Here is a 230686-nt window from a genome sequence, read left to right as displayed (position 1 = left end):
CCCCATCTCACGCAAGGACGCATGACATGACGCATCTGGAAGACCGCACCCTCACCTCCTCCGGTTTCTACGTGAGCCAGGAGGCGCCGATCCACACGGCGAATCCGGTGGCCACCCCCGAGTCCCCCGCGCCGGACATCCTCCGCTGCGCGTACATGGAACTCGTGGTGACCGACCTGGCCGCCTCCCGGGTCTTCTACGTGGACGTGCTCGGCCTGCACGTGACCGAAGAGGACGAGGACGCGATCTACCTGCGCTCCACCGAGGAGTTCATCCACCACAATCTGGTGCTGCGCAAGGGACCCGTGGCCGCCGTCGCCGCCTTCTCCTACCGTGTCCGCACACCGGAGGACCTTGACCGCGCCGTCGCGTTCTACACGGAGCTCGGCTGTCGGGTGGAGCGTCGCCCGGAGGGCTTCGTGAAGGGCATCGGCGACTCGGTCCGTGTGGAGGATCCCCTGGGCTTCCCGTACGAGTTCTTCCACCAGACCGACCACGTGGAACGGCTGTCCTGGCGTTACGATCTGCACGTTCCGGGTGAGCTGGTGCGCCTGGACCACTTCAACCAGGTCACCCCGGATGTCCCGCGCGCTGTGAAGTTCATGCAGGACCTCGGATTCCGGGTCACGGAGGACATCCAGGATGACGAAGGCACCGTCTACGCGGCCTGGATGCGCCGCAAGCCGACCGTGCACGACACGGCGATGACCGGCGGCGACGGCCCCCGGATGCACCACGTGTGCTTCGCCACCCACGAGAAACACAACATCCTCGCGATCTGCGACAAGCTCGGGGCCCTGCGCCGCAGTGACGCGATCGAACGCGGTCCCGGGCGCCACGGCGTGTCCAACGCGTTCTACCTGTACCTGCGGGATCCGGACGGCCACCGCGTGGAGGTCTACACCCAGGACTACTACACCGGCGACCCGGACAACCCGGTGGTCACCTGGGATGTGCACGACAACCAGCGCCGCGACTGGTGGGGCAACCCGGTGGTTCCCAGCTGGTACACCGAGGCGTCGCTGGTCCTGGACCTGGACGGGAACCCGCAGCCGGTCGTCGCCCGCACCGATTCGAGCGAAATGGCCGTCACCATCGGCGCGGACGGGTTCTCCTACACCCGGCCGGACGACCAGGAGGCCATGCCCGAATGGAAGCAGGGCGAGTACAAGCTGGGAAACCAGCTCTAACGTCCGGCGCAGGAGAGAGGAACACCATGCTGAACGACAGCACCATCGCACAGCTGGCCCAGGAACTCGCCGACGCCGAACGCGACCGTGCCGTGATCCCGCGGATCACGGCACGGCACCCCGAGGCGACGATCGATGATTCGTACGCCATCCAGCGGGTCTGGCAGGAGAAGAACCTGGCGGCAGGCCGCCGGCTGGTGGGCCGCAAGATCGGGCTCACCTCCAAGGCCATGCAGCAGGCCACCGGCATCTCGGAACCCGATTACGGCGTCATGTTCGACGACACCGTCTGGGAGAACGGCTCCGTGCTGCCCTTCGACGCCTACTCGAACGTCCGGATCGAGGTGGAGCTGGCCTTCGTGCTCAACGCACCGCTGGAAGGGCCGCACTGCACGGTCATGGACGTGCTGCGCGCCACCGAGTACGTCACGCCGGCGCTGGAGGTCCTGAACTCCCACATCGAGCTGGAGGGGCGCACGATCGTGGACACCATCAGCGACAACGCGGCCTACGGTGGCATGGTGCTGGGCGGGAATCCCACCCGGCCGGACGCCGTCGACCTGCGGTGGGTCTCGGCCCTCCTGTACCGGAATGAGACGATCGAGGAGACCGGCGTCTCCGCGGGCGTCCTCAACCACCCGGCCACCGGCGTCGCGTGGCTCGCGAACAAACTGCACCATCACGGAGACCGGCTGGAGCCCGGGGAGATCATCCTGGCCGGGTCGTTCACACGGCCCGTCTGGATCTCCCGGGGCGACAGCGTGCTCTGCGACTACGGACCGTTGGGAACCATCTCATGCCGCTTCCTCTGAACCCCACTCTGCGTCACCGCCTGCAGGAGGCGGGGCGGCCCTTGTTCGGCGGCTGGGTCTGTTCCGGCTCGCCCGTCATGGCGGAGGTCATGGCCGGCTCGGGCCTCGACTGGATCCTCATCGACATGGAGCACGCGCCGAACGGGCTCGAGTCCGTGCTGTCCCAGCTGCACGCCGTGTCGGGTTACCCGGTCACGGCCGTGGTGCGGGTGCCGTCCGCCGATCCGGTGATCATCAAGCAGGTCCTGGACCTGGGCGCGCAGACCATCCTGGTCCCGATGGTCTCCACCGAGGAGCAGGCTCGCTCCGTGGCGGCCGCCGCCCAGTACCCGCCGCACGGCATCCGGGGTGTGGGGAGTGCCCTGGCGCGGTCCGCCCGCTGGAACCGCGTGCCGGACTACCTGCAGAACGCCGCCGAGCACGTGTCGGTCTTCGTGCAGGTGGAGACCGGCGAGGGCGTGGAGAATGCGCGAGCGATCGCGGCGGTGGACGGGATCGACGGCGTGTTCGTCGGCCCCAGCGACCTGGCCGCGTCGCTGGGTTTCCTGGGCCGGCAGGGCCACCCGGAGGTCGTCGCCGCGGTGGGCCGCGCCTTCGCCGACGTGACGGCAGCAGGGAAACCCGTGGGCGTCAACGCCTTCGATCCGCAGGCCGCCGCCGACTATGCGGAGGCCGGGGCGGCCTTCCTGCTCGTGGGGGCCGACGTCGCGCTGACGGCCAGGGCGTCCGAGGCTCTCGCCGCGCGCTTCATCCCTCAGCCCGGGGCCGGCGAGGACGACGGCGTCAGCGGGGCGACGACCTCGTACTGAGGCGCGCCTACCCGGCCGGGGCCGACAGGCCCGGGCCGGGTTCCTTACGGACGGACCCGCGCCGCCCACTCGCGGAGCAGCTCGCGGACCTTCTCCGGCTGGTCCAAGTGGACGTTGTGGCCGGCTTCCTCCAGCACCGCATACCCCGCGTCCGGGAAGGAATGGGCGAGGACTTCCTGATCCTCGAAGCCGACCACGTGATCCTGCCGCGCGGCGACGATCAGCACCGGCTTGGCGAACCCCGTCAGCCGGGCATCCGGCGCCGGGTCCAGGACGTACCGCTCGGCCAGCCGGTCCATGGCGCGCGTGTCCGCAGCCTTCAGCCCAGGGAGTGCCGCGGTCCGGAACCTCTCCCAGTTCTCCGGCGACTGCACCACCGACAGCTCCTCGTACGCCATCGCATCGCCGGGCTTCAGCGAGCGCAGCAGATCTTCGTCGCGCCGCAGCACGGTCTGTTCCGGCAGCGTGCGGCGGGAGAGAACCGGGTCCACCACCGGAGCGAGCAATGCCAGCCCGAGCACCTGGTCGGGCCGCCTCGCCGCCAGTTCGCGCGCCAGCAGGCCGCCCAGGGAGTTGCCGACGACGGCGAACGGACGGCCGCCCGTCAGCTCCCCCGCCGCGTCGTCGAGCCAGTCCGCGAGAGCCGGCAGGTCGCCGTCGCCGGCCAGGGCGGGAGTGCCGCCGAACCCAGGGAGGTCGAGGTACAGACGCTCCCAGCCGCCGTCGTCGAACACATCGTCCAGATCCAGGAGCAGCCGGTGGTCGATGCCGTTGCCGTGGACGAACAGGAGCGGTGTGCCCTCGCCCCGCCGGACGAGGTGCGGCCGGGGCCGAGGAGCCGCGAGGGCGAGGTACAGGAGCGGATACGGGCGCCCGGCGTCGTCGGTCTCGCTGCGCCCCGTCACGGTGAAACCATGACGGGCGTAGAAGGCGGCGGCCCCGGGGTTCTGTTCGTTCACGTCCACGGAACGCACGCCCTGCTCCGCGATCACGTGGTCCAGCAGGGCGCTCCCGATGCCCTGGCGATGAGCGGAGGCATCGACGAAGAGCATCTCCAGCCGGTCCTCGGCGGTCCCAGCGAAACCGACCACCCGCCCGTCGACCTCCGCGACGCTCAACCGCACTTGCGGGAAGTACGCCGCGGCGAGCTGCGCTTCGATCCCGTCGCGGTCCTCCGCGGTGAGGAAGCCGTGAGTGGCGTCCACGGCACTGCGCCAGATGGCGACCAGCCCGGGGTACTCCTCAGATCCGCCGCAGTCGCGGATGAGCACGGAAGACATCGCAGGGAACTCCTTCGTCAGGGCAGGATCGCCCCGGGACAGCCGGGACAGAACAGTCACCAGACTAATCGAGGGCCTTGACCTTCCGGGGCACCGTGATGGTGATGGTGGCGACCGCGATCAGGACGATGCCGGCGAGCTGGACCAGATCCGGGATGTGGCCGTACACAGCGATGTCCGCAAAGATCGCCACGGCCGGATTCACGAAGGACAGCGCCGCGAGCGCCATGGTCGAGAGCACTCGGGCCGAGCCGTAGAGCGCCGAGTACAGCAGGCCTGTGTGGATCACGCCCATCGCAGCGATCCACCACCAGCCGGTGCCGCTCCACTGCAGCTGGGCGGAGAACGGCAGCAGGAGGAGCGCGCCGGTCACGCACTGGATCAGTGTCATGACGTACGGCCGGATGCCCGTCGTATGCTTCGCCGCGAGGGTGGCGAGAGCGTAGAGGAGACCGGCCAGCAGCGCCGAGAGGACGCCGCCGATCTGGCTGGGTGATAGCCGTTCGATCCCGTCGACTCCGATGAACCGGGTCGCGAGGAGGAGGCCGCCGAAGGCCACGACCAGCCAGATCAGGTCCTTCCTCTTCGGCAGTTCCCGGCTGATCACCGCGCCGAGAGCAACGAGCAGGAACGGCTCCATGTGGTACGACACCGTTGCGACGGTCAGAGTGGTCGTGGCGAAGGACTGGAAGAGGAACACCCAGTTCGCCACGAGTGCCACGCCGCCGCCGAGAGTGAGCAGGACCGCCTTCACGGTCCAAGTGCTCTTGCGGAACGCGTCCGTCGCCAGGGCGAGGAGGAGCAGCGCACCGGAGGCGAAGACGCAACGCCACGCGACGGTGGTGATCGGGTCGGTGCCGGCCTGGATGCTGAACACCCCGATGGTGCCCCAGCCCGCCATGGCGAGCGCGAGCCAGATCTTGGCGCGCAGCACGGCGGACCGCGGGGTGGGACTTGATGGAGGCTGCCGGCGGCTGCTGGAAAGGTCTGTCGAGGAGGTCATGTATCGATCATGAGCGCGATTTTCTTTTAGCACCAGTAATAGTTTCTAGGCCATTCATCGTAGAATTTCTGAATGATCGATGTCCTCTCGCTCCGCGCTCTGATCGCCGTGGCCGACACGGGTTCGGTGACCTCGGCCGCGACGCTCCTCAGCTACACGCCGTCGAACATCACGCAGCACATCCGGCGGCTCGAACGGACCGTCCAGTGCACCTTGCTGGAGCGGGTGGGACGCGGCGTGGTGCTCACGGAGTACGCGCGGTCGCTCGTGGAGCGCGGACGCCCCATCGTCCTCGCGCTGGACGACCTGGCGGCGGCGCACGACGGCGAGCCGGCGGGCCGAGTGCGGATCGCCGTCTTCCCCACGGCGCTGCGGGGGCTGATCATCCCCGCCGTCGCGGCTCTCGCCTCCGCGCATCCGGCCCTGGTGGTGCAACCGCTCGAGCTCGAGCCCGAGGAATCCCTGCTCTTCGTCCGGACCGGGCTGACCGATTTGGCGCTCGTGAAGACCTGGGGCCGACGCGCCGAGGAGACGCCCGACCCCGACCTCCGGCGCATCTCGCTCGGGGTGGACCGGGTGGATGCGATCCTCCCCGGCGACCATCCGTTGGCCGCACAGCCAGGGGTCTCCATGAAGCAGCTGCGGCACGAGCCGTGGGCCGTGACACCGGACGACGGTCCGTATCGCCAGTGGATCGCCGCGCAGGGCGGACTCGGCAACCCCACCGGGCCCGTCTACGAGGCCGCGGAGTTCCAGTCGATCATCGAGTACATCGCCGCAGGACTGGCCGTGGGCGCGGTCCCCCGGCTCGGCCGCGGACCCCTCCCTCCGGGGGTCGTCGCCGTGCCGCTCACGGATGAGGCGTCCTTCCGGGAGGTGTCACTCGTGGTCCGGGCGGCTGCCGCGGACGGCCCCAATCTGCACGCGGTCATCCAGGGGATCCTGCGGCAGTCAGGTTCGTCCCTGGAAACTCCGTGAGAATGAGGTGGACAAGCACTTCACCTCTCAGCCCGTGCCGGCCTGGCCGGGCCTCCACCCGCCAGCAAAGGACGAGCACATGACGCAGAAGGTCGCAGTGGTCACGGGAGCCTCCTCGGGGATCGGCGAGGCCGCCGCCCGCGGATTGCACGCAGCAGGCTTCACCGTCTATGCGGCAGCCCGCCGCCTGGACCGGATGGCCGCCCTCGCCGCATCCGGCATCCACACGATCGCGCTCGATGTCACGGATGCGGAGTCGGCCTCCGCCGCGATCGCCGCGATCCTGGAGGCGGAGGGCCGGATCGACGTGCTGGTCAACAACGCCGGCTATGGATCCTACGGCTCGGTGGAGGAGGTTCCCCTTTCGACGGCTCAGGCACAGCTCGACGTCAACGTCCTGGGGCTGGCACGGATGGCTCAGCTCGTGATCCCGGGGATGCGTGCTCAGGGCAGCGGCCGGATCCTCAACGTCAGCTCCATGGGTGGCCGCTTCGCCATGCCGATGGGCGCGTGGTACCACGCCAGCAAGTACGCGGTCGAGGGACTCAGCGACGCCTTGCGGATGGAGCTCGCGCCGTTCGGGATCGACGTCGTGCTCATCGAGCCGGGGTCGATCCGGACCGAGTGGGGCGGCATCGCCGCGGGGAACCTTCAGGAGGTCTCCGGGGACGGACCCTACGCCCGACAGGCCGCCGCCATGGCCGTGACGATCGGTGGCAGCTCGGGTCCGACGGCGCGCCTGGCCTCCCGGCCTGAAGTGGTCGCCAAAGCCGTCGTGAAGGCCTCGACCGTCAAGCACCCCCGGACGCGGTATCTTCCGGGCTTCGGCGCCAAGCCTTTGGTGTTCCTGCGGGCCGTGCTCCCCGACCGCGCTTTCGATGCCCTCATCGCTCGTGGGCTGGGGGGTTAGAGCGCCCCTCCACCCGGCACGGGTACGGTGTTGCCATGGATCGCCTCCTCCTGATCAGACATGCCGAAGCCGCGCCGTCCGACGAATCCGATCCGGGCCTCAGCCCGATGGGCAGGGAGCAAGTTGAACGTCTGGGAGAACTCCTCGCGACCTCCCAGGCGAACACTCTCCTGCACGGACCTCGGCGGAGGGCCCGGGAGACCGCGGAACTCCTCGGACGGAAACTCGGCCTCCCCCCGACGCTCTCGGATCTCTTGGAGGATCGCACCCCCTACCCGTCGGACGACCGTGCCGATGACTACTCTCCGCGCCAGTGGGATTACCTCCGCTCGGTCCCTCCGGAAGAACGCGACATCAACGGCGTCATGATGGCCGAGGCCTGGCGAGCGCTGACCGTTTCTGAGCAGCCCGGAACCGTGATCGCAGTGACTCACGCCTTCGTGGTGGGATCCTTCGTGGGCACCGCGCTCGGAGCCGCTCCGGATGCTTGGATGAAGCTCCACATCGGGAACACCGGCATCACGGAGCTGCACCGCGGAAGATACGACGACTGGGTGGTTGATGGGGTGAACGGGATCCCGCACCTGAGATTGTCGGGCGGAACATGCACTCCGCCGAGTGATTGAGCCGCTTCCGGCTGAAGGGCCTTTTTCAGCTCAACGGCCAGGACCAGTGCACGTCAGCGGCGCTGCAGTCCCTGGCCATGCTGCGAGCATGAGACAGTGCCCGTTTGGTGCTCAAGGGCACCGCGGATTCCCAGACCCAGTCCTTGGGAAGGACATGGAGGGCGAGGGTCTCCAACCGTTGTCGTTCATCGACAGCGCGGACGAGCACGACGGCGAGATTCTGAATCCCCCACCACAGCACAGCGCTTCCGTGGGGAATGGCTCCGGCCTCGAGCACCTTCCGCCCGTATCCGTCGTCGGGACTGAGGACCGACTCGGCGTGAAAGGAGTCGCCGCCGTAGAAGTGAATGCAGTGACGCCTCAGCATGGTCTCGGTCTCGAGGAGCGCGTCGGCGTCACCGGATTCGCTCAGAGGGGCTATCGCGAGAGGGAAGATGGCATGGTCGCCTCGGTCGACGACGGGCAGGCCAAGATCTCCCCAACGGGGCTTCCTCCAGGTGGGGATCGTCTCCAGGGTGCGGAGGAGCGCAATGCCATCCGTGATGTTCTCGACGTCGGTCATGGACACTGATCCTGCCATGACCGGCGTCGGCCGCACAGGACTACTCCCTCACCCCTTTTCGACCGGCAGCCAGAGCTCACACGAGGCGAAGCTCTCCGTGAATTCCAGGTACCGCACGATCGACGGCCCGGGCCTCAGCCGCCACGGGTTCGACGGGAACCATTCGGTCGCCGTCGCGGCCCACAGATTCTGCAGCGTTTCCGGGAACGGACCCCGCGCGGCGAACACCGCCCAGGTGCCGGCGTCGAGCGGGAGCGAATCGAGGTCTTCGGGAACCTCCGTACCGGCGTCCACCGCGACGCCGTGCACATACGTGAGCAGGGATCCTTCCGGAGCGTCGGGGTCGACACCGTCGGTGACGGCGAGGATGCCTGACGGTTCGGCGTTGCTCAGGGCCTTGAGGCGCACGTGCTCCTCGACCGGGATCGCGGCGATGTGCGCCTGAATGTCGGGGTTCACCCCTTCGTGGAGGAGCGGGACCCGAGCGGCATGCCCGACGAGCATGAGGTCGGGCAGTTCGGTGATGGTGACGTCCATGGACGTGCCCCCTTCTACGCTCAGGCGGAACCTGAGCATGGTGTGAGTGCTGAGCGGACCACCATGGCGTCGCACGTCGGACGGGCTGGCGCCGTGCACGGAACGGAACGCCCGGCCGAACGCCTCGACCGACCCGTAGCCGTAGCGCACGGCCACATCGAGGAGATGCGGCGCGCCTGCGGCCAGTTCGGCGCCGGCGAGGGTCATCCGGCGGTTGCGGATGTACTCCGAGAGCGGCACCTGCGCCAGCGATGCGAACATCCTCCGCAGGTGATACTCCGTGGTGCCGTGCCGCCGGGCGAATCCGGCGACGTCGATCGGCTCACCGAGGTTCTCCTCGATGTGGTCGACCAGGGCGTTGAGCGTGGCGATCATGTGGTCCTCCTGACACCAATGATTCTCCGGGGCGGGCCGGGGACGGGACCCGATAGTTCCGGTCAGGTTCGATCAGGGTTGCGGCCCCTTCGGCAACCGCACAGCGAGCGGATCGAAGGAAGGCCCACGGTCGGACCGCAGCCTGCCGTACGTCGCGACGTCGATCCGCTGTCCCTCGATCAGGAACTTGCCGCGTTCGGTTCCTTCCCGGACGAAGCCCGCCGCTTTCGCCACGGCACCCGACGCCGGGTTGTTGAGGCGGTGTCCGAGTTCGAGACGCTCCAGGCCGCTGTGCGACAAAGCACGGTCGGCGATGGTCGCCGCGGCACGGCTCATCAGGCCCCTGCCGCGGGCGGCGGCGTTCATCCAGTACCAGAACCAGCCGGAGCGGTTGTCCGCGTCCACGCTCACACAGACCAGCCCCACCAGACGCTCACCGTCCACGATGACCCAGGGGTCATGCGGAGTGTCGGCGGAGACGAGATTGGTGACGTAGCGCTGGGCCTCTTCCAGGGTGGTCACCCGACCCTGGCGCTCCATATCCGGACTCGAACGGAACGCCGCGAGCACCTCGGGCGTGTCCTCGAGCGTTAGAGGCCGGAGAAATGCTTCGGTGCCCGCAGTGGAGGAGTCCGCCGGCGCGGGAATTTCCGATGCGGAGTCTTGTGGCCCGGCGGCCCGTTCAGCATCAGCCACGACCCGCCCCAGCAGGGCCCCGAAGCCCGCGCACAGCACGTGACCGTGCTCCAAGGGCGCCCACCAGCAGGTCCAGCGCTGCGCCGGCCCCTCGGACGGATGCTCCTCACCGGCCTGCCATCGTTCCGGGACGGAGTCCCCCACCGGCGCCAGCTGGAAGAAATGACGCTGGTGACGCTCCTCCTTGGCCGGCCTCACATCGTAGATCTCCGTGCCCAGTTCACGGACCACACGGGTCCTCAGGCCGGTCTCCTCGAGCACCTCCCGGACAGCGGCTTCCACGGGAGACTCCCCCGCCTCGACCGTCCCCGCCGGCACCTGAACGCCCGTGACCTCGATCGACACGTCGTCGTGGGTGAAGACCAGGAGTCGGCCGCAGTGGATGACGTACGCGACGGCCTTCTGGACCACCCGCGCCTCCCGGCGGGCTGCGCCGCTCACGCCATGCCCCGGACTCGGGCCGCCGCCAGGATGTCGTCGTTCGCTCGCGACCACGCCTCGATCATCCCGGCGCCTCCGTGGCCTTCCCCCTCATCGATCACCAGACGGGACCCGGGCCATGCGCGATGCACTTCCCAGGCGGTCACCGCAGGACCGGAAACGTCGTTCCGGCCGTGGATGAGCACGCCGGGTATGTCCGCGATGCCGGCCATACCCGCCAGGAGTCCGGCCTCACAAAACCCTGAGTTCGACCAGTAATGCGTCGTCAGCGTCGCGAACGCGAGGCGGTAGGCGTCGGACTCCCATCTCGGGTCTCTGGAGAATCCGCCGGCGCCGATGGACACGTGGGTGTCCTCCCAGAGCGCCCATTCCTTCGACGCCGCGTCGCGGAGCGCACTGTCCGGGGATCGCAGGAGCCGGGCATAGGCATCGATCAATCTGCCCTCGCCCCGCCGGTATCCGATACCCGAACCCTCCGCGAACGCAGCAAATCTGTCCCAGGCCTCGGGGAACATCATGCCGACTCCTTCGGTGATCCACTCGACCTCGCGGCGGCTCGTCGTGGTGACCGCCACGAGCACGAGCCCCATCACCCGGTCCGGGTGGGTCTGGGCATACGCCAGCGCCAGGGTGGAACCCCACGAGACCCCATTGACCACCCAGCGATCGATCCCGCGGTCGGCACGAAGTGATTCGATATCGCTGATGAGATGGGCCGTCGTGTTCACCCCGAGGTCTGTCAGCGGATCGGAGGCGTGCGGCAGTGAGCGTCCGCACCCTCGCTGTTCAAAGCCCACCACCCGGGTCCGCTCCAGATCCACCCGGCGCCGATAGCCACTCGCACCGAGTCCTCCGCCGGGACCTCCGTGCAGATAGAGGACGGGAGTTCCCAGGGGGTCGCCCCACTCCTCCCAGTAGATCCGCTGGCCATCGGTGACCTCGAGGAATCCGGACTCGCGAGGAACCTCTGACATGCCGTCACGCCCTTTCCCTGCCGCGCCCCTGGAGGCGACGGGTCGCCGTCGTCGTGGCCGCCGTCGACCGTGCCACAGCACGAGCCTGCCACACGACCTCCGGTTCCACGGCGACGTCGTCGGCCTCGCCCTCCGACCCACAACGCGGAAAAACCCCGACACCAGGTGATGCCGGGGTCTATCCCGTCAGCGTGTGAAAGAAAAAGCGTGAACGGAGAGCGGACGGCTCAGACGGCGTCGACGTCGACCGCCAGCGGTCGGGCACTCCGGGTCCGGAACGCGAGGCCGAGCACCGACAGCAGCGCGATGACCGAGAGGATCGTCGCGGCAAGGAAGCCCGCCCGGCCGCCGGCGTAGAAATCGCCCGGGATCGCGAAGGCCGCGAAGACGGACGCCACGATGGCCAGGCCCACCGCGCCGCCGAGCTGCTGCATGGTCTGGAACAGCCCCGATGCGGCGCCGGCCTCCTCCGGGTCGACGTTGCGCAGGGCGAGCGTGGTCAGCGGCATGAAGGTGAGGCCGGCTGAGATGCCGGTGAAGGCGAGTGCCGCGATCACCACCGCGAGCGGCGTCTGCGGACCGATGAGAGCCAGCGGCACAAAGGCGGCCACCCGGAGTGCGGCGCCAACGTTCACCAGACGTTCCGCACCGAATCGTTCCACGAGACGGGGCACGATCCGGGACATCGTGGACACCCCCACGGGCATGGGGAGGAACATCAGCCCGGTGATGAGCGGCGAGTAGCCCTGCGAGTCCTCCAGGTACTGCACCATCAGGAAGAACATCGCGAGCATTCCGGCGTACGTCGCCGCCATCGCGGCGAGCGCCGCCACCCGGCTGGGGCTGCGGAGCAACTGCGGTCGGAGCAGCGGGTGGGCCACCCGTCGTTCCGTCACGGCGAGCGCGACGAGCAGAAGGGCGCCGACGGCGAGCCCCGTCAGGGTGAGCGGGCTGGACCAGCCGTCCTCGGCCGCCTGGATCAGGGCCCAGACGATCGCGACGGCGCCACCCGTCGCGGTGACGGCTCCCAGGACGTCGAAGTGCCCGGTCTGGCGCGGGGTCTCCGCCACCAGCCTCGGCACGGTCACAAGAATGGCCAGGCCGATGGGGACGTTGATGAACAGCGTCCACCGCCAGTCCGCCGTCGACGTCAGGATGCCGCCGAGGATGAGGCCGAGCGCGCCACCCATGGAGGAGATCGCGGAGAACATGGCCAGAGCGCGGTTGCGCGCCTTGTCATCGCGGGCGCTGGTCGTGATGAGGGCCAGCACGCTCGGGGCGGCGAACGCGGCGCCGACGCCCTGGAAGGCGCGCGCGACCACGAGGAAGAGCGGGTCGGTGGCAAGGCCGCCGAGAAGGGAGAAGAGCGTGAAGACGGCGACGCCGGCCAGGAAGGTCCGGCGGCGTCCGAGCACGTCACCGACGCGGCCGCCAAGCAGCAGGAGACCTCCGAAGGCGAGGGCGTAGGCGTTCAGGACCCAGCTGAGCTGAGCCGGGGAGAAGTGGAGGTCCGTGGCGATGCGGGGCAGCGCCACGTTCACGACGGTGGCGTCGAGGACGAGCATGAGCTGGGCGAGCATGACGAGGCCCAGCCCGAGGGAAGTGGTCCGGGCTGTGGCCCGGTTCCGGGTGGGCAGAAGGGTGTCTGTGAGGGGAGCCATGGGGAGTCCTGTTCTGACGACGGGGACTGGCGTACACTAATCGGAGAGTTGCTCCGCTTAGCACTATACGGAGACACTCTCCGTTTTCGCAAGACTTTTCACGAAGGAAGTGTTCAGGTGCGCGCTGACGCCCGTCGGAACCGTGACCGGATCGTCGAAGTGGCCCGGGAGCTGGCCCGTGCCAAAGGCTATGACGCGCTGACCATGGACGAGGTGGCCAAGAAGGCCGGCATCGGCGCCGGCACGCTGTATCGCCACTTCCCTACCAAGGACGCGCTCCACGACGCCGTCATCGAGGCCTGGGCGGACAAGGTCAACGCCGCCGTGGACGCCGCCATGGAGGCGCCAGGGACTCCGCGGGAACGGCTCGCCCTCTGGCTCCGCGAGTACACCGCGATGCTGACGGCGCACCAGGGCGCTGCCGCGCGGATCACCGCCTCACTCGGAGTCGCCGGATCCCCCTACGAGGCCAAGTGCCAGACCTACATGCAGGCCAATCAGCGGGTCATCGACGCCCTCGGGTCAGACCTCCGGCCCGATGCGGAAGCCCTGCAGATGTGCCGCCTGGTGGGCGGCGTGGCCGCCGTCGCCGACAACAGTGGCCTGCCTGCGGAGGCCGTCACCGCCATGCTCGACGTCCTCGCGGACGGGCTCCTGGCGCCGCGGGCCTGACGCTGCGCGGTCGATGCCTGGTCGTCTAGCATGGGCGGTGAACGCCCGCCGGCGTACCGGCGGACATCACCGCGGAGACGACCTGAGGCCAGGAGACGACCATGACAGAGACGTACCCGATCCAGGAGAGGGTCGAGGCCGCGCTCGGGGCAGAGCGCGCAGACAAGCTGCTCACCGGGCTGGACAACTATTCGAATCAGCCGAACGCCGTCAAGGGCGCTGCGAAAAGGCCGAGCGACCCTGAGGTCGAAGCGGTCGCCCATGCGGCTTTCGCGGCCGCCACTCCCCAGGAGATCAACCTGGAGCTGGACTCGATCGGCATGTGGGGCCTGCTGACGCTCGCCGCCCGAGCGGACGTCACGATTCTGGACAGCCTGCCCCCGGGACGCGTGGACAACCCGAAGGTGGCCTCGATCAGGCGCGCGACGACGAAGCACCTCAAGGGTCTCGCGGAGGCCGCGGCGGCGGACCCGTCGACCGATTCAGCGGATTGAAACCGGGAACCACAACGAGAGGCGCTTCCCCACCACGAAGGAGCTTGAGTGGCTGACAACTCGCGCGAACCACTGGATTTCCTGGTCCTGGGCCACTCCCCCCGAGGGTGCCACCGGCTGGCCACACCCGGTGTCGATCAGCGTCCATCCGCTAGGCGAGATGACGCTCCTCAATTTCTCGAAGGGGCCTCACATCGCCAACGTCGGCGGGCAACTGCGGGTCACATGGGTGATCGTCGATGATGCGCTGAAGGAGTCCTTCGCCGAAGAGTTCGACGCCTGTGACGCCCACTGGCTCGTGCCGTACCTCGCGCGGCTCGCAGCGGGTGAAGAGGTCACTGAACACGAACTCATTGACGCCTACCGGGCGAAGTTCGGTCGCTATCCGAAGACGGAGCTGTCCGCCAACCACACCTTCTGAGCGGCGACGGTTCCGGCCCCGGCCGGCTCCCCTTCGCTCCGTGGCCCATGGTGAAGCGGTACTCCAGCACGTCGCCGTCGGATATGGAGTATCACGTGCTTTCAGCACCGGCCCTGGCGTTGGGACGCCGCCGCGGACGTCGAACCGCGCTGAAATCCAGGGTGGACCACACCAGCGTCTGATCATCGCACTTCCCGCCCTTCCCAGCGACGACCCCAACCGATAGCATTCGTTCAGCATTCCAGCCGTTCGGTATTTTTTTGGGGGACCATGGCACACTTGCCCAGCATTCGACAGAGAGGCCTAAAGGCCCTCTATGCAGTGACCGCGACGGTCGCCTTGTGCAGCGGGCTGGTGACGCCACTGGCCCCCGCCCTGGCGGAGGCGTCCCCCACTCCGACGGTCAGCGCCACCGCGACGCCGACGGAGACTTCCGCTCCGACGGAAACAGCGCCCGTTCCCTCCGCGACCCCGGTGACCACCGAGGCTCCGACGGCACCGCCGACGTCGGAACCCACTCCGGCTCCCAGCGCCACGGCCACCGCGACGCCCAGCCCGCAACCGACTGCCACGCCGTCGTCGATCCCTGTGGGCAGCCATTTCACTGCCTGGTACGGGAGCTATGGAGTCGAGCCGTTCTACGGGAAACCACGTGCGGCTCAGGTGTGCGCGACAAGCACCTTCTGCACCCAGGAGTTCGAGTACGGCACCGCCTACTGGAAGTCGGCCCTCGGAGCCCACGGGGTCTCCCGGGCGACGGGCGTCGGCGCCAAGTACTTCGCCGACGGCGGCTATGCGAAGTTCGGCATGCCGGAAGAGGAACTCGCCGACTACCAGTGGACCGGTTACTCGTTCACAGTGCCCCGCTCATACCAGCAAGCGTTTGAGAAGGTCATCATCGTGGCGCCCAACGGAGCCGCCGCATTCGTGCTGGACCGCAGCCAGCCGATCGTCCAGTACCTGCAACCGCACGGCCCGAACGGTGGCGGCGTTCGTTGGCTGTCTCCGGTGCAGTGCGGCCTGGCTCAGGGAGGCTGTTCCGCACGGTACGTGGGCTACATGAACAACGTGTGGAACAACGCCATCGTCCAGAGGTACTCCCAGGGCTCCTCGGTGCGGGGCGTCGTCGCCGTCGGCAGCCCGGAATGGAATCGCTGGCGCGCACTCGGCGGCGAAGCCGGTCAGGCAGGTTACCCGCTCGACTCGAGGTGCGACTTCTACAACGCTCGCGGCTACTGCAAGACGACTTTCCAGCGCGCCTCCATTTACACCAAGGGGAATTCGCTCACGGTGGTCAAGGGTGCGATGTTCCGCTGGGACGGCGATGCGATCACCATCGGCTTGTACGGACCCCCGCTGGCCGATGAGCGGTGCGGGCTGGCTCAGGGCGGCTGCAGCCAGGAATTCGCCGGCGGAACCGTGATGTGGACTCCGGCCACGAGCTCACAGCCGGTCAAGGGCGCCATCCGCGCCAAGTGGCGGGCTCTGGGCGGCGAAAAGGGCCACCTCGGATACCCGACAGGGCCGGAGCAGTGTTTCGGCCTGACTTTCAACAACGTCGACAAGTCAGGGTGCTCTCAGCGCTTCCAGTACGGGATGATCTGGTGGTCCCCTAAGACCCCCGCTCGCGCCGTCTGGGGCTCGATCCTGGGCACCTACCAGCGCTCCAACTTCGTCTGGGGCGACTACAACTCTTTTGCGTATGCGGGCAAGTCACTCGGCTACCCCACCAGCGATGAGAACTGCTCAGGTCCCGGCGGCGGTTGCTACCAGCTGTTCCAGAACGGCATGATCTGGTGGTCGAAAACCACCGGCGCACAACGGGTGATGGGTGGAGACGCGCGGGTTTATCAGTCCCTCAACTGGGCCTGGGGCCGGCTCGGATATCCGACCACGGAGGAACAGCCCCTGCTCATGGGGCAGTACTATCCGAACAACGTGTGGGGTACCCGGCAGTTCTTCCAGCACGGCTACCTCACGTGGGACCCCCGGTACGGCGTCAAGGTCACGTACCGCTGACCCAGAGACGGCGAAAGGGCCCCGGCACCCACTGGCGCCGGGGCCCTTTCCGTGTCGGACGAGACGTTGAAGCGGAACTCCACCACGTCGCTGCGGTCAGCAACCTTAACGTGCGATATTGCCAGGGGTTGTCGCTAGCGGCCGCGTTTGCCCCGCTTCTTCGACTTCCGGCTCGGATTCAACCTGACCGTCGCTCTTCGCGCCGACGGTGGGATCGGCCGCCCCATGTCGGCAGGGGGGATGAGGCCCATCTTCATAATGGCACCGTCAAGGTCTTTATTCTCCTCCGGAGGCGAGTTGTCATAAAGGACCGATCTAATGCATTGGTCCTCGTCGAATACCACCATGAGCGCACGATCCGACTGAATCTGGTGCTTCTTAGCGAACCCATAGGCCGCGAGCCGGTAGCTGGCCTCTTGGATAGACATCTTTCGAGGTTTGGTGCCCATGAACAACGTCGGGTAGCCCCACGCTCCGGCAAATGCCATCACCGAGTTGTGGTGGAGACCGTCCTGTCGGGTCATCAACGCTAAGCGTTCAACCATGTCGCATAGCGATTCTTGCGATTCCTCAGCAATGTTCAACAGATCGGCGCTGAAACGGAACCACCCGGGCTTGCGCCCATCCTGAAGGAAGTCCACGATCCGGGCGGTGCCCGGTAAGACGCTGAAGGAAGGCTTCTTGACTTCTACTCCGCTCGAGCCTTCCTGGTAGTAAACCCAAGCGTCCAGCTCGTCGGTTTGAGTCATCACTCGAGTGGGAATGGCCGACTCCTGATACCGACGACGCTCCTTGCCCGTAGAAGGCGCAACGCCAAGGAACTCTTCACTTACCCGATCAGGGTCCGGTTCAACCCACAAGCCGCCCGAGAGAAATAGCATGAAGAGATCGAGCTCGTCGACAGCTGAGTACTTCAGCGACACTTCTGACTCTGTGCGACGTCGCAGATAGAGTAGGAACTCCGCTGGCCTATCGATGACCTCGGCAATGACGCTAAGGTCGTGCAACGTCACAAGCCAAGGGAAACGATCACTTCCGACTACGTCGGCACGCACGAGTTCGTCCAAGGCAGTGGAAAGCGGGCCGAAGTCGTCGAGGTAGACGGTCACCGAGCGAATCTCCCGGATCTCTGAGAGATCCAGCCATTCGCGATTTTCAAGCCAAAGCCCGTGATTGGTTCTGATATGGTTTTCAAGCCTGAGCGCCTGGTCGGTCGCGCTACCAATCGTTTCCCGAAGATCGGCAGACAACCTTTGGACATGCCCACGCCGCGCGTGACTGGAGATACTCTTTGCCTTCACTTCTACGCAAATCGCGACATCCTCAATGATGAACAGCCCGTCGGCTTCAGTCTGCTCGGCGATCGAAATGATATCCTTCGCATCGGATCCGAGCTCAGAAACCTCGATGCCCGGATTGGCGCGGAAGTATTTGAGGTTCGCGTGGGCCGCGTCTGAGCCCAGCAGGGCGGCCAGACGCTTCAGGGCGAGGTTCTCGCTCACGAACATGCGGCGCTTTTCATAGCGGCGAAATTTTGCGGGGACCGCCTTGAGCGCCTCTTCGACGATCTGACGGAAGCAGTCGGTGCCGATCGGCTTGCCTGTCAAGATGTAGTTCCCGTGGGTGTCCTTGACCAGCGACGCAGAGCGAAACGGGTTATCCCCGCCGAGAAACTTCGTCACCACGGCAAGAGCGTCGTCAGCGCCGTTGAACGTCAAGCTGAAACGATCCAGAACAGCTTGGGTTCGATCCGCAGGGACACCTGAGGCCTCAGCCACCTCTTGAACCGTGAGAGTTGCGCGTTCCCCAGGAAGCTCCAGCATGCTCACCAGGGCAGAGCGCGCTTCCTTTTCAGACTCAGGATCGTTCCTTTTCTCGTCACGCTGATCGAATATCTCACCGACGGTGTCGCGGAGGGCCAAGAACTTCTTCCCGTGGACGCGAACGATTGCCTCACGCACGGCGCAGAAATCCTCGTAGCTGAAACCAAGCGTCTCGACGAGCAATTCACCGAGGTGGTGTGATGAGAACAGCTCTTCGTTGATCTCGTCATTGATGTGTGCGTACTGCATGAACTGCACTGCCAGATCGTGGCTGACGAACTGGGCGGACAGCATGGTCAGCGGCCCGAATTCGTTTCGCTCACCCGCGCTAAAGAGGGCGAACGAGCCCAGGATCAGCATTTCGAGCGCCCGTTCGTGCAGGTCGGGAATCAATCCCGCAGGGCGGGTCTTGATGGTCGGCGTCAACACGGGCGCGCGCTGGCCCCTGGCGATGAGAATGAGCGCGACGAGTTCGACCGCTGCCGGCGTCTGATCAGCAAGACTTTCACGGTAGCCGTCTAGTATCACCGGCATCTCGCGCATCCGCATGAGTTCGATGATGTCGAAGGCATCAGCGTCCGTCAGCGAATCCGCGATGGTCTGAACGTGCTCCGCGATGATCTCGGGTCCGCGAGCAACGTAGTCCTGCAGACTCGTCGTCCCGCCCATCCGACTAACCGTCTCCCCCATACGCGCGACGGCCGCGGCAAGACTTTCGTTGTCTGCCGTTACGATGCGCCCTGACGGCAATTCGCGGGCTTGTTTCTTTTTTGCCATTGCACCCCCCTTTTCATAGAAACTTTAGCCCCGACTATCTCACCCGACTCATCCAAGTGGGCCTAGGGCGACCATCAAGTAGCAGTCAAGGCCCCGCAAAGTCTCCGCAAATCGGCCCCATCGAAATTGTGGGTCTAGGTAGGCTCTGAAACCTCGCTCTTCGAAGAATGAGCGTGCCACCTGAGCTCTCAGGTTCCGAAATCCGAGAGCGCGGCGTGGAGATAGATACTCGAGGCGGCCGTCATGAACTTCGGTGCGACCTCGTGGGTGCCGGGCGTGGACGAAGAACATGACGACTGCCGCGGTGCACGTAGTGAGCCTGCAACCGAGGCGGTTCAGATCTTTTCGCGTTGCCAGGACGCCACTGCTCGGAACATCAATCTCAGACCTCATCGCCTTCTTCCCGAGCGTCCTGCCGAGTCTGCAGTAGTCAGCGATCATGCAGGCCGGTAAGCAGACCTAACGCCGACCATCAAATGCAGAGCCCCCGCCGTCTCAAAGACGACAGGGGCTCTTTGTCGTAGCGTGACTACACGTTGAAGCGGAACTCCACCACGTCGCCGTCGGACATGACGTATTCCTTGCCTTCGATGCGGACCTTGCCGCGGGACTTCGCCTCGGCCATGGATCCGGCGTCGACCAGGTCCTGGAAGGAGACGACCTCCGCCTTGATGAAGCCGCGCTGGAAGTCGGTGTGGATCACGCCGGCCGCCTGCGGGGCGGTGTCGCCCTGGCGGATGGTCCAGGCGCGGGCCTCCTTGGGACCTGCCGTGAGGTAGGTCTGCAGGCCGAGGGTGTGGAAACCGACGCGCGCCAGCTGGTCCAGGCCGGACTCCTCCTGGCCGTTCATCTCGAGCATCTCGCGGGCCTCCTCCTCGGAGAGCTCCACCAGGTCGGATTCCAGCTTGGCGTCGAGGAAGATGCAGTCGGCCGGAGCGACCAGAGCGCGCAGTTCGGCCTGCTTGTCCTCGCTGCCCAGGATGCCCTCGTCGGCGTTGAACACATAGATGAAGGGCTTGGCCGTGAGCAGGCTCAGTTCCTTGAGCTTGTCCAGGTCCAGCTTGTCCGAGGCGATCGAGGAGAAGATGGTGTCGCCGCGTTCGAGGACGGTCTGGGCGGCCTTGATGGCGTCCAGTTCGGACTGCTCACGCTTGCGGGCGCGGATGTCCTTCTCGAGGCGCGGGATGGCCTTCTCGATGGTCTGCAGATCGGCGAGGATCAGCTCGGTGTTGATGGTCTCCATGTCGGAGCGCGGGTCGACCTTGCCGTCGACGTGGATGACATCCGGGTCATCGAACACGCGCACCACCTGGGCGATGGCTTCGGCCTCGCGGATGTTGGCGAGGAACTGGTTGCCCAGGCCTTCACCTTCCGACGCGCCCTTCACAATGCCGGCGATATCCACGAAGGACACGGTGGCCGGGAGGATCCGCTGGCTGCCGAAGATCTCGGCGAGCTGGGTGAGGCGCGGATCCGGGAGGTTGACGACGCCGACATTCGGCTCGATCGTCGCGAACGGATAGTTCGCTGCGAGGACCTGGTTGCGGGTCAGTGCGTTGAAGAGCGTTGACTTGCCAACATTGGGAAGTCCGACGATGCCGATAGTAAGAGCCACGGTCAACCATCATACCGGGAACCGCCCCTCGGCCCGCCGCCGCCATTAATGTCAGTCCCCCATGGCACAGTGAAAAGCATGGAAAACATCCTGCTGGTTCTTCTCGCACTGCTGCTCGGCCTCGCTGCCGGTTTCCTCTGGGGACGGTCCCGGAACGACGACGGCGCGCCCCTCCTGCGCGCCCAGCTGAGGGATGCGGAACAGCAGCTGGGCCTGAGCCGCGAATCCCTCGCCGACGCCCGGGCGCGTGCTGAACTGCTCGAACGCCAGAACAGGGCCCTCAGCAGCTTCGACGAGCAGGAGAACACCGTCCTGCATGCGCTGGCGCCCGTGGCCGAGAAACTCGCCGCCGTCCAGCAGCACGTCGCCATCCTGGAGCGGGACCGGCAGCACCAGTTCGGGCAGCTCTCCGAGCAGCTCCAATCGGCCCGTCAGGTGGAGGCGGCACTCCTCGAGAGCACCCACTCTCTGGCCTCGGCCCTGAAGAACAACGCCAGCCGTGGACGCTGGGGAGAAGTCCAGCTGCGCCGAGTGGTCGAATCCGCCGGCCTTCTGGACCATGTGGACTTCCACGAACAGTTCAGCTCGGTGTCCGGTGACGCCGCGGTCCGCCCCGACCTCGTGGTGCAACTGCCTCAGGGCAAGTACCTGGTGGTGGATTCGAAGGTGCCGCTCAGCTCCTTCCTGGAAGCCCAGGAAAGCGGGTCCTCGTCCTCACCGGAGCGGAGGAACGACCTCATGAAGGCCCATGCCAAGGCGGTCCGGGCCCACATCGATGCCCTGGCGAGCAAGCGCTACTGGGACGCCGTGCCCGCCAGCCCGGAACTCGTGGTGTGCTTCCTGCCCGCGGAGTCCTTCCTGGCCGCAGCACTGGAGGCCGATGGCAGCCTGCTCGACTACGGCTTCAGCCGCAACGTCGCCCTCGCGTCGCCCGCCACGCTGATGGCACTGCTCAAGGCCGTCGCCGTCACGTGGCGGCAGGAACTCCTGACCGAGAATGCCAAGGACCTCTACGACCTCTCCCAGGAGCTGTACACCCGTCTGGGAACCATGGGCGGCCACATCTCCAAGATGGGAACGTCCCTGAAGTCGAGCGTGGAGAACTACAACCGCTTCGTCGGAACCCTCGAAACCCGTGTCCTGAGCACCGCCCGCAAGATGACCAGCCTGAACCTCGGCGATGCCGAGCAGTTCAGCACCCCGGCCACCATCGAAACAACACCGCGGGTCCTCACCTCGGCGGAACTCCTCGACGAGGAGAACCGGGCGGCGTCCTGACGGCCGCGTCCTGACGGCGGAGCCTGGGGGGCTGAACCTGCGGGACTGAGCCCGCGGGACTCAGCCTCGGTACGCCCCGCTGAAGACCACCTCAGCGGTGCCACCGACCCACAGCGCGCCGTCGATGTCCTTGATATGCACGCGGCCGTCCCGGTCCATGCAGCCGCCCTGCCGGTTGCTGAAGGGCGCAATCACACGGCCGGTTTCGATCATCCACTGGGACGCCGACGCGTTGAGGCTGCCGGTCACGGGGTCTTCCATCAAAGGGCCGCCGAGCCCGTCCGAGAAGAACCCCCGCACCTCGAACGCATCCTGGTCGCCGTCGGCGCACGGGCCGAGGACACCGATGTCCCAGCGGCCCGGATGGCGGCTCGCGTTCGGCTGAAGGTTCACCACCGCACGGTCGTCCGCCAGGAAGACCCCTACCCACCCGGGACCGTTGTCGATCCACCGGGCCTCGACCACGTCCTCGCGCTCGATGCCCAGGATCTCCACGACGTCCTGCAGATAGGACTCCTCGACCTCACCGCCACGGATCAGACCCGGGGCCGCGAAAGACAGCAGGCCGCCCTCTTCCCGGACCTGGATCAGACCGGCACCGCACTCCTGCACGATGACACCCGGCGTCTTCGGCACCCCGCCGGCGTCCAGCCAGGCCCGTGCTGTTCCCAGCGTCGGGTGCCCGGCAAAGGGGCACTCGGAACCCGGTGCGAAGATCCGGACCCGGTAGTCGGCCTCGTCGGTGGTCGGCGGCAGGACGAAGGTGCACTCGGACAAATTGGTCCAGGCAGTGAAGCGGACCATCTCCTCGGTGGTCAGCCCCTCGCCGTCGAGCACCACGGCCACCGGGTTCCCGCCCAGCGCCGACGTGCCGAAAACATCCACTTGCCTGAATCGCCTGCTCATCCTTCGAGGCTATCAGCCGTCAGGAAGAAGGACTGACCGGAAACCCAGGCATCACCGCAGGTCAGATGCCTGGCAGCCGGGGCCTGAAAGACGGCGCGTGAAAGCCGAGTCCCCCGAATCACGCGATCGCGATTCAGGGGGACAGCAGTCGTCAGACGATGATCCGTCAGCGACGATCCGTCAGCTCAGGGGCCGGTTACCGCGGCCACCCAGGGCCCGGCTGGAATCGCCGGCGGCCTTGAGCGTCGCGCGCAGCTCCTTGGGGAGGGAGAACAGCAGGTCCTCCTCCGCCGTCACGACTTCCTGGACATCGCCGTACCCGTAGTCGGCCAGCAGGCGGAGAACGTCCTGCACCAGGACCTCTGGGACCGATGCGCCGGAGGTGACGCCGACGGTGGCCACGCCTTCGAACCACGCCTCATCGACCTGGTTCGCGTAGTCCACACGCTCGGACCGCTTGGCGCCGTACTCCAGGGCCACCTCCACCAGGCGGACCGAGTTGGACGAGTTCGCCGAACCGACCACGATCACGAGGTCGGCCTGCGGCGCCACCTTCTTGATGGCCACCTGGCGGTTGGTGGTGGCGTAGCAGATGTCGTCGCTGGGCGGATCCTGCAGGGTGGGGAACTTCTGGCGCAGCAGACGCACGGTCTCCATGGTCTCGTCCACGCTGAGGGTGGTCTGCGAGAGCCAGATGACCTTGTCGGGGTCGCGGACCGTGACCTGGTCCACCTCATGGGGCCCGTTGACGATCTGAATGTGCTCCGGAGCCTCACCCGCGGTGCCTTCGACCTCCTCATGGCCGTCATGGCCGATGAGCAGGATGTCGTAATCGTCCTTCGCGAAGCGCACGGCCTCGCGGTGAACCTTGGTGACCAGCGGGCACGTCGCGTCGATGGTCCGGAGGCCCCGGTCCTCGGCGGACTGCACCACGGCCGGAGAGACGCCGTGAGCGGAGAAGATGACCAGGGCGCCCTCGGGCACCTCGTCGTTCTCCTCCACGAAGATGGCGCCCTTCTCCTCGAGAGAAGTCACCACGTGCACATTGTGGACGATCTGCTTGCGCACATAGACGGGAGGACCATAGTGCTCCAGCGCCTTCTCGACCGCGATCACGGCACGGTCCACGCCGGCGCAGTAGCCACGCGGCGCGGCCAGCAGGACCTTCTTCGGAGCGGTGACGGGCGCAGCGGCCTCCACTTCCTCGCGGGTCCGGCGCTTACGCGGGATGGAGGGCATGGGCACAGAGATGGCGGCCGAGGTCATGACATCCATTCTACTGAACCGGGCCGGGCCTCCGAGGGTGAGCTGCGTCCCAGCCGTCCCCCGGAGGCCGCCGGCGTGCCATCACGGCCCCCCATCGGCCGTGCACGGCTCCCCGACCGACGGTCATGCCTTCCGCGACCACCGCGAGGGCCACCAGATCCACCGGCCCAGCTCGTAACTGAGCGCCGGCACCAGCAGCGACCGGACCACGAAGGTGTCCAGCAGCACGCCGAACGCCACGATGAACGCGATCTGTGCCAGGAAGAGGATCGGGATCACGCCCAGCGCCGCGAAGGTGGCCGCCAGGACCAGACCCGCCGACGTGATGACTCCGCCCGTCGCCTTCAGCCCGCGGAGCAGGCCCTCCCGGGAGCCGTGTTTCTTCATCTCCTCCCGGACCCGGCTCATGAGGAAGATGTTGTAGTCGATGCCGAGTGCCACCAGGAAGACGAACCCGTACAACGGCACCGACGCGTCCGCCCCCGGGAAATGCAGCACGTGACTGAACACGAGGGCGGAGACTCCCAGCGCGGCTCCGAAAGACAGCACCGTACTCAGGATGAGGAGCAGCGGCGCCACGATCGAGCGCAGCAGCAGGCCCAGAATCACGAAGATCACGCCGAGCACCACGGGGATGATGAGATTCCGGTCGTGCACCGAGGCGGTGTTGGTGTCCAGTGCCGTGGCGGTCACGCCACCCACCAGACTGCCCGGAACCTCCCGACCGAGCGCAGTCCGCAGGGCCACCACGGTGTCCTCCGCCGCCTGCGAATCCGGGGCGTCCCGGAGGGTCGCCTGGAGCAGCACCCGGCCGTCCGCCTCGGTCGGGGCGGCCTTGGAGGTCTGGGGCGCACGTCCCGCCGGCTTCTCCCCTGGCGGGGTCCACGGAATCGACCCGCCCGGGGCCTCCTTGGAACTCACGCTCACCGACTGGACCCCCGGTTCCCGGGACGCGACGGCGGCGGCCTCGGACCAGCGGTCCGCGGGGACGACCAGCAGCGCAGGGCTGCCCGAGCCGCCCGGGAAGTGCTCGCCCAGGGCCTTCTGGCCGTCACGGGCTTCGGACTTCCCGAGGACCAGATCCGACTGCGGCACCCCGGAGGCCTGCAGCCCTCCCAGCCCGAAGCAGGCGGCCACGAGGAGCACCACGGTGCTGCTCCAGATCAGCCGCGGACGACGCCGGATGGCCACCGCGAGGCGGTCCCACACGGTCCGGCGCGTGGGCGCCGAGGCCGCGTCGCCGTCGTCGTCCACGGCACGCGGACGGCGCGGCCAGAACGCGGCCTTGCCCATGACGTAAAGGAGGGCCGGAAGGAAGGTCAGAGCCGACAGCATCGCGAAGACGATCCCGATGGCCGCCACGGGGCCGAGGGCACTGTTGGACTTCAGATCGCTCAGGAGCAGGCACAGCAGGCCCGCGATCACGGTTCCACCGGAGGCGGCGATCGGCTCAAGGGACCGTCGCAGCGCCGTGCGGGAGGCGGCCCAGCGCTCATGGCCGCGGGCCAGTTCGTCCCGGTAGCGGGAGACGTAAAGGAGGGAGTAGTCGGTGGCCGCGCCGATGACCAGGATGAACAGGATGCCCTGCGTCTGGCCATTGAGCAGCAGCACGCCCGCCTTCGCCAGCCACCAGACCGTCAGCAGGGCCACGCACAGGGCGAAGACGCTGCTGAGCAGCACCGCCAGGGGAAGCAGGAAGGAGCGGTAGACCACCACCAGGATGATCAGGACCGCAACGAGGGAGACCGCCAGCAGGAGCCCGTCGATCCCGGAGAAACCCTCGAGGAGATCCGCGGTGAACCCGGCAGGTCCGGTCACCTGAACGGTGACGCCGGAGGGGACGGTCTGACGCAGGTCCTGACGCAGATCTTCGACCACCGCGCCCACCTCGGCGGAGGAGTCGATGCTCACGAACGCCTGGACGGCTTTCCCGTCCTCCGACGGGATGGCCGGCGAGATGTCCCCGATCACGCCCTCACGGCCCTTCAGCGCCTGCAGGGCCGCGGTGATCTCCCGGGCCTGGTCCCGGCCGAGCGCCGTGTCGGAACTGAACAGCACGATGGCCGGGATCCGGTCCTGCTCGTTGAAGCCGGGCAGCAACTGCTGGACCTGCGTGGCCTCGGCCGACGAGGGCAGATAGGTGGTCTGGTCGTTGGAGGAGACCTCGTCCACCTTGCCGAAGTACGGCCCGCCGACACTTCCGGCCACGAGCCATCCCACGATGAGCAATGCCGGAAGAAGGATCCTGATCCAGCGGGCCGGCCCGCTCCCGGCCCGGGAGGACGGAGCCGTCCCCTGTTCACGAGGCGGTGCGTCCGCGATGCGATGTGTTCCCATGTCCAGCCCTCATCATCCCGATCGGAAGGGCCGTCGACTCGTCCGCCGACTTACTTCCATTGCCTTGTTTCTAGCCAGGCTAGCAATTAGATGGGTTGAAAGAAAGCCAAGGAGTAATCTTGATCTATGACATTTTCTGTCGAAGGCGAGGGCATCGGACCCGCTTCCGTGTACCACGTCGAAGCCAGCGACCCGCAGGGAGAACTGGTCGACAGGACGGGCGTGTCCGCAGACGACCTCCAGCAGATCAACCGGCTGATGGAGGCGATGGCAGCGCTCCGCGCGGCGGAGAACGAACTGTCCGAGGCCTCGCGCCGCTACATGAACCTCAACGAGTCGGACATGAGGGCGCTCCACTATCTGATCGTGGCGCGCAACCAGGGCATCGTGGCGACCCCCGGCGGCATCGCGACGCACCTGAACATCTCGACTGCGTCCACCACCAAGCTCCTTGACCGTCTGGAACGGGCCGGCCACATCCTGCGCCAGCCGCATCCCAGCGACCGCCGGGCGCTGGCGATCACCGTCACCGAAGAGACCCGCGCCGCGGCGATGAACACCGTCGGCCGTCAGCAGGCGCGCCGATTCGGCGTCGCGGCGGGGCTGACGCCCGAGGAGCGGGAAGTCGTCAGCCGGTTCCTGCAGGAGATGGCGCGGGAGATCACCCCGTCCCCGGAGATCTGGGACGGGACAGCCACCGGGTGATTCCTGGGGCGGGAGCGGTCAGCGACCGGGCAGGAACCCGTCGTCGTAGTCCTGCTCGTGCGGCGCGGAGGCGCTGACCCGGCGGATCTCTTTCCGGCGCCGGACCGACTCGATCACGATGCCGACCACGAATCCGGCGAGTCCGGCGATGACGAACGGCAGGAACGCCTGATCGACCTGCGCCGTGACGACGTCACCGACGCGGGTGAGGACCACCCCCTCGAGTTCGCCCCTCATCCTCTGGCTCAGCACGGTGACGCCCGCGAACGCGACCACCTTCCAGATCACGGCGATCACCACCAGCCCGACGCCGGCGACCATGAGGAAGGCGCCCCGGCGTCGCGCGCTGACGAGAGCCAGCAGGAAGGCGATCGCAGCGCCAATGGCCAGCGGGGTGCCGTAAGGGGCGATCTTGAGGACCGGTTCGATCATCTGCCGCTGGCTCAGGTCGCCCATGCTGATGAGCGCGACCTTGGGGCCTGCAACCTTGACCGGGAGCTTCTTGTTCGCCTCGTTCACCACGAGATCCACGAGCGGCGCGACGTCGAGGGTGAAGGCGGTCGTGGACGTTTTCGACTGAGCGCCGATGGTCAGCGCGTGGCTGCGCTCGAGCGTGGCGTTCCAGGCATCGGGGTAGCCGGGGAGGTCGAACATGGTGTTCGCGGCCGCCGTCACCGCCTTGCCCACCACGGAATCGAGTTGTTCCGGCACGGGCACTTCCGCCGCCACCCGCCGGCCGATGGCCGTGGCGAGGTCTTTCTTGAAGGAGTCGTCCTGGCCGAGCGGGCTCATGGTCTGCACGAATCCCGCCCGGTCCACGACGTTCTTGTCCAGCCACAGCACGGGACCCGCGATCAGGGTCAGGACGAAGGACAGGATGGCCGCGAGGACGGCGATGGTGGTACGCACCGTGGCCTTTCTATTGGCGGGAAAGCGGGTCGGCGGGACCTGCGGAAAGGTCACCGGGGTCATCAGCCAGTCTAGTCGGCACGAAAATGTCCTCGCTCCTCGATAGGGTGAAGGGAGGAACGGCGAGAGTGAGGACAGCACATGAGCGAACCGCAGGACAGCCTTGCGGCCCTGCCCGCCACCGCGGGCGAGACCTCCCCGGACAACCCCTGGCCTCTGCGCCTCCTGTCGGAGAAGCTCAAGGCCCACATCGATCGCACGCCCATGGCGTGGGTCGAAGGCCAGATCATCGAACTGAACCATCGAGGCAGCGCTTCCTATCTGACTTTGCGCGACGTCGACGCCGAGGTCTCACTTCCGGCCTCCATCTGGGCCAACAACCTCAACCGGCTGGACACCACCCTGGAGCGCGGCTCGCGGGTGGTGGCCCAGCTCAAGCCGGAGTTCTGGCTCAAGACAGGCCGTCTGAACATGTCCGTGCGGGACATCCGGCCCGTGGGCCTGGGAGATCTGCTCGCCCGGATCGAACGGCTGCGGCAGGCACTGGCCGCCGAGGGCCTGTTCGCCGACGAACTGAAGAAGCCGCTCCCCTACCTGCCGCATCGCATCGGGCTCATCACGGGCCGCGACTCGGATGCGAAGAAGGACGTGCTGCGCAACGCCGCGCTCCGCTGGCCCGCCGTCGAATTCGACGTCCGGGAGGTCGCCGTTCAGGGTGTCACGGCCGTCGGCCAGGTCACGGCCGCCCTCCTCGACCTCGATGCCGACCCCGACGTGGACGTCATCGTCATCGCGCGGGGTGGTGGCTCTCTCGAGGACCTGCTGCCGTTCAGCAACGAGGACCTCATCCGGGCCGTCAGCCGCGCCACGACGCCCGTGGTCAGCGCGATCGGCCACGAGGCCGACAACCCCCTGCTGGACTACGTGGCGGATCTCCGCGCCTCGACCCCGACGGATGCGGCGAAGAGGATCGTCCCCGATGTCGCCGAGGAGCTCGCGGGTCTCGCCTACGCCCGTGATCAGATGCGCCGGGTCATCCACCAGCGTGTGGAGCGGGAGTCGGAACGTCTGGAGCAGCTTCGCTCCCGGCCGGTCCTGGCGCAGCCCCTGACCATGGTCGACTCGCGCGCCGACGAGCTGCGGCGACTCCGCCAGACGTCGACGACGGCGCTCACTTCCGCCCTGGCGCGCGGCCAGGATCAGATCACCCACCTCCGGGCCCAGCTGCTGGCGCTCTCGCCGCAGAAGACCCTGGACCGCGGGTACGCCGTCGTCCATCTCGACGGCAGGGAGGACTCCGGCGCGATCGTCCGCGACCCCGCCCAGACCGAGGGCGGCCGGGACCTGCTCATCCGCGTCGCCGGGGGCAAGTTCACGGCACAGGCGACCGCCCCGGCGTCGTCCGGGACCGCCCCGCGCCCCCGCAAGACCACCCAGCAGAAGAAGACCGGGAGCAGCACCGCTTCCCAGGACGTGAGGAACTGACATGGCCGAGAAGACCACCACCGCACCGGACGTCACCGCGCTCAGCTACGAGGAGGCCCGCGAAGAACTGCTCCTCGTGGTGCAGCGCCTCGAAACCGGCGGAAGCACCCTGGAGGACTCGCTGGCGCTCTGGGAGCGTGGCGAGGCACTGGCCGCCCGCTGCGAGGAGTGGCTGGAGGGCGCCCGCGCCCGGCTCAAGGCCGCTCAGCCCGACGCCGAGGTCTGACGCCGCCGGCCGATCCCCCGCGGACCGCCGATCCTGTTCCGGGTCAGGACGCTTCGACGGCGGCGATCTGCTCGGCCACGTCGAAGTCGGCGGCCGGCCACTGCGGATCGATGTCCTCGAGCGCGTCGATCAGCAGCTGTTGAACGGCGATGCGGGCGTACCACTTCTTGTTCGCCGGCACGACGTACCACGGTGCCGCCGCGGTGGACGTCTTCTCGAACATGGCCTGGAACGCCGCCTGGTAGTCCTCCCAGAATCCGCGTTCTTTGAGGTCCCCGGTGCTGTACTTCCAGTGCTTGGCCGGATCCTCCAGTCGGGCCAGAAGGCGCTCCTTCTGTTCGTCCTTGGAGATGTGGAGCATGACCTTGACGATCCGCGTGCCCTCGGCGATCAGGCGTTCCTCGAACTCGTTGATGGCGGCGTAGCGGCGTTCCAGCTCGGTTTCGTCGGCCCAGCCGTGCACCCGGTGGATGAGCACGTCCTCGTAGTGCGAGCGGTCGAAGACGCCCACCATGCCGGCGCCGGGAACCTCTTTCTCGATGCGCCACAGGAAGTCGTGGGACTTCTCCTCGTCGGTGGGGGCCTTGAAGGCTTTGAGGCGCACGCCCTGAGGATCCATCGCACCCACCACGTGGCTGACGATGCCGCCCTTGCCCGCGGTGTCCATGGCCTGGAGCACCAGCAGGACCCGCTCAGGGGAACCGCCCTTCGACGCCGCGAAAAGGCGCTCCTGCAGCCCCGCGAGGAGGGCGTCCTGACGCTCCAGGTGGGCGGCGCCGTCGCTCTTCCGGCCCGGGAATCCCGGCGCGGAATCCGGATCGACGTCCGCGAGTCTGAACCCCTCCCCCACCTTCAGGGTCTTCGCAGGGTCACGCTTGAAGTCCACCGGACTCTTCTTCGATGCCATCGATCTTTTCCTTCCCCAGGATGTGCGGGCTGTTGAGCGACCGAGCCGATCAGTTGCCGGGATACCGGCTCAGGAATTCGGCCATGCGTCCGATCGCCTCTTCGATGTCCGGCACGGCGGGCAGCGTGACCATCCGGAAGTGATCCGGGCGGACCCAGTTGAAGGCACGGCCGTGCGACACGAGGATCTTCTGCTCACGGAGCAGATCCAGGACGAACTTCTCGTCATCCCGGATGTGATAGACCTCCGGGTCCAGCTTCGGGAACAGGTACAGCGCACCGCGGGCCTGTTCGGTGCTGACGCCGGGGATGGCGTTGAGCAGCTCGTACGCCTTGTTCCGCTGTTCCAGGAGCCGGCCTCCGGGCAGGATCAGATCGTTGATGCTCTGATAGCCGCCCAGCGCCGTCTGAATGGCGTGCTGGCCGGGGACGTTGGCACACAAGCGCATGTTGGCCAGGAGGTTGATGCCCTCCAGGAAGTCCTTGGCCGCGGCTTTCGGCCCGGAGATCGCCATCCAGCCCGCGCGGTAACCGCAGATGCGGTACGCCTTGGACAGGCCGTTGAAGGTCAGGCAGAGGACGTCGTCGCCGGTGATCTTAGCCGTGTTCACGTGCACGGCGTCGTCGTAGAGGATCTTCTCGTAGATCTCGTCGGAGAAGACCACCAGACCGTGCTTGTCCGCGAGCTCGACGATCGCCCGGACGGTGCTCTCCGGGTACACGGCGCCCGTCGGGTTGTTCGGGTTGATGAGGACGATGCCCTTGGTGCGCTCGGTGATCTTGGACTCCAGGTCCGAGATGTCCGGAGCCCAGCCCTCCTCCTCCACACAGAGGTAGTGAACGGGCCAGCCGCCCGCGAGGCTCACGGATGCGGTCCACAGCGGGTAGTCCGGGGTGGGGATGAGGATCTCGTCGCCGTCGTTGAGCAGCGCCATGAGGGACAGCGTGATGAGCTCGCTGACACCGTTGCCCAGGTAGATGTCATCCACGCCGATGTTCTGGATGCCGCGGGTCTGGTAGTACTGCGAGACGGCGGTGCGCGCGGAGAAAATGCCACGGGAGTCGCTGTAGCCCTGGGCGTGGGGCAGGTGGCGGATCATGTCCACCAGGATGGCGTCCGGCGCTTCGAAGCCGAAGGGCGCCGGATTGCCGATGTTCAGCTTCAGGATCTTGTGTCCCTCGGCCTCCATCTGCTGGGCAGCCTCAAGGATCGGTCCCCGGATGTCATAGAGGACGTTGTGAAGCTTGGTGGACTGCTTGAATTCTGCCATTCACCAAATATGCCATATGACACACGTTCTACCCTGTGATGCCCCTCTCTTTCAGCCAGGACACGGCGACTTCGTGAGGGGTTCGGGCCTGGTCGCCCCGGATGGCGCGGTTCATCGCCACCAGATCGTCCGCCGTGAGTGTCCGGGAGACGTTGTTGACGGCGTCCCGCGCGCGGTCCGGGAGCACGCCCTCGTCCACCACGGGAACGACTTGTTCGGGCAGGAGGGCCCTGCGGTTGTCCTCCAGGACCACGAGGTCGTTGTCCGTGATCGCGGGGTCGGTGCTGAGCAGGACCGCCACCTGGGCCTCATCCTCCAGGAGCGACTTGAGCGGCTGCGGGAGCGCCGCATCGGGCTGCGCGTCGGGGTTCGGAAGCGACGGGCCGCCGTCCGGACCGCTCTTCATGCCGTACGTGAGCACCCGCTTGGGCGTGCAGGAGTACGCGTTCTTCAGCGCCTGGGAACCGTACGCCCCGCCGCTGAAGTCCGCCGCGGCGGCGAAGACCGTCTGGGAGCAGACCTTCCCCAGGTCCTCAAGCGTCTTGAGCTGGTACTTCTCGGCAGTCACCTTGGTGACGACCACGACTTCCCGGTCCTGCGCGCCCGAGGCGTCCAGGACGGCCAGAGGCTTCCGCAGGGCCGCGGAGATGCCGGACTTCACCGCGTCGTCGCCCGTGTCCTTGGTGGTGCCGCCCAGGGCCTCCAGGAGGCTGCCGGTGTAGGCCGGGACGAGCTGCACCCGGCCCGAGCGCAGGGCTTCGAGCGTCGCAGCGCGGCCTCCGACGTTCAGCTTCACGCTGCTGGGCACCCCGGCCGAGCGGAGCGCGCCGGAGTACAGTTCCGCGAGGACCGCGCCTTCCGCCGTGTCGAGCGCGCCGACGACGACCGGCCGCTGGGGCGCGCCGCTCGTCACCGCGGGGCTCGGGGTGGGCTGTCCGGGCGTGCAGGCGGTGAAGGCCGGCAGACAGGCCAGAACGGCGGCGGCCATCACGGTCCGGACGACGGCAGACGGACGCAACGGGGCCATGGGGGCACTCCTTCGAGAGGGCGTTCAGGACGGTGCGAGAGCCTGTCCAGCATATCCCGCGGCCCTGCTCCGTCCCTGGCCACGCAGCTCAGGCGAGTTCGGCCTCCGTGAGGACGTCCACGCGGGTGGCCCCGAGTTGCGGAGCCTCCCGGAGTTCCACCGTTCCGCCGCTGACGCCCAGCTCCAGCACGTGCACCGTGTTGCGGCCGGCCTTCACAAGCGGCGCCGGCACGTACAGGGTCTCCTGCGGCCCGATCTCCCAGTACCGGCCCAGCAGGAATCCGTTGACCCAGACGAAGCCCTTGGTCGAGCCGGGCAGCGCGAGGTACGTGTCCGCCGGGGCGTCCGCCTCGAATGCGGCCGTCGCCAGCCCGGCCAGATCCTCCGCGCCGAACCGGGTCGGGTCGACCACCAGGTGCTCCCAGCCGAGGGTGAAGCGCTGGTTGATGAGGACCCCGCCCAGCAGGCCCTTGCGCTGGCCGGTGTAGGGGCCGTAGTTGATGCGGCCCAGGTTCTCGACCAGGATCTCCAGGACCACTTCACGCCCGTGCCCCTGCACGGCCAGACCCGCGGTGCCGGTCGTATCGTCCAGGATGCCCACCGGCTCGCCGTCCACCCAGATCTGAGCGCGGTCGTGGAGCTCCGGAAGCTTGAGGAGGCACTCCTGGGGAGCGTCCTCGCGGCCCGGCAGGACCGCCGTCGCACGGTGGAAGAGCAGGCCGTGGTGCTGGCCGATCTCCTCGAAGCTCAGCGGCCGCTCGCTCGGGTGGTGCTCCCCGGCCGCGACGGCGGAGTCGAGCCCCGCCCGCAAGGAATCCAGCAGCGGCAGGCGCGCCGGGGACAGCTCCAGAGTGCGCGCGGGCAGCACGGCCGCCGGCTCCAGCAGGGCTGCCGGGAGGGCCGGCCACTCGTCTTCGGCCAGCCCCTGGGCGCGCAGGAACTCGGCGCGGATGGCGTGGAACTTCTCGGTGAGAGCGCCGTTCTCCGCGATCGGGGCGTCGGAGTCGTAGCTCGTCACGGTCGGCTGGATGCCGCCGTCCTCGTTCGCACCGGCCCCGAGCCCGAAGTTCGTCCCGCCATGGGCCATGTAGACGCAGAGGGAGCCGCCGGCGTCGAGCATCGTGCGGATCTCCGCGGCCGCCTCACTGCCCGGCCGCACATGGTGAGCCTCGCCCCAGTGGTCGAACCAGCCGCCCCAGAACTCGACGTTGAAGAAGGGTTCGGTGGGCCGGCGTCGCTTCCACACGTCGATAGCCTCAGCGCCACGGGAGCCCAGTGTGGCGGTGGCCCAGATCTCCGGGACGGCGCCGCCGTCGAGGTAGTAGTCGCTGCCGCCGTCCGCGGTGAAGAGCAGTTCGGTGATGCCCCGTTCCCGCAGCGCTTCGGCGCTCCACCGGATGTACGCGGCGGAGTCCCCGTAGCTGCCGTATTCGTTCTCGACCTGGACCGCGACGACGGGCCCGCCTTCCGCCGCCTGCCGGCTCGCGATGACGGGGACCAGGTGGTCGAGCCACTCGCCGACCGGTCCGGTGAAGCGCGGGTCGGTGGAGCGGAGCATGATGTCGGGGGTCCCGGTCAGCCAGGAGGGGAACCCGCCGTTGTCCCATTCGGCGCAGATGTAGGGTCCAGGGCGCACGATCACGTCCAGGCCCAGATCACCCGCCAGGTCGATGAAGCGGCCCAGATCCCGCCAGCCACTGAAGTCGGGGGCGTCCTCACGCCGCTCCTGGTGGAAGTTCCAGGCGACATACGTGTCCACGGTGTTCGCGCCCATCGCCTTCAGACGGGTCAGACGGTCCTCCCACAGCTCGGGGTGAACGCGGAAATAGTGGATGGCGCCGGCCAGGATGCGGTGCTCGCGGTCGCCCTTGAAGAGGCGGGCATCGCGGTAGCTGAGAATCGGAGTGGGCATGCCATCAGTCTAGAAGCGGCAGCACACTTAATCGATACAAAATAAACAATTACGCACAGATGAGCCAGCTGTCCGAGCCTCTCCGGCGGCGTAGAGTGGCGCTGTGACCAACCTCGACCCGTCCCCGGATCAGCAGGCCTGCCCGGCCCGGACCACCGTGCCGGAACCGTGCCTCGAAGTCTGGCCAGAACGCGCGGTGCCCCTCGGGGGGATCCGCGCCATCACGGTCCAGCGGACGCTCCCCCTCAAAGACCTTCCCACCATCGGGGCCTGGTGCTTCCTGGACCGCTTCGGCCCTGGCCGTGTCGCCATGACCGTGCTGCCTCACCCGCACATCGGGCTGCAGACCGTCACTTGGCCGCTCAAGGGCGAGATCCGCCACCGGGACAGCCTCGGCAGCGACGTGACCGTCCGCCCCGGGGAGCTCAATCTGATGACGGCCGGGCGCGGGATCGCCCACTCCGAGTTCACCTGCGTGGAGGGCGACGAGATCCCGGTCCAGGAAGGGCTCCAGTTCTGGGTGGCCCTGCCGGAGGAGCACCGGCACCGCGAACCCGCCTTCGAGCAGCACCAGGACCTGCCCGTCGCCACGGGTGAGGGCTGGGAGGCCACCGTCGTGATGGGGTCACTCGCGGGCGTCAGCTCCCCTGCGAGCGCGTTCAGTCCTCTGGTCGGGGCTCAGGTGGACGCCGCGGGCTCCGTGGTGATCCCGCTGGATCCGGGCTTCGAGCATGCGCTGCTGGTCATCGACGGCACCCTGAGCGTCGAAGGGCAGTCCCTCGAGCCGGGTCCGCTGCTCTACCTCGGCGGGCAGCGCACGAGCCTGACCGTCGACGCCGGACCCGGCGCCCGCTTCTTCCTCCTGGGCGGCGAACCGCTCGGCGAGGACCTCCTCATGTGGTGGAACTTCGTGGGCCGCAACCACGAGGAGATCGTGCAGGCCCGGGACGACTGGGAGGCCAGTGGAGTCCTCTACACGGACGACGGCGTCGAGCCCACACCCACGGAGATCGCCGGGTCACGCTTCGGCTGGGTCGCCGGGCACCAGGGAGGCGCGACCGCCGAGGCACAGGCGGAAGTCGGGCACATCCCCGCGCCACCGCTGCCCGGCGTGACGCTCAGGCCGCGCGTGCGGCGCCGCTGAAGCGCGCCGTCGTCGAGGTCATCCCTCTCCGGGCCTGTCCTCGCCGTAGCCGTGGTACCGCCGGTGCTCCGCCTCGTCACGCCGCGCCCTGAGGGCCTCCGGGCTGGTGAAGGGACCGGAGGTGCTCCTGCGTGAGATCTCGCGCATCGCCTGGACGGTACGGTTCGGAACAGGAGTGGTGCGGCTCACCGAGGCAGCCCGGAAGACGGCCACCGCCTCCGTCGCCCGCGGCATGAACTCACCCCGGGCGGGCAGCGTCGCCCGCGCCATGGCGTCCCAGGTGCGCCGTCCCACCCGATCGAAGTCGAACTCGAACCTGCTGAGGGTCGAGATCTCATGCAGGACGGCCATGATCATCCGCCCATTGCCCGTGCGGAAAGGCCGCACGTGGTTGAGCCCCGCGAAGAGGATAGACGCCATACGGGCGAAGCCGTCGTGATCGATCCTGCGCCAGTCCGTGGTGGCCGCCGTGCACAGGAGAGGGCGGAGATGGGTTCTCAGCAGGTTCTTGTCGGGGAACACCCACTCCCCCAGGGTGAGGTTCACGGTCCGCAGCTCACCGGCCCATGCGTAGGTGTCCTGGAACAGGTGCCGGTGGACGTCCTGCAGATACGAAGTGTCCGGTTCGATCGGTATCCGGACCACGCCCTGCAGCAGTTGCCGGAACCGCGCGGTCGCGAGTTCCGACTCGACTGTGGCAAGGGTGGCGTGATCCCGGATCCCGTGGAGGTTCCGGAGCACCGCACGGCCCGTGGCCGGGTCATAGGTCTCCGGATAGACGTAGTCCTCCTGCGCAACGGCATCCGGGCCGGGCAAAACATCCATCACTGAACGCCGGCGCGCCGCAGCACCCGGTGTTTGAACTCATCGAAGCTGATCTCGCTCCGGGCGCGGGCCGCGATGTCCCGGACGAGGTCCGTCGTCGGTTCGACTCCCTCGTGCCAGGAGGACACGAGGGCCTGCTCCAAGGCATGCGTCTGCAGTGCGCTCAGGCCTTCGAAAGCCTCGGGCCACCGCTCCCTGGCCTTCAATCGCTGGTCTTCCATCACGTGCTCCTCTTCGGGTCCTACCCACAAGGTACGCCGTGACACCGACAACGGAGAACAGGATGTTTCGGGACGTTCTGGTGTCGGGATGACTCACGAGTTCCGGTGCTGCCGCACGTGGCACTGAATCATGGCGAGTGAACCCGCGATGTCCGGTTCAGCCCCGCGCGCTCGGTTCCACTCCGTGGTCCAGTTCCTCCCAGAGCCGGTTCCGTTCGGCGCCCGTGACCCGCACCGCATCGTAGGTTTCATCGCGTTCGAATCGGGAGGCGCCGGCGGTGAAGTGGCCCTCGAGAAGTTCGCTGACGGTCACCCAGGGGTCGTAGTCCTCTTCCAGGAACTCGCGGCGGCCATCGGCCCAATGCACCTGGCTCCACATCTGCTCCTGCCGGAGCCAGAAGGCGGGCAGAGCCCGCATCGGGGCGACCGACGTCGTCACCCACCCTTCGACGCGGCCATCCTTCAACAGCTGCCACACGGCATCCCGGAACGGATCCAGAAAGGGGTCGCGGGGCCAGTCCTCCACACCATCACCGAGCCATCGGCCGAACCACCCCATGCGTCAGTTGTAGCAGCCCCGCTCCGGCTTGGACGGCGCGGGCGCGCCCAAACCACCAGGACCAACCGGCAGAAGGCCCTTACCCGGCCGTGAGCAGCGCGACCGCTCCGAACACCGGCTCCTGATCGAGCACCCGGACGTCGTGGTGGCCGCGGGCGGCCAGGCCCTCGCGGAACGGGACCGAGATCTCCGGGACGTGCTGACCCAGACCGCCGCCGAGCACTACGGGTCCTTCGATGCCCAGATTGTCCAGGACGCCGAGAGCAAGGGTCGTGAGTTCGTCAGCGGCGCGGCGCAGGATGTCCTTGGCCCCTTCGTTGCCACCCCGCGCTGCGTCCACCACCACGCGGCTCCGCTCCGCCCAGTAGCGGCGGCCCTTGTCAGGGTGATGGAAAGCGGCGATCAGCCCGGCGACGTCGGGCGCTCCGGCCGACTCGCACAGGGCCAGCGCGAGCGCGTCGGCTTCCAGACCGGAATTGAAGCGGCGCAGCGAGTGGCGCACGGCCTCGCGGCTCAGCCAGTAACCACTGCCCTCGTCGCCCAGCAGGTAGCCCCAGCCGCCGAAGCGGGATTCCCGTCCCGAGGTGTCGCGGCCCCAGGCCGCAGTGCCGGTCCCGGCGATGACAGCGACGCCGGCTGTCGCCCCCGCGGCGGCCAGCAGGAGTGCGGAGTCGTGCACCACGGTGATGTGCGCGCCCGGGACGTGCGGCTGGATGAGGGACGCGAGGGCGTGCTTGTCCTGCTCGGTGTCGACGCCTCCCGCGCCCACCACCACGCGGGCCACGGCCGTCGGGGCGAGGCCCGCGAACAGCTCGGCGAAAGCCTGCTGAGCGGCGTCCACGCTGACGTTCTGCACATTGGCGCTGCCCACCGTCAGATCACCCGCGATCAGACCGTTCCGCAGCAGCACGCCGCGGGTCTTCGTGCCCCCGATGTCGATGGCCACGGCTTCGTGGGAGGCGGTCTCGGGCAGCTCGGTGGCAGGATGGCTTGGAGTAGTCACGACTCCAAGGGTACGCAGGAGGAAACCCCATGTCAGGAACCCACGACGGCATGCCGCTGCCGTCCCGTGTGATGGCAGCGCCCATGGCGGGAGGCGCCAGCAGCACGGCTTTCGTGAGTGCCGCGCTGGAAGCCGGCGCCATGGGATTCGTCGCCGCCGGCTACCGGAGTGCCGCAGAGCTCGGCGCACAGCTCGAGGAGATCAAGGCGCGTTCCGCCGTGCTGGGCGGAGCCCCGTTCGGAGTGAACCTGTTCGTTCCGGACTCCGCGCCCGTCGACCCGCAGGCCGTGCGCGACTACGCGGAAGCCCTGCGTCCCTGGGCGGACCGTCTGGGGGTCGCGGTGCCCGAGCCGGTCCTCGACGACGATGACGACTACCCCGCAAAGATCCGCCTGCTGCTAGAGCACCCGGCGCCGGTGGTCAGTTTCACCTTCGGCCTCCCGTCCGCCGAGGACGCCCAGGCGCTCCAGGCCGGCGGCACTCGCCTCTGGGCGACGGTGACCCACCGCGCGGAGGCCGAGGCGGCGCTCGCTCTCGGCGTCGACGCCCTGGTGGTCCAGCACGAGAGCGCTGGCGGTCATTCGGGCCGCTTCCTCCCGGGCGAACCGCCTGCGACCGACGACGCCGCGGCCCTCGTCGCCGCACTGGCCCGGCACATCCCCCTGCCGCTCATCGCCGCGGGCGGCATCATGTCGCCCGCCGACGCCCGTGCGGCCTATGACGCCGGAGCCTCCGCGGTGCAGCTCGGCACCGCACTGCTGCGGACGCCCGAGTCCGGGGCACGCCCCGTCCACAAGGACGCCCTGGGCGACCCCCGCTTCGTCGCGACCCGCATGACGAGAGCCTTCACTGGGCGACGGGCCCGCAGCCTCGAGAACGCCTTCCTCCGGGAGTACGACGCCCTGGCCCCGGACGCGTACCCCGCCATCCACCACCTCACCGCGCCGCTGCGCGCCGAGGCCGCACGGCAAGGCCTGGCGGACGGGGTGAACCTCTGGGCCGGCACCGGCTGGCGGCAGGCGAGCACCGCCCCGCTGCAGGAGGTTCTGGCGCCGTTCCTCGCGGCCGCATCCGAGCGCTGATCCGGCATTTCGCGAATCGCCGCCCCGCCGTATCATGTAGTGACATTCGAAGCGGAGGAACAATGGCCGATTCAGCGAAGAATCTTCGCAATCCAGGCGCCAACGGCGAAACCCTGGACGACGTGGACCGGAAAATCATCCGGATTCTTTCGGAGGACGCCCGCATCTCCAACAAGCAGCTTGCCGAGGACGTGGGCATCGCACCCTCCACGGCGCTGATGCGGACCCGGACCCTTCAGGATCGCGGCATCATCAAGTCCTTCACGGCCGAGCTCAATCTCGCCTCGATCGGCCGCAGCGTCCAAGCGCTGATCGCCGTCCGGCTCCGGGCGCACGACCGCGATCAGATCGATCAGTTCACGGCGCGGGTCCCTCGGCTTCCCGCCGTGCTGTCCACGTTCCACACCTCCGGCTCAGTGGACTACCTGCTGCACATCGCCGTGGGCACCACGGAGGAACTCCGCGACTGGGTGCTGGACAACCTCGCGACCGACCCGGTGGTGGGACACACCGAAACCACCCTGGTGTTCGAGCACATGGACGGGAACTCGGGCCTGCTCAGCTGAGGGCGGCCCGACAGAAATCCGGCCAGACCGGGGTGGTGGGCGTCCAGGCTCCCTGCCACCGTCAGACCCGGCGAGGACCGCGCAGGGACGCGAGAGCCAGGAGGAACGCGGCCACGGCGGCCAGGATCGCGAAGGCGGTGACCGCCGTCGTCATTCCCCAGACCGCGGCGGCGAGGCCGAGGCCGAGCACCGGTACCGCGCTCCCCAGGTACGTCACCACGTACACCGTGGACACCATCTGCGCGTGCTGATCCGGGGACACGGCCATCGCCGCGCGGTTGAAGACGGTCCGGAAGGACAGGCCCTGACCGAAGCCGGCCGCCACGGACGCCACCACCAGCAGCCACAGCGCGGAGGTGTTGCTGGCCCAGGCGGTGAGGAGCATCGAAAGGCCCAGCACCGCGAGGCCCACGGGAACGGTCGCCTTACCGGAGAAGCCGGTGAGCTGGCTCAGGGCCGAAGCCCCGAGGGAGAGACCTGCCAGGACGCCCACCAGGGGCAGCGAACTGAGGTGCATCCCCTGGGCGAAGAACCCGGGTGCCAGGGAGAGCTGGAAGCCGAAGATGGCGAAGCTGAGGAACCCGACCAGAGCCGCCAGCCAGAACGCTCCGCGGGCCTGGGACGGCACGCCGAGGCGGCGCGGCGCGAGGGCCCGGTGGTCGAAGCCATGCTCGGCGCGCATGATGGCGGGCCGGGCCTTGATGAGCCAGAGCGGCACGAGAAGGAGCGCCAGGACGACCATCTGGACGATGAACGGCGCGGTCCGGCCGCCCGGCAGCAGCGCGAGCAGACCGCCGATGGCGGGCCCGGCTGCGACTCCGCCGGAGGACGAGAGCAAAGTGAAGCGGGAGGCCCACTCCGGGCGGGTCGGCAGGAGTTCGCGCAGGGCCGCGGCGCTCGCGCCGGTGGCGAGGGCGATCGAGACGCCCTGGAGCACCCGTCCACCGCACAGCATCAGCAGATTCTGGGCCAGGCCGAACACGGCGGTGCCGGCGAGACCCACCACCACGGAGACCACCAGTGCGGCGCGGCGTCCGATGTGATCGGACCAGTGGCCGGCGAGCACGAGGGTGGCCACGAGGGCGATCACGTAACTGGAGAAGGCGACGGTGGTGCCGAAAGGCCCCAGGGCGAGCTCGGCCTGCAGCGAGGGGTAGAGCGGGGTGGCCAGATTGGCTCCGACCAGGAGCACGAAGATGACCACGCCGGACAGCACCAGGCGGGCCGTGGTGGACGCTTCCCAGCCCCATTCACGGGCGGCCGGGCGCATACGCAGTTCACTGATGACGGTCATCGGGATCTTCCTCGCGGCTATGGACGGTGGGTGTGCCGTCACGAAGCTCTCAGGCCCTGGGTCGAGGCCTGTTCAGATCATGAGGCATTCCCGTACTATCGATCAGTGTGCGCAGAGAAAATTGCGCAAAACATTCAACAGATTTGCCGTCTCTTGAGCTGGAGTGCGCAATTGAACAATCTCGATGCCACCGATCTGAAGATCCTGCTGGAGCTCGTCCGCGAGCCGCGGATCCAGGTCAGCGAACTCAGTGAAGTCCTGGGCATCGCCCGCAACACCGCGCAGGCGCGGCTGCGGCGCCTGCAGCGCTCCGGCGTGCTGACCGGAGGCGGCCGGGAGATCGACCTCGAAGCGGTGGGATACGACGTCGTCGCGTTCGTCACGATCGAAGTGACCCACCGCGAGCTGGACTCCGTCATCGCCGCCCTCAGGCTCATCCCGCAAGTGCTGGAGGTGCACGAGATCTCGGGCCGTGGCGATCTCTGGGTCCGGCTCACCGCCACGGACACCCACCAGCTCCAGTCCGCGCTCCGCCAGGTGGTCCGCATCAAGGGCGTGATCAGGACCGAGACCGTCCTGGCCCTCCACACCCACATCGCCTACCGCACCGAACCGCTGCTCAGCCGGGCCCTGGATGTGCAGGAGAATGCCCGCGCAGCGCGCGCCCAGGCCTCCGCTCATCCATAATGAAGCCGTGACGATCATCGACAACGCCGTCTACGTGGACGGCCGCCGGATTCTCGAACCGCAGTCCGTGCTGCAGACCAGCGAGTGCATGGAGGAGACCGGCGGGATGGCCTGGCTCGGCCTGTACCGTCCGAGCCAGGAGGACATGAAGGACATCGCGGTGGAGTTCGGACTCCACCCGCTGGCCGTCGAAGACGCCGTCACCGCGCATCAGCGTCCCAAACTGGAACGGTACGACTCCACGCTGTTCACCGTGCTCCGCCCGGCCCGGTACATCGACTCCACCGAGACCGTGGAGTTCGGCGAGCTCCACATCTTCACCGGTCCGGACTTCGTGGTGACCATCCGTCACGCCGAGACCCAGGGAGTCGCCGCCGTCCGGAAGCGCCTGGAGGACAATCCCGAACTGCTCAGCATGGGCCCGGAGGCCGTGCTGTACGCCCTGCTCGACAAGGTGGTGGACGACTACTCCCCCGTGGTGGCCGGCCTGGAGAACGACATCGACGAGATCGAGGACCAGCTCTTCGCGGGCGATTCCACGGTGTCCCGGCGCATCTACGAACTCACCCGAGAAGTGATCCAGTTCCAGCGTGCCATCCAGCCGCTCCCGGACATGATGGAGGTCCTGGAACGCGGCTTCACGAAGTACCAGGTCAACGTGGAACTGCAGCGCAATCTGCGGGACGTCCGTGATCACGTCGCGTCCGTGATCGCCCGGGTGAACTCCTTCCGGGAAATCCTCCAGAACGCCCTCACCCTGGACGGCACCCTGACGGCGAACCGGATGAACGAGGTGACCCTCGCTCAGAACGAACAGGTCAAGAAGATCTCCGGCTGGGCGGCCATCTTCTTCGCCCCGTCCATCGTGGCCGGCATCTACGGCATGAACTTCCGCGAGATGCCGGAACTCGAATGGGCCTTCGGCTATCCGCTCGCCGTATGCATGATGGTAGCCCTCGCCGCGCTGCTGTATCTGATCTTCAAGAAAAAGGGCTGGATGTAGGGCACGACGCCGGCGACCTCACCTCCGCGTAACGCCCGCGGAGAGCGCCCTGGGGGCACCGGTGAGCCGAGAGGCGCACAGTCATTTCAGTTCCAGACGCCCGAAGGCCCCGTCACTCCGGATCAGGAGTGACGGGGCCTTCGATTGCCGCAGCAGTGTCAGTGCTGACGGCGTCGGCGGATGATCAGCAGACCCGCGCCACCGAGGAACAGAAGCGCTCCCAGTGCAATGACGCCGGATCCGATGTTCGCACCGGTGTACGCCAGGTCCCCACCCGGGTTCTCCGGGGCACCGGGACCTGCCGGGTTACCCGGCTGGCCTGGCTCAGTGGCCGAGTACGTCACCGTCACCTTGGCGCGGACTTCGTTGCCGTCCACGTCCTTCACCAGGTACTGGATCGGGGTCGGGTTACCTTCGAAGCCCTTCTCCGGCGTGAAGGTGATGTCACCCGTCTGCGGATCGACCGTCCAGGAACCTTCTCCCGGGACAACGAGCTTGTCCACAGGATTGCCAGTGCCCGGATCGATGATCTTCACTGAGGACGGAACCAGATTGCCCTTGTCGTTGCCCAGTACCGGAACCTTGACCGTGCTGCCGGGCTTGTTGTCGAGCGACTGGTCGTCACTCGCCGACGGCGGGATCGGCTGAACGTACGTGATGGTGACCTTGGCACCCGTCTCGTTCCCGTTGAGATCCTTCACGGTGTAGTTCACCGGCGTGGGGTTTCCGGTGAAACCCTTCTCCGGAGCGAAGGTGATGTCACCGGTGTTCGGGTCGACCGTCCACGTTCCTTCACCCGGAACGACGAGGCTGCTCACCGGCTTCCCGTCCTTGTCCGTGATCTTCACGGTGGACGGGTCCAGATCACCCTTGTCGTTCTTGAGCGCCGGAACGGTGACAACGGTGCCCTGCTTGTTGTTCAGCGACTGGTCGTCCTTGGCCGCCGGAAGGATCACGATGCCGCCGTCGATGTCACGGCGGTTCGGGTTCTCCGGAGTCAGTGAGACGACGTCGGAGACACCGTTGGCATCGATATTGGAATCCTTGCCCCGGTCATCACCCGCACCGGCGGTGGTGGCCTTGGTCCCGGCCGGCAGGTCGACCTTGACCTTGTAGTCACCCATCGGCAGATCCGTGAACAGGTAATTCCCGTTCGCATCCGTGGTCGTCGTGATGGGGTTGCCGTTGGCGTCCTTGACGGGGTTGCCGTCCTTGTCCAGCAGCTCCACCTTCACCCCGGAAATGCCCGGCTCGTTCGGATCCTGGATGCCGTCGCCGTTGTCATCGCGCCACACTTTGTCGCCCAGCGAACCCACCGGCACGATGCCGGCGTCGACGGTCATGTTGTCCGGGGCGTCAGCGGTGAGGCTCACCACGTCCGTCACGCCGGTGGCAGCATCAGGATTGGAGTCCTTCGCCTGGTCACTTCCAGCGCCCTTCGTGGTGAACTTGCTGTCCGGCGGAAGGTCGAACTTGACCTTGTAATCGCCGAGCGGGAGGTTGCTGAACTTGTAGTTCCCGTCTTTGTCGGTCGTGGTGGTGATCGGGTTGCCGTTGGCGTCCTTGACGGGGTTGCCGTCCTTGTCCAGCAGCTCCACCTTCACACCGGAAATCCCGGGCTCATTGTCACCCTGCACGCCGTCACCGTTGTCATCGCGCCAGACCTTGTCGCCCAACGAACCCAGAGGCACGATACCGGCATCGACATCACGACGGTTCGGGTTCTCCGGAGTCAGAGAAACCGTGTCGGAGACACCGCTCGGATCGATGTTGGAGTCCTTGCCCCGGTCGGAACCGGCGCCGGCAGTGGTGGCCTTGGTCCCGGCCGGAAGATCGACCTTGACCTTGTAGTCACCCATCGGCAGATCCGTGAACAGGTAATTCCCGTCCTTATCCGTGACCGTGGTGATGGGGTCGCCGTTGGCGTCCTTGACGGGATTGCCGTCCTTATCCAGCAACTCCACCTTCACCCCGGAGACACCCGGCTCATTCGGATCCTGGATGCCATCACCGTTGTCATCACGCCAGACCTTATCGCCCAGCGAACCCAACGGAACAACACCGGCGTCCACATCGCGACGGTTCGGGTTCTCCGGGGTCAACGAGACGACGTCGGAGACACCGTTCGCATCGATGTTGGAGTCCTTGCCCCGGTCATCGCCCGCACCGGCGGTGGTGGCCTTGGTCCCGGCCGGAAGATCGACCTTGACCTTGTAATCACCCATCGGCAGATCCGTGAACAGGTAATTCCCGTTCGCATCCGTGGTCGTCGTGACGGGATTGCCGTTGGCATCCTTAACCGGGTTGCCATCCTTATCCAGCAGCTCCACCTTCACACCGGAAATGCCCGGCTCATTCGGATCCTGGATGCCATCACCGTTATCGTCACGCCACACCTTGTCGCCCAGCGAACCCACCGGCACGATGCCGGCGTCGACGGTCATGTTGTCCGGCGCGCTGTCCGTCAGGCTCACCACGTCCGTCACACCAGTGGTCTGATCCGCGTCAGAGTCTGCGGCATCGTCAGAACCGGCATTCGCAGTCGTGAACTTGCTGTCCGGCGGGAGATCGAACTTCACCTTGTAATCGCCGAGCGGGAGGTTGCTGAACTTGTAGTTGCCGTTCGCATCGGTCGTCGTGGTGATGGGGTTGCCGTTGGCGTCCTTGACGGGGTTGCCGTCCTTGTCCAGCAACTCCACCTTTACCCCGGCGACACCAGGTTCGTTTGGATCCTGGATGCCGTCGCCATTGTCGTCACGCCAGACCTTGTCACCCAGCGAACCGAGGCGGACGATGCCGGCGTCGACCGTCATGTTGCTGGGATTCTCCAGAGTCAGGCTGACCACATCGGACACCCCCGTAACGGGGTCCGCGTCGGAGTCGACTGCGTCGTCAGAACCGGCGTTGGCCTTGGTGAAGGCCGTGTTCTCCGGGAGATCGAACTTCACCTTGTAATCACCGAGTGAGAGGTTGCTGAACTTGTAGTTGCCGTTGGCATCAGTCGTGGTGGTGATCGGGTTTCCGTCGGCGTCCTTGACGGGATTGCCGTCCTTGTCCAGCAGCTCAACCTTCACGTCTGCGACACCAGGCTCGTTCGGATCCTGAATGCCGTCACCGTTCGTGTCCCGCCAGACCTTGTCGCCCAGCGAACCCACGGGAACGATCCCGGCGTCGAGTGTCAGGTTCTCCGGGGCCGTGCTCGTCAGCGTCACGGCGTCAGTCACTCCCGTTGCGGGGTCGGCGTCGGAGTCGACTGCGTCGTCGGAACCGGCGTTGGCCTTGGTGAAGGCCGTATCTGCGGGCAGGTCAGTGAAGGTCACCTTGTACGCGCCGAAGGGGAGGTCGGTGAACTTGTAGTTGCCGTTCGCATCCGTCGTGGTCGTGATCGGATTGCCGTTGGCGTCCTTGACGGGGTTTGCGTCACCATCCAGCAGTTGGACCGTCACTCCCTGAACCCCCGGCTCGCCGTCACTCTGGATGCCATCACCATTTGTATCCCGCCACACCCGGTCCCCGAGGGAACCGGTCTGGGGCAGACGAAGGGAAATGCGCTGCAGATCCGAGTTCGTCGAGGTGGTCAGGTTCTGCGGCAGCAGGACCTTCTCGCTGTTCACGGCATTGAGCCCATTGATTCCATCGGCATACTGCGTGCCATCGTTCTGGAAAAGCTCTGATCCTGTGCCGTACTGCGCGGCAGGGAACATCGACCAGGGAGTCGCCTGCGCATCGATCTGGAAGGTGACTTCCGAGAAGGTCCCCTGAAGCGTGACGGATCCACAGCCCGCATAGTCCATGGACGGAGACTGGTACTTCGTCCCCGGATTGGTCGTCGCATTGTTGTTGCAGAAGCCGTTGCCGTTGCGATTGTTCTCCTGCAGACGGGTGCCACCGTTGCTGATCTGCAAGTTCGTGGCGCCCGCAGTCAGCTGCGAAAATGCGATGCCCGGCGTGAGGATGTTCCACCGCGTGTTGTTGAACGAACCGCGCGCGTACTGGTATCCGCCCTGCTGCTCCTGGTGGGCCAAAGCAGTCCCGCCGATGCCGGTGATGTCCAGGGTCGGATCCGTCACTGCTTGGGAGAACTTCAACGTCAAAGTGCCAGTGTTGGCGCATACCGCGTCGAAATTCTGGTGGGCCGCAGTTCCGAGGTCTCCCCCGCAAGTAGAACTGTTCGAGAGAATGCCCAGCGCCGGAATGCTCGCGGGGTCCGGCGACCCGGCCAGCATCGAAGCGCCCGCGCCGTAGGCGCCTTGATTGGCTCCGTTGGTCAGAAAGTTCGTTCCGGGCAGCTGAGAACTGTTCGCCGTGAACAGAGCGTCAACGCTCACGGCGCCCGTCCTCAGAGGGAACGAACTCGTTGCGTGGGTCGCGGCACTCTGACCGCCTGGAGTGTATTGCGTGTTCTGAGATCCGGGGTCCTGAATCTGCCACGCGTCATTGAAGACATACCCGTTCTGCTCCGCGGCATCGGCCCGCGTGGGATTGGCAAGCTGCAGGCCTGCCATCCCCGTCAATCCAGCCAGTGCCAGCGTCGCACTCAGGGTCGTGGAGACAGTCCTCCTCAATAAGCCTGTTTGCATCGTATTTTCTCCTGTGAGTACGGCTCTAGGTCGCTCTTCGGACCTGGGGCGAACCGAGGTGGAGAGGCAGAAACCGACAACTAATACATATGTAGGACATATGCAGTCGCAACGCTACACGATTTCTTTGTCAACTGAAAGAAAGCTGGGAAACATGGACTGAATACCCGGCCCCGGCCGTCGTGCCTCTGCACGTCGAGGGGCCCGTGCTCGCCGCATCGGCGCCCTCAAACGACTGAAGGCCCCTCCCGAACAGGAGGGGCCTTCGGTGAAACTGTGGAGCTAAGGAGATTCGAACTCCTGACCTCTTCGATGCGAACGAAGCGCTCTACCAACTGAGCTATAGCCCCGGACCCGCTCTCGCGGGAACCAACTGGATCAGACTACAAAGAAACAGCCGCAAGTTCAAAAACGCGGTGCTCAGGCCCTCCGGCGCTGCAGGATCGCGTCCAGATTCCGCAGGGCCGACTGGCCCTGTCCCACCACGGCGACGTTCGCCGCGCCGGCCTGAACGGCCTGCGCGAGATCCGGCTTGAGCGCGTCCTTGATGATCGGCTTGCCCTCGGGCTTGGGGGCCTCGGGCAGGTCGAGCGGCTCCGGAGCGGGACGCTCCGCACGCGGCGCATCGACGTACAGAGGCTTCGGGACATCGACGGGTTCCCACGTCGCATCGGCTTCCGCCTCGGAGTCACCGATCTCCCGCGCGACGGCGAGGGCCGCCTGACGCAGCTCAGCCGCCGTCAGCGGCGGCTCCTCGGCCTCCTTGACCGGCTCCGCGGGGGAACCGTCGAAAGGCTCGCTGGGCGATGACAGCGGACGCTCCACGGCGACGTCGCGCGTCGGGACGGACGACGAGGACATCGCATCCTGGAACGCGCGGTCCACCCGCCGCAGACGATCACGCTTGGCCAGCTGCCGCAGGACCGCGACGCACGCCACGGTCACGAAAAGGCACAGCAACGGGGCGCTCGGCGCCACGACCGAGAACAGGGTGAGGACGGCCGTCACCGGAACGGCCACCAGGGAGACGGCGCCCAGCAGTGCAAGCGCTGCCCGGCCGGTCTTGATCGTGGGACGGCGGACAGGGTTCTCCGAGAGATCCTGCTGGCCTGGATTCTCCATGGGCACGGTCTCTTCCTCCTCGCTGCCGTCCTGCACTGTCACGGTGGGCCCGATCCTTGCCACCGGCAAGGAAACGGGACGCCCCTCCCCCTCTGGTTCCACGGTCCTGACCCGGACGCGGCGCTTCAGAAGTGACGGAGCGATCCCCAGGAGCCAGAACGCGACAGCAGCCACCAGGACCACTGAGCTGCTCATGGGGAAATCCACAGTCTTCACGTTAGGGGGTGCTCACCACACGCCTGACCATTTGACCTAGTGTGTCGCCCAACTCGCCGGGAAATGACGGCGCCGGTGACTCATCTGCTGGTGAGCCAGCGGTTCAGGACACCGCCGGGGACTTCATCGGCTGTCAACGCGAAGCTGAGATGATCCGCCCATTCGCCGTTGATGTGGAGAAACGCCGGTCGCAGCCCTTCCGGGCGGAAACCGAGCTTCTCCACCACGCGCAGGCTCGGCGTGTTCTCCGGACGGATGTTGATCTCCATCCGGTGCAGACCGAGTTCCTCGAAACAGAAATCCGTGGCGAGGGCGACCGCGGTCGGCACGATGCCCCGCCCGGCCCGGTCCTGATCGACCCAGTACCCGATGCTCGCCATCATGGCGGAGCCCCACATGATGTTGGAGACGGTCAGCTGACCGACGATCGCGGGGGCCGCCAGGCCAGGCCTGCGCTCGGTGATCACGAACGGCAGAGCACTGCCCTGGCGCGCCTGAGTCCGCAGCGAGCTGACCATCTCGCGGTAACTGGGCAGGCGGCCGCCCGGATTCGGGTTGCTCGCCTCCCAGGGCTGCAGCCAGTCCTTGTTGCGCTGACGGACCGTCGTCCACTCGACACGGTCCTTCTGGCGGATGGGCCTCAGGACGATGTCACCGTGTTCCAGGGTGACGGGCCAGTACGGAACCTGACGCACCGGCGGCGGCGTCAGAGAGCGGAGGTGAACTCGCCAAGCCAGGTGCGGAGGTCAGGACCGAGGTCCTCACTTTCCGATGCCAGCTGGATGACGGCCTTGAGGTAGCTCAGCTTGTCGCCGGTGTCGTACCGGCGGCCGCGGAAGACCACGCCGTAGACTCCGTAGCCCTCGCCTTCGCCGGCGGCGAGCGTCTGGAGGGCGTCGGTCAGCTGGATCTCGCCACCCCGGCCGGGCTCGGTGTGGGCGAGCACGTCGAACACGGCGGGGTGCAGCACATAACGGCCGATCACGGCCAGGTTGGACGGGGCCTCTTCGACGGACGGCTTCTCGACCAGCTGGCTGACCCGGACGAAGTCCTCGCCTTCCACCGGGGAGATGTCGGCGCAGCCGTAGGCGCTGATCTTGTCCGGCTCGACCTCGATGAGGGCGATCACGGATCCGCCGGTCTTCTGCTGGACCTTCATCATGGTGGAGAGCAGCTCGTCGCGGGCATCGATCAGGTCGTCGCCGAGCAGCACCGCGAACGGTTCCTGGCCCACGTGCTGCTGGGCACGCAGCACCGCGTGGCCCAGACCGAGGGGGTCGCCCTGGCGGAGATAGTGGATGTCGGCGAGGTTCGTGGACTCCTGGATCGCGGAGAGCTTGCGGGCGTCGCCCTTCGCCTCCAGCGTCGCTTCGAGCGACGGGACACGGTCGAAGTGGTCCTCCAGGGCCCGCTTGCTGCGGCCGGTGATCATCAGAATGTCGTCCAGACCGACGCTGGATGCTTCTTCCACCACATATTGAATGGCCGGTTTGTCCACCACCGGCAGCATTTCCTTGGGCATGGCCTTCGTGGCCGGCAGGAATCGGGTTCCCAGGCCGGCGGCCGGGATGACGGCTTTACGGATCTGCTTCTGTTCGGTCACAGGACTAATCTAGCCGATACAGTCACCACTCCCTCCTCCCGACTTTTCCTGCGACAGAATGACGGTTCAGCCCATGCCAGCAGACAAAGCGGAATTCCGGACCGTCCAGCGCACCCGGCGTCGCGCGGACGCCGCTCTCCGCACCGACGACGACGCCGCCCGGCTGAGCGGGTCCTTCGGGGCGCAGGCGATGGCCTGGCTCAGCACGGCACTGCCCGCGGACGTGTCGTCCGCCCCCAGCGTCGCCTGCTACCTGAACGCCGCCCTCGAACCGCCCACCCTGGCCCTCCTCGGGGCCCTCCGGGAGCGAGGCTGCACGGTCCTGGTCCCGGTCTGTCTTCCCGGGCACCTCATGGAGTGGGTCCGCTGGCATCCGGGCATCGAAGTCCGGCGGAGCACGCTCGCCCCGGTCGACGAACCCGTCGGTCCAGGGCTCGGCTTCCAGGAGCTGTTCGCCGCGGACGGCCCCGGGCTGGACGTGATGTTCCTTCCTGCCACCGCTGTGGACGCGGCGGGAAACCGGCTGGGGCAGGGCGGCGGCTACTACGACCGGTTCCTGGCGACCCTGGCGGACACCGGGCACGACGTGCCCCTGGCCGCTCTGGTCTTCGACTCGGAGTTCGTCCCGGAGGGTTCGTTCGCCGTCGGGCCGCTCGACCGTCCCGTGGATGCCGTGGTGACGGAGCAGCAGTGGCGGTCCTTCGGGAAGTGATTCCACCGTCCGGGCGTTGACCTCTTTGATAGAATTGGCACTCGGAACCTGACAGTGCTAATCCGTATCCGTTCAGGACCCAGAGAACTGAGGAGAATCCGTGCCGACTTATGCGTATGCCTGCAAGGACTGCGGCCACGATTTCGAGATCGTCCAGTCTTTCAGTGACAACTCCCTGACCACGTGCCCCGAGTGCGGCGGAACGCTGCGCAAGAAGTTCAACAGTGTCGGAGTGGTCTTCAAGGGCTCCGGCTTCTACCGCACCGACTCCCGCGGTTCCTCTTCGCAGAGCACCGTGCCGGCCGCCTCGACCGCGTCCAGCTCACCCGCTCCCGCGGCGACGCCCGCGAGCGGCGGCAACTGATCCGATCCGCGCCCTTCTGGTCTCCTCCACAGGGGGAGGCCAGAATGGCGCCTCGGCTGTCCACATAGACGGCATCAGCACCTTCGGGAGTCCGGTCGCTCCCTAGCCTCAAGGTATGAGGAATCCATCGTCCGGCCCGCGCCGCACATCCACCACGGATCGAGTCCGTTCCTGGACCATGCGCCACCGCCGCTTCCTCGCGGCGGCCGGCCTTGCCACGGCAGCCAGTCTCACGGTGTACCAGCTCACGCCGGAGCCCGCAGCCCGGACTTCGGTGGTGGCGGCCTCGGCGGACCTTCCCGCCGGCGCCACGTTGGACCGGCACCAGCTGACGACGGTGCAGCTCCCACCACAAGCGGTTCCCGAAGGCAGCTACCGCGATCCCACGCCACTGCTCGGACGACGGCTGGCCACTCCCCTGCGCCGCGGTCAGGTGCTCGATGACACCTCGCTGACCGGTCCCGGTCTCCTCACCGGAACCCCACCCGGCACCACGGCGGTGCCACTGCGGATGTCCGATCCCTCTTCGCTGCGGATTCTGAGCCCAGGTCAGCTCATCGACGTGATCCTCAGTCCCGCATCAGGGCCGGAAACACCGACAGCCGGAGACCCAGGTCCTCAGGTTCTCGCATCCCAGGTCACGGTCCTCTGGATCGGGCAAGGGGACAAAAATTCCGGCTCCTGGCTCGGAGGGGACGAGTCGCCGGGTCTCGTGGTGGTGGGCGCGACGTCCGCGCAGTCCAGGTCGTTGGCCGGCGTCCAGCGTCAGGGGCGCCTGTCGTTCGTGCTGGTCCGATGACACCGCCTGGCGCGACACCCGTCGTCGCATCGCCTGGTCCGCCCGGTCTGCGGTCAGTCCCAGTGCGGCGGCCGCTGTTCCTTGAGCCAGTCGTCCCGCTCCGGATTCCCCGCCGATCCGCCCCAGACGCCGTCAAGGTCTTCCGCGGCCTTGTCCGGCAGAATGCCCTGCGGAAGACCGCTTCGCTGACGGGCCTCCGGTGAGGGTGCGGCCGTGGGCTCGGCAGCTCCGGTGGGCTGTGCCGTCGGACTCCCGCCTGCCGCGGACGATGATGGGTTCCCTGGGACCTTCCCCGGCGCCGGCAGCACCATGGACTGCCCGACGGCCACGTCCAGCCGCGTCACCTGGACGGTGGCCCGGCGTGAGCCCCGACGCTTCCGGCCGACGCCGGAGGCGTCGTCCGCGGCAGTGCGCGGCCCAGCCGCTCCGGTCGTCGAGGATTCAGATTTCCCGCCGGCTGCCGGGAGCCTGTCCCGGTCGTCCGGCGAACCTTCAGACCTGCCGCTCACAACGCTCCGTCGTCGTCCAGATCCACCTGCGTCATGAAACCCGTGGCGGTGTTCTCGGTTCCGTTCTGGTCGTCGCCGTCCAGGTGGAGATAGGAGGCGATCCGGTCGGCGCAGAAGGACGGGTCGGTGAAGACTTCGATGGTCCAGAGGGAGACATGCCGCCAGCCCATCCGTTCCAGCAGCTCGGGACGCAGCCTGCTCCGTTCACGGATGGACCGCTTCTGGTAGGCGGCGGTGCCGTCGGACTCGATGGCCACCGGAGTGGGGATCTCCGAGTCGTCCTTGCCGATGGTGTGCAGAGGGTCGGCCGCGGCCACCACATCGATCGCGCCATCGTACTGGTGCCACACCCTGGCGCCCCGGACCCTGAGACGCTCGGCGAGATCGACCACCAGCGCGTCCTCCCCCAGGCTCGGGTCGCTGGACGCGGCACGGGACGCGTGGCTGCCCAAGGAGTAGTTTCCTCCGAGCTCACGATCCAGCAGATCGTAGAAGTCCGCGGCGCCGTGGCTCAGGCGACTGCGGTCCAGGTCTTCCGGCTTGAAGCAGCTGAGGACATGGAGATGCTGGCGCGCCCGGGACATGGCCAGAGCGAACTTGGCCCGGCCGCCGCGAGCCGACAGGGGCCCGAAGCTGTGCAGGGCCCGTCCATGGGGCGTCCGTCCGAAACCGAGCGAGAAGATGATGTGATCCCGCACCAGGCCGCGGGCACGTTCCAGATCCACCACACGGAAGGACTCCGGCCCGGTGCCGTGGAAGAAGTCCGCCAGCAGGGGGTGGTTCGGCAACTGGAGCCTGATGGCCTCGCCGATGCGCGCGGCATGGTTCAGGGTGCTCGTCACCACCGCGAGAGAACGCCGCGGACGGGTCCTCGCGTGTTCGAAGACCAGCTCCACCACGCGATTGACCTCGGCCATGACGGATTCCACGGCCTCCTTGCCCTGAACCGGCAGACCCGTGCCGTCCGGAAGGTACTCCACCACGATCGAACGGTCGAGCCCGGTCACCGCGTTGCCATCGGGCAGGCGGTTGAGTCGCTCGCCGTAGAAGGACCGGCTGAGCTGAAGACTCAGATCCTCGTCCACCGAGCGGTACGCATTGCGCAGTTCGACGCCCGGCAGCACTTCGTTCAGGGCGTCGAGTGCGCTCGTGACCGTCTGCGTGGCATCGGCACGATCGTCGGGACGCTCCACGGCGACCGAGAACGCACGCGGCGAGCCGATGCTCGCGTCACCGAAGGCCACCACCTGGGTGCCCCGCGCCAACGCCGGAAGCGCGCTGCGCAATGCGGTGGATTCGGCGTCGATCAGCACGACCGCGTCGAAGTGGACACCGGCCGGCAGAGCGCGCGACAGCGAGTGCGGGCTGACCGTCCAGATCGGGACCAGACTGGAGAGCAGTTGCGGAGCCTGGGCCCAGAGGGCGGCCATGCTGACGCGGCCGTCTTTGAGCAGGCTGCGCAGGAGCTCGGCCTGGCGGGTCTCCCGTTGCACGAGGTCCCGCCAGCGCTGAGCCAGCGACCAGCGCAGGCGTCCGGCGCCACTGGCGACGTGAGCGCTGTCCGCGAGGCGGAACTCGCCCTCCATCGTGCGGAGGCTGTCGCCGTCGGACATCGCGAGGTAATCATCGCCGCTGATCATCGCTTCGAGGACCGACTGCCACCAGGCGAGATCCAGTTCGGCGCTGACGGCTTCGGCGGGGACCTCGCGGGCCGCCAGGTCATCCAGCAGTTCGTCGAGACCCTGGCCGCGCAGACTGTCCAGGATCAGGGTGCGCTCGGGAAGGGTCTCCAGAGCCTCGGTGTCGCCACTCAGCGAGGCCAGACGAGCCTCGAGGGCGGCCAGCGGCATCTCCTGCAGATCGGTGCCGCCGCGGGTTCCCTTGAGCGCCTGGCTCAGGGTCAGCAGGTCCTTCTTGACCTCCGTGTACCGGGTGTCAAGGTCTGCGAGGCCGGAGGGCACCACGGGGTGCCGCTGCGACGCCGCGTACTTGGACCACTGTTCACGCTGGACCTGGACTTCCTTGAGGCTCTCGTGCAGGTCGAGGATGTGCACACCCGGACGGACGAACTCCTTGGCGTACTTGCGCAGCTTGGCGCGGCCCAGGCTCGTCATCTCGATGCCCCGCTCGCGGCGCCAGGCACTGGGGGCCGTGGCCGCGATGAAGTCATGGACGTCGCGGTCGAAGATCTCCACGGAGAAGCGGCTGAGGCTGTCACGCATGCCGAGGAACAGCCCGAGCTGCTCGCCCCATTCGTGGAAGTTCGCGCCGAGGTGGAGCTGAGCCTGCTCGGCGAACTCCTCCATGCGGCGGCGGAGCTCCGGAACCGAGGTGTTCAGGCGGGTGGCCGTCTCGTGCGCCTCCTGGGCTTCCTTGCGCGTGAGGAGACGCGCACCGTGCCATTCGCTCGTCACGGTGGACCGGGTGAAGCTGCCCAGTTCGGCGGCACGGATCAGCTGCGTCGCGGTGGCCTCGCGGTCCTTGATGCTGTCCAGGACGCTGCGCTTGAGGCGCACGGTGGTGCCCGGCGTCGTGTCGGTGGCGACGGCCCGGGCCAGGGCCTGCATCGCCTGGTAGGGAGAGCAGCCCCACCGCGACCGCACGTTGTGCAGCGAGGCGACGTGCTCTGCCAGCGAATGCCGGCGGGCCCGCAGAGTGCTGTGCAGCTGCTCGAGCTGCGGCTCCTCGGCCTTCTCATTGCGGACGATCGCCTGGATCAGCTGGGCCTTGAGCTGCGCCGGGTTGGAACTCGTGCTCAGAGGCAGCACCAGGGTCTCCAGACCGAGGCCCGCGAGCCGCTGATTGAGCTCAGCCAGGGAGGTGCGTCGCTCGCCCACGACCAGGACGGACTTCCCGGCCATCACGAGCTCACCGAGGGCGTTGATCACCGTCTGGGTCTGACCCGTGCCGGGAGGCGCGGAGACGACCACGGAGTCTCCGGCGCGGACGACGTCGAGGGCCAGCTGCTGGGACGCGTCGGCGTCGAGCAGGAGGAATTCGTCCGCCGGGTCACGCTCGTCCAGCGGCACGAACTCCTCGGCCGTGATGGGCACCCGCGGTTCCACGCTGCTCGGATCCGCCAGAGCGGAGATCAGCTCGTGACGATCGCTGATCCACGGGTCGTCCAGGTCCTGCGGGAGGTCGGCGAAGGTGGAGACCAGCAGTTCCGGGAGGATCTCGGCGCCATGGATGGGCGCGATGACCGTCTCCATCCGTTCCAGCACAGGCTGCGGATCGAAGCGGGCGGTGCTGTACGCCAGGCGGGCCAGGGCGTTGACGTCGAAGATGATGCCGTGCACGGTCTTGAGGTGCCGGACGAGGGCGGGATTGATGCGCGCCTGCTCCAGGACCTGAAGTTCATAGTCGTCGCCGCTGGGACGCAGGCTCAGGCTGATGGCGGCCAGCAGGACCGGAGCCGTGACGCGCTGCGGCTTACCGCCGACGGCCGACGTCCACACGGCGGTTCCGGCCGAGAGGTAGCCGACGTCGATGCCCCGCTCATTGCCCATCTCATAGACCTTGGCGCGGATGCTCCGTGCGGCCCGGGCCGCACGGGTGTAATCCTGCGGCTCGCGGATGAGCGTGGACAGGCGGGTCTTGCGGCCTGCCATCAGCTGGGCGAGGCCGGACGGGTGGGCGTGCGCCAGGTCGATGGTGCCGTCCGCCGTGCGTGAGAAGCGCAGCAGGGTGTCCGGACCTGACACCGGCGCGAACGCGGCGAGCCAGCGGCTCAGCTCCTCGGAGCGTTCGTCGTGTTGTGGGTTCTCCGGCACGGGTTCCTTCTTCTCTGCACTGGCTGCACTGGCGCGTGAGGCTTTGGACCAGATAGGCATACCTTCGAGGGTATCCGCCCCGGAGCGCCACCGGGGCTTGCAACGCCCACGACTTGCCAAAGTCCAGCGGAATTCCGGGGAAAAAGCCGTGACCGGCCCGCAGGAGCGGACCGGTCACGGTTCACCAGGCAGGTGGGATCACTCCCACTCGATGGTTCCCGGCGGCTTGCTGGTCACGTCCAGCACCACGCGGTTCACACCGTCCACCTCGTTGGTGATGCGGTTCGAGATGCGGGCGAGCAGGTCGTACGGCAGGCGCGACCAGTCGGCCGTCATGGCGTCCTCGCTGGACACGGGACGCAGGACGATCGGGTGACCGTAGCTGCGGCCGTCGCCCTGGACACCCACGCTGCGCACATCGGCGAGCAGCACGACGGGCATCTGCCACACTTCGTTGTCCAGGCCTGCAGCGGTCAGCTCGGCGCGGGCGATCGCGTCTGCCTTGCGGAGCAGATCCAGACGCTCGGCGGTGATCTCACCGACGATGCGGATACCCAGACCCGGTCCGGGGAACGGCTGGCGTCCCACGATCTCGGCCGGAAGACCCAGCTGGGCGCCGACAGCGCGGACCTCGTCCTTGAACAGCGTGCGCAGGGGCTCCACCAGTTCGAACTGGAGATCCTCCGGCAGGCCGCCCACGTTGTGGTGGCTCTTGATGTTGGCCGTGCCCTCGCCGCCGCCGGACTCGACGACGTCCGGGTACAGGGTGCCCTGGACCAGGAACTTGATGCTCTCGCCGTCGGCAGCCGCTGCGGCGATGATCGCCCGCTCAGCCTCTTCGAACGCGCGGATGAATTCGCGGCCGATGATCTTGCGCTTGGTCTCGGGATCGCTGACCCCGGCCAGGGCGTTCAGGAAGCGCTCCTGCTCGTTGGCGACGTAGAGGTTGGCGCCGGTGGCGGCGACGAAGTCGCGCTCCACCTGCTCGGCCTCGCCTTCGCGCAGCAGTCCGTGGTTCACGAACACACAGGTCAGCTGGTCGCCCACGGCGCGCTGCACCAGAGCCGCCGCCACGGCGGAATCCACACCGCCGGACAGACCGCAGATCACGCGGGCGTCACCCACCTGCTCGCGGATGCGCTCGACCTGGTCCTCGACGATGTTGCCCGTGGTCCAGTTGGCTTCCAGCCCCGCGCCCTTGTAAAGGAAGTTCTCGAGGATCTTCTGGCCGCTCTCGGAGTGCTTGACCTCGGGGTGCCACTGCACGCCGTACAGGCACTTCTCCTCGTTGGCGAAGGCCGCCACCGGGGCGCCCGCCGTGGTGGCGAGGACCTCGAAGCCTTCCGGAGCGCGGTGCACCGAGTCGCCGTGGCTCATCCACGAGCGGTGGTCGGTCACGCCTTCCAGGAGCGAGTGGGGCTCACCGACGAGGGTGGTCTCGGTGGAGCCGTACTCGCGGAGACCGGTCTGGGCCACCTCGCCGCCGAGGGCGCGGGCCATGGCCTGGAAGCCGTAGCAGATGCCGAGGACGGGGACGCCGGCCTCGAAAAGGTCCGCGCCGACGTTGGGGGCACCTTCGGCGTAAACGCTGGAGGGACCACCCGAAAGGATGATGGCGGCGGGGTTCTTGGCCAGAAGTTGTTCGGTGCTGAGCGTGTGCGGAACGATCTCCGAATACACATTCGCCTCACGCACGCGGCGGGCGATCAGCTGCGCGTACTGTGCACCGTAGTCAACCACCAGCACGGGGCGCTGAGAAGTCTGAGCTGCGGGGGAATTGGTCACCCCTCAAGGATACGGTCCCGGGGCACTCCCCCGCACACCGGACGGCCTACGAGTAGCGCGGCTCACAACCGGGGCCGTCACAGCGGCGGCGAGTACCCGCCGTCGTGTGCCGGATCCTGCTGCACGACGACGCCGGGCGGCCGCTCATCGCGACCGCCCGGCGTCGTCGTGACCAGGTGAAACGGACCGCTCAGTAGCGGCTGGCGCCCTGGGGGTTCGCCGCGAGTTCGGACTCCACCTCGGCGTGGGTCTTCTTCTCGACGATGAAGGAGAGGAACGGCACCACACCGCCGAGGGCCAGGACCACGAGCTTGCCGAACGGCCAGCGCATGAGGCTCCATAGGCGGAAGTTGGAGATCAGGTACAGCACGTACATCCAGCCGTGCACGATCAGCACGATGATGGAGAGGTTCGCGCCACCCACCACACCGGCCGGGTCTGCGCTGGCCAGACCGAAGCCGTGCGGCTGCCCCGTCACGGCGTTGGTGCCGCCCGCGAAGAGGAACTGGCCGAAACCGTACCGCAGGATGAGCTCGACGCAGAGCAGCAGCAGGAACGAGCCCGTGGCGTACGCCAGGACCTTGTAGAACTTCAGCGCGGAACGGATCTGCTGTTCCGTCCCTCCGAAACGCCGCGGACGAGGGGCGGGGGTGCCTGCGGGCTTGGGGTCGATCATTCGCTGCTCCTGTGATCATCGGGGGTGTTCTGCGAAGCGGACTCGTGGCGGGCCAACAGCGCCTCGTCCTCTTCGGCTTCAAGCTGCCGCTGGTAGTCGTCCTTCACGAGTCGCCACCAGATGAAGAGGGCGAATCCTGCGAAGACCACCCACTCCACGGCATAGAAGATGTTGAGCCAGTTCACGCCCTGCTCGGGAGGCGCCGCCTTCAGTCGCAGGGGCTTGAGGTCCGAGTCGTCACGGGCCCCGACATCCTGCCCGGCGCTCTTCTCCTGGCTGGCGCCGACGAAGCCCTGGTAGCTCGAGACGTCCCAGACGTTGATGAGTTCGGCCACCGACAGATTCGCGTAGCTGCTCTGCGGGAGATCCTGCGTGACGGTGGGAGCCTCGGACGGGACCAACCGGCCCGTGAGGGCGATCTGACCTTGCGGCGCCCGGGGAGCCTGGTCTTCCGACGCGATCCAGCCACGGGCCACGGGGATCCAGGTGGCGGGGGTTGATTTCGCCCCGGCGAGGCGCGGGGCGCCGTCGACGGCGAACGCGGTGACCACCCAGAAGCCGCTCCGGCCGTCCAGCAGCCGGTCCTTCACCAGCACCTGGCGCGAAGGGTCATAGTGCCCGGTCAGCGTGACCATCTGGTCCGCGACCGAGGAGGGGAAGAAACTGCCCGGCTTGAGCACTTCGCTCAAGGGCCGGGGTGACTCCAGCGCACTGTCCGGGGTCTTCTCCTGCTCCGTGGAGCGCCCGAACTGCCATTGGCTGAGGAGCACGAAGACCGTGGACACCAGCAGCGCGAAGAGCAATCCGGCGATCCAACGCGGCTTAAGGGCAGTTTTCAGCACCATTCCACCGTACTTGCTGAACCTCGGAATTCCCCAAAAGCCACTCCCCGCCCGCGCGACCCCCACGCGGGCCGAGCAGGCCCTCGCGACCGGTCCGGCGCCTGTAACAGAACGGCCTTCCACCTGCAAAAACGCTTTATTCCAGAACTTCCCGAAAGAAATCTTTCACATGAACTTCCCTGTGACTCAGGCCTCATTTAGGCTGGCGCTGTGCGAGAGTACCCATACCCCCGTTCCAACGAGCCTTTCGGTCTCTCCCCCCGCGGATTCCTGCTCTGGCTGGGACGTCTGCAGCTGCCCACGCTCATCGGCGGATTCTTCTTCGGCATCATCTGGATGCTGTCACAGGCTTTCGCCCCCTTTGTGATCGGCAAGGCCCTGGATCTGGGCGTGGTCGCCCAGGACTTCAGCGCGCTGCTGTTCTGGACGGCGATCTTCCTGTGCCTGGCGGCCATCCAGGCGGCGACCACCACCATCCGGCACCGTCTCGCCGTGAGCAACTGGCTCCAGGCGGCTCTGACCACCAAGGAGCTCATCGGAGTGAAGGTGGCGCGTGGCGGGGAGTCCGTGGGACGGGCCGTGCCGACCGGCGAAATCGTGACGGTCGCGTCCAACGACGCCCCGCGCATCGGGCAGCTCTTCGACGTGACGGCCCGGCTCTCCGGCTCGATCGTCTCGTACCTCGTCGTCTCCGCGCTCGTGGCCGGCATCCACCTGCCTTTGGGCCTCGCGGTCCTGATCGGCGTGCCCGTGCTCGGCGCCCTCCTGGTCTTCGTGGTCAAGCCCTTCCAGAAGCGCCAGCAGGCCCAGCGGGAGGCGACCGGCAAGATGTCCTCCGTGGGAGCGGACACGGTCGCCGGCCTCCGGGTGCTCCGCGGCATCGGCGGCGAGCGCATCTTCGTCAACCGATACCGCGAACGCTCCCAGCACGCGCGCCAGCAGGGTATCGAGGTGGCGAAGTCGGTCGCGACCCTGGAAGCCTCACAGCTGCTCATCGGCGGCGCGTTCAGCGTGTTCTTCACCTTCACCGGTGCGGCACTGGCCCTGGACGGCACGATCACTCCGGGCCAGCTCATGTCCCTGTACGGGTTCTCGGTGTTCCTCGTCGCTCCGATCCGGACCGGCTCCGAGGCCCTCAACGTGGGTATCCGCGGCATCGTCGGCGCGCGCAAGGTCAGCAAGCTCCTGGGGGCGCCGCCTCTCGTGAGCGACGACGGCACGTCCGCACCGCCGTCGTCGTCCCCGCTGGAGGACGGCGAGAGCGGCGTGACGGTCCCGCCGCGCGGGCTCACCGCGCTGGTGTGCTCGGACCCGGGCCGCTCGGCCGCGGTGGCCAAGCGGCTGGGGCGCTTCGACGACGCCGAGTCCCGCAACGTCCTGTGGGGAGACCTCCCTCTCGAGGCGTATCCGCTGGCCGACATCCGCCGGAGGATCGTGTTCAGCCAGGCCGAGGCGCAGCTGTTCACCGGCAGCCTGCGCAGCGCCCTGGACCCGCAGGGCCGCCACAGCGACGAGCGCATCCTGGAGGCGCTCGAGTCCGCCGCGGGCCTGGACATCCTGGACGCACTGGAAGAGGGGCTGGATCATGAGGTCGACGAGAAGGGCCGCAGCTTCTCCGGTGGCCAGCGCCAGCGGCTGTCCCTCGCCCGGGCGCTCCTGAGCGAGGCCGACTTCCTGCTCCTGGTGGAGCCCACCAGCGCGGTGGACGCTCACACCGAAGCGCGGATCGCGGAGGGGCTTTCGCAATCCCGCGGCGCGCTGACCGGTCACGGTGGCGCCGCGACCCTCGTGACCACCGCGAGCCCGCTGCTGCTGCACGCGATGGACCGCGTCATCTACCTTCCCGAAACCGGCGCACCACTCACCGGCACCCACGCCGAATTGCTGGAGCGCTGTCCCGAGTACCGAATGGTCGTGATTCGCAGTGAGTAACACGGTGGAGTCCTTCGAGGAACCTCTGCTGGAGGAGAACGAGGCGCGTCAGAGCCTGCCCGAGGCGGCCGCCGCTCTCCCCCGTCCTGGCAACCGCCTGCCCATCGCGGCCTCCGCACAGGTCCGCGCGGAGGCCTGGCGGCTGCTCCGGCGCAACCAGCGCGGCCTGGTCGGCGTCATGGTCTTCTACGCGGCCGCCGCGATCATGGGCCTCGTGGGCCCGTTCATCATCGGGCGGCTGGTGGACACCGTGACCTCGGGGACCACCATGTCCACGGTGACGGCCCTGAGCGTCGCACTCCTGGGGTCGGTCGTGGCACAGGCACTGCTCCAGCGCCTCGCGTCCTACCGTTCGATGGTCCTCGGGGAGAAGGTCTTCGCCGACCTCCGCGAGGAGTTCATGGGTGACGTCACGTCGCTGCCGCTCTCCACCGTGGAACGCGCCGGCACGGGCGATCTGCTCTCCCGCACGACCAACGACGTCGAGGCGCTCTCCCACGCGGTGCGCTTCGGCGTGCCCCGCCTCCTGGTCGCCGTGGTCACCGTGACGCTGACGCTCGCCGCGGCGTTCGTGGTGTCCCCGCTGCTCGGCCTGGGGCTGCTGGTCAGCGCGCCGTTCATCATCCCGGTCACCCGCTGGTACCTCAAGCGCTCCGGGCCCGGCTACCAGCGCGAACACGCCGCGTACGGCACCATCGACGGGACCATCTCCGAGGCGGCGGACGGCGCCCTCACGGTGGACGCCCTCAGCCTCGGCCCGCAGCGGATCCACCGCACCCGCACCGCGATCCGTGAAGGCTTCGAAGCGGAGAAGTACACGCTCTGGCTCCGCTCGATGCTGTTCCCGGTGACCGAGCTGGCACTGTGGCTCCCGGCCGTGCTCGTGGTGCTCTGGGGCGGCTGGCTGGTCTCCGTCGGCGCCGTGTCCGCGGGGTCCGTCGCCGCCGTCGCGCTGTATGCCGTGGCCCTCGTGGAACCGGTGAACACGCTCATCATGTGGCTCGACGAACTGCAGTTCGGCGCCGCCTCGCTTGCGAGGATCGTGGGCGTCAAGGAGGTTCCCGCGGACCGTGAGGTGAGCGGCGAGACCCCTGACGGCAGCAGGATCTCCCTGCGCGGCGCGACCTTCGCCTACCGCGCCGGCCGGAACGTCCTGCACGGGGTGGATCTGGAACTGGTGCCCGGGGAGCGGCTCGCCATGGTGGGCCCGTCCGGCGCCGGCAAGTCGACGCTCGGCCGCCTGATCGCAGGCATCAACCCGCCGACGTCCGGAGCGGTCACCGTCGGCGGTGTGCCCCTGGTGGACCTGCCGGTGGAGGAACTCCGCCGTGAGGTGGCCCTCGTGACGCAGGAGCACCACGTGTTCGTGGGCACCCTGGCGGACAATCTGCGCCTGGGCAAGGAGGACGCGAGCGACGGCGAGCTGCTCGCCGCCCTCGACGATGTGGGCGCCGGCCCGTGGTTCTCCGCTCTCAAGGACGGCCTGGAGACGGAGCTGGGCTCAGGTGGTCACGCGCTGACGCCGTCGCAGGCTCAGGAACTGGCCCTGGCCCGCCTGGTCCTGGCCGATCCTCACACCCTGGTGCTCGACGAGGCGACCAGCCTCATCGATCCGCAGGCGGCCCGCAGTGTGGAGCGCTCCCTCGGCGCCGTGCTGAGCGGCCGCACCGTGGTGGCGATCGCCCACCGTCTGCACACCGCCCACGACGCCGACCGGGTCGCCGTCGTGGAGGACGGCCGGATCACGGAGCTGGGCAGCCATGATGAGCTGCTGGCGCTCGACGGGTCCTATGCCGCCCTGTGGAGGTCGTGGCGCAGTGAGTGACGGATTCCCTGCCTGAACGGACTTTCCCCGGCGCTTCGGCGCCGGGGAAAGTCCGTTCAAAGGGGGAATCTGATGGGACCTCGAGGTCGGTGGCCCGATCAGTGCCGGGTCAGTGATCGAAGAACACCAGCGAGGTGTTGATCAGCTCGGCGATGACCTCCGGGTCGTGGGCCCGGCGCAGGGACTCCCGGTAACTCTCCTTCGACAGCGAGCGCGCCAGCGTCGCGAGCACCTCGAGGTGCTCGGAGAACGACTGGGCCGGCGTCGCGATCAGCAGGATGAGATTCGCAGGGCCGTCGGCCGCGCCGAAGTCGAGCGAGTGCCCGTACTTGGTGACGCCGACAGCGATCGACGGCTGGGTGACGTATTCGCTGCGGGCGTGCGGGAGCCCGATGCCGCCCGGCAGTCCGGTCGCCATCTGATGCTCGCGGGAGTTGACGCTTTCCAGGAACCGCTCCAGATTGGACACCCGGCCGGCGGTGAACAGACGCTGCGCCAGCTGGGCAGCGGCGTCCTCGCGATCCGTGGCTTCCATCTCCAGGATCACCATGCTGGGCAGGGTGAGCTCAGCGTCATAGCGGTTCAGATCCTCAGCCACGGGGGCGTCCTTTCAGTCAACGTTCGATCGTGGTGCTCCCGCATCGCTGCGGGAGCACCACCGGACGGCGCCTCCAGGCGTCGTCCTCAGCGGAGCGGGATGATGTCATCCACGCCGATCCGCGCCGCATCGGCGGACTCGTCGTCCGGCTGCTCCTGCGACAGGCGTTCGGCCTCCACACGGGCCAGGTAGTGCTTGACCTCGCTCTCCTCCTGGACGGGGCTCCAGCCGAGCACCTCCCCCATGAGGCGGGCCACCACCGGCACCGCGGAGACCCCACGGTCCCAGGACTCGATCGAGATCCTGGTCCTGCGGGTGAGGACATCATGCACATGACGGGCGCCCTCATGGGTAGTCGCAAAGACCACTTCGGCGCCCAGATAATCATCCGCTCCCGGCAACGGTTCCGCCAACTCCGGGCGTTCCCGGATCAGGTCGAGAAGTTCCTGCGTCTCGGAACCATAGCGATTCAGCAGGTGCTCCACCCGCGCCACATGGATCCCGGCTTCATCGGCGCTGCGATGACGGCGGTTCCAGGCGGCCTTGTAGCCCTCGGCTCCGAGCAGCGGGATGCCCTCGGTGCAGCTCGGGGCGACCCGGTCGTCGAGACCGCGCACCGCCTCGTCCACGGCGTCCTTGGCCATGACCCGGTACGTGGTCAGTTTGCCGCCGGCCACCACCACGAGGCCGGGCACAGGGTGGGCCACGACGTGCTCCCGAGAGAGCTTCGCCGTCGAGTCGTTTTCGCCGGCCAGCAGCGGACGGAGCCCGGCGTACACGCCCTCCACGTCCTCCCTGGTCAGAGGGCGCTTGAGCACCTTGTTGACGTGTTCCAGGACGTAGTCGATGTCCTTGCTGGAGGCGGCCGGATGGGCCTTGTCCAGCTTCCAGTCGGTGTCCGTGGTGCCGATGATCCAGTGCCTTCCCCAGGGGATGACGAACAGGACGCTCTTCTCGGTCCGGAGGATCAGGCCGACCGTCGACTGGAAGCGGTCGCGGGGAACCACCAGGTGGATGCCCTTGGACGCGCGCACTTTGAGCTGACCACGGTCGGTGACCAGGGCCTGCGTCTCGTCCGTCCACACACCGGTGGCGTTCACGACCTGCTTGGCGGCGACGTCGAACGTGCTGCCGTCCTCCATGTTCTCCAGGCGCGCGCCCACCACGCGCTCGCCCTCGCGGAGGAATTCGACCACTTTCATGCGGTTGACGGCGTGAGCGCCGTAGCCTGCGGCGGTGCGGATGATGTTCACCACCAGGCGGGCGTCATCCACCTGGGCGTCGTAGTACCGGATCGAGCCGACCATGGCGTCGTCCTTGAGGCTCGGAGCCGCCTTGAGCGTGCCACGTCGCGTGAGGTGCTTGTGCATGGGGACACCGCGGGCGTTGCCGCTGGTCATGCCCAGCGTGTCGTAGAGGAGGATGCCGGCGCCGACGTAGGGACGTTCGACGAACCTCTTGGAGAGCGGGTACAGGAACGGCACGGGCCGGACCAGGTGCGGTGCGATGCGCTGGATCAGCAGGCCGCGTTCCTGCAGTGCTTCCGTGACGAGAGCGAAGTCCAGCATCTCGAGGTAGCGGAGGCCACCGTGGATGAGCTTGGACGAGCGGGAGCTCGTGCCGGAGGCCCAGTCTCGCTGCTCGACGATGCCGACCTTGAGACCGCGGGTGACCGCGTCGAGGGCGGCACCGGCCCCGACCACACCACCGCCCACGATCAGGATGTCGAGTTCCTGACCCGGCTCCGTGGTCTTCTTGAGTGCCTCGATGGACAACTCGCGCTGCTCTGGACCGAGGACCTTGCTGCTGGCATTCTGGCTCATGGAAGACTCCCGATATGCGTGGCTAAGACTTGGTTCCACCCTAGTCTTTCGGGGGCTCCTTGGGCAGGGGCGAATGCGGTCGGTTCGACACCTCGGGCAACGAGTCGCGGGCCCCGGCCGAACTCGCTACGGTTCGCTTCAACTCGCTGCGTCCGGTAGCGGGCTCAGACGGTGGGTAGCGATCTCGACGCACGCCGCACCATTCAGCCCCGACCACGACGACGGCGCGGCCCCCTCCCGGGTGGCCGCGCCGTCGTCGTCGCTGAAGGGAGTTCTCTATTCGCAGGCGACGCCGTCGCCATCCCGGTCGAGCTTCGGCCGGTATCCGGGCTGACCGGCGTAGATCGGGGCGGCTCCCGCAGCCCTGGCCGCCGCACAATTCGGGTAGTAGACCGAGCCAGGGTCCGGGGCCGCCGGAACCGCGGGAGCCTCCGGCGCGGGTGGGTTCTGAGGTGCTTCCGGCACGAACCGGCGAGGCGTCTGCTCCGCCGGTGCCTGGGCCTTCTGTGCCTCGGCGGCGGCCTGCTGCGCCGCAGCCGCTGCGGCAGCCTTCTGCAGTTCAGCTGCGGCGGCCTTCTGCCGCGCGGCCTCTTGGGCCTTCTGTTGAGCCTTCTTGCGCGCCACGTCGGCCGCGGCCTTGGCCTTGGCGATCTCCACCTGGGTCTGACGCACCTGGGCGGCCGTCATCCACAGTGCCTTGCCTGCCTTGTCCCTGAAACACAGCAGGGCAGGTTCCACGGCCAGGTAGGTGTCGCCGCTCCTCGCGCAGGTCTCGCCCGACCGGTGCAGGGCCACGGTGACGGTCTCCGTCGCGGTCGGACAGGGCGCGGTCGACTCGGATTCCGTCGCAGCCGACGACGGCTCGACGCCCGCCGTCGCTGTCACGGTGACCGTCGGCTCGGGGCTGGGACAGCTGGCGGTCGGCGCTCCGGACGACGACGAGGTGCTGCGCCCAGTGGTGCTCACCGTCCCCGAGCACCCGGTGAGGAGCACGGCCGCCCCCACGAGAAACGCCGCCGCTCGGGCGGCTCCGCCCGTGCGCCGGAACGCACCCTGATACTGCGCGCGAAAATTCACCATGACTCGATCCCCCAAGAACGTGCGATATGTGAGGAACGTACCCCGCACTCGCTGAATCGGGAAATCTCCGCTGTCACCACTCCGTCACGGACGTGGCCCCACTCAGGCTCGGCCGTTCACCGCAGGGTCGGGTCCAGTCCGCTATCGGGGGTGCGAATCCGCTACACGATGTAGCGGACTCAGACCTTCGATAGCGTACTCAGCGGCATGGCCGGACAGACAGCGGCATGCGGCAGGAAACAGCCCCGAGCACGACGACGGCGCGGCCCCCTCCCGGGTGGCCGCGCCGTCGTCGTGTGGATCAGCGGGTGCGGGGCGGCTCAGTGCCGCGGGCGCACCACGACGTCCACGCGCTGGAACTCCTTGAGGTCCGAGTAGCCCGTGGTCGCCATGGACCGGCGCAGGGCGCCGATCAGGTTGGAGGTGCCGTCCGTGTGGTGGCCCGGGCCGAAGAGGACCTCCTCCATCGGACCGACGGTGCCCATCTGGACGCGGTCGCCGCGCGGGATCTCCGGGTGGTGCGCCTCGGCGCCCCAGTGCCAGCCCTTGCCCGGCGCCTCTTCGGCGCGGGCCAGTGCGGAACCGAGCATGACGGCGTCGGCGCCCATGGCGATGGCCTTCACGATGTCGCCCGAGGTGCCCATGCCGCCGTCGGCGATCACGTGCACGTAGCGCCCGCCGGACTCATCGAGGTAGTCGCGGCGTGCGGCGGCGACGTCCGAGATGGCCGAAGCCAGCGGCGAGTGGATGCCGAGCGCGCGGCGCGTCGTGGTGGTGGCGCCGCCACCGAAGCCCACGAGGACGCCGGCCGCACCGGTGCGCATGAGGTGCAGCGCCGGGGTGTACCCGGCGGCGCCGCCCACGATCACGGGGACGTCCAGCTCGTAGATGAACTGCTTGAGGTTGAGCGGCTCCGTGGTCTTGGAGACGTGCTCGGCCGACACCGTGGTGCCGCGGATGACGAAGATGTCGACGCCGGCGGCCACGACGGTCTTGTAGAACTCCTGGGTGCGCTGCGGCGTGAGCGAACCTGCCACGGTGACGCCGGCGGCACGGATCTCGGCGAGACGCTGCGTGATGAGCTCGGCCTGGATCGGAGCCTGGTAGATCTCCTGCAGGGTGCGGGTCACGAGCTCGCTCGGGGACTCCTGCTGCAGTTCGGCGATGCGGTCCAGCTGGGCCTGCGGGTCCTCGAAACGGGTCCAGAGGCCTTCGAGGTCCAGCACGCCGAGGCCGCCGAGCTCACCGAGACGGATGGCCGTGGTCGGGGACATGACCGAGTCCATGGGGGCGGCGATCACCGGCATGTCGAACTTGTAGGCGTCGATCTGCCAGGACACGCTCACGTCCTGCGGGTCACGGGTCCGGCGGTTGGGGATGATCGCGATGTCATCGAGTCCATACGCACGGCGTCCGCGCTTCCCACGGCCAATCTCAATCTCGTAAGTCACGCGTCCAACTCTATCGTGAAGCGGGTTCCGGACGGATTGCGTCGCTCAGGCGAGGACGATCGCGGCCTCCGGCGTCGCCACCCGGAAGCTGAAGGTCTCCTGGAGATACAGCTCCACGCTCGCTGCGGAGTGGTCCGCGTACCCCACGGCCAGATCCTCGCCGCTCTCCAGGATGAAGTCCCCGCCACGAAGGCTCAGCACCACGGAGGAGTTGATGCCCGGGGTCCATTGCACGGGGCCTTCCAGGATGCGCTGCAGGTGCGTGAGGAGCGGCGAACCGCCCATGTCGTTGCCGCCGGTCGCGTTCACCCACGCGTCGTAGCCGAGGGCGAGACCGTAAGGGCCGCCGATCCCGGAGTTCTTGAGTGCGGCGACCGCGGCGGCGACGTGCACCGCGAGCCGACGGGGGTCGTCGCCGGTCTGGATCGGGGCGTGCGGGGAGGCCGCGGCGATGCCCGTCATGCCGAGTTCGTCCCAGCCGTCGAAGACCGCGGAGTTCTCGACCTCGGCGATCTTCCGGGCCGCGGCGTCGAGGGTCGCGAAGTCCACGTCCACGGCTCCGCGCGTGGCCGCGTCGAGCTCTTCGCGGGACATGGAGAAGCCGGCCCGGACCTCGGCGAGCGGCAGCACCTTCCGCGGCCGGGCGATCACGCCGTCCGCCGGTGCCGACACGACCGGACCGACCCGGCCGGTCGACGTCGCGGAGTGCTGCCAGCCGAGGGGGCCGGCGAAGTCGACCAGACGGCGGGCGCCCAGAGCCGCGGACAGCCGCGTCTTCGCCTCGTCGTCGATCATCGCCCAGGTGTCCCGGGTGATCGGAGCGTGTTCGCGCAGCAGGTGATTCATGACTGGTCCTTTCGGCAGGCGTGCTCGGGCAAGGCGTTCAGGGGCGATCAAGGAGTGGGGGCGTTCCGGAGGGAACCGATCCCCAGGGAGCCGGCGGCGGGTGCAGCAGCTGCCGTGGCGGGGACAGCGGCCTCCGGTACGACGACGACGGGCTCCGCCACCGCGGGCACGTTCCCCTCGGCGGGCGGCACCGGAGCCTCCGCGGCAGCGGCGGTGTCGTCGAGGGCGGCGAGCATCCCGGCGGTGGGGACGAAGAACGTGGTGCCGGTCTCCGCCGTCGAGAAGTCCAGCAGCCGGTCATGCAGTCCGGGAGGATCTCCGATGAACATGCGTTCGAGCATCCTCTCGATCACCCAGAGGTGCCGGGAGTACCCGATGAAGTAGGTGCCGAAGGCGCCGGATCCCGGGGTGCCGAACGGCATGTTGTCACGGACGATGTCGTGCTCGCCGTTCTCATCCGTGATCGTGGCGAGGGTCTTATGGGACTTCTGGCCGTGCACGGCGTCGTCCAGTTCGATGTTGTCGGCCTTGGTGCGGCCGATGATCTTCTCCTGCTGCTCCGTGGTGAGACCCTGCCACGCGCTGATCGGGTGCAGGTATTTCTGGACCACCACGTAGCTGCCGCCGGCGAACTGAGGGTCCTCCTCCCCCACCAGGGCGGACTCGGGGAGGTCCGGGCCGACGGGGTTCGCGGTGCCGTCGATGAAACCCAACAGGTCACGGGCGTCGAAGTACCGGAACCCGGAGACCTCGTCCACGGTGCTCACGGACGTGCCCAGGGAGGCCAGCAGGAGGCGCTCGAATTCGAAGCAGAGATCCTGGCGGTCAGAGCGGATGTGGAAGAGCAGGTCACCCGGAGTTGAGACGGCGGTGTGGGTGGCACCCACGATCTCGCGGAAGGGATGGAGCTCCGCGGGCTTGGGCAGGCCGGACAGCGGCGCCCAGATGCGGTCGCCGATTCCCACGGTGCAGGACAGGCGCCCGTTCAGATCGCGGAAGCCCACGGTCTTGACGAGCCCGTCCAGATCCGAGAGGACATCGCGGACGGTGTCGAGAGCGCCCGGGTCGTCCTCGACGGACAGCACCAGGAAGACCGCGGACCGGGTCAGAGGGCCCGACACGTTTTGGGTGATGGAGCCCTCCGTGTAACCGCCTCCCGAGGGCAGGCTGTGCGCCGTCACCGGCGTCCCTCGCCCTGCCGGACGGTCGTTGCGGAGAAGGGTTCGACAGCCGTGATCCACACCGTGAGTGACATGCCCTCACAGTAACAGCGTGCCTGGTCACGGCGGCACTGTTCTCGCCGGCGTCGAACGACCGGCGTCACGTTCGAAGACCGCGCCGTACACCCGGCAGAGGACGGTTCCGCGACCTTCTTCCGTCCCATGGGCACCCCTCCCCATCGCGCCGGAGGCGAGCAGACCCTAGGCTGGCACGGAAGAGTGGTGTCCCATCGAGGAGGATGAACCATGGCCCCGGGCTTTTACGGTGCCGATGTCGAGCAACTGAGGGCCCTGTCGAAGTCGATGGGCCTCTCCGGCTCGCGGCTGAAGAACACGGAGATGCAGGTCAACAGCCTCGTGTCCGGCGTCGCCTGGAAGGGCGACGACGGCGAGCGCTTCCGCCGCGAGTGGAGCAGCACGCTGCGGCCCATGCTGCACAAGGCGTCCCAGTCGTTGAGCGACGCGTCGAAGCTGCTCCTCGGCCAGGCGGACGAACAACAGAGTGCCAGCACCAACGGCGGCTCCGTCGGCGGAGGCCCGGGTGGCGGTCCTGGCGCGCCCGGAGGCTCCGGCGGGGCCGGCGGCTCGGGTGGCCCCGGAAGCCCGGATGCCCCGACCGGGCTGGAGGGCATCCTCTCCGTGGCCGGCAGCCCCGAGTGGTGGGCCGGCAACGGCCTGGTGACCGGCGCCGGCCTCTACACGGACAACCTCCTGGCGACCATGGCCAAAGGCGGCCTGGTGACCGAGCTGACCAAGTGGCCCTGGCTGAGCGCTCAGTACGGCATGGCCGCCGAGGCCGGGTACGTCAAGGGCACCCAGCTTCTGAACGGAACGTCGATGCTGGGCCGCCTGTCCGGCGGGCTGGGCGTGGTGACCGGCGGTCTCCAGTTCACCCAGGGCCTCGCCACGGGCAACACCGGCATGGCGATCGACGGCGGCATCTCCACCGTGCTCGCAGCCGGCAGTTTCATACCCGGCGCAGGTCCGTTCTTCGCCGTCGCGGGGGTGGCCTGGGGCGGCATGGGTCTGCTCGCCACTCATCTCGGCTATGGGTCCGCCTCGGAGATGGTGGCCGACGGGGCCAAGCACGTCTGGGAAGGCACCAAGAACGTGGCGAACGCCGTCGCCGACGGCGCCAAGAAGACCGTGGACGCGGTGGCCGACGGCGCCAAGAAGGTCTGGGGCTGGCTCACGTGATGATCCGGCTTCCCTAGACTGAGAACCAGAAACGTCGACACGAAGGCTGACATGACCACCACCACCCCAGACGACGCACCCCTGCTCATCACCGAGCACGAGCTCATCGCCCTCATCGCCCTGGCCGGGACGCCGGGCGCGCAGAAGTGCCAGACGATGTTCCGACTCGACCATGCCGCGGGAGCGCCGCTGGAGCAGGCGGGCGTCGCAACGTTGCTGGAGCGCGGTCTCATGACCGTGGAGCAGGACAGCCTGTTGCCCACCGGCCCCGCCGTCGCGGTCACCGGCGTGCTCGCATCCTCCGACGCCTGGCTCGAGGTCGCCCTGGTCACCCCGGACGCGGACCACGTCTACTTCCTCTTCGGGGCGGCCGACGGCGCTCTCGTGCTGAGCCTGAGCAAGTACGGCGTGCACGAACTGCGGCCCCTCACGAGTTCCGAGGGCATGTTCCTCACGGCCGTCCAGATGGTGAACTACTACTTGGGCACCGCTCCCGACGGTTTGCCGGCCGCCGCGACGCTCCGCCGCCACTTCGCGGACGGGACGTCACGGGCGGTGAACGTCAAGGCGGATCCGGACGGGTCCCTGTCCCTCGCGCTCGGCGACGGCGAGAACCTTCCGTCGACCCCGCTCGCCAAGGACGAGCTGGACGCGCGCCTGCGCGAAGGCCTCGGCCTCTGACGCTCGATGGCGATTCCTTACCCGGCGCCTTCGCAGCAGCCCTCCCATCCGCTGAACTACTGGCTGGATCCGGAGCTCGCCCGGGTCAGCCCGCCGAACGCGCCCTCCCGGCTCCGTCAGCTGGCGGATACCCAGGGGACGCTGTCGGCGGCGTGGAGCAGTGCGATCGGCATGGGCCCCGTCCTCATCCTCGCCGGCGCCTTCATCACCGTCATGACGGGCGCCCTGGCCGCCGTCCTCGTACTCGGCATCCTGGGTGCGGTGCTGCTGGTCCTGGGACTCATCTTCTGGAAGCGCGTCCGTTCGGCGCTGCCTGACACGTCCCGTACCCTGATCTCCCGCGGGCCGGGCTCTGCGCGCGGCGGACTCATCATGGCGGGGTTCCTGGCACTGGTGCTGGGCGGGGTCCTCGCCACGATGGCGCCAGGGATGGCCTCCAGGGGCGCCGCCACCGTGACCGGGCTCGTGGGAGCGTACGTCCTTTTCGTCCTGGTGCTCACCGCCTGCATCGCGGTCCCCTCGGCCATCCAGGGCCGAGCCCGGGAATCCTTCCGGAAGCGCGCCACCACCGACCCGGCCCTCCGGTCTCTCCTGGAACAGGACGTGGCCACGTGGCGCGACCCCGTCGGGAACGCGAGCTACGGGCCCCTCTGACCGTCTGACGGAGCACCCCGCCTCGCGAAGGAACAGTTGATGCCCCCACAACCGGGCTGTGGGGGCATCACCTGTTCCTTCGCGCGTGGGAGAGGGGCGCGGGTGGGTCAGACGCGTGACCTGCGGCGCTGCGGGAACAGCGCGATGGCCAGCCCCACCACCGCGATCACCATGCTGAGCACGAGGCCCGGGCGGAACTGGGCGAGCATGGCCGAGGCATCGTGGGTCGGCGAACCGCCATGTGATCCGGAGGTGACGATCGCCGTCGTGACGGCAAGGACGAGAGCCGCGCCCACCTGGGTGCTCGACTGGATGAGGCCGGCTGCGAGGCCCTGCTCATCGTCGTGGATGCCCGCCGTCGCCTGCACGTTGATGGCCGGGAACCCGAGGGCGAAGCCGACACCGAGGAGAAGGACCGACGGCAGGACGTCCACCACGTAGTTGATGTCCGGGCCGATGCGTAGGAACCACGCGTATCCGGCCGTCAGGGCGGTCAGGCCCACCACGATCAGGCGGGTCGCGCCGAAGCGGTCGATGAGCTTGTCCGCGAACGGTGCGCTGCTGACCACCAGGAGTCCGGCGGGCAGCAAAGCCAGTGCCATCGAGAGCGGTGCCCAGCCGAGAACTGACTGCAGGAACAGCGTGACGATGAACTGGAAGCTCAGGTAGGAGCCGAAGAGCGCGACGGCCGCGAGGTTGGCGCGGGCCACCCAGCCTTCCCGGAGGATGCCGAAGCGGATCAGCGGGTGACGGGTGCGGGTCTCGATGAGCCCGAACAGCGCCAGCACCGCGGCGGAGAGGACGAACCCTCCGATGGTGAAGGGCGAGGTCCAGCCGGAATCGGGGGCCTGGACCACGGTGAAGACGAGACCGAGCATGCCGAGCGCCAGCGTCACGGCTCCCCAGATGTCGTGTCCGCCTTCGGCTGCGGGGCGGTCACGCGGGATGAACCGGAGGGCCATCAGCAGGACCAGTGCGGCGACCGGCACGGAGACCAGGAAGGTCCAGCGCCAGCTCAGCTCGGTCATGAATCCGCCGACCACCAGGCCCAGCGAATAGCCACTGGCGCCGAAGGTCGCGTAGATGGAGATCGCCTTGTTGCGGGCGGGGCCCTCGACGAAGTTGGTGGTGATGATCGAGAAACCGGCCGGGGCGGTGAACGCGGCGGCGAGTCCCTTGATGAATCGGGTGGCGATCAGCAGCGTCGGGTCGCTGACCAGCCCGCCCAGGAGGGAGGCCAGGCCGAAGACGCTCAGCGCCACGAGGAACACCCGACGGCGGCCGAGGAGGTCCGCCATGCGGCCGCCGAGCAGCAGCAGGGCGCCGTAGCCGAGAACGTACGCCGAGACGATCCACTGCAGGGACCCGGTTCCGAGCCCGAGTTCCTGGCCGATGGAAGGGAGGGCGACGCCCACCATGGAGACGTCGAGGCCGTCGAGGGCGAGGACGATGCAAAGGGTGACGAGGAGCAGCCAGGTGCGGCGGCTCCAGAGAAGGTCGGAGACAGCCAGGCCAGGCGCCGGGGAGGTCCGGGGGCCGGCCCCTGTCACGGGGGCTGCGGTCAGTGTGCTTCCTGAATCCATGGCAACAACTTATATGACGCATCATCGAATGACAAGGAAAATGTTTCCATGGAAAAATATTCCGTCATGGACTAAAATAGCGGCATGTCAACTACAGACGCCGCGGCCCTCGTGGAGCAATGGCGCTCCGTGCAGAGCTGCTATCTCAAGACCTCCAACACCCTGGACCGCGAGCTGGCCTCGCACTTCGGGATCGGGCTGAACGACTTCGAGACCCTGGACCTGCTCGCGGAGTACGGGGACGCGGAGTGCCGCATGAAGGACCTCACTCAGGTCTCCCCCATGACGCAGAGCGCCCTGAGCAAGATCGTCGACCGCCTTGAGAAGGGCGGCTACGTCCACCGCTCGGCCTGCAGCGAGGACCGGCGCTCACTCGTGGTGGGCCTGACCGACGCGGGGGTCCAGTTGCACGAGGACGCCGCGAAGATCCATCGCGAGGTCCTGATGAACACCCTCGCCACGGAGTCCTGAGCTCCCCCCTCACGCGAACCGCCACCTGGTGCCCGTATCCCCCACGGATACGGGCACCAGGTGGCGGTTCGCGCATCCGGCGGGGCGAGCGGATCAGAGACGACGACGGCGGCGGGTCACCTGGGTAGGTGACCCGCCGCCGTCGTGCTTCAGAGAGGCGCCGCTCAACTCAGAGGTTCAGCGCCGCACCGGGACTCAGCGCGAGGTGTAGTTCGGCGCCTCGACCGTCATCTGGATGTCGTGCGGGTGGCTCTCCTTGAGGCCGGCCGGGGTGATCCGGACGAACTTGCCGCGGGCCTTCAGTTCGGCGATGTTCGGGGAGCCGACGTAGAACATGGTCTGGCGCAGGCCGCCCACCAGCTGGTACGCCACGGAGGACAGCGGTCCGCGGTACGCGACGCGGCCTTCGATGCCCTCGGGGATCAGCTTGTCGTCGCCGGAGACGTCCGCCTGGAAGTAGCGGTCCTTCGAGTACGAGGTGTTCTTGCCACGGCTCTGCATGGCGCCCAGGGAGCCCATGCCGCGGTAGCTCTTGTATTGCTTGCCGTTGACGAAGATCAGGTCACCCGGGGACTCGGCACAGCCGGCCAGGAGCGAACCGAGCATGACCGTGTCGGCGCCGGCGACCAGGGCCTTGCCGATGTCGCCCGAGTACTGCAGGCCGCCGTCGGCGATGAGCGGGACACCGGCCGGGATGGCGGCCTTGGCGGATTCGTAGATGGCGGTGATCTGCGGGACGCCCACACCGGCCACGACGCGGGTGGTGCAGATGGAGCCCGGGCCCACGCCGACCTTGATGCCGTCGGCACCGGCGTCGATCAGGGCCTGAGCACCCTCGCGGGTGGCGGCCTGACCGCCGATGATGTCCACATGCGCGGCGGACTTCTCGGCCTTCAGACGGGCGATCATGTCCAGCACGCCCTGGGAGTGGCCGTTGGCGGTGTCCACGAACAGCGCGTCGACGCCGGCCTCGACCAGGGTCATGGCGCGCTCCCAGCCGTCCCCGAAGAAGCCGATGGCGGCGCCCACGCGGAGGCGGCCTTCCTCGTCCTTGGTGGCCAGCGGGTACTGCTCCGCCTTGGTGAAGTCCTTGGTGGTGATGAGGCCCTGGAGACGGCCGTCGGCGTCAACGAGCGGGAGCTTCTCGATCTTGTTCTTCGCCAGGAGATCGGAGGCCTCGTCACGGGTGATGCCGACACGGCCGGTGATGAGCGGCATCTTGGTCATGACGTCGCGCACGAGGCGGTTCGGGTACTCGCTCTCGGGGACGAAGCGGGTGTCGCGGTTGGTGATGATGCCGAGCAGGCGGTTGTCGGCGTCGACCACGGGAAGACCGGAGACGCGGTAGCGGGCGCAGAGCTGGTCCAGCTCGAGGAGCGTGGCGTCCGGGCCGACCACGAGCGGGTTGGTGATCATGCCGGATTCACTGCGCTTGACGCGGTCCACGTGGTCCGCCTGGTCCGCGATGGACAGGTTGCGGTGGATGACGCCGAGGCCGCCCTGGCGCGCCATGGCGATGGCCATGCGGGATTCCGTCACGGTGTCCATGGCCGCGGACAGCAGCGGGGTCTGGACGGTGATGCGCTTGGAGATGCGGGACGAGGTGTCGGCATCCGACGGGATGACGTCGGTGTGGCCGGGCAGGAGCAGGACGTCGTCGTAGGTGAGTCCCACGAAGCCGAACGGGTCGTGTTCAGGGGTGGTCATGAGTGCGCCTCTTTCGGGGATACCGGGTGGGTGTGCAACAGATGACCAGCCAGTCATTACGGGTCTGGTCCGTGCGTAGTTGATTAATTCTAAACGCGGTGAGCGGGGCCGCTGTTCCTCCGGGCGGTCGTGAGCTTCACCACTTGATGAGCCGCGTGAACTCCGAGGCGAACGGAGCCGCGAGCGTGTCCACGAACGTCTCGGTGAGATGGTTCGAATCCAGGAAGACCCGGACCTTCCCGACGACCGGAGGGCACGTGGTGGGCAGGCAGATGTAGTCGCTGAGGTCGATGAACGTGGTGTTCTTCAGGACCGGCTGCAAGGAGGCGTACGCGGGCACCGTCGGGAGCACCTGATCCCGCTGCATCACGCAGCCGGGGTTGTCCACGCCCTTCACCAGCGCGCATTCGGCGAGGTTCTTGGAGGAGCGCGGGTTGTCCCGCAGACCGACCACCTTGATGCCCTGCTGGCCGAGATCACGGGCCGTGCTCTCGAAACCGGTGCTCAGCTGTTCGTCCGGGGAGTCCGGCGTGGACTGGGTCGCCATGGTGATGACGAGATCCGGCTTGAGCTGTTTGATGTACTGGCGCAGATCGGCGTTGAAGGCGTCGCATTCCTCGTTGCCCGTGGGCTCCACGGCGGAGTACGGGCAGCCGCCCTTCACATCGGCGATGAGGTTCCAGTTCTGCTGGGCGGCCAGCGGCTTGATGGCGGCGAGCATCTGCTGGGCGTGGGAATGACCCACTACGAGGACCGTCTTGGAGGCCGTTCCTTCCGCCGGCTGCAGGGCGCAATTGCGGATGACCTCGTCACCCTGGCTCGGGGCGAACGCGCCCTCGCAGCCGCCCTCCAGCGTGGACCAGTCACTGCCGACCCGTTCAGGCTGGGGCACGACGGCGGTGGCCTGCTGATCGTCGGGCACATAGCCGGGCTCCAGGCTGGTGGCGCCCGGGTTGGTGGCCGTGGAGACGCTCACGGGCGCCATGGCCTTCGCCTTGTAATCCACCCGCCAGGCGGTCAGTGGCACGGCCGCGCACATCACGAGGGTCACGGTGGCCACCACCGCGTTGCTCGTACGGCGCTCGACCCAGCTCCAGCTCCGGAGAGGCTTCTCCACGAAGCGCGTGGTGAGCACCGCGGCTGCCAGGGAGAACACGATGATGCCCAGGCCCAGCAGGAAGCCGGCGGACTCACGGTCGGCCACGACCAGGGCGAGGGTCAGCACGGGCCAGTGCCACAGGTACAGCGCATAGGAGTTGCCGCCGAGCCGGGCCAGTGCCTTCGAGCTGAGGATCCGGTCCACTCCGACCCGGGATTCCGTGGCTCCGGCGACGAGCACGGCGGACACGGCGAGGGTCGGCCACAGGGCCACGTAGCCCGGGAAGGCGCCCTGGACGTCGAGGATGAAACCACAGCTCAGCATGGCAGCCACGCCGGCCCAGCCCAGGACGATCCGCGCCGTGCGGGGGAAGTTCAGGAACGGCAGGACGATCGCCAGCAGGGTGCCCAGCGCGAACTCCCACATCCGGGCGAAGGTGTCGAAGTACGCCAGCGTCTGGTGGCTCGCGGTGTACTGCACCGAGAAGACGAAGGAGGCGATGAAGACCAGGGAGAAGACCGGGATCAGGACGGCCCGGTAATTCCACCCGAACTTCCGCGCCAGCAGGCCGCAGAGCACGAAGATCAGGGGCCACAGGATGAAGATCTGGCCCTGGATGGAGAGCGACCAGAAGTGCTGGAAGGGGCTGGCCATCGAGTGATCCGCGGCGTAGTAGTCCACGGATTGCGCTTGCAGAGCCCAGTTCTCCACATAGAAGAGCGAGGCCAGGCCCTGACCGATGATGTCCGCCCAGCGGGTGGCAGGGACGAGGAACCGCACGGCCAGCAGCACGAGCACGATCACGAGGACGGCCGCCGGCAGGAGCCTCTGGAAGACGTGGAGATAGTGCTTCGGCAGACTGACCCGCTGCCCGCGCTCGAAGCGGCGGGTGAACTGGAGCGTCATGAGGAAGGCGGAGATCAGCAGGAAGGCGTCCACGCCGCCGGACACCCGCCCGAACCAGACGTGGTACGTCACCACCATGAGGACCGCGAGGGCGCGGAGCCCCTGGATCTCCGGACGGAAGGAACGCGCCGCACCCGTTTCCGGGGTCGGGGCAGGGCTCGAGGCGCCGGCCGTGCGGGCGGGGCCTCTGGAGAGCCGTGTCAGGGCGTTCTTCATCGTCGCGGTGAGCATACCTATCCAACCGTTGGAGCGTTATCTCATCGTTACATTCTAGCCTGTGCGCCGGCTATGCGCCTCCTCGGGACGCGCTCGGGACCGGCACGGACCGACTCAGTGCCTTCACGCCGGTGCCACGACGGCGCCACGACGGACGTGTCGGGCTCGCCCACGGGGCTCACGAGCCGAACAGTGCGCCGTATCTCTCCTCGAACGCCGGCGCCAGGCTGGCCGCATAGGTTCCCGTCAGATGGTTCTCGTCCAGATAGACCCAGATGTTCCCCACCTTCGGCGGGCAGGCCGACGTCGTGCAGATCCTGTCCGTGAGGTCCATGAACTTCACGAAGCCCAGGCTCTCGCCGTACTTCTCGTCCTCGTAGACGGGTTCCGAGGCCACGACGGACGAACGCTCAAGGCTGCAGGACGGGTCGTCGTCGCCCTTCGCGATCGCGCAGGTGCTGAGGTTGCGGGCCGAACGCGGATTGTCGCGGATGCCGAGGACCTCGATGCCGAGCTTCTCGAGCTCCTGCGCCATGCTCTCGAACCCCGCGCTCAACTCCTCACGGGGCGAATCCGGGACCGACTGCGTTGCCATCGTGATGACGAGGTCCGGCTTCACCTGCTGCACATAGGACCAGACGTCCCGGTTGTACTCGTCACAGGCCTTGTCGCCGGTCGCCTCGACGGGCGAGAAAGCGCATCCGCCCTTCTGCTGGGCGATGAGGTTCCAGTTCTCCTGCGCCGCCAGAGGCTTGACGGCGGCCATGAACTGCTCGGCGTGGGAGTGCCCCAGCATCATCACCGTCTTGGAGGCCTCACCCGACGGCGGCGCCTGGAAACCACAGCGCTCCACGACTTCCCGTCCACCCTTCGGCTTGAGCTCCTCGGGACAGGGACCGTCCAGACTGACCCAGTCCGTGGCCACCTTCTCCGCAGGAGGCATCACCGGCGCGTCGGGCGAGCTGCGCGCCACATAGTCGGGATCGAGAGTCCGGGCCCCGGGGTTGTCCCGCTCGGTCGCGCTGATCGGGGCCGACACCTTGGCGTTGTGGTTCAGCTGCCAGTAGCCGAGCGGCGCACTGACCAGCGCGACGACGGCGGCACAGGCCGCGAGCGCGTTCCGCCCCCTGAGGTCGGGCCAGCTCCAGGTCCGCAGCCTCTTCTCCACCAGCCAGGTGCTGGCGTACGCGAGGGCCAGCGAGAGGACCACGACCGCGAAGCCGAGTTTCCCGTCGGCATTCTCCCGCTCCCGGACCATCAGGGCGAACACGAGCACCGGCCAGTGCCAGAGATACAGGGCGTAGGAGTTGCCGCCGAGGGACAGGAGCGGCTTCGAGGACAGGATCCGGTCCACACCGAAGGGCGAGCCCGTCCAGCCCGCGACGATCACCGCGGCCGCCGACAAGGTCGGCCAGAGCGCCGCCACTCCCGGGAACGCGCCCTGGACATCGATCACGAAACCACAGGCGAGCATGGCCACCACGCCGGCCCAGCCGAGCACCACCCGCACCATCACGGGCAGCGCGAGATGCTTCAGGCCGAGGGCCAGCAGCGAGCCCAGCGCGAATTCCCAGAGCCGGGCGAAGGTGTCGAAATAGGCCTCGGCCTGGCTGGTGGCGGTGTACCAGATGGAGAACGTGAGGGAGAGCAGCAGGACCGCGCCGAACACGAACGCGAGCAGCTTCCGGTACCCGATCCCGCGAGCCCTGGCGACCCCCGAGGACACCAGGAAGATCAGGGGCCACAGGATGAAGACCTGCCCCTGGATGGACAGTGACCAGAAATGCTGGAGGGGGCTGGCCAGGGCGTGGTTGTCGGCGTAGTAGTCGACGGCCAGCGCCTTGAGGGTCCAGTTCTCCGCGTAGAGCAGTGAGGACCAGGCCTGGGTGAGGAGCCCTCCCCATTGGGTCGCCGGGTAGAGGGACCTCCCCACGATCAGCACCGCCAGGATGACGAGGGCGGCCAGGGGCAGCAGACGCCAGAACACGTGCAGATAGTGGCGCAGGAGGTTGGTCCTGACCCCGCGGTCATGCTTCCGCACGAACTGCAGCGTCATGAGGAATGCCGAGATGAACAGGAAGACGTCCACACCACCGGAGACCCTGCCCATCCACACGTGATAGGTGACCACCATCAGCACGGCCAGAGCGCGGAGCCCCTGGATCTCGGGGCGGAAGGACCTCTCGTGGTTCTTCACGGCAGCGTCCGCCCCGGCCCGCCTCCTCCCCCGGGCCAGGGACTCCTGGCGTCGTGACATGAGGGATTCGCTGAAGTTCTGCTGAGGCATAGTCATCCGTGGTTGGTTTCGCTCGGAACTTGTCATGGTATCCGACGCCCACCCCGAGCTCTGACAACACGAATGGCCCGGATCCCTTGGGGGGATCCGGGCCTTTCCGCGTCGGAGACGGGTCAGTGCTGGTGACCTGCGTGCTCGTCCTCGTCCGAGGGCTTCTCGGCGACCAGGGTCTCCGTGGTCAGCACGAGCGCGGCGATCGAGGCCGCGTTGCGCAGAGCCGAACGGGTCACCTTGACCGGGTCGATGACGCCGGCCTCGATGAGGTTCTGGTACTCGCCGGTCTTGGCGTTGAAGCCGTGGTTGTTCTCCAGCTCGGAGACCTTGGAGACCACCACGAAGCCGTCGAAGCCGGCGTTCTGAGCGATCCAGCGCAGCGGCTGAGCCAGAGCGCGGCGGACGATGCCCACGGCAGCGGCGGCGTCGCCCTGAAGGGCGGCGACGGCCGGGCTCTCATCCAGCGCCTTGAGGGCGTGGATCAGAGCGGAACCACCGCCGGAGACGATGCCCTCTTCGAGAGCGGCACGCGTGGAGGACACGGCGTCCTCGATGCGGTGCTTCTTCTCCTTGAGCTCGACCTCGGTGGCGGCGCCGACCTTGATGACGCCGATGCCGCCGGCGAGCTTCGCCAGACGCTCCTGGAGCTTCTCACGGTCCCACTCGGAATCCGTGCGCTCCAGCTCGGCACGCAGCTGAGCCACCCGCGAGGCGACGTCGTCGGCCGTGCCGGCGCCGTCCACGATCGTGGTGGAGTCCTTGGTGACCGTGATGCGACGTGCGGTGCCGAGCACCTCGAGGCCCACCTGGTCCAGACTCAGGCCCAGCTCCGGGGAGATGACCTGGGCACCGGTCAGGATCGCGATGTCCTGCAGCATGGCCTTGCGGCGATCGCCGAAGCCCGGAGCCTTGACGGCGACCACGTTCAGGGTGCCGCGCAGGCGGTTGACGATCAGCGTGGACAGGGCCTCGCCGTCGACGTCCTCAGCGATCACGAACAGCGGCTTGTTGGCCTGCAGGGTCTTCTCCAGCAGGGGAAGCAGGTCCTGAAGACTGGAGATCTTGCCCTGGTTGATCAGGATGAAGGCGTCCTCCAGGACGGCCTCCTGGCGATCCTGGTCCGTGATGAAGTACGGGGACAGGTAACCCTTGTCGAACTGCATCCCCTCGGTGAGGACCAGCTCGGTCTGGGTGGTGGAGGACTCTTCGATGGTGATGACACCATCCTTGCCGACCTTGCCGAAGGCCTCGGCGAGCAGCTCGCCGATCTCCTCGGACTGCGCGGAGATGGCGGCCACGTTCGCGACGTGGTTGCCCTCCACTTCGCGGGCGTTCTCCAGCAGGCGGTCGGCCACGGCTTCCACCGCGGTCTCGATGCCACGCTTGATCTCACCCGGGGCCGCGCCGGCGGCCACGTTGCGGAGGCCTTCCTTGACGAGGGCCTGGGCCAGGACGGTGGCGGTGGTGGTGCCATCGCCGGCCACGTCGTTGGTCTTGGTGGCGACCTCCTTGGCGAGCTGAGCGCCAAGGTTCTCGTAGGGGTCGTCCAGCTCGACTTCGCGGGCGATGGTCACACCATCGTTCGTGATGGTGGGCGCGCCCCACTTCTTGTCCAGCACGACGTTGCGGCCGCGCGGGCCGAGGGTGACCTTGACCGTGTTGGCCAGCTTGTCGATACCGGCCTCGAGCGCGCGGCGTGCGGCGTCGTCGAACGCCAGTTGCTTTGCCATGAGTGTCCTTTCAAGAGCAGATCCCCGCCACCGACAGGGGGCACCGGCCAGGCCGGGCACCCGGTCACGGTGCGGGGATCTGCGCTACATGAGCTGTAGGGGCGTTACTTGACGATGATCGCCAGGACATCGCGGGAGGACAGCACCAGGTACTCCTCACCGCCGGCCTTGACCTCGGTGCCGCCGTACTTGGAGTACAGCACGACATCGCCCACGGCAACGTCGATCGGAACACGGTTGCCATTGTCGTCCACGCGGCCGGGGCCAACGGCCACGACTTCGCCTTCCTGCGGCTTCTCCTGAGCAGAGTCCGGGATGACCAGGCCGGAAGCGGTGGTCACTTCAGCGGCGAGCTGGCGGATGACAATACGATCCTCAAGAGGCTTGATGGAGACCGACACGATCTCTCCTTTTCATGAGATTTCTTACGTCTTCAGCCGCGGTGCCAACCGTCGTCGCGGTGCCGGCAGCAACCTTGGGCTTAGCACCCGAGGGGTACGAGTGCTAATAGCAACTGTAGGGATGGGTTAGCACTCGGTCAAGGCGAGTGCCAACTATTCGTCATCGGCGGAACACTTCCGTCTCGACGTTCGGCGCGGGGCCGGGACACGTTAAGTCGAGGATGTCCTCGACACCCAGGTCGCCCTGCTCAGGATCCTGCCCCTTCGGGCGGTTGTCCCGGTTGAGATACAGCCCGACGGCGCCGAGCGCGGCGAACACGGCGGCGAGGATGAGGACCACCCAGGCCCCGGCGCGCACGGGTGAGTAGATCTCCCGCAGCCCCTTAGCCTCCTCGGTGGCGTCGGCGATGTTCTTGCCGTCCACGGAGTACACTGCGGCGTTGAACGTGTCGAGGACCCAGAGCACGCCCAGGACGGCGAAGGCCACCAGGAGCACGACCACGCCCACGATCAGCAGGGCCCGCGAGTACTCGCCGAGCAAGGCCACCAGCACCTTCCGGGAGCTCGAGGCGGATGATCTGGGCTGGTGGGCGCTCATACTGCCAGCCTACCGGCCATGGCTGGACGCCCGCTCCGCCCGCGGCCCTTCCGACGCCGTCCCGCGCACTAGGCTGGAACCATGCCCACCCCCGACGGCCAGATCGCGCCCCTGCTCACGGCCGAGGCCTTCTCCCTGCTGAACTCGCTGGAACCCTACTCTGAGAAGGACGCCCTGGCGCAGAACCTCCGGCTCCGTAAAGAGGGACATGATCCGGCCCTGGTCGCCGCCCTGCTGACCCAGAGCCGGCTCCGGGCGAAGGCGGAGGCGAAGTTCGGCCCGTTCGCGCAGGACATGCTCTTCACCCAGGCCGGCCTGGAACAGGCCACACGGCTCAACGTCGCGGCCCTGCACGCCGAACGGTACCGCCGGGCCGGAGTGGCACGCGTGATCGACCTCGGCTGCGGCCTCGGCGCCGACGCGCTGGCCCTGGCGTCCCTCGGCCTCGACGTCACCGCCGTCGAGCGGGACGAGGAGACCGCCGCCTGCGCCGCCGTGAACCTCCGGTCCTTCCCGGAGGCGCGCGTGCTGCACACGGACGCCACCACGCTGGACCTCGCGGAGTACGACGGCGTGTGGCTGGATCCCGCGCGGCGGGAGGTCTCCACGTCCGGCTCGGCCAGGCTGTGGGATCCCGAGGCCTTCTCCCCTCCCCTGTCGTTCGTGGAGCGCCTCGCCGCGGACGGGAAGGCCGTCGGCGTGAAGTTCGGCCCGGGCATGCCCCACGAATCGATCCCGGCGGGCTGCGAGGCACAGTGGGTGTCCGTGGACGGCGACGTCACGGAGGTCACCCTCTGGTTCAACGCCCTGGGCCGGGAGGGCGTCCGGCGTTCGGCGCTGTTGCTGACACCCGCGGGCCGGGTGGAGCTCACGTCCGGGACCGAGTTCGGCGAGAGCCCGGAGCCGCAGACCGGCGCGGTGGAGGGTTTCCTCCACGAGCCCGATGGGGCCGTCATCCGCGCTGGACTCGTCTCGGATCTGGCGGAACAGGTCGGGGCGCACTTCCTCGACCCCCAGATCGCCTACCTCGCAAGCGGGCAGGCTCTCGCGACGCCGTTCGCCCGGAGCTACCGCATCCTCGAGACCATGCCGTACAACGTCAAGGCGCTCCGGAACTGGGTCAAGGCCCACGACGTGAGCAGCCTCGACATCAAGAAGCGCGGCACCGCCGTCACGCCCGAGGAACTCCGGAAGCTCCTCCTGCCGGGCAAGCCGCGCAAGGGCGGGAACCACGCAACGCTGGTCCTGACCAGGATCGGCCAGGACCGCGTGGTGATCGTGGTGGAGCCGGTCGAACGGGGCTGAGCAGGGCCGGCCCTGGGGCGCCGCTCGCGGGACGGTGACCCGCGAACAGCGCCTCAGGGCGCGACATCACGCGAGCGTGGCCTGGGCCGCCGCCCCGCGGATCCCCGCGGCCGAGATCGGCACCACGGAGAACGTCCGGCCCGAAACCAGGTCCACCGCCGGGGAGAAGAACGCGTCCCGGTGCGTCCTGCCGAGCCACAGATCCCCCTGGAACACGTCATACGCGGTCGCGCCGCTGCGGAGAGTCCAGGTGAGCTCCACGTCCGTGCCGCCACCGACCGTCCGGACCGCCAGGCCACGCACGGGCGCGGGGGCCGGCGAGGCTCCCGCCTCCCGGAAGGACAGGCGTCCGAGCCGTCCTGTGCCGCTGATCCGCAGCGAGAGCCGCACAACGGCGTCGCGGTCGGCCGGGATGACGCCGCGGTACGGCGCCCACGGGACTGAGGCGCCGGCGTCGCGCGTGAGAGGCCGCCACTCGATGCGGCCCGGTTTCGACCGCCGGGTGACACCCACCTCCAGCGTCAGACCGGGGCTCGCGACCACCTCCACCTGCACCGCACGGCTCTGGCGGAGGTCGGTCTTGAAGAGATGCAGCACGCCCGTGCCGGAAACCGAGAGGCTGTGGCCGCTGTCGTAGGAGGCGGTCTCATCCAGCGCGACGGCGAGCCGACCCTCCGTCCAGTACTGCCAGCTGAGCGAGGGGTCGGCGATGCCCTGGTTGTCCCAGCCCCGCGAGCTGACCGCCCGTCCCCCGATACTGAACGACGACCCGACGCCCACATTGAACGAGTGCACGATCGGCAGCGCACCGTATGGCGAGCGCTCGACCACGGAATGGGCGACGCCGTCCCACTGCCGGTAGTTCAGCACGTCGCTGCGGTACGGAGGCTTCCGCGGCTCCAGGCGGCCCGATTCCGCCGGATTCCCGGTGGGCCCGGACCAGAACTTCTGCTCCAGATCGCGGTACCGCGCACGGCCCTCCGGGTCATGGACCTCGCCGCGGTGGGCGGCGTCCAGCCAGAACTCGCTGTCCACGAAGAGCGCGACCGAGAGAGGTCCGGGTTTCCCCGGCGCCGCCAGGTCCCCGAAGCACTCCATCGGACGGAATCCGCCCTTCTGGTGCTCCACCCCGGCGAAACCGACCGCGCGGGGGTCGAAGCCGGCTGCCTTGACCGCTGCCGCGCTGTTCCGCAGACCAGGATCCACACGGGGCCAGTCGTAGTTGATGAAGATGGAGTCGACGGCGCGGTCTCCCGGCGTGCCGAGCGAGGGCAGATTCCGGGCGTTGAGTTCGTTCTGGTAGTCCAGGACGCCGCTGTCCGGCAGCACCGCATCGTAGTACTGCAGATAGAAGTCCGGGTCGATCGACTTGATGTACCGGAAGAGCTCGAACAGCTTGCCCACCTGGGCCTTGGTGATCGAGGCCTCCTGGTTGATGAAGAGACCGTCGAAACCGAAGTACTGCTTCAGCTCCACGATCTTGTCCCCCACCGGGAACCCGCCGTCGGCGCGCTGCACGAGGAACTCGTCGAACGCCGTGGTGCTGCGCGGCCAGAACCAGCCGCCGATGGCGCGGGCGCCGTTCTTGTGCGCGGCTTCGGTCCATCCGGGGTTCGGGATGTCGATGACGCCGTAGTCGCGGCCCGGGGCGGACGGGTTCTTCACCACATCGTCCGGCACGGAGGCGAGCACCTGCCCGTGCCAGGTCCCCCAGATGTCAATGTAGGGCCAGTACCGCTGCGTGTACACATACGGTTCCTGGCCGATCGCCTGGTTCCGCCCTTCGTAGACCGAGCCGGCGTCGTCGATGGTCAGGGTGGACAGCTGGACGGCCGGGTCCAAGTCGGGGTGGGCCTGCGTCGGCGCGAACGGCGCGATGCGTTCGGCCCGGGGCAGGAGGCACCGCAGATGCCGGCCCCACGGGGTCGTCGCGGGATCGAAGTCGAGCAGGTCCCGGGGATTCCACCCGAAGGTGGACGGCCCGGCCGGGATGCCGCCGCTGCCCGGCACGGGGGTGCCTGCCGGGGTTGCCGCGGAGCGCACACCCGGTGGCGCGCCGCCGGCCGCCGAGGCCGCGGGGGACGTTGCGAGGCCGAGCACTCCGGCCAGGCCCGCTCCGCCCACGGTTAGGAAGGTTCGCCTGCTGGTCATGCTGGAACTGGACATTCAGATACCGCCCTTCAGGTCGCTGGCGGCGCAGCGCTGCGCCGCTGCCAGGAACTATAACGGTTTAGTGATGAGCCGCCAAGGGTTCCGGACAGGACTGCACAGGGTTTCCGAAGGTCCTTCGGAAGAGGGGTCGTCAGGCCTCGCGGCGGGAGAACTCGCTCGCCTCACGGACCAGCTCCGCATCCGGCCGCACGCCGGTGTACAGCACGAACTGCTCCTCGGCCTGGATCGAGGCCACCTCGGCGCCCGTGATCACGGGCTTGCCGGCCGCGCGGGCGGCCTTCAGCAGAGGCGTCTCGGACGGCATGGCGACGACGTCGAAGACCAGCTCGGCCGCCTCGATCGCCGACTGCGGGAAGGACAGCGCGTCCTCCTCGGCGCCGCGCATGCCGAGCGGGGTGACGTTGACGAGCACCTGGGCCTGCGAGCCGTCCGCGAGGCGGCCGCCGTCGTCGTCGGCCTGCCAGGCGAAGCCGTACAGCCCGGCGAGGGCGCGGCCCTTCTCCTCGTTGCGCGCGACGACGGTGACGTTGCGGAAGCCGGCGTCCCGGAACGCGGCGACCACCGCCTTCGCCATGCCGCCGGAGCCGCGGAGCATGACGGACAGCTCACTGTCGACCCGGTTCTCCGCGAGTAGGCGCTCCACGGCCTGGTAGTCGGTGTTGTAGGCGGTCAGGACACCGTCGTCGTTGACGATCGTGTTGACCGAGTCGATCGCGGCGGCCGACGGCGCCAGGTGATCGACCAGCGGGATCACGGCCTCCTTGTACGGCATGGAGACGGCGGCGCCACGGATCGGCAGGCCGCGGATGCCCTGTACTGCGGCGGCCAGATCGGCCGGGGCGAAGGCCTTGTAGACGAAGTTCAGCCCGAGCTTCTCGTAGAGGTAGTTGTGGAAACGGGTCCCGATGTTGCTGGGCCGCGCCGCGAGGGAGATGCAGAGGGTCATGTCCTTGTTCAAGATCGCCATGCGCTCATTAAACTGCACGGCCCGGCGTCCGTGGACGCCGGGCCGTGACGGGGTCAGCCCTGCCGGGCCTTGAAGCGAGGGTTCTTCTTGTTGATGACGAACGTCTTTCCGCGCCGCCGGACCACCTGGGCTCCGGGGATCTTCTTGAGCGCGCGCAGCGAATTGCGGACTTTCATGGCTGTTCCTTTCTCGAGGGTGGTGCTGGAGGTCTGATGCCCGCCGCGGTCAGAGGCCGGGCCATGCGCTCTGCTCCCGCTCCGGCAGACCGAAGGGGTCCGGGAAGCGCGCGGGGTTGAGAGCGAGCTCCGCGTCACTGAGCTGGCAGGAGTCGAGCAGCCGCGCGACCTCGGCGGGGTCGACATCCTCGGCGCGCCCCGTCACCGCGACGACGGCGGCCTCCGCCGTGAGCGGACCCCCTCCCCAGCGGGTGGCGAACGCCTCCGGCCGCGCACCGGGCACGGGCCGCTCGGCCAGTTCCATCCACACGCGCGGGCCGACGCCCTGGAGGGCCACACTCCGGTAGCCGGAGGAGGCCAGTCGCAGGGTGCCGCGCAGCCAATGCGCGCCCTGGGCCAGCTCGGGGAGCTTCTGATGGAGCCGGAGCGGATGCAGGGGCCGGGCGAGACGGTGCACGACGGTGCGGAAGGTCGCCTGATCCTCGGCCTCATCCTGCTCCCGAAGGGCCAGCACGGCGCCCGGACGCGAACGGGAGAGCGCCTGCGCCCGGTCGTGACAGCCGGGCCTGAAGTCGTCCCCGGCCGAGAGCACCGTGGCGTGGGGCGCCAGATGCCCCAGGAGGCGTGCGCCCTGGGACCACGGCGCGCCGGCGCCGGGCGGCGCGGCGGAGGCGTCGCGGTCCGTGGCGAGGTCAGTCGGAAGGTCAGCGGCGAGGGACGTCGACAGCCCGGGGACGGTCAGCACGGTGTCCCCCAGCGCGAACTCGCCCACCAGGAACTCGCCGCTCACGCGGTCGTCGGAGGCCATCGGGGTGAAACCCGCGTCGTGCAGGGTCCGCGGATCCCAGATCTGGTCCTCCAGTTCGGAGGGATCCACGGCCACGAGGAGGTTGTCGATCACCAGATCCTCGGGCCCGTTGATCCGCAGTTCCTCCAGCACCTGACCCGCGGCCACGCCGGGCGGAAGTCCGAGCACCAGGTGGGGACAGCCCGCGCGGGCAAACTCCCGCACGGTCGGCACGACGTCGAGGCGGACGGTGCAGGCCAGGCACCCGTGTTCCAGGAGCTTCTCCTGGCGGTCGATGATGCGGTCGCGGAAGTGCACCCGGCGCAGGACGCGGGAGTCGGGAAGCAGGTCGTGGAGCACGAGCACCGAATCGCGGTGACCTCGGCCCACCAGCTTCACGGCCTCCGCGCGGCAGTGGCTGTCGAGGGAGCTGACCATGGTGAGATGCATGGAGAGAGCTTATCTGAGAATGATTCTCATTAGCAATTCCGGGAGCGGTCATGTCGCCCCGGCGACGCGCGGCGTCATGTGTCAGCGCGTGACGCATCTCCCGCCGTCACGCAGGATTCACCACCTCGGCCGAGGCCCCTCGCATATTAGACTTACGCAAGCATCGGCAAGGTCTCCTGACCGCCACTCAGAGGAAGCCGAGCGAGAAGGAGGGGACCAGGTGCAGATCGACTTCGCAGATTCGGAGCAGTCCACACTCGGCATTGAATGGGAGCTCGCTCTCGTCGACGGCCAGACCGGCGAACTCGCATCCGTGGCCCAGGAGGTCCTGGACCAGGTCACCGCTAACCACCCCGGGCTCCAGGATGGCGAAGAACACCCGCACATCAAGCAGGAACTCCTCCTGAACACCGTGGAACTCGTCACCGGCGTGCACCACACCGTGTCCGAGGCCAAGGCCGATCTGCAGCGTTCGCTCGACGCCGTCCGCGAAGTCACCGACCCCATGGACGTCGAGGTCTTCTGCGCCGGCAGCCACCCCTTCAGCCCGCCGCAGCTCCAGCCCGTCACGGACAAGGAGCGGTACGCCAAGCTGATCGACCGCACCCAGTGGTGGGGCCGCCAGATGGTGATCTACGGCGTCCACGTGCACGTCGGACTCGATCACCGCAACAAGGCGCTCCCCGTCATGGACGCGCTGCTGAACTACATGCCGCACTTCCAGGCGCTCTCCGCGTCCAGCCCGTACTGGGGTGGCGAGGACACCGGCTACGCGTCGCAGCGCGCCCTCATGTTCCAGCAGCTCCCCACCGCGGGTCTGCCCTTCACCTTCCAGTCCTGGGGACAGTACGAGGACTACGTCTACGACATGTTCACCACCGGGGTGATCGACACCGGTAGTGAGATCCGCTGGGACATCCGCCCCGTGCCGGCTCTCGGCACCATCGAGATGCGCGTCTGCGACGGGCTCGCCACCCTCGAAGAGGTCGGCGCCATCGCAGCGCTGACGCAGTGCCTGGTCGAGGAGGCGTCGCAGCAGCTCGACGTCGGGTGGGCCATCCCCACCATGCCGCGCTGGTTCCTCAAGGAGAACAAGTGGCGTGCGGCCCGCTACGGCCTGGACGCCATCATCATCCTGAACCGGGCCGGCGACGAGCTCCTGGTCACCGACCACCTGCGCAACAACGTCCTGAACCGCCTCGAGCCCATCGCGGCCAAGCTCGGCTGCTCCGAGGAACTCGCCCATGTGGACAAGATCATCGAGCGGGGCGCCGGCTACCAGCGACAGCGCACGGTGGCGGAAGCGAGCGACGGCGACCTGCACGCCGTCGTGCTCGACCTCATCCAGCAGATGCGCAAGGGCCCCGACGCCTGATAGCGCCTCCCCCCACCCCGCGAGGGAACACATCGTGCCCTCTCCCGGGGCTTTTCCGGGCGCCAACTGTTCCTTCGCGGCTCCTTGGCGACGGGGGGACCATTGCCGCTCCCTCGTCCCGGTGCGACGATGAGGGCGTGGCATACGACGAGGAACTCGCGGCCCGGATCCGTCATCTGCTGACGGGCGCCGTGGACTTCACCGAGAAGAAGATGTTCGGCGGGCTCGCCTTCCTGGTGGGCGGCAACATGGCCGTGAGCGCGAGCGGACAGGGCGGCCTCATGCTCCGCGCGGATCCCACCGCGAGCGACGAGCTCTGCTCCCACCCCGGCGTCGAGCGCGCGGTCATGAGGGGCAGAGCCATGGACGGCTGGCTCCGCGTGTCCGACGACGTGACCCGCGACGACGACGGGCTGGTCCACTGGGTGCGCGTCGGCGTCGACTACGCCGCGTCCCTGCCGCCGAAGTAGCCCCGCTCCCCTTCACGAGATCCCCTGCGCGAACCGCCAGCAGGCGCCCGTATCCGTGAGGAACACGGGCGCCTACTGGCGGTTCGCGGGGGAGAACTAGGGCAGCAGGACCGTGGAAACCGGCAGCGACGAGTCCGGAGCGAAGCCGAGGCTGGACGGTTCCGCGCCGTCCATCACGAGCCGCGACGCCAGCGCCGCGACCATCGCGCCGTTGTCCGTGCACAGGCTGATCGGCGGCACGTGCAGGCTGATCCCGTGCGACGCGCAGCGCTTGGAGGTCAGCTCGCGCAGCCGCGCGTTCGCCGCCACCCCGCCGCCGAGCAGCAGTTCCGTGATGCCGTGCTCCTTGCAGGCGAGCATCGCCTTCGCGGTCACCACGTCCACCACGGCCTCCTGGAAGCTCGCGGCGATGTCCGCGACGGGAGGCTCCTCACCGCGCGCTTCGAACTGCTCCACACAGCGCGCGACGGCGGTCTTCAGGCCACTGAACGACCAGTCGTAGCGGTGCGGGCCGGGTTCCTCCGCGGTGCCCATGTACTTCGGCTGGGTCAGGCCGCGGGGGAACCGGATGGCCTTCGGATCGCCCTCGCGGGCCAGCCGGTCGATCACCGGTCCGCCGGGGTACCCCAGCCCGAGCAGGCGCGCCACCTTGTCGTAGGCCTCGCCCGCGGCGTCGTCGATCGTGCTGCCGAGCAGTTCGACGTCGTGGATGCTCCGCACGCGCAGCACCTCCGTGTGCCCGCCGGACACCAGGAGGGCGCCGAGGTTCTCCGGGAGCGCGGCGGAGCCTTCGGGACCGGGGGCGAAGACCTGCTGGTCGAGGAGCCCGACCGCGACGTGCGCCACGAGGTGGTTGATCGCGAAGAGCGGCTTGCCGGTGGCCACCGAGAGCGCCTTCGCGGCGCTCACACCCACCATGAGCGCGCCCGCGAGGCCCGGGCCCGCCGTCACGGCGATGCCGTCGAGTTCGTCGAGGGTGACGCCGGCCTCCGTCAGGGCCGCTTCGAGGGCGGGGACGATCGCCTCCAGGTGGGCGCGGGACGCGATCTCGGGGATCACCCCGCCGAAGCGCACATGCTCGTCCATGGAGGAGGACACCGTGTTGCTGAGCAGCGTGCTGCCCCGCACGATCCCGACCCCGGTCTCATCGCAGGAGGATTCGATGCCAAGGATCAGCGGTTCGGTTCGGTTCATGACTTGCCTCCGTCGTCCTGCACGGCGGCCTGTCCCGGCCCGGGGTCCAGCACCCGCCGCATGATGAGCGCGTTGACCCCGCCCTTGTAATAGTTCTTCCGCACCGCGATCTGCTCGAAACCGAAACGCCGGTAGAGCTCCTGCGCGCGCGGGTTGTCCTCCCGGACCTCCAGCAGCATGTCATCCGCCTGTCCGTGCGCCGCCCTCTGGAGCAGCGTCCGCAGCAGCGCGGAGCCGATCCCCCGGCCTTCGAACTCGGGGATCACGGCGATGGTCTGCACATCGGCGATCGGCGGGATGCACATGAGTCCCGCATACCCCACGACCGTGCCGCCGATGGTCGCCACGAAGTACTCGCGGGTGTCCCGCTGCATCAGCTCGGCCTCGAACATGTCCAGGGGCCAGGCATCCTCGGGGAACAGCCGCTCCTCCAAGCCGTGCACCACCGGGAGGTCTTCCGGGGTCATCGCCCGCAGGCTGAACCCGGGATCCCGTTCATCCACCACATACCTCCGGGGCGATTCGTCGTTCCCGCTCACAGAGCCCGCTTCCTCGGGCCGGGCACCTGGGCGTCGGATTCCCGCAGGTACAGCGGTTCGGTGTCCAGGAGCTGCTCGCCGCGGGCCAGGCGCCGCAGGGCGAGCTTGCCGAGCGCGACGGCGCCGGGCTGGGTGTGCGCGAAGCCCTCCACCGGAGGCAGGGCTTCGGGGTACAGCCCCGCGCCCGCGCCGTACACGGCGGTGCCACGCGCCGCGGCGTCGCCCAGCAGCTCGCCGAGCGGGACCTCGGCCGGGAGCTGCACGTGCGGGCCGTCGAGCAGGACCGGGGCGCCGGCGTCGTGCGTGTAGAGGGCCCAGTACACCTCCTTGCGGCGCGCGTCGGTGGCGACCAGGAAACGCTCCGGCGCTCCGGCGTCGACCGCCTCCGCGGCGATGGCGTCCAGGCTCATGACGCCGTGCACGGGGAGGCCCCACGCGAAACCGAGTGTGCGCGCGACCGTGAGCCCGGCGCGCAGCCCGGTGAACGGGCCCGGACCGACGCCCACGACGATCGCGTCCAGGTCCTTGCCGGTCAGGCCGGTCTCCTCGAGGAGCCCTGCGACGGCCGGGGCGGTGACCTCGGCGTGGCTGCGGGTGTCTTCGGTGGCGAAGCGTGCCAGGACCTCGACGCCGTCGGGCGTGGTCCGGAGGATGGCGGCCCCGGCGATGGCCGAGGTGTCGATGGACAGGACTGTCGTCACTGGTTCCCTTCCTGCGGGGTGGCTGATGCGTCCGTGGTGCGGGCCCAGGCCGGTCGCTCGGCCCAGCGGTCCCCGTACGCGGTCACGGTGAGGGTGCGCGGTTCGTCCTCATCCTCGAAATCCAGGATGATCTCCTCCCCGGCCTCCTGGCCGGTGGCGCGCTCCAGATCGATCTCCAGGCGGCTGGCGGACAGCTGCTCGGCACGGTCACGGCCCCACTCGACCACGGTGACCGAGGTGTCCAGGGTCTCCTCGAGGTCGATGTCCTCGAGTTCATCCGCGCTGCTCAGCCGGTAGGCGTCCACGTGCACCAGGTCCGGACCGCCCGGGCGCGGGCCGTCGGTCAGGTTCGGGTGGCGGCGGGCCAGCACGAAGGTGGGCGAGATGATGCCTTCGCGGACACCGAGGCCACGTCCCAGTCCCTGGGTGAAGGTCGTCTTCCCGGCGCCGAGACCACCGCTGAGGATGAGCAGGTCACCGGCGTCCAGGGTGGCGCCGATGGTCTCGGCGAGCGCCTGTGTCTCGTCCACATCGGCCACGTGGAACGTCGCGGTCCAGAGGGCTTCGCTCATGCGTCCGTCTCCTGGCGGGTCTCGGTCTCCCGCAGGGCCTCGGTGCCGTCCTCGGCGGGCGCCACATCCGGGCGGGCCTCGCTGTCCACATAGACGCGCGGGACCCTGCCGCTGATCCGGGTCACGATCTCATAGTTGATGGTGCCTGCGGCGGCGGCCCAGTCGTCGGCGAGCGGCCCGCCGTCGCGGCCCGAGCCGAAGAGCACCGCGGGGGTGCCCACCAGGGCGAGCCGTTCCGCGCCGTCCAGTGCGGCGTCCAGGTCCACCACCATCTGGTCCATCGCGATCCGGCCGACCACGGGGTAGGTGCGACCGGCGAGCCGGACCGGCCCGCCGGTGGCGATGCGCGGCACGCCGTCCGCGTACCCGAGCGGGATCAGGGCGAGCGTGCTGGGCGCCTTGGTCTTGTAATGCAGTCCGTAGGAGACGCCTTGGCCCTCCGGCACGGCCTTGCAGTTCGCCACCCGGGTCTGAAGGGTCATGGCGGGGATGAGGCCGAGGTCGTCGCTGCGCTGATCCGCGAACGGCGAGAGCCCGTACACACCGATGCCCACGCGGACCAGGTCGAAGTGCGCGTCCGGCCGGGTGAACGTGGCGGGGGTGTTGGCGAGGTGGCGCACCTCGGGGTCGATCCCGGCGTCCTCCGCGAGCGCGATCGCCTCACGGAAGACGTCCAGCTGGTGATCCGTCTCAGGGCGGTGCGGCTCATCGGCCACGGCCAGGTGGGAGAAGATGCCGACCACGCGCAGCAGGCCCTGATCCTGATAGTCGATGGCCTCGCCGATGAGCTGGTCCCACGACTCGACCGTGGACCCGTTCCGGCCCAGTCCCGTGTCGACCTTGAGGTGGACACGCGCCGGGTGCTCCACGGAACGCGCCGCGGCCACGATGTGCTCCAGTTCCCAGCCCGAGCATCCGAGGTCGATGCCCGCTTCGATGGCGGCGGTGAAGTCGGTGTTCGGAGTGTGCAGCCACGCGAGCAGCGGCGCGTCGATCCCGGCGTTCCGGAGAGCCAGCGCCTCGCTCACGTGGGCCGTGCCGAGCCAGCTCGCGCCGCCGTCGAGCGCCGCCTGTGCGGTGCGCAGGGCGCCGTGACCGTACCCGTCGGCCTTGACCACGGCCATGACCTTCGCCGGCGCCGCGATCTCCGCCATCCGGCGGACGTTGTGGCGGATGGCGGCCAGATCGATGATCGCAGCCCGCTCCGGGAGGGCGGCGCCGTCCTGCGCGGTCACCGGCTGGCTGTGCGGCACGGTCGGGGAGGTCGGGGTCTCGGAAGTCACCCGTTAAGTCTAGGTGCGTGGCCCGTGTGTTTCCCGGCGCCACCGCGTAGCCCTCGTCACGAGGCCGGCGTCACTGCTCCCCCGTCGCGGGCGTGACACCGCGGAGCGGTACAGTCTCTGAGGGACGTCAGCATCCTCCGTCCCTGCCGAATCAGCCCCGCGAACCAGGGAGGGATCATGCCGCCGGTCAGCCGCGTCGCGCTCCTCTCGCTCCACACCTCACCGCTGGAGCAGCCCGGCTCCGGGGACGCGGGCGGCATGAACGTGTACGTGCGGTCCCTGGCATCCGCTCTGGCCCGCTCGGGCGTGGAGGTGGAGATCTTCACGCGCGCGGTGGCTCCCGGTCAGCCCGACGTCGAGCATCCCGAGGCCGGCATCTGCGTGCACAACCTCCAGGCCGGCCCGAAGCGGCGGATCCCCAAGGAGCAGCTGCCCGCCCTGGTCCACCGGATGGCCGACGAGGTGGACGCCATCCGTTCCCGCCAGGCGCAGGGCCATTACCAGCTCATCCACTCGCACTACTGGCTCTCCGGGGTCGCCGGGCTGCATCTGGCCCGGGCGTGGGACGTGCCGCTGGTCCACACCATGCACACCATGGCGCGCGTCAAGAACCAGCATCTGCACTCCGGGGAGCACGCCGAGCCGGAGAACCGGGAGGAGGGTGAGCAGTGCGTGGTGGACGGCGCCGCGCGGCTCATCGCCAACACCCGGGCCGAGGCGCTCGAACTCCAGTCCCACTACGACGCCTCCCCCGCCACGATCGACGTGGTGGCGCCGGGCGTGGACCTGGACGTCTTCTCCCCCGCCGGGCCGGTGGCGCCCGCTCCCCCGGGGTTCCACGTGGTCTTCGCCGGACGGATGCAGCGGCTCAAGGGACCGCATGTCCTGGTCCAGGCGGCAGCCGCGCTCCGGGCCCGGCGTCCGGACATCCCGCTGCGACTGACCCTGCTGGGTGAGCAGAGCGGCAGCCGTCAGTACGACATCGACGCCGTCATCACCGCGAGCGGCATGAGCGACGTGGTGACACGCCGGAACGCGGTGCCCCGCGAGGAGCTGGCCGCCTGGTTCCGGGCGGCGGACGTGGTGGCGATGCCGTCCTACAGCGAGTCGTTCGGGCTCGTGGCGCTCGAGGCGCAGGCCTGTGGCACACCCGTGCTGGCAACCCGCGTGGGCGGGCTCACCGACGCCGTGGATGACGGCGTCAGCGGCCTGCTCGTGGACGGTCACCGGATCACCGCCTGGGCGGCCGCCCTGGAACGCCTGCACGACGACGCCGCCCTCCGCACCGCGCTCAGCCTCGGCGCCGTGCGCCACGCCTCCGCTTTCGGCTGGGACAGCGCCGCCCGCGCCACCTTGGCGTCCTATCGCAAGGCACTGGACGCCGTCTGACGGACCGGGCCGCCCGGCGTCGTCGTCCCTCCCGGACCTCGAGGCCCCGAACCCAAAACCTCCGGGCCTCGAGTTCCCGATCTCCGGTTCAACCCACCCCTTCGTGGTTCACCCACGGAAATATCCGTGGGTGTTCCACAAACGGGTGGGTCAAGCCACTCCGACAGTCATGAACCGCCGGAGAAGAGACCTGTGCCACGGGCGCTCCAAAAGAGGCCTGCGGCTTGCTAATATTGACAGTCTCACCGGCTTTCCGGTGGGCACCCCTCACCCCACTTTCCCGGCCAGGTCCGGGCGCCCTGTCTTGCGCCCTGAAACCGGCCCGCATGACCCGAGGAGAGCCCTGCCCTCATGACCGCCCTGGCCGACACGGATTATTTCGAGGACGAGGACTACGACAGCCGTAGTTCCCGCTACGACGAGGGCTTCGGCCACACCGATGAGCCCGACGACGAGTACGACAACGGCTTCGACGAGCTGGACAAGCTGCTGAGCGGCATCCTCGTCGACGAGGACGAGCTGGACGCCCCCGCGCCCGAGGCGAAGAAGCCGGGCCGCAAGCCCGCCGCCAAGACCACGGCCACCCAGAAGGCGCCGGCCGCAGCCAAGAAGACCGTCAAGTCTCCGCCGAAGGCGAGCGAGGTCATCACCCGCCGGATCGAGCCCATCGTCGCCGAACCGGTCGTCGCCGAACCCGTCGTGGAGCCGGTCGCAGCAGAACCCGCCGCTCAGCCCGCAGCCGCGGTCGACGCCCCCGCCGCGGAAGCCGAAGCCGAGACCACCGCCGAGACCGCCGCCGCCGTCGTCGATGCCGACGAGGCCCCGGCCGAAGAGCCCCGCACCCTGCCGGACAGCCCGTTCTTCGCCCCTCACATCGCGCCCGTGAACGAGCACGTCGAGTTCCTCCGGAAGCTCCGCCCCGGCTTCGAGGTGCCGTACGTGGACCCGATGCACTCGGTGGAGGACTGCCGCATCCTGAGCCTGTTCTCCAACAACAGCGCAGCCTCTCCGCAGGGCGTGGTGTGGGCCGGCGACGACGCCGCGGCCACCCGCCTGCTCGGCCTCCAGTTCCAGTTGGGCCTGCGTCCCGAGTGGATGATGCCATGGAACACCCACCCGTGGTTCACCCCGGGCGAGCCCAACGCCAAGCTGACCCCCGAGCAGGTCAGCGCGGGCCTCAAGCCCCTGATCGCCCTCCTGCGGATCCTCCCGCGCGTTTCGGCGATCGTCGCCCACGGCACCGAAGCCAACCGCCTCGCCCAGATGCTCCTCAAGACGGACAACCCGCTGATCTGGCGCCGCGGCCTCAAGGTCTACAAGGCCCGTTCGCTGCACGGCCGCTCCTTCGCCGGCTCCAAGGAACGCCAGACCGAGTGGCTGATCGACATGGGCCGCTCCTACGCGGACGCGATGGCCCGCGCCGGTCTCCAGGCGGGCCGCCGCTGACGCGCCCCGACGGCTCCCGCTGACGGGCCTTAGCCCCGAGCACGACGAAGGCCCCCTCCGCTCGGAGGGGGCCTTCGTCGTATGCGGGTCAGAGCCCGGAACCTCAGCGCTCCAGATCGCCCCGGATGAACGCCTCGACGTTCTCACGTGCCGCGGAGTCGTTGACCTGCTCCGGCGGGGACTTCATGAAGTAGCTGGAGGCGGACAGCAGCGGGCCGCCGATGCCACGGTCCAGGCCGATCTTGGCGGCACGGATCGCGTCGATGATCACGCCGGCCGAGTTCGGGGAGTCCCACACCTCGAGCTTGTACTCCAGGGACACCGGAGCGTCGCCGAAGTTGCGGCCTTCCAGACGGACGAAGGCCCACTTGCGGTCATCCAGCCAGGCCACGTAGTCGGACGGGCCGATGTGCACGTCGTCGGCGCGGAGCTCGGCCTCGACGTTGGAGGTGACAGCCTGGGTCTTGGAGATCTTCTTGGACTCGAGGCGGTCACGCTCCAGCATGTTCTTGAAGTCCATGTTGCCGCCGACGTTCAGCTGGTACGTGCGGTCCAGGGTCACGCCGCGGTCCTCGAACAGCTTGGCCATGACGCGGTGCGTGATGGTGGCGCCGATCTGGCTCTTGATGTCGTCGCCGACGATCGGGAGCTTGGCTGCCTCGAACTTCGCGGCCCACTCCGGGGTGCCGGCGATGAAGACGGGCAGCGCGTTGACGAAGGCCACGCCGGCGTCGATGGCGCACTGCGCGTAGAACTTGGCGGCTTCCTCACTGCCGACGGGCAGGTAGCAGACCATGACGTCCACTTCGGCGGCCTTGAGGGCGGCGACGACGTCGACCGGCTCCTCCGGCGCCTCCACGATGGTCTCGCGGTAGTAGCGGCCCAGGCCGTCCAGGGTGTGGCCACGCTGAACGGTCACACCCGTGGTGGGCACGTCGGCGATCTTGATCGTGTTGTTCTCGCTGGCGCCGATGGCGTCGGCCAGGTCAAGACCCACCTTCTTCGAGTCGACGTCGAAGGCGGCCACGAACTGCACGTCGCGAACGTGGTACTGCCCGAATTCCACGTGCATGAGGCCGGGAATCGTGCTGTTCGGATCAGCATCCTTGTAGTACTCGACGCCCTGCACCAGGGAAGCGGCACAGTTGCCTACGCCAACAATGGCAACGCGAATGGGGTGTGACGGCACGGAACTCCTTAGTCAAATACGTGAACTGCGGGCTCCACCCGGGGCCGGGGAGCGGCAGCGAGCGCCCGGCGGCGATGCCTCAGGCGCTCATGCAGTCTATCGAACACGCCGAAGTGGCCCTAAAACCCTCGGCAACACCTGACAACGCTCCGGGCCACGTTTTTAGTCCCGGCTCCCGAACGCGAGCGACGACGGCGGCCGGGCGGCCGCCGTCGTCGCTCGCCTGTGCGGGTGGTCAGGAGTTGCGGTGCAGCTTCGGCGACCAGACGTTGATGTCCGACTCGACCGCGAACTTGTCGATCGCGGACAGTTCGTCGGCCGTGAAATCGAGCCGGTCGATGGCGCCGAGAGTGTCCTCGAGCTGCCGCACGCTCGACGCGCCGACCAGCGCGGACGTCACCGGCGAGCCCTTGGGCTGGTCCCGGAGGATCCACGCGATGGCCATCTGGGCGAGGGTCTGCCCGCGCCCGGCGGCGATCTCGTTGAGGCCGCGGACGCGTTCCATGGCCTCGTCGGTCAGCGCCTTCTCGCTGAGAAACCGCTGCTGCGCGGCACGCGAGTCCGCGGGGATGCCGTTCAGGTAACGGTCGGTGAGCATGCCCTGGGCCAGGGGCGAGAACGCGATGCTGCCCGCGCCCACCTGATCCAGCGCTTCGTAGAGATTCGGTGTGCCGTCCTCGGTCCACCGGTTCAGCATCGAGTAGCTCGGCTGGTGGATGAGCAGCGGGGTCCCGAGGTCCTTGAGGATGCGGGCCGCCTCCAGGGTCTGCTCCGGGGTGTAGGAGGAGATGCCCGCGTACAGGGCGCGCCCTGAACGGACCGCGGTGTCCAGGGCGCCCATGGTCTCTTCGAGCGGGGTCGCAGGATCCGGGCGGTGGCTGTAGAAGATGTCGACGTAGTCCAGGCCCATCCGCTGCAGGGAGGCGTCCAGGCTGGAGAGCAGGTACTTGCGGGAGCCCCACTCACCGTAAGGTCCCTCCCACATGTGATACCCCGCCTTGGTGGAGATGACGAGTTCATCCCGGTACGGGCGGAAGTCCTCCGCGAGGTGGCGGCCGAAGTTGGTCTCGGCGCTGCCGGCGGGCGGACCGTAGTTGTTGGCGAGGTCGAAGTGGGTGACGCCGAGGTCGAAGGCGCGGCGCAGGATGGCGCGCTGAGTTTCGAAGGGCTTGTCGTCGCCGAAGTTGTGCCACAGGCCGAGGGAGATGGCCGGCAGCTTCAGACCGCTGCGTCCGACGCGGCGGTAGGGCATGGTGTCGTAGCGCTGAGGGGAAGCAAGGTAAGTCACGTCACCATCCTGCCACTCGAGTAACCACGGGGCGAGGAGTGTCCCGCAGAGTGAAACCCGGTGCACACGGGGCGGGGTCGCACTGCAACCCTGCCCCGTGTGCCCTCAGACAGCCCTACCCTCGCCAGCCCTGCAGCACGAGCATGGACTTGGCCGGCACCGCGACCTTCGACCGCGCCGCGAGCGACCCCTTGAGCTCCCGGTCCGAGGTGTCCAGCACGGGCGTCCAGGATGCGGAGTAGTTCTCGGCGGGGAGGGTGAACTCCACCTCGTCGTCGTGGGCGTTGAAGCAGAGGATGAAGTCGTCGTCGAGGATCTCTTCGCCGCGCTCCCCCGGCGCCTGGATGGCCCCGCCGTTGAGGAACATGGCGAGCGTCCGGGCGAAGCCGTTGTTCCAGTCCTCGTCCGTCATGGGCGTGCCGTCCGAATCGAGCCAGACGACGTCGGGCAGCCACTCACCCTCCGAGGTCTCGGCCGGGCGCCCGTCGAAGAAGCGACGGCGCCGGAACACCGGGTGCTCCTGCCGCAGCTTGCTCAGCCGGCCGGTGAAGTCGATCAGCTCCTCGTCCACCTCGTCCCAGTGCACCCACGTCAGCGGCGCGTCCTGGCAGTAGGCGTTGTTGTTGCCGTCCTGCGTCCGGCCCAGTTCGTCGCCGTGCAGGATCATCGGGACGCCCTGAGACAGCAGCAGCGAGGCCAGAAGGTTCCGCTGCTGCCGCGAGCGCAGCGCCAGCACCTCCGGATCGTCGGTGGGGCCTTCGACGCCGCAGTTCCAGGACCGGTTGTGGGACTCGCCGTCGCGATTGTCCTCGCCGTTGGCCTCGTTGTGCTTCTCGTTGTAGGACACGAGGTCGCGCAGGGTGAACCCGTCGTGGGCCGTGACGAAGTTGATCGAGGCCACCGGACGCCGCCCGGAGTGCTCGTACAGATCCGCCGAACCTGTCAGGCGCGAGGCGAACTCGCCCAGAGCGGCCGGCTCGCCGCGCCAGAAGTCGCGGACCGTATCCCGGTACTTGCCGTTCCATTCGGTCCACTGCGGCGGGAAGTTGCCCACTTGGTAGCCGCCCGGCCCCACATCCCACGGTTCCGCGATGAGCTTGACGCGGGACACCACCGGATCCTGCTGCACGAGTTCGAAGAAGGACGACAGCTTGTCCACGTCGTAGAACTCACGGGCCAGGGTGGCCGCCAAGTCGAAGCGGAAGCCGTCCACATGCATCTCGGTCACCCAGTACCGCAGCGAGTCCATGATGAGCTGCAGCGAATGCGGATTCCGGGCGTTGAGGGAGTTCCCCGTCCCCGTGTAATCCATGTAGTACTGGGGATCGTCATCGGTCAGGCGGTAGTACGCGGCGTTGTCGATGCCCCGGAAGGACAGCGTCGGACCCAGGTGGTTGCCCTCCGCGGTGTGGTTGTAGACCACGTCCAGGATGACCTCGATGCCGGCCCGGTGCAGGTCCCGCACCATGGCCTTGAACTCCTGGACCTGCTCGCCCTGCTCCCCCGTGGAGGAGTACTTGTTGTGGGGCGCGAAGAAGCCGATCGTGTTGTAGCCCCAGTAGTTGGAGAGGCCCTTGTCCTGCAGCACCGAGTCGTTGACGAACTGGTGCACGGGCATGAGCTCGATCGCCGTGACCCCGAGCTCCTGCAGGTGCTTGATCACCGAGGGGTGCGCGATGCCCGCGTAGCTGCCTCGCTGGTCCTCCGGGACGTCGGGGTGGAGCTGGGTCAGGCCCTTGACGTGCGCCTCGTAGATGACGCTCTGGTGGTACGGGATGCCCGGCTGCTGGTCGCCCGCCCAGTCGAAGAACGGGTTGATGACCACGCCCAGCATCACATGCGGCGCCGAGTCGTCATCGTTGCGCTGCGTGGGGTCCTCGTGGTCGTAGCTGAACACGGCCGGATCCCAGTCGACCTGTCCGGCCACGGCCTTCGCGTAGGGGTCCAGGAGCAACTTGTTCGGGTTGAAGCGGTTGCCGTGCTCGGGCTCGTACGGGCCGGACACCCGGTACCCGTACTTCTGGCCGGGACGCACGGCCGGCAGGTACGCGTGCCACACGTAACCGTCCACCTCGGTGAGCGGGATGCGCTGCTCGCTGCCGTCGTCGTCCACGAGGCACAGTTCCACGGCCTCGGCGCGTTCGCTGAAGAGCGCGAAATTGGTGCCTGCGCCGTCATACGTCGCCCCGAGCGGATACGCCTTGCCCGGCCAGACTTGCTGATTCACATTCTCCACGCGGTGTGCCTCCTCAGGCGATAGTCCCGGTGCCCCTGCGGGCTCACCTTAGTGCACTCAGATGTCGATTCCGCTACGCGGACGTCATGGAGCATCCCACACGAAGCGTACGGCGTGGGCGATGTCCCGCGCGCTGATCGGATGGCCGCGCCCGCCATCGGCCTCGCCCGACGCGATCCGCCCCGCTCTGCCGTGCACCGCGGCGGCCAGAGCGGCGGTGGCCGCCCAGTGTCCGGCGTCGCCCATCTCCCCGACCGACGACGGCGCCACGCCGCCTTGCGCGAGCAGCGCGCCGAGGACTCCGGCCAGGACGTCCCCGCTGCCCGCCGTCGCGAGCCACGGTGTGCCGTCGGCCTGAGAGAAGAGGATCCCGCCGGGCTCGTGGCACAGGGTGTGCGGCCCCTTCAGCAGGATGGTCGTCCCGGTGAGCCGGACCGCCTCCCGCAGGGAGGCCCCGGCGGTCGCTTCGACCTCTGCGCGGTCGCACTCCGTCCCCAGACGGGTCAGGAGCCGGGCGAGTTCCCCGGCGTGCGGGGTGAGGATGAGCTCCGGACGGTCCACGGCCCGCTCCCCCACGAGGTCCAGCGCTCCGGCGTCCACGACGGCGGGCTGGCCCAGGCTCAGGGCCTGTCGGCAGCGGTCCAGCTGTTCCTCGCCGGACACCCCGGAGCCGAGGACCCAGGCCTGAACCCGGCCCTGCAGTTCGGGCCCGGTGTGACAGACGACCTCCGGCAGCGCGGCGTTGATCAGGGCCGCCACCGAGGGCGGGCCGAAATAGCGGACCATGCCGGCCCCGGCCGACAGCGCACCCGCGCAGGCCAGGAGGGCGGCGCCGGGGTATTCCTCCGAGCCGGCCACCACGCCGAGGACGCCCCGGGTGTACTTGTGGCCCTCGGCCGCGGGCCGCGGCAGAAGACGCGAGACGTCCTCCGCACCCATCCGCCGCACGACCGGCTCCCCGAGACGGTCCTCCACGCCGATCGGAATGACTTCCACCCGGCCCGCGGACGCCGCTCCCGGCGGAAGGAACAGCCCGGTCTTGGCGGCGGCGAACGTGACGGTGCTCTCGACCGGGAGCACCGGACCGGTCACTTCGCCCGTCGTCGGATCGACGCCGCTGGGGATGTCGCACGCCACGACGTGTGGAAGGCCGCGGCCCTCGGAGCGCTCACGGAGCAGGAGTTCGACCAGTCCCGCGGCAGCGCCCCGGAGTCCGCCGCGTGCGCCCGTGCCCAGGATCGCGTCGATCAGGACGTCCGCCCGGACGCACTCGTCCCGCGCCTCAGTGAGCGTGCACAGCGGCAGCCGGGCCGCGCCGTCGTCCGTGGAACCGCCAGGCACGGAACCATCCGGCGCCAGGCGCACCGCACGGCCTCCCGCGGCCAGCAGCGCGGCGAGACCCTCGGCATGGGCCGTCGTGTCCACGAGGACGGCCGTGACGGCCACGCCGCGGCGGGCCAGGAACGCCAGGGCCCAGAGCCCGTCGCCCCCGTTGTTCCCCTTGCCGATCAGTCCGGTCACGCGGGCTCCGTAGACCCGCCCGCGCCGGGCCCGGAGTTCCCGGGTGATCGTCAGAGCCAGTCCGTAAGACGCCCTGCGCATGAGTTCGGCGCCCATCCCGGCGTCCAGGGCGGGCCGCTCAGCGGCCCGCACCTGATCCGCGGAATGAGCGCCGATCATGTCCTGCTCGTCGTCTAGCGTTCCGCCACGACCATGGCGGTGGCGATCCCACCGTCATGGCTCATCGACAGGTGCCAGTGCTTGATGCCCTTGGAATCGGCCACGGCCTTGACCGTGCCCTTGACCTGAATGCTGGGCCCTTCCGAGGAGAGACCGATCCAGCAGTCCTGCCAGTTCATGCCCGCCGGAGCGCCCAGAACCTTCGCCACCGCCTCCTTGGCGGCGAAACGCGCAGCCAGAGAGCGGTCGTTCAGTTCGCGCTCGGCGGGGACGAAGAGCCGGTCCCGCAGCGCCGGAGTGCCCTCCAGCTGCCGCTTGAAACGCTCGATGTCCACCACGTCAACGCCGATTCCAACAATCATGGCGCTTATTCTACGGTCACGCTCTTGGCGAGGTTACGCGGCTGATCCACGTCGTAGCCCTTCGCCTCGGCGAGAGCGGCGGCGAAGAGCTGCAGCGGCACCGTGGTCAGGAGCGGAGCCAGCAGCGGCGGCGTCTCCGGCACGTAGAAGACGTGCTCGGCGTAGTCCACCACGTCCGTGTCGCCTTCCTCGGCGATCACGATGGTGCGGGCGCCGCGGGCGCGGACTTCCTGGATGTTGGAGACCACCTTGGAGTGCAGCGAGTCGCGGCCGCGCGGGGACGGCACCACCACGAAGACCGGCTGGCCTTCCTCGATCAGCGCGATCGGGCCGTGCTTGAGCTCGCCGGCGGCGAAGCCCTCGGCGTGGATGTAGGCGAGCTCCTTGAGCTTGAGCGCGCCCTCCATGGCGACCGGGAAGCCCACGTGGCGGCCCAGGAACAGGACGGACTTGGCCTCGGCCATGTCGCGGCCCAGGGACTTGATGTCCTCTTCACGCTCGAGGATCGCGGAGATCTTGGCCGGGATCTTGCCGAGGTCGGACAGGATGTCCTTGATCTCGCCCTTGAACTTGTTACCGCGCAGCTGTGCCAGATAAAGGCCCAGCAGGTAGGCGGCGGTGATCTGCGCCAGGAACGCCTTGGTGGAGGCGACGGCGATCTCCGGGCCGGCGTGCGTGTAGAGCACGGCGTCGGATTCGCGCGGGATGGTGGAGCCGTTGGTGTTGCAGATCGCCACGGTCTTGGCGCCCTGCTCTCGGGCGTACCGGACGGCCATGAGGGTGTCCATGGTCTCGCCCGACTGGGAGATGGAGACGATCAGGGTGTTCTCGTCCACGATCGGATCGCGGTAGCGGAACTCGTGGCTCAGCTCCACCTCGGTGGGGATGCGGCACCAGTGCTCGATCGCGTACTTGGCCACCTGGCCGGCGTACGCGGAGGTGCCGCAGGCCAGCACGATGATCTTGTTGACGGACTTGAGCAGCTCGGGGTCGATGCGGACCTCGTCGAGCGTCAGGTTGCCGTGGGAGTCGGAACGGCCCAGGAGGGTGTTGGCCACGGCCTCAGGCTGGTCGTGGATCTCCTTCTCCATGAAGGACGGGTAGCCGTCCTTCTCGGCGGATGCCGGGTCCCAGTCCACGTGATACTCACGGCCCTCGGCCGGGTTCCCGAAGAAGTCGGTGATCTCCACGGTGTCCGGGGTGATCGTGACGATCTGGTCCTGACCCAGCTCGACCGCGCGGCGCGTGTAGTCGATGAAACCGGACACGTCGGAACCGAGGAAGTTCTCGCCGTCGCCCAGGCCGACGACCAGCGGGGAGTTGCGGCGGGCCGCGACGACGGCCTCGGGGGCGTCGGCGTGGATGGCCAGCAGGGTGAACGCGCCCTCGAAGCGCTGGCAGGCCTGGCGCATGGCCTCGGTCAGGATGGCGGTGCCGGAGTCGCCGGCCATCGCGCCTTCCGAGAGTTTGCGGTAGAGCTGGCCGAGCAGCGCAGCGGCCACCTCGGTGTCCGTCTGAGAGAGGAACTCGACGCCCTGGGCGAGCAGTTCCTGCTTGATCTCGGAGTAGTTCTCGATGATGCCGTTGTGGATGAGCGCCAGCTTGCCACCGTCGGCCAGGTGCGGATGCGCGTTCTGGTCGGTCGGGCCGCCGTGGGTCGCCCACCGGGTGTGCCCGATCCCGGTCAGGGATTCCGGCAGCGGGTGCGCTTCCAGCTCGCTCAGGAGGTTGGCCAGCTTGCCGGACTTCTTCCGGGCTGCGACACCGCCTTCTTCGAGCACTGCGACACCCGCGGAGTCGTATCCACGGTATTCAAGACGACGGAGGCCTTCCAGAACCACGCCAAGGGCTGAGCGCTCCGCTTCCTCGGCAGCGGCGGACCGGCCGGTGTATCCCACAATTCCACACATGCGCACAAGCCTACCGGCCCGGGCGTGTGCATTTCATTCTGGCCCCGCCTGCGGGCAGAATCTCTTAGGTGAGTTTGCACCGCATGGACAACCAGGGCGACGGCGCGTCCCCCTTCGTGGAGCTGGACCGTCAGACCTGGTCGCGGTTGGCCGCTCAGATGGAGCAGCCCCTCAATCAGGAGGACCTGGACCGCCTGCGCGGCCTCGGCGACCCCCTGGACATGGCCGAGGTCCGGGACGTGTATCTTCCCTTGTCACGGCTCCTTCACCTCTATGTCGAGGCCGCGGGTCAGCTGCACTCCGCCACCACCACGTTCCTGGGGGAACAGACCCAGCGGACCCCTTTCGTGATCGGTGTCGCCGGCTCCGTGGCGGTGGGCAAATCCACCATCGCCCGCGTGCTCCGGGAGATGCTGCGGCGCTGGCCCGGCACGCCCAATGTCGAGTTGATCACCACGGACGGGTTCCTCTACCCCCTGGCCGAGCTCCGCCGTCGTCAGCTCCTGGACCGCAAGGGCTTCCCGGAGTCCTACGACCGCCGCGCCCTCCTGCGCTTCGTGGCGGCCATCAAGGGCGGCGCCGAGGAGGTGCGGGCGCCCTGGTACTCGCACGTCACGTACGACATCGTCCCGGGCCGCGAAGTGGTCGTCCGCCGGCCGGACGTGCTGATCGTGGAGGGTCTGAACGTCCTCGCGCCCGCACAGATCCGCCAGGACGGGCGTCTCGGCCTGGCCCTCTCCGACTTCTTCGATTTCTCCATTTATGTGGACGCGAAGACCCAGTACATCGAGGAGTGGTACGTGGACCGCTTCCGGAAGCTCCGCACCACGGCCTTCTCGCAGCCGGACTCCTATTTCCACCGCTACGCGTCCCTCAGTGACGCCGAGGCCGAGGAGACCGCACGGGACATCTGGAAGCGCATCAACGAACCCAACCTCGTCCACAATGTGCTGCCCACCCGGGGCCGGGCACAGCTCGTGCTGACCAAGGACCCGGATCACTCGATCCGGCGCATGCTGCTCAGGAAGGTCTGATGGAACCACGACGGAGAGATCTTCTGCGGGCCGGCCTGCTCGGCGCCGGGGCACTCGGCCTCGCCGCTTGTTCGCCGACGACGCCGACCCAGGGTTCCGCCTCGGCCTCACCGGCCGCCGCGGGCGGCGTCTCCGCCTCCGGTTCTCGGGCGCCGTCGCCGTCCGCTTCCGCCGTGCCGACGCCGAAACCCACGCCGGCCGCCCCGTACCTGTCGCTCCGCGGACCGCGGCACTCGTTCGATGACCCCCGGAGCCCGTGGGTCGTGGTGAACAAGCACCGGCCGCTCAAACCCGTGGACTTCGCGCCGCAGGATCTGCGCGCCCCCGCGGTCGCGGCCACGGCCACGGGCGAACTGGCCCTCGTGAACGCGACCACCGCCACCGCGGCCGAGAAGATGTTCGCGGCCGCCTCTCAGGACGGCGTGGGTCTGGTCCTGGCGAGCGGCTACCGCTCGTACACCACCCAGGTGGGGCTGTACCAGTCGTACGCGAACGCCCGCGGCACCGCCAGCGCGGACACCGCGTCGGCGCGTCCCGGCTACTCGGAGCATCAGACCGGCTGGGCCTTCGACATCGGAGACAGCGGCGGCGCCTGCGCCTTCGTCCCGTGTTTCGCGTCCACCCCGGCTGCCGTCTGGGCCGCCAAGAGGGCCCACGAGTTCGGTTTCATCGTCCGGTACCAGATGGGTCTGGAGGGTGTGACGGGATACCTCGCCGAACCATGGCACCTGCGGTACATCGGTCCGGAAGCCGCCCGCGACATGCAGGCCCGCGGCATCAAGACCCTGGAGCAGTACTTCGGACTGCCGTCCGCGCCCGGCTACCGCTAGCCTGCTAAAAGCTGTCAACCGGCCGGAAACTCTCCGGTCCTGCTGTGAATTCTTGTCATTCGGGAACGGGACGTTCGAAGACAAGTAAGCTTTAATCCACCCAAACGCAGCGAAGATGCGCTAGTTTGGGGCTTATGCTCAAGGGTTTCAAAGAATTCATCATGAAGGGCAACGTCGTCGATCTGGCCGTTGCCGTCGTTATGGGCGCCGCCTTCGGTGCGGTCGTCGACTCCATCGTCAAGGGGCTGCTCACGCCGCTGATCGCCCGTCTGTTCAATGCCAAGGACCTCGCGGGCATGACCTGGGAGGGCTTCGCCTACGGCAGCGTCATCGCCGCCATCATCAACTTCGTCCTGATCGCCGCCGCCATCTACTTCGTCGTCGTCATGCCGATGAACCACATGATCGCCCGTCGCAATGCCAAGCTCGGCATCAAGGAGGAGGAAGAGGCGGTCGATCCGCAGATCGCCCTCCTCACCGAGATCCGCGACTCCCTCAAGAACCGCTGACCCACAGACCCTTCTCCCCGGAACGACCGAAGGCCGCCACCCGAACGGGTGGCGGCCTTCGTCGTCTGCAGCGGGGCCTCAGGAGGTCGGCTCGAGCGCCAGGTGCTCCTTGACGATCGCCGCGAGGTCCTCGCACACGCGAGTGGCGGTCTCCATGTCCGCAGCCTCCACCATGACCCGGACCACGGGTTCGGTGCCGGAAGGGCGGAGGAGGACGCGACCGGTCTCCCCGAGTTCCTGTTCCGCGCGCGCCACGGCGGCGGCCACATGCGGATCCTGAGTGGCGCGGGCCTTGTCGACGCCCTTGACGTTGATCATGAGCTGCGGGAGCTTGTTCATGGCGCCGGCGAGGTCCTTGAGACTGCGACCCGTGCGGGCCACCTGAGCGGCCAGCTGAAGACCTGTCAGAAGGCCGTCACCGGTGGTGGCGTAGTCCGCGAAGATCACGTGACCGGACTGCTCGCCGCCGAGGTTGAAGCCGCCCTCGCGCATGCCTTCCAGGACGTAGCGGTCGCCCACCGCCGTCTCCTTGATGGTGATCCCGGCGTCGCGCAAGGCGATCTTGAGCCCGAGGTTGCTCATCACGGTGGCCACCAGAGTGTCCTGGCTGAGCTGACCGGCTTCCTTGAGGGAGAGCGCCAGGATCGCCATGATCTGGTCACCGTCCACTTCCTGGCCCTCATGGTCGACCGCGAGGCAGCGGTCCGCGTCGCCGTCGTGAGCGATGCCCAGGTCGGCGCCGTGTTCCAGCACGGCGGCCTTGAGCGGACCGAGGTGGGTGGAGCCCACGCCGTCGTTGATGTTCAGGCCGTCCGGGTCGGCACCGATGACCACGATGTCCGCGCCGGCATCCTTGAAGAGTTCGGGGGAACAACCGCTGGCGGCCCCGTTCGCGCAGTCGAGCACGATCTTGAGGCCTTCCAGGCGCTGCGGGGCGATGGACCGCAGCAGGTGGAGGATGTAGCGGTCCTCGGCGTCGGAGAAGCGCCGGATTCGTCCCACACCGGCCGCCTGGGGACGTTCGAAGCCGAGCTCCATCTGGGTCTCGATCGCGTCTTCGATCTCATCCGGGAGCTTGTGGCCGCCGCGGGCGAAGAACTTGATGCCATTGTCCGGCGCCGGGTTGTGAGAGGCGGAGATCATGACGCCGAAGTCGGCTTCCAGATCCGCCACCAGGAAGGCTGCGGCCGGGGTGGGCAGCACACCGGCGTCGTAGACGTCCACACCGGAGCTGGCGAGGCCTGCTTCGACGGCGGCGGAGATGAACTCGCCGCTGGCCCTCGGATCACGCGCGACGACGGCTCGTGGCCGGCTGCCGTTGCTGTGGTTATGACCCAGCACCACGGCCGCGGCCTGGGCCAGCTGCATGGACAGTTCAGCGGTCAGCAGTCCGTTCGCAAGGCCTCGGACGCCGTCGGTTCCAAATAATCTAGACATCGGATCGATTCTAGCCGACGGCACCCCCGGCGGCGCAGACCGTCGTTCCGGGGCCGGTTCCCCTCGCGCCCGGCCAGCTGGCCACCGCCAGGCCGTCTCGTGCCCCGCCGTCGTCGTTTCCCCCGGTCATCCGTACTTTCCCCCGCCACTGTGGCGCAGGGAAAGACCACAGCCCCGGGCGACACCAAAGGCCCGGAGGCGGAGAAGCCACCGAGCCCTGAGGAGCCGAGGCACCAAAAAAGCGGCTTGCGCTGCGCGCCGCTTTCTTGGCAGGCCGAGAAACCAGCGCTTGTGGAGCCAAGCGCTGATTTCTGCCGAGGGACCCGAAAGGGCCGGTCGCTCTGCGACCGGCCCTTGGGGGAAGACGACGCCCTCTGCGCTTGTGGAGCCAAGCGCTGATTTCTGCCGAGGGACCTGAAAGGGCCGGTCGCTCTGCGACCGGCCCTTTCAGGAAGGCTGAGAAATCAGCGCTTGGAGTACTGCTGTGCCTTACGGGCCTTCTTGAGACCGGCCTTCTTACGCTCGATGACGCGGGCGTCACGAGTCAGGAAGCCGGCCTTCTTGAGGGTCGGGCGGTTGTTCTCGACGTCGATCTCGTTCAGGGAACGAGCGATGCCGAGGCGCAGCGCACCGGCCTGGCCGGAGGGGCCACCACCGTGGATGCGGGCGATGACGTCGTAAGCGCCCTCGAGCTCGAGGATGCGGAACGGCTCGTTGACTTCCTGCTGGTGCAGCTTGTTCGGGAAGTAGTTCTCCAGCTCGCGGCCGTTGATGGTCCACTTGCCGGAACCCGGAACGACGCGCACGCGGGCGATGGCTTCCTTACGGCGGCCGACACCGGAGCCGGGCACCGTCAGGGCCGGGCGCTCCTTCTGCTCGGAAGCCTGCGCCGGGGCGCTCTCCGAGGTGTAGCTGGTGGGGATTTCCTCGGCCTCGACGGCCTCGGTGGTCAGTTCTTCGTTCTGAGCCACGATTCTCCTTGAAAACTAAGTTGGGTGGTGGCCAGGACTACTGGGCGACCTGGGTGATTTCGAAAGTCTGGGGCTGCTGAGCGGCGTGCGGGTGCTCAGCACCGCGGTACACCTTCAGCTTGGTCAGCTGAGCGGCAGCCAGGGAGTTCTTCGGCAGCATGCCCTTGACGGCCTTCTGCACGGCCAGAACCGGGTTCTTCTCCAGCAGTTCGGCGTAGTTGACGCTCTTGAGGCCGCCCGGGTAACCGGAGTGGCGGTAAGCGCGCTTCTGCTCGAGCTTGGCGCCGGTCAGGGCCACCTTCTCGGCGTTGATGATGATGACGAAGTCGCCCATGTCCATGTGAGCGGCGAAGGTCGGCTTGTGCTTGCCGCGCAGGAGATTGGCGGTGTGGCTGGCAAGACGGCCCAGGACGACGTCGGTTGCGTCAATGACGTGCCACTGGCGATCAACATCGCCGGGCTTCGGGGTGTACGTACGCACGGTGTATGCCTCGTTCTTGTTCTGGCGTTCAAAGTAGTTTCAGCAGGCGTGAGTTCCTGCTGAAGGGTTCCTGTGCGACCGGATCAGAGGTGAGGGCTCTAGGGAACCAGTGAGACCCGAAGCTCGATAGCGCGACCGGATACACGATCCATGCAACAGAATCATCCGGCCGGCACCCAACATCGAGAGGGCACACGCACAACGACTTAAAACTTTATCGTTAATGACCCGTTCAGGCAAAAGCGCCGGGAGGATCAACGACCCGCAGGAAGTGAATAGACCGCGACGGCGGTCGCGCCGGCGCCGTCCACGGTCACCCGGACGTTCGGCCCTCGCCCATAATCCCGGTCCTTGCTGCAGAGCGCCAGCCCCTCGCCGTCGCCGTGACCCCGGAGGACGACCCGGTCCTGCGGCCCCACCACGGCATCCGGGAACACGTCCAGCCCTGCGACCCGGCACCAGTCCAGGACAGCCTTGCGTTCCCCCGTGAAGGTGACCAGTGCGGCGTCCGGGAAGTTCTGAAGACCTTCAGTGGAACTGGTGAGGTCTCCGTGATGAGGGGGGTCTGAGAGTCCTGCGCGTCCGAGGATGTTCTGAGCGGACTGTGGATCCGTGGTGGTCATGGCAGTGCCCTTCGACGAGGTCGTGATGTGCTGGGGGGAAGGAGGCGATGACGGTCCTCCGCGCTCCGGGACTGGACCCACGGCGCAGGAGACCATCATCAAGAGCATCGCGCCGCACAGGGCGGCCCTGGATATTCTCATGACACCGTTCCGTCCCCGTGGCGATTCCCGGAACGCCCCACCATGTTGAAATTCTGCGCCAGCCCCACCTCGTTGAGATGCCCCATCTCCGCATCGGTGACGTGAAACGGTCCGATGTCCGTGGCTTTGGTCCCATCCCAGTTGTACCGATCACGGTAGCTGACGGCCGTGTCCGTCACGTAGCGCCATTCGCCGCCGGGCTGCTCGGGAGGGTACACCGTCACCTGTCCCTGGGTGCTGTACTGGATACCGCCGGTCGCATAGAACCAGTTGGCACTCTGGTCCTTGGTGATGTAATAGCCCTTCCAGTCCGTGCTGACGGGATAAGTCACTGGACCGGTGGCTCCGGAACCCTTGGCATCGGCCACCGCACTGCGCGCCAGGTTGGTGACGTCCGCGTCAGCCTGTCCTCTGAGCTGTGGAACGTCCTTGAGCATCTGGTCCACGTTCTGAGTCAAGGGCTCCCCGGAATTGCCGAGGTAGTGCAGCAGATTCCTCGACGCGTCCGGCCAGCCGGCTCCGCCTGCTTCCGCCGCAGTTTCCACCACGAGCTTCTTCGCGTGGTCTCCCCAACCTGCGTCCGAGGTTCCGTGGCCTTGCGAATCCGGGTCCGAACGCCAGGGTGGCGCCTCAGGCCGGGGGACGCTGGTGCCCGGAACAGGCTTGCCGAGGCCGTTGGGCAACGGCTGAGGTCCATCGGTGTGACCACCGGGGTCCCCTTGACCTCCGCCCTCCCGGCCCCGCTCGCCTTCGGCGCCTCGGCCTTGAGATCGACGGTCACTGCCGTCGACGGACGGCGGCGCCCCTCCGGCGCCTGTCGCCCCGCTTCCGCCAGCTGCCACGCTGGCCTTCTCCTGCTCTTGCGCCTGCTGCTGCAAGGCGCGGGCCGCGCTCAGCAAAGACTGGATGCAGTGGCGGGCCTCCGGGGTGGTCTCACTGTGCCAGGTGGCCTGGAAACGCTGCAGATCGGGACCCTGCCAAGGTCCGGGCTCCGCCACCAGGGCATCGAGTGAACGAAGGCGTGAGCTGAGGTCTTGGGCTCCACGCTCCAGCGTGCGCGCGAGGGCGCGTAGTTGTTCAACGTCGGCTCCGAGAAATCCACCCATGGTCATCACCCTCCCGCCACGGCACGGCGAGGTCAATGGGGAGCCCTCCCCTGGGAGGGGGACGACGTCTCAGTCCCGGACGGCCCGGGTCTGCTCGGCGCGGGCCTTGAGCTGGTCATCCTCGGGGTAGGCGACGTACTCCAGCACCAGCGGGTGCGCCGGCGCCAGGACCGATCGAGAGTCGCGCTTCTTCTCCAGCAGCCGCTCCCAGAGCCACGGAGGGGGCTCGGCGCCCTCCCCCACGGTCAGCGTGGCGCCGATCAGCGCCCGCACCATGTTGTGGCAGAACGCGTCGGCCTGGATGTGCGCCGTGATGATCCCGTCCGCACCCCGCTCGAAGTCGAACCGCTGGAGCTCGCGAACCGTGGTGGCCCCTTCGCGGGGCTTGCAGTAGGACCGGAAGTCGTTCAGCCCGAGGAGCTGTGCTGCGCCGCGATTCATCGCCTCGGTGTCCAGGGGCTTCTTGTGCCACAGCACGAGCGAGCGGCCGAGCGGGTCCCAGGTCCGCGCGTCGTCGGCGATCCGGTAGCTGTAGCGGCGCCACAGGGCGCTGAAGCGGGCGTCGAAGCCCTCCGCCGCGAGCTCCACGCTGTGCACGACGACGGCGCCGTTCAAGTCCCCGAGGACCTTGGCCAGGGTGCCGCGAAGCCTGCGCTGCAGCGTCTGGGCGGCGCCGTCCACGTTCCCGCGGCCCACGCGCTCCCACTCCTGCTCGGTGGTGTCCCAGTGGACCACCTGGCCGCGGGAGTGGACGCCCGCGTCGGTGCGCCCGGCGACCGTGAGGCGCACGGGGCGGCGGAGGACCATTCCGAGGGCTTCCTCCAGCACGCCCTGGACCGTGAGCAGCCCTGGCTGCACGGCCCATCCACGGAACGGGGCGCCGTCATACGCCAGCCCCATCCGGACACGAAGAAACCCGCCGTCACCGGTAGGGGTGACGACGGGTTCTTCGAACTGCATAGACCAAAGTCTACTGGGTGGAAGGAGCCTTACTTGGCGTCCTTCTCCTCAGCTGCTTCCTCGGTGGCCTCTTCGGCGGCGGGAGCCTCGACGGTCTCCTCGACGACCTCAGTGGTCTCCTCGGCCGGAGCCTCCACAGCGGCTTCCTCGGCCGGAGCGGCCTTCTCAGCAGCCTGGGTGGCCTCGGCCACGACGGCCTGCTTGGCGGAGAGCGGCTCGAGCACGAGCTCGATCACGGCCATGGGAGCGTTGTCGCCCTTGCGGTTGCCGATCTTGGTGATACGGGTGTAGCCGCCGGGACGGTTCTCCACCTGCTTGGCGATGTCGGTGAACAGCTCGTGGACGATGCCCTTGTCGCTGATCAGGCCGAGCACGCGGCGGCGGGAAGCGAGGTCGCCACGCTTGGCGAAGGTGACCAGACGCTCGGCGTACGGCTTCAGGCGCTTGGCCTTGGTGACCGTGGTGGTGATGCGCTTGTGCTCGAAGAGCTGAGCGGCCAGGTTCGCGAGCATCAGGCGCTCGTGAGCCGGGCCACCGCCCAGGCGCGGACCCTTGGAGGGGGTAGGCATAGTTCTATCTCCTAGATGGGTGGTTTCACCGGGCCATCAACGGCCCGGGAGAACCAAAATCTGCTTTATCAGGCTTCTTCGTCGCTGAAGGTCGCGTCGTCCTCATCGATCGCGGCCGCGCGGGCGGCGAGATCGAATCCGGGAGGCGAATCCTTCAGAGAGAGACCCAGTTCAACAAGCTTGGCCTTGACCTCGTCGATGGACTTGGCACCGAAGTTCCGGATGTCCATCAGGTCGGCCTCGGAACGCGCCACGAGTTCGCCCACGGTGTGGATGCCCTCGCGCTTGAGGCAGTTGTAGGAACGGACGGTGAGGTCCAGTTCCTCGATGGCCAGCGCCATGTCGGCTGCCAGAGCAGCGTCCGTGGGCGACGGGCCGATTTCAATGCCCTCAGCGGCAACGTTGAGCTCACGGGCCAGACCGAAGAGTTCGACCAGCGTGGTGCCGGCGGAAGCGACGGCATCGCGCGGGGCGATGGACTGCTTGGTCTCGACATCGACGACGAGCTTGTCGAAGTCGGTGCGCTGCTCGACACGGGTGGCCTCCACGCGGAAGGTCACCTTCATGACGGGCGAGTAGATCGAGTCGACCGGGATACGGCCGATCTCGGAGTCGCCAGCCTTGTTCTGAGCAGCGGAGACGTAGCCACGGCCACGCTCGATGGTCAGTTCGAGCTCGAACTTGCCCTTGGAGTTCAGGGTCGCGATGTGCAGGTCCGGGTTGTGGAATTCCACGCCGGCCGGCGGAGCGATGTCCGCAGCGGTGACGACACCGGGGCCCTGCTTGCGCAGGTATGCGACGACCGGCTCATCGTGCTCGGAGGACACCGAGAGGTTCTTGATGTTCAGGATGATCTCAGTGACATCCTCCTTCACACCCGGAACAGTGGTGAACTCGTGCAGCACGCCGTCGATCCGGATGCTGGTGACAGCAGCGCCGGGGATCGAGGAGAGCAGGGTACGACGCAGGGAATTGCCGAGAGTGTAACCGAAGCCCGGCTCCAGCGGTTCGATGACGAACCGGGAGCGGTTTTCGGAAACGACCTCTTCAGTGAGGGTGGGGCGCTGTGCAATGAGCACTTATGTTTCCTTTCAGCGAGCATCCGCTATATGACGCAACACAGGTAGTGGAAATCGACGTCGTTCCGTCGGTCATGCCGTCACCGCCGCCCGAGGCGGTGATGACGGCATGACCAGGCCACTGCTACTAGACGCGGCGGCGCTTCGGCGGACGGCAGCCGTTGTGAGCGCTCGGGGTCACGTCCTGGATGGAACCGACCTCGAGGCCGGCGGCCTGCAGCGAGCGGATAGCCGTCTCGCGGCCGGAGCCCGGGCCCTTCACGAACACGTCCACCTTGCGGAGACCGTGCTCCTGCGCGCGCTTCGCGGCAGTCTCAGCAGCCATCTGCGCGGCGTACGGGGTGGACTTACGGGAGCCCTTGAAGCCGACCTCACCGGCGGAAGCCCAGGAGATCACAGCACCGGACGGGTCCGTGATGGACACGATGGTGTTGTTGAAAGTGCTCTTGATGTGCGCCTGTCCAAGCGCGATATTCTTCTTGTCCTTCTTACGCGGCTTGCGGACAGCGCCACGAGTCTTCGGGGGCATGCTTTTCTCCTACAGAAAGTTTCTTGGGAAACCTGGAGCTAAACCCGAGGGGTTTAGCGGCCGGCCTTCTTCTTGCCTGCGACGGTCCGCTTCGGACCCTTACGGGTGCGAGCGTTGGTCTTGGTGCGCTGACCGTGGACCGGCAGGCCCCTGCGGTGACGCAGACCCTGGTAGCTGCCGATCTCGACCTTGCGGCGGATGTCAGCAGCCACTTCGCGGCGAAGGTCACCCTCAACCTTGTAGTTGCCCTCGATGTAGTCACGCAGCTGAACCAGCTCAGCGTCACTGAGGTCCTTGACCCGGACGTCCGGGCTGATGCCAGTGGCAGCCAGGGTTTCCTGTGCACGGGTCTTGCCCACGCCGTAGATGTAAGTAAGCGCGATCACCAACCGCTTTTCGCGGGGGATGTCAACGCCAGCGAGACGAGCCATGTTTGGCGGTACTCCTTGATTGAACCGGAGGTCGTAGGCAGTACACCCGCAGTTTCACTGCGGCCCCAGCCTCCGACCGGGGGTTAGCTGTCCGGGCCCATTACGTCCCAGCGCAGCTTGTGCTGCCTTATCTATTACTTGCGTGGGCAAGCAGTCCAGTGTGGTCCCCGAAGGGGAATCAGCCCTGGCGCTGCTTGTGGCGCGGGTTCTCGCAGATCACCATGACCCGGCCGTTACGGCGGATCACTTTGCACTTGTCGCAGATCTGCTTGACGCTCGGCTTGACCTTCATGGCGTTCCTTTGCGTGTTTGCAGTTGTCCCCTGCCCCGGCGGACCGGGACAGCGGTCTTTACTTGTAGCGGTAGACGATACGACCCCTGGTGAGGTCGTAAGGGCTCAGCTCCACCACCACGCGGTCCTCCGGGAGGATCCTGATGTAGTGCTGACGCATCTTTCCAGAGATGTGTGCCAAGACGATGTGCTTGTTCGTCAGCTCAACACGGAACATCGCGTTGGGCAGCGCTTCGGTCACCACGCCTTCGATCTCAATGACCCCGTCCTTCTTGGCCATATCCTCCGCTAACTGTTGTGCCGGAGAGCACGGGTGTGCTCAGCAGGCAATGGGTGTTTTCCTGTGGGATCATTCCCACAGGCTGCCAGTCCATGCATTCCCACCCTGAAGTGGGCCGACCCCACACGCTCGGAAGCGCAGAGGGCATGACGGAACAGACAACCAACCATCAACTGTACGCCATCCGGTGCCAGAAGTTAAATCGGGCCATGATAGCCGTCCTTCGACGGATCACGCACCCCCATCGCCGAATGCCGGGAACGTCCCCGCCGGCGTGGTGACACCCGATGCCTGGGCGACGCCGTCGAGGATCGCGAGGCGCACGGCCTCCGCCGCGGCACTCTGCAGCCCGATCAGGAAGGCCGTCCTGGCTGCCGGATCCAGCCCGGTCCATGCCGCGGATCCACCGGTCGAGAGCGCGAAGACCGTGTCCCCGTCGGCCAGGGTGTGGCTCGGGTTCAAGGCCCTGGCCAGGCCGGCGTGCGCCGCCGTCGCGGTCCGGCGGCACTGGGCCACCTCCAGCGCGGCATTCGTCACGACGACGGCGAGCGTGGTGTTGAGCGAGCCGGCAGCGGGCGCAGCGTGAGCGTCCTTCTGCGCGCTTCCGGATTTCTCCCGGCTCGCCGCCGCGCCGGTCTCCGCCGGGAACTGCGGGACTCCCAACGCGTTGACGATCGCGAGCGCCCCGACCACGACGTCGCCGTCCAGGTGGACGGCCGACGTTCCGAGTCCGCCCTTGTACGCGCCCTGGGCGATCAGCGCACCGGCTCCTGCACCGATGGCGCCCCGCTCGACGTCGTGCCCCGGCTCACGAGATCCGGCGTCCCGCGCCGCCTGGTACCCCATCTCCAGATCGGGGCGCGCGCGGAAGTCGCCCCCGCGCCCCAGGTCGAAGATCGCGGCGGCGGGGACGATCGGCACCACGCCGCCCTGCACCGGGAAGCCCAGGCCTTGCTCCTCGCACCAGAGCTGCGCCCCGCCGGCCGAGGCGAGTCCGTAGGCGCTGCCGCCCGTCAGGACCACGGCATCGACCGTGGGGACCAGCGTGCTGGGGTCCAGGGCATCCGTCTCGTGGGTCCCGGGCCCACCGCCCCGCACATCCACCGACCCCACGGTCCCGGGAGGGGGCAGCACCACCGTGACCCCGCTCAGCCAGCCCTCGCCGATGCGTTCCGCATGGCCTACCCGCACCCCGGGCACCTCCGTGATCCGTCCCATGGCTTCATTGTCCACCTCCGGCGGTCCGGTCCGCCGCGGACGTCTCTCCGGAACGCCCTCCGGAACCGGGAGTCGCCCCTCGTTTGTGAACGCGAGGTGCCGCTCCGGTGGCCGTTCGGCGAACCGGCCCTGAAGTGTCCGGGAACTCTGCCCGGACGGCCCGGAAACCGGGGCCGCGACGCGGGCCGCTGTGGTGAAGTGAGCATGTCCTGCGCGTTCTGACGCAGGTTGGAACGACCCAGATTCCCTTGATGACTGATACTGAAATCCCCCTTGCCCAGCGCCCCGCGACGCAGGCCCCTCCCCGGGCCGCCGCCGGCGCTCCCGCCCCTCCGGCGGTGGAACGGAAACGTGGCTGGAGCCCCCGGCGCCGTCGTGACTTCCTGGTGTTCCTCGCCTTCGCAGCGCCGAACCTCCTGCTGATCGGCGTCTTCACCTACCTTCCGCTGCTGAACAACATCTACTACTCCACCCTGGACTGGACCCTCGGCTCGGCCGAGGCCACCGTGGTGGGCTTCGGCAACTACCTGGCCTTCTTCACCAGCCCGGACGCTCCGCGCGTCCTCGGGACCACCGCGGTGTTCACTGTTCTCACGGTCGGCGGCTCGATGGTCCTGGGCCTCCTGGTCGCGCTGGCCCTGAACGCCAAGGTCAAGGGCACCACCTTCGCCCGCGCCGCGGTGTTCGCCCCGTACGTCCTGTCCGGTGTCGGCGTCGGCCTGGTCTGGCTGTTCATCTTCGACCCCGGCTACGGCGTCCTGGCCTGGATCCTGCGTGGGGCCGGCCTGAAGAGCCCCGAATGGATCAACGACCCCCAGCTGGCCCTGGTCATGGTGATCGTGGTCTACATCTGGAAGAACCTCGGCTACTGCGCCGTGGTCTTCCTCGCGGGCCTGCAGTCGCTGCCCACCGAGGTGATGGAGGCCGCGTCCCTGGACGGAGCCAACGGTGCGCGGCGGTTCCTGAGCATCTCCCTGCCGCTGCTCTCCCCCACCACGTTCTTCCTGCTCATCACCACCATGATCAGCTCCCTTCAGGCCTTCGACCTGATCCGGATCATGACGCCGCTGGGCAACGGCACGAGCACGCTCATCTACGAGGCCTATCTGCAGGCCTTCGGCGCCTACAACCGCGCCGGCTACTCGGCGGCCATCTCCGTGGTGCTGTTCGCCATCCTTCTGGTGGTCACCGTCCTCCAGCTGCGTTTCGTGGAGAAGAAGGTGCACTACGCATGAGCACTCTGACCGACAGCCGCCCCGGCGCTCTCAGCCGGAAGAACCTCGTGGCCACGCTCGCGGGCGGTTACATCCCCTTGATCGTGGCCACCCTGGTGGTGTTCCTGCCTCTGCTGTGGATGGTGCTGAGCTCCTTCAAGCAGCCCGGCGAGATCGTCACCACGGACCTGAAGATCCTGCCCCAGGCGCCCACGCTGGACAACTACCACACGGCCATGACCACCGTGCCGTTCGGACAGTTCTTCCTCAACAGCGTGATCGTCACGACCGTGGGCTCCGCCATCAAGGTGAGCCTGGCCATCCTGACCGCCTACGCCCTGGTGTTCGTCCGGTTCCCGTTCAAGAACGTCGTGTTCGTGATCATCCTGGTGGCGCTCATGGTGCCGGCCCAGGTGTCGATCCTGCCGAACTACATCCTGATCGCCGGGCTGGGCGGGAAGAACACCCTGTGGGGCATCATCCTGCCGGGCCTGGGCACCGCCTTCGGCACCTTCCTGCTCCGCCAGCACTTCCTCACGCTGCCGGGTTCCATCCTGGAAGCCGCGGAGCTCGACGGCGCCGGGCACTGGCGCCGTCTCTGGCGGGTCGTGGTGCCGGTCTCCATCCCCTCGATCGCCACCGTGGGCCTCGTGACCGTGGTCAGCGAGTGGAACGACTACATCTGGCCCCTCATCATCACGGACCGCCCGGAGAGCATGACCCTTCCCGTCGGCCTGACGCTTCTCCAGAACTCGGAGAGCAACGGAGCCGGCTGGGGCATCCTCATGGCCGGCTCGGTCCTGGTCATCCTGCCCGTCCTCATCATCTTCGCCATGCTCCAGCGCTACATCGTCGCCGGCCTCACCCAGGGCAGCGTCACGGGCTGAACTCCGGCCCCACCCCGGGAGGCGCGCCTCCCCACCGGCACCACACCAGCACCATCGCACTCCAGCATCACTGAAAGGTCATCTCATGAACACGCCACTGCGCCGTCGTCAATTCCTCGGCCTCTCCGCCGCCGCGGCCGTCACCGCCGCCCTCGCCGCCTGCGGCGGTCCCTCCACCAGCGGTGGCGGGGCCTCCCAGGCCGCCGCGGACACGGACTTCAGCGGTGTGAAGCCCGCCGCGAGCTTCGACTTCTGGTCCACCCACCCGGGCAAGTCCCAGGACGTCGAGAAGCAGCTGATCGAGAAGTTCCAGGCCAAGCACCCGGACATCAAGGTCAACCTCATCACCGGCGGCAAGGACTACGAGGAGATCGCGCAGAAGTTCCAGACCGCACAGGCCGCCAAGAGCGGACTGCCGGCGCTCGTCGTCCTGTCCGACGTGTGGTGGTTCCGCTACTACATGAACAAGAGCATCATCCCGCTGGACAGCCTGATCAAGCAGCTCGACTTCAGCATGTCCGACTTCCGCGAGACCCTCGTGGCGGACTACGGCTACGACAACCAGCAGTGGGCCATGCCGTACGCCCGTTCCACCCCGCTCTTCTACTACAACAAGGACCACTTCAAGGCCGCCGGTCTCCCGGACCGCGCTCCGAAGACCTGGGCCGAGTTCGCCGAGTGGGCGCCGAAGCTCAAGGCCGCGTCGAAGGCCCAGTTCGCCTTCATGTACCCGGCGCTGGCCGGCTACGCGGGCTGGACCCTGCAGAACAACCTCTGGGGTGAGGGCGGCGGCTGGTCCAAGGACTGGGAGATCACCGCCGACTCGGACGCCAACGTCAAGGCGCTCCAGTTCGCTCAGGACTCGGTCTACAGGGACGGCTGGGCCGGCGTCTCCTCCAAGGACTCCGCGGACGACTTCGCCGCGGGCATCGCCTCCGCCACGCTGTCCTCCACGGGCTCCCTCGTGGGCGTGCTGCAGAACGCGAAGTTCAACGTGGGCGTCGGCTTCCTGCCCGGCGGCTCCGCCTCGCAGAACCCGGTCTGCCCCACCGGTGGCGCCGGCCTGGGCATCCCGGCCGGTGTGCCGAAGGACCAGCAGCTCGCCGCCGCCACGTTCCTGAAGTTCGTGACGGAGCCGGAGAACACCGCGCTCTTCTCCGCGGCCACCGGCTACATGCCCACCCGGAAGTCCGCGGACATGACGTCGGCTCTGGCCAAGACGCCTCAGATCAAGATCGCCATGGATCAGCTGGCCGTGACCCGCAAGCAGGACAACGCCCGCGTGTTCCTGCCGGGTGCGGACCAGGAGATGGCCAAGGCCGCCGCGGCGATCCTGACCCAGAAGGCCGACGTGAAGAGCAGCCTCACCACCCTGAAGGGCACTCTCGAGGGCATCTACACCAAGGACGTCAAGCCGAAGATCGCCAAGTAGGGCATTCACACTCCGGAGCACGACGACGGCGGCGGTCACCTCAGCGGTGGCCGCCGCCGTCGTCGTCGCGTCCGGGCGTCGTGGCGAGGCGCCGTAGCCTCCGGCTGCCGTGGCGGGCGCCGCAGAAACAGCACGGGCCGGCCATGAACCATGACCGGGCCTGGATTTAGCGCACCCGGGCTATGACCGGCGAAGCCCGTTGGCCCAGCGGCGCGGGGAATGCCATCCTGATCGGGCGGAGTCCCCGTCCGGTGGACCCGCACACCCTGCCATCCGAGGAGCACACGAGTGATCACCCGCATCAAGGCGGCCTTCATCATCGGCTACGCCGACGGTGACCACCGCATCCTGCCGGACGCCGAGTTGGTCCACGAGAACGACACCATCCTGTTCGTCGGCCGGGACTACTCCGGACCGGTCGACCAGGAGTTCGACGCGGGACTCTCGATCGTCTCCCCCGGTTTCATCGATCTCAACGCCCTCGCCGACATCGACCACGCGATCTTCGACTCCTGGCACGGCCCCGCCACCCGGCTCGGACTGGTCCGCTCCGAGGCGCATCTCCAGAGTTCTTCCCCCGTCTTCACCCCCGAGGAGCTTCGTTTCCGCCGCGAGTTCGCCCTGACGCAGCTCGCACTCAACGGCATCACCACCCTCATGCCGATCGCGGCGGAGAGTTATCTCGACTGGTGTGAGGACTATGAAGACCTGGCCCACTTGGCCAGGGCCGTCGAGGACATCGGCCTGCGGGCGTACCTCGGTCCCAGTTACCGCACCCACGTCCCCTGCACGGACGGGACGCGCGTGCTCCTGCACGAGGACGAGCAGCGAGGCCTGGACGGGCTGGCCGAGGCGATCCGCTTCGCCCGGGACCACGAGGGGCGGGCCGACGGCCGGATCCGGACGGCCCTGTTGCCTGCGCGGATCGAGACGCAGACGGAGAAGACACTCCGGCTCACGCGTCAGGCGGCCGACGAGTTGGGAATCCCGGTCCGGCTCCACGCCGCACAGGGGGTGTCCGAGGTGGAGACCATGATCGAACGCACCGGGATGCGCCCCCTCCCCTACCTCCACTCGATCGGCTTCCTGGCCGAGCAGACCTTCATCCCGCACGCCTGGACGGTGCCCGGGCACCGTCATATGCCTCGCGCCTACGGTGACGGCGACGACCTCGCGCTCCTCGCGGAGTCGGGGACGACCGTGGTGTTCTGCCCCATCCCTTCCGCCCACTACGGCAGCGTCCTGGAGGACTACGACACGTACCGCGCCCGCGGGATCCGGGTGGTGATGGGCACCGACTCGGCGCCGCCGAACATGATCCGTGGCCTCGACCTCGCCACGGCGATGCAGAAGACCGCCACCGGAGACCGGGCGTCGGCCCAGGCGGGCGACCTCTTCCGCTCCGCCACCCTCGATCCCGCAGAAGCCCTCGGCCGGGACGACCTCGGACGTCTCGCGACCGGCTGCCAGGCGGACTACTTCGTCCTCGACCTCACCGGACGCCATATCGGCCCGTACGCGGACCCGATCCGCACCCTGGTCCTGAACGCCGACGGCCGGGACATCTCACGGGTCGTCGTCGCAGGCCGCACCGTGGTGGAGGACCACGAGGTCGTCACCATGGACACGAGCGACCACCGCCGACGTGCGCAGGACTTCCTGAACCGCTACATGGCCTCGCTCACCGACTCCGACCACGCCCGACGCCCGCTCGAGGAACTGCTCCCCCCGAGCTTCCCGCTCGCCTGAGCGGACGGCCGCCTCCGTGCCGTGTCGAGAGGGGACGCCAGAGGCCCCTGACCAGCACGGTCAGGGGCCTCTGCGCAGCCTGTCACGGCGCCGCCGTCGCGCTTTCATACGCGACGGCGGACTGGCTCACGCCGGGATCGGCACCACGGTCACGCCGAGCTTGGACAGCTCGGAGGCGCCGCCGTCGGGTGCCGTGAGAACCCAAATGCCCTCGCGGTGGACCGCCACGGAGTGCTCCCACTGCGACGCGCGGGCGCCGTCCGTGGTGACCACGGTCCAATCGTCTTCGAGCACGGCGGTCTCGAGCCCACCGCGGACCAGCATCGGCTCGATCGCGAAGCACATGCCGGGCTTGATCTTCGGGCCACGGTGCTTGCTGCGGTAGTTCAGCACATCGGGCGCCATGTGCATCTGGGAGCCGATGCCGTGTCCGCAGTAGTCCTCCAGGATGCCCAGCGGCTTGCCCTTCTGCGAGGAGACGTAGTCGTCGATGGCGTCGCCGATGTCCCCCACGTACTTGGCGGTGGCCAGGGCCGCGATGCCGTGCCACATGGCCATACGGGTGACCTCCGAGAGGCGCTCGTCCTCCGGGTCCCCCTCGCCCACGATCACGGTGCGCGCGGAGTCGGCGTTCCAGCCGCGCACGATGCAGCCGCCGTCGATCTTCACCACATCGCCCGGCTCCAGAACCCGCGGTCCGGGGATGCCGTGCACCACCTCATCGTTGACCGAGGCGCAGATGTGCTTCGGGTAGCCGTGGTACCCCAGGAAGTTGTACTGGGCGCCCGCCTCGTCCACCACGGCGGCGAAGACGGCGTCCAGCTCATCGGTCGTGACACCCGGCGCGACGGCGGCCACGGCCGCGTCCAGGGCGCGGCTGAGGAGCTCACCCGCCTCCTGCATGATGCGCATCTGAGCGTTGGTCTTGTATTCGATCCGGGGAGAGTGGAATGCCACAGGTCTTCCTTCGGTTCCGGCCGCGTCTCACGGCCCTCGGGGCTACTGGCTTCCGCGTCGCCTCCCAGGAGGCTGTCGGCGGAAAAGTCATGCCCCCGGAGAGTGTCCGGGGGCATGGCTGGGATTTCTAGGCGCTGGCGGCTTCGTCCGCCACGGCCTCCGCGATGGCGGCCATCACGCGATCCGTGACCTCGTCGATGGCTCCGATGCCATCCACGCGGCGGAGGATCCCGCGTTCGGCGTACTTGCCCACCACGGCTTCGGTCTGCTCGTGGTAGAGATCCAGGCGGTGGCGGATGACGGTCTCGTTGTCGTCGCTGCGGCCCGTCTCCAGGGCCCGGCCCAGCAGGCGGGTGACGAGCTCCTCGTCGTCCGCGGTCAGCTGGAGCACCACGTCCAGGCGGGTGCCGGACTCGGAGAGGATCTGGTCCAGCTCGTCCACCTGCGCCACAGTGCGCGGGTAGCCGTCGAGCAGGAAGCCCTCCGCCACGTCGTCCTGGCCCAGCCGGTCACGGACCATGCGGTTGGTGACCGAGTCCGGGACGAAGTCCCCGGCGTCCATGTACTTCTTGGCTTCCAGGCCCAGCGGGGTCTCGCCTTTGACGTTGGCGCGGAAGATGTCGCCGGTGGAGATGGCCACCACACCGAGACGATCGGAGATCCGCTCGGCCTGCGTTCCCTTGCCGGAGCCGGGAGGACCGATAATCAGCATTCTTGTCATCGCAAGAGCCCTTCGTAGTGCCGTTGTTGAAGCTGCGCGTCGATCTGCTTCACCGTCTCCAGTCCGACACCGACCATGATGAGGATCGAGGTGCCGCCGAAGGGGAAGTTCTGGTTGGCCTGGACCAGGACCAGGGCCACCAGCGGGATGAGCGCAACAATGCCGAGGTACAGCGCACCTGGCAGGGTGATCCGGGACAGCACGTACTGCAGGTACTCAGCAGTGGGACGGCCTGCCCGGATACCGGGAATGAAGCCACCGTACTTCTTCATGTTGTCCGAGACCTCTTCAGGGTTGAAGGTGATCGAGACGTAGAAGTAGGTGAAGAAGATGATCAGCAGGAAGTACACCGCCATGTAGAACGGGTGATCACCCTTGGTGAGGTTGTTGTTGATCCACACGACCCAGTCCGGGACGGGACGGCCGTCCGTGGGGGTGTTGAACTGTGCGATCAGCGCCGGCAGGTACAGGATGGACGACGCGAAGATCACGGGGATCACGCCGGCCATGTTGACCTTGATCGGGATGTAGGTGGTGGTGCCACCCACGGTCCGGCGCCCCACCATGCGCTTGGCATACTGGACGGGGATGCGGCGCTGGGACTGCTCCACGAAGACCACGAGGGCGACCGTCAGGAGACCGACCAGCAGGACGGCGATGAACGTGCCCCAGCCCTTGGCGCCGATGATGCCGTTCATGGCAGGCACGAAGCCGGCGGCGATGGAGGTGAAGATCAGCAGGGACATGCCGTTGCCGATGCCCTTTTCCGTCACGAGCTCGCCCATCCACATGATGAGGCCGGTGCCCGCGGTCAGGGTGATGATCAGCAGGATCGTCGTGATGATGCTGTTGTCCGGGATCAGCGGCAGGGCACAGCCCTGGAACAGCTGACCGGAACGGGCCAGAGACACCAGCGTGGTGGCGTTCAGGAGGCCCAGGGCGATCGTCAGATACCGCGTGTACTGCGTGAGCTTGGTCTGCCCGGAGGCGCCTTCCTCATACAGTTCCTGGAACCGAGGGATCACGACGCGCAGCAGCTGAACGATGATGCTGGCGGTGATGTACGGCATGATGCCCAGCGCGAAGATGGAGACCTGAAGCAGGGCGCCACCCGAGAACATGTTCACCATCTGCTGCAGGCTGCTGTTGCCCTGCGTCAGCTGGAGACACTGCTGAACGTTGTTATAGCTCACACCCGGTGCCGGGATGAACGCGCCGAGCCGGAAGATCGTGACGATGCCAAGAGTGAACAGCAACTTGCGTCGCAAGTCAGGGGTCCTGAAGGCACGGCCGAATGCGCTGAGCAAGCGTCCTCCTGAGGGATCTGTGAGGTAAAGGAGAGTGGGTTCCTGGTTGAACCCGACATCAGAGTCTAACCGTTGTGTCGGTCAGCCCCGTAATTCGTCGCGAATGCAGGAACTCCCGGCACCCGGACAGCTGTCCGGGTGCCGGGAGTTCTCAGATCGCGTTCAGCGGTTCCGGCTCTCAGAGAGCGGTGACGGAACCACCGGCGGCCTGGATCTTCTCAGCCGCGCTGGCGGAGAAGGCATCCACGGTCACATCGACCTTGACGGTGATGTCACCAGAGCCGAGCACCTTGACGGGCTGGTTCTTGCGAACCGCGCCCTTGGCGACCAGGTCGGCCACCGTCACGGTGCCACCCTCCGGGAAGAGCTCGGAGAGACGGTCAAGGTTGACCACCTGGAACTCGACACGGAACGGGTTCTTGAAGCCGCGAAGCTTCGGCAGGCGCATGTGCAGCGGCAGCTGGCCACCGGCGAAGCCGGCCTTGACCTGGTAGCGCGCCTTGGTGCCCTTGGTACCACGACCGGCGGTCTTACCCTTGGAGCCTTCACCACGGCCCACACGGGTCTTCGCGGTCTTGGCGCCAGCGGCGGGACGCAGGTGGTGGATCTTCAGAGCGTGCTGCTTCTCTTCGGTCGCTGCAGGCTCAGCAGTCTTCTTCTCAGCCATTACTTCGCCTCCTTGACCTCTACGAGGTGCGGAACCGTGTTGAGCATGCCCACGGTCACGGCATCAGCGGAACGGACCACGGAGTGGCCGATGCGCTTGAGACCGAGAGAGCGGAGCGTGTCACGCTGGTTCTGCTTGGCGCCGATGACGCCCTTGATCTGGGTGATTTCCAACTGAGCGTCGGACGGAGTCAGGTTCTTTGCCATGGCTCAGGCACCTGCCTTCTGGTTGTTCAGAGCACGCACCAGAGCTGCGGGAGCAACCTCGTCCAGCGGCAGGCCACGACGAGCGGCAACAGCTGCCGGCTCCTCGAGCTGACGCAGAGCCTCAACGGTCGCGTGAACGATGTTGATGGCGTTGGAGGAGCCCAGCGACTTGGACAGCACGTCGTGGATGCCGACGCACTCCAGCACGGCACGCACCGGACCACCGGCGATAACACCGGTACCCGGGGAAGCCGGACGGAGCATCACGACACCAGCGGCGGCTTCGCCCTGGACGCGGTGCGGGATGGTGCTGCCGACGCGCGGGACGCGGAAGAAGGACTTCTTAGCCTCTTCAACACCCTTGGCGATGGCAGCGGGGACTTCGCGAGCCTTGCCGTAACCAACACCGACCATGCCGTTGCCATCGCCGACCACCACGAGGGCGGTGAAGCTGAAGCGGCGGCCACCCTTGACCACCTTGGCGACACGGTTGATGGTTACAACACGCTCAACGAACTGGCTCTTCTCGGCCTCGCGGGCGTCACGGCCACGGCCACCACGCTCGCCACGGCCACCACGTTCGCCGCGCTCACCACGACGGCCGCCACGGCGGTTGTCGTTGTTGGCAGCCTCAGTGGTTTCAGTTGCAACAGCGGCTGCAGCTTCAGTCACCTGGGTTTCCTTTTCGTTGTTCACTTCGGTCACAGCGCCAGACCACCTTCGCGAGCACCGTCAGCGACGGCGGCGATGCGGCCGTGGTACTTGTTGCCACCGCGGTCGAAGACCACGGCCTCAACACCGGCTGCCTTGGCACGCTCGGCGACCAGTTCACCAACGCGCTTGGCCTTGGCGGTCTTGTCACCTTCGAACGCACGCAGATCGGCTTCCATGGTGGAGGCCGAGGCGAGGGTCTTTGCCACGGTGTCATCCACGACCTGCACGAAGATGTGACGGGCCGAACGGTTGACGATGAGGCGCGGACGAGCCGGGGTACCGGAGATGCGCTTGCGGATACGCAGCTGACGACGGCTACGGGCCGAGGTCTTGTTCTTGCTGTTGCGCTTCTTGTTAATGCTGATGGCCATGGTTACTTACCAGCCTTTCCGACCTTGCGGCGGATGATTTCGCCGGCGTAACGGATGCCCTTGCCCTTGTAGGGGTCGGGCTTGCGCAGCTTGCGGATGTTGGCAGCGACTTCGCCGACCTGCTGCTTGTCAATGCCGGCAACAGAGAGCTTGGTCGGGCCTTCAACGGCAAACGTGATGCCGGCGGGAGCGACGACGCTGACCGGGTGGCTGTAGCCCAGAGCGAACTCCAGGTCAGAACCCTTGGCCTGCACACGGTAACCCGTGCCGACGATTTCCAGCTTCTTCTCGTAGCCCTTGGTCACGCCGTCGATCATGTTGGCGATCAGGGTACGGGTCAGGCCGTGCAGCGAGCGAGCAGTGCGCTCGTCGTTCGGGCGGGTCACGGAGATCGTGCCCTCTTCCAGGGCCACCTCGATGGGGCTGGCCACGGTGTGGCTCAGTTCGCCCTTGGCACCCTTAACGGTGACAACGGCTCCATCGATCTTGACCTCAACGCCAGCCGGAACGGTGATGGGGAGACGTCCAATACGCGACATTCTTCTCTTCCTTTCCCGTTACCAGACGTACGCGAGGACTTCGCCGCCCACGCCCTTCTTGCCGGCCTGCTTGTCAGTCAGGAGGCCGGAAGAGGTGGACAGGATAGCGATACCCAGGCCACCCAGCACGTGCGGCAGGTTGGTGGACTTCGCGTAAACGCGCAGACCGGGCTTGGAGATACGGCGGACGCCAGCGATGGAACGCTCGCGGCTCGGACCGAACTTAAGGGTGATGGTCAGCGTCTTGCCGACGCGTGCCTCTTCTTCCTTCCAGTCCGAGATGTAACCCTCGGCCTTCAGGATGTCGGCGACGCGGGCCTTCAGCTTGGAGTACGGCATCGACACGGTGTCGTGGTACGCCGAGTTTGCATTGCGCAGACGGGTCAGCATGTCTGCGACGGGATCAGTCATGGTCATGAGGGCTCATGCCCTTCCTCGTACCGGTTTCCACGGGCGGAGCCAGTGGACCTTTTACGTAGTTGGATTAGTCTTCGGTCTTGAACGGGAAGCCGAGGTGCTTGAGCAGCGCGCGGCCTTCCTCGTCGGTCTTCGCGGTGGTGACAACCGTGATGTCCATACCACGGACGCGGTCGATGGCGTCCTGGTCGATCTCGTGGAACATGACCTGCTCCGTGAGACCGAAGGTGTAGTTGCCGTTACCGTCGAACTGCTTGCCGTTCAGGCCGCGGAAGTCGCGGATACGGGGCAGTGCGAGGGTGACCAGACGATCCAGGAATTCCCACATGCGGTCGCCACGCAGCGTCGCGTGGGCGCCGATCGGCATACCCTCACGCAGCTTGAACTGGGCGATGGACTTGCGGGCCTTGGTGACCTGGGGCTTCTGACCGGTGATCGCGGTCAGGTCGCGGACGGCGCCGTCGATCAGCTTGGAATCCTTGGCGGCGTCACCGACACCCATGTTCACGACGACCTTCACAAGGCGCGGAACCTGGTTGACGTTCTCGTACTCGAACTCATCCTGCAGGGACTGCTTGATGTTCTCGGCGTACTTGGTCTTCAGACGCGGGACGATCTTCACCGGAGTCTCGAGGGTCTCAGTCATTAGATGTCCTTCCCGGAGGCCTTGGCGACGCGGATGCGCACTTCGCGCTCCACACCATCGCGCTCAACCTTCTCGACACGGAAACCGACGCGGGTCGGCTTCTTGGTGGACGGATCCACCAGAGCGACGTTCGACAGGTGGATCGGGGCCTCGACGACCTCGATGCCACCGGTGTTGGTGCCGCGCTGGGTCTGGCCGGCCTTCACGTGCTTGGTGACACGGTTGATGCCCTCAACCAGAACGCGGTTGGATTCCGGGAACACACGCAGGACCTTGCCCTGCTTGCCACGGTCTCCACCACGGGACTGACGAGCGCCGGTGATGACCTGGACGAGATCGCCCTTCTTGATCTTTGCACCCATAGTTACAGCACCTCCGGGGCCAGCGAGACGATCTTCATGAACTTCTTGTCGCGAAGCTCGCGGCCAACCGGGCCGAAGATACGGGTGCCGCGGGGCTCCCCGTCCGTGTTCTTCAGGATCACGGCTGCGTTCTCATCGAACTTGATGTAGGAACCGTCCGGACGACGGCGCTCCTTACGGGTGCGGACGACGACAGCCTTGACGACGTCGCCCTTCTTCACGTTTCCGCCAGGGATAGCGTCCTTGACGGTGGCGACGATGACGTCGCCGATGCCTGCGTAGCGGCGACCGGATCCACCGAGAACGCGGATGGTCAAGATTTCCTTGGCACCCGTGTTGTCGGCGACCTTAAGCCGCGACTCCTGCTGAATCAATGTTTACTCCTTGCGTCGCGCCGGTTCTCACGCTGAAATACTGCATACAGTGCGAGCCTTGCGGAACGGTTGTTGGGGTGTCTCTGCCCTGCCTGGATTTTGCCAGCACAGGGTTAAACCCTCGTTCCAGACGCATCTGGGCCCCCTGGCCGGGGACCGGCCCTGAGGCAGTATGCACTGGCACGATGGTTTACGAGGATCTGTTCGGGCGCACGACGCACCCATACAAGCTCAATATCCTAGCACAGCGGAGGCGCGCCCCACGAACCGGGATCCCGTGCGAATGCCGGGATCCCGGGGTGTTTCAGGCCACGTACGCCTTGAGATAGCGGCCGGTGAGGCTGTCCGAGTCCGCCAGGGCCTCGGGGGTGCCCTCGAAGACCACCGTGCCGCCGTCGTGGCCGGCGCCCGGGCCCATGTCGATCACCCAGTCGGCATGGGCGACCACGCCGAGATGATGCTCGATCACCACCACGGTGTTGCCTTCATCCACCAGCTGATCCAGCAGACCGAGCAGGTTCTCGACGTCGGCCAGGTGCAGGCCCGTCGTCGGCTCATCCAGGATGAACACCCCGGCGTCGCTGCCCATGTGCGTGGCGAGCTTGATCCGCTGCCGTTCACCGCCGGAGAGGGTGGAGAGCGACTGTCCGAGGGTGATGTATCCCAGACCGACCCTCGCCAGTCGCTCCAGGATGGGCCGGGCTTTCGGCACCGCGAGCCGCTCCAGCGCCTCCTCGACACTCAGCCGCATCACTTCGTAGATGTTGAGTCCGCCCAGGCGGTACTCCAGGACCTCGTCCGTGAAGCACTTGCCGCCGCAGTCCTCACAGAGCGTTCCCACTGGAGCCATGCCGGGGATCTCGGTGAAGGTCTCCCCCGCGCCCTTGCAGGTGGGGCAGGCGCCTTCCGAGTTGGCGGAGAACAAGGCAGGTTTGGTGCCGGTGGCCTTGGCAAAAGCCGCCCTGATGTGGTCCAGCGCCCCGGTGTACGTGGCCGGATTGGAACGGCGCGAACCGCGGATGGCGGACTGATCCACCACGTGCACGCCGTCCCGCTTGCCGAGCGCCCCGTGGATGAGCGAGCTCTTCCCCGAACCGGCCACGCCCGTGACGGCGCACAGCACCCCGGTGGGCACATCCACGTCCACGTCGCGCAGATTGTGCGTGTTCGCGCCGCGGATCTCCAGGGCTCCGGTCGCAGTCCGCACCGACTCCTTGAAGGGAACCCGTGAGCCGACGTGCTGTCCGGTGAGGGTCTGAGCCGAGGAGAGATCCTCGAAGCTGCCCTGGAAGACGATCTCGCCGCCGTGGATGCCTGCTTTGGGCCCGATGTCGACGATGTGGTCGGCGATCGCCATGACCTCCGGCTTGTGCTCGACCACCAGGATCGTGTTGCCCTTGTCCCGCAGGCTTCGCAGCAGGTCGTTCATCCGGGCGATGTCATGGGGATGGAGGCCCACGGTCGGCTCATCAAAGACATAGGTGACGTCCGAGAGCGGCGACCCGAGGTGCCGGACCATCTTCACCCGCTGAGCCTCTCCCCCGGACAGGGTGGAGGAAGCCCGGTCCAGACTGAGGTACCCGAGACCGATGTCGACGAGGGCCTGCAGGGTGCCGAGCAGGTTCGAGATCACCGGCGCCACGGAAGGCTCGTCAACACCCCGCAGGAACTCGATCAGGTCCGTGACCTGAATCTGCGCGCACTCGGCGATGTTCCGTCCACCGATCCGGCTGGCCAACGCTTCCTGGTTGAGGCGGCCACCGTGGCACAGCGGGCATTCCGCGAAGGTGGCGGCCCGTTCCAGGAAAGCCTTGATGTGTGCCTGTTTTGGCTCCTTCCCACCGGCCAGGTAGCTCTGCCGGATCCGGGTCTCCAGCCCGAGGAACGTCATGTTGACGTTGTCCATCTTGACCTTGACGGCCGGCGAGCGGAGCAGGAAGTCGAGCGTCTCCGGATCGTAGTCCTTCACGGGCAGATCCGGATCGAACCGTCCGGTCCCGAGGAGCACCTTGATCAGCCACCCGTCCACCGTGAAGCCCGGCACTTTGATGGCGCCCTGGGACAAGGACAGGGACCGGTCGAGCAGAACGTCCACGTCCAGCGCGGAGATCTCCCCCGCGCCCTCACACTCCGGGCACATCCCTTCCGCCAGGTTGAACGAGTACTTCCCGGCGTGACCGGCGCTCGGCACCCCCACCCGGGAGAAGATGATCCGCAGCAGGGCATGGGCATCCGTGACGGTCCCCAGGGTCGAACGCGAGTTGCTGCCCATCCGTTCCTGGTTCACCACGATCGCCGCGGAGAGGTTCTCCAGCTCGTCCACGTCCGGCCGCGGCAGGCTCGGCATGAAGGACTGGACGAAGGTCGTGTAAGTCTCGTTGATGAGACGCTGCGCCTCGGCCGCGATGGTTCCGAAGACCAGGGAGCTCTTGCCCGAGCCGGACACCCCGGTGAACACCGTGATCCGCCGCTTGGGCAGATCCAGCGAGACGTCCTGAAGGTTGTTCTCGCGCGCGCCGCGCACCTTGATCAGGCCGTGCGAATCGGCGGCATGGCGGGCAAGGTCAGTCGGCATGAGTCACCTCAGGATCATCGGCGGGGCGCTCCCCCGCGCACTGAGGACAGAATACCTGCCGCCTCCGACATCCCCGCCGGCGCCCGATGGACGCGTGACGCCGTGCGGCCAGGCCGCCGTCGTCGTTCGCCTTCTGCACGGTGCACGCAGCCGTTGCCGCGGACCGGAGAAAGCGGAAGACCCCCGCGCCCAGAAGGGAGCAGGGGTCTTCTCGTTGCTCAGTGGAGCAATCAAGCGGCCGGTCTTACTTGGCGCGCTCGATGACCTCCACCAGACGCCAGCGCTTGGTGGCGGAGAGCGGACGGGTCTCGGCGAGGAGAACCAGGTCGCCGATGCCGGCGGTGTTCTCTTCGTCGTGAGCCTTGATCTTGGACGTACGACGGATGACCTTACCGTACAGAGCGTGCTTCACACGGTCCTCGACCTCGACGACGATGGTCTTCTCCATCTTGTCGGAGACCACGTAGCCGCGACGCGTCTTGCGGTAACCGCGCTGCTGCGCAGCAGTTTCCGTCACGTTCTGATCCTTTTCACTCACTTGGCGTCCTCCTCGGTAGCTGCGGCCTCAACGGCCTCGGCCTTCTTGGAAGACTTCTTGGCCTTCTTCTCTTCCTTGGCCTCGACCACCGGAGCGGGTTCCGGGCGAATGCCCAGCTCGCGCTCACGCAGGACCGTGTAGATGCGAGCGATGTCGCGCTTCACGGCCTTGAGTCGGCCATGGCTCTCCAGCTGACCAGTGGCGGACTGGAAACGCAGGTTGAACAGCTCTTCCTTGGCCTTACGGAGTTCAGCAACCAGACGCTCGCTGTCGAAACCGTCAAGCTGTGCCGGGGCCAGATCCTTGGATCCAACTGCCATTTCTATTCACCACCTTCGCGACGCACAATGCGTGCCTTCAACGGGAGCTTGTGGATTGCCAGGCGCAGTGCCTCGCGGGCCACTTCTTCATTCACACCGGAGAGTTCGAAGAGAACCCGTCCCGGCTTGACGTTGGCCACCCACCACTCGGGGGAACCCTTACCGGAACCCATGCGGGTTTCGGCAGGCTTCTTGGTCAGGGGGCGGTCCGGGTAGATGTTGATCCAGACCTTACCGCCACGCTTGATGTGACGGGTCATGGCGATACGCGCAGATTCGATCTGGCGGTTCGTCACGTAGGCCGGGGTCAGCGCCTGGATACCGAACTCACCGAAGGTGACCTCGGTGCCACCGGTGGCAGCGCCGGAACGACCCGGGTGGTGCTGCTTACGGTGCTTGACTCGACGTGGGATCAGCATTTAAGCCTGTCCTCCTTCTGCTGCTTCAGCAGCCGGTGCCTCGGCAGCCGGAGCTGCGTCGGCGGCCGGACGCTCGTTGCGACGACGACGGTCGCCACCGGGGCGGCCGGGACGCTCGTTGCGGCCACGGGACGGGGCTGCAGCCTGCTGTGCAGCAAGCTCCTTCGCGGTCACATCGCCCTTGTAGATCCAGACCTTCACGCCGATGCGGCCGAAGGTGGTCTTGGCCTCGTAGAAGCCGTAGTCGATGTTGGCGCGCAGGGTGTGCAGCGGCACACGACCTTCGCGGTAGAACTCCGAGCGGGACATTTCAGCGCCACCCAGACGACCGGAGCAAGCGACACGGATGCCCTTGGCGCCAGCGCGCTGCGCGGACTGCATGGCCTTCTTCATCGCGCGGCGGAAAGCCACGCGGGAAGAGAGCTGCTCGGCGATGCCCTGGGCCACCAGCTGAGCTTCGATCTCGGGGTTCTTGACCTCGAGGATGTTCAGCTGAACCTGCTTGCCCGTGAGCTTCTCCAGCTCGCCGCGGATGCGGTCTGCTTCAGCACCACGACGGCCGATCACGATACCCGGACGGGCGGTGTGGATGTCCACACGCACGCGGTCACGAGTACGCTCGATCTCGACCTTGGCGATGCCGGCGCGCTCCATGCCGGTGGTCATGAGCTCGCGGATCTTGACGTCCTCACGGACGAAGTCCTTGTAGCGCTGACCGGGCTTGTTGCTGTCCGCGAACCAGTGCGAGATGTGATTGGTGGTGATGCCGAGTCGGAACCCGTTCGGGTTTACTTTCTGTCCCACTTAGCGGGCCTCCTCGTTCTCCGGGGTAGCGACAACCACGGTGATGTGGCTGGTGCGCTTCTTGATCTGGAAGGCACGACCCTGGGCACGCGGCTGGAACCGCTTCATGGTCGGACCCTCATCAACGAATGCCTCGCTGATGTACAGATCACCTTCGTCAAACGCGACGCCGTCACGGTCCGCGAGGACACGGGCGTTCGCGATGGCGGACTGAACTACCTTGTAGACCGGCTCCGAAGCTGCCTGCTCAGCAAACTTCAGGATCGCCAGAGCCTCATTCGCCTGCTTGCCACGAACAAGGTTGACGACGCGCCGGGCCTTCATAGGCGTTACGCGGATGTGACGCGCAATAGCCTTGGCTTCCATTGCTTTCCTTCTCTCGTCTTAAGACCGAGGTCAGGCGCCTAGCGGCGCTTGCCCTTGCGGTCGTCCTTCACGTGGCCGCGGAAAGTCCGCGTCGGGGCGAATTCGCCGAGCTTGTGCCCGACCATCGACTCCGTGATGAAAACCGGCACGTGCTTGCGTCCGTCGTGCACGGCGATCGTGTGACCCAGCATGTCCGGGATGATCATCGAGCGACGGGACCACGTCTTGATGACGTTCTTGGTGCCCTTTTCGTTCTCCTTGGCGACCTTCACGAAGAGGTGCTGGTCAACGAAAGGACCTTTCTTCAGGCTGCGTGGCATGTTTCCAGGCTCCTATCGCTTGTTCTTGCCGGTACGACGACGACGCACAATGAGCTTGTCGCTTTCCTTGTTGGGGCGGCGGGTGCGACCCTCAGGCTTGCCGTTCGGGTTGACCGGGTGACGGCCACCAGAAGTCTTGCCTTCACCACCACCATGCGGGTGGTCAACCGGGTTCATGGCCACACCACGCACGGTCGGGCGGACGCCCTTCCAGCGCATACGGCCGGCCTTGCCCCAGTTGATGTTCGACTGCTCGGCGTTGCCGACCTCGCCGACGGTGGCGCGGCAGCGCACGTCGACGTTGCGGACTTCACCGGACGGAAGACGCAGCTGGGCGAAACGGCCTTCACGGGCGACGAGCTGCACGGAGGCGCCGGCGGAGCGGGCCATCTTGGCGCCGCCACCGGGGCGGAGCTCAACTGCGTGGATCACGGTACCGACCGGGATGTTACGCAGCGGCAGGTTGTTGCCGGGCTTGATGTCAGCGTTCGGACCCGACTCCACGATGTCGCCCTGGGAGAGCTTGTTGGGAGCGATGATGTAACGCTTGGTGCCATCAACGTAGTGCAGGAGCGCGATGCGAGCCGTACGGTTGGGGTCGTACTCGATGTGCGCGACCTTGGCGTTCACGCCGTCCTTGTCGTGACGACGGAAGTCGATCACGCGGTACTGGCGCTTGTGGCCACCACCCTTGTGACGGGTGGTGATACGACCGGTGTTGTTGCGGCCACCGCTCTTGGTGAGCGGACGCAGCAGCGACTTTTCCGGAGTCGAGCGAGTTACTTCGCTGAAGTCGGCCACGCTCGAGCCACGACGGCCCGGGGTGGTCGGCTTGTAATTGCGGATTGCCATAATTTATTCCTCGTTAAAGTGGTCTCCGCTACGCGAGCGGACCGCCGAAGATGTCGATGGTGCCTTCCTTCAGGGTGACAATCGCGCGCTTGGTGCTCTTGCGCTGCCCCCATCCGAACTTGGTGCGCTTGCGCTTACCGGCACGGTTGATGGTGTTGATCGTGTCGACCTTGACGGAGAAGATCTTCTCCACGGCCAGCTTGATCTCGGTCTTGTTCGAGCGGGGGTCCACCAGGAAGGTGTACTGACCCTCGTCGATCAGGCCGTAGCTCTTTTCGGAGACCACGGGCGCGAGAATGACGTCACGCGGGTCCTTGTTGAAGACGGCGCTCACTTGGCTTCCTCCACGGTCTTGTTGTCCTTACCGGCAACGAAGGCGTCGAAGGCGTCCTTGGTGAAGATCACGTCGTCGGAGATCAGCACATCGTAGGTGTTGAGCTGGTCGACGTACAGAACGTGAACCTCGACGAGGTTGCGCACGGACAGTGCAGCAACATCGTTGGCGCGGTCGATCACCACGAGCAGGTTCTTGCGGTCGGAGATCGCCTTCAGCGCGGCGCGTGCGTCCTTGGTGCTCGGCGTGGTGCCGGAAACCAGGGACTCCACCACGTGGATGCGACCGTTACGAGCGCGGTCGGAGAGGGCGCCACGGAGAGCAGCAGCCTTCATCTTCTTGGGGGTGCGCTGCGAGTAGTCACGCGGGGTCGGGCCGTGGACGACGCCACCACCGGTCATGTGAGGAGCACGGACGGAACCCTGACGGGCGCGGCCGGTACCCTTCTGCTTGAACGGCTTGCGACCGGCGCCGGCGACTTCGCCGCGGGACTTGGTCTTGTGAGTGCCCTGACGAGCAGCAGCGAGCTGCGCGACGACGACCTGGTGCAGCAGCGGCACGTTGGTCTGAACGTCGAAGATCTCGGCGGGCAGGTCAACCTTGATGGTGTTGGCCATGGTACTAGGCTCCCTTCACGGCGGTGCGTACGAGGACGACCGAGCCGCGGGCGCCGGGAACGGCACCCTTGATCAGGAGCAGCGACTTCTCAGCGTCGACACCGTGAACCGTGAGGTTCAGCGTGGTGTGACGGACATTGCCCATGCGGCCGGCCATTTTCAGGCCCTTGAAGACGCGGCTCGGGGTGGATGCGCCACCGATGGAACCGGGCTTGCGGTGGTTCTTGTGAGCACCGTGGGAAGCACCGACACCGGAGAAGCCGTGACGCTTCATGACACCGGCGAAGCCCTTGCCCTTGGTGGTGCCGACGACGTCGATCTTCTGACCGGCTTCGAAGAGCTCCACGGAGAGCTGCTGGCCGAGCTCGTAGCTCTCGGCGTCAGCGGTGCGCAGTTCGACGACGTGACGGCGCGGGGTGACACCGGCCTTCTCGAAGTGGCCGGCGAGCGGCTTGGTGACCTTGCGCGGATCGATCTGGCCGAAGCCGATCTGAACCGCGGTGTAGCCGTCCTTGTCTGCGTTACGCAGCTGGGTGACGACGTTGGAGTCGGCCTGGACGACGGTCACGGGGATGAGCTTGTTGTTCTCATCCCAAACCTGGGTCATGCCGAGCTTCGTGCCCAGCAGGCCCTTAACGTTGCGGGTTGCGGTCATAGTCTCTCAGCACCTCCCTAGAGCTTGATTTCGATGTTCACGTCGGCCGGCAGGTCGAGACGCATGAGCGAGTCAACAGCCTTCGGCGTGGGGTCGATGATGTCGATCAGACGCTTGTGAGTACGCATTTCGAAGTGCTCACGGCTGTCCTTGTACTTGTGGGGAGAACGGATAACGCAGTAAACGTTCTTCTCCGTGGGCAGCGGCACCGGGCCGACTACCGTTGCGCCTGCGCGCGTGACCGTCTCAACGATCTTCCGTGCCGAAACATCAATGACCTCGTGGTCATATGACTTCAGCCGGATGCGGATCTTCTGTCCCGCCATGTCGCCTGACTCTCTTTCATTAGGTTCAGTCCTGAGTGATCAGGACCGCTATTCGCATCTCTTTGCTGTTATGTGCGGCTGCCGAGGCATTTGAAGTCGTGACTACCGCTCTCCGCATGAGCTGAATCCGAGTTGGACCCGGGTTCCTCAACCCACCGGAGCAACCGACCCACGCGGTCGGGCGTGTCGGCCAGATTCTGGACGCGTCACACCGTTCTCAGTGGATGGATTGGTCATGTTTGGTCCCCAGCCTGGTCCCTGACACCCGGCATTATCCGGGTCGGGGCACGAAGGGGCGCTTGAACAACCCTTCAAGTATGGCGCATCTGGAAGAGAATAGCGAATCGGCCTCCCAACGGACCTCCGACCGACCGCTCCGCGAGATGCCGCTACGCCTTCCACGCGCCACTCCGGAGCCGACCCAGCGGGAGCGGCCCGCACCCCAGACGAGCCTCGCGCCGGCCCAGTGCGCCCGGAGCCGGCAAGAAGCCCGCCAAGCTCCCTCAGGGGCCCGTGAGCAGCGCCGCCGCTCCTTCCCTGCCGGTCGCCGAAGGCGAGCGAAGACCACCGCATGCGGGCCCGCTCCTGAGGACAAAGCAAAGGCCCCGCTGCCGAAGCAGCGGGGCCTTCACACCGGCATCAGCCGGAAATCATCAGTCAGTGACTACTTGATGATCTTGGTCACACGACCCGAACCAACGGTGCGGCCACCTTCACGGATGGCGAAGCCGAGGCCCTCTTCCATGGCGATGGGCTGGATCAGCTCAACGCTCATTTCGGTGTTGTCGCCAGGCATGACCATTTCGGTGCCCTCGGGGAGGGTGATCACGCCGGTGACGTCCGTGGTGCGGAAGTAGAACTGCGGGCGGTAGTTCGAGTAGAACGGGTTGTGGCGGCCGCCTTCATCCTTGGAGAGGATGTAGACGTTGGCCTCGAAGTTGGTGTGCGGGGTGATGGAACCCGGCTTCACCACAACCTGGCCACGCTCGACATCGTCGCGCTTGAGGCCACGGAGCAGCAGACCACAGTTCTCGCCGGCCCATGCTTCGTCGAGCTGCTTGTGGAACATCTCGATACCGGTGACCGTGGTCTTCTGGACCGGGCGGATGCCGACGATCTCGACCTCGGAGTTGATGGCGAGGGTGCCACGCTCGGCGCGGCCGGTCACCACGGTGCCACGACCGGTGATGGTGAAGACGTCCTCGATCGGCATCAGGAACGGCTTGTCACGGTCACGAACCGGGTCCGGAACGGACTCGTCGACGGCGGCCATGAGCTCCTGGACGGAAGCAACCCACTTGGGGTCGCCTTCCAGAGCCTTCAGACCGGAGACGCGGATGACGGGAGCGTTGTCGCCGTCGAAGTCCTGCGAGGACAGAAGTTCACGAACTTCCATCTCCACGAGGTCGAGGAGTTCCTCGTCCTCGACCATGTCGGACTTGTTCAGCGCGACCAGCAGGTAGGGGACACCAACCTGGCGGGCGAGCAGAACGTGCTCACGGGTCTGAGCCATCGGGCCGTCAGTGGCGGCAACCACGAGGATTGCACCGTCCATCTGAGCAGCGCCGGTGATCATGTTCTTGATGTAGTCAGCGTGGCCGGGGGCGTCAACGTGTGCGTAGTGACGCTTCTCGGTCTGGTACTCCACGTGGGAGATGTTGATGGTGATACCGCGCTGGCGCTCTTCCGGAGCAGAGTCAATGGAAGCGAAGTCGCGCTGCTCGTTGAGATCCGGGTACTGGTCGTACAGCACCTTGGAAATGGCGGCCGTCAGCGTCGTCTTACCGTGGTCAACGTGACCGATGGTGCCGATGTTGACGTGCGGCTTAGTCCGCTCGAACTTTGCCTTTGCCACAGGTTCCTCCTAGAACATTTTTCAAGTGACGTGCTGACTCTGCTACGGGTGTCGCGGCAGAACTTGTACAAGTCTACTTGGGGGCAGGGGTTTTGATGAAATTGCGGTTCAGGGGCCGGTTGGTCCCTGGGGCCTGAATGTCGCGGCTCCCTCGGCGAGCTGCCGAAAGCCACGCGACGCCGGCGGGGAAAGCCCGAAGGCCTCCCCCACCGGGGTGCGACAACTTACTCGCCGCGGTTCTTCTGGATGATCTCGTCAGCCACAGCCTTGGGAACCTCGGCGTAGCTGTCGAAGGTCATCGAGTACACCGCGCGGCCCTGCGTCTTGGAACGCAGGTCACCGATGTAGCCGAACATCTCGGACAACGGAACGTTGGCACGGATGACCTTGACGCCTGCAGCATCCTCCATGGACTGGATCATGCCACGACGGGAGTTGAGGTCACCGATGACATCGCCCATGTACTCCTCGGGAGTACGGACCTCGACGGCCATGAGCGGTTCCAGCAGAACCGGGTTGGCACGGCGTGCGCCTTCCTTGAACACCTGGGAACCGGCGATCTTGAACGCCATTTCCGAGGAGTCGACGTCGTGGTAAGCGCCGTCGATCAGGATGGCCTTCACACCCACCATGGGGTAGCCGGCCAGGATGCCGAACTGCATGGCGTCCTGGATACCTGCGTCGATGGAGGGGATGTACTCGCGCGGAACGCGGCCACCGGTGACCTTGTTCTCGAACTCGTAGAAGGTGCCGTCCGTGGTCTCGAGCGGCTCGAAGGAAACCTGCACCTTGGCGAACTGACCGGAACCACCGGTCTGCTTCTTGTGGGTGAAGTCGACCTTCTCAACGGCCTTCTTGATGGTTTCGCGGTACGCGACCTGGGGCTTGCCCACGTTGGCCTCGACCTTGAACTCGCGGCGCATGCGGTCCACCAGGATGTCCAGGTGGAGCTCGCCCATGCCGGCGATGACCGTCTGGCCGGTGTCCTCGTTGAGGGAGACCTGGAAGGTCGGGTCCTCAGCGGAGAGCTTCTGGATGGCCGTGGAGAGCTTCTCCTGGTCACCCTTCGAGTTCGGCTCGATGGCCACGGAGATCACGGGCTCCGGGAAGCTCATGGACTCCAGCACGATCTGATTGTTCGGATCGCACAGGGTGTCACCCGTGGTGGTGTCCTTCAGACCGATGGCGGCGTAGATGTGGCCCGCGGTGGCGCCCTCGACGGGCATCTCCTTGTTGGCGTGCATCTGGAAGAGCTTGCCGATGCGCTCCTTCTTGCCCTTGGTGGAGTTGACCACCTGGGCGCCGGCCTCGACGTGACCGGAGTACACGCGGACGAAGGTCAGCTGACCGAAGAACGGGTGTGCCGCGATCTTGAAGGCGAGAGCGGAGAAGGGCTCGTCAGCGCTGGGCTTACGGACCAGTTCCTCTTCCTCGTTGCGCGGGTTGTGACCGACCATGTCCGGCACGTCCAGCGGGGACGGCAGGAAGTCGATGACGGCGTCGAGCATCGGCTGCACACCGCGGTTCTTGAAGGCGGAGCCACAGAACACCGGGTAGAGCTCGGAGTTGACGGTCATCTTGCGGATGCCGGCCTTGAGCTCCTCGAGGGTGAGTTCTTCGCCCTCGAGGTACTTCTCCATGAGTTCCTCGGAGGACTCGGCGACGGTCTCCACGAGCTGTGCGCGGTATTCCTCGGCACGCTCCTTCAGATCGGCCGGGATCTCCTGGACCTCGTAGGAGGCGCCCATGGTCACGTCGCCCTTGGCATCGCCGGGCCACACCAGGGCACGCATCTCGAGCAGGTCCACGACACCGATGAAGTCGTTCTCGGAACCGATCGGCAGCTGCATGACGAGCGGCTTGGCGCCCAGGCGGCTGATGATGGTGTCGACGGTGAAGTAGAAGTCAGCGCCCAGCTTGTCCATCTTGTTGACGAAACAGATGCGGGGGACGTTGTACTTGTCGGCCTGACGCCACACGGTCTCGGACTGCGGCTCCACGCCTTCCTTGCCGTCGAAGACGGCGACGGCGCCGTCGAGGACGCGCAGGGAGCGCTCAACCTCAACGGTGAAGTCCACGTGACCGGGGGTGTCGATGATGTTGATCTGGTTCTTGTTCCAGAAGCAGGTCACGGCGGCAGACGTGATGGTGATGCCGCGTTCCTTCTCCTGTTCCATCCAGTCGGTGGTGGACGCACCGTCGTGCGTTTCACCGATCTTGTGGTTCACACCCGTGTAGAAGAGGATGCGCTCCGTAGTAGTGGTCTTGCCGGCATCGATGTGGGCCATGATGCCGATGTTGCGGACCTTGTTAAGGTCGGTAAGCACGTCCTGTGCCACGGTGTCTCCCTTTGAGATGGACAACACGTCCGCCGCCGACCGAGGAGGCCGGCGGCGGTTCGTGTGTTTTTACCAGCGGTAGTGGGCGAAGGCCTTGTTGGACTCGGCCATCTTGTGGGTGTCTTCGCGACGCTTCACGGCGGCGCCGAGACCGTTGGAGGCATCCAGGATCTCGTTGCGGAGGCGCTCGGTCATGGTCTTCTCACGACGGGCCTTGGAGTAACCGACGAGCCAGCGCAGGGCCAGCGCCGTGGCGCGACCCGGCTTGACCTCGACCGGAACCTGGTAGGTGGCGCCACCGACACGGCGGGACTTGACCTCAAGGCTCGGCTTGATGTTGTCCATGGCCTTCTTCAGGGTGGCGACGGGATCGTTGCCGTTCTTCTCGCGGGCACCTTCAAGGGCACCGTAGACGATGCGCTCGGCGGTGGACTTCTTGCCGTCCACGAGAACCTTGTTGATCAGCTGGGTGACCAGCGGGGAACCGTAAACCGGATCCGAAACGAGCGGCCGCTTGGGGGCCGGACCCTTGCGAGGCATATTACTTCTTCTCCATCTTTGCGCCGTAGCGGCTGCGAGCCTGCTTGCGGTTCTTCACACCCTGGGTGTCGAGGGCACCACGGACGATCTTGTAGCGAACGCCGGGGAGGTCCTTCACACGACCACCGCGCACCAGCACGATGGAGTGTTCCTGCAGGTTGTGACCCACACCCGGGATGTACGCGGTGACCTCGACGCCGCCGTTGAGGCGGACACGGGCGACCTTACGGAGAGCCGAGTTCGGCTTCTTCGGGGTGGTGGTGTAGACGCGGGTGCAGACGCCGCGGCGCATCGGGCTGCCCTTAAGGGCAGGAGCCTTGGTCTTGGAGACCTTCGGCGTGCGGCCCTTACGGACCAGCTGCTGAATAGTAGGCACTGTTCGTGTTCTCCATCATCTGGAGCGGCCGTTCCCAGCCGCTCCCCATTTGCTTTGCCCCGGCCTGTCAGTCTGCGGACTGAACCACAGGAACGCCAGGGCGAAGCACTTCAAAGAGATGCACGCCCGGCCCCGATCCGAACAATCCGCAAGGGCCCCAGGCATGCAAAATCGTGGCATTCGTTGTGCAAGTTCCCCACAACATGGACGGTGTCCGCTGCCACGTAAATCAATCAGATCAACTGTACCACGGCGGCGCCTGCTCCCGTGAATCGCGGGCGGTCGGGCGCTGGGCCGCGCTCCCCTCTCCCGTGACACTTCCCCCGGGGCCGACGACGGCGCCTGGCCGCCGTCGTCGGCCCCTCACCGGAAGCGCCGGGCGCCCGGGTTCACGGAAACGCGGGAGGGCCCCACCGGAATCCGGTGAGGCCCTCCCTGTCACGCATCAGATGCGCTGCGATCCTTAGCGGTAGTCGCCGCCGAGGTCGTAGTCATCCAGCGGGATGGCGTGGAACTCGCTGCCACCGTCGACACCCATGGGGTCGTAGGAGAAGTCGCTGAACGAGGCCTGAGCGGAGAAGATGCTCGCCTTGGCCTCCTCCGTCGGCTCGACGCTGACATCGGTGTAGCGCGGCAGGCCGGTGCCGGCCGGGATGAGCTTACCGATGATGACGTTCTCCTTGAGGCCCAGCAGCGGGTCGCTCTTGCCTTCCATGGCCGCCTGGGTGAGTACCCGGGTGGTCTCCTGGAAGGAAGCGGCCGACAGCCACGACTCGGTGGCGAGCGACGCCTTGGTGATGCCCATGAGCTCGGGACGGCCGGAGGCCGGCTTCTTGCCCTCGGACACCACGCGGCGGTTCTCGCCTTCGAAGCGGCCACGCTCGGCGAGCTCGCCGGGCAGCAGATCCGAATCGCCGGACTCGATCACGGTGACGCGACGCAGCATCTGGCGGACGATGACCTCCACGTGCTTGTCGTGGATGCCGATGCCCTGGCTGCGGTACACGCCCTGAACCTCGTCCACCAGGAACTTCTGCGCGGCACGGGGGCCCATGATGCGCAGCACCTGCTTCGGGTCCACCGGACCCTGGACGAGCTTCTGACCCACCGAGACGTGCTCGCCATCGGCGACCAGCAGACGGGAACGGCGCAGGATCGGGTAAGCCAGCTCCTCCGTGCCGTCGTCAGGAGTGACGACGATGCGGACCGAGTTCTCACCTTCCTCGATGCTCACGCGGCCGGCAGCCTCGGAGATCGGGGCCACACCCTTCGGGGTGCGAGCCTCGAAGAGCTCCTGGATACGGGGCAGACCCTGGGTGATGTCGTCGCCACCGCCGGCGGACACGGCACCACCCGTGTGGAAGGTACGCATGGTCAGCTGCGTGCCGGGCTCACCGATGGACTGAGCGGCGATGATGCCGACAGCCTCGCCGATGTCCACGGTCTTGCCGGTGGCCAGCGAACGGCCGTAGCAGAGAGCACAGGTGCCCACCGTGGACTCACAGGTCAGCACGGAGCGGACCTTGACCTCGGTGATGCCCGCGGCGAACAGCTCGGCGATGACGACGTCACCGCAGTCACTGCCACCGGCGGCCAGCACATTGCCCTCGGCGTCGACGACGTCGACGGCCAGGGTGCGGGCGTAGGCGCTGTTCTCGACGTTCTCGTCCAGACGCAACTCACCGTTCTCGTCGACCAGGGCGATCGGGGTCACCAGACCACGCTCGGTGCCACAGTCGGCCTCGCGGACGATGACGTCCTGCGAGACGTCCACCAGACGACGGGTCAGGTAACCCGAGTTGGCGGTACGCAGAGCGGTGTCGGCCAGACCCTTACGGGCACCGTGCGTCGCGATGAAGTACTCGAGCACGGACAGGCCCTCACGGTAGGAGGACTTGATCGGACGCGGGATGATCTCACCACGGGGGTTGGCCACGAGGCCACGGATACCCGCGATCTGACGGACCTGCATCCAGTTACCACGGGCACCGGAGGACACCATGCGGTTGATGGTGTTCATCGGGGACAGCGACTTGCGCATGACCGAGGCGACCTCGTCCGTGGCCTTGCCCCAGAGCTCGATGAGCTCCTGACGGCGCTCGTCCTCGTCGATCAGACCCTTGTCGTACTGGCTCTGGATCTTCGCGGCCTTCTCCTCGTAGCCCGCGAGGATCTCCGGCTTGGCGGCCGGGACCTCGATGTCGGACACGGCGACGGTCACACCGGAGCGCGTGGCCCAGTAGAAACCGGCGTCCTTGAGGTTGTCCAGCGTCGCGGCGGTGACGACCTTGGGGTAACGCTCGGCCAGATCGTTGACGATCCGGGAGAGCTCGCCCTTGTCGGCGACCGCCTCGACCCAGGGGTAGTCCGCGGGCAGGGTGTCATTGAAGATGACCTGTCCCAGGGACGTCTCGACCAGCACAGGCTGACCCGGCTCCCAGCCCTCGGGGCCTTCCCAGCCTTCGTACGGCACGAAGTTGTCCAGGCGGATCTTCACCTTGGAGTTCAGGTGGAGTTCCCGCGCGTCGAACGCCATGATCGCCTCGGAGACGGAGGAGAAGATCCGGCCTTCACCAGCAGAGCCCACACGCTTGGTGGTCAGGTGGTAGAGACCGATGATCATGTCCTGCGACGGGAGGGTCACGGGGCGGCCGTCGGACGGCTTCAGGATGTTGTTCGAGGACAGCATCAGGATGCGTGCCTCAGCCTGGGCCTCGGGGCTCAGGGGCAGGTGCACAGCCATCTGGTCGCCGTCGAAGTCCGCGTTGAAGGCGGCGCACACGAGCGGGTGCAGCTGGATGGCCTTGCCCTCCACGAGCTGCGGCTCGAAGGCCTGGATGCCCAGACGGTGCAGGGTGGGTGCACGGTTGAGCAGCACCGGGTGTTCGGTGATGATCTCTTCCAGCACGTCCCAGACCTGCGGACGGTAACGCTCGACCATGCGCTTCGCGCTCTTGATGTTCTGCGCGTGGTTGAGGTCCACGAGGCGCTTCATCACGAACGGCTTGAAGAGCTCCAGGGCCATCTGCTTGGGCAGACCACACTGGTGCAGCTTCAGCTGCGGGCCGACGACGATGACCGAACGGCCCGAGTAGTCGACGCGCTTGCCGAGGAGGTTCTGGCGGAAACGACCCTGCTTGCCCTTGAGCATCTCGCTCAGGGACTTCAGCGGACGGTTGCCCGGACCCGTGACGGGCCGGCCACGACGGCCGTTGTCGAAGAGGTTGTCGACAGCTTCCTGCAGCATGCGCTTTTCGTTGTTCACGATGATCTCCGGAGCACCCAGCTCAAGCAGACGCTTGAGGCGGTTGTTGCGGTTGATCACGCGGCGGTACAGGTCGTTGAGGTCGGAGGTCGCGAATCGGCCACCGTCCAGCTGCACCATCGGGCGCAGTTCCGGCGGGATCACCGGGACGGCGTCCAGGACCATGCCCAGCGGGCTGTTGTCCGTGGTGAGGAAGGCGTTGACGACCTTGAGGCGCTTGAGCGCACGGGTCTTCCGCTGGCCCTTGCCGTTCTGGATGATGTCCTTCAGCAGCTCGGCCTCGGCAGCGAGGTCGAAGGTCTCGAGGCGCTTCTTGATCGCCTCGGCGCCCATGGAGCCCTCGAAGTACATGCCGTAACGGTCACGCAGCTCGCGGTACAGGCCCTCGTCGCCCTCGAGGTCGGCGACCTTGAGGTTCTTGAAGCGGTCCCAGACCTGCTCGAGGCGCTCGATGTCGGCGTCCGCACGCTTGCGGACGTTCGCCATCTGACGGTCGGCGGAGTCGCGGGCCTTCTTCTTGTCGGCGGCCTTGGCGCCTTCGCCCTCGAGGCGGGCAAGCTCGTCCTCGAGGTCACGGGCGATCGCCGCGATGTCGGCGTCGCGGGTGTCGATCAGCTGCTTCTTCTCCACGTCGTGCTCGATCTGGAGGTTCGGCAGTTCGGCGTGACGGTTCTCCTCGTCAACGCTGGTGATCATGTAGGCGGCGAAGTAGATGACCTTTTCGAGGTCCTTCGGCGCCAGGTCGAGCAGGTACCCCAGACGGGACGGAACGCCCTTGAAGTACCAGATGTGGGTGACGGGAGCGGCGAGCTCGATGTGGCCCATGCGCTCACGGCGCACCTTGGCACGAGTGACCTCGACGCCACAGCGCTCACAGATGATGCCCTTGAAGCGCACGCGCTTGTACTTGCCGCAGTAGCACTCCCAGTCACGGGAAGGACCGAAGATCTTTTCGCAGAAAAGACCGTCCTTCTCCGGCTTCAGGGTGCGGTAGTTGATGGTTTCCGGCTTCTTGACTTCGCCATAGGACCAGTCACGGATGTCATCCGCAGTGGCCAGGCCGATCTGCATGAGGCCGAAGGAAGATTCGCTGGACATGGAATCCTGTTCTCTCTTGTCTCTAAGTCTTGACTGTCAGGAAGAGGTGGGGTGCAGCGGCGGCCAGAGCCGCCGCCGCACGTCACTACACCTCTTCGACGGAACTGGGCTCTGCGCGGGACAGATCGATGCCCAGTTCTTCGGCAGCCGTGAAGACTGCATCGTCAGAGTCACGCATCTCGATCGTGGTGCCGTCGGTGGAGAGGACCTCCACGTTCAGGCAGAGCGACTGCATTTCCTTGATCAGAACCTTGAAGGATTCGGGAACGCCCGGCTCCGGGATGTTCTCGCCCTTGACGATCGCCTCGTACACCTTCACGCGGCCGTGGATATCGTCAGACTTGATGGTGAGGAGCTCCTGGAGCGTGTACGCCGCGCCATAGGCCTCCAGCGCCCACACTTCCATCTCACCGAAGCGCTGACCGCCGAACTGGGCCTTACCGCCCAGCGGCTGCTGCGTGATCATGGAGTACGGACCGGTGGACCGGGCGTGGATCTTGTCGTCCACCAGGTGGTGGAGCTTCAGGATGTACATGTAGCCCACGGAGATCGGGTCCGGGAACGGCTCGCCGGAACGGCCGTCGAACAGACGGGTCTTTCCGGAGGCGTCGATCAGACGGTCACCGTCACGGGTCACGTTGGTGGAGTTCAGCAGGCCTGCGATCTCCTCTTCCCGTGCACCGTCGAACACCGGGGTGGCCAGGGTCTGGTTCGGCGCGGTCTCACGGGGCAGGTTCGGAAGGTTCTTGACCCACTCCGGCTCGCCCTCGATCTTCCAGCCGGTCTTCGCGACCCAGCCCAGGTGCGTTTCCAGCACCTGGCCGACGTTCATTCGGCCCGGGACGCCCAACGGGTTCAGGACCACGTCGACCGGGGTGCCGTCCGCCAGGAACGGCATGTCCTCGATCGGCAGGATCTTGGAGATGACACCCTTGTTGCCGTGACGGCCGGCGAGCTTGTCGCCGTCCGTGATCTTGCGCTTCGCGGCCACGTAGACGCGCACCAGCTGGTTCACGCCCGGGGGCAGCTCGTCGTCGTTGTCGCGGTCGAAGACGCGGACACCGATCACGGTGCCGGACTCGCCGTGGGGCACCTTCAGGGAGGTGTCACGCACTTCGCGGGACTTCTCACCGAAGATGGCGCGCAGAAGGCGCTCCTCCGGGGTCAGCTCGGTCTCGCCCTTCGGGGTGACCTTGCCGACCAGGATGTCCCCGGCCTCGACCTCGGCGCCGATGTGGATGATGCCACGCTCGTCCAGGCCCGCCAGGACCTCTTCGGAGACGTTCGGGATGTCACGGGTGATCTCCTCGGCACCGAGCTTGGTGTCGCGGGCATCGATCTCGTGCTCCTCGATGTGGATGGAGGACAGGACGTCCTCGGCCACCAGGCGCTGGGACAGGATGATGGCATCCTCGAAGTTGTGGCCTTCCCAGGACATGAACGCGACCAGGAGGTTGCGTCCCAGGGAGAGCTCACCCTGGTCCGTGGAGGGACCGTCGGCGATGATGCCGCCGACCTCGAGGCGCTGGCCTTCATCCACCAGAACGCGGTGGTTGTAGCAGTTGCCCTGGTTGGACCGGGAGAACTTACCGATGCGGTAGCTCGTCTCGGTGCCGTCGTCGTTCAGCATGACCACGAGGTCGGCGGAGACCTCGGAGACCACACCGGCCTTCTTGGCCACCACGACGTCGCCGGCGTCCACGGCTGCGGCGCGCTCCATGCCGGTGCCCACGAAGGGGGCCTCGGCGCGGACCAGCGGCACGGCCTGACGCTGCATGTTCGCACCCATGAGGGCGCGGTTGGCGTCGTCGTGCTCCAGGAACGGGATCAGAGCGGTCGCCACGGACACCATCTGGCGCGGAGAAACGTCCATGTACTGCACGTCCTCGGCCGGGATGAGCACGGGCTCGCCTCCACCGCCGCGCTCACGGACGAGGACGGTGTCCTCGGTGAAGCGGTTGTCGGCGTCCAGCGGCGCGTTCGCCTGGGCGATGACGACCTCGGCCTCGTCATCGGCGGTCAGGTACTCGACCTGGTCGCTGACGACACCGTTGGCCACCTTGCGGTACGGGGTCTCGATGAAACCGAAGGCGTTGATGCGGCCGTAGGAGGCCAGCGAGCCGATCAGACCGATGTTCGGGCCTTCAGGGGTCTCGATGGGGCACATGCGGCCGTAGTGGGACGGGTGCACGTCACGGACTTCCATGCCGGCACGGTCACGGGACAGACCACCCGGGCCAAGAGCCGAGAGACGGCGCTTGTGGGTCAGGCCCGAGAGCGGGTTGTTCTGGTCCATGAACTGGGACAGCTGCGAGGTTCCGAAGAACTCCTTGATGGCTGCCACCACCGGGCGGATGTTGATCAGCGACTGCGGCGTGATGGCCTCGACGTCCTGCGTGGTCATGCGTTCGCGGACCACGCGCTCCATACGGGACAGACCCGTGCGGACCTGGTTCTCGATGAGCTCGCCCACGGCGCGGATGCGGCGGTTGCCGAAGTGGTCGATGTCATCGACCTCGACGCGCAGATCCACTTCCTGGCCGTCACGGACGCCCTTGATGGTGGTCTCGCCGGCGTGCAGTGCCACGAGGAACTTGATCATGGCCACGATGTCCTCGACGTGGAGGATGGAGGCCTCACGGTCGGACAGCGGGCGGTCGATGCCGAGCTTGCGGTTGATCTTGTAACGGCCGACCTTGGCCAGATCGTAGCGCTTGGCATTGAAGTAGAGGTTGTCCAGAAGGTTCTGGGCGGCCTCGACGGTGGGCGGCTCGCCCGGACGCAGCTTGCGGTAGATGTCCAGGAGGGCTTCCTCCTGGGTCTGCGTGGCATCCTTCTCGAGGGTGGCGCGCATGGAATCGTACTGGCCGAACTCCTCCAGGATCTGGCCTTCGGTCCAGCCGAGAGCCTTCAGCAGCACGGTGACGGACTGCTTGCGCTTGCGGTCCAGACGGACGCCGACCTGATCGCGCTTGTCGATCTCGAGCTCGAACCAGGCACCCCGGGACGGGATGATGCGGGCCGAGTAGATGTCCTTGTCACTGGTCTTGTCCGGGGACTTCTCGAAGTAGGCGCCCGGGGAACGGACCAGCTGCGAGACGACGACACGCTCGGTGCCGTTGACCACGAAGGTGCCCTTCTCCGTCATCAGCGGGAAGTCACCCATGAACACGGTCTGCTGCTTGATCTCGCCCGTGTTGTTGTTGATGAACTCAGCCTTGACGTACAGCGGGGCGGAGTAGGTCGCGTCGCGATCCTTGCACTCGGCCATGGTGTACTTGGGCTCGTAGAACTCCGGGTCGGAGAAGCTCAGGGACATGGTGCCCTGGAAATCCTCGATCGGGGAGATCTCTTCGAAGATGTCGGCCAGGCCGGACGTCGTGGCGACGGACTCGTCGCCGGCTTCGACAGCGGCGGCGACCTTGGCCTGCCAGCGCTCGTTCCCTACCAGCCAGTCAAAGCTGTCCGTCTGGAGTGCGAGCAGATTCGGGACGTCAAGCGGCTCGTGAATCTTCGCGAATGAGATGCGACGAGTCGCACCATCAGTGGTAGCGGTTTCATTGTTTGGGGTGCTCGAGGCGACCAAGAGGGTTCCTTCCACAGACCTTCGGGCTGAACAGCCCTCCCCCATTGAGTGTCCAAAGCGCACGACGCGTTTGGCACCACCCGACCGGGACCGCTATATGACCCGGGACCGTTGAGCGGCATAAGCACTCTTTGCTTAAATGCCACAGACACGACCAGCCCACCGCTATATGAAGGCCGAAGGTACAGAGGGAAGACGCAAATATCCACGATACAGGACAGAAACGAATATGTCTACCTCAGTCGCGGTGCCCGCGTCAAGCCGAGCCGGGGCCCGGCGAGCCGCCGTCAGTCCTCCGGGACCGTGATGTCGGCGACCGTGGCCCCGTAGGCCCGGATCAGTTCATCGGCCTCGACGAACAGGCTGTACCCGTGCGCGCCGGCGCCCATGGCCACCCTCCGGCCCACGATCGACTCGTCCGCGACCACGGGCCAGTCGGTGGTGCTCCCGATGGGGGTGATGGTGCCCCGCACGAATCCCGTGGCCTCGAAAGCCAGTTCGGCCTCCGGCAGACGCAGCTTGTTCACCCCCACCACCGCGCGCAGCTTCGGCCAGGAGATGGCGCGCCCGCCCGGGACGAGGGCGAAGAGGTAGGTGCCGTCGGAGCGCTTGACCACGAGCGTCTTGACGATGCCCGACGGCGGGATGCCCAGCAGCGCCGCGGCCTCCGGAAGGGACCCTGCCGCGCGCCGCTCCCGGATCTCGATCTCCAGGCCACGCTCCGCGGCGGCTCGCCTGACGCGATCCTGCGGGTCCGCGGGCTCCTGGGAACCGGTCGTCCCCGGGGATGCGCTTCCGGCTGTGGACCCGGCTGTGGACTCGGTCACGGGGTGCTCCTTCATCGCCTTCACTGCCTTGCTGTCCCCACCATCCTGGCAGGCCGCCGAAGACGAAGCCACCACGCGATAGCCTTGGTGGAGAACCACACCACGGAAAGCGAAGGCCCATGTCCAGCACTGAAAACAACAATGACGTTGTCATCCTCGCCGCTGCCCGCACACCGCAGGGCCGGTTGAACGGACAGCTCGCCAGCAAGACCGCCGTCCAGCTCGGCAGCCACGCCATCAAGGCCGCCGTGGAGCGCTCGGGGATCGACCCCGAAGATGTCGACGCGGTCATCATGGGGCAGGTCCTCCAGGCGGGCGCCGGTCAGAATCCGGCCCGTCAGAGCTCGGTGGGAGCCGGCCTCGGCTGGAACGTGCCCACGGTGACCCTCAACAAGGTCTGCCTCTCCGGGCTCACCGCCGTGATCGACGCCGCGCGCCTCATCCGCTCGGGCGAGGCCGACGTCGTCGTGGCCGGCGGCCAGGAGTCCATGACCCGCGCCCCGCACCTGCTGCCCGGTTCGCGGCAGGGCTGGAACTACGGCACCGTGCAGGCGCTTGACCACGCCGCGCACGACGGTCTCACGGACGCCTTCGACGGCCAGTCGATGGGTCTGTCCACGGAGAGCCTGAATCTCACGCTCGGCATCGACCGCCGGGCCCAGGACGAGGTCGCCGCCGCGTCCCACAACCGCGCGGCCGACGCCATCGCGGCGGGGGTCTTCACCGACGAGATCGCGCCGCTCAGCATCGCCCAGCGCAAGGGCGACCCGCTGATCGTGGACACCGACGAAGGGGTGCGCCCGGGGACCACTCTGGAGACCCTGAGCGGCCTCAAGGCGGCCTTCGCGACGGACGGGACCATCACGGCCGGGAACTCCTCACCCCTCTCCGACGGCGCGTCCGCCCTGGTCCTGGCTTCCCGCCAGTACGCGGAGGACCACGGCCTGGACTACCTCGCCGTCGTCGGCAGCCCCGGACAGGTGGCCGGCCCGGACAACTCGCTCCACTCGCAGCCGTCCCACGCGATCCAGGCGGCACTCCGCCGGGCCGGCTGGGAGACCGGGGACCTGGACTTCATCGAGATCAACGAGGCCTTCGGGTCGGTGGCCGTGCAGTCCCTCAAGGACCTGGACTACCCGCTGGACCGCTGCAACATCCACGGCGGGGCGATCGCCCTGGGCCACCCGATCGGCGCGTCCGGCGCACGCCTGGCACTCCACGCGGCCTTCGAGCTGAAGCGCCGCGGCCACGGCAAGGCAGCCGTCGCGCTCTGCGGCGGTGGCGGTCAGGGCGAGGCACTTCTGCTCTACCGCGACTGATCGCGGCTCCTGCCCCACACGAGAGGCCGGCCGGGCACCCAGATCACTGGGATGCCCGGCCGGCCTCTCGCATTCAGTGAGCCGTATCAGGCCGTGACGGTCAGCGGCTGGCCGTTGACCACCAGCTTCCAGTCGCTGCGGGCGAAGGCCGCCGGATCCAGGACCCCGTGCTCCACCACGTAGTCGATCATGAGCTGACGGATCTCCTGCTGGCTGTTGGTCAGGACCGGAGCCTGGGTGACCCCCGGGAAGCTGCCGCCACCGCTCTGACGGTAGTTGTTGATCGCCAGGGCGAACTCCGCGCCGTCCGCGACGGGCGCTCCCCCGTAGCTCAGCCCCTGGATGCGCTGACCCACCGGACGCGCGACGTCGATGCTGTACTCCAGGGGCGCGTCGAGGCCGAAGACGATGTCGTAGTTGTAATCCGGGGTGCCCGCCGGAGCCAGCGCCGTCGGGGCGTTGGTCAGATCGCCGGCGGCCACCGTGGCGCCCGTGACGGTCTTGTAGTACGTCGCGGACCACTCCAGATAGGCCTTGAGCTGGGCGCCGGTGAGCTTGATGCTGAGGAGCGTGTTGTCGAAGATGTAGAGGCCCGCGATGTCGCGGATGGTGAGCGGACCCGCGGCCACGTCGACCGAGCGGGAGAACGGCGCGGCGATCGAGAGGACCGGCAGCCCGGCATTCGGACCACCGGCGAGTTCGGCCTTGATCCGGGTCGCTTGGACGAAGTTGATCGCGTCGATGGCCGCGGTGTCCTCCCAGCAGGCCGTGGCCGTGGACAGCGGCGCCGTGGAGGAGCCGATGGCGGTGTTGACGTACTTCACCGCCTCGCGGTGGGCCGACGTGACGGCCTTGACGACGGCGGGATCCTCAGGCGCCGTCTTGGCGTCCAGCAGGTGGGAATGGGCGGTCTCGACCTTCCAGTGGCCCCGCTCCTTGACGAGGTCCAGGTCGATGACGGAGACGCGCATGCCCCAGCGCAGGGGTTCGGTGAGCAGCACCTGGCGACCCGTGGCCGTGTTGGTCACGAACCGCTCCGGGATCTCCTGGTGTGCGTGGCCGACCAGGATCGCGTCGATCCCGGGCACCTGCTCGGCGAGCTGGCTCGAGGCGTTCTCCGGGAACGGCAGGGCGTCGCCGTAGGAGGAACCCGGCGTCGCGCCGGAGTGGCAGGAGACGATCACGACGTCCGCGCCGGCGGCACGCACCTCGGGGATGACCTTCTTCGCCTCCTCGACGATGCCGTTGAAGTCCAGCTTGCCCTCCACGTTGTGGCGGTCCCACAGGGCGCAGCCCGGGGTCACGAAGCCCACGATGCCCACCGTCACCCAACCGGCGGAGGTGCGCACGCGCTTGAGGACATACGGGCTGAAGGCGCGGGCCGCGCGGCCGGCCACGTGGACGTTGGCACCCAGGACGGGGAACGTCAGCTGGCGCTCCCAGGTGCGGAGGTGGTCGATGCCGTAGTTGAACTCGTGGTTGCCGAGCGCGACGGCGTCGTAGCCCACCGCGTTCATGGCGAGGGCCATGGGGTGCTTCACCGTGCGGGAGGCGGGGCGGATCTTGGCGAAGTAATAGGCGAGCGGGGTGCCCTGGATGGTGTCGCCGGCGTCGATGGTCAGGGTGCTGGACTCGCCGCGTTCGGCGCGGACCGCCTTGATGAGCGATGAGGCCTGGGCGATGCCGATCTGGTTGCCCGCCTTGTCCGTGTAGGCGGTGTCCTTGAAGTAATCCCAGTTGAAGACGTTGTTGTGCAGGTCCGTGGTGCCGAGCACAGTCAGACGGAAGCGCTTGGCGCCGTGGCCGGGGCTCGCCTCGGCAGGTGCGGCGGCGAGAAGGGCTCCGGCGCTGGAGCCCGCGACGACGGCGGCGCTCAGCATGGCACGGCGGCTGACGGTGCTGGTTTCACTCATGGGTTTACCTCTGCGGGGTGACGATGGGACGACGCCCGGAGACCGGGCGCGGGAGGATGGACCGAGGGGCCCAAAGCGTCAGTCTAGGCCGCCGTCACACCCCTGGGAAGGAGTTGTGAAACGCTTCCTGAATTGTTCACCGGAGGTTACCGACCGTCCTCGCCGCGCCGCTCCGCGCAGCGCTCCCCGGCCCCGTTAACGCGGAAGGTCCCGCCCACCGAAGTGGACGGGACCTTCTCAGCAGACAGTCTCCGATCCTCAGAGGACCGGGGAACCGACCAGCAGCAGGTGCTACTTGACGGTGACCGTGGCGCCGGCAGCCTCGAGCTGCTCCTTGGCCTTCTCGGCGGTCTCCTTGTTGACGCCCTCGAGGACGGCCTTGGGGGCACCGTCGACGAGGTCCTTGGCCTCCTTCAGGCCGAGGGAGGTCAGGGCGCGCACCTCCTTGATGACACCGATCTTCTTGTCGCCGGCGGCCTCGAGGACGACGTCGAACTCGGTCTTCTCCTCGGCCTCTTCAGCAGCGCCGCCACCGGCGGGGCCTGCAACGGCAACAGCTGCGGCGGTGACCTCGAAGGTCTCCTCGAACAGCTTGACGAACTCGGAGAGCTCGATGATGGTCAGTTCCTTGAAAGCTTCAATGAGCTCTTCGTTGCTGAGCTTCGCCATGATTGGCGTCCTTCCTGTAGTTGGTGCCTGCGCACCACAGTGTGTGGGTGGGGAGAAGAGGATCAGGCCTCTTCGGAAGCGGCCTCGGCCGGAGCCTCGGCAGGTGCTTCCTCAGCGGCGGGCGCCGGAGCGCCGTTCTCTTCTTCGAGCTTGATGCGCAGGGCATCAATGATGCGGGCAGCTGCGGCAGCCGGGGCCTTGAGGACACCGGCGACCTTCGCGAGCTGCAGCTCACGGGACTCGAGAGCGGCCAGTGCGGCAACTTCCGAAGCGTTCAGAGCCTTGCCCTCGAAGTAACCGGTCTTGATGACCAGCTGCTTGTTGGCCTTGGCAAAGTCCGTGAGGCTCTTCGCGGCAGCAACGGCGTCGCCCTTGATGAAGGCGATTGCGGTGGGGCCTGCGAGCTGGCCGTCGAACGCGTCGACACCGGCTTCCTTGGCTGCAATCGCGGTCAGGGAGTTCTTGACGACGGAGTACTTGGTCTCCGCGCCCAGGGAACGACGCAGCTCCTTGAGCTGTGCGACAGAGAGCCCGCGGTATTCGGTCAGGACAGCGGCGGTCGATTCGTTGAAATCGGTGGTGATCTCAGAAACTGCGGCCACCTTGTTCGGCGTTGTCATAACCCTCCTTCCGGGGAATCAGGCCGGTCAGGAAGGTCCTCGCTGCTCGCGGCGTGAGCCGCGCATCAGGTACTCAGGGGCACCAACAAAAAACGCCCCGCGCAGGCGCACGGGGCGTGGAAGATCAGACTTCTCGCTCGGTTCACCTGCGCCGGCCGCCCTTATGCTGAAGGGTCCTTCGATGGAGATCCACACGGTTCTGCAGGGCAGAAAGCACAGGGATATCCAACAACCGACGGTCTTTGGTGTTTCCAGCTTACGGGAGACACCGCCGGACGGGCAAATCGGCGGACCGGCCTCAGCTCAGGTGCGGCTGACGGAGGTCGGGCAGCTGCTTCTGCCACAGGCCCGTCACCCCCGCGGTCCGGAACCCCAGCTGCTGATTGACGGTGAGCAGGTACCGGTTCTCCAGCGCGTTCCAGGTATAGATCACGCGGACATCCGGGAAGAGGTCCTGCAGCTGCTGCATGTTCGAGATCTTCAGCAGCAGGCCCAGCTTGTTGCCGCGGTGCGCGAGCCGCACATGGGTCTCGTCCTGGAACACCACGTCCTGCCGCTGCGGCAGCACGCTGATGGTGGTGACGCCCACCAGGACGCCCGTCTCGACATGCTCGACGGCGGTGACCACCGTCCGCCGGCCCTGCGCCATCGCGATCTCCTCCGCGCGTCGCAGCGCCTCCACGTCGTAGTCCTCCCAGACGGTGGCGGGCACACCCGCGTCCGCCGCGGCGGCGAGGGTGAGATCCTCCGCCGAGGAGTCCAGCGCGGTCATGTCCGCCAGCCAGCGTTCGGGGCAGCGGTCCCGCCAGTGGTGGAGACGGTACCGGCCGTCGTTCGCGGCCTCGGCCTCCGCCGTGAGCTGCCCCTCCAGCACGGTGTCCAGCGGCAGGGCGCAGGAGCTGAACTGCTCGATCCGCTCCAGGGTGTAGCCGCTGCGCTGGGCGAAGTCGACGGAGCGGCTCGCGAGCGGCACGAAACCCGGACCGCTGTCAGGCTGCAGGCTCTCCTCGGTGTCCCCGAGGCTGGCCGCGGGATGGTTCGTGTCGACCAGAAGATGCCGTCTCCCCTCGGAGCGGGCGAACTGCTCCGCGGCGCGGATCAGTTCCCGGCCCACGCCACGGCCCTGGGCCTCCGGCAGGATGTCCAGGGTGAATTCCGCGACGTCGATGTCCCCCAGCAAGGGCAGCGAGATGTCCGCGACGCCGACCATCACGCCGTCCAGGGTCGCGGTGAGCAGCACCTGCCGCTCGTAGGGGTCCCGCAGCTCGTAGAGCTTCTCCAGCGGGGTGTATGCGAGGTCGTCGGTCCCCCACGTGGCGAGCCGGACCCGGCGTGAGACGTCGACGGCCGCCAGGAAGTCCTCGGCGTCCGGACCGTCGAGGGTGTCCGGGATCCACAGCTGCTCGATCCGGATGCTCATGACCCCTCCCCTGCTGTCGCACGTGCTGTCGCGCGGCCGTCCAGATGCGCCTGCCATTGGCCGTCGTGACCGGCCGGGCGGAAGCCCATCGCGATGTTGATGGCAAGCATGTGCTGATTCTCGTCCGCGTTGTACGTGTAGATCCTTTGGACCGCCGGGAACGCCTCCAGAAGCCGCTCGAAGTTGGCGGCCTTCATCCACTGGCCCAGCGCGTGCCCGCGGTGCCCCGGCAGCACCAGGGTGTTGTCCTGCTCGCCCACCTCGGGGTGGTCCGGCAGGTACTCGAGCACGGAATAGCCGGCGAGCTCCCCTGTGGACCGGTGACGGGCCGCCGTGGTCACCGCGCGCACGCCGCCCTCACGGCGACGGGCGTCGATCTCGCGGACCCGGTCGGCGTCGAAGACCTCCTCGCCGAGTTCCAGGCCGCCGAGCGGGATCTCCGTGGACATGCTCGTGGACAGCCGGACGAGATCCTCCACGTACTCCTCCGGCGTCTCGTCGTACCACGTGACGAGATCGTACGACTCCTCGGCACGGGCGGCGGCCTCCTCCAGCAGCGCGTGGGCCGCCCGGCGGGACTCCTCGGACACCTCGAGCACACTCGTCCGCTCCACCTGCACGAGCTCGTAGCCGCGACGCAGCGCGAACCGGACCGAGCGCGACGCCGCGGGGACGCTGCCGCTGCCGGTCGGCGGGAGGAGCCGCTCGCCGTCGTCGTCCGCAGTGCCCGTGGGGTGTTCGGTGCCCATCTGGACCACGGTGCGGCCCTCGCTGAGCGCCACGGCCTCCAGGTGGTCCGCCAGGGCCCGGCCGAGACCGCGGCCTTCGAAGTCGGGGTGCACGCCGACACTCAGCCAGGCGGTGTCGAGGTTGTCCTTGAGCGGCAGGTGGATCCAGGCGCGGGCCACCACGCGGCCCTCGAGGCGCACGAAGTAGACACGCAGCCGGGCGTACTCGGTGTCCCGCCACAGGATGAAGCGCGCCCGGTTCGGAGTGGCCAGATCCAGAGTGCCCCGCGTCCGGAGCACCAGCTCGTCGGACAGCGTGCACACGTCCAGGAAGTCCCGCGCCTCCGGGGACTCCAGGGACTCCGGCAGGACCAGCTGTTCGATGCTGAAGGTCGACTCCGTCATCCCCCCACCCTAACCCGGCGCCGCTCCGCAGGACCCGGCCGATCGCGCCGCACGGTCCGGTCCGGTGCGGCCGGCGCCCGGGAACGCCAGAGGCCGCCCAGCGATGCTGAGCGGCCACTGTCAGGGATGGCCTCCGTCGTCAGGACGGGCCTTGCAGGCGAAGCCTGCGAGGGGCGACTAGGCGCCGAGGACGACCTTGGTCACGTTCGGGTCCACGGAGATGCCCGGGCCGAAGGTGGTGGCCACGGTGGCCTTCTGGATGTAGCGGCCCTTGGCGGCGGTCGGCTTCAGACGAAGCACCTCTTCCAGAGCAGCGGCGTAGTTCTCGGCGAGCTTCTCGGCGTCGAAGCTGGCCTTGCCGATGATGAAGTGAAGGTTGGAGTGCTTGTCGACGCGGAAGTCGATCTTGCCGCCCTTGATGTCGTTGACAGCCTTGGCGACGTCCGGGGTCACGGTGCCGGTCTTGGGGTTCGGCATGAGGTTACGCGGACCCAGGACCTTACCGAGACGACCGACCTTGCCCATGAGCTCGGGGGTCGCGACGGCTGCGTCGAAGTCGGTCCAGCCACCGGAGATCTTCTCGATCAGGTCGTCGGAACCGACGAAGTCGGCGCCTGCGGCCAGTGCGGCCTCAGCCTTGTCACCCGTGGCGAACACGAGGACGCGGGCGGTCTTACCGGTGCCGTGCGGCAGGTTGACCGTGCCGCGGACCATCTGGTCGGCCTTACGGGGGTCAACACCCAGGCGGAAAGCCACCTCGATGGTCGCGTCGAACTTGGAGGGGTTGGTCTCCTTGGCCAGGGTGACCGCCTCGGCCGGAGCGTAAAGCTTCTCCGCGTCGATCTTGGCGGCGGCTGCCTCATATGCTTTGCTGCGCTTTGCCATGCTGCGTATTTCTCCTTGTGCAGTTGTGGTCTGCGGACCGCGCTCGGCCCTGCCACTGCCCCGTCGTTGCACGGGACGTTATGAATTTCGAAGTGCCGGCGAACCGGCGGGTGGCCTGAGGCCGTGATTACTCGACCGTGATACCCATGGAGCGAGCGGTGCCGGCGATGATCTTGGCAGCAGCCTGGACATCGTTGGCGTTGAGGTCGGCCAGCTTGGTGGTGGCGATCTCCTCGACCTGTGCCTGGGTCAGCTTGGCGACCTTGACGGTGTGGGGGGTTGCAGAGCCCTTGGCCACGCCTGCGGCCTTCTTGATGAGCTCAGCAGCCGGCGGGGTCTTGGTGATGAAGGTGAACGAGCGATCCTCGTACACCGTGATCTCGACCGGGATGACGTTGCCGCGCTGGGATTCCGTCGCAGCGTTGTACGCCTTGCAGAACTCCATGATGTTGACACCGTGCTGACCAAGCGCGGGACCGATCGGAGGGGCCGGGTTGGCGGCACCTGCCTGGATCTGCAGCTTGATGAGGCCGGTGACCTTCTTCTTGGGAGCCAATGTAGGGTCCTTCTCTCAATTGCTTACTGAGGAACAGGAGTGCGCCTCAGTTGGGTGACCACCTTGGCGAGGTGGCCGGACGTTCCAGAACCGCTAAAGCAGCACGGTCCGGGAACGAAATCTCGGGGTGTCAGATCTTGGTGACCTGGTTGAACGCCAGCGTGACCGGGGTCTCGCGCTCGAAGATGGAGACCAGGACCACGAGGGTCTGGGACTCGACCTTGATCTCGGAGATCGTGGCGGGCAGGGTCTCGAACGGGCCCTCCTTCACGATCACGGACTCGCCGACCTCGAAGTCGACGTGGACCGGAGCGGCGGCGACGCGGGCCTGCTTGCCGCCTTCCTGCTCAGCCTGCTCCTGCTCGAAGACCGGAGCCAGCATGGAGACGACCTCGTCCAGCTTCAGCGGGACCGGGTTGTGGGCGTTGCCCACGAAGCCGGTGACGCCCGGGGTGTGGCGGACGGCGCCCCAGGAGGCGTCCGTCAGTTCCATGCGGACCAGGCAGTAACCCGGGATGCGCACGCGCGTGACGACCTTGCGCTGCGCGTTCTTGATCTCCACGACCTCTTCCATGGGGACCTGGATCTCGAAGATGTAGTCCTCCATGTCCAGGGTCTGGACGCGGGTCTCGAGGTTGGTCTTCACGCGGTTCTCGTAACCGGCGTAGGTGTGGACGACGAACCAGTCGCCCTCCTGGCGGCGGAGCTTGGCCTTGAAGGCCTCGAGGGGATCCTCGGCAGGTGCTGCGGGAGCGACGTCGTCGCTCTCCTCGCTCGCCTCCGCGTCGTCAGCCTCGGCGACGGCTTCCGCTTCCTCGGCCTCGGCGGCCGGGGTTTCGGGCGCAGCAGTGTCAGCCTCGACGGCGTCCTGGGACTCCGGGGCGACGTCCTGGTTGACGGCCTCGCTGAATTCGAGCTCCTGCTCAGACACGTGGTCTCCTGCTTCGTCGGTAGTGCATTGCAAGCGTGGGTACGCTCGGGGCGGCCGAGCCACCCAGAGGGGCATCCCACTTAAATGGCTCAATTCCACAGGCAGCCATCTCAACCCCCTCGCGGGGGCGATCCGGTGGCCTGCGGAAAGTCAGTCGGTCAGCGTTCCGTGGGACCCGTGCCGCCGAACACCCAGCCGACGCCCACGCCGAAGGCGAGGTCAAGGAGGGTGACGATCAGCATGACGATCGCCACGAAGACCAGCACCACCAGCGTGTAGTTGAGGAGTTCGGAGCGGGTCGGGGTGACGACCTTCTTCAGCTCGCCGATCATCTGCCGGAAGAACAGGGCGATCCGGGCGAAGAAGCCCAGCTTCTTGCCCTTCTTCCCACCGCTCTTGGCTGGACGGCCCTGAGCGTCATTGGCGGCAGTATCGGTCACTGTTCCCTCGCTCTTCTTTGCCGTGCTGTTCTGACGAACCCGTGCGGCTACCGTTCGGCAAGCCTCAGTGCTGGTGCTGTGGTTTTCCCGGCTCACGCCTGGAGCTAACCATGCGCAGGGCAGACAGGACTCGAACCTGCAACCTGCGGTTTTGGAGACCGCTGCGCTACCAATTGCGCCACTACCCTATGGAGTCGGATGGCCTTTCGGCTTCCAACACCGAGGTACAACTATACGCAAGATGTGGGAAAACGTCTAAGTGGGACTCATCGCCGGTTCCAGCTGTGCCTCGCGGAGCACCTGAGCCTAAGCTTGGAGGTGCCGGTTGACCCCGGGATCACGCTGAAAAACACGCGAAGGACTCCGCCCCATGCCCTCTTCACGCATCTCCCGACGCATCTCCTCCATCGCCGAATCCGCCACCCTCGCGGTGGACGCGAAGGCCAAGGCCCTCAAGGCCGCGGGCCGTCCGGTGATCGGCTTCGGGGCGGGTGAGCCGGACTTCCCCACCCCCGGGTACATCGTGGAAGCCGCGATCGAGGCCGCGAAGAATCCCGCGTATCACCGCTATTCGCCGGCCGGTGGTCTGCCCCAGCTCAAGCAGGCCATCGCGGAGAAGACGCTCCGTGACTCCGGCTACCAGGTGGACGCCTCCCAGGTCCTCGTGACCAACGGCGGCAAGCAGGCCGTGTACAACGCCTTCGCCACCCTGCTCGATCCGGACGACGAGGTGATCGTCCCGACCCCGTTCTGGACCACCTACCCGGAGGCGATCCGGCTGGCCGGCGGCGTGCCCGTGGAGGTCTTCGCCGGTCCGGAACAGGGCTACCTGGTGACCGTGGAGCAACTCGAAGCCGCCCTGACGGAGAACACCAAGGTGCTGCTCTTCGTCTCGCCCTCCAACCCCACGGGCGCCGTGTACTCCCCGGAGCAGGTCGCCGAGATCGGCGCCTGGGCCGCCTCCAAGGGCCTCTGGGTGGTCACGGATGAGATCTACGAGCACCTGACGTACGACGGTGTGCCGTTCACCTCGATCGCGGCCGCCGCTCCGGAGCTCGGCGACAAGGTCATCATCCTCAACGGTGTGGCCAAGACGTACGCCATGACCGGCTGGCGCGTGGGCTGGATGATCGGCCCGGCCGACGTCATCAAGGCGGCCACGAACCTGCAGTCCCACGCCACCAGCAACGTCTCCAACATCATGCAGATCGCCGCGCTGGCCGCCGTCTCCGGCCCGCTCACCGCGGTGGATGAGATGAAGGTGGCCTTCGACCGTCGCCGTCAGGCGATCACCGCGGGCCTCAACGCGATCGACGGCGTGGAGTGCCCGACGCCGAAGGGCGCCTTCTACGCCTACGCGGACGTCCGCGGGCTGCTGGGGAAGTCGTTCCCGACGGCCGCCGGCGGGACCGCCACTCCGCAGACCAGTGCCGAGCTGGCGGCGCTCATCCTCGACGAGGTCGAGGTCGCGGTGGTGCCGGGTGAGGCGTTCGGCCCGAGCGGCTACCTCCGTCTGAGCTACGCCCTGGGCGACGACGACCTCGCCGAAGGCGTCCGCCGCCTGCAGGAGTTCCTCGGCAAGGCCTCCTGAGCCCACAGAGCTTCGGCTGCCGCCGAGCGCCGCTGACCGCCCCGTACCGTCCCGCACGGTGCGGGGCGGCCGCGTTTCCGCCGGATCCGGATGACAGGATCCGGATGACTCCCGTCGTCAGAAGCGCGTCCGGGACGGCATTCAGACTCGCTTTCAGGACGACGGGGCAAACGCCGCGGACGACCGGTCAATCCGCGCCCGGCCACGCCCGGCACAGTGGTGACCATGAAAGTCACCGCTCTCCGACGCCCTCCGTTCGCCATCACCGCCCTGGCCCTCGGCATCACGATGCTGGTGGCGAGCGAGTTCCTTCCCGCGAGCGTGCTGCCGCTGATCGCCGCCGAGGTGGGCGTCAGTGACGGCACCGCGGGACTAGCCGTGGCGGCGACGGCCCTCGCCGGCGCTCTGACCGCCCCGAGCCTCGCCAGCCTGGTGCCCCGCGCCGACCGGAGGACCGTCCTGGTCGTCCTGCTCGGCGTCGGGACGGCGGCGAACATCCTCGTGGCGCTCGCCCCGTCCTTCCCCGTGCTGCTGCTCGGCCGCCTGACACTGGGCGTGGCGATCGCGGGCTACTGGTCGCTGGCGTTCGGGGCCGGCGTCCACGTCCTGCCGTCGCGTGCCGCCCTGGTCTCCACGGCTCTGGCGACCGGCACGAGCGTCGCGACCATCGTCGCGATGCCGCTCGCCGCCGTCGTCGGGAGTGCGCTCGGCTGGCGGCAGGTCTTCTGGGCGGCGGCCGGCGTGGGCGCCCTCGCCACCCTCACTCTCGCAGCGACACTGCCCTCCGTGCCGGCGCATCCGTCCGCCGGCTTCGCCATGATGCGCAGGGCCCTCGGACACCGCCGTCTCATGATGGGCATCCTGTGCGTGGGGCTGGCCGCCTTCGCGAACTTCACGGCCTACCCGTACATCCGGCTCGCCATCGAGGCGGTCGACCCGGGCGCCATGGCCTGGCTGCTCCTGCTCTGGGGCGCGGGAGGCCTGGTGGGGAACTTCCTGGCCGGAGCCATCTCACGCCGGCTGCGCTTCGCGGTGTCCCTGGGGCCGTTCGTCCTGGCCGTCTCGCTCCTCCTGGCTTCGCAGAGTGGCACCACGGCATCCCTGACGGTCGCGAGCCTGGCCTGGGGCCTGGGATTCAATCTGGTGCCGGTGACCACCCAGCTGTGGGTCACGACGGTCGAGCCGGACGACGCCGAAGCCGCGGTCAGTCTCCAGGTCACCGCGTTCCAGGCGGCGATCACCCTGGGCGCGATCGTCGGAGGCGTGCTGCTCGACCACGCGGGCCTGGCCGCGGTCTTCCTCACCGCCGCGGCCGCCGCGGTGCTGGCCGGCGTCGGCTTCGCGCTGCTGCCCGCTCAGCCCGCCGTCGCGCGCCAGCGTCCCGGGGTGGTTCCCCGCTCCGCGGAGAAGGCCCGGACGAAGGCGGCATCGGATGTGTAACCGACACTAGCGGCGATCTGGCTGATCTGCTGATCGCCGTGGCGCAGCAGATGGGCCGCACGCGCGAGACGCTCCTGGCGCACGTACTGCATGGGCGTCACGCCCGTCTGCGCGCGGAATCGTTCGGCGAGGGCCGAACGGCTCAGGAGGGCGAGTCTGGACAGCTGAAGAAGAGTCCACGGATGTCCCGGATCCTGCCGGATGGCGGTCGCCGCCCGGCACACCCCGGGGTCCCATTCCCCCACGGATTCCGCCGTGTCCAGGGAGACGAGCATCGCGCCGCCGATCAGGTGCCCGTATCCGCGGTTGAAGTCCCGCACGGTGGGTTTGCCGCTCAAGGGGCAGGCGGCCACGAAATCCGTGACGCCATGGTGCCGGGCATTGAAGTCAGGCACGATCGCCGGCTCCGGCAGGGCGGCGCCGGTCAGTTCCGCCAGATCGACCTGGAGCAAGCGGCTCGGTTCCAGTGCCCGGGCCCGGAAGCGCGCGGCCTGCCGGAGGAACACGGCCGCAGACGCCGGGAGTGACCGCTCCTGCCCGTTCCAGCGCAGCATCACGGTCCCGGAGAGCACCAGAAACCAGACCGAGGGTGAAGCCCACGGAAGAGCTTCACCCTCGGAGAGGTCCAACACGGTGGAAGCGCTGGCTTCCCACTGGGCTTGAAGGTCCGTCACGTTCACCGGAACGCGTCAGGAGGTTCAGGCATTCCTGGGAAGCCGTCCGGATGCCGGCCGGGAATCACCCGCCCCCGTGCGCTCCGGCCGGAGTTTCGGCTCAGCTCACGGCCAGAGGTTGGGGTTCAGGTCGGAGCCGTACCCGCCGTAGCGCGGGCGGCGCTCCAGGTGCAGGTGCGGGCCGGTGGTGTTGCCGGTGTTGCCCGAGTAGCCGATGAGCTGGTTGGTGGCGACCCGCTGGCCCTCGCTCACGACCGAGCGGGAGAGATGGCAGTAGCCCCAGTCGGAACCGTCCACATTGTCGTTGATGAGGATCATGGTGCCGTAGGCGGAACCCCAATTGGCCCGGCCCGTGCGGACGTCACCGCCGATGGTCGCGTACACCGGGGTGCCGACGGGGCATCCGATGTCCACGCCCGTGTGATAGCCGGCGGCCCAGGAGCCGGGCTGACGCCACTGCGCCGTGATGGGGTGGGCGGCGGGGTCCCGCACGGGACGCACGTAGGACGCGGCCTGGGCGGCCGGCGCGACGGCGATGCCCGCCACGGTGAGGCCGGCGACGGCGAGGCCGCCACCGAGAATGCTCCGTCGGCTGGGCAGGATGGATGGTTCCTGACGATCGGTCATGACTGGTCTCCTGAGTGCTCATGGGTTGGCGAGGCGGAAGGGCGCCGTCCGTGGCTTAACACGGTGTCACGACACCCAGGAACAAGCTGTCAACACATCGACCGAGCTGTCAAGAGCCGGACCGGACCGGTACGGTCGCTCGGGGCATCCTCCCCCCAATGGAGGACGCCCCCGCCGTCACGGGACGCCGTCAGGCCCGCGCCGTCTCCTCCTCCCGCAGCGTGCCCTGCTGGAGACGGAAACGCCGCTGGGTCTTCTGCGCGAGGCCACGGTCATGCGTGACCACGAGCACCGTGGTCCGGTTCTCGCGGCTCAGCGAACTGAGCAGTTCGACGATGTGCTCCCCCGTCTGCTCATCGAGGTTGCCGGTCGGCTCGTCGGCCAGGATCAGCTTGGGTTCGTTGCTCAGCGCACGGGCGATCGCCACCCGCTGCTGCTCGCCACCGGAGAGGCGATTGGCCTTCCGGACGTGTTTCTCCGGGTCCAGCTGAACACGCTCCAGCAGCGCCTGGGCGCGGGCTTTCCGGGCGCTCCGGCCGAGGCCTGCGAACTCCATGGGCAGCATGACGTTCTCCAGCGCGGTCAGGTTCGGCACCAGATTGAACTGCTGGAAGACGAACCCGATGTCCTTGCGGCGGTAGGCCGTGAGCTTCGCGTCCGGCAGTCCGGCCAGGCTCACGCCATCCACCACGACATCGCCGCTCGTGGGCTTGTCCAGCGCGCCGAGCAGGGAGAGCAGCGTGCTCTTTCCGCTGCCGCTCTTGCCCACGATCGAGGCGAACGCCCCACGCTCGAGCTGGAAGCTGACGCCGTTGACCGGCTTGATGGTGCGGTCCCCGGAGCTGAACTGACGGACCAGATCCTTGACTTCGATCATGACTACTCTCCTCGCAGGACTTCGATGGGGCGGATGCGCGCGGTCAGGAGCGCGGGAACCAGGGCGCCGATGATGGCCACCACGAACACGGCTCCGATGCCCAGGGCGATGACACCCGGGGAGACACTCGCGTTGACGGAGGTCAGGAGCTGATTGGCGCCTCCCAGGAACCCGCTTCCCCCGCCGCCCGGGCCGAAGCCTCCGCCCTGGCCACGGCGCCCGGCCGCCGCCCCCGCCGTGTTGGAGCTGACGAGGGCCGAGGCGATCCCGCTGCTGGCGAAGGAGGCGATGACGCCGCCGACGACGCTGCCCAGCGCCACGAGGACGAGCGCCTCCAGGACGAACTGCAGGCCGATGGTGCGGTTCGGGGCGCCTATCGCCTTCAGGACGCCGATCTCGCGGCGGCGTTCCCGGACGAGCAGCACCATGATGAAGAGGACCACCAGCCCGGCCGTGGCCAGCGAGGCGATGAAGGCCACCATCGAGATGTTCTTGACGCTGTCCAGCGAGCTCACGGCACTCGCCAGATTGCGCTGTCCCTGCGTGACGTCGGCCTTGCCGGAACCCAGCGCTGCCTGCAGGGCGGTGCGGGTCGAGTCGACGTTCGCCATGGAGTCCACCGTGACGATCATGCTGGACACCTCGCCGGTGGTGCCCGCGAGGGCCTGGGCCTGAGGCAGCGTCAGATAGACGGCGTTGTTCCCGAATTCGGTGCCCGCGTCGAAGAGGCCCGCCACCGTGTAGTTCTTGCCGTTGATCGTGAAGACCGACCCCGGCTTGAGGCTGTTCTTGGCGGCGAGCGTCGTGCCGACCAGGGCCTTGGTGCTCGCCTTCGTGTAATCGCCGAGCCCGGCGCCCGCGGTGATGTTCAGGGCCTTGCCGGAGCTGTCCACCTCGGCTCCCGTCCCGGTGGCGGTGATGGGAAGCTGGAAGGTGCGGTTCTGCGTGCCGCCGGAGCCTCCGCCACCGGAGCCCTCCGTGGAGCCGGAGTTGTTGCGCCGACCCAGCGTGCCGGCGTCGATGGCGGGCTGCAGGCTCGTGGTCACGGCGGCGCTCTGCCCGCCGGGTCCGCCGAACGCCGGCTCCTGCGTGGCGGACGACGAGCTCTCCGTGCGAAGGCGCAGGGCCTTCGTCGAGACGACGGACTGCACATGCGGCACCGCGGCGGCCGTCTTCGCCTCAGCCTCGGTCAGCGGTTCCCCGCCGCCGTCGAACCCCTGGCCACCCGCGGGATTGACGGTCAGGACGGTCCCCACGGAGGCGTTCAGCTCCTGGACTTTGGCCCCGACGGCCTGGTTGGCCACGAGCATGGCCAGCGCCAGGCCGATGGCGACCGCCAGGACGGCCACCACCGCCGTCGTTCTGATGGTGTTGCGGAAGGCATTGCCTACGCTCCGGGCAAGGACGTTCACAGTTCTCCTCGGGAAAGGTCCGCCGGTCGCGGACTGCTCCCCTCAGGGTGCTCAGTCCCGCTGTGTGAGGAGACGGCCCAGGCTATGCGCGGGCTGTGAGAACGATCGTGCAGGTCTGAAGAAGCTCAGAGCAGGCGCCGCTCAGCGGCCCAGCGGCTCAGCTCATAGCGGTTGGAGAGTTGCAGTTTGCGGAGGACGGCCGAAACATGGGTCTCCACGGTCTTGATGGAGATGAAGAGTTCCTTCGCCACCTCCTTGTAGCTGTAGCCGCGTGCGATCAGACGCATGACCTCCAGTTCGCGGGCCGACAGGCGGTCCAGCTCGTCGTCGGCGATGTCCTCCACAGCGGTGCCGAAGGCGTCGAGGACGAAACCGGCCAGGCGCGGCGAGAAGACCGCGTCGCCGCCGGCCACCCGGTGCACGGCAGCCGTGATCTCCTCACCGGAGATCGTCTTGGTCACGTAACCGCGAGCGCCCGCGCGGATGACGGACACGACGTCGGACGCGGCGTCGGAGACGCTCAGGGCGAGGAAGCGGACCTGGCCCAGGAGGGCTGAACAGCGGTTGATCACCTCGCGGCCTCCTCCGCCCAGGCCTCCCGGCAGATGGACATCCAGGAGCACGACGTCCGGCAGTTCATGCGTGATCACCTCGACGGCCTGATCCACCGACCCCGCCTCCCCGACCACGTCGATCGTGGCGCCGAGGTCGGCCCGCAGGCCGGAGCGGAAGATCGCGTGGTCATCGACGATCACCACCCGGGCGGTCGTGCGGGCCTCCGCAGCGGGGGTCTGGTCGGTCATGCGTCGTCTCCATTCCGTGGGTCTGAGGTCTGCTGTCCCTGCGCCGGCGCGCCGGCCTTCCGGGAGTCCGGTCTCCGGGTCTCCCCGTCGTCGCGGGTCTGAGTGGCGGCGGGAAGGCCCAGACGCACTTCCGTGCCGTCCTCGTCGCTGAGGATCACGGCCGTGCCGCCGTGGCGCTGCATGCGGCCGATGATCGACTCCCGCACGCCCATGCGGTCCTCGGGCACGGCGTCCACGTCGAAGCCGGGCCCCCGGTCCTTGACGAAGATCTCGGCCCCGCGCTCAGAGCACTCGACATAGACGGAGACCGCCCCGCCGCCGTGCCGGACGGCGTTCAGCATCGCCTCGCGCGCCGCCTGGACGAGGGCCTCGTGGCGTTCACTCATGGCCGTGTCGCCCACGCTGACGACGTCGACGGGGTGGCCGTGCGTGTCCTCCACCTCCGCGGCGGCCGCCTTGATCCGCTCGGCCAGCAGGCCGGCATCGCGGTTGGTGTCCCCGAAGAGCCAGGTGCGCAGTTCACGCTCCTGGGCCCGCGCGAGGCGCACCACGTCCTGCTCGGAGCCCGCGCGGCGCTGGATGAGCGCGAGCGTCTGAAGAACCGAGTCGTGCAGATGGGCCGCGATCTCGGCGCGTTCCGTCTCCCGGATGCGCCCGGCACGTTCGGCCTCGAAGTCCTTCCAGAACTTCAGCCCCCATGGGAGCAGCACGAGCCCCACCCCGCCCAGGACCGTCACCGAGGCGAGGAGCGCGAGCCAGGTCTGCTCCCAGGATCCCGCGCCGGACACCATGACCAGCACCCCGGCCATCACGAGCGCCAGACCGGCCAGCAGCCGCACCCAGCCCCCGGCCTGGTCGGCCTTGGTCCGGTCCACGAGATGCGCCCTGCGGGTCTCGTCGAGCTGCATCCAGGCGATGGCCGCGCCGCCGAGGATCGCCGCCACGGGGATGAGGGTTCCGAGGGGGACGTCGACCCCCAGTTGCCGCGCGATGAGGATCGCGGCGAGCAGGAGCAGGCCCGCCCCCAGCAGGACCTCCTTGCCGTATGGGATGGACCAGTCCCGGCCGCCGCGCGTGTGCAGCCACGGCGCCCCCGACGGCGGGGCGGAGGTCTGCGCGCCGGTTCCGGCGGCCGCGCCCTGGTCCGGGCCGCTCACGGCGGGGGCGATCGGCGACGCCGGCCGCGGCGCCTTCCGCTGGGCGTCCTCGTCCGCCGTCGGGACCATGGTCCACAGCCAGCCGTAGAAGACCAGACCCGCGCCGCCCGCGAGCGCCGCGATGATCATGCCGAGCCGCACGAACTTCACCGGCCAGCCCAGATGGGCGGCCAGTCCGCCGCAGACCCCGGCGATCATGCGGTCGCCACTGCGGACCAGGGGCGGGCGCTCGGCGGCTGTCGTCATGTCGTCCATCCAACCACGGAACAGGGTCTTCCCGGCCTGCCGATCAGGGATCTCAGGGCGCTCTCAGGGGCGCTTCAGGGTATCCCCCAGTAGAGGCGCCACTCCCCCAGGCGGGAGGATCGAAGCATGAACACTCACAGCACCACACCAGAGGAGCCCCGGCAGCCGGCCGGGGCCACGGCGGAGGCCGGCCAGCAGGGGCCGGGGACCTCGCACGAGGCGCCCCGCACGGCACACACGTCCCAGGACTTCTTCTCCTGGATCCGGAGCCTCGGCATCCGGCGCGGCAGCGATCGCTGGCTGGGCGGGGTGTGCAGCGGCCTGGCGGACCGCTTCGGGATCGACCCCTTGATCGTCCGCGGCATCTTCATCGTCCTGGCGGTCTTCGCCGGCGTCGGAGTCCTCGCCTACGGCATCGCCTGGGCCTTGCTGCCCGAGCCCGACGGGCGCATCCATGTCCAGGAAGCGGCCGCAGGGCGGTGGAGCGGCGGCATGACGGGCGCGCTCATCACCACCATCATCGGGTTCCCGAGCCTCGGCCGCGGATTCTGGGAGTGGGGCTGGAACGGAGTGAACGCCCTGTTCTGGACGCTCGTGTGGGTGGGCGCCGCAGCCTTTGGGATCTACTACGTGATTCAGCACAAGCGTGCCAAGGACGCCCGGCGCGCGGGGACGGACCCCATGCCCGATGCGCCGACGTCTCCGGGCTCCCCCGCGGACGGCTTCCGGCACACGGGGTGGGATGCCACCGGCGTTCCGCAGCCGTTCACGGCCTCCGCCACCGGGACAGCGGCGCCTGCGCCGTCCTACCAGGCCACCACGACGGCGGACCTCCCGGCGCCGCCGCTTCCGTCGCCGTCGCTCGCGGCCCCGTCAGCCCCGGCGCCGCCCCGCGCGACGCCTCCCGCCGCGCCCCGGCCTCCGAAGATCCCGCGGCATCGGCAGGGACCCGGCAGCGCGCTTGTCGCGGTGTTCGTGGGCCTGGCCCTGCTGGTGGGCGGCGCGCTCAAGGCTCTGGACGCAGCCCGGGTCATCGACCTCGGCACGGCCTCCACCGCGGTGGTCCTGGCCAGTGGCGCGGCCGTGCTCGGCCTCGGTGTCCTGATCGCGGGTATCCGCGGGCGGACCTCCGGATTCCTCGGATTCCTGGCCGTGGTCGGGCTGGTCATCGGCGCGTTCTTCACGATCGCGCCGCGGGCCGAAGGACTGCACTTCCAGAACCGTGACTGGACGCCGGCCGGCGTCGAACAGGCCCGGCAGGGCTTCGACCTCACGGGCGGCAAGGGCACCGTCGACCTGAGCGGCCTGGGCGGCGGGGCGCCGCTGAGCAGCCGCGTCGTGGTCCCGCTGGATGTCACCGCCGGCAATCTGACCCTGGTGATCCCGGACAACATCCCGGTGCTGATCCGCACCGACCTGACCTTCGCCTCCCTGGCACAGGACGGCACCGACACGGGCCATGTGGCCGACAAGGGCACCCGCACCTACAACGACGGCAAGCCCGGCCAGCCGCTGGTCATCGAACTCGATGGAACCTTCAGCAACATCTCCGTCCAGGAAGGAAGCCTCTGATGAACACCCACGAATCCCCCCAGGACGCGGACCAGGAGAACACCGATGACACCGCAGTCCCCCGCACGGAGGCCGTCAGCACGGCGCTTCCCGCGACCCACCGCTTCGACGCCGCCCCGTCCGCGGACGAGGCGGCCGGGGCTCCCGGGGCTACCGCGGCGACCGCGGCCCGCCCTGCGGACGACGCCGGCGAGCCGTGGCACGACGCTCCCTCGGCGTCGGCCACGGACCCTCAGCCCGCAGCCGCTCCGCGCACCGTTCCCGCCGTCGCTCCCGAGGAACGCCGCGGCGGGCCGAGGGTCAGCACCATCGTCTGGGGGCTGCTGATCATGGCACTCGCCGGGCTCCTCATCGTCTCCCGGCTGGGACTCGTGGCGCTCGACGGGACATACGTCCTGATCGGCCTCATGATCGGGACGGGCGCGGCCCTCGTCATCGGGGGTCTCGTGTCCGCCGCGGCGCGGAGATCCACCGCCGGCCGGACCACCGACCACCACCGGACGCCCGGCAGCGGCTCCGGCATCGCGTGACAAAGCACGCCCGACACGGAAGGCTAGAGACATGGACAAGTTCTTCAGCATCATCAGGGGCCTCGGCCTGAAGCGTGGACCGGAACGCTGGCTGGGCGGCGTCTGCGGCGGGCTCTCCGCCAAGTTCACCGTGGACGTTGCCTGGATCCGCATCGGCTATCTCATCTTCTGCCTCCTGCCCGGACCGGCCTTCGTGGTCTACCTGGCGGCCTGGCTCCTCCTGCCGGACGGCAAGGACGACCGGATCATCCTGCAGGGCTTCCTGCAGAACCGCGGCGTCAAGTAACCATCACGTCACCAGGAAGCACGTCGCGGCACAGCCACGGCACGACCCGCGACGAGCATGGCCCCCCGTTCATGAACGGGGGGCCATTTGTCATCTGGGTCACAGAAAACCGTAGAATTGCCGTGGGCTCAACGGGGCGCTCTTCAACACTGCTTCATCGACGAAGGGCCTCTGAGCTATGAAAATCGGCATCCTGACGAGCGGCGGCGACTGCCCCGGACTCAACGCCGTCATCCGCGGCGCCGTCCTCAAGGGGATCGCCATCCACGGCCACGAGTTCGTGGGCTTCCGTGACGGCTGGCGAGGCGTGGTGGAAGGCGATGTCATCGACATCCCCCGCACCATGGTCCGCGGCATCGCCAAGCAGGGCGGCACCATCCTCGGCACGTCCCGCACCAACCCGTTCGAGAACGGCGGCGGCCCGGAGACCATCATGCGTCACATGGAGCGCCTCGGCATCGACGCCATCATCGCGATCGGCGGCGAAGGAACCCTCGCCGCGGCCCGTCGCCTCACCGACGCCGGCCTGAAGATCGTGGGCGTCCCGAAGACCGTCGACAACGACCTCGACGCCACCGATTACACCTTCGGATTCGACACCGCCGTGCAGATCGCCACCGAGGCCATCGACCGCCTCCGCACCACCGGCGAGTCCCACCACCGCTGCATGATCGCCGAGGTCATGGGCCGCCACGTCGGCTGGATCGCGCTGCACGCCGGCATGGCGTCCGGCGCCCACGCCATCCTCATCCCGGAACAGCAGGTCAGCATCGAGCAGATCTCCGAGTGGGTCACCGAGGCCCACGAGCGTGGGCGCGCACCCCTCGTGGTGGTGGCCGAGGGCTTCGTCCCGGAGCACCTCGAGGCGCCCCACTCCGAGCGGGGTCTGGACACCTTCGGGCGCCCGCGCCTGGGTGGCATCGCGGATCAGCTCGCTCCCGAGATCGAGGCCCGCACCGGCATCGAGACGCGCGCGACCATCCTGGGCCACATCCAGCGCGGCGGCGTGCCGAGCGCCTTCGACCGCGTGCTGGCCACCCGTCTGGGCATGGCCGCCATCGACTCGGTGGTCGAAGGCCGCTGGGGCACCATGGTCGCACTCAAGGGCACCGAGATCGAGCACGTCACCTTCGAGAACGCGCTGGGCCGCCTCAAGACCGTGCCGCTGCACCGCTACGAGGAGGCAGCGGTCCTCTTCGGCTGAGCGCCGCTCCGGCAGCCGGCCGGCCTGCAGACACACGAAAGGACGACGACGGCGGGTGCCCACCCGCCGTCGTCGTCCTTTTCCGTGTCCCGACTCCCCCCCCGGCGAGCCATCGCCCCATGGCCCGCCGGGTGCCGCGTCAGTCGGCCGAGACCTTCTCCTGCTCCGGGGCCGGCGCGGTCGCTGCCGGCCGGATGAAGAACAGCGCGGCGACGGCGGCCACGAGGATGGCGCAGGCGGGCAGCACGATCGACTGCGCCATGGCCGAGGAGAACCCGGCGTGCAGGAACTCGGGCAGGACGCCCGTGGCCATCTCGCCGCTCGGAGCGCCCTTGCCGGCCGGAGCCTGCGGGAGCTCCGCGGCCAGACGTGCCTGGATCAGCGCCGCGATGGCGGCCGAACCGAGCACCGCGCCCACCTGGCGGGTGGAGTTGTAGATGCCCGAACCGGCACCCGCCTTCCGGGGCGGGAGGTTCCGCAGCGCGGTGGCGCTCATGGGCGCCCAGATGCCGGAGCTCGCCACACCCATGATGGCGGCCGGGATGAGGTACATCAGCACCGGGGTGTCCGGCGTCGTGAGGAACGAGTAGATGAAGAGGGAGAGCGACATCAGCCCGAACGCGAGCGGGATGATGACCTTGGGGTTCATCCGCGGGATCCACTTGCCGACGAACGGCGCCAGGACACCTGAGACCACGGCCGTGGGGGCCATGAGCAGGGCCGACTGGGTCGGCGTCAGCCCGCGGACCATCTGGATGTAGAAGATGATGGGCAGCATCATCGAGCTGATGGTGAAGCCCATGAGGCTGATGCCGAGGTTCGCCAGGCTGAAGTTGCGGTCCTTGAAGAGGTCCAGCGGCATGAGCGGCTCACCGTTGTAGCGGCGGCGGTAGACGGACTGCCAGACGACGAAGACCACCAGCACGACGATGCCCGCCGTGATGAGACCCCAGACGGTGATGCCCGGGGTGACGGTGCCCCATTTGTAGCTCTGGCCTTCCTGCAGACCGAAGACCAGCAGGAACATGCCCACGGCGCTGAGCAGCACACCGAGCCAGTCGAAGCGGTGCTGGTGCTGTTCCAGCTTGGGGACGAAGCGCGCGGCGGCGATGAAGCCGATGATGCCCACGGGGACGTTCACGAAGAAGATCCACTCCCAGCCGAGGCTGTCCACCAGGAGACCACCGAGAAGCGGGCCCACGAGGGTGGCGACACCGGCGGTGGCGCCCCAGAGGGCCATGGCGGAGCCGCGCTCCTCAGGCTTGAAGATGCGGGTGATGACGGCCATGGTCTGCGGCGTCATGAGGGCGGCGCCCAGGCCCTGGACGGCGCGGGCGGCGATCAGCATCCCGATGTCGCCGGCCAGACCGCACCAGAGGCTGGCGAGGGTGAAGACGGCCAGGCCGGTCAGATAGAGGTTGCGGGGACCGAAGCGGTCACCGAGGCGGCCCGTGATGAGGAGCGGCACGGCGTACGCGAGAAGATAGGCGCTCGTCACCCAGATGACGGCGTTGATGTCGGTGTTCAGGCCTTCCATGATCTTCGGGTTGGCGACATTCACGATGGTGCTGTCCACCAGGATCATGAAGAAGCCGACCACGAGGGACCAGAGGGCGGGCCACGGTCGGGCGATCTGTTCCACGTCGGAACCTTTCGGTGTCGTTGTCGAGTCGGTCGGAAAAGGGCGGGAAGCCTGCTCCCCGCCGTGAGGGTCAGGAGGGGACGCTGATGTCCAGGTCCCCGCTGCGGATCTCGGCGACCAGGCCGGTGAGCCAGTCGATCTCCGCGGCAAGCAGGTGGTGCTGGTACTTCACATCGAGCCAGAACTGGCGCGGGACCTGGCGCTCCACGGCCCGGGCCTCGGCCGAGCCGTACTCCGCGAGGCGTTCGGACAGTCCGGCGATCCGGGCCTCCAGCCGGTCCACCACCACCTCGCTCGGCAGGTTGTGGCATTCGGCCAGGGCCAGGGGAAACGGCGGGTAGGCGTTGGAGGCATCCCCCAGCAGCACGATGAGGTTCGCCGCCAGGGCGTTCTCTCCCGCCGTGGTGATGCGGTAGACGGTGCGCTCGGGCCGCTTGCCGTCGCGCTCCACCCCGTCCTCCTCCACGAACCCCTGCTCCTCCAGCCGGGAGACGGCGTGGTAGAGCGTGCCGGGACGGACCTTCACGGTCCGGTCCTCACCGCGGAACATCAGGGTCTGGTACATCTCGTAGGCGTGCATGGGCTTCTCGCGGAGCAGCCCCAGCGCCGCGAGGCTGAGCGGGGTGAGGGAAGGAGAGGTCATGGAGCGTGGTTCCTTCCGAGGTGGTGGGGTGGCCGGCGGAAAACGTCACGGGCTCATGCCCGGTCGATTCCTGCAACCATCATTCCACACCGATTATTCCACGTGGAATAGTCTGTCGCGTGAGATGGCTCTCGTCAGGTGTTGTTCCGGACGACGCCGCCCGGCCTCAGCGAGGAGCGCGGAGGAATCCGCTCTGGCGGCCGACCACCTGGCCGGCCTCGGGGGCGACGATCACTTCCTGCGCGGCCGCGTAGGTCTCCTCCACCGGGTTGCCGTCGGGATCCTGCGACCCGGTCGCGTCGACGACGCTCAGCACGGCCGCGGGATCGACGTTGCGCTTGATCAGGGCGAGGGCGATCGGCCCCATCTCGTGATGCTGCGCCACGCTGCTGAGCCGGCCCACCGTGCGTCCGTCCAGCACCACGGGGCTGTCCAGCGAAGGAAGCGTGTGCTGCGATCCGTCCAACTGGAGCAGCACGAGACGCCGCGGCGGATGTCCCAGATTGTGCACCCGGGCGATGGTCTCCTGGCCCTTGTAGCAGCCCTTCGACAAATGGACGGCCGTGCGGATCAGATCCAGTTCGTGGGGGATGGCGCGGTTGTCCGTCTCGAATCCCTGCCGGGGACGCCACGCCGCGATCCGGAGCGCCTCGACGGCCATCATGCCGGCCAGCTCCAGGCCTTCGGTCCGTTCGACGAGCTCGGCCTGGGGCACGAGCCACTCGCGCCACGGGCGGTCGCGGCCGGGGTGCTGTTCGACTTCGACGGCGGCGTACGAGTAGCCGCCCTCCGTCACCTCGGGCCAGGGATCCTGCCAGGACAGAAGGCCTTCGAAGGCGGGCACCGGTCCGGTGCTCCCGACCACGGCCCAGTCCGCGCTGACGTTCTGCACCTCGACGCGCAGCATGAAGCGCATGCGGTCCAGGAACGCGGCCAGTGACTCGGCGAGACCGGGCTCCACGAGGAGCCACGCCGTCGTGCCGTCATCCACCAGCCGGATGTCGAAGTCGATCCGGCCCTGAAGGTCGAGGAGGAGGAGTTGCGCGGAGGAGCCCTCGGCGAGGCCGTTCAGGCGCTGCGAGGAGAGGGTGTCCAGCCAGGAGAGGCGGTCGGGACCGCTGACGGTCACCACGCCCAGGTGCGAGAGATCCGCGACGGCGCGGCCTGCGGCCAGGGCTCGCTGTTCCTTGAGCGGCTGCCCGTAATGGGCGGCCACCGGGCGGTCCACCCCGGCTCCCGCGACGGCGGACGGCCGCGACAACAGAGGGCTTGTGTACTCCATATGGGGTGCAACCTTCCCGGGGTGGGAGCTATTCCGCGCCCGGGACCTCCCGGACGGGAGCGTCAGGCGAGCTTGCTGAGGATGGCGGAAGCGTGGGCTTCCAGACCGCCGTTGCCCTCCGCGGAGTCGCCCGAGGACTTGCCCTGCGAGACGTCCCAGCGCCACAGCAGCTTGCCGTCCACCAGGCCGAAGATGCGGGTCGCTGCCGAGTAATCCTTGGAGTGGCTGCCCCGCATGACCATGTCGGTGCTCAGCTGGATCTGCGGTCCCTTGATCTGGCCGTAGTACAGCTCCGAGATGCCCCCGGGATGGGCGATGGAGACGGAGATGTCGAAGCCGCCGTCGTCGTTGCGCAGCGCCTCCACGTCATCCGCCGTCTTCAGCGCGGGGACCATGTCGGCCGGGAGCATGCCGGGGCCGCCGTCGGCGTCCACCAGCTTCCGCTCCAGAGCCCAGAAGCCCATCTCCACGGTGAGGGGACGCAGGATGGTCCCTTCGTCATCGCAGAGCCAGCTCTCGGCACGGTATTGCAGGTACGGCAGACCGTTGTGGGCGAAGGTGGCCCGCTGCACGAAGTGCTCGGAGCCCTCTTCACCCGTGCCGAGACGGCCGCGGCCTTCCCACTCCCCGATCAACCAGGAGAGAGGGACCAGCTCAGGCGTCAGGTCACTGGGGATCTCGACGGGCACGGCTTACTTCTGGCCCTTGAAGAGGCGGTACACCACCAGGCCGGCGAACCAGGCCATCGCGATGCTCGCGACGCCGAGGAGGACCAGGAAGAAGATTTCAAATGCAAGGACGGACATGACTTCATCCTAACGGTTAAACGAGCAGGAGCTTGCCGAGGAAATACGCCACACTGCCAAGGGCCAGCACCGGCCCCAGACCGAGGGCCACGGCGCCCACGAGGGAGGCGCTGTGGACCCGGAAGGTGATGAGCCGTCGGAAGCTGACGACGAGGACGCCTGCGGCCAGGCCGAGGGCCGCGCTGGGCAGCATGGAGACGTGCGGATTGAACCAGCCGACCAGCGGGCCGACCAGCACCGCCAGCACCACGCCGAGCGGCGCCACGATGCTGTCGGGCCACCGGATGAGGCCCACGCAGACCGCGACGGCGGCGCACACCACCACGATGACGAGCATCTCCCGCAGGCCGCCGAGCCGGACGTTGGCCACCCAGCCGCCCGCAAGCGCGGAGAGGACCACGCCGCCACTCGCGCCGAACGTCGATTCAAGGCGCTGCGGCTGGCCCGTGCCGCGGATCAGCTCCACGAGCATGACCGCCATGATCCCCAGCGCGATGAGCGGAGCCGCCCACGCCAGGAATCCAGGGCCGGGTGAGACCGCCGCCCCGAGCACCGAGAGAGCCCCGACGGCGGCGATGATGCCGCCGAGGGTCTTGCGCGCCGGGATGCCGAGGTAGTGGGGCCAGGCCAGGCCGAAGACGACGGCGAGGACAGCGCAGATCACGGCGTGGGTGGTGGGGCCGAGCCAGGGCGAGACGCCGAGGACCGCGAGCGCCACGAGGGACGCCACACCCACCGTGCGGTACCCGTGACCCGTCGAGAAGAAGCCCCCGGCGCGGCCGGAACCCGCACGGGAGGCGCCGTGGCCCAGGAGGGCGAATCCGGCGTCGTCGTTCTTGGAAGGTTCAGCGGCTGGGCTCACACAGCCATCCTCCCCCATCGGGAGCTTCCACGCCCATCCCCGCACAGCTCCCGCCCGCCACCCCGTCCACATTGTGACGGGAATAACTCGATGCAGGGGCCGACTCGATATACTGGGTCATCAGGCTCGACGACGCGCTCCAGATCCTTGGAGGGGACAATGTCGCAACTCTTGTTACTGACCAACAGCACCGATTCGTCGGTGGACATCCTGCCTGCGCTCGAACTGCTCAATCACCGGGTGCACATCCTTCCGGCGGAGCCGACGGCGCTGCTGGAGACCGATCCGTGCGACATCATCTTCCTCGATGCCCGGAAGGACCTGGTCGGGTCCCGTTCCCTCACCAAACTTCTCAAGGCCACGGGCCTGTCCGTGCCCCTGCTGCTGATCCTCACCGAAGGCGGCATGGCGGCGATCTCGTCTCAGTGGGCAGTGGACGACGTCGTCCTCGAATCCGCCGGCCCCGCCGAGGTGGAGGCCCGCATCCGGCTCGCCCTGGCCCGGGGGCGCAGCGCCGAGGAGGAGGCGGACACGGAGATCCGCGCGTCCGGCGTCGTGATCGACGAGGCCAGCTACACCGCCCGCATCAACGGCGAGGCCCTCAACCTGACCTTCAAGGAGTTCGAACTCCTCAAGTACCTCGCCCAGCATCCCGGGCGCGTCTTCACCCGTCAGCAGCTCCTCACCGAGGTTTGGGGCTATGACTACTACGGCGGCACGCGCACCGTGGACGTGCACGTCCGGCGCCTGCGCGCCAAACTGGGCCCGGACCACGAGACGCTGATCGGCACCGTCCGCAACGTCGGCTACCGCCTCACCATGACCCGCGAGCAGGACGAGCAGCACGCCCAGGCCTGAAGGACAGACCGGAAGGCCAAACCGGAAGGCCGGACCGGAATCTGCGGCCTGAGGTCCGGGACGCGTCCGCGCGGCCGGTACTAGCCTTGGTGACATGACTAGCGCTAACGCCTCCCACTGGCCGGTCCACCGTCACCTGGCGCCGCTCGACGCAGGGGTCCTCGCCGAGACCGCAGAGCTCCTGAAAGCCTCGTCCGCGGCAGACGGCACCCCGAGCGTCTCCGAGCAGTCCCTCATCGCCCTGCGCACCGGGGGCAACGACGGTCAGCAGGTGGAGGCGTATCTGGTCTACTCCCCGGAGGACCCCTTCGCCGACGAGGAGTCGGCGCGCGACGCCGTCCTGGCGGGCTTCGCGGTGCTCGTCACCACCGGGGACGACGCCGTCCTCGAGATGGCGGTGCACCCCGGCTACCGCAACATCGGGGTCGGCCTGCGCCTGGCCGGGGAGCTCCAGGCGAGCCGCGGAACGCTCGACGGCATCCAGGCATGGTCCCACGGCGACGCCGCGGCGGCCGAGGACCTCGCCGCACAGTTCGGCTTCACCCGGGTGCGCGAGCTGTGGCGGATGCGCCTGAGCACGCCATCCGCGGTCTCCCCCGTCGACGACGACGCCCTTCCGGACGGGTACACGCTGCGCACCTTCGTGCCCGGCCAGGACGAGGCCGCTTGGCTCGACGCGAACGCGCGGGCTTTCGCGCATCACCCGGAACAAGGCGCCCTGACGTTGCGGGACCTCCAGGAGCGCCAGGCCGAGCCGTGGTTCGATCCCGAGGGGTTCTTCCTGGTCCTCGACGAGGCGGACCGGATCGCCGGGTACCACTGGACCAAGCTGGAATCCGCCCACGACGGGCACGGTCCCCAGGGCGAGGTGTACGTGGTGGGAGTGGTGCCGGAAGCGCAGGGGAAGGGCCTCGGGAAGGTCCTCACGCGGCGCGGGATCACGCATCTCCGGGACCGGGGGGCGGCCACCGTGCTGCTCTATGTGGAGGCCGACAACGCCCCCGCCGTGCGGCTCTACGAAAGCCTCGGATTCACCCATTGGGACAGCGACGTCATGTACCGGAAAAACCCGGCTTCCTGACCGTTCCGGTTCTGTAAGGTTGAGGTGGATCGACTGCGGTTTAAGGAGTGTGGCATGAGCAGCGACAACAAGGGTTCCACGGGGACCGTGAGCAGGCTCTCCCAGCGTTTCGGCTCGTCCGAGGTCAACGCCGCCCGCGCGACGCAGGACCGGATCGAGCTTCCCGAATTCCAGGAGCCGAATCTGCTGCCCGACGGCGACATCAGCCCGGACCGCTTCCTGGACCGCGAGCTGTCCTGGCTGAAGTTCAACGCCCGCGTGTTGGAACTCGCCGAGGACCCGGATCTCTTCCTGCTGGAACGGGTCAACTTCCTCTCGATCTTCGCGTCCAACCTGGATGAGTTCTTCATGGTCCGCGTGGCCGGCCTCAAGCGCCGCATCGCCACGGGCCTGGCCGTGCCGTCCCCCGCCGGGCTGAGCCCCGTGGAGGTCCTGGAGCAGATCAGCGAGGCCGCCAGCGCGCTGCAGGAACGTCATGCCCGGGTCTTCGCCGAGCAGATCCGTCCGGCCCTGGCGTACGAGCACATCCACCTCATGCACTGGGACGAGCTGGACAGTGAGGCCCAGCACCGGGTCAGCACGATGTTCACGGAGAAGGTCTTCCCGATCCTGACCCCTCTGGCCGTGGACCCGGCCCACCCGTTCCCCTACATCTCGGGCCTGTCCCTCAACCTGGCCGTGGTCGTGCGCAACCCCGTGAGCCAGAAGGAGCTCTTCGCCCGTGTGAAGGTGCCGGACCAGCTGCCGCGCCTGATCGCCGTCGACGGCCCGCGCGCCGGCGCCGTGCCAGGGCGCGTGGCGCGCTTCATCACGCTGGAAGAGGTCATCGCGGTGCACCTCGATCAGCTCTTCCCGGGCATGGAGGTCGTGGAGCACCACACCTTCCGCGTGACCCGTAACGAGGACGTGGAGGTCGAAGAGGACGACGCCGAGAACCTCCTCCAGGCCCTCGAGAAAGAACTGCTGCGCCGCCGTTTCGGCCCGCCCGTCCGCCTCGAGGTCACCACGGACATCAACCCTGCCGTGCGGGAACTCCTGGTGCGCGAACTCAGCATCGACGAATCCGAAGTGGTCGCCGTCCCGGCGCCGCTGGATCTCCGCGGGCTCTCGGTCATCGCCGGGATCGACCGCGCCGATCTGCACTATCCGAAGCAGGTCCCGCACACCTCGCGGTACCTGAACGAGTCCGAGACCTCGAAGGCGGCGAACGTGTTCGCGGCCATGCGCCGTCGTGACATCCTCCTGCACCACCCGTACGACTCCTTCTCCACCTCCGTGCAGGCGTTCCTGGAGCAGGCCGCCGCGGACCCCAAGGTCCAGGCCATCAAGCAGACCCTGTACCGCACGAGTGGCGACTCCCCGATCGTGGACGCCCTGATCGACGCGGCCGAGGCCGGCAAGCAGGTCCTGGCCCTCGTGGAGATCAAGGCCCGCTTCGACGAGCAGGCCAACATCTCCTGGGCCCGCAAGCTCGAGCAGGCCGGCGTGCACGTGGTGTACGGCATCGTGGGCCTGAAGACGCACTGCAAGCTCTCCCTGGTGGTCCGGCAGGAGTCGGATGGCATCCGCCGCTACTGCCACATCGGCACGGGCAACTACCACCCCCGCACGGCCCGGTACTACGAGGACCTGGGCCTGCTCACCGCGAACCACCAGGTGGGCGAGGACCTGTCCAAGCTGTTCAACCAGCTCTCCGGCTACGCCCCCAAGTCGACGTTCAAGCGTCTGCTCGTGGCGCCGCGCTCCGTTCGCAGCGGCCTGATCGAACGCATCGACCAGGAGATCGCCAACGCCAAGGCCGGGAAGAAGGCCAAGGTCCAGATCAAGGTCAACTCCATGGTGGACGAGGCGATCATCGACTCCCTGTACCGCGCCTCCCAGGCCGGGGTGGAGGTCAACGTGATCGTGCGCGGCATCTGCTCCCTGCGGCCCGGCGTGCCCGGACTGAGCGAGAACATCACGGTCCGGTCCATCCTGGGACGCTTCCTGGAGCACTCGCGGGTCTTCACCTTCGCCAACGACGGTGACCCCGTGGTCTACATCGGCTCCGCCGACATGATGCACCGCAACCTGGACCGCCGTGTCGAGGCCCTGGTGCAGCTGACCAACCAGGACGACATCCAGGAACTGCTGGATCTCATGAACCGCTATGTCGACCCGGGCACCTCCAGCTGGCACCTGGACAGCGACGGCGAGTGGGAACGCCACCACCTCGCCGAGGACGGCACGCCGCTCCTGGACATCCAGTCGTGGCTGCTCGCCTCCCGCTCCCGCCAGCGCACGGGGTCCCTCCGCTGATGCCCGCAGCACGTGCCGACGCGCTGGTCGCCGACCAGTCCGAACATCCCGGCGAGAAGATCGCGGTCGTCGCCGCGGGCGGGCTGCCCTGGCGCGTCACCCGTGGCGCGCTCGAGGTGCTGCTGATCCACCGCCCGCGCTACGACGACTGGTCCTGGCCGAAGGGGAAGCTCGACGACGGCGAGACGGTGCCCGAATGCGGCGCGCGGGAGATCTTCGAGGAGATCGGGCTGACCGCCGGCCTGGGGATCCCCCTGCCGAGCATCCACTACCGCGTGGCATCCGGCCTGAAGGTCGTGCACTACTGGGCCGTCAACGCCCAGAATGCGAAGGTCAAGCAGGACGGCAAGGAAGTCGACAGCCTCCTGTGGTGCTCTCCTGAGCGTGCGGCGGAACTGCTCAGCAACCCGTCCGACCGAGCGCCGCTGGCGGCCCTCGTGGCGGCTTTCGAGGACGACGCGCTCGACACCTGGCCCCTCGTGATCGTGCGCCACGCGAAGGCGAAACCCCGTGCGTCCTGGACGAAGGGCGAAGGGGACCGGACCCTGGCCGCCTCGGGACTTCGCCAGGCCCAGGCCGTGCGGCGGCTCCTGGCCGTGTGGGGTCCGGAGCGGATCGTCAGCAGCCCGTGGAAACGCTGCATCTCCACCATCGCGCCCTATGTGAAGGCGACGAAGGCGAAGGTGAAGCTCGTGGACGCCCTGACGGAGCACAGCCACGAGCGCAAACCCCAGAAGACGGCGGCCGCCATCGAGGCGGTCTTCGACAAGGGTGTGCCCGCCGCCGTGTGCGTGCACCGGCCCACCCTCCCGACCATCCTGGAGCAGGTCTCCAGGCACATGAAAGCGCCGCTCGCCCAGAGCCTGCCCGCCCGGGACCCGTACCTGGCCCCGGGTGAGGTGCTCGTCCTCCACGTGCGCAAGGACTCCCGGTCCCGCGTGGTGGCGGTGGAGCAGTACCGGCCTTTCGACGACTGAAGGATCGACTGATGACTGAGAACGCAGCACCCGAGCCGATCGGCTTCGGCATCGCCGAACTGGCCTTCCTGCTGAGCAGCTTCGAGGGGCCGGGCCACGACCGCTCCGTCGAAGCGCTCGACGCCGGGACCTGGGCCGCGGACCCGACGCTCTCCGAGGTGGGCGTCTCCGGGCTCGCCGCCCGCGGCTTCGTGCAGCCCGAGGAGGACGGCCTCGGCATCAGCGGTGCGGCGTCCGCCGTCGCGCAGGTGCTGGGAGGCGGCAGGCTCTGGATCACGCTGCAGGTCAGCGCGGGCGAGGGCGCGTCGTCGCGCCTCGTGATGGTGGAGGCCGACGGCATGCGCATGCTGTTCCAGCCGGGCATCCTGAGCACCTGGTTCGCCACCCCTCTTCCGGAGGAGCTGACCGCGTCCCAGACGGCCGTGTCGATCCTGCACCAGCACGCCGACGAGAACCCGGGCAGCCAGGCGACCGTCACCGTCAGCACCCAGGAGCGCAACAGCTACTACGAGGTCACGCGTGACGCCGAGGGATGGCGCTTCGCCGGGATCTCCGCGAACGGCGCGGAGGAGCCGGTCAGCGGGCTCGGCCCCGCCGAGGTGGCAGCGCTCCTCGAGGCCGCCGCCCTCTAGTTCATCCCTCCTTCCCGCGAGGGAACAGCTGACGCCCCTTCCCGCCGCGGATGAGGGCGTCAGCTGTTCCCTCGCGGTGGTCAAGGGGGATCCACAGGCGTGGTCACGACCCTCGGCCGCCGGCGCCTGGCCCGCTAGACTGAATCCATGAGCATCCCCACGCCTTATGAGGACCTGCTGCGTGACGTCATGGATCATGGCACCCACAAATCGGACCGGACGGGCACGGGGACGCGGAGCGTCTTCGGGCGCCAGATCCGCTTCGACCTCGCCGAGGGTTTCCCCCTGATCACGACCAAGCGAGTGCACTTCAAGTCCCTCGCCCTGGAGCTCCTCTGGTTCCTGCGCGGTGACTCGAACGTGCGCTGGCTGCAGGAGCGCGGCGTCACCATCTGGGATGAATGGGCGGACGACGACGGCGAACTCGGCCCCGTCTACGGCGTGCAGTGGCGCTCGTGGCCGACCCCCGACGGCAGCCACGTGGACCAGATCGCCGAACTGGTGGCGAACCTGAAGTCGAACCCGGACTCACGCCGCCACATCGTCTCCGCGTGGAACGTCGCCGAGATCTCGAACATGGCACTGCCCCCGTGCCACGCGTTCTTCCAGTTCTACGTCGCCGACGGGAAGCTGTCCTGCCAGCTGTACCAGCGCTCCGCGGACATGTTCCTCGGGGTGCCGTTTAACATCGCCTCCTACGCCCTGCTGACGCACATGGTCGCCCAGCAGGCCGGCCTCGAGGTGGGCGACTTCGTCTGGACCGGCGGCGACTGCCACGTCTACGACAACCACGTGGAGCAGGTGGAACTCCAGCTCAGCCGCGAAGCCCTGCCGTATCCGACGCTCCAGATCAAGCGCGTCCCGGAGAGCATTTTCGACTACGAGTTCGAGGACTTCGAAGTGGTCGACTACCAGCACCACCCGGGCATCAAGGCCCCGGTGGCCGTATGAGCGGCGAAGGGCCCACGGCGTTCGCGGACCGCATCCGTTCCGGACTCCGGGGCACCGGCCTGATCTGGGCGCAGACCGCGAACGGCGTGATCGGGAACGCCGGGACCATGCCGTGGCACGTCCCGGAGGACCTCAAGCACTTCAGCTCGATGACCACCGGCCGTCCCGTGATCATGGGCCGCCGGACCTGGGAGTCCTTCCCCGCGAAGTTCCGCCCCCTCCCGGGCCGCACCAATATCGTGGTGACCCGCCGCGAAGACTGGGCGGGGACGCCCGAGGCGGAGGGCGCCGTCGTCGTGCCGTCGCTGGAGGCGGCCTTCTCGGAGGCCGGGGACGGGCTCCGCTGGGTGATCGGCGGAGGGCAGATCTACCGGCAGTCCCTGCCGGAGGCCGACTTCGCGGTCATCACCCTGATCGACTCCGACGCCGACGGCGACACCCATGCGCCCGAACTGCCGGATTCGTGGCGGCGCACCGCCGTCGAGCCCGCCCCGGAGGACGACGGCACCGACCGCTGGCTGACCTCCGCGAACGGCACCCGCTACCGCTTCACCCTCTGGGAAAGCGCCTGAGCGCCCCCTCCCCGCATTCTGAAAAGGCCTGCATGAAACACCTTCTGACCCGCTCCGACGTCCTCTTCGTGCTCGGGTACATGCTCTTCCCGCTGCTCGGTCTCGTGACCGCCGTCCTGGGACTGTTCATGATCCTGGCCGGCAACCGGATCCCCGGGGTGATCGTCCTGGTGCTCGTCACCCAGGTGTTCGTGTTCGGAGCCTGGTGGGCCCTGAAGAAGCGGCGGACCGCGCTGGCGGAGGAATCCTCCCAGGCGGAATGAGCCGATGGGGAGTGCTCCCCATCGCTCGCCGACGGGCATCCGGGATACTCTCGCTGGTGGATGAACATGACAGAGGGCGACAGGAGTCCTGATGGGAAGCACGGTGTGGGGCGCGGATGTCGCGCAATTGCGCACTCTGGCGCAGACCTTCGGTAAGGCATCGGAGAATCTGCTCCAGCAATCGAGCCAGCTCGGCCAGAGCATCAACAGCGCGCAGGCCTGGAAGGGGCCGGACGCGGTCCGGTTCAAGTCGGAGTGGAACAGCAGTCACCGCACGGTGCTGATGAACGCGGCGTCGGCGCTCAAGAAGCAGTCGCGCTTCCTGCTCACGCAGGCCGACGAGCAGGAGACCGCGTCGAACGCGGCCCACGGCTCCGGCGGCGGCCCGATGCCAGGTGGTCCGGGCGGCGGACCGGGTGGGAACGGGGGCCCGTTCCAGCTGGGCCCGAACTGGCTGGCGGACGGGGACAATTCGCCCTTCCGCAATGGCTGGGATCTGTACAACACGATCAAGGCGTATCCCGACCTACGGGCTGGGATCTTCGACCTGGTGAACTTCTCCAAACAGGCGGACGGATTCAAGGATTTCTGGTCCAAGGACTTCCGGGCGATCGCCAAAGCCTTCCAGGACGAGAACTACATCAGCAAGGGTCTCAACTCGCTCTCCGAGGCCTACAGTGGAGACGCCCGCAATCTTCTGAACCTTGCCGAAGACGGCAAAGCGGCAAAGTTCTTCAGCGTCGGCGGTAAGGCCCTCGGTGGTCTCGGCGTCGGGCTGGACACACTGGACGCCTTCAACAACTTCAGCAAGGGCGAGATCGGGGAAGGCATCTACTCCTCCGTGAAGGCCGGCCTGGGGGTGGCCTGCTTCGCTCCGCCACCCATCGGAACCGCAGCCATGGTGGCCAGTGGCGCCCTCGCCATCTACGACAACGTGCCGTTCGTGCACGATGCCGTGAACGCCACCGGCAAGGCGATCGGCGACGCTGCCGTAGGAGCCTGGAATGCGGGCGGGAAGGCCCTTGACGCTGCCGGCAAGGGATTGAAGAAGCTCGGCGGTTTCCTTGGTTTTTGACGCACTGACTGGAGAAGAGAACGATGACTGAACACACCGAAGCCCAGACCCAGCCGGACACCATCGGTTACGGGTTCGCCGAAATCGCCACGCTGGCCGCCATGGTTCCCAGCGACGCGACGACCGCGAGTGCCGAGGCATTGCGCGTCTCGGAGTATGTCGGCAACCCCGACATGGTCGCAGCAGGCGCGTCGTCCCTCGTGGCACGCGGACTTGCCACCGTCGAACCGGGCGGGGACATCGCCGTGTCCGGGCCCACCGCGGCCGTGGCGGCGGCGCTGTCCTCCGCCACGCGCCGCATGGAGATCTCCCTGATCACGGAAGAGCTGACGGACAGCGTGATCGGGATCGAAAGCCCGGACATCCACCTCCTGTTCCAGCCCCGCGCTTACCTGACCTGGTGGGCGATGGCTCAGCGTCCGGACCTCTCTGGCGCGGAAGCCGACTTCTTCATCGTCCGGGAACACCTCCGCGTCCATCCCCGAGGCGGTGTCACCATCCGTCGGCGTGAAGATGCCAGCGGCCGCACCCTGTACGTCAAGAACGGGAACGGTTCCTGGACCATCGGCCTGTCCACTGCCGCCGAGGACGATGTCACGGAGACGGCGGGCCTGGACGACGGAGCACTCCTGGCGCAGATCCGGCTCATCCGGCAGGACTGATCGGCATGGCGTTCAGCAATGACCGCGAGCGTCACAACGACGAGGTGATCAGAGAACACAAGGCTGCCCTCGCCCGCGGTGAGAAGCGCGTTCTGCGGCACACCAAGGACCAGGGGCTGCGCAGCTACCCCGCTGACGAGATCGGTTTCTCTCCTGGGCGCGGACACCCCCAGGTCAGCACCTGGTGGGGCATGGGGATCCTCTTCACCTTCATGGTGCTGCTCGGGCTCGGTACTCTGGTCGTCCTGTTCGTCGTCCTGGCGAACGGCGGCCCCGCGCCATGGGGGATCCTGGTGGTGACGGCCTTCGCCGCCCTGCTGAGCTGGTACTTCTTCGGTATGGCGCGGGACGAATACCGCGCCAGGAAGCTCCGCCGGAACCGCGGCACACCCGAACCCAGCGATCGCTGACGACGCCGGACGGCCACTCTCGTTGGCTGCGGCCACTCCGGTTCACCGGATCGGTGATCTGCGCCCTTGTTTGCTTTCTGCGCCGCAATGGGGGCGCAGAAAGCAAACAAGGGCGCAGATCCCGGCAACCCGCCCGGCCCCGCCCCACCACGGCCCCAACCACCCGCCGTCGCGCGCTTCCACACCGTTCCCAACACCCGTGTGACGTAACCGGCGGAAACGCGGGCGTCTTTCCCCGTAAAATCAGGTCATGACTAACGCAGCCGTGCCTTCCGTAGGTTTTGTCGGGTGGCGTGGCATGGTCGGTTCCGTCCTCATGCAGCGCATGCAGGAAGAGCATGACTTTGCCAGCCTGAACCCCGTCTTCTTCTCCACCTCCAACGCAGGTGGTGCCGCCCCTTCTTTCGCTGAGGGCGCCGGCACCCTGGAAGACGCGTTCGACATCGACACCCTGGCCAAGCTGCCGATCATCGTCACCGCTCAGGGCGGCGACTACACCAAGCAGGTCCACACCGCGCTGCGTTCCCGCGGCTGGGACGGTCTGTGGATCGACGCCGCCTCCACGTTGCGCATGAACGACGACTCGATCATCGTCCTTGACCCGATCAACCGTGACGTCATCGACCGCGGGCTCGAGTCCGGCGTGAAGGACTTCATCGGCGGCAACTGCACCGTCTCCTGCATGCTCATGGGCCTGGGCGGGCTGTTCAAGAACAACCTGGTCGAGTGGGGCACCTCCATGACGTACCAGGCGGCGTCGGGCGGCGGCGCGCGGCACATGCGCGAGCTGCTCAACCAGTTCGGCACCCTGAACGCCGAAGTCAGCAGCGAGCTGCAGGACCCGGCGTCGGCGATCCTGGAGATCGACCGCAAGGTGCTCGCCCACCAGCGCGACGGCGTGGATGCCGCCCAGTTCGGTGTGCCGCTCGCGGGCTCGCTCATCCCCTGGATCGACTCGGACCTCGGCAACGGCCAGAGCCGCGAGGAGTGGAAGGCCGGGGTGGAGACCAACAAGATCCTCGGCACCACCGACGCGGACCGCATCATCATGGACGGCCTCTGCGTACGCATCGGCGCCATGCGCTCCCACTCCCAGGCGCTCACCCTCAAGCTCCGCGAGGACCTGTCCGTCGAGGAGATCGAGAAGATCATCGATGCCGACAACGAGTGGGCCACGGTCGTTCCCAACGTCAAGGAGGCGTCCATGAACGACCTCACCCCGGTCGCCGCCTCGGGCACGCTGAACATCCCCGTCGGCCGCATCCGCAAGATGGAGATGGGACCGGAGTACATCAGCGCCTTCACCGTGGGCGACCAGCTCCTCTGGGGCGCCGCCGAGCCGCTGCGCCGCATGGTCAGCATCGCCACCGGCCGTCTCTGACCGTTCCGGCTTCCCCTGGAAGGCGCGGACTCCTGCGGGAGTCCGCGCCTTCCGTCGTTTCCGGGCACGACGACGGCGGGGAGGTGGCGTCTGATGGGTGCCCTGGGTGGCGGCGCCAGGCAGCCGTCCTCGTGGCGGGGGCCGCGCAACGGTCCCCGTCCATGTGCATGGCTCCGTCCACAGAGCGTCCCTGGTGCTGTGCTTGCCGCGCCGGTCATGCCACCATGGAGCCATGAACCTGCCCTCGCCTGAGCTGCCCCGTCCCGATGTCGATCCTGATGGCCTGCTGGAGTACTCGGTCGTCTTCACGGACCGGTCCCTGAATCACATGTCCCAGCGCTTCATCGCCGCGATGCAGCAGACGCTGGACATCCTCCGCACCGCGTACTCCGCGGACGCCGTCGCCCTCGTCAACGGCGGTGGCAGCTACGCCATGGAATCGGTCGCGCGGCACTTCGCCGCGGGCGCGCACGCCTTGGTGGTGCGCAATGGGCTCTTCTCGTATCGCTGGTCCCAGATCCTCGACGCCGGCTCCATCGCGTCGAGCGTCACGGTCTGTGCCGCCCGCCCGGACGGCGAGGGCCCACAGGCGGCGTGGAGGCCGGCCCCGCTCGACGAGGTGGTGGCCGCCATCCGTGCCGAGCGGCCCGCCGTCGTGTTCGCGCCGCATGTCGAGACGGCGGCCGGCATGGTCCTCCCGGACGAGTACGTCCGGGGCCTCGCCGACGCCGTGCACGAGGTGGGCGGCGTGCTGGTGCTCGACTGCATCGCCTCCGGCGCCTTGCTGGTCGACATGCAGGCACTCGGGGTGGACGTCCTCCTCAGCGCCCCGCAGAAGGGCTGGAGCGGCTCTCCCGGCGTCGGCTACGTGATGCTCAGCTCGTCGGCCCGCGAGATCGTGGAGTCCCGTGCGTCGACGAGTTTCGCACTGGATCTGCGGACCTGGCTGAACATCTCCGAGGCGTACCGCGAAGGCCGGGCCGCCTATCACGCGACGATGCCCACGGACACGATCGTGCGGAACCTCTCCCAGATGATCGAGACGCGGGACCGTGGTTACGAGGAACTGCGGGCGGCTCAGAACGAGCTGGGCCGGCGGGTCCGGGAGCTCCTCGCGGAACGCGGTCTGCCGTCGGTGGCGGCGTCGGAGTACGCGGCGCCGAGCGTGGTGGTCGTGCATACCACCGATCCTGAGCTGAAGTCCGGAGCCCGCTTCGCTCGGGAGGGAGTCCAGGTCGCCGCCGGTGTCCCGCTGCACTGTGGAGAGCCGGACGACTTCGCCACGTTCCGGGTCGGGTTGTTCGGGCTGGACAAGCTCGGCGATGTCGATGGCACGGTGGAGCGGCTGCGCGCCGCCCTGGACCGTATGGGGCTCTAGCCCTCGACAACCGTGTGACATCCCCTTCGGCTACGATCGAGCCACCATCCGACGTCACGCACAGGGGACTGCCATGACACGCACCGCACCTTCTTCGACCGCCGCAACTTCATCACGCGCCGCAACCGCGGCCCTGCTTCTCGCGCTCACGGTCGCGGGCTGCTCTGCGCCCCAGGCCTCCGGAAACGGGCCCACCGCCCCCTCCGCGAGTGGCACCCGGGAGATCACCGCAGACAGCACCTGCAGCGAGGGCGAAGACGTCGTGATCTCGGCGAAGAGCACTTCCGCCGTCCTCACCGGCCAGTGCGGGACGGTGACCCTGTCCGGGGCCGAGGTGCGCGCGAACATCGACTCGGCGAAGAAACTCGTCGTCACCGGGCCCGGCTCCGCGGTCATCGGCAAGACCTGGGATGCGGTCGAGACGACGGGCGCCAAGGCGAGCCTCAACGCAGACGAGATCTCCACGCTGACCGTGTCCGGCGCGGACACCACGGTGACTCTCAGCCGGAAAGCCGGGAAGGTCACGCTCGCGGCCGACGGCGGCTCGCTGAACGCCCACGAGGTCCAATCCCTCGCCGTGACCGGCGACCGCAACACGGTGGTCCTCAGCGGCGCCTTGAGCGGCCTCACCGTCAGCGGAGACTCGAACACCTTCAACTGGTCCTCCGGCATCAAGCTTCCCGGCTCGGACACCGGCAAAGACAACACCTACACGCGCTGAGTGCCCATGAATCGCTGATAGGCGGCCACTCGGGCCGCGCTCGAACGGTGCGATCGGGCTCCGTCCGCGTCGAACGGTTCGAGCACGACGGCGCCGCGCGAGTCCGTGGACCACGTCCCGTCCGTCACGCCTCCACTCATCATGGTGCGCTTGAACATGCCGTTGCCGCCGGGCACGATCAGGTCGAAGTGTTCGCGCGCGAGGACGGGACTGCGGTCCGTGTACCCGAGGATGTACTCGTCGAAGCCGGCCAGGAGGTGGAACGACCTCGCGCCCGGCAGCGGCTCGCCGTCACGGGCGTCCAGCCACGCGGCAGTCTCCTCATCCAGCAGCCAGCCGCCCTCGTACTCGCGCACCCGGTCGCCGAGCCGGAGCTGCGCTTCCCGGCACGGGCCGAGAGGCAGGCCGGTCCACCAGGCGAAGTCGCGGATGGTCGCGGGGCCGTGGCTGCGGACGTAGCGTTCCAGCAGGTCATCGAGGGCGTCGTCGACGGACAGCTCGCGCGGCGAGGTGATCCACTCGTCCTGCAGGACGAAGAGATGCTCCTTGCCGTCCGCAGGCCCCTGAACGAGGGTCCCGGTGATGGACAGGACGAGGAGCAGGTGGGCTCCGCGCTGAGCCTTGGTGCCCTGTCCGGCCTCTTCGAGAGCCGTGAACAGCTCAGCCCGTGTGGCCCGGCCGCCGCCGCGCAGGGTCGCACGGACCACGGTGCGGGCCTTCTCCCAGTCCTCCGGGACGATGCTCAGGTTCCGGTGCCGGGAGGCCATCGACTTCAGGAGGCGTTCCGAGGTCAGGGCATGGAACAGGGGAAGGTCTTGCGGAAGGAGCGTGTGCAGGGTGCCGCGCATGGGCCACGAGCGCACGATCCTGCCGTCGGTGAAGGCTTGTCGCACCGCAGCCGCGGAGGCCCCGGAAGCCTGCGCCGCCGTCGTCGCGCCGCCGGTCCACCGCGCGCCGATCGACCACGGGACCGAGTACCAGTCCTGCCCTTGCACGGCGGTCATCCAGCCCACCACGTCCTCGGCGGCGTGGAAAGCGGGACGGGGGAACCCTTCCGGCGCCGGCAGCAGCCCGTGGCTGAGGAGCCGGAGACGCGGGATGTCGCGTGGAGTCAGCGTCGAGGCCATGGTGTCATCCTAGGCACAGGGGTGCGACACCGGCCCGTCGGCGTCGCACCGGATAAGGTGGATGGGTGACCCTGGGAGAACTCTGGCCGAACATGCGCCTGATGAGCCGCTGCCTGGCCGTGCCCGGCTGGCTGCTGGCGATCCTCGGCATGGGCGCGGCCCTGTTCGTGGCGATCACCTCGGGTCTCAAGGTGTCGAGCACCCTCCAGATGATCCAAGTGGTCGGCTCGACCGCCGCGGCATTGTCGATCGTCCTCCTGGCCTGCGCGGTGTTCTCGCAGCCCTTGGACAAGCCCCGCTCCGCACGGTGGCAGCTCTCCCTCAGCAACGAGCTGCCCGTGATGGTGCGCAGCTTCTACTTCGGCGCGCTCATGATGCTCTCGGGGGCCATCGCATTCTCCGTGATCGGCCTGTTCCTTGTGGGCGGACCCACCTCGCAGACCCTCGCCTTCAGCCAGGTCTTCCTCACCGGAGCCTGCGCCTCGGCGCTCAGCTACCTGCTCTTCAGCCGCGCCTGCTCACTCGACGAACCCGAAGCCTGACTCCCCTCCCATCGGCCGTCCCCACCGGCGTGGGGACAGTCGATGGGGTGAGAGTCAGAGCTCCAGGCCGATGAGCAGCGGCTCGTTGTGGAGCACGACGCCGAACGCCGCCTCCACGCCGCCCCGCACCTCGCGCGCCAGGGCCAGGAGGTCCTGAGCACTGGCGCCGCCGCGGTTGGTGAGTGCCAGGGTGTGCTTGGTGGACAACGAGGCGCGGCCGCCCGTCACGGAATCCTCGGCCAGGCCGAAGCCCTTCGGGAAGCCCGCGTGGTCGATCAGCCAGGCCGCGGACAGCTTCACCGACCCGTCGCCCGCTGGGTACCGGGGGGCGTCTTCGGGCAGCCGGGCCGCGTCCGCCTCGCTGACCACGGGGTTCGTGAAGAAGGACCCCGTGGACCACGTGTCGTGATCCTCCGGGTTCAGCACCATGCCCTTGCCCTTGCGGAGCTCGAGCACGGCGTGACGGACCTCCAGCGCATTGGCCCGTTCCCCCGGCTCCACGCCCAGGGTGCGGGCGAGCTCGGCGTAGCGGATCGGGGCGCTCATGCGGCCCAGCGGGAACTGGAAGGTCACGCTCAGCACCACGAAGCGCGGGGACCCGTTGCTCGTGGTCCGCTTGAGGATCGAATCCCGGTACCCGAACTCGAGCTCGGAGAGGGTGAACGTCCGGACGGCATTGGTGCCACGGTCCCAGGTCCGCACCTGGGCGATGGTCTGGGAGACGTCCGCACCGTACGCGCCGACGTTCTGCACCGGCGTCGCCCCCGTGCTGCCGGGGATCCCCGACAGCGCCTCGACCCCGGAGTGCGCGTGCAGCACGCTGTGGTGCACGAATTCGTCCCAGGGGTGCCCGGCCTGGACCGTGACGGTGGCGCCGCCGCAGGTCTCCTCGGAGGAGACCTGGATGCCCCGCGACGTGATGCGCAGGACGGTGCCGGGGTACCCGTCGTCGGACACCAGGAGATTCGAGCCCCCGCCGAGGATCAGGAGGTCTTCCCCCGCCGCGTCGGCGCTCCGAACGGCGTCGACGATCGCGGCTTCGGAGTCGGCCTCCACGTAACGGCCCGCGGGGCCGCCCACGTGGGTGGTGGTCAGGTCGGCCAGCGTCGGCTGTGTCATGCGGAGAGCTTCACCACGGCCTGAGCCTTCATCAGGACGCGCTGCCCGTCGAAGGTGACGGTGAGGTCGATCCGGGCGGTGCCGGCCTCTTCGTCGAGCGCGCCGACGACGCCCACCACCTCGACCTGCGCGCCCGGCTCCTCGGTGCCGGTGGTGTCCTGGACGAGGACCGGCTTGGTGAACCGGGTCTGGTAGTCGACGACCGCGCCAGGATCGCCGGCCCAGTCGGTGACCAGCTGAACGGCCGAGCCCATGGTGAACATGCCGTGGGCGATCACGCCGGGCAGCTCCACGCCCTGGGCGAAGGCCTCGTTCCAGTGGATCGGGTTGAAGTCCCCGGAAGCCCCGGCGTACTTCACGAGGTCGACGCGGTTCACGTCGATGACGCGACGGCCGATCTCCTGTCCCTTCTCCAGCTCATTGAGTGCAGGTCGATTCAGTGCAGGCATTACTGTCCCTCTCCGCGGACCAGGATGGAGGACGTGGTGGTGGCGACCTTCTCGCCGTCCACGGTCGAGATCTCCGAACGGGTGGTGATCATGGCGCCGCCGCCCATGCCGCGGACGGTGTCCACGTGCAGCTCGGCCACCAGGCGGTCACCGGAGACGATGGGGCGGTGGTGCGTGAAGCGCTGGTCCGCGTGCACGACGCGGGAGAAGTCGATCCCGGATGCGGGGTCCTCGATGAGCTGGGCGTCGGCCCGCTGCGCCACGATGATGGCGAAGGTGGGCGGCGCCACCAGATCGGCGTGGCCGAGCGCCTGGGCGGCCTCGACGTCGAAGTGTGCCGGGTGGGTGGCCTTCACGGCGCGGGCGAACTCGCGGACCTTCTCGCGGCCCACCTCGTACACCTCGGCGGCCGGGTAACTGCGGCCCTGCAGATCGGGATTGATACTCATGGAATAAGCCTACTTGTCTCGCCGAGGTTACAGATGATGCCCGGAAGAACGCATCTTCCGGGCATCATCTGTCACTTCGCGCGCGACGGCGGGGGCTACTTCCCCGGGCGGCCCTTCCGGAGTTCACGGGTGCGGATCACCATGCCCACCACGTGGAGCAGGAGACCCACGCCGATGACCGGGAGCGCCCCGATCGCAAGCGGGTTGTTGTGCTTCATCAAGCCGATGATGTTCAGGCCGAGGCCCACCACCATGAACCCGAGGGCGCTGAGCACCACGGTCTTGTACACCGTGGACGCGTTCGCCCAGAAGTCACCCAGCATCGACGAGGCCCGCTCTAGAGGGCCGGGGTGACGCCGAAGGCGGTGGCCAGCTTCATGATCTTCTCGGCACGGCCCAGGCGGGGCAGGTCGGAGCCGTCACGGATCACGCGGCCATTGGCCTCGAAGTCGTTCATGAAGTCGGTGGCCCAGGCGACGTCGGACGGCGTGGGGCTGATGACCTCGTTGATGATGGCCGTCTGATCCGTGGCGAGGCACAGCTTGCCGGTCATGCCCATGGTCACGGTGATGGCGCTCTGCTCGCGCAGGATGGGGTGGTTGCTGCCGACGGTGGGCCCATCGATGGGGCCGGGAAGACCGCCGACGCGGCTGGCGACGACGAGCTTGGCCCGCGGGTAGGCCATGGCCTCCGGGGTCGCCGCCATGCCGGTGTCGCGACGGAAGTCGCCGGAGCCGAAGGCCAGGCGGAAGCAGCCCTGACCCTTCGCGATGTTGTTGGCCTCTTCGATGCCGACGGCGGACTCGACCAGGGCGATCACGGGGGTCTTGCCGTCCATGCGGTGGTAGGACTCGGTCACCTGGTCGGCGGATTCGGTCTTCGCGAGCATCACGCCGAGCAGACCCGGGGTGCCGCGGAGGCCGGCCAGGTCATCGGCCCAGAAGGGGCTCGTGGCGTCGTTGATGCGGACCCAGGCCTGCCCGCCGGCTTCCAGCCAGCCGCGGACGTTGTCGCGGGCCTCGTCCTTGTGCGAGGGGTCCACGGCGTCCTCGATGTCCAGGATGATGGCGTCCGCGCGGGAGGCGGCGGCGTCATCGAAGAGTTCCGTCTTCATGGCGTTGACCAGGAGCCACGAACGGGCGATGTCCGGGCTGACTTTTCGAGTGGGACGACCAGTGGAAGTGACGGAAGAACTCATGAGAATACGGTACCGGTCCGGGGCCGCACCCGCCCAAGCGTTTGTGGGCCCCGGACAGTCATATCTGGTTTTATTTGACTTTTCTCACAGATTCCGAGCGACAAGCGTCACCTTGGCCCTAGACCGGTATAGCGCCGCGAGTTCCCTGTGCGGGCCTGACGGCTACGGGATGAACTCGCCCCGGGCCGTGATCCAGAGCCGGTACCACTGCAGGCGGTCCATCCGCTCGGCCACCGCGATCGCGTCGCCGCAGGCCGCGATGCGGCCGGGGTTCGTGGTGCCGATCACCGGGGAGATGCGGGCCGGGTGCTTCATGAGCCAGCCGAGCAGCACGGACTCCGGCGCCACGCCGAACTCAGCGGCGAGCTCCTGGACCAGGTCCGCCGTCGCGCGGTCCGCCTCACTCAGGTTCTCAGCCGGCACCCCGCCGGTGTAGCGGCCGTTGGCCAGCGAACCGTAGGCCTGAAGTTCGATGCCGCGGCTCATACAGTGCTCCAGCGTGCCGTGCGGGAACGGGTTGCCGGCGCCCTGACGGTGATTCACCGTGACGGTCGAGTCCAGCCAGTCGCGGGTGCCGAGGCTCATCTCGAGCTGATTCGCGACCAGCGGGGTGGAGAGCGCGTCCTGGAGGTGTTCCATCTGCGCCGTGGACATGTTGGAGACGCCCAGCGCCTTGATGCGGCCGTCCGCCAGGAGTTCGCGCACCGCGCGGGCGGCCTCCTCGCGGTTGAGCAGCGGGTCCGGCCGGTGGAACAGGAGCGTGTCCAGGTGGTCGGTCCGGAGCCGGCCCAGGATGCCCTCGACGCGCTCCATGATGGAGTCGTAGCTGAGGTCGTAGTAGTTGTTGAGGCCGTTTTCGTGGAGCCGGATGCCGCATTTGCTCTGCAGGAGGATCCGGTCCCGCAGCTCGGGCCGCGCCGCCAGGACCTCGCCGAACACGGCCTCGGCCTTGCCGAAGCGGTAGATGTCCGCGTGATCGAACAGCTCGACGCCGATCGCCAGGGCCGCATCGATGACCTCGGAGGCCTGTGCCACGTCCGCCTCGGTGCACGGAGTGGGCTCCCAGGCTCCGCCGAGACCCATGCACCCGTAGATGATCCGGCCCGTGGCGGACCCGTGTTCTGTGTTCTGGCTCATACACGAACTCTTTCACGGCCCAGCGCGACGCCGCCAGTCACGGCAAGCGTCTGAACAGCGGCGCGCGGGCGGCTCAGTCCGTCTTGGGCATGACCATGGTGCGCAGGTCGAGCTGGCGCAGCACATGGTCCGCCACCTCGGGATCCATGCCCAGTTCCTTGCGGGCCACGAGCACCTCCTGGCGGGCGGCGTCGAGGGCGATGGTCTGCGCCGCCACCATGAGCTCACGGCCCTTGGCGAAGCGTTCGCGCAGGTCGTCGGGGAGGCCCTTGCCGGGGTGCTCCGGATCCGCTCCCTGCAGTTCCAGGTGCAGGGACTTGAAGCGTTTGGCCATCATGGCCTGCTGTTCGGGCGTGAGCTGGTTGACGAGTTCGCTCTCCTTGAGTGCCAGCATGGCGGCCTTCTGCGCCCGGCGGCCGAGCATGCGGGTGGCCTCCTTCTCCTCGGCGCCGTCGTCCTGGGCTTTGAGCACCTTCATGAGAGCCGGCAGCGTCAGGCCGGGGAGCACGAGCGTCACCAGGAGCACGGCGCAGGCGGTCACCAGGATCTGGTCGCGGGCCGGGAAGGCCGAGCCGTCGTCGAGCACCAGCGGCAGAGCAAGCGCCAGGGCGAGGGTGGCCAGGCCGCGCATGCCGCTGTAGCTGAGGATGACGACGTCCTTGAGCATGCCCACCCAATCACCGCGGTACAGCGACCGCCGGGTGGACAGGTACAGCCAGGTCCACAGGAACCGGACCACCACGACCACGGCGCAGACCGCGATGGCCGCCGGGACCATCGCGAAGATCCCCGCGCCCTCGTGGTGGATGACCTGGCGGATGTCGAGGCCGACCAGGCCGAAGGCCAGGCCCGTGGCCAGCAGCTCCACCACGTCCCAGAACGCCGCCTGACTCACGCGCTCCGAGGCGTCCTCGGGCCGTGCGTGCCGCTTCATCTCCAGTGCCACGACGACGACGGCGATGACGCCCGACGCGTGGACCTCCTCCGCCAGGATGTACGCGGCGAAGGGGACCACGAGGCTCACGGCGGTGCGCGCGACACCCGCGGTGACGAGCCAGGTGACGAGTTTGGCCGCATAGCCCATGAGCACGCCGATGATCACGGCGAAGACGATGCCCAGGAGGAACTTCGGCACGAGGCTGGCGTCGAGGTTCCGGCCCGCCAGGGTCGCGGCGACGGCCGCCTGGAAGATCACGATGGCGGCCGCGTCGTTGAACAGGCCCTCGCTCTGCAGGATGTTCATGAGCTTGCGGGGCATGTGGACCTTGCCGGCCACGGACTCGACGGCGACCGGGTCCGGCGGGGCCACCATGGCGCCCAGGGCGATGGCCGCGGGAATGCCGATCCCCGGTATGAGGAGCCAGGCCGCTCCGGCGACGAAGACCGTGGTCACCACCACGAGCCCGACGGCGAGCCACAGCAGGGTCCGCCAGCGCAGCTGGAACACCTGCCACGAACTGCGCTGCGCCGTCGCGAAGAGCAAGGGCGGGAGGAAGACGGGGAGGATCAGCTCGGGGTCGATCGCCAGTTCGGGGAACCCGGGGATGAAGGTCATGACCATGGCCATGAGCAGCATGAGAACCGGGTACGGGAGTTTCAGGCGGTCCCCGAGGCCGACGGCGAGCACCGTGGCGAAGAGCAATCCGACGATGAGTGCGAGCTGTTCCATGCCGCCATTGTTCCATCCGCCGGGTTCGGGGGTTCGTTCTGGCACCGGGGTCCGCAGGCCTGGAACTCGGCACGATCCCCCGAACGCGACGGGAGTATGGTGCTCGTATGCGCGCGGATCATCCCCCGACCGTCTTCGAAGCAGCAGGTGGCTTCGACGGACTGCTCGCCCTCGCGGAGGCCTGGCACCGGCGGGTGCTGGAGGACGCCGTCGTGAGCCATGCCTTCCGGAACGGGGCGCGGCCCGATCACACGCCGCGCCTGGCGGCCTACTGGGCCGAGTCCCTGGGCGGCCCGAAGTTCTACACCGAGGCCTTCGGAGACCAGAGTTCCGTGGTCCGCCTGCACAGTGGGAACGGGGAACACGACGAGATGAACGCCCGGGCCGTCGCCTGTTTCGACCGGGCCTTGGAGGACGCGGGTCTCGCGTCCGATGAACGGCTCCGGCAGACCCTGCATGATTACTTCGCCTGGGCCACCACGGTGGACATGGCCCGTTACCACCGGAGCGCGGACGATGTCCCCTCCGGGCTGCGGATGCCGCAGTGGTCCTGGGACGGGTTGGTGGAACCCTGACCGACGGCCGAGTTCGGGGGATGCTTCCGGAGGCGGGGCTTGGAGGCCCCGGTCTCGGCACGATCCCCCGAACTCGGCGGTGAGTCAGGCTCCGGCGCTCAGCCCAGCCCGGTAGGCCTGGCGGCGGGCCGCCTGCTCGTCCGGATCCGGAACGGGCAGCGAGGCGATGAGGCGCTTCGTGTACTCCTGGCTCGGGTGGCCCATGATCTGGCTGCCGATGCCCTGTTCCACGAGCCGGCCCTTGAGCAGCACGCCCACCCAATGGGAGAGCATGTCCACGACGGCCAGGTCGTGGCTGATGAAGAGCGCCGCGAAACCGTACTCCTCCTGGATGTCCCGGAACAGCTCCAGGACCTTCGCCTGCACGGAGACGTCCAGTGCGGAGGTGGGTTCGTCCGCGATCACGAGCGGCGGGTTCAGTGCCAGGGACCGCGCGAGCGAGGCCCTCTGCCGCTGGCCACCCGAGAGTTCGTGCGGGTACCGCGACGCGTACGACGCCGGCAGCTGCACCGATTCGAGCAGCTCGCCGACACGCTTGCGCGCCTCGGCCGCGCTCGGCTTCCGGTGGATGATGAGCGGTTCGGCGATGCACTCCCCGATGGTGAGGTGCGGGTTGAAGGAAGCCGCGGGGTCCTGGAACACGAACCCGATGTCCTTGCGGAGCGGCTTGAAGTTCTTCTCCCGGAACCCGAGCATCTCCTGCCCGAACACGGTCAGGCTGCCGCCCGTGACCCGGTTCAGGCCCGCGATGGCGCGGCCGATGGTGGACTTGCCGGAACCCGACTCCCCCACCAGCCCGAAGACCTCGCGCTCCCGGATCGTGAAGCTGACATCGTCCACGGCCTTGAAACCCGGGCGGCCCAAACGGCCCGGGAACTCGATGCTCAGGCCCTTCGCCTCCACGAGGACCTTGCCATCCTGGTGCAGCCGACCCGTGGCGCCTTCCGACGCGGAGTTCCGTCCCAGATGGGGCACCGCGGCCAGCAGGTCCTTGGTGTAGTCCTGCTTCGGCTCGGCGAACAGGGTCCGGACCGGCGCCTCCTCCACCACGTCGCCGCGGTACATGACGACGACGCGGTCGGCCAGGTCCGCCACCACGCCCATGTTGTGGGTGATGAGCACGATCGACGTGCCGTAGTCGTCCCGGAGCTCCCGCAGAAGTTCCAGGATCTCCGCCTGCACGGTGACATCGAGCGCCGTGGTGGGTTCGTCCGCCACGATCAGCCCGGGATCCAGCGCCAGCGCCGCGGCGATGACCACGCGCTGCTTCTGGCCGCCGGAGAGCTGGTGGGGGTAGTAGTCCACCCGGACCTCTGGTTCCGGGATGCCGACCTTGCGCAGCGCCTCGACCGCACGGGCCTTGGCGTCCTTGGCCGAGACCTTCTGCCCGTCGCGGGCGTGGGCCCGGATGCCCTCGGCGATCTGCCAGCCGATGGTGAACACCGGGTTCAGAGCGGTGGACGGCTCCTGGAACACCATCGCCACGTCCCGGCCGCGGATCCTCCGCAGCTCGGCCGGGCTGACACTGACGACGTTCTGGCCGTTGATGAGGACGGCGCCCTGGCTGGTCGCGGTCTCGGGCAGGAGGCCCAGGATGGTCCGCGCCGTCACGGTCTTGCCGGAGCCGGACTCGCCGACGATCGCCAGGACCTCCCCCGGACGCACCTCCAGACTGACGTCCTTGACGGCGTGGACGTCCCCGCCGTCGGTGGCGAACGTGACGTTCAGGTGCTCGATGTCCAGGACCGCGGCCCCACTGTCCTGCCGCGCGGGACCGGTCGCCCCGCGATGTGCTGCCGCGCTCATGCCGTGGCTTCCTTTCCGTGTGAACCCGGGACGCTCTGGGCGCCCTGAGCGGAACCGGCGACGGCGCCACGGGACGTGCCCTTGCGGCCCGGCCTGCGGCGTCCGCGCAGTCGCGGGTCGTTGAGATCGTTCATGCTCTCGCCCATGAGCGTGAGGCCCAGGACGGTCAGCACGATCGCGGCGCCCGGGAAGACGCCGGTCCACCAGATCCCGGACGAGGCGTCGGACATCGCCTTGTTCAGGTCGAAGCCCCACTCGGCCGCGGACGTCGGTTCGATGCCGAAGCCCAGGAAGCCCAGACCGGCCAGCGTCAGGATGGCCTCCGAGGAGTTCAGCGTGAAGATGAGCGGCAGAGTGCGGGTGGCGTTCTTGAAGATGTGGCGACCCATGATGCGCCACGGGGAAGCGCCCACCACCTTGGCGGACTCCACGAACGGCTCGGCCTTGAGACGGATGGTCTCCGCGCGGATGACACGGAAGTACTGGGGAACGAACACCACGGTGATGGAGAACGCACAGGCGAGCACACCGCCCCAGAAGCTGGACTGCCCGTGGCTGATCACGATCGACATGACGATGGCCAGCAGGAGGGACGGGAAGGCGTAGATCGCGTCGGCGACCACGACCAGGATCCGGTCCACCCAGCCGCCGAGGTAACCGCTGAGCAGACCCAGCAGCACGCCGAGAACGAGGGACAGCGCGACCGACACGAGGATCACGATCACCGCGGTCTGGGAACCCCACACCGCACGGGAGAAAACGTCATAGCCGCCCACCGTGGTGCCCCAGAGGTGCTTGCCGCCGGGGGCAGCCTGCGCCGGGAAGGTGCCGTCAGCGTCGGAGATCTGGGAGTAGCCGTACGGCGCGATCACGGGCGCCAGCAGAGCCACGACGACGAAGAGCACCGTGAGCGCGGTGCCCAGCACGAGCATGCCGCGCTGGAGGCCGACGCTCTGGCGGAAGTGGGAGATGACGGGAAGGCGGCGCAGCCAGGAACCGCCCTGGGGGCGCGGCGGCACGGAGGCCGGCGTCGTCGGAGTTGCAGACATCAGTACCTCACCCGGGGGTCGATGATGGCGGCCACGATGTCCACCACGAAGTTGGTCACGGCCACGATCACGGCGAGCAGCATGACGATGCCCTGCACGGCCACGAAGTCACGGGCGGTCAGGTACTGCGCCAGCTGATAGCCCAGGCCCTTCCACTCGAACGTCGTCTCCGTGAGGACCGCGCCGCCCAGCATCATGGCGATCTGGAGACCCATCACCGTGATGATCGGGATGAGCGCTGGCTTGTAGGCGTGCTTGGTGACGAGGCGGTACTCGCTCACACCGCGCGAACGCCCGGCCTCCACGTAGTCCTTCCCGAGTGTGCCGATCAGGTTGGTGCGCACGAGGCGCAGGAAGATGCCCGCGGTCAGCAGACCGAGGGCGATGGCCGGGAGGATCGCGTGCTTGACCACGTCACCGAAGGCGTCGAGGTTTCCGCTGCGCAACGCGTCCAGCCAGTAGATCCCGGTGGGGGCCGCGAGCTGGCTCATGGCCAGCTCCGTCGTGGTGGACGCGCGCCCGGAGACCGGGAGCCAGCCGAGTGCCACGGAGAAGGTGAGTTTGAGCAGCAGGCCCGCGAAGAACACGGGGGTGGCGTAGCCCAGGATGGCGAAGAAGCGCAGGATGGCGTCCGGCACCTTGTCCCGCTTGTGGGCCGCGATCATGCCCAGCGGGATGCCGATCAGCAAGGCCACCACGAGGGCGTTGAAGGTCAGTTCCAGCGTCGCGGTGCCGAAGGTCGCGAGCATCTCCGCGACGGGCCGGCGGTCCGAGATGGTGGTGCCGAAGTTGCCGGTGGCGATCTGGCCGAGGTACTCGAAGTACTGGATGAGGATGGGCCGGTCGTAGCCGGCCTCGTGGATCCTGGCGTCGAGCTGGTCCTGCGGCAGGCGTCCGCCCAGTGCCGCGGTAATGGGGTCGCCGGTGACCCGCATGAGGAAGAAGACCAGGGTGACGAGGATGAAGATCGTGGGGAAGATGAGCAGGAAGCGGACCAGGATGTACCGGCCCACTCCCCCGCTGCTCCGGGGGGAGACAGCGGGGCTGAGCGCCTCGGGCGACTCAGCTTCGATGATGGAAGACATGGGGAACCTTGCGTCGAGATGTGCGTGACCGTGCCGAGGACTGAAGCCCCGGCCACCGGGCGGCGGTCAGGAGCTGACAGCCGAAACGGCAGAAGGCCGGGAATGAAGCTTCCCGGCCCCCTGCCGTCGTGTTACTTGGAAACGCTGCCGAGCCGGAACTTGAAGGAGGCGTCCAGCGTGCTGTCCACGCCCTTGACGTTCGCACCCGACACGGCCACCTGAGCGCCCTGGAGGAGCGGCAGAGTGGAGATGTCCTGCGCCAGCAGCTTCTGGACATCCTGGATGTCCTTCTCGCGCTGGGTCTTGTCCTTCTCGGTGAGCTGCTTCGCGATGAGCTTGTCCACCTCGGGGTTCGAGTAGTGGTTGTTCATGAAACCGCCCTTGGGGAAGAACGGGGTGAGGTAGTTGTCCGGGTCGGAGAAGTCCGGGAACCAGCCGAGCTGGTAGACCGGGTACGCGTCAGCCTTGGAGGCCTTGTTGTAGGTGACCCACTCGGCGGACTGCAGGTCCACCTTGAACAGGCCCGACTTCTCCAGCTGATCCTTGACCATGGCGTACTCGTCGCCGGAGGACTTGCCGTAGTGATCCGGGTTGTACTCGAGCTTCAGATCCACCGGGGTGGCGACGCCGGCGTCGGCGAGAGCCTTCTTCGCCTTGTCCGCGTCCGGCTTGCCGTCGGTGCCGTACAGGTCCTTGAAGGAGGTGTTGGCGCCGAGGAAGCCGCTGGGCACGTTCGAGAACAGCGGGAGGTAGGTGCCCTTGTAGACCTGGTCCGCGATCGCCTGGCGGTCCACCAGGTTGGCGACGGCCTGGCGCACGGCCTGGGCCTTCTTCGGGTCCGCGCCCTGAGCCTTGGCGCCGAACGGCATGGTGTCGTAGTTGAAGACGACGTAGCGCATCTCGCCACCGGGGCCGACGTGCACCTTGAGCTTGGAGTCCTTCTTGAGGTCATCGATGTCCGTGGCGCTGAGGCTGCGGTTGGCCACGTCGATGGTGCCCTGCTGGATCTCGAGCTTCATGTTGCTCTGGTCCGTGAAGTACTTGACCGTGGCGCCGCTGTTGGCGGGAGCGCCGAGCAGGCCCTTGTAATCGGAGTACGGCTTGAAGCTGACCAGGGTGTTCTTGTTGTACGAATCGATCACGTACTAACCGGCGAACGCCTTGCCCTTGACGATGTCCTCGTCGGAGAGCAGCTTGTCCGCGGGGAAGACCTCGTCATCGACGATCGGGCCGGCCGGGCTGGACAGGATCTGGGCGAAGGTCTGGTCGTTCGCCTGCTTGAGCGTGAACACCACGGTGGTGGCGTCCGGGGCGGTGATCGAGGCGATGTTGCCCAGGAGGCTGGCGGGGCCGTTCGGGTCGTTGATCTTGATCTGACGGTCGAAGCTGAACTTCACGTCCTTGGAATCCAGGACATGTCCGTTGGCCCACTTGAGACCGGACTTCAACTTGACGGTGAACTGGGTGGGGCTGGTGAATTCGGCGGACTCCGCGATGTCCGGCTGAGGCTCGGCACTGCCGGGCTTGGAGTTCATGAGGAACGGGAACACCTGGTTCATGATCATGAACGAGCCGTTGTCGTAGGAACCCGCCGGGTCAAGTGCGGTGACCTTGTCGGTGGTGCCGTAGGCGATGGTGGTCCCACCACTGCCTCCGGTGGAGGTCCCCCCGCCGGACGGGCCGGTGCAGGCCGTCAACGCCAGGGCGGAAACCCCGGCGAGTGCGATAACACTGCGCAGGGCGATCTTGTTCGTTGCCATCGGAGAACTTCCTTGTCAGTCTTCCAGCGCGTGGGAACACACGCTCGCCGGCCCGGGCCACATCTGAAAGAAGTGTTGCCAGTTCAGGCCAGACGCAACACTAGCGAATGTGATGCGCAGCACACAACACCTGTTTACCAAAGTGTGATGCGGCGCGGCCGAACCGGACGCCGGCGCCGCGCCGGTTCGGCCGCCCGGCACCGGTGCGGAACGGGTTGCCCTCCCCACCCCTCATCGACTGCTCCACAGGATTCCCTTTTCACCGAGATTCGACGGGGAATGACATCGTAGGGAGCAGTCGATCAGGGGCTGACGGCCAGGCTGGCGGCGGAGTCGATGGCGCGACGGCGGCGGGCGCGTAGGCGCCCCCCGGCTCACGGGCGCCCCCGGCTCACCGGCGCACGGCTCACGGGGTCTTGGTGACGGTGCAGCTCACGGCCGTCTTCCCGGTCTCCTTCTTGATGGTCTTCCCGTCCACGCGAATCTCGCAGCCCAGCTGCTGGTCCTCGACGAGCGGATCGCCCACGATCACCATCGTCGCCAGGCCGATGACGTCGTCCAGCGTCCCCTGCTTCGTGAACCGGCCCGTGAAGTCCTTGTCGGCGCTGTCGCCGCCCACACTGTACGTCACGCTTGCCTTGCCCTTGCTCACGGTGGCGATGAGCTCCACCTTGCTGCCCGCGACGGCGTCGGTCCCGGACGTGCCGCTGGGTGTGGTGCTTGGCGTGGCCTCGGGCCCGGTGGCCGGAGCGAAGGGGGTCGATTCGGCGCTCGGAGACGTGGTCGTGTCCGCCGTGCCGCTCTTCTCGGTGATCTGCCCGAGGAAGACGGCCGTCAGCGACGTGACGACGAGAGCGACGACGATGCTCGCGGCGCCCAGCACCATGCCCGTGATCGAGGTGCCCTTCCCGGCGTTCCGGCGCAGCGCCAGACCCAGGATGCCGAACAGGATGGCCAGCGGCCCCAGGATGAACGCGATGAACCCCACGAACGGGATCAGGGAGGCGAGCAGCGCCAGAATGCCCAGGACCAGCGCGGTGATGCCAAAGCCGTTGGACTGTCTGCCCTGCGGCGGCAGCGGCGGTGGGAATCCGGGTCCGCCATACCCGGGCTGGCCGTACGCGGCCTGATGCGGTCCCGGTCCGTAGCCCGGGGCCGCGGGATTCCCCTGGCCTGGGGGATTCTGGCCGGGCCGCTGGTTCTGACCTGGCCCGCCCGCGTTCTGGCCACCGCCCTGCCCGGGACCTCCAGTGCTGTGCGGCGGGTAGCCCGGAGCGGGCCGGTAGGACGGCGGTGGGTTCTGCGGCCGGGTCGGGTCCCCCGGGTTGTTCTCTGTCATGGCGGTCCCTCAAGGAAGTGATGCGGTCGAGTGCGGATGCAGCGGGGCGCTCCACGGCCCCCCACCTCGTCCGGTCCTCAGACTACGCCCCGGATCGACTGCTCCATAGGGTTCCACTTCGACCGGATTTCCGCGCGGGAATGGAATCCTGTGGAGCAGTCGATCGGGACAGGGTGCTGCCGGAATGGCTCCGCCGAGAGACCGTTCTGTTCATTGCCGACCACTTGGCCCCGCCGCCCTGGACCGTCCCGCGCGGCCCCGCGAGAATCGGCGGTGAGCGCGGCGCCGTGACGGGTCGCCCGCCCGAGCCCACCGCCGTCGTCGTCTCCGGGAGTTCCCATGGTCAGCATCACCGCCTCCTCACGCCGCCTGAAAGTCGCCCCGCTGGGTCCGGACGGCACGCTGCCGCTCCTCGGCCCGCTGCCGGAGACGCCGTACGATCCCGCGTCGGGCGCGGCGGCGGGACTCGGGGACATCGGCTACGGGTATCCGCCGAGTCTGCACCCCTACACCGCGCAGGACGGCTACGGGCGGACGCTGGAGGACCGGGAGGTGGAGACGGTCGTGCTGGAGAACGCGCTGCTGCGGGCCGTGTTCCTGCCCGGCTGGGGCGGCAGGCTGTGGGAGCTGTTCGACAAGAGGAGCGGCAAGCAGCTGCTCCACACGCCGGGCACGCTGCAACTGGCGAATTTCGCGCTGCGGAACGCCTGGTTCGCCGGCGGGATCGAATGGAACATCGGCACGCGGGGCCACTCCCCCACGACGTGCGCTCCGCTGCACCACGGGATCGTGCGGGGGCCTGATGGGCAGGACGTGCTGCGTTTCTGGGAGTACGAACGCATGCGGGGCGTCGTGTTCCAGGTCGACGCGTGGCTGCCCGAAGACTCGCCCGTCCTCTTCGTCTCGGTGCGGATCACCAACCCCCAGGATCACGATGTGCCGATGTACTGGTGGTCCAACGCCGCCGTCCCCCAGACGCCGGGGAGTCGGGTCCTGGCCCCGGCCGCGACGGCCTACTCGAGCGACTATTCGAGCATCACAGTGGTCGACCCCAGCCGCTACGAGGGCCGCGACTGCACGTGGCCGGCCCGGAACCGCCATGCCAACGACTTCTTCTTCGACGTCCCGGAAGCGGCACGGAAGTGGGTGCTCACCGCGGACGACGACGGCGACGGCCTCGCCATGCTCTCGACCGACCGGCTGAGGGGCCGCAAGCTCTTCGTCTGGGGCACGAGCGAGGGCGGCCGCCACTGGCAGCGCTGGCTGACCCCGGACGGCGGGGAGTACGCGGAGATCCAGGCGGGGCTCGCGCAGACGCAGTTCCAGCACCTCCCTCTTCCGGGCGGGTCGTCCTGGAGCTGGACCGAAGCCTATGGCAATACCGCCCTGGACCCGGCCCTGGCGCACACGGAAGACTGGTCCACAGCCGTGGCTCACGGTGGTGAACGCGTGGACGAACTCCTGGACCGCGCGGCCCTCGAGGAGGCGCACCGGGCCGCCGAAGCGCGGATGGATCTCCCAGTGGAGGAGGTCCTCGGCCACGGGCACGGCTGGGGCGCTCTCGAAACGCTGGTGCGCCAGGAGTCCGGCCTCCCGTCGTTCCCCACGGGCACCCCGTTCCCCGAGTCCTCGCTGAGCGCCGAGCAGGAACCGTGGCTCGCGCTGCTCCGGGACGGCACGTTCCCCGGGGCCGCCACGCAGCCGGCCGGGCGACTGTGGGAGGAACGGCTCGCGGCGCTGGATGACCCGGCCGCCGTGATCCATCGCGCATTCATGGCGCACGGTGCGGGCCGGGTCGACGAGGCCCGGGCGTTGTATCTGGAGGCGCTGGATCTGGCGACGACCGGGCTCACCGTCCGTGACACCGCCCTGGCCCACCGCGGCCTCGCCCTGATCGCGCGGGGGCGGGCCGGCGTCGTCGGCGTTGGCGGAACGAAGGACGCACGCCGTGAGACCGTGGCCCACTACCGCACGGCGTGCGCCCACGTGCCCGACGACCGACGGCTGCTCGCCGAGGCGCTGGAGGCGGTCCTCGAGGCGGGTGAGCCGGAGGAGGCGCTCGCGCTGCTGTCGGGGGCGCCGTTCGAGGATCCCACGGCATTCTTCCACGGGCGGTTGCTGCTCCTGCGGGCCCGGGCCCTGCACGCCCTGGGCCGGACGCAGGAGGTGGCCGAGATCCTGAAGGCCGGCATCGAGGTCCCGGATCTCCGGGAGGGCGTGAACGTGCTGCGGGAGCTCTGGGAGGCGGCCGTCTCCGGCGAACCGCTTCCGGTGGAGTACGACTTCACGATGACCTGAGCCGGTCTTCCCTTGGATCGGCTGCTCCACACGATGCCGGAATCACGCTTTTCTCCGCGAAAACGGCATCCTCTGGAGCAGTCGATCGGGGGTGAGGCGAGGAACGCAGAAGGCCCCCGGAACTTTGACGTTCCGGGGGCCTTTCTCGGTAGCGGCGCCGGGACTCGATCCCGGGACCTCACGATTATGAGTCGTGCGCTCTAACCAGCTGAGCTACGCCGCCACGGATGAGTAAAGCCCATGCCAAGCCGGTCAAAACCGCCTTGACACAGGCCACTCATCCAGAGCCCCCTGCCGGAATCGATCCGGCGACCTCGTTCTTACCAAGAACGCGCTCTACCACTGAGCTAAGGGGGCAACGAAGAAATACTTTACCGGATCCGGGGCCGCGCGCCAAATCGAGAGCGCACCCACGCCCCGTCTTTGACGCAGATCACATCAGCCCAGCTCACCGGCCCTTTACGGCTCTCCGTGGGCTCAGTCGGGAAGCCTCAGGACCTGCCCGGGAAACAGCGATCCCGGGTTCGGCACGAACCACGCGTTCAGTGCCGCCAGCTCGCCCGCCTCGACACCCCAGCGCGCCGCGATGGACTCCAGGGTCTCCCCCTCCTCCACCGTCACTTCCTGCGGTCTTTCCGGCACGACGACGGCGGCCAGCGCCTCCGTCTCCTCGGGCGCCTCGCCGGGCGTCCCGGCGTCGTCGGGGTCCAGTCCCGCGACGTGCGCCCCGGCACCCTCGCCGTCGACCGGCTCATCGCCCGCCGGCACCGCGTCGACCGGAGCGTCCTCCCGGTGCGCCGGAACATGCCCTGAATGCGCCGAAGAGGCGCCCACCCCAGGGGTGAACGCCTCTTCAGAGAAGTTTTTTACCACTTGTTCCGTCCGCCAAAGTCGCCCTTGCCGTGGCGCGGTTTGCGCTGACCGAAGCTGCTGTTGCCACGGTCACCGCCGGAGCGCTCACCGTAGCCGCCAGTGCGCGGCCGTTCCCCGTATCCACCGCGGGAACCACTGTCCCGATCATAGCTGCGCTCGTTGCGCTCGGAGTAGGACCGTCCGCCACGGTCGGCGCTGCTGCGCTCCCCGCGGTCACGGGTGAAGCCACCGCGGTCGCCACGGTCGGAACCGCCGCGCTCGCCACGGTCACGGTTGAAGCCGCCTTCGTCGGACTTGCGGAATTCGCGCTTGAACCCGCCGTTGCCCTTGAAGTTGCCGCCGCGTCCACCGCCGAAGCCACGGTCACCACCGCGGTCGCCGCCACGGTCGTTGCGCTCCCGGTTGGGACGACGGCCGTTGTCGAGTTCGAGCTGGATGAGCTCGCCGCCGATCCGGGTGCGGGACAGAGCTGCCCACTGATCCTTGGTCAGCTCGGCCGGCAGCTCCACGAGGGTGTGGTCGCTGCGGATGTCGATGCCGCCGATCTGCGAGGAGCTCAGGCCGCCCTCGTTCGCGATGGCGCCCACGATCGAGCCGGGGAGCACGCGCTGGCGACGGCCCACCGCGATGCGGTAGGTGGCGTTGCCCTCGGTGACCGCACGGGACGGGCCACGGGAGTTGAAGCCGTCCTTATTGCGCTCACGCTTCTGGAACTCCGGAGTCGCGGGCAGCTCTTCCACCAGGAGGGGCTTGCCACCCTGGGCCATGACGGCCAGGGCCGCGGCGATCTCCGCGGCGGGGACCTTGTGCTCCTCTTCGTAGGAGGCGATGAGGTCGCGGAACGCGTTCAGGTCCTCGGACTCGAGGGTCTCGGTGATCTGGTCGGCGAACTTGCTCATGCGCAGGCTGTTCACGGTCTCCGCGGTGGGCAGGTGCATGTGCTCCACGGGCTGCTTGGTGGCACGCTCGATGGCACGCAGCAGGTACTTCTCGCGCGGGGTCATGAAGAGGATCGCGTCGCCCTTGCGGCCGGCACGGCCGGTGCGGCCGATGCGGTGCACGTAGCTCTCGGTGTCGTGCGGGATGTCGAAGTTGACGACGTGGCTGATGCGCTCGACGTCCAGACCTCGGGCCGCGACGTCGGTGGCGACCAGGATGTCGATCCGGCCGTCACGCAGGGCCTCCACGGTCCGCTCACGCTGGGCCTGGGCGATGTCGCCGTTGATGGCGGCGGCCTGGAAACCACGGGCCTTGAGCTTGTCAGCCAGGTCCTCGGTGGCCATCTTGGTGCGCACGAAGACGATCACGCCGTCGAAGTCCTCGACCTCGAGGATGCGGGTCATGGCGTCCAGCTTGTGCGGGCCCATGACCTGCACGTACCGCTGGCGGATGTTCGCACCGGTGGTGGTCTTGGACTTGACCGAGATCTCTTCCGGGTTGTTCAGGTACTGCTTGGACATGCGGCGGATCTGGCCGGGCATGGTGGCGGAGAAGAGGGCGACCTGGCGGTCGTCCGGGGTCTCCTGGAAGATCTTCTCGACATCCTCGGCGAAGCCCATGCGGAGCATCTCGTCGGCCTCGTCGAGCACGAGGTACTGCAGCTCGGAGAGGTCGAGTGAACCCTTCTCGAGGTGGTCGATCACACGACCGGGCGTGCCGACGACCACCTGGGCGCCGCGGCGCAGACCGGCCAGCTGGGGACCGTAGGCGGAGCCACCGTAGACGGGGAGGACGGTGAAGTCCTCCATGTGCTTGGCGTAGGAGGTGAAGGCCTCGGCCACCTGGAGCGCGAGCTCGCGGGTGGGGGCCAGGACCAGTGCCTGGGTCTTGCGGGACGGGCCGTTGGTGTCGTGCAGCTCGGCCATGCGGGACAGGGCCGGGATGGCGAACGCTGCGGTCTTGCCGGTGCCGGTCTGGGCCAGGCCGACGACGTCGCGGCCTTCCAGCAGGAGCGGGATGGTGGCGGCCTGGATGGGGGACGGCTTCTCGTAGCCGACGTCCTTCAGGGCGGCCAGCACGCGGCCGTCGATGCCCAGGTCGGTGAACTTGATGGCGCCGTCGTCGTCGCCGTCCGGGGCGGTGGTCTCGGCGTCGGCCGGAGCCGCGTCCACGGCCTGAGCGGCGGTGGTCTCTTCGGGGGCCTGGACGGTCTCGGTGTCGACGGTCTCGGCGGAGTTGTTGTCAGTCAGATTGTTTTCGGGCACGGTGGAGGAACCTCATTCATTCCAGCCGGGCGGGCACACACAGTCAGGGGCGGCCGCCAGTACGGGCATCGGAGCCGGTTGACCCGATGCTCGGAAACCCAGCGCTCTTGCAATCCCATGGCCAGGCATCCCACTGCATCCCTGTCGCTCTCTCAGCGAGTTCTGCGCAGTGCTTTCTTCCGAGCCTCTACGTGCTCAGCCGGCCGTTCCATGAATTGCCCACACACCCTGTGGACCCCTTGTTCAACCTGTCCTGCCTCAAAAATTGGGCAGGATAAATGGAAAACCGGATTGGGGGATGTCTCCATCATACGGGACGCCCCGGGCCCGGCGCCACACTGCGGCGGCAGCCCGCGGTGTTAGCTTGCCCACAGAAGGTGTGCGACGCCGTCGTCGGCGTGTGGTTGCTCCCACCGAGTTGTGTGCTCACTTGTTGCGGGTTCCGAAGCGAAACACCCGCAACAACTGAGCACACAACGAACGCGGCTCAGAAGCCCCGCTCAGAAGTCAGCGGCGCAGCTCAGCGGCCGAGGCGCTTCTCCAGCTTCTCGAACTTCACGTGGTACTCGTCCTGCAGCACGATATGACCGTCCGCCTCGGCGTCCCGCAGGGCGTCGATCATCTCCAGGGTCGGCTCGCTGAACCACTGCCCCACGGTGATGCCGTGATCCGGGACGTATACCCGGTGCACGTGATCGCCCTCGCGGATGTCGCCGGTCTTGATGACCCGGAGGTAGCAGCCCACCCGGCCCTCCTGCGTGAAACGGCGGACCCAGGCCGCCTCCTCGACGCGGCGCTGAAAGGTGGCGCACGGGACGCGCGGCGAGGTCACTTCCAGTTCGACGTCGGTGCCGATCCTCCAGCGCTCACCGATCACGGCCTGCGTGGTGGCGATGCCCGCGAGGCGCAGGTTCTCCCCGAAATACCCGGCAGGGACGTCCCGGCCCAGTTCCGCGGCCCAGTGGTCCGCGTCCTCCTGCGAGTACGCGTAGACCGCCTGGTCGAACCCGCCGTGATTCGCGCGGTCCGCCTGGATGTCGCCGTGGAGGCCCAGCCGGTGCACCGTGACGGGACCCTCGACGGGTCGCTTGTCGATGGCGGTGACCCCCACCCGGCCTTCGGGGTCGGGTCGGAGTTCGTGGACGCGGCACACGGCCAGGACGGTTCCGGGATGCATGCGACCAGCCTACTAAAGGCCCCAGCGACCGGGAACGGCCCGTTTCGACTCGCCGCCCCCGGGGGTCCGGACTAGCGTGAAGCCATGGACTCCGCCTACCGTTTCTCCGCCCAGCTCGATGACATGGACCGTGAGCAGGTGCACCGCTGGCTCAGCGAGCAGTCCTACTGGGCTCAGGGCCGGCCGCGGCGGACGCAGGACGCCGCCATGGATTCGTCTCGGAACTACGGGGTGTTCGACCGGGCCACGGGCCGGCAGGTCGCCTACGCCCGGGTGGTCACCGACGCGGTGACCTTCGCGTGGCTCTGCGATGTCTTCGTGGATCCCGCGGTCCGGGGCCAGGGCGTCGGCAAGGATCTGATCGCCGGGGTCATCGCCGACCTCGAGCCCCTGGGCCTGCGGCGCGTGCTCCTGGCGACCGCCGACGCGCACGGGCTCTATGAGCAGTACGGTTTCGGACCGCTGGACGATCCCTCCCGCTTCATGGTGAAGGCCTGACCTGCGCCCCTACGGCTCGAAGCGGTACCCCATCCCCGCCTCGGTGATGAGGTGCCGCGGCGTGGCGGGGTCCTTCTCCAGCTTGCGGCGCAACTGGTTCAGGTACACGCGGAGGTACTGCGTCTCCTTGGCATACGCCGGCCCCCAGACCTGCAGGAGGAGCTGCTGCTGGCTGACCAGCCGGCCCTGATTCCGCACCAGGATCTCGAGGATGCTCCACTCCGTGGGCGTCAGCCGCACCTCCGCCCCGTCGCGTGTGACTTTCCGCGCGGCCAGGTCCACGGTGAAATCCGCGCCCTGCACCTGCGGGATCTCCTGCACGACGGCGGAGCGCCGGGTCGCCGCCCGCAGCCTCGCCATGAGCTCCTCGATGCCGAAAGGCTTGGTCACATAATCATCGGCGCCGGCGTCGAGCGCGGCCACCTTGTCCTGCGACCCGTGCCGCGCCGACAGCACGATCACCGGCACCAGGCTCCACTGCCGCAGCCAGCGGATGAAATCCACGCCGTCCTCATCCGGCAGACCCAGGTCCAGGATGACCACCTCGGGCTGCTCGTCGGCGGCGAGCCGTCGGGCCACGGCGGCATTCGGCGCCAGCAGGGGCTGGTAACCGTGGGCCTTGAAGTTCAGCTGGAGCGCGCGGGCGATGCCGGATTCGTCCTCCACCACCAGGACCTTCGTCATGGCCGCCCCTCCGTCGTCGATGCGTTCGTGTCCGCCGGACCCGGTCCCACGTGGCCCGGTCCCGCCTGGCCCGGTCCCGCCTGGCCCCTTCCAGCCTCGCCCGGGCCCGCGGACAGCGGCAAGGTCAGCACCATCGTCACGCCACCACCCGGCGTCTCCTCCGCGTGGAGCCGCCCGCCCATCGCCTGGGTGAAGCCGCGGGCGACGGCAAGCCCCAGGCCCACGCCCCGGACCCCTCCCTGCGAGGAATCGTGGAGGCTCTGGAAGGGCCGGAACAGCTCTTCCTGTCGTTCCAGGTCCATGCCCGGGCCGTGGTCCGCCAGCCGCAGTTCCGCGGCGGGCCGCCCGCACAGCACCACGCCTTCCCGGGCCGTGAGGATGATCCGGGAGCCGCGCCCGTGCCGGACGGCGTTCTCCACGATGTTCGCCACCACCCGTTCCAGCATGCCCGGGTCCGCTTCCACGGGCGGCCGTCCGTCGACATCCACCGTCACCAGGCCGGCCGGGACGCCTTGGAGGGCCGATCCCATCACCTGGTTCCAGCGCACAGGCTGAAGCAGCGGCGCAGCCGAATCACCCGTGAGCCGGGACATGTCCAGCAGATTCGCCACGAGCGACGACAGCCGGTCCGTGTAATCCTCCACCGAGGCCAGGAGCTCCGCCCGTTCCTCCGCACTGAATTCGATGCCCGGCTGGCGCAGCGTGGCCACATTGAGCTTGATAGCCGCGATCGGCGTGCGCAGATCGTGGGACACGGCCTGGAGGATGGCCGTGCGCATGACGTTGCCTTCACTGAGCTTCGCGTTCTCCCGCTGGCTGACCACGAGTTCCTGCCGCTCCCGCACGGCCACCACCAGGGCGACGAACGCCCCGAGCAGGTGCTGCTGCCGGGCGTCCAGTTCGGCTCCGCCCACCAGGAGCCGGTACTGGTCCCCGACGGCGACGGCGGCCTCCGCGGCCGCCGACCGCACCGGCGCCTCGGGCGACGTGCTGGCGAGCAGGCGTTCCACCTGCGCGCCCTGCGGCCACGCGCCGTCGTCCTCCATGGAGAGCAGGGAGACCGGGCGGCCATCCAGCGTTTCGCTCAGGCGGTGCAGGAAGGACTCGAGAGAGTCATCCGAACCCAGGATGCGCAGCGCCAGACCGTTGAGGAGGGAGGCCTCGTCGCGGGCCTGTTCCGCCTGGATCGCGCGACGCCCGGCCAGGCCGACCGCGAGCGCCATGGAGCACGCCACCACCAGGAAGATCACGACGGTCACCGCCGCTTTCGGGTCGACCATGTGGAAGGACCCGATGGGCTGGGTGGAGAAGAGATTGAGCAGCAGGGTCGCGACCACTGAAGCCAGAACGGCCGGCCAGAGCCCGCCGAGCGCGGCCACCAGGACCGCCACCGCCAGATGCAGGAGCATGACGACCGGGAAGTCCCGGAAACCGGTGGCGGTGACCGCGGCCTCCAGGACAGCCGGGAGGACGATCGCCAGGACGAGTCCGAGCCCGGGCCGTTGCACCCCGAACAGTCTCCGGGCCCAGGTGCGGGTCAGCGCCCAGTTCTGCGTCTGCGTCATGCCACCAGTCTCGCAGGCCGGGCCGGGGCCTGCGGAAGGTCGGTCTCGGCGCCTCCGGGGGCGATGGGCAGTCCTCCCCATGTCATCCGCCTCCCTTTCCGGTCCCGTCTCAGTACACTGAGCGTGATCGGTCACACCGTGCCGGATGCGCCGCCCGCCTGCCGGGCCGAGGCGCCACGCCACGGAAGCACTCGCGGGGAGGAAAGGCCTATGGCCCACAACGACACACCGTCCGGAGCGGAGCAGCCCCCACAGGGGGATCCCGCCGGCATGCCACCGGCGGACAGTGGTGCGGGACGGCGCAAGGACGGCTCCTCCCCCACCCCTCCCTGGCAGCCGCCTCAGCCGCCGCTGCATGAAGACCTCGCGGCGGCCGGCGCTCCCGGACAGCCGCCCTACGGCGCCGGCATTCCGCCCCACGGCGGAGCGGCTCCGGGTCACTCCCCCGCCGGGTACGGCAGCGAACCCGCACCCGCCGTCGACCCGTTCGCCCTCGAAGCCGAGGCCACCGAACGCCGGAACACCAAGCGGAAGCGGCGGCGCACCGTCGTCATCACCCTCGGTGTGACCGCCCTGCTGGCCGGCACGATCACGGCCGTGGTCGCCAGCCAGAACGACGACGACGATTACGCCCAGGTCTGCACCGACGAATCCACGCAGCAGCGCGTGGAGGACTCGAAGTGTGAGGACTCCGGGGCCAGCAGCACGGCCGGACGGAGCCACGCGCACTACGGCTGGTACTTCTTCCCCCGCGGCAGCAGCATCCCCGCGATCGGCTCCTCGGTGAAGAACTACTCGGGCGGCACGTCCACCCTCCCCAAGGGTTCCCACGCCGCGAAGGGCTTCTCCTCCAAGGGCGGCAGCTTCACCAAGAGCACGACGAGCCGCGGCGGCTTCGGCAAGAGCTCCGGCGGCCGAAGCACGGGAGGCTGAGCATGGAACGCAAACCCTCCACCCCTCGCCCGGACTGGCGCGAGAAGATCGAATCCGTGGGGCTGGTGTTCTCCACGAGCACCAAGCCGGACGGCACCCAGGTGGAGTACTGGCACGAGAACGCCTACTACGAATTCCAGATGGACGAGGTGGAACGCCTGGAACTCGTGGCCGAAGAGATGCACCGCATGTGCCTGGAGGCCGCGCGATTCCTGGGCACAGGGGCGATGGGTGACCTGGGCATCGGGCCCGAGGCGCGTGAGCTCGCCGTCGCGTCCCTGGAGGCCGGCGACCTGGACATCTACGGCCGCTTCGACTTCGCCTACGACGGCAAGGGCGGGGACGCCAAGCTGTTCGAATACAACGCGGACACCCCCACCGGTCTGATCGAGGCGTCGCTCGCCCAGTGGTACTGGCTGCAGGACGTCATGCCGGAGAAGGATCAGTGGAACGGGATCCACGAGGCGCTGATCGAGCAGTGGCGCCGCTACCAGGCCCGGACCGGCATGTCCCGTCTGCACCTGGCGCACGCGGAGGAAGAGGACTCCGGCGAGGACTGGATGACCACGGGCTACATGCGGGACGTGGCCGAACAGGCCGGCTGGGCGACCGTCGGGATCAACATGTCCGACATCGGCTGGAACCACGGGTACCAGCGGTTCGTGGACATGGACGACTTCCCCATCAGCACCATCTTCAAGCTGTACCCGTGGGAGCTCATGGCCAAGGAGCCCTTCGGCCAGTACCTCCTGCGGCGTGAGGTCAACCCGCAGTGGGTGGAGCCGGCGTGGAAGATGCTCCTCTCCAACAAGGCGCTCCTCGCAGCCCTCTGGCATCTCTACCCCGGGCACCCGAACCTCCTGCCCGCGTATCTGGACTCGCCTCGCGACCTGACCGCTTGGGTGGCCAAGCCCCTGCACGGCCGCGAAGGCGACAACATCCGCATCCACGCCCCGGGCATCGACCTCGAACAGCCCGGCGACTACGGCCGGGAAGGCTGGTGCTACCAGCAGTACCAGGAGCTCCCTGACTTCGACGGCAGCCACCCGGTCCTGGGCCTCTGGGTGGTGGGCGGCGAGTCCGTGGGCTGCGGCATCCGGGAGTCGGACGGCCCCGTCACGGACTTCTTCTGCCGTTTCGTCCCGAACATCATCGATGCCCCGGCGCCCACCGCCGCGGAGCTGGAAGCCGAAGCCGCGCAGGCGTTCACAGGAGGTGCGGCATGAGCCGTCAGGGCATCACCGACGGCGGCCCCTCGTCCGCCGTCGCCGTCTCGCCGAAGGGCCTCCGGGCCGGGATCCTGGACCTCGGCGATCTGACCATGCTGGGCATGGCCTCCACGGCGCCCGTCTTCGCACTGTCCGTGACGCTGGGTCTGATCGTGTCCCGGGTGGGCGACTTCGCCCCCTTGGCACTCCTGCTCGGCTTCGCGCCGGTGCTCCTGGTGGCTCTGGCCTTCCGGGAGCTCAACGCGCGCGAACCTGATTGCGGGACGTCCTTCACGTGGGTCCGGCGCGCTTTCGGGCCGTACAGCGGGTGGGCGGCCGGTTTCGCCACGGCCGTGGCGAGCGTCGTGGTCCTGGTGAATCTGGGGCACGTGGCGGCGCAGTACCTGTGGGCCCTCATCTCTCGGGGCTCCTGGGAAGTGTCCCCCTGGCTGACCGTCCCGACGGCGCTGGTCATCATGGCCGGCATGTGCTGGGTCAACTCGCGGGGCATCCGGATGGGCGAGAACGTCCAGCGCACCCTGACCTATGTGCAGTACATCGCCCTGGGCGTCCTGGCGATCGCCCTCGTGGTGGGCGTGGTCCGCGACGGCTCGGCCGAGGTCTTCCACTGGGGCTGGTTCGATCTGGGCGCCGCGCTCCAGGACCCGTCCCGGCTCGGGCAGGGCGTGCTCCTGGCGATCTTCCTCTTCTGGGGCTGGGACACCTGCTTCTCCCTGAATGAGGAGAGCGACGATCCCGCCCGCACCCCCGGCCGGGGCGCGCTGCTCTCCACCGTGGCCCTCGTCCTGATCTACCTGGCCCTCACGGTGCTGCTCATGATGTTCGCTTCCACGGACACCAACGGCATCGGCCTCGGCAACCCGGACAACTCCGGCGACGTCATGGGCGCCCTGCGGGAGACGGCTCTGGGACCGTGGGGATGGGTGGTCCTCGTGTCCTTGCTGGGCTCGATCCTCTCCGGCGCCCAGGCGACGGTGCTCCCGGTGACGCGCAGCCTGCTGGCGATGGGCCGTCAGGGCGCGCTGCCCGCACGCCTCGGTTCCGTGGAACCGGTCACACAGGCGCCTCGCACGGTCTCCTGGGTGGTGTTCGGCGCCGCCGGGGTCTACTACCTCGTGCTGACCTTCCTCGGCGCCAACGTCATGATCGACTCCGCCAATGCGGTGACGGTCTTCATCGCCTTCTACTACGCCGTCACCGCGTTCGCGTGCGTCTGGACCTTCCGGCACACGCTGCGGGACTCGGCCCGGAACCTCTGGCTGCGGGGCATCCTGCCGCTCCTGGGCGGGGTGCTGCTCACCGTGGCCTTCGTGTCCGGGATCGTCCAGTGGGCGAAGCCCGAGTTCTCGCAGACCGCCGCCGGCGGCGTGGGCGGGATCCTGCTGGTCGTGCTGGTGCTGGCCGTCCTGGGGATCGGCCTGCTGCTCTGGGCGCGCTTCTCCTCCGCGACCCGCGCCTACTTCACGTCCCGGGTGTCCTGAACTCGAGTCCGAGGGTGAACGGTTCCCCCTCCTCGTCCTGGAGGGGGAGCATCCGGACCGACGCCCGCACCCATCCCCCGCTTTCGGTGAGGGTGAACGGTCCGGGCCGGTGCCCGGGCGCCTCCAGCCCGAGGTGATGCACGGAGGCGAGGAGGGTCGTGGCGGCACTCAGCGAGGTGGTGACCGTCGGGCACCGCGCCTCACCGAAGGCGGTGGTCCCCTGCATCTCCCCGACGACGACGGCGGCGCTCCCCTGCGCGTGAGGACCCTGCACGAGCGGGCCCTGCGTGAGCGGCCACAGGGTGGCGTGGACCCCGGGAGTGACGGCCCAGCCTCCCTCGCGGACGGACCATCCGTCGTACCGGCCGGCAGGACCCGACAGAAGCTGCACCCGGTACACGCGCAGCTGGTAGCCGCCATGCGCCGTCGTGCCGGTGGCGACGGTGAGGGGCTGCTCCGCCTCGTCCTCCGTGACCGTCCAGACCGGCCGGTGGAAACTCGCGGCGGTCGCTCCGTGGACTGTGCCGGGGCCGGTCTCCAGACGGTGGATGCGGCTGCGCCACGAGGCACGGCCCGCGGCGTCGAGCACGGCCAGGTGATTGTCCACCGCCTCGGACGGGACGGGGTCGGTGCCGCTGCCGAGACCCTGCCCCGGCAGCCGCAACGGCCCCGTGTGGCTGGAGTAGGCGAAGCGGCTGTAGAGAGCGTTGTCACTGTGGGGGCCGTAGTGCTTGTCGCTGCCGTGGTTGGCCAGCTGGGCGATCCCGTCCGGTCCGCGATGCAGGAGGAAGCCGGGACCGGGGATGAGAGTGGTTTCGTCCGGACGTGCCGGGGTCGTTTCGGCAGGCGTGTTCCAGAAGTGACTGCCCTCTGGGAGCAGGAGCGCCAGGAACGCCTTCGAGGACCAGTACGGCGAGCCGGGTCCGGAATAGTTCTGGATCATCGGCTCGTACGGCCCCTGCCAGCCGAGGCAGGCGATTCCGTCCGGGAACGCCGCCGGGGTGTCGAAGTACCGGAGGGTCGCCGTGGCCAGGGTCCCGGCCCGTGCCAGTGACTCCGCGTCCCCGCCCGGCTCGCCCGGTTCCAGGAACAGCGCGCCCAGGGCCAGCGGAGCGGCCGCGGCGAAACGGTAGGTCAGCGAGCGGCCGTGGAAGACCGGCTCCCCTCCGCCGCCGAAGAAGCCCGGGTACGTCCGGAGGAACTCGCTCAGCCGTTCCCGGTACCGGGGCAGCCGGTCGGCCGCCCAGGGGTGAGGGCCGCCGACCGCCCGGTCTGCGGCGAACCGGCACCAGAGCAGCGGGTAGAGGTGCAGGGCCCAGCCGCAGTAGTAGTCGAAGAAGTCGCCGGTGCCGCCATTGTCCCCGTCGCGGTACCAACCGCCGTCCACGGCCCAGTCCTCGATCCGGTCCAGGGCCGCGGTGATGTGATCCGGGTTGTGGTCACGGCCCACGCCGGCCAGGAACTCCGCCACGTGAGCATTGAACAGGACCCAGTTGTTGTCCCAGGGGTCGGCGGTTCCGGCGCCCTGCAGCCAGGACGCGACCGTGTCCTGTTCCTGCGGATCCAGGCGGTCCCAGAGCCAGGGCCGGGTCAGCTGCAGGCCGATCGCCACGGACGCCGCCTCGACCAGGGCCTGGGTCCGGCTGACGACGAGGTTCCAGGATTCGTCGGCGACCTTGCCCGCTGCCCGCTCCGCGTCGGCGCCCTCATCCGTCCATCGCGCCGCGCCCGCCACCAGTCCCGGGCGGTACCAGTCCAGATGTCCGTGCGGGTCGTCGCCGCCGGACCCCGCGACCCGCAGCGCCGCCAGCAGGAACGTGCGGGCGAAGCCTTCGAGTTCGTCGGAGCGGACGCCGGAGAACGCCGGGCGTCCAGGGAGCCGCAGCAAGGCGTGTCCCGGCGAGAAGTACGGCCGCACCGCGAGGAGCTGCCGGTCCGCGAAGCCGAACCAGTACGCGCGGCGCTGCGCGGCGTCGTCGTTCACCTGTCCATTCACCCTCTCCCCTGCCCGAGGGCGCCGCAGAGGCGGCGCTGGGCGGTCAGACCCCGGACAGCTCTTGACCACGCTAGGTGCGGGCCTGTTCAGTTGGAAGAAACATCGTTCATCTGAAAGAAACTGAACACCCGAGGGGGACCATGCACGCCGAGGAGCGGCACGCACTCATCCAGCAGGAGCTCACGCTCTCCGGCAAGCTGATGGCGACCGAGTTCGCGGAGAAGGTCGGGGTCTCCGGGATGACCCTGCGGCGTGACCTCGCGACGCTGGAGCGCCGGGGCGTGCTGCGTCGCGTGCACGGTGGAGCGGTGCCGGCCGACGACGGCCTGCCCGGCGGCGCTTCCGCCTTCCGTCCGGCCGCGCCGAGCCAGCTCACGATCGGGCTGCTGGTCCCCACCTCGCAGTACTATTTCTCCCTCATCATCAAGGGAGCGGGCCGCGCCGCCCAGCAGGCCGGCGCCCGGCTGGTGCTCGGCGTCAGCGGCTACGACCCGGACGAGGAACTGCGGCTGCTCAAGCGCTTCCTCGCGTCACCGATCGACGCCCTGCTGATCACCCCGCTCGGCGCGGACGACGGTCCGACCCCCACGCTGGAGGCCCTCTACGACGCCCGGATCCCGGTCGTCCTGGTGGAACGGCCGCTGGAGAACGTCCTCGACCCGGGCCCGTGGGACTCGGTCTTCACCGATCACGTGCGCGGCACCGAACGGCTCGTGCGGCGCTGGGTGCAGTCCAGCGGAGGGCCGGTCGCGCTCGGGATCCTCGAGGACAGCCCCAACTCCCCGCCCATCGAGGCGGGCTACCGCCGGGCCCTGGAACTCACCGGCCACGCGCCGCATGTGGTGCGGATCCCGTCCTCGGCGCACGGGCACGAGGCCCACCGCGCCGCACTCGCCCGCCTCGCCGAGAGCTGCCGGGCGGAGGGCATCCGCGGCGTTCTGGTCCACAACGACGGCTGCGCGCTCGCCCTGACGGAACTGTTCCTCGAGCAAGGCGTCCGGGTTCCGGAGGACGTGGAGGTCGTGGCCTACGACGACGAGATCGCCTCCCTCGGCCTGCTCCCTCTGAGCGCCGTGGCCCCGCCGAAGTTCGAGCTGGGTCACCGCGCCGCGAGCCTCTGCCTGCAGCGGGTCCGGGACGGGTTCTGCGCCCGCGAGCGCGTGGCCCTCTCGCCGCAGTTCGTGCCGCGGCAGTCGACCCGGACGCAGCTTCCGGCCGGCCTGGCGCTGTAAGGGGCCGGGGCTGTAGGGGGCGCTGCAAGGTCCGGGGCGCGTCCGCCGTCGTTCGCGTAGCATCGAAGTGAACACGTGCTCTCGCTCAGCCGCGGGCACCGTCCGCCGCCGGCCACCCTTCGGAGAGAACATGACCGCGAACGCACCCGTCCCCGCCGATGCCCCCAGGAACCAGATCGACCGGCGCAAGGTGGTGCGTGGAGCGGCCTGGTCCATCCCCGTCATCGCGATGACCAGTGCGGCCCCGGCACTCGCGGCGTCGGTGCCGACACCGGACCCGTGCCCCACGTTCGACCCCTGCGGCCTCTACGGGTCCTCCGGCAGCGTGGTCTTCCGGTACCAGGGCGACCCGGCCGACACCGGTGGCGGCTACACCGTGAACCAGAATTCGGGCCAGTTCGCCGGTTCGTACTGGTCGTCCAACCTCGCCTTCGGGCCCTATGTCTCCCCCGACTGCACCGGCCCCTCCTACGTGTTCTACGGCTCGCGCTACAACAACGGGTACCCGAACATCTACCGGGCGCGGGCCGGGGCCGCGGGGCAGCAGCCGACCGTCGAGGTGGTCGGACCCCTGCCCTCGATGCCGACCTGGGCCGCCTGGGGCGGCATGGCCTGCGACCCGGTGGGGGATCTGTGGATGATCACCAACCTCACCGCGCTGTCCACCACACAGATTGCCCGCGCGACGCCGCTGAGCGCCGGAACGCTGAGCAGCAGTTACGTGCTCAGCGGCGTCGGCCTCACGGCGGGCGGCGCCAATGCCGCGGTCGCGGCGTCGGGCACGATCATCCCGGACATCACCTTCACCGCGGACGGACGTCTGTACGGACTCATCTACAGCACCGCGGCGGGCAGCTCGGGACAGGTCTGGCTGTGTGAATACCTCACGGCGACCTTGGCCGCAGGGGCCAAAGTGACGATCTCGCCGATCCGCCAGGTCACCGGCCCGGTGGCCACGCTGACGACGTCGATCTACGGTTTCGCATGGCTCGGCTCCGGAACGACGGCGGACAGCGGCCTGTTCTACGCGGCGGACGGGTCGGGCCGCCTGTACAAGATCGACCCCGCCACCGGGGTGTCCGCGGCCGCCGGGTCGAAGACCTCCCCGGCCACCTACGACTACGCGCTCACCGATCTCGCCTCGGCGCCGGTCGCCGGCTGCGCCATCTGACACCTTCCGGACGGGCGGGTGCGCCGGATCCGGCGCATTCGTCCGTCTTTGTTCATCTGGTTGTGCATCTGAACGCCGGAGCGTTCAGTAGAGAGCGATGAACACGTCCAGCAGCTCCCGCCCCGGCTCCTCCCCGTACCGCGTCGCGTTGGCCATGCCCGCGGCGACCGACGGGCAGTTCTTCCCGGAGGACGTCCTGCGGAATCTCCCGCCGGAACTCTCCCTGGTCACCGGGAAGCCCCTCACCGAGTACGGCTCCCCCGAGGCCCTCGAGGTCCTGGAGCAGGTCGACGCCCTGTTCACCTGCTGGGGCACGGCCTGGATCGACTCCGCCGTCCTGGACAGTGCCCCGCGGCTCCGTTCGATCCACCACGCGGCCGGCACGGTGAAGCCGCACCTCTCCCGCGAGTGCTGGGAACGGGGGATCCGGGTCACCTCGGCCGCGGACGAGAACGCCATCCCCGTCGCGGAGTACACCGTGGCCATGATCCTGCTGGCCAACAAGAAGGTCTTCCGGCTCAGCGGCCTGCTGCACCGCGAGCGCGCGGGACTGGATCCCCTCACGCTGTTCCCGGATATCGGCAATCACCGTCGGAGGGTGGGGATCATCGGGGCGTCCCGGATCGGACGGCACGTGCTGCGTCTCCTGAAGCCGTACTCGCTGGAACTCCGCGTCGCGGACCCCTACCTGAGCGCCACGGAGGCGGAGTCCCTCGGGGCGACGCTGCTCCCCCTGGACGATCTCGTCGCCACGAGCGACGTCGTGTCCCTCCACGCGCCCTCCCTGCCCAGCACCGCCGGGATGATCAGCCGTGAGCTGCTGGGAACCCTCAGGCCCGGGGCCACCTTCATCAACACCGCGCGTGGTGAGCTCGTGGACCAGGAGGCGCTGATCGAACGCCTGGCCCTCGGCGACATCGACGCGATCCTGGACGTCACCACTCCCTGGGTGCTCCCGGAGGACTCGCCGCTCTACACCCTGCCGAACGTCGTCCTCACCCCGCACATCGCCGGCTCCCTGGGCACCGAACTGGAACGGCTCGCGGGAAGCGCGATCGCGGAGGCCTCCCGCGCCGCCCGCGGCGAGCCCCTCCTCCACGAGGTGACGCTCGCCGAGCTGGACCGCATGGCCTGAGCCGGCGTCGTCGTCCGCCTCTCTCCTGCGTTGTGTGCTCAGTAGTTGCGGGTCCCGGCGGCCGGGACCCCCAACAACTGAGCACACAACGTCGGGAGGAGCAGCGTCATCCCGAAGGCGCACCCGCATCTCCACCCGCGCTCCGAGGCGCGGCCCAGGCGCCGCGATTAAGCTGGGCTTCGTGAGCACCGTGCAGACCCTCGATGACCGTCCCGGAGCGCCCCTGACAGGCCTGACACCGGACCAAGTGGCCGAACGCGTCGCGGCGGGCGCCGTCAACCGGACCGAGGACTCCACCGGGCGCAGCACCTGGCAGATCGTCCGCGCCAACGTCTTCACCCGCATCAACGCGATCTTCGCGGTCCTGGCCGCGATCGTGGTGTCCACGGGGTACTTCATCGACGCGGCGTTCGGCCTCCTGATCATCGCGAACAGCGTGGTCGGCATCATCCAGGAGATCCGGGCGAAACGGACCCTGGACCGGCTCGCGATCGTCGGGCAGGCGAAGCCCCGGGTCCGCCGCGACGGCACCAGCCAGGAGATCGCGCCCGAGGACGTGGTCCGGGACGACCTCATCGAACTCGGCCCCGGCGACCAGGTCATGGTGGACGGCGAGGTCCTCGAATCCTCCGGCCTCGAGGTGGACGAGTCCCTGCTCACGGGCGAATCGGACGCCCTCGCCAAGACTCCTGGGGACGAAGTCCTCTCCGGCAGCTTCGTCTCCTCCGGCACCGGCCTGTACCGGGCCACGAAGGTCGGCTCGGAGGCCTACGCCGCGAAGCTCTCCGCGGAGGCCAGCAAGTTCACCCTGGTGAACTCGGAACTGCGCAACGGCATCAACAAGATCCTCAAGGTCATCACCTGGCTGCTCATCCCGGCCGGCGTGCTCTCCATCTACAACCAGCTCTCCGGGCACCAGGCGCTGTCCGACGCCCTGCGCGGCATGGTCGCCGCCCTGGTGCCGATGGTCCCGGA

The 230686-nt window shown here is 67.9% G+C and carries 215 protein-coding genes, 4 tRNA genes and 1 pseudogene (1 of these 220 cut by a window edge); 73 read left to right on the top strand and 147 right to left on the bottom strand.

Going from position 1 to position 230686, the window contains the following annotated elements:
- Positions 1–26 precede the first annotated feature (26 nt).
- Genes hpaD through BLV63_RS06615 form a run of 3 tightly spaced genes read left to right on the top strand, consistent with a single transcriptional unit; the run spans position 27 to position 2811 of the window.
- A complete protein-coding gene (hpaD, locus tag BLV63_RS06625) occupies positions 27–1190 on the top strand; it encodes a 3,4-dihydroxyphenylacetate 2,3-dioxygenase (RefSeq protein ID WP_066211290.1) in 1164 nt (387 codons plus the stop codon).
- 26 nt (positions 1191–1216) lie between these two features.
- Positions 1217–2002 carry a 2-oxo-hept-4-ene-1,7-dioate hydratase gene (hpaH, locus tag BLV63_RS06620; protein ID WP_066211292.1) on the top strand — a complete coding sequence of 262 codons (786 nt, stop codon included), beginning with the start codon at positions 1217–1219 and terminating at the stop codon, positions 2000–2002.
- Positions 1987–2811 (top strand): HpcH/HpaI aldolase family protein, encoded by an 825-nt coding sequence (locus BLV63_RS06615; protein WP_066211293.1) that lies wholly within the window; start codon positions 1987–1989, stop codon positions 2809–2811. The genes hpaH and BLV63_RS06615 overlap by 16 nt, the downstream gene beginning before the upstream one ends.
- A gap of 44 nt (positions 2812–2855) precedes the next feature.
- Here BLV63_RS06615 and BLV63_RS19110 read toward each other — a convergent pair whose 3' ends face one another.
- Both BLV63_RS19110 and BLV63_RS06600 read right to left on the bottom strand, forming a co-directional pair.
- On the bottom strand, positions 2856–4091 hold the full coding sequence (locus tag BLV63_RS19110; RefSeq protein WP_082724018.1) for an alpha/beta fold hydrolase: 1236 nt from the start codon (positions 4089–4091) through the stop codon (positions 2856–2858).
- A 64-nt stretch (positions 4092–4155) separates the two neighbouring features.
- Positions 4156–5094: a DMT family transporter gene (locus BLV63_RS06600; protein ID WP_082724019.1), complete on the bottom strand. Its 939-nt coding sequence runs from the start codon at positions 5092–5094 to the stop codon at positions 4156–4158.
- Between the two features lie 72 nt (positions 5095–5166).
- Here BLV63_RS06600 and BLV63_RS06595 point away from each other — a divergent pair, with 72 nt between their 5' ends.
- The 3 genes from BLV63_RS06595 (at position 5167) to BLV63_RS06585 (ending at position 7608) form a co-directional block, all read left to right on the top strand.
- On the top strand, positions 5167–6072 hold the full coding sequence (locus tag BLV63_RS06595) for a LysR family transcriptional regulator (protein ID WP_066211296.1): 906 nt from the start codon (positions 5167–5169) through the stop codon (positions 6070–6072).
- A 79-nt stretch (positions 6073–6151) separates the two neighbouring features.
- Positions 6152–6982, top strand: coding sequence for an oxidoreductase (locus BLV63_RS06590; protein WP_066211298.1), 831 nt, complete (start codon positions 6152–6154; stop codon positions 6980–6982).
- Positions 6983–7017: 35 nt separating this feature from the next.
- The gene (locus tag BLV63_RS06585; protein ID WP_066211300.1) at positions 7018–7608 is read left to right on the top strand and encodes a histidine phosphatase family protein; all 591 of its coding nucleotides are present in this window, start codon (positions 7018–7020) and stop codon (positions 7606–7608) included.
- A gap of 25 nt (positions 7609–7633) precedes the next feature.
- Here the strand turns inward: BLV63_RS06585 and BLV63_RS06580 are convergent, their stop codons facing one another.
- The 5 genes from BLV63_RS06580 to BLV63_RS06555 all read right to left on the bottom strand — a co-directional run bounded on the left by BLV63_RS06580 (position 7634) and on the right by BLV63_RS06555 (position 12854).
- On the bottom strand, positions 7634–8170 hold the full coding sequence (locus BLV63_RS06580) for a hypothetical protein (RefSeq protein ID WP_066211303.1): 537 nt from the start codon (positions 8168–8170) through the stop codon (positions 7634–7636).
- A gap of 48 nt (positions 8171–8218) precedes the next feature.
- Complete coding sequence (locus BLV63_RS06575; RefSeq protein ID WP_066211306.1) at positions 8219–9082, bottom strand: AraC family transcriptional regulator; 864 nt, start codon at positions 9080–9082, stop codon at positions 8219–8221.
- 72 nt (positions 9083–9154) lie between these two features.
- Positions 9155–10219: a GNAT family N-acetyltransferase gene (locus BLV63_RS18765; protein WP_217640442.1), complete on the bottom strand. Its 1065-nt coding sequence runs from the start codon at positions 10217–10219 to the stop codon at positions 9155–9157.
- The gene (locus tag BLV63_RS06560) at positions 10216–11193 is read right to left on the bottom strand and encodes an alpha/beta fold hydrolase (RefSeq protein WP_066211308.1); all 978 of its coding nucleotides are present in this window, start codon (positions 11191–11193) and stop codon (positions 10216–10218) included. The genes BLV63_RS18765 and BLV63_RS06560 overlap by 4 nt, the downstream gene beginning before the upstream one ends.
- A 227-nt stretch (positions 11194–11420) precedes the next feature.
- A complete protein-coding gene (locus BLV63_RS06555; RefSeq protein WP_066211310.1) occupies positions 11421–12854 on the bottom strand; it encodes an MFS transporter in 1434 nt (477 codons plus the stop codon).
- A 117-nt stretch (positions 12855–12971) separates the two neighbouring features.
- On the opposite strand from BLV63_RS06555, the gene BLV63_RS06550 reads away from it, so the two are divergent.
- From BLV63_RS06550 to BLV63_RS06540, 3 genes are all read left to right on the top strand, one after another.
- On the top strand, positions 12972–13526 hold the full coding sequence (locus tag BLV63_RS06550; RefSeq protein WP_066211312.1) for a TetR/AcrR family transcriptional regulator: 555 nt from the start codon (positions 12972–12974) through the stop codon (positions 13524–13526).
- 101 nt (positions 13527–13627) lie between these two features.
- On the top strand, positions 13628–14020 hold the full coding sequence (locus BLV63_RS06545; protein ID WP_066211314.1) for a hypothetical protein: 393 nt from the start codon (positions 13628–13630) through the stop codon (positions 14018–14020).
- Between the two features lie 160 nt (positions 14021–14180).
- The gene (locus tag BLV63_RS06540) at positions 14181–14441 is read left to right on the top strand and encodes a hypothetical protein (RefSeq protein ID WP_066211317.1); all 261 of its coding nucleotides are present in this window, start codon (positions 14181–14183) and stop codon (positions 14439–14441) included.
- Between the two features lie 314 nt (positions 14442–14755).
- Here the strand turns inward: BLV63_RS06540 and BLV63_RS18650 are convergent, their stop codons facing one another.
- Complete coding sequence (locus BLV63_RS18650; RefSeq protein ID WP_175533607.1) at positions 14756–15013, bottom strand: hypothetical protein; 258 nt, start codon at positions 15011–15013, stop codon at positions 14756–14758.
- Positions 15014–15104: 91 nt separating this feature from the next.
- Between BLV63_RS18650 and BLV63_RS06530 the strand changes: the two genes are divergently transcribed.
- Positions 15105–16460, top strand: coding sequence for an LGFP repeat-containing protein (locus BLV63_RS06530; protein WP_066211319.1), 1356 nt, complete (start codon positions 15105–15107; stop codon positions 16458–16460).
- Positions 16461–16594: 134 nt separating this feature from the next.
- Here BLV63_RS06530 and BLV63_RS06525 read toward each other — a convergent pair whose 3' ends face one another.
- Entirely contained in the window at positions 16595–19060 is a 2466-nt protein-coding gene (locus BLV63_RS06525; RefSeq protein WP_066211321.1) for a hypothetical protein, read from the bottom strand.
- 529 nt (positions 19061–19589) lie between these two features.
- Positions 19590–20675 (bottom strand): redox-regulated ATPase YchF, encoded by a 1086-nt coding sequence (gene ychF, locus BLV63_RS06520; protein ID WP_066211998.1) that lies wholly within the window; start codon positions 20673–20675, stop codon positions 19590–19592.
- A gap of 78 nt (positions 20676–20753) precedes the next feature.
- Here ychF and BLV63_RS06515 point away from each other — a divergent pair, with 78 nt between their 5' ends.
- Complete coding sequence (locus BLV63_RS06515; RefSeq protein WP_066211323.1) at positions 20754–21953, top strand: DNA recombination protein RmuC; 1200 nt, start codon at positions 20754–20756, stop codon at positions 21951–21953.
- 60 nt (positions 21954–22013) lie between these two features.
- Here BLV63_RS06515 and BLV63_RS06510 read toward each other — a convergent pair whose 3' ends face one another.
- The 3 genes from BLV63_RS06510 to BLV63_RS06500 form a co-directional block, all read right to left on the bottom strand.
- Positions 22014–22859, bottom strand: coding sequence for a PhzF family phenazine biosynthesis protein (locus BLV63_RS06510; protein ID WP_066211325.1), 846 nt, complete (start codon positions 22857–22859; stop codon positions 22014–22016).
- A gap of 180 nt (positions 22860–23039) precedes the next feature.
- Positions 23040–24125 carry a 4-hydroxy-3-methylbut-2-enyl diphosphate reductase gene (locus tag BLV63_RS06505; RefSeq protein WP_066211328.1) on the bottom strand — a complete coding sequence of 362 codons (1086 nt, stop codon included), beginning with the start codon at positions 24123–24125 and terminating at the stop codon, positions 23040–23042.
- 123 nt (positions 24126–24248) lie between these two features.
- A complete protein-coding gene (locus tag BLV63_RS06500) occupies positions 24249–26462 on the bottom strand; it encodes an MMPL family transporter (RefSeq protein WP_082724020.1) in 2214 nt (737 codons plus the stop codon).
- A gap of 126 nt (positions 26463–26588) precedes the next feature.
- Here BLV63_RS06500 and BLV63_RS06495 point away from each other — a divergent pair, with 126 nt between their 5' ends.
- Positions 26589–27167, top strand: coding sequence for a MarR family winged helix-turn-helix transcriptional regulator (locus BLV63_RS06495; RefSeq protein WP_066211331.1), 579 nt, complete (start codon positions 26589–26591; stop codon positions 27165–27167).
- Positions 27168–27185: 18 nt separating this feature from the next.
- On the opposite strand, the gene BLV63_RS06490 is transcribed toward BLV63_RS06495, so the two are convergent.
- Positions 27186–28076: a hypothetical protein gene (locus tag BLV63_RS06490; protein WP_066211333.1), complete on the bottom strand. Its 891-nt coding sequence runs from the start codon at positions 28074–28076 to the stop codon at positions 27186–27188.
- A gap of 141 nt (positions 28077–28217) precedes the next feature.
- On the opposite strand from BLV63_RS06490, the gene xseA reads away from it, so the two are divergent.
- On the top strand, positions 28218–29561 hold the full coding sequence (gene xseA, locus BLV63_RS06485) for an exodeoxyribonuclease VII large subunit (protein WP_082724021.1): 1344 nt from the start codon (positions 28218–28220) through the stop codon (positions 29559–29561).
- Between the two features lies 1 nt (position 29562).
- Complete coding sequence (locus tag BLV63_RS06480) at positions 29563–29787, top strand: exodeoxyribonuclease VII small subunit (protein WP_066211334.1); 225 nt, start codon at positions 29563–29565, stop codon at positions 29785–29787.
- 43 nt (positions 29788–29830) lie between these two features.
- Here BLV63_RS06480 and BLV63_RS06475 read toward each other — a convergent pair whose 3' ends face one another.
- From BLV63_RS06475 to BLV63_RS06460, 4 genes are all read right to left on the bottom strand, one after another.
- On the bottom strand, positions 29831–30694 hold the full coding sequence (locus tag BLV63_RS06475) for a polyphosphate kinase 2 family protein (RefSeq protein ID WP_066211336.1): 864 nt from the start codon (positions 30692–30694) through the stop codon (positions 29831–29833).
- A gap of 49 nt (positions 30695–30743) precedes the next feature.
- Entirely contained in the window at positions 30744–31964 is a 1221-nt protein-coding gene (locus BLV63_RS06470; RefSeq protein WP_066211338.1) for a pyridoxal phosphate-dependent aminotransferase, read from the bottom strand.
- Positions 31965–31992: 28 nt separating this feature from the next.
- A complete protein-coding gene (locus BLV63_RS06465; RefSeq protein ID WP_066211340.1) occupies positions 31993–32991 on the bottom strand; it encodes an ABC transporter substrate-binding protein in 999 nt (332 codons plus the stop codon).
- An 88-nt stretch (positions 32992–33079) separates the two neighbouring features.
- Positions 33080–34903: a glycoside hydrolase family 35 protein gene (locus tag BLV63_RS06460; protein WP_066211342.1), complete on the bottom strand. Its 1824-nt coding sequence runs from the start codon at positions 34901–34903 to the stop codon at positions 33080–33082.
- A gap of 103 nt (positions 34904–35006) precedes the next feature.
- On the opposite strand from BLV63_RS06460, the gene BLV63_RS06455 reads away from it, so the two are divergent.
- The gene (locus tag BLV63_RS06455; RefSeq protein ID WP_066211344.1) at positions 35007–36047 is read left to right on the top strand and encodes a pirin family protein; all 1041 of its coding nucleotides are present in this window, start codon (positions 35007–35009) and stop codon (positions 36045–36047) included.
- Between the two features lie 18 nt (positions 36048–36065).
- On the opposite strand, the gene BLV63_RS06450 is transcribed toward BLV63_RS06455, so the two are convergent.
- From BLV63_RS06450 to BLV63_RS06435, 4 genes are all read right to left on the bottom strand, one after another.
- A complete protein-coding gene (locus BLV63_RS06450; RefSeq protein WP_082724022.1) occupies positions 36066–36872 on the bottom strand; it encodes a Fic/DOC family protein in 807 nt (268 codons plus the stop codon).
- Positions 36872–37093, bottom strand: a complete 222-nt coding sequence (locus BLV63_RS06445) for an antitoxin VbhA family protein (protein ID WP_066211349.1) — start codon at positions 37091–37093, stop codon at positions 36872–36874. Before BLV63_RS06445 ends, BLV63_RS06450 begins: the two co-directional genes overlap by 1 nt.
- A gap of 157 nt (positions 37094–37250) precedes the next feature.
- Complete coding sequence (locus tag BLV63_RS06440) at positions 37251–37652, bottom strand: hypothetical protein (RefSeq protein WP_066211351.1); 402 nt, start codon at positions 37650–37652, stop codon at positions 37251–37253.
- Positions 37653–37731: 79 nt separating this feature from the next.
- Positions 37732–38655 carry an N-acetylglucosamine kinase gene (locus BLV63_RS06435; protein WP_066211353.1) on the bottom strand — a complete coding sequence of 308 codons (924 nt, stop codon included), beginning with the start codon at positions 38653–38655 and terminating at the stop codon, positions 37732–37734.
- Between the two features lie 29 nt (positions 38656–38684).
- Here BLV63_RS06435 and BLV63_RS06430 point away from each other — a divergent pair, with 29 nt between their 5' ends.
- Positions 38685–39737 (top strand): nitronate monooxygenase, encoded by a 1053-nt coding sequence (locus tag BLV63_RS06430; RefSeq protein WP_066211355.1) that lies wholly within the window; start codon positions 38685–38687, stop codon positions 39735–39737.
- Between the two features lie 62 nt (positions 39738–39799).
- On the top strand, positions 39800–40303 hold the full coding sequence (locus BLV63_RS06425) for an Lrp/AsnC family transcriptional regulator (RefSeq protein ID WP_066211357.1): 504 nt from the start codon (positions 39800–39802) through the stop codon (positions 40301–40303).
- A gap of 61 nt (positions 40304–40364) precedes the next feature.
- Here BLV63_RS06425 and BLV63_RS06420 read toward each other — a convergent pair whose 3' ends face one another.
- Positions 40365–41597: an MFS transporter gene (locus tag BLV63_RS06420; RefSeq protein WP_066211359.1), complete on the bottom strand. Its 1233-nt coding sequence runs from the start codon at positions 41595–41597 to the stop codon at positions 40365–40367.
- Positions 41598–41768: 171 nt separating this feature from the next.
- Here BLV63_RS06420 and BLV63_RS06415 point away from each other — a divergent pair, with 171 nt between their 5' ends.
- Together BLV63_RS06415 and corA are read left to right on the top strand one after the other, a co-directional pair.
- Complete coding sequence (locus BLV63_RS06415; protein ID WP_066211360.1) at positions 41769–42284, top strand: Lrp/AsnC family transcriptional regulator; 516 nt, start codon at positions 41769–41771, stop codon at positions 42282–42284.
- A 7-nt stretch (positions 42285–42291) separates the two neighbouring features.
- The gene (corA, locus tag BLV63_RS06410) at positions 42292–43287 is read left to right on the top strand and encodes a magnesium/cobalt transporter CorA (protein ID WP_066211362.1); all 996 of its coding nucleotides are present in this window, start codon (positions 42292–42294) and stop codon (positions 43285–43287) included.
- A 158-nt stretch (positions 43288–43445) separates the two neighbouring features.
- Here corA and BLV63_RS06405 read toward each other — a convergent pair whose 3' ends face one another.
- The 5 genes from BLV63_RS06405 to galU all read right to left on the bottom strand — a co-directional run bounded on the left by BLV63_RS06405 (position 43446) and on the right by galU (position 50808).
- Complete coding sequence (locus BLV63_RS06405; RefSeq protein ID WP_169795498.1) at positions 43446–47615, bottom strand: SdrD B-like domain-containing protein; 4170 nt, start codon at positions 47613–47615, stop codon at positions 43446–43448.
- Positions 47616–48144: 529 nt separating this feature from the next.
- Positions 48145–48217: transfer RNA gene (locus BLV63_RS06400), tRNA-Ala, on the bottom strand.
- 70 nt (positions 48218–48287) lie between these two features.
- Positions 48288–49184, bottom strand: coding sequence for an ICP22 family protein (locus tag BLV63_RS06395; protein WP_074784096.1), 897 nt, complete (start codon positions 49182–49184; stop codon positions 48288–48290).
- Positions 49185–49285: 101 nt separating this feature from the next.
- The gene (locus tag BLV63_RS06390) at positions 49286–49900 is read right to left on the bottom strand and encodes a GNAT family N-acetyltransferase (protein WP_066211366.1); all 615 of its coding nucleotides are present in this window, start codon (positions 49898–49900) and stop codon (positions 49286–49288) included.
- Positions 49901–49911: 11 nt separating this feature from the next.
- Entirely contained in the window at positions 49912–50808 is an 897-nt protein-coding gene (gene galU / locus BLV63_RS06385; RefSeq protein ID WP_066211367.1) for a UTP--glucose-1-phosphate uridylyltransferase GalU, read from the bottom strand.
- A 73-nt stretch (positions 50809–50881) separates the two neighbouring features.
- Here galU and BLV63_RS06380 point away from each other — a divergent pair, with 73 nt between their 5' ends.
- From BLV63_RS06380 to cpaB, 3 genes are all read left to right on the top strand, one after another.
- A complete protein-coding gene (locus BLV63_RS06380) occupies positions 50882–51520 on the top strand; it encodes a 5-formyltetrahydrofolate cyclo-ligase (RefSeq protein WP_066211369.1) in 639 nt (212 codons plus the stop codon).
- Positions 51521–51620: 100 nt separating this feature from the next.
- Positions 51621–51884, top strand: a complete 264-nt coding sequence (locus tag BLV63_RS06375; protein ID WP_066211371.1) for an FmdB family zinc ribbon protein — start codon at positions 51621–51623, stop codon at positions 51882–51884.
- A 115-nt stretch (positions 51885–51999) separates the two neighbouring features.
- Complete coding sequence (gene cpaB / locus BLV63_RS06370) at positions 52000–52683, top strand: Flp pilus assembly protein CpaB (RefSeq protein WP_174521243.1); 684 nt, start codon at positions 52000–52002, stop codon at positions 52681–52683.
- A gap of 53 nt (positions 52684–52736) precedes the next feature.
- On the opposite strand, the gene BLV63_RS06365 is transcribed toward cpaB, so the two are convergent.
- The 5 genes from BLV63_RS06365 to BLV63_RS06345 form a co-directional block, all read right to left on the bottom strand.
- The gene (locus BLV63_RS06365) at positions 52737–53027 is read right to left on the bottom strand and encodes a hypothetical protein (protein ID WP_074784093.1); all 291 of its coding nucleotides are present in this window, start codon (positions 53025–53027) and stop codon (positions 52737–52739) included.
- Between the two features lie 161 nt (positions 53028–53188).
- Positions 53189–56965, bottom strand: coding sequence for a DUF4011 domain-containing protein (locus BLV63_RS06360; protein WP_074784090.1), 3777 nt, complete (start codon positions 56963–56965; stop codon positions 53189–53191).
- A 198-nt stretch (positions 56966–57163) separates the two neighbouring features.
- Positions 57164–58711 (bottom strand): glutamine-hydrolyzing GMP synthase, encoded by a 1548-nt coding sequence (guaA, locus tag BLV63_RS06355; RefSeq protein WP_373277818.1) that lies wholly within the window; start codon positions 58709–58711, stop codon positions 57164–57166.
- Between the two features lie 229 nt (positions 58712–58940).
- A complete protein-coding gene (locus BLV63_RS06350; protein ID WP_066211377.1) occupies positions 58941–59426 on the bottom strand; it encodes a DUF3817 domain-containing protein in 486 nt (161 codons plus the stop codon).
- Complete coding sequence (locus BLV63_RS06345) at positions 59423–60268, bottom strand: SURF1 family protein (RefSeq protein ID WP_066212001.1); 846 nt, start codon at positions 60266–60268, stop codon at positions 59423–59425. The genes BLV63_RS06350 and BLV63_RS06345 overlap by 4 nt, the downstream gene beginning before the upstream one ends.
- Before the next feature lie 210 nt (positions 60269–60478).
- Here BLV63_RS06345 and BLV63_RS06340 point away from each other — a divergent pair, with 210 nt between their 5' ends.
- Together BLV63_RS06340 and BLV63_RS06335 are read left to right on the top strand one after the other, a co-directional pair.
- Positions 60479–62200, top strand: a complete 1722-nt coding sequence (locus tag BLV63_RS06340; protein ID WP_066211379.1) for an ABC transporter ATP-binding protein — start codon at positions 60479–60481, stop codon at positions 62198–62200.
- A 55-nt stretch (positions 62201–62255) separates the two neighbouring features.
- Positions 62256–64025, top strand: a complete 1770-nt coding sequence (locus BLV63_RS06335; protein ID WP_066212003.1) for an ABC transporter ATP-binding protein — start codon at positions 62256–62258, stop codon at positions 64023–64025.
- A gap of 109 nt (positions 64026–64134) precedes the next feature.
- Here the strand turns inward: BLV63_RS06335 and BLV63_RS06330 are convergent, their stop codons facing one another.
- The 3 genes from BLV63_RS06330 to BLV63_RS18330 form a co-directional block, all read right to left on the bottom strand.
- A complete protein-coding gene (locus tag BLV63_RS06330; RefSeq protein ID WP_066211380.1) occupies positions 64135–64623 on the bottom strand; it encodes a PTS sugar transporter subunit IIA in 489 nt (162 codons plus the stop codon).
- 86 nt (positions 64624–64709) lie between these two features.
- A complete protein-coding gene (locus tag BLV63_RS06325; RefSeq protein WP_066211381.1) occupies positions 64710–66446 on the bottom strand; it encodes a glycerol-3-phosphate dehydrogenase/oxidase in 1737 nt (578 codons plus the stop codon).
- 276 nt (positions 66447–66722) lie between these two features.
- Positions 66723–67241, bottom strand: coding sequence for an excalibur calcium-binding domain-containing protein (locus BLV63_RS18330; RefSeq protein WP_066211383.1), 519 nt, complete (start codon positions 67239–67241; stop codon positions 66723–66725).
- Between the two features lies 1 nt (position 67242).
- On the opposite strand from BLV63_RS18330, the gene BLV63_RS18645 reads away from it, so the two are divergent.
- Positions 67243–67503, top strand: a complete 261-nt coding sequence (locus tag BLV63_RS18645; RefSeq protein ID WP_074784087.1) for a hypothetical protein — start codon at positions 67243–67245, stop codon at positions 67501–67503.
- A 343-nt stretch (positions 67504–67846) separates the two neighbouring features.
- Here the strand turns inward: BLV63_RS18645 and BLV63_RS06310 are convergent, their stop codons facing one another.
- Genes BLV63_RS06310 through BLV63_RS06300 form a run of 3 tightly spaced genes read right to left on the bottom strand, consistent with a single transcriptional unit; the run spans position 67847 to position 71004 of the window.
- Positions 67847–68977: a GuaB3 family IMP dehydrogenase-related protein gene (locus tag BLV63_RS06310; protein ID WP_066211386.1), complete on the bottom strand. Its 1131-nt coding sequence runs from the start codon at positions 68975–68977 to the stop codon at positions 67847–67849.
- A gap of 45 nt (positions 68978–69022) precedes the next feature.
- Positions 69023–69823: a family 1 encapsulin nanocompartment shell protein gene (locus BLV63_RS06305; protein WP_066211388.1), complete on the bottom strand. Its 801-nt coding sequence runs from the start codon at positions 69821–69823 to the stop codon at positions 69023–69025.
- A gap of 47 nt (positions 69824–69870) precedes the next feature.
- Positions 69871–71004 (bottom strand): Dyp-type peroxidase, encoded by a 1134-nt coding sequence (locus tag BLV63_RS06300; protein WP_254780486.1) that lies wholly within the window; start codon positions 71002–71004, stop codon positions 69871–69873.
- A gap of 285 nt (positions 71005–71289) precedes the next feature.
- Here BLV63_RS06300 and BLV63_RS06295 point away from each other — a divergent pair, with 285 nt between their 5' ends.
- From BLV63_RS06295 to BLV63_RS06285, 3 genes are read left to right on the top strand one after another with little or no spacing between them, the layout of a single operon-like run.
- Positions 71290–72240, top strand: a complete 951-nt coding sequence (locus BLV63_RS06295; protein ID WP_066211390.1) for a hypothetical protein — start codon at positions 71290–71292, stop codon at positions 72238–72240.
- A gap of 51 nt (positions 72241–72291) precedes the next feature.
- The gene (locus tag BLV63_RS06290) at positions 72292–72921 is read left to right on the top strand and encodes a hypothetical protein (protein WP_066211392.1); all 630 of its coding nucleotides are present in this window, start codon (positions 72292–72294) and stop codon (positions 72919–72921) included.
- A 6-nt stretch (positions 72922–72927) separates the two neighbouring features.
- Positions 72928–73575, top strand: coding sequence for a hypothetical protein (locus BLV63_RS06285; protein ID WP_066211393.1), 648 nt, complete (start codon positions 72928–72930; stop codon positions 73573–73575).
- Between the two features lie 107 nt (positions 73576–73682).
- Here BLV63_RS06285 and BLV63_RS06280 read toward each other — a convergent pair whose 3' ends face one another.
- On the bottom strand, positions 73683–75158 hold the full coding sequence (locus tag BLV63_RS06280; RefSeq protein ID WP_066211394.1) for an MFS transporter: 1476 nt from the start codon (positions 75156–75158) through the stop codon (positions 73683–73685).
- 84 nt (positions 75159–75242) lie between these two features.
- Here BLV63_RS06280 and BLV63_RS06275 point away from each other — a divergent pair, with 84 nt between their 5' ends.
- Positions 75243–75629 carry a MarR family winged helix-turn-helix transcriptional regulator gene (locus tag BLV63_RS06275; protein ID WP_066211396.1) on the top strand — a complete coding sequence of 129 codons (387 nt, stop codon included), beginning with the start codon at positions 75243–75245 and terminating at the stop codon, positions 75627–75629.
- 195 nt (positions 75630–75824) lie between these two features.
- Here the strand turns inward: BLV63_RS06275 and guaB are convergent, their stop codons facing one another.
- The 6 genes from guaB to BLV63_RS06245 all read right to left on the bottom strand — a co-directional run bounded on the left by guaB (position 75825) and on the right by BLV63_RS06245 (position 84576).
- Positions 75825–77336 (bottom strand): IMP dehydrogenase, encoded by a 1512-nt coding sequence (gene guaB, locus BLV63_RS06270; RefSeq protein ID WP_066211398.1) that lies wholly within the window; start codon positions 77334–77336, stop codon positions 75825–75827.
- 136 nt (positions 77337–77472) lie between these two features.
- Positions 77473–79572, bottom strand: a complete 2100-nt coding sequence (locus BLV63_RS06265) for an acyltransferase family protein (RefSeq protein ID WP_254780484.1) — start codon at positions 79570–79572, stop codon at positions 77473–77475.
- 163 nt (positions 79573–79735) lie between these two features.
- Entirely contained in the window at positions 79736–81844 is a 2109-nt protein-coding gene (locus BLV63_RS06260; RefSeq protein ID WP_066211402.1) for an acyltransferase family protein, read from the bottom strand.
- A gap of 122 nt (positions 81845–81966) precedes the next feature.
- A complete protein-coding gene (groL, locus tag BLV63_RS06255) occupies positions 81967–83577 on the bottom strand; it encodes a chaperonin GroEL (protein ID WP_066211404.1) in 1611 nt (536 codons plus the stop codon).
- Positions 83578–83681: 104 nt separating this feature from the next.
- Positions 83682–83978, bottom strand: coding sequence for a co-chaperone GroES (gene groES / locus BLV63_RS06250; RefSeq protein WP_066211406.1), 297 nt, complete (start codon positions 83976–83978; stop codon positions 83682–83684).
- Between the two features lie 160 nt (positions 83979–84138).
- Positions 84139–84576: a hypothetical protein gene (locus BLV63_RS06245; protein WP_074784084.1), complete on the bottom strand. Its 438-nt coding sequence runs from the start codon at positions 84574–84576 to the stop codon at positions 84139–84141.
- Positions 84577–84657: 81 nt separating this feature from the next.
- Between BLV63_RS06245 and BLV63_RS06240 the strand changes: the two genes are divergently transcribed.
- The gene (locus BLV63_RS06240; RefSeq protein ID WP_066211410.1) at positions 84658–85881 is read left to right on the top strand and encodes a class I SAM-dependent methyltransferase; all 1224 of its coding nucleotides are present in this window, start codon (positions 84658–84660) and stop codon (positions 85879–85881) included.
- 66 nt (positions 85882–85947) lie between these two features.
- Here BLV63_RS06240 and BLV63_RS06235 read toward each other — a convergent pair whose 3' ends face one another.
- From BLV63_RS06235 to BLV63_RS06220, 4 genes are all read right to left on the bottom strand, one after another.
- On the bottom strand, positions 85948–88032 hold the full coding sequence (locus BLV63_RS06235; RefSeq protein WP_139244654.1) for an endo-beta-N-acetylglucosaminidase: 2085 nt from the start codon (positions 88030–88032) through the stop codon (positions 85948–85950).
- A 151-nt stretch (positions 88033–88183) separates the two neighbouring features.
- Entirely contained in the window at positions 88184–89020 is an 837-nt protein-coding gene (locus BLV63_RS06230; protein WP_074784081.1) for a shikimate 5-dehydrogenase, read from the bottom strand.
- Between the two features lie 53 nt (positions 89021–89073).
- Positions 89074–89196 (bottom strand): type B 50S ribosomal protein L36, encoded by a 123-nt coding sequence (ykgO, locus tag BLV63_RS06225; RefSeq protein WP_066211414.1) that lies wholly within the window; start codon positions 89194–89196, stop codon positions 89074–89076.
- 49 nt (positions 89197–89245) lie between these two features.
- Entirely contained in the window at positions 89246–90433 is a 1188-nt protein-coding gene (locus tag BLV63_RS06220; protein WP_066211416.1) for a GTP-binding protein, read from the bottom strand.
- 220 nt (positions 90434–90653) lie between these two features.
- Between BLV63_RS06220 and BLV63_RS06215 the strand changes: the two genes are divergently transcribed.
- Together BLV63_RS06215 and BLV63_RS06210 are read left to right on the top strand one after the other, a co-directional pair.
- On the top strand, positions 90654–91808 hold the full coding sequence (locus BLV63_RS06215) for a glutamate--cysteine ligase (protein ID WP_066211417.1): 1155 nt from the start codon (positions 90654–90656) through the stop codon (positions 91806–91808).
- A gap of 137 nt (positions 91809–91945) precedes the next feature.
- Positions 91946–92278 carry a TfoX/Sxy family protein gene (locus BLV63_RS06210; protein WP_066211419.1) on the top strand — a complete coding sequence of 111 codons (333 nt, stop codon included), beginning with the start codon at positions 91946–91948 and terminating at the stop codon, positions 92276–92278.
- 96 nt (positions 92279–92374) lie between these two features.
- Here the strand turns inward: BLV63_RS06210 and tsaD are convergent, their stop codons facing one another.
- The 5 genes from tsaD to alr form a co-directional block, all read right to left on the bottom strand.
- A complete protein-coding gene (tsaD, locus tag BLV63_RS06205) occupies positions 92375–93472 on the bottom strand; it encodes a tRNA (adenosine(37)-N6)-threonylcarbamoyltransferase complex transferase subunit TsaD (RefSeq protein WP_066211420.1) in 1098 nt (365 codons plus the stop codon).
- On the bottom strand, positions 93469–93939 hold the full coding sequence (gene rimI, locus BLV63_RS06200; protein ID WP_066212009.1) for a ribosomal protein S18-alanine N-acetyltransferase: 471 nt from the start codon (positions 93937–93939) through the stop codon (positions 93469–93471). The genes tsaD and rimI overlap by 4 nt, the downstream gene beginning before the upstream one ends.
- 68 nt (positions 93940–94007) lie before the next feature.
- Complete coding sequence (tsaB, locus tag BLV63_RS06195) at positions 94008–94712, bottom strand: tRNA (adenosine(37)-N6)-threonylcarbamoyltransferase complex dimerization subunit type 1 TsaB (RefSeq protein ID WP_066211422.1); 705 nt, start codon at positions 94710–94712, stop codon at positions 94008–94010.
- Positions 94709–95284 (bottom strand): tRNA (adenosine(37)-N6)-threonylcarbamoyltransferase complex ATPase subunit type 1 TsaE, encoded by a 576-nt coding sequence (gene tsaE, locus BLV63_RS06190; RefSeq protein ID WP_066211424.1) that lies wholly within the window; start codon positions 95282–95284, stop codon positions 94709–94711. The genes tsaB and tsaE overlap by 4 nt, the downstream gene beginning before the upstream one ends.
- A complete protein-coding gene (alr, locus tag BLV63_RS06185) occupies positions 95281–96537 on the bottom strand; it encodes an alanine racemase (protein WP_066212011.1) in 1257 nt (418 codons plus the stop codon). The genes tsaE and alr overlap by 4 nt, the downstream gene beginning before the upstream one ends.
- Before the next feature lie 207 nt (positions 96538–96744).
- Between alr and mshA the strand changes: the two genes are divergently transcribed.
- Together mshA and BLV63_RS19210 are read left to right on the top strand one after the other, a co-directional pair.
- Positions 96745–97956: a D-inositol-3-phosphate glycosyltransferase gene (mshA, locus tag BLV63_RS06180; protein WP_066211425.1), complete on the top strand. Its 1212-nt coding sequence runs from the start codon at positions 96745–96747 to the stop codon at positions 97954–97956.
- 948 nt (positions 97957–98904) lie between these two features.
- Positions 98905–99402, top strand: coding sequence for a uracil-DNA glycosylase family protein (locus BLV63_RS19210; RefSeq protein WP_243874903.1), 498 nt, complete (start codon positions 98905–98907; stop codon positions 99400–99402).
- Between the two features lie 103 nt (positions 99403–99505).
- On the opposite strand, the gene BLV63_RS06170 is transcribed toward BLV63_RS19210, so the two are convergent.
- The 6 genes from BLV63_RS06170 to glmS all read right to left on the bottom strand — a co-directional run bounded on the left by BLV63_RS06170 (position 99506) and on the right by glmS (position 108067).
- Positions 99506–100591, bottom strand: a complete 1086-nt coding sequence (locus tag BLV63_RS06170) for an inositol-3-phosphate synthase (protein WP_066211426.1) — start codon at positions 100589–100591, stop codon at positions 99506–99508.
- Positions 100592–100826: 235 nt separating this feature from the next.
- Positions 100827–101879: an L-glyceraldehyde 3-phosphate reductase gene (gene mgrA / locus BLV63_RS06165; protein ID WP_066211427.1), complete on the bottom strand. Its 1053-nt coding sequence runs from the start codon at positions 101877–101879 to the stop codon at positions 100827–100829.
- A gap of 115 nt (positions 101880–101994) precedes the next feature.
- Positions 101995–104115 (bottom strand): glycogen debranching protein GlgX, encoded by a 2121-nt coding sequence (gene glgX, locus BLV63_RS06160; protein ID WP_169795500.1) that lies wholly within the window; start codon positions 104113–104115, stop codon positions 101995–101997.
- A gap of 84 nt (positions 104116–104199) precedes the next feature.
- The gene (locus tag BLV63_RS06155; protein ID WP_066211433.1) at positions 104200–105795 is read right to left on the bottom strand and encodes an NAD(P)H-hydrate dehydratase; all 1596 of its coding nucleotides are present in this window, start codon (positions 105793–105795) and stop codon (positions 104200–104202) included.
- 14 nt (positions 105796–105809) lie between these two features.
- Positions 105810–106157 (bottom strand): holo-ACP synthase, encoded by a 348-nt coding sequence (locus tag BLV63_RS06150; RefSeq protein WP_066211436.1) that lies wholly within the window; start codon positions 106155–106157, stop codon positions 105810–105812.
- A 5-nt stretch (positions 106158–106162) separates the two neighbouring features.
- The gene (glmS, locus tag BLV63_RS06145; protein WP_066211438.1) at positions 106163–108067 is read right to left on the bottom strand and encodes a glutamine--fructose-6-phosphate transaminase (isomerizing); all 1905 of its coding nucleotides are present in this window, start codon (positions 108065–108067) and stop codon (positions 106163–106165) included.
- An 83-nt stretch (positions 108068–108150) separates the two neighbouring features.
- Here glmS and coaA point away from each other — a divergent pair, with 83 nt between their 5' ends.
- The 3 genes from coaA (at position 108151) to mscL (ending at position 110440) form a co-directional block, all read left to right on the top strand.
- Positions 108151–109101 carry a type I pantothenate kinase gene (gene coaA / locus BLV63_RS06140; protein WP_066211440.1) on the top strand — a complete coding sequence of 317 codons (951 nt, stop codon included), beginning with the start codon at positions 108151–108153 and terminating at the stop codon, positions 109099–109101.
- Entirely contained in the window at positions 109101–109931 is an 831-nt protein-coding gene (locus tag BLV63_RS06135; RefSeq protein WP_066211442.1) for a M15 family metallopeptidase, read from the top strand. Before coaA ends, BLV63_RS06135 begins: the two co-directional genes overlap by 1 nt.
- 134 nt (positions 109932–110065) lie before the next feature.
- The gene (gene mscL, locus BLV63_RS06130) at positions 110066–110440 is read left to right on the top strand and encodes a large conductance mechanosensitive channel protein MscL (protein WP_066211447.1); all 375 of its coding nucleotides are present in this window, start codon (positions 110066–110068) and stop codon (positions 110438–110440) included.
- A 78-nt stretch (positions 110441–110518) separates the two neighbouring features.
- On the opposite strand, the gene glmM is transcribed toward mscL, so the two are convergent.
- The 13 genes from glmM to BLV63_RS06065 form a co-directional block, all read right to left on the bottom strand.
- Complete coding sequence (gene glmM / locus BLV63_RS06125) at positions 110519–111877, bottom strand: phosphoglucosamine mutase (protein ID WP_066211450.1); 1359 nt, start codon at positions 111875–111877, stop codon at positions 110519–110521.
- Positions 111878–112341: 464 nt separating this feature from the next.
- Positions 112342–112848 carry a 30S ribosomal protein S9 gene (gene rpsI / locus BLV63_RS06120; RefSeq protein WP_066211453.1) on the bottom strand — a complete coding sequence of 169 codons (507 nt, stop codon included), beginning with the start codon at positions 112846–112848 and terminating at the stop codon, positions 112342–112344.
- 37 nt (positions 112849–112885) lie between these two features.
- A complete protein-coding gene (rplM, locus tag BLV63_RS06115; protein WP_066211456.1) occupies positions 112886–113329 on the bottom strand; it encodes a 50S ribosomal protein L13 in 444 nt (147 codons plus the stop codon).
- Positions 113330–113583: 254 nt separating this feature from the next.
- Positions 113584–113952, bottom strand: coding sequence for a hypothetical protein (locus tag BLV63_RS06110; RefSeq protein ID WP_066211463.1), 369 nt, complete (start codon positions 113950–113952; stop codon positions 113584–113586).
- A 137-nt stretch (positions 113953–114089) separates the two neighbouring features.
- The gene (locus BLV63_RS06105; RefSeq protein WP_169795501.1) at positions 114090–115199 is read right to left on the bottom strand and encodes a WXG100 family type VII secretion target; all 1110 of its coding nucleotides are present in this window, start codon (positions 115197–115199) and stop codon (positions 114090–114092) included.
- Positions 115200–115268: 69 nt separating this feature from the next.
- A complete protein-coding gene (gene truA, locus BLV63_RS06100) occupies positions 115269–116159 on the bottom strand; it encodes a tRNA pseudouridine(38-40) synthase TruA (protein ID WP_066211472.1) in 891 nt (296 codons plus the stop codon).
- Between the two features lie 29 nt (positions 116160–116188).
- Positions 116189–116728 carry a 50S ribosomal protein L17 gene (rplQ, locus tag BLV63_RS06095; protein ID WP_066211474.1) on the bottom strand — a complete coding sequence of 180 codons (540 nt, stop codon included), beginning with the start codon at positions 116726–116728 and terminating at the stop codon, positions 116189–116191.
- Positions 116729–116796: 68 nt separating this feature from the next.
- Complete coding sequence (locus BLV63_RS06090) at positions 116797–117807, bottom strand: DNA-directed RNA polymerase subunit alpha (RefSeq protein WP_066211477.1); 1011 nt, start codon at positions 117805–117807, stop codon at positions 116797–116799.
- Between the two features lie 127 nt (positions 117808–117934).
- Positions 117935–118336: a 30S ribosomal protein S11 gene (gene rpsK / locus BLV63_RS06085; RefSeq protein ID WP_066211479.1), complete on the bottom strand. Its 402-nt coding sequence runs from the start codon at positions 118334–118336 to the stop codon at positions 117935–117937.
- Positions 118337–118389: 53 nt separating this feature from the next.
- The gene (gene rpsM, locus BLV63_RS06080; protein ID WP_066211481.1) at positions 118390–118767 is read right to left on the bottom strand and encodes a 30S ribosomal protein S13; all 378 of its coding nucleotides are present in this window, start codon (positions 118765–118767) and stop codon (positions 118390–118392) included.
- Between the two features lie 178 nt (positions 118768–118945).
- Positions 118946–119059 carry a 50S ribosomal protein L36 gene (gene rpmJ / locus BLV63_RS06075; RefSeq protein WP_011775570.1) on the bottom strand — a complete coding sequence of 38 codons (114 nt, stop codon included), beginning with the start codon at positions 119057–119059 and terminating at the stop codon, positions 118946–118948.
- A 58-nt stretch (positions 119060–119117) separates the two neighbouring features.
- Positions 119118–119339, bottom strand: coding sequence for a translation initiation factor IF-1 (infA, locus tag BLV63_RS06070; protein WP_009358723.1), 222 nt, complete (start codon positions 119337–119339; stop codon positions 119118–119120).
- Positions 119340–119570: 231 nt separating this feature from the next.
- Complete coding sequence (locus BLV63_RS06065; protein ID WP_174521244.1) at positions 119571–120557, bottom strand: P1 family peptidase; 987 nt, start codon at positions 120555–120557, stop codon at positions 119571–119573.
- A gap of 251 nt (positions 120558–120808) precedes the next feature.
- On the opposite strand from BLV63_RS06065, the gene BLV63_RS06060 reads away from it, so the two are divergent.
- From BLV63_RS06060 to BLV63_RS06045, 4 genes are all read left to right on the top strand, one after another.
- Positions 120809–121792: a carbohydrate ABC transporter permease gene (locus tag BLV63_RS06060; RefSeq protein WP_082724029.1), complete on the top strand. Its 984-nt coding sequence runs from the start codon at positions 120809–120811 to the stop codon at positions 121790–121792.
- The gene (locus BLV63_RS06055) at positions 121789–122658 is read left to right on the top strand and encodes a carbohydrate ABC transporter permease (protein ID WP_066211489.1); all 870 of its coding nucleotides are present in this window, start codon (positions 121789–121791) and stop codon (positions 122656–122658) included. Before BLV63_RS06060 ends, BLV63_RS06055 begins: the two co-directional genes overlap by 4 nt.
- A gap of 85 nt (positions 122659–122743) precedes the next feature.
- Positions 122744–124090, top strand: coding sequence for an ABC transporter substrate-binding protein (locus tag BLV63_RS06050; protein WP_066211493.1), 1347 nt, complete (start codon positions 122744–122746; stop codon positions 124088–124090).
- Positions 124091–124378: 288 nt separating this feature from the next.
- Positions 124379–125839, top strand: coding sequence for a chlorohydrolase family protein (locus BLV63_RS06045; RefSeq protein WP_066211495.1), 1461 nt, complete (start codon positions 124379–124381; stop codon positions 125837–125839).
- Positions 125840–125965: 126 nt separating this feature from the next.
- Here the strand turns inward: BLV63_RS06045 and map are convergent, their stop codons facing one another.
- The 31 genes from map to BLV63_RS05890 all read right to left on the bottom strand — a co-directional run bounded on the left by map (position 125966) and on the right by BLV63_RS05890 (position 155147).
- The gene (map, locus tag BLV63_RS06040; protein WP_066211497.1) at positions 125966–126796 is read right to left on the bottom strand and encodes a type I methionyl aminopeptidase; all 831 of its coding nucleotides are present in this window, start codon (positions 126794–126796) and stop codon (positions 125966–125968) included.
- Between the two features lie 127 nt (positions 126797–126923).
- A complete protein-coding gene (locus BLV63_RS06035; protein ID WP_066211500.1) occupies positions 126924–127517 on the bottom strand; it encodes an adenylate kinase in 594 nt (197 codons plus the stop codon).
- Positions 127514–128824 carry a preprotein translocase subunit SecY gene (gene secY, locus BLV63_RS06030; RefSeq protein WP_066211503.1) on the bottom strand — a complete coding sequence of 437 codons (1311 nt, stop codon included), beginning with the start codon at positions 128822–128824 and terminating at the stop codon, positions 127514–127516. Before secY ends, BLV63_RS06035 begins: the two co-directional genes overlap by 4 nt.
- Before the next feature lie 178 nt (positions 128825–129002).
- Positions 129003–129491, bottom strand: a complete 489-nt coding sequence (gene rplO / locus BLV63_RS06025) for a 50S ribosomal protein L15 (protein WP_066211506.1) — start codon at positions 129489–129491, stop codon at positions 129003–129005.
- Positions 129491–129697 (bottom strand): 50S ribosomal protein L30, encoded by a 207-nt coding sequence (rpmD, locus tag BLV63_RS06020; RefSeq protein WP_066211508.1) that lies wholly within the window; start codon positions 129695–129697, stop codon positions 129491–129493. Before rpmD ends, rplO begins: the two co-directional genes overlap by 1 nt.
- A 3-nt stretch (positions 129698–129700) precedes the next feature.
- The gene (gene rpsE, locus BLV63_RS06015; protein WP_174521246.1) at positions 129701–130369 is read right to left on the bottom strand and encodes a 30S ribosomal protein S5; all 669 of its coding nucleotides are present in this window, start codon (positions 130367–130369) and stop codon (positions 129701–129703) included.
- A 29-nt stretch (positions 130370–130398) separates the two neighbouring features.
- Positions 130399–130782: a 50S ribosomal protein L18 gene (gene rplR, locus BLV63_RS06010; RefSeq protein WP_066211516.1), complete on the bottom strand. Its 384-nt coding sequence runs from the start codon at positions 130780–130782 to the stop codon at positions 130399–130401.
- 2 nt (positions 130783–130784) lie between these two features.
- A complete protein-coding gene (gene rplF, locus BLV63_RS06005) occupies positions 130785–131321 on the bottom strand; it encodes a 50S ribosomal protein L6 (RefSeq protein WP_066211518.1) in 537 nt (178 codons plus the stop codon).
- 18 nt (positions 131322–131339) lie between these two features.
- On the bottom strand, positions 131340–131738 hold the full coding sequence (gene rpsH, locus BLV63_RS06000) for a 30S ribosomal protein S8 (protein WP_066211521.1): 399 nt from the start codon (positions 131736–131738) through the stop codon (positions 131340–131342).
- Positions 131739–131805: 67 nt separating this feature from the next.
- Positions 131806–132384 (bottom strand): 50S ribosomal protein L5, encoded by a 579-nt coding sequence (rplE, locus tag BLV63_RS05995; RefSeq protein ID WP_066211524.1) that lies wholly within the window; start codon positions 132382–132384, stop codon positions 131806–131808.
- Positions 132384–132746 carry a 50S ribosomal protein L24 gene (rplX, locus tag BLV63_RS05990; protein ID WP_066211529.1) on the bottom strand — a complete coding sequence of 121 codons (363 nt, stop codon included), beginning with the start codon at positions 132744–132746 and terminating at the stop codon, positions 132384–132386. The genes rplE and rplX overlap by 1 nt, the downstream gene beginning before the upstream one ends.
- Positions 132747–132748: 2 nt before the next feature.
- Positions 132749–133120, bottom strand: coding sequence for a 50S ribosomal protein L14 (gene rplN / locus BLV63_RS05985; protein WP_066211533.1), 372 nt, complete (start codon positions 133118–133120; stop codon positions 132749–132751).
- 304 nt (positions 133121–133424) lie between these two features.
- Positions 133425–135695: an ATP-binding cassette domain-containing protein gene (locus BLV63_RS05980; protein ID WP_066211535.1), complete on the bottom strand. Its 2271-nt coding sequence runs from the start codon at positions 135693–135695 to the stop codon at positions 133425–133427.
- Positions 135696–135939: 244 nt separating this feature from the next.
- Positions 135940–136233, bottom strand: a complete 294-nt coding sequence (gene rpsQ, locus BLV63_RS05975) for a 30S ribosomal protein S17 (protein ID WP_066211537.1) — start codon at positions 136231–136233, stop codon at positions 135940–135942.
- On the bottom strand, positions 136230–136553 hold the full coding sequence (gene rpmC, locus BLV63_RS05970) for a 50S ribosomal protein L29 (RefSeq protein ID WP_066211540.1): 324 nt from the start codon (positions 136551–136553) through the stop codon (positions 136230–136232). Before rpmC ends, rpsQ begins: the two co-directional genes overlap by 4 nt.
- A gap of 2 nt (positions 136554–136555) precedes the next feature.
- Positions 136556–136972 (bottom strand): 50S ribosomal protein L16, encoded by a 417-nt coding sequence (gene rplP / locus BLV63_RS05965; RefSeq protein ID WP_066211542.1) that lies wholly within the window; start codon positions 136970–136972, stop codon positions 136556–136558.
- A complete protein-coding gene (rpsC, locus tag BLV63_RS05960; protein WP_066211544.1) occupies positions 136973–137776 on the bottom strand; it encodes a 30S ribosomal protein S3 in 804 nt (267 codons plus the stop codon).
- Positions 137777–138142 carry a 50S ribosomal protein L22 gene (gene rplV / locus BLV63_RS05955; RefSeq protein ID WP_066211546.1) on the bottom strand — a complete coding sequence of 122 codons (366 nt, stop codon included), beginning with the start codon at positions 138140–138142 and terminating at the stop codon, positions 137777–137779.
- 38 nt (positions 138143–138180) lie between these two features.
- On the bottom strand, positions 138181–138462 hold the full coding sequence (rpsS, locus tag BLV63_RS05950) for a 30S ribosomal protein S19 (RefSeq protein WP_066211549.1): 282 nt from the start codon (positions 138460–138462) through the stop codon (positions 138181–138183).
- 12 nt (positions 138463–138474) lie between these two features.
- Positions 138475–139314 carry a 50S ribosomal protein L2 gene (rplB, locus tag BLV63_RS05945; protein WP_066211552.1) on the bottom strand — a complete coding sequence of 280 codons (840 nt, stop codon included), beginning with the start codon at positions 139312–139314 and terminating at the stop codon, positions 138475–138477.
- 28 nt (positions 139315–139342) lie between these two features.
- Complete coding sequence (gene rplW / locus BLV63_RS05940; protein WP_066211554.1) at positions 139343–139648, bottom strand: 50S ribosomal protein L23; 306 nt, start codon at positions 139646–139648, stop codon at positions 139343–139345.
- Positions 139645–140265, bottom strand: a complete 621-nt coding sequence (rplD, locus tag BLV63_RS05935; RefSeq protein WP_066211557.1) for a 50S ribosomal protein L4 — start codon at positions 140263–140265, stop codon at positions 139645–139647. The genes rplW and rplD overlap by 4 nt, the downstream gene beginning before the upstream one ends.
- A gap of 4 nt (positions 140266–140269) precedes the next feature.
- Positions 140270–140920: a 50S ribosomal protein L3 gene (gene rplC / locus BLV63_RS05930; protein ID WP_066211560.1), complete on the bottom strand. Its 651-nt coding sequence runs from the start codon at positions 140918–140920 to the stop codon at positions 140270–140272.
- Positions 140921–140937: 17 nt separating this feature from the next.
- On the bottom strand, positions 140938–141246 hold the full coding sequence (gene rpsJ / locus BLV63_RS05925; RefSeq protein WP_003803825.1) for a 30S ribosomal protein S10: 309 nt from the start codon (positions 141244–141246) through the stop codon (positions 140938–140940).
- Between the two features lie 664 nt (positions 141247–141910).
- The gene (gene tuf, locus BLV63_RS05920) at positions 141911–143101 is read right to left on the bottom strand and encodes an elongation factor Tu (protein ID WP_066211563.1); all 1191 of its coding nucleotides are present in this window, start codon (positions 143099–143101) and stop codon (positions 141911–141913) included.
- Positions 143102–143325: 224 nt separating this feature from the next.
- Complete coding sequence (gene fusA, locus BLV63_RS05915) at positions 143326–145440, bottom strand: elongation factor G (protein ID WP_066211566.1); 2115 nt, start codon at positions 145438–145440, stop codon at positions 143326–143328.
- A 69-nt stretch (positions 145441–145509) separates the two neighbouring features.
- Entirely contained in the window at positions 145510–145980 is a 471-nt protein-coding gene (gene rpsG, locus BLV63_RS05910) for a 30S ribosomal protein S7 (RefSeq protein ID WP_066211568.1), read from the bottom strand.
- A 1-nt stretch (position 145981) separates the two neighbouring features.
- On the bottom strand, positions 145982–146356 hold the full coding sequence (gene rpsL / locus BLV63_RS05905; protein ID WP_066211570.1) for a 30S ribosomal protein S12: 375 nt from the start codon (positions 146354–146356) through the stop codon (positions 145982–145984).
- Positions 146357–146819: 463 nt separating this feature from the next.
- The gene (locus BLV63_RS05900) at positions 146820–150719 is read right to left on the bottom strand and encodes a DNA-directed RNA polymerase subunit beta' (protein ID WP_066211572.1); all 3900 of its coding nucleotides are present in this window, start codon (positions 150717–150719) and stop codon (positions 146820–146822) included.
- 85 nt (positions 150720–150804) lie between these two features.
- Positions 150805–154305: a DNA-directed RNA polymerase subunit beta gene (rpoB, locus tag BLV63_RS05895; protein ID WP_066211575.1), complete on the bottom strand. Its 3501-nt coding sequence runs from the start codon at positions 154303–154305 to the stop codon at positions 150805–150807.
- Between the two features lie 287 nt (positions 154306–154592).
- Entirely contained in the window at positions 154593–155147 is a 555-nt protein-coding gene (locus BLV63_RS05890) for an aminoacyl-tRNA deacylase (RefSeq protein ID WP_082724060.1), read from the bottom strand.
- Positions 155148–155251: 104 nt separating this feature from the next.
- On the opposite strand from BLV63_RS05890, the gene BLV63_RS05885 reads away from it, so the two are divergent.
- Positions 155252–156451, top strand: a complete 1200-nt coding sequence (locus BLV63_RS05885; RefSeq protein WP_066211578.1) for an acetyl-CoA C-acetyltransferase — start codon at positions 155252–155254, stop codon at positions 156449–156451.
- Between the two features lie 86 nt (positions 156452–156537).
- On the opposite strand, the gene BLV63_RS05880 is transcribed toward BLV63_RS05885, so the two are convergent.
- From BLV63_RS05880 to BLV63_RS05835, 10 genes are all read right to left on the bottom strand, one after another.
- Positions 156538–158364, bottom strand: a complete 1827-nt coding sequence (locus BLV63_RS05880) for a bifunctional metallophosphatase/5'-nucleotidase (RefSeq protein ID WP_066211581.1) — start codon at positions 158362–158364, stop codon at positions 156538–156540.
- A 291-nt stretch (positions 158365–158655) separates the two neighbouring features.
- A complete protein-coding gene (gene rplL, locus BLV63_RS05875) occupies positions 158656–159033 on the bottom strand; it encodes a 50S ribosomal protein L7/L12 (RefSeq protein ID WP_066211585.1) in 378 nt (125 codons plus the stop codon).
- A gap of 62 nt (positions 159034–159095) precedes the next feature.
- A complete protein-coding gene (gene rplJ, locus BLV63_RS05870) occupies positions 159096–159653 on the bottom strand; it encodes a 50S ribosomal protein L10 (RefSeq protein ID WP_066211587.1) in 558 nt (185 codons plus the stop codon).
- A 298-nt stretch (positions 159654–159951) separates the two neighbouring features.
- Positions 159952–161073, bottom strand: coding sequence for a GNAT family N-acetyltransferase (locus BLV63_RS05865; RefSeq protein ID WP_066211589.1), 1122 nt, complete (start codon positions 161071–161073; stop codon positions 159952–159954).
- A complete protein-coding gene (locus BLV63_RS05860; RefSeq protein WP_066211590.1) occupies positions 161070–162206 on the bottom strand; it encodes a GNAT family N-acetyltransferase in 1137 nt (378 codons plus the stop codon). Before BLV63_RS05860 ends, BLV63_RS05865 begins: the two co-directional genes overlap by 4 nt.
- Before the next feature lie 177 nt (positions 162207–162383).
- On the bottom strand, positions 162384–163091 hold the full coding sequence (gene rplA, locus BLV63_RS05855) for a 50S ribosomal protein L1 (RefSeq protein ID WP_066211592.1): 708 nt from the start codon (positions 163089–163091) through the stop codon (positions 162384–162386).
- A gap of 127 nt (positions 163092–163218) precedes the next feature.
- Positions 163219–163647, bottom strand: coding sequence for a 50S ribosomal protein L11 (gene rplK, locus BLV63_RS05850; RefSeq protein WP_066211594.1), 429 nt, complete (start codon positions 163645–163647; stop codon positions 163219–163221).
- Positions 163648–163777: 130 nt separating this feature from the next.
- Entirely contained in the window at positions 163778–164578 is an 801-nt protein-coding gene (nusG, locus tag BLV63_RS05845; RefSeq protein ID WP_066211596.1) for a transcription termination/antitermination protein NusG, read from the bottom strand.
- A 158-nt stretch (positions 164579–164736) separates the two neighbouring features.
- Positions 164737–165018, bottom strand: a complete 282-nt coding sequence (secE, locus tag BLV63_RS05840) for a preprotein translocase subunit SecE (protein ID WP_066211598.1) — start codon at positions 165016–165018, stop codon at positions 164737–164739.
- Positions 165019–165133: 115 nt separating this feature from the next.
- A tRNA-Trp gene (locus BLV63_RS05835) sits at positions 165134–165206 on the bottom strand.
- A 182-nt stretch (positions 165207–165388) separates the two neighbouring features.
- Between BLV63_RS05835 and BLV63_RS05830 the strand changes: the two genes are divergently transcribed.
- Both BLV63_RS05830 and BLV63_RS05825 read left to right on the top strand, forming a co-directional pair.
- Positions 165389–166609: a pyridoxal phosphate-dependent aminotransferase gene (locus BLV63_RS05830; protein ID WP_066211600.1), complete on the top strand. Its 1221-nt coding sequence runs from the start codon at positions 165389–165391 to the stop codon at positions 166607–166609.
- A 225-nt stretch (positions 166610–166834) separates the two neighbouring features.
- Positions 166835–168049 carry an MFS transporter gene (locus BLV63_RS05825; protein WP_082724061.1) on the top strand — a complete coding sequence of 405 codons (1215 nt, stop codon included), beginning with the start codon at positions 166835–166837 and terminating at the stop codon, positions 168047–168049.
- Here the strand turns inward: BLV63_RS05825 and BLV63_RS05820 are convergent.
- The 6 genes from BLV63_RS05820 to BLV63_RS05795 all read right to left on the bottom strand — a co-directional run bounded on the left by BLV63_RS05820 (position 167965) and on the right by BLV63_RS05795 (position 173845).
- Positions 167965–168723 carry a helix-turn-helix domain-containing protein gene (locus tag BLV63_RS05820; protein WP_139244653.1) on the bottom strand — a complete coding sequence of 253 codons (759 nt, stop codon included), beginning with the start codon at positions 168721–168723 and terminating at the stop codon, positions 167965–167967. The genes BLV63_RS05825 and BLV63_RS05820 overlap by 85 nt on opposite strands.
- Before the next feature lie 105 nt (positions 168724–168828).
- Positions 168829–169350, bottom strand: a complete 522-nt coding sequence (locus tag BLV63_RS05815) for a M23 family metallopeptidase (protein WP_066211603.1) — start codon at positions 169348–169350, stop codon at positions 168829–168831.
- Between the two features lie 190 nt (positions 169351–169540).
- Positions 169541–170227, bottom strand: coding sequence for an ABC transporter ATP-binding protein (locus tag BLV63_RS05810; protein ID WP_066211606.1), 687 nt, complete (start codon positions 170225–170227; stop codon positions 169541–169543).
- 2 nt (positions 170228–170229) lie between these two features.
- A complete protein-coding gene (locus tag BLV63_RS05805; protein ID WP_066211608.1) occupies positions 170230–171639 on the bottom strand; it encodes an ABC transporter permease in 1410 nt (469 codons plus the stop codon).
- 125 nt (positions 171640–171764) lie between these two features.
- The gene (locus BLV63_RS05800) at positions 171765–172442 is read right to left on the bottom strand and encodes a LuxR C-terminal-related transcriptional regulator (protein ID WP_169795502.1); all 678 of its coding nucleotides are present in this window, start codon (positions 172440–172442) and stop codon (positions 171765–171767) included.
- On the bottom strand, positions 172439–173845 hold the full coding sequence (locus BLV63_RS05795; protein WP_082724062.1) for an ATP-binding protein: 1407 nt from the start codon (positions 173843–173845) through the stop codon (positions 172439–172441). Before BLV63_RS05795 ends, BLV63_RS05800 begins: the two co-directional genes overlap by 4 nt.
- Positions 173846–173971: 126 nt before the next feature.
- On the opposite strand from BLV63_RS05795, the gene BLV63_RS05790 reads away from it, so the two are divergent.
- From BLV63_RS05790 to BLV63_RS05775, 4 genes are all read left to right on the top strand, one after another.
- Complete coding sequence (locus BLV63_RS05790; protein WP_082724031.1) at positions 173972–175417, top strand: PspC domain-containing protein; 1446 nt, start codon at positions 173972–173974, stop codon at positions 175415–175417.
- Positions 175417–175947 carry a hypothetical protein gene (locus BLV63_RS18915; protein WP_254780482.1) on the top strand — a complete coding sequence of 177 codons (531 nt, stop codon included), beginning with the start codon at positions 175417–175419 and terminating at the stop codon, positions 175945–175947. The genes BLV63_RS05790 and BLV63_RS18915 overlap by 1 nt, the downstream gene beginning before the upstream one ends.
- A 31-nt stretch (positions 175948–175978) precedes the next feature.
- Positions 175979–176233, top strand: coding sequence for a PspC domain-containing protein (locus tag BLV63_RS05780; RefSeq protein ID WP_066211610.1), 255 nt, complete (start codon positions 175979–175981; stop codon positions 176231–176233).
- Positions 176234–176411: 178 nt separating this feature from the next.
- On the top strand, positions 176412–177437 hold the full coding sequence (locus BLV63_RS05775) for a 6-phosphofructokinase (protein ID WP_066211612.1): 1026 nt from the start codon (positions 176412–176414) through the stop codon (positions 177435–177437).
- Between the two features lie 139 nt (positions 177438–177576).
- Here BLV63_RS05775 and BLV63_RS05770 read toward each other — a convergent pair whose 3' ends face one another.
- The 5 genes from BLV63_RS05770 to BLV63_RS05750 form a co-directional block, all read right to left on the bottom strand.
- Positions 177577–179079 (bottom strand): DHA2 family efflux MFS transporter permease subunit, encoded by a 1503-nt coding sequence (locus BLV63_RS05770; RefSeq protein WP_066211614.1) that lies wholly within the window; start codon positions 179077–179079, stop codon positions 177577–177579.
- A gap of 70 nt (positions 179080–179149) precedes the next feature.
- Complete coding sequence (locus tag BLV63_RS05765) at positions 179150–179722, bottom strand: PadR family transcriptional regulator (protein ID WP_066211616.1); 573 nt, start codon at positions 179720–179722, stop codon at positions 179150–179152.
- A 166-nt stretch (positions 179723–179888) separates the two neighbouring features.
- The gene (ygfZ, locus tag BLV63_RS05760) at positions 179889–181004 is read right to left on the bottom strand and encodes a CAF17-like 4Fe-4S cluster assembly/insertion protein YgfZ (RefSeq protein WP_066211618.1); all 1116 of its coding nucleotides are present in this window, start codon (positions 181002–181004) and stop codon (positions 179889–179891) included.
- 62 nt (positions 181005–181066) lie between these two features.
- Complete coding sequence (locus BLV63_RS05755) at positions 181067–181693, bottom strand: nitrobindin family protein (protein WP_066211620.1); 627 nt, start codon at positions 181691–181693, stop codon at positions 181067–181069.
- 133 nt (positions 181694–181826) lie between these two features.
- Positions 181827–182672: a permease gene (locus tag BLV63_RS05750; protein WP_107003747.1), complete on the bottom strand. Its 846-nt coding sequence runs from the start codon at positions 182670–182672 to the stop codon at positions 181827–181829.
- A gap of 159 nt (positions 182673–182831) precedes the next feature.
- Here BLV63_RS05750 and BLV63_RS05745 point away from each other — a divergent pair, with 159 nt between their 5' ends.
- The 14 genes from BLV63_RS05745 to BLV63_RS05680 all read left to right on the top strand — a co-directional run bounded on the left by BLV63_RS05745 (position 182832) and on the right by BLV63_RS05680 (position 195931).
- Positions 182832–183530 (top strand): winged helix-turn-helix transcriptional regulator, encoded by a 699-nt coding sequence (locus tag BLV63_RS05745; RefSeq protein ID WP_066211624.1) that lies wholly within the window; start codon positions 182832–182834, stop codon positions 183528–183530.
- A gap of 94 nt (positions 183531–183624) precedes the next feature.
- Positions 183625–184611, top strand: a complete 987-nt coding sequence (mshD, locus tag BLV63_RS05740) for a mycothiol synthase (protein WP_066211626.1) — start codon at positions 183625–183627, stop codon at positions 184609–184611.
- Positions 184612–184665: 54 nt separating this feature from the next.
- A complete protein-coding gene (locus BLV63_RS05735) occupies positions 184666–186909 on the top strand; it encodes an RNA degradosome polyphosphate kinase (RefSeq protein ID WP_066211628.1) in 2244 nt (747 codons plus the stop codon).
- Positions 186909–187886, top strand: a complete 978-nt coding sequence (locus BLV63_RS05730) for an NUDIX hydrolase (RefSeq protein WP_066212025.1) — start codon at positions 186909–186911, stop codon at positions 187884–187886. Before BLV63_RS05735 ends, BLV63_RS05730 begins: the two co-directional genes overlap by 1 nt.
- Positions 187887–187897: 11 nt before the next feature.
- Positions 187898–188518, top strand: coding sequence for a hypothetical protein (locus BLV63_RS05725; RefSeq protein ID WP_066211631.1), 621 nt, complete (start codon positions 187898–187900; stop codon positions 188516–188518).
- A gap of 147 nt (positions 188519–188665) precedes the next feature.
- Positions 188666–189469, top strand: coding sequence for a thymidylate synthase (locus BLV63_RS05720; RefSeq protein WP_066211633.1), 804 nt, complete (start codon positions 188666–188668; stop codon positions 189467–189469).
- On the top strand, positions 189466–190041 hold the full coding sequence (locus BLV63_RS05715; protein WP_066211635.1) for a dihydrofolate reductase: 576 nt from the start codon (positions 189466–189468) through the stop codon (positions 190039–190041). The genes BLV63_RS05720 and BLV63_RS05715 overlap by 4 nt, the downstream gene beginning before the upstream one ends.
- A gap of 32 nt (positions 190042–190073) precedes the next feature.
- Positions 190074–190304, top strand: coding sequence for an NF038396 family protein (locus BLV63_RS05710; protein WP_066211637.1), 231 nt, complete (start codon positions 190074–190076; stop codon positions 190302–190304).
- 91 nt (positions 190305–190395) lie between these two features.
- Entirely contained in the window at positions 190396–191379 is a 984-nt protein-coding gene (locus tag BLV63_RS05705; protein WP_066211639.1) for a WXG100 family type VII secretion target, read from the top strand.
- Positions 191380–191402: 23 nt separating this feature from the next.
- Positions 191403–192041 (top strand): hypothetical protein, encoded by a 639-nt coding sequence (locus BLV63_RS05700; RefSeq protein WP_066211641.1) that lies wholly within the window; start codon positions 191403–191405, stop codon positions 192039–192041.
- A gap of 5 nt (positions 192042–192046) precedes the next feature.
- Positions 192047–192451, top strand: a complete 405-nt coding sequence (locus BLV63_RS05695; RefSeq protein ID WP_066211643.1) for a hypothetical protein — start codon at positions 192047–192049, stop codon at positions 192449–192451.
- Between the two features lie 250 nt (positions 192452–192701).
- Positions 192702–193832 carry an aspartate-semialdehyde dehydrogenase gene (asd, locus tag BLV63_RS05690; protein ID WP_066211644.1) on the top strand — a complete coding sequence of 377 codons (1131 nt, stop codon included), beginning with the start codon at positions 192702–192704 and terminating at the stop codon, positions 193830–193832.
- Positions 193833–194064: 232 nt separating this feature from the next.
- Positions 194065–195210, top strand: coding sequence for an aminotransferase class V-fold PLP-dependent enzyme (locus tag BLV63_RS05685; RefSeq protein WP_066211646.1), 1146 nt, complete (start codon positions 194065–194067; stop codon positions 195208–195210).
- A 73-nt stretch (positions 195211–195283) separates the two neighbouring features.
- Positions 195284–195931, top strand: a complete 648-nt coding sequence (locus BLV63_RS05680; RefSeq protein WP_074784072.1) for a DUF3060 domain-containing protein — start codon at positions 195284–195286, stop codon at positions 195929–195931.
- On the opposite strand, the gene BLV63_RS05675 is transcribed toward BLV63_RS05680, so the two are convergent.
- Positions 195919–197058 carry a winged helix DNA-binding domain-containing protein gene (locus BLV63_RS05675; RefSeq protein WP_066211652.1) on the bottom strand — a complete coding sequence of 380 codons (1140 nt, stop codon included), beginning with the start codon at positions 197056–197058 and terminating at the stop codon, positions 195919–195921. The two genes, BLV63_RS05680 and BLV63_RS05675, sit on opposite strands and share 13 nt — an antisense overlap.
- Positions 197059–197123: 65 nt before the next feature.
- On the opposite strand from BLV63_RS05675, the gene BLV63_RS05670 reads away from it, so the two are divergent.
- On the top strand, positions 197124–197600 hold the full coding sequence (locus BLV63_RS05670; protein ID WP_066211654.1) for a hypothetical protein: 477 nt from the start codon (positions 197124–197126) through the stop codon (positions 197598–197600).
- A 54-nt stretch (positions 197601–197654) separates the two neighbouring features.
- On the opposite strand, the gene BLV63_RS05665 is transcribed toward BLV63_RS05670, so the two are convergent.
- From BLV63_RS05665 to BLV63_RS05635, 7 genes are all read right to left on the bottom strand, one after another.
- Positions 197655–198719, bottom strand: a complete 1065-nt coding sequence (locus BLV63_RS05665) for a UDP-N-acetylmuramate dehydrogenase (RefSeq protein ID WP_066211655.1) — start codon at positions 198717–198719, stop codon at positions 197655–197657.
- A complete protein-coding gene (locus tag BLV63_RS05660) occupies positions 198716–199168 on the bottom strand; it encodes a MaoC family dehydratase (protein WP_066211657.1) in 453 nt (150 codons plus the stop codon). The genes BLV63_RS05665 and BLV63_RS05660 overlap by 4 nt, the downstream gene beginning before the upstream one ends.
- Entirely contained in the window at positions 199168–199617 is a 450-nt protein-coding gene (locus tag BLV63_RS05655; protein ID WP_066211659.1) for a MaoC family dehydratase N-terminal domain-containing protein, read from the bottom strand. Before BLV63_RS05655 ends, BLV63_RS05660 begins: the two co-directional genes overlap by 1 nt.
- A 95-nt stretch (positions 199618–199712) precedes the next feature.
- Positions 199713–199940: a DUF3188 domain-containing protein gene (locus tag BLV63_RS05650; RefSeq protein WP_066211661.1), complete on the bottom strand. Its 228-nt coding sequence runs from the start codon at positions 199938–199940 to the stop codon at positions 199713–199715.
- A 14-nt stretch (positions 199941–199954) separates the two neighbouring features.
- Positions 199955–200815, bottom strand: coding sequence for an HpcH/HpaI aldolase/citrate lyase family protein (locus BLV63_RS05645; protein WP_066211663.1), 861 nt, complete (start codon positions 200813–200815; stop codon positions 199955–199957).
- A gap of 162 nt (positions 200816–200977) precedes the next feature.
- Positions 200978–201952 (bottom strand): aldo/keto reductase, encoded by a 975-nt coding sequence (locus BLV63_RS05640; RefSeq protein WP_066211665.1) that lies wholly within the window; start codon positions 201950–201952, stop codon positions 200978–200980.
- 73 nt (positions 201953–202025) lie between these two features.
- The gene (locus BLV63_RS05635) at positions 202026–203621 is read right to left on the bottom strand and encodes a Na+/H+ antiporter (RefSeq protein ID WP_066211667.1); all 1596 of its coding nucleotides are present in this window, start codon (positions 203619–203621) and stop codon (positions 202026–202028) included.
- A 107-nt stretch (positions 203622–203728) separates the two neighbouring features.
- On the opposite strand from BLV63_RS05635, the gene BLV63_RS05630 reads away from it, so the two are divergent.
- Positions 203729–204196 (top strand): group II truncated hemoglobin, encoded by a 468-nt coding sequence (locus BLV63_RS05630; RefSeq protein ID WP_066211669.1) that lies wholly within the window; start codon positions 203729–203731, stop codon positions 204194–204196.
- An 84-nt stretch (positions 204197–204280) separates the two neighbouring features.
- On the opposite strand, the gene BLV63_RS05625 is transcribed toward BLV63_RS05630, so the two are convergent.
- From BLV63_RS05625 to BLV63_RS05600, 5 genes and pseudogenes are all read right to left on the bottom strand, one after another.
- Positions 204281–206002, bottom strand: a complete 1722-nt coding sequence (locus tag BLV63_RS05625; protein WP_066211671.1) for an ABC transporter ATP-binding protein — start codon at positions 206000–206002, stop codon at positions 204281–204283.
- On the bottom strand, positions 205999–207051 hold the full coding sequence (locus BLV63_RS05620; RefSeq protein WP_066211673.1) for an ABC transporter permease: 1053 nt from the start codon (positions 207049–207051) through the stop codon (positions 205999–206001). Before BLV63_RS05620 ends, BLV63_RS05625 begins: the two co-directional genes overlap by 4 nt.
- Entirely contained in the window at positions 207051–208136 is a 1086-nt protein-coding gene (locus BLV63_RS05615) for an ABC transporter permease (protein ID WP_066211675.1), read from the bottom strand. Before BLV63_RS05615 ends, BLV63_RS05620 begins: the two co-directional genes overlap by 1 nt.
- A gap of 131 nt (positions 208137–208267) precedes the next feature.
- Positions 208268–209896: pseudogene (locus BLV63_RS05605) on the bottom strand (ABC transporter substrate-binding protein).
- Between the two features lie 406 nt (positions 209897–210302).
- A complete protein-coding gene (locus tag BLV63_RS05600) occupies positions 210303–211235 on the bottom strand; it encodes a DUF308 domain-containing protein (RefSeq protein WP_066211677.1) in 933 nt (310 codons plus the stop codon).
- A 339-nt stretch (positions 211236–211574) separates the two neighbouring features.
- Between BLV63_RS05600 and BLV63_RS05590 the strand changes: the two genes are divergently transcribed.
- Positions 211575–213533, top strand: a complete 1959-nt coding sequence (locus BLV63_RS05590) for a DUF5107 domain-containing protein (RefSeq protein ID WP_066211679.1) — start codon at positions 211575–211577, stop codon at positions 213531–213533.
- Positions 213534–213682: 149 nt separating this feature from the next.
- Here the strand turns inward: BLV63_RS05590 and BLV63_RS05585 are convergent.
- From BLV63_RS05585 to BLV63_RS05565, 5 genes are all read right to left on the bottom strand, one after another.
- Positions 213683–213756: transfer RNA gene (locus BLV63_RS05585), tRNA-Met, on the bottom strand.
- 62 nt (positions 213757–213818) lie between these two features.
- Positions 213819–213890 (bottom strand) — tRNA-Thr (locus BLV63_RS05580).
- A 120-nt stretch (positions 213891–214010) separates the two neighbouring features.
- Complete coding sequence (locus BLV63_RS05575; protein WP_082724033.1) at positions 214011–214406, bottom strand: LysM peptidoglycan-binding domain-containing protein; 396 nt, start codon at positions 214404–214406, stop codon at positions 214011–214013.
- Complete coding sequence (locus tag BLV63_RS05570) at positions 214400–216610, bottom strand: DEAD/DEAH box helicase (protein WP_066211683.1); 2211 nt, start codon at positions 216608–216610, stop codon at positions 214400–214402. The genes BLV63_RS05575 and BLV63_RS05570 overlap by 7 nt, the downstream gene beginning before the upstream one ends.
- A gap of 520 nt (positions 216611–217130) precedes the next feature.
- A complete protein-coding gene (locus BLV63_RS05565) occupies positions 217131–217787 on the bottom strand; it encodes an MOSC domain-containing protein (protein WP_066211684.1) in 657 nt (218 codons plus the stop codon).
- Positions 217788–217871: 84 nt separating this feature from the next.
- On the opposite strand from BLV63_RS05565, the gene BLV63_RS05560 reads away from it, so the two are divergent.
- On the top strand, positions 217872–218285 hold the full coding sequence (locus tag BLV63_RS05560; RefSeq protein WP_066211686.1) for a GNAT family N-acetyltransferase: 414 nt from the start codon (positions 217872–217874) through the stop codon (positions 218283–218285).
- Positions 218286–218294: 9 nt separating this feature from the next.
- On the opposite strand, the gene BLV63_RS05555 is transcribed toward BLV63_RS05560, so the two are convergent.
- Entirely contained in the window at positions 218295–218969 is a 675-nt protein-coding gene (locus BLV63_RS05555; protein WP_066211689.1) for a response regulator, read from the bottom strand.
- Positions 218966–220534 (bottom strand): sensor histidine kinase, encoded by a 1569-nt coding sequence (locus tag BLV63_RS18320; RefSeq protein WP_066211690.1) that lies wholly within the window; start codon positions 220532–220534, stop codon positions 218966–218968. Before BLV63_RS18320 ends, BLV63_RS05555 begins: the two co-directional genes overlap by 4 nt.
- Before the next feature lie 210 nt (positions 220535–220744).
- Between BLV63_RS18320 and BLV63_RS05545 the strand changes: the two genes are divergently transcribed.
- The 3 genes from BLV63_RS05545 to BLV63_RS05535 are packed head-to-tail and all read left to right on the top strand — an operon-like array spanning position 220745 to position 224177.
- Positions 220745–221467: a hypothetical protein gene (locus BLV63_RS05545; protein ID WP_066211692.1), complete on the top strand. Its 723-nt coding sequence runs from the start codon at positions 220745–220747 to the stop codon at positions 221465–221467.
- 2 nt (positions 221468–221469) lie between these two features.
- Positions 221470–222693: a glutathionylspermidine synthase family protein gene (locus tag BLV63_RS05540; RefSeq protein WP_066211694.1), complete on the top strand. Its 1224-nt coding sequence runs from the start codon at positions 221470–221472 to the stop codon at positions 222691–222693.
- A complete protein-coding gene (locus tag BLV63_RS05535) occupies positions 222690–224177 on the top strand; it encodes an APC family permease (RefSeq protein ID WP_066211695.1) in 1488 nt (495 codons plus the stop codon). Before BLV63_RS05540 ends, BLV63_RS05535 begins: the two co-directional genes overlap by 4 nt.
- Here the strand turns inward: BLV63_RS05535 and BLV63_RS05530 are convergent.
- Positions 224158–226161, bottom strand: coding sequence for a DUF2264 domain-containing protein (locus tag BLV63_RS05530; protein ID WP_066211697.1), 2004 nt, complete (start codon positions 226159–226161; stop codon positions 224158–224160). The two genes, BLV63_RS05535 and BLV63_RS05530, sit on opposite strands and share 20 nt — an antisense overlap.
- A 152-nt stretch (positions 226162–226313) precedes the next feature.
- On the opposite strand from BLV63_RS05530, the gene BLV63_RS05525 reads away from it, so the two are divergent.
- From BLV63_RS05525 to BLV63_RS05510, 4 genes are all read left to right on the top strand, one after another.
- Complete coding sequence (locus BLV63_RS05525; protein ID WP_066211699.1) at positions 226314–227405, top strand: LacI family DNA-binding transcriptional regulator; 1092 nt, start codon at positions 226314–226316, stop codon at positions 227403–227405.
- Positions 227406–227535: 130 nt separating this feature from the next.
- The gene (locus tag BLV63_RS05520; RefSeq protein WP_066211700.1) at positions 227536–228576 is read left to right on the top strand and encodes a hypothetical protein; all 1041 of its coding nucleotides are present in this window, start codon (positions 227536–227538) and stop codon (positions 228574–228576) included.
- Between the two features lie 97 nt (positions 228577–228673).
- Positions 228674–229711 (top strand): hydroxyacid dehydrogenase, encoded by a 1038-nt coding sequence (locus BLV63_RS05515; protein WP_074784063.1) that lies wholly within the window; start codon positions 228674–228676, stop codon positions 229709–229711.
- A gap of 181 nt (positions 229712–229892) precedes the next feature.
- Positions 229893–230686, top strand: the start of a protein-coding gene (locus tag BLV63_RS05510; RefSeq protein ID WP_082724036.1) for an HAD-IC family P-type ATPase. Its footprint extends 1660 nt past the window's final position; 794 of the gene's 2454 nt are visible here — the first part of the coding sequence; the start codon lies at positions 229893–229895; the stop codon falls past the right edge of the window.

It is taken from the genome of Arthrobacter woluwensis (assembly GCF_900105345.1).
GTDB lineage: Bacteria > Actinomycetota > Actinomycetes > Actinomycetales > Micrococcaceae > Arthrobacter_E > Arthrobacter_E woluwensis.
This window is presented reverse-complemented; position numbering and strand designations above follow the sequence as displayed.

Coding starts and splice junctions, on each gene's coding strand:
- hpaD (WP_066211290.1), top strand. CDS start 27: ATGACGCATCTGGAAGACCGCACCCTCACCTCCTCCGGTTTCTACGTG.
- hpaH (WP_066211292.1), top strand. CDS start 1,217: ATGCTGAACGACAGCACCATCGCACAGCTGGCCCAGGAACTCGCCGAC.
- BLV63_RS06615 (WP_066211293.1), top strand. CDS start 1,987: ATGCCGCTTCCTCTGAACCCCACTCTGCGTCACCGCCTGCAGGAGGCG.
- BLV63_RS19110 (WP_082724018.1), bottom strand. CDS start 4,091: ATGTCTTCCGTGCTCATCCGCGACTGCGGCGGATCTGAGGAGTACCCC.
- BLV63_RS06600 (WP_082724019.1), bottom strand. CDS start 5,094: ATGACCTCCTCGACAGACCTTTCCAGCAGCCGCCGGCAGCCTCCATCA.
- BLV63_RS06595 (WP_066211296.1), top strand. CDS start 5,167: ATGATCGATGTCCTCTCGCTCCGCGCTCTGATCGCCGTGGCCGACACG.
- BLV63_RS06590 (WP_066211298.1), top strand. CDS start 6,152: ATGACGCAGAAGGTCGCAGTGGTCACGGGAGCCTCCTCGGGGATCGGC.
- BLV63_RS06585 (WP_066211300.1), top strand. CDS start 7,018: ATGGATCGCCTCCTCCTGATCAGACATGCCGAAGCCGCGCCGTCCGAC.
- BLV63_RS06580 (WP_066211303.1), bottom strand. CDS start 8,170: ATGACCGACGTCGAGAACATCACGGATGGCATTGCGCTCCTCCGCACC.
- BLV63_RS06575 (WP_066211306.1), bottom strand. CDS start 9,082: ATGATCGCCACGCTCAACGCCCTGGTCGACCACATCGAGGAGAACCTC.
- BLV63_RS06560 (WP_066211308.1), bottom strand. CDS start 11,193: ATGTCAGAGGTTCCTCGCGAGTCCGGATTCCTCGAGGTCACCGATGGC.
- BLV63_RS06555 (WP_066211310.1), bottom strand. CDS start 12,854: ATGGCTCCCCTCACAGACACCCTTCTGCCCACCCGGAACCGGGCCACA.
- BLV63_RS06545 (WP_066211314.1), top strand. CDS start 13,628: ATGACAGAGACGTACCCGATCCAGGAGAGGGTCGAGGCCGCGCTCGGG.
- BLV63_RS06540 (WP_066211317.1), top strand. CDS start 14,181: ATGACGCTCCTCAATTTCTCGAAGGGGCCTCACATCGCCAACGTCGGC.
- BLV63_RS06525 (WP_066211321.1), bottom strand. CDS start 19,060: ATGGCAAAAAAGAAACAAGCCCGCGAATTGCCGTCAGGGCGCATCGTA.
- BLV63_RS06515 (WP_066211323.1), top strand. CDS start 20,754: ATGGAAAACATCCTGCTGGTTCTTCTCGCACTGCTGCTCGGCCTCGCT.
- BLV63_RS06510 (WP_066211325.1), bottom strand. CDS start 22,859: ATGAGCAGGCGATTCAGGCAAGTGGATGTTTTCGGCACGTCGGCGCTG.
- BLV63_RS06505 (WP_066211328.1), bottom strand. CDS start 24,125: ATGACCTCGGCCGCCATCTCTGTGCCCATGCCCTCCATCCCGCGTAAG.
- BLV63_RS06500 (WP_082724020.1), bottom strand. CDS start 26,462: ATGGGAACACATCGCATCGCGGACGCACCGCCTCGTGAACAGGGGACG.
- BLV63_RS06495 (WP_066211331.1), top strand. CDS start 26,589: ATGACATTTTCTGTCGAAGGCGAGGGCATCGGACCCGCTTCCGTGTAC.
- xseA (WP_082724021.1), top strand. CDS start 28,218: ATGAGCGAACCGCAGGACAGCCTTGCGGCCCTGCCCGCCACCGCGGGC.
- BLV63_RS06480 (WP_066211334.1), top strand. CDS start 29,563: ATGGCCGAGAAGACCACCACCGCACCGGACGTCACCGCGCTCAGCTAC.
- BLV63_RS06475 (WP_066211336.1), bottom strand. CDS start 30,694: ATGGCATCGAAGAAGAGTCCGGTGGACTTCAAGCGTGACCCTGCGAAG.
- BLV63_RS06470 (WP_066211338.1), bottom strand. CDS start 31,964: ATGGCAGAATTCAAGCAGTCCACCAAGCTTCACAACGTCCTCTATGAC.
- BLV63_RS06465 (WP_066211340.1), bottom strand. CDS start 32,991: ATGGCCCCGTTGCGTCCGTCTGCCGTCGTCCGGACCGTGATGGCCGCC.
- BLV63_RS06460 (WP_066211342.1), bottom strand. CDS start 34,903: ATGCCCACTCCGATTCTCAGCTACCGCGATGCCCGCCTCTTCAAGGGC.
- BLV63_RS06450 (WP_082724022.1), bottom strand. CDS start 36,872: ATGGATGTTTTGCCCGGCCCGGATGCCGTTGCGCAGGAGGACTACGTC.
- BLV63_RS06445 (WP_066211349.1), bottom strand. CDS start 37,093: ATGGAAGACCAGCGATTGAAGGCCAGGGAGCGGTGGCCCGAGGCTTTC.
- BLV63_RS06440 (WP_066211351.1), bottom strand. CDS start 37,652: ATGGGGTGGTTCGGCCGATGGCTCGGTGATGGTGTGGAGGACTGGCCC.
- BLV63_RS06430 (WP_066211355.1), top strand. CDS start 38,685: ATGTCAGGAACCCACGACGGCATGCCGCTGCCGTCCCGTGTGATGGCA.
- BLV63_RS06425 (WP_066211357.1), top strand. CDS start 39,800: ATGGCCGATTCAGCGAAGAATCTTCGCAATCCAGGCGCCAACGGCGAA.
- BLV63_RS06420 (WP_066211359.1), bottom strand. CDS start 41,597: ATGACCGTCATCAGTGAACTGCGTATGCGCCCGGCCGCCCGTGAATGG.
- BLV63_RS06395 (WP_074784096.1), bottom strand. CDS start 49,184: ATGAGCAGCTCAGTGGTCCTGGTGGCTGCTGTCGCGTTCTGGCTCCTG.
- BLV63_RS06380 (WP_066211369.1), top strand. CDS start 50,882: ATGCCAGCAGACAAAGCGGAATTCCGGACCGTCCAGCGCACCCGGCGT.
- cpaB (WP_174521243.1), top strand. CDS start 52,000: ATGAGGAATCCATCGTCCGGCCCGCGCCGCACATCCACCACGGATCGA.
- BLV63_RS06350 (WP_066211377.1), bottom strand. CDS start 59,426: ATGATCGACCCCAAGCCCGCAGGCACCCCCGCCCCTCGTCCGCGGCGT.
- BLV63_RS06325 (WP_066211381.1), bottom strand. CDS start 66,446: ATGAGCCAGAATGCCAGCAGCAAGGTCCTCGGTCCAGAGCAGCGCGAG.
- BLV63_RS06305 (WP_066211388.1), bottom strand. CDS start 69,823: ATGAATCACCTGCTGCGCGAACACGCTCCGATCACCCGGGACACCTGG.
- BLV63_RS06295 (WP_066211390.1), top strand. CDS start 71,290: ATGGCCCCGGGCTTTTACGGTGCCGATGTCGAGCAACTGAGGGCCCTG.
- BLV63_RS06290 (WP_066211392.1), top strand. CDS start 72,292: ATGACCACCACCACCCCAGACGACGCACCCCTGCTCATCACCGAGCAC.
- BLV63_RS06285 (WP_066211393.1), top strand. CDS start 72,928: ATGGCGATTCCTTACCCGGCGCCTTCGCAGCAGCCCTCCCATCCGCTG.
- BLV63_RS06280 (WP_066211394.1), bottom strand. CDS start 75,158: ATGGATTCAGGAAGCACACTGACCGCAGCCCCCGTGACAGGGGCCGGC.
- BLV63_RS06275 (WP_066211396.1), top strand. CDS start 75,243: ATGTCAACTACAGACGCCGCGGCCCTCGTGGAGCAATGGCGCTCCGTG.
- guaB (WP_066211398.1), bottom strand. CDS start 77,336: ATGACCACCCCTGAACACGACCCGTTCGGCTTCGTGGGACTCACCTAC.
- BLV63_RS06265 (WP_254780484.1), bottom strand. CDS start 79,572: ATGCTCACCGCGACGATGAAGAACGCCCTGACACGGCTCTCCAGAGGC.
- BLV63_RS06260 (WP_066211402.1), bottom strand. CDS start 81,844: ATGCCTCAGCAGAACTTCAGCGAATCCCTCATGTCACGACGCCAGGAG.
- groL (WP_066211404.1), bottom strand. CDS start 83,577: ATGGCAAAGCAACTGGCGTTCGACGACGCCGCACGCCGCGCGCTCGAG.
- BLV63_RS06245 (WP_074784084.1), bottom strand. CDS start 84,576: ATGAGCGCCCACCAGCCCAGATCATCCGCCTCGAGCTCCCGGAAGGTG.
- BLV63_RS06240 (WP_066211410.1), top strand. CDS start 84,658: ATGCCCACCCCCGACGGCCAGATCGCGCCCCTGCTCACGGCCGAGGCC.
- BLV63_RS06235 (WP_139244654.1), bottom strand. CDS start 88,032: ATGACCAGCAGGCGAACCTTCCTAACCGTGGGCGGAGCGGGCCTGGCC.
- BLV63_RS06230 (WP_074784081.1), bottom strand. CDS start 89,020: ATGGCGATCTTGAACAAGGACATGACCCTCTGCATCTCCCTCGCGGCG.
- ykgO (WP_066211414.1), bottom strand. CDS start 89,196: ATGAAAGTCCGCAATTCGCTGCGCGCGCTCAAGAAGATCCCCGGAGCC.
- BLV63_RS06220 (WP_066211416.1), bottom strand. CDS start 90,433: ATGCATCTCACCATGGTCAGCTCCCTCGACAGCCACTGCCGCGCGGAG.
- tsaD (WP_066211420.1), bottom strand. CDS start 93,472: ATGAACCGAACCGAACCGCTGATCCTTGGCATCGAATCCTCCTGCGAT.
- rimI (WP_066212009.1), bottom strand. CDS start 93,939: ATGACCCCGGAAGACCTCCCGGTGGTGCACGGCTTGGAGGAGCGGCTG.
- tsaE (WP_066211424.1), bottom strand. CDS start 95,284: ATGAGCGAAGCCCTCTGGACCGCGACGTTCCACGTGGCCGATGTGGAC.
- mshA (WP_066211425.1), top strand. CDS start 96,745: ATGCCGCCGGTCAGCCGCGTCGCGCTCCTCTCGCTCCACACCTCACCG.
- BLV63_RS19210 (WP_243874903.1), top strand. CDS start 98,905: ATGCACTCGGTGGAGGACTGCCGCATCCTGAGCCTGTTCTCCAACAAC.
- BLV63_RS06155 (WP_066211433.1), bottom strand. CDS start 105,795: ATGATCGGCGCTCATTCCGCGGATCAGGTGCGGGCCGCTGAGCGGCCC.
- BLV63_RS06150 (WP_066211436.1), bottom strand. CDS start 106,157: ATGATTGTTGGAATCGGCGTTGACGTGGTGGACATCGAGCGTTTCAAG.
- glmS (WP_066211438.1), bottom strand. CDS start 108,067: ATGTGTGGAATTGTGGGATACACCGGCCGGTCCGCCGCTGCCGAGGAA.
- coaA (WP_066211440.1), top strand. CDS start 108,151: ATGGACAACCAGGGCGACGGCGCGTCCCCCTTCGTGGAGCTGGACCGT.
- BLV63_RS06135 (WP_066211442.1), top strand. CDS start 109,101: ATGGAACCACGACGGAGAGATCTTCTGCGGGCCGGCCTGCTCGGCGCC.
- mscL (WP_066211447.1), top strand. CDS start 110,066: ATGCTCAAGGGTTTCAAAGAATTCATCATGAAGGGCAACGTCGTCGAT.
- glmM (WP_066211450.1), bottom strand. CDS start 111,877: ATGTCTAGATTATTTGGAACCGACGGCGTCCGAGGCCTTGCGAACGGA.
- BLV63_RS06110 (WP_066211463.1), bottom strand. CDS start 113,952: ATGACCACCACGGATCCACAGTCCGCTCAGAACATCCTCGGACGCGCA.
- BLV63_RS06105 (WP_169795501.1), bottom strand. CDS start 115,199: ATGGGTGGATTTCTCGGAGCCGACGTTGAACAACTACGCGCCCTCGCG.
- truA (WP_066211472.1), bottom strand. CDS start 116,159: ATGCAGTTCGAAGAACCCGTCGTCACCCCTACCGGTGACGGCGGGTTT.
- rplQ (WP_066211474.1), bottom strand. CDS start 116,728: ATGCCTACCCCCTCCAAGGGTCCGCGCCTGGGCGGTGGCCCGGCTCAC.
- rpsK (WP_066211479.1), bottom strand. CDS start 118,336: ATGCCCCCGAAGACTCGTGGCGCTGTCCGCAAGCCGCGTAAGAAGGAC.
- rpsM (WP_066211481.1), bottom strand. CDS start 118,767: ATGGCTCGTCTCGCTGGCGTTGACATCCCCCGCGAAAAGCGGTTGGTG.
- rpmJ (WP_011775570.1), bottom strand. CDS start 119,059: ATGAAGGTCAAGCCGAGCGTCAAGCAGATCTGCGACAAGTGCAAAGTG.
- infA (WP_009358723.1), bottom strand. CDS start 119,339: ATGGCCAAGAAGGACGGGGTCATTGAGATCGAAGGCGTGGTGACCGAA.
- BLV63_RS06065 (WP_174521244.1), bottom strand. CDS start 120,557: ATGGGACGGATCACGGAGGTGCCCGGGGTGCGGGTAGGCCATGCGGAA.
- BLV63_RS06060 (WP_082724029.1), top strand. CDS start 120,809: ATGACTGATACTGAAATCCCCCTTGCCCAGCGCCCCGCGACGCAGGCC.
- BLV63_RS06055 (WP_066211489.1), top strand. CDS start 121,789: ATGAGCACTCTGACCGACAGCCGCCCCGGCGCTCTCAGCCGGAAGAAC.
- BLV63_RS06050 (WP_066211493.1), top strand. CDS start 122,744: ATGAACACGCCACTGCGCCGTCGTCAATTCCTCGGCCTCTCCGCCGCC.
- BLV63_RS06035 (WP_066211500.1), bottom strand. CDS start 127,517: ATGACAAGAATGCTGATTATCGGTCCTCCCGGCTCCGGCAAGGGAACG.
- rplO (WP_066211506.1), bottom strand. CDS start 129,491: ATGGCTGAGAAGAAGACTGCTGAGCCTGCAGCGACCGAAGAGAAGCAG.
- rpmD (WP_066211508.1), bottom strand. CDS start 129,697: ATGGCAAAGAACCTGACTCCGTCCGACGCTCAGTTGGAAATCACCCAG.
- rplR (WP_066211516.1), bottom strand. CDS start 130,782: ATGGCCATCAGCATTAACAAGAAGCGCAACAGCAAGAACAAGACCTCG.
- rplF (WP_066211518.1), bottom strand. CDS start 131,321: ATGTCGCGTATTGGACGTCTCCCCATCACCGTTCCGGCTGGCGTTGAG.
- rpsH (WP_066211521.1), bottom strand. CDS start 131,738: ATGACCATGACTGATCCCGTCGCAGACATGCTGACCCGTCTGCGCAAT.
- rplE (WP_066211524.1), bottom strand. CDS start 132,384: ATGACTGAGACCCTCGAGACTCCGGTGAAGATCGTCCCGCGTCTGAAG.
- rplX (WP_066211529.1), bottom strand. CDS start 132,746: ATGGGTGCAAAGATCAAGAAGGGCGATCTCGTCCAGGTCATCACCGGC.
- BLV63_RS05980 (WP_066211535.1), bottom strand. CDS start 135,695: ATGCCGACTGACCTTGCCCGCCATGCCGCCGATTCGCACGGCCTGATC.
- rpmC (WP_066211540.1), bottom strand. CDS start 136,553: ATGGCAGTTGGATCCAAGGATCTGGCCCCGGCACAGCTTGACGGTTTC.
- rplP (WP_066211542.1), bottom strand. CDS start 136,972: ATGCTGATCCCACGTCGAGTCAAGCACCGTAAGCAGCACCACCCGGGT.
- rplV (WP_066211546.1), bottom strand. CDS start 138,142: ATGGAAGCCAAGGCTATTGCGCGTCACATCCGCGTAACGCCTATGAAG.
- rpsS (WP_066211549.1), bottom strand. CDS start 138,462: ATGCCACGCAGCCTGAAGAAAGGTCCTTTCGTTGACCAGCACCTCTTC.
- rplB (WP_066211552.1), bottom strand. CDS start 139,314: ATGGCAATCCGCAATTACAAGCCGACCACCCCGGGCCGTCGTGGCTCG.
- rplD (WP_066211557.1), bottom strand. CDS start 140,265: ATGGCCAACACCATCAAGGTTGACCTGCCCGCCGAGATCTTCGACGTT.
- rplC (WP_066211560.1), bottom strand. CDS start 140,920: ATGACCGCAACCCGCAACGTTAAGGGCCTGCTGGGCACGAAGCTCGGC.
- rpsJ (WP_003803825.1), bottom strand. CDS start 141,246: ATGGCGGGACAGAAGATCCGCATCCGGCTGAAGTCATATGACCACGAG.
- rpsG (WP_066211568.1), bottom strand. CDS start 145,980: ATGCCTCGCAAGGGTCCGGCCCCCAAGCGGCCGCTCGTTTCGGATCCG.
- BLV63_RS05900 (WP_066211572.1), bottom strand. CDS start 150,719: ATGTCCAGCGAATCTTCCTTCGGCCTCATGCAGATCGGCCTGGCCACT.
- BLV63_RS05890 (WP_082724060.1), bottom strand. CDS start 155,147: ATGAAGGAGCACCCCGTGACCGAGTCCACAGCCGGGTCCACAGCCGGA.
- BLV63_RS05885 (WP_066211578.1), top strand. CDS start 155,252: ATGTCCAGCACTGAAAACAACAATGACGTTGTCATCCTCGCCGCTGCC.
- BLV63_RS05880 (WP_066211581.1), bottom strand. CDS start 158,364: ATGAGTGAAACCAGCACCGTCAGCCGCCGTGCCATGCTGAGCGCCGCC.
- rplL (WP_066211585.1), bottom strand. CDS start 159,033: ATGGCGAAGCTCAGCAACGAAGAGCTCATTGAAGCTTTCAAGGAACTG.
- rplJ (WP_066211587.1), bottom strand. CDS start 159,653: ATGACAACGCCGAACAAGGTGGCCGCAGTTTCTGAGATCACCACCGAT.
- BLV63_RS05865 (WP_066211589.1), bottom strand. CDS start 161,073: ATGAGCATCCGGATCGAGCAGCTGTGGATCCCGGACACCCTCGACGGT.
- BLV63_RS05860 (WP_066211590.1), bottom strand. CDS start 162,206: ATGACGGAGTCGACCTTCAGCATCGAACAGCTGGTCCTGCCGGAGTCC.
- rplA (WP_066211592.1), bottom strand. CDS start 163,091: ATGGCAAAGCGCAGCAAAGCATATGAGGCAGCCGCCGCCAAGATCGAC.
- BLV63_RS05830 (WP_066211600.1), top strand. CDS start 165,389: ATGCCCTCTTCACGCATCTCCCGACGCATCTCCTCCATCGCCGAATCC.
- BLV63_RS05825 (WP_082724061.1), top strand. CDS start 166,835: ATGAAAGTCACCGCTCTCCGACGCCCTCCGTTCGCCATCACCGCCCTG.
- BLV63_RS05815 (WP_066211603.1), bottom strand. CDS start 169,350: ATGACCGATCGTCAGGAACCATCCATCCTGCCCAGCCGACGGAGCATT.
- BLV63_RS05810 (WP_066211606.1), bottom strand. CDS start 170,227: ATGATCGAAGTCAAGGATCTGGTCCGTCAGTTCAGCTCCGGGGACCGC.
- BLV63_RS05800 (WP_169795502.1), bottom strand. CDS start 172,442: ATGACCGACCAGACCCCCGCTGCGGAGGCCCGCACGACCGCCCGGGTG.
- BLV63_RS05795 (WP_082724062.1), bottom strand. CDS start 173,845: ATGACGACAGCCGCCGAGCGCCCGCCCCTGGTCCGCAGTGGCGACCGC.
- BLV63_RS05790 (WP_082724031.1), top strand. CDS start 173,972: ATGAACACTCACAGCACCACACCAGAGGAGCCCCGGCAGCCGGCCGGG.
- BLV63_RS18915 (WP_254780482.1), top strand. CDS start 175,417: ATGAACACCCACGAATCCCCCCAGGACGCGGACCAGGAGAACACCGAT.
- BLV63_RS05780 (WP_066211610.1), top strand. CDS start 175,979: ATGGACAAGTTCTTCAGCATCATCAGGGGCCTCGGCCTGAAGCGTGGA.
- BLV63_RS05775 (WP_066211612.1), top strand. CDS start 176,412: ATGAAAATCGGCATCCTGACGAGCGGCGGCGACTGCCCCGGACTCAAC.
- BLV63_RS05765 (WP_066211616.1), bottom strand. CDS start 179,722: ATGACCTCTCCTTCCCTCACCCCGCTCAGCCTCGCGGCGCTGGGGCTG.
- ygfZ (WP_066211618.1), bottom strand. CDS start 181,004: ATGGAGTACACAAGCCCTCTGTTGTCGCGGCCGTCCGCCGTCGCGGGA.
- BLV63_RS05745 (WP_066211624.1), top strand. CDS start 182,832: ATGTCGCAACTCTTGTTACTGACCAACAGCACCGATTCGTCGGTGGAC.
- mshD (WP_066211626.1), top strand. CDS start 183,625: ATGACTAGCGCTAACGCCTCCCACTGGCCGGTCCACCGTCACCTGGCG.
- BLV63_RS05735 (WP_066211628.1), top strand. CDS start 184,666: ATGAGCAGCGACAACAAGGGTTCCACGGGGACCGTGAGCAGGCTCTCC.
- BLV63_RS05730 (WP_066212025.1), top strand. CDS start 186,909: ATGCCCGCAGCACGTGCCGACGCGCTGGTCGCCGACCAGTCCGAACAT.
- BLV63_RS05725 (WP_066211631.1), top strand. CDS start 187,898: ATGACTGAGAACGCAGCACCCGAGCCGATCGGCTTCGGCATCGCCGAA.
- BLV63_RS05720 (WP_066211633.1), top strand. CDS start 188,666: ATGAGCATCCCCACGCCTTATGAGGACCTGCTGCGTGACGTCATGGAT.
- BLV63_RS05715 (WP_066211635.1), top strand. CDS start 189,466: ATGAGCGGCGAAGGGCCCACGGCGTTCGCGGACCGCATCCGTTCCGGA.
- BLV63_RS05710 (WP_066211637.1), top strand. CDS start 190,074: ATGAAACACCTTCTGACCCGCTCCGACGTCCTCTTCGTGCTCGGGTAC.
- BLV63_RS05705 (WP_066211639.1), top strand. CDS start 190,396: ATGGGAAGCACGGTGTGGGGCGCGGATGTCGCGCAATTGCGCACTCTG.
- BLV63_RS05700 (WP_066211641.1), top strand. CDS start 191,403: ATGACTGAACACACCGAAGCCCAGACCCAGCCGGACACCATCGGTTAC.
- BLV63_RS05695 (WP_066211643.1), top strand. CDS start 192,047: ATGGCGTTCAGCAATGACCGCGAGCGTCACAACGACGAGGTGATCAGA.
- asd (WP_066211644.1), top strand. CDS start 192,702: ATGACTAACGCAGCCGTGCCTTCCGTAGGTTTTGTCGGGTGGCGTGGC.
- BLV63_RS05685 (WP_066211646.1), top strand. CDS start 194,065: ATGAACCTGCCCTCGCCTGAGCTGCCCCGTCCCGATGTCGATCCTGAT.
- BLV63_RS05680 (WP_074784072.1), top strand. CDS start 195,284: ATGACACGCACCGCACCTTCTTCGACCGCCGCAACTTCATCACGCGCC.
- BLV63_RS05675 (WP_066211652.1), bottom strand. CDS start 197,058: ATGGCCTCGACGCTGACTCCACGCGACATCCCGCGTCTCCGGCTCCTC.
- BLV63_RS05665 (WP_066211655.1), bottom strand. CDS start 198,719: ATGACACAGCCGACGCTGGCCGACCTGACCACCACCCACGTGGGCGGC.
- BLV63_RS05660 (WP_066211657.1), bottom strand. CDS start 199,168: ATGCCTGCACTGAATCGACCTGCACTCAATGAGCTGGAGAAGGGACAG.
- BLV63_RS05655 (WP_066211659.1), bottom strand. CDS start 199,617: ATGAGTATCAATCCCGATCTGCAGGGCCGCAGTTACCCGGCCGCCGAG.
- BLV63_RS05650 (WP_066211661.1), bottom strand. CDS start 199,940: ATGCTGGGTGACTTCTGGGCGAACGCGTCCACGGTGTACAAGACCGTG.
- BLV63_RS05645 (WP_066211663.1), bottom strand. CDS start 200,815: ATGAGTTCTTCCGTCACTTCCACTGGTCGTCCCACTCGAAAAGTCAGC.
- BLV63_RS05640 (WP_066211665.1), bottom strand. CDS start 201,952: ATGAGCCAGAACACAGAACACGGGTCCGCCACGGGCCGGATCATCTAC.
- BLV63_RS05635 (WP_066211667.1), bottom strand. CDS start 203,621: ATGGAACAGCTCGCACTCATCGTCGGATTGCTCTTCGCCACGGTGCTC.
- BLV63_RS05630 (WP_066211669.1), top strand. CDS start 203,729: ATGCGCGCGGATCATCCCCCGACCGTCTTCGAAGCAGCAGGTGGCTTC.
- BLV63_RS05625 (WP_066211671.1), bottom strand. CDS start 206,002: ATGAGCGCGGCAGCACATCGCGGGGCGACCGGTCCCGCGCGGCAGGAC.
- BLV63_RS05620 (WP_066211673.1), bottom strand. CDS start 207,051: ATGTCTGCAACTCCGACGACGCCGGCCTCCGTGCCGCCGCGCCCCCAG.
- BLV63_RS05615 (WP_066211675.1), bottom strand. CDS start 208,136: ATGTCTTCCATCATCGAAGCTGAGTCGCCCGAGGCGCTCAGCCCCGCT.
- BLV63_RS05600 (WP_066211677.1), bottom strand. CDS start 211,235: ATGACAGAGAACAACCCGGGGGACCCGACCCGGCCGCAGAACCCACCG.
- BLV63_RS05590 (WP_066211679.1), top strand. CDS start 211,575: ATGGTCAGCATCACCGCCTCCTCACGCCGCCTGAAAGTCGCCCCGCTG.
- BLV63_RS05565 (WP_066211684.1), bottom strand. CDS start 217,787: ATGCATCCCGGAACCGTCCTGGCCGTGTGCCGCGTCCACGAACTCCGA.
- BLV63_RS05560 (WP_066211686.1), top strand. CDS start 217,872: ATGGACTCCGCCTACCGTTTCTCCGCCCAGCTCGATGACATGGACCGT.
- BLV63_RS05555 (WP_066211689.1), bottom strand. CDS start 218,969: ATGACGAAGGTCCTGGTGGTGGAGGACGAATCCGGCATCGCCCGCGCG.
- BLV63_RS18320 (WP_066211690.1), bottom strand. CDS start 220,534: ATGACGCAGACGCAGAACTGGGCGCTGACCCGCACCTGGGCCCGGAGA.
- BLV63_RS05545 (WP_066211692.1), top strand. CDS start 220,745: ATGGCCCACAACGACACACCGTCCGGAGCGGAGCAGCCCCCACAGGGG.
- BLV63_RS05540 (WP_066211694.1), top strand. CDS start 221,470: ATGGAACGCAAACCCTCCACCCCTCGCCCGGACTGGCGCGAGAAGATC.
- BLV63_RS05535 (WP_066211695.1), top strand. CDS start 222,690: ATGAGCCGTCAGGGCATCACCGACGGCGGCCCCTCGTCCGCCGTCGCC.
- BLV63_RS05525 (WP_066211699.1), top strand. CDS start 226,314: ATGCACGCCGAGGAGCGGCACGCACTCATCCAGCAGGAGCTCACGCTC.
- BLV63_RS05520 (WP_066211700.1), top strand. CDS start 227,536: ATGACCGCGAACGCACCCGTCCCCGCCGATGCCCCCAGGAACCAGATC.
- BLV63_RS05515 (WP_074784063.1), top strand. CDS start 228,674: ATGAACACGTCCAGCAGCTCCCGCCCCGGCTCCTCCCCGTACCGCGTC.